This window comes from Paraburkholderia aspalathi (genome assembly GCF_900116445.1).
GTDB classification, from domain to species: domain Bacteria; phylum Pseudomonadota; class Gammaproteobacteria; order Burkholderiales; family Burkholderiaceae; genus Paraburkholderia; species Paraburkholderia aspalathi.
In genome coordinates, this window is sequence record NZ_FPBH01000002.1 from 230,336 (window position 1) to 460,043 (window position 229,708).

The 229,708-nt window shown below is 61.7% G+C and carries 215 protein-coding genes and 2 pseudogenes (2 of these 217 cut by a window edge); 93 read left to right on the top strand and 124 right to left on the bottom strand.

What is annotated here, in order from left to right; all coding sequences use genetic code 11:
• The 6 genes from BM438_RS03650 to BM438_RS03675 form a co-directional block, all read left to right on the top strand.
• A protein-coding gene (locus tag BM438_RS03650) for an extracellular catalytic domain type 2 short-chain-length polyhydroxyalkanoate depolymerase (protein WP_093632959.1) crosses the window boundary here: on the top strand, window positions 1-895 show its 3' portion. 224 nt of this gene lie to the left of the window's left edge; the window shows 895 of its 1,119 coding nt (coding positions 225-1,119); the start codon falls outside the window, past its left edge; the stop codon is at window positions 893-895.
• A 56-nt stretch (window positions 896-951) separates the two neighbouring features.
• Window positions 952-1,494 (top strand): hypothetical protein, encoded by a 543-nt coding sequence (locus tag BM438_RS03655; RefSeq protein WP_093632960.1) that lies wholly within the window; start codon window positions 952-954, stop codon window positions 1,492-1,494.
• Window positions 1,491-2,123: a hypothetical protein gene (locus BM438_RS03660; protein ID WP_093632961.1), complete on the top strand. Its 633-nt coding sequence runs from the start codon at window positions 1,491-1,493 to the stop codon at window positions 2,121-2,123. The genes BM438_RS03655 and BM438_RS03660 overlap by 4 nt, the downstream gene beginning before the upstream one ends.
• 156 nt (window positions 2,124-2,279) lie before the next feature.
• On the top strand, window positions 2,280-2,897 hold the full coding sequence (locus BM438_RS03665; RefSeq protein ID WP_093632962.1) for a hypothetical protein: 618 nt from the start codon (window positions 2,280-2,282) through the stop codon (window positions 2,895-2,897).
• Between the two features lie 69 nt (window positions 2,898-2,966).
• Entirely contained in the window at window positions 2,967-3,584 is a 618-nt protein-coding gene (locus BM438_RS03670; RefSeq protein WP_093632963.1) for a hypothetical protein, read from the top strand.
• A gap of 114 nt (window positions 3,585-3,698) precedes the next feature.
• Window positions 3,699-3,989 carry a hypothetical protein gene (locus tag BM438_RS03675; protein ID WP_093632964.1) on the top strand — a complete coding sequence of 97 codons (291 nt, stop codon included), beginning with the start codon at window positions 3,699-3,701 and terminating at the stop codon, window positions 3,987-3,989.
• Between the two features lie 125 nt (window positions 3,990-4,114).
• On the opposite strand, the gene BM438_RS03680 is transcribed toward BM438_RS03675, so the two are convergent.
• Window positions 4,115-5,203, bottom strand: a complete 1,089-nt coding sequence (locus BM438_RS03680) for a zinc-binding dehydrogenase (RefSeq protein WP_093632965.1) — start codon at window positions 5,201-5,203, stop codon at window positions 4,115-4,117.
• Window positions 5,204-5,293: 90 nt separating this feature from the next.
• Between BM438_RS03680 and BM438_RS03685 the strand changes: the two genes are divergently transcribed.
• From BM438_RS03685 to BM438_RS03720, 9 genes are all read left to right on the top strand, one after another.
• Window positions 5,294-6,205, top strand: a complete 912-nt coding sequence (locus tag BM438_RS03685; RefSeq protein ID WP_093632966.1) for a LysR family transcriptional regulator — start codon at window positions 5,294-5,296, stop codon at window positions 6,203-6,205.
• A gap of 26 nt (window positions 6,206-6,231) precedes the next feature.
• Window positions 6,232-6,387 carry a hypothetical protein gene (locus tag BM438_RS45315; protein WP_167378293.1) on the top strand — a complete coding sequence of 52 codons (156 nt, stop codon included), beginning with the start codon at window positions 6,232-6,234 and terminating at the stop codon, window positions 6,385-6,387.
• 165 nt (window positions 6,388-6,552) lie between these two features.
• Complete coding sequence (locus BM438_RS03690; RefSeq protein WP_093632967.1) at window positions 6,553-8,802, top strand: TonB-dependent receptor; 2,250 nt, start codon at window positions 6,553-6,555, stop codon at window positions 8,800-8,802.
• A 7-nt stretch (window positions 8,803-8,809) separates the two neighbouring features.
• Window positions 8,810-9,571 carry a tetratricopeptide repeat protein gene (locus tag BM438_RS03695; protein ID WP_093632968.1) on the top strand — a complete coding sequence of 254 codons (762 nt, stop codon included), beginning with the start codon at window positions 8,810-8,812 and terminating at the stop codon, window positions 9,569-9,571.
• A complete protein-coding gene (locus BM438_RS03700; protein ID WP_093632969.1) occupies window positions 9,568-10,251 on the top strand; it encodes a Fe2+-dependent dioxygenase in 684 nt (227 codons plus the stop codon). Before BM438_RS03695 ends, BM438_RS03700 begins: the two co-directional genes overlap by 4 nt.
• Before the next feature lie 357 nt (window positions 10,252-10,608).
• Window positions 10,609-11,394 (top strand): (2Fe-2S)-binding protein, encoded by a 786-nt coding sequence (locus BM438_RS03705; RefSeq protein ID WP_093633242.1) that lies wholly within the window; start codon window positions 10,609-10,611, stop codon window positions 11,392-11,394.
• 13 nt (window positions 11,395-11,407) lie between these two features.
• Window positions 11,408-12,409, top strand: coding sequence for an FAD binding domain-containing protein (locus tag BM438_RS03710; RefSeq protein ID WP_093632970.1), 1,002 nt, complete (start codon window positions 11,408-11,410; stop codon window positions 12,407-12,409).
• On the top strand, window positions 12,406-14,628 hold the full coding sequence (locus tag BM438_RS03715; RefSeq protein WP_093632971.1) for a xanthine dehydrogenase family protein molybdopterin-binding subunit: 2,223 nt from the start codon (window positions 12,406-12,408) through the stop codon (window positions 14,626-14,628). Before BM438_RS03710 ends, BM438_RS03715 begins: the two co-directional genes overlap by 4 nt.
• Window positions 14,629-14,705: 77 nt before the next feature.
• Window positions 14,706-15,293 (top strand): nucleotidyltransferase family protein, encoded by a 588-nt coding sequence (locus tag BM438_RS03720; protein WP_093632972.1) that lies wholly within the window; start codon window positions 14,706-14,708, stop codon window positions 15,291-15,293.
• Here BM438_RS03720 and BM438_RS03725 read toward each other — a convergent pair.
• Window positions 15,290-16,207: a LysR family transcriptional regulator gene (locus tag BM438_RS03725; protein ID WP_093632973.1), complete on the bottom strand. Its 918-nt coding sequence runs from the start codon at window positions 16,205-16,207 to the stop codon at window positions 15,290-15,292. The genes BM438_RS03720 and BM438_RS03725 overlap by 4 nt on opposite strands.
• A 174-nt stretch (window positions 16,208-16,381) precedes the next feature.
• Here BM438_RS03725 and BM438_RS03730 point away from each other — a divergent pair, with 174 nt between their 5' ends.
• The 4 genes from BM438_RS03730 to BM438_RS03745 all read left to right on the top strand — a co-directional run bounded on the left by BM438_RS03730 (window position 16,382) and on the right by BM438_RS03745 (window position 19,918).
• Entirely contained in the window at window positions 16,382-17,086 is a 705-nt protein-coding gene (locus BM438_RS03730) for an SDR family NAD(P)-dependent oxidoreductase (RefSeq protein WP_093632974.1), read from the top strand.
• A gap of 148 nt (window positions 17,087-17,234) precedes the next feature.
• Window positions 17,235-18,755 (top strand): UdgX family uracil-DNA binding protein, encoded by a 1,521-nt coding sequence (locus BM438_RS03735; RefSeq protein WP_093632975.1) that lies wholly within the window; start codon window positions 17,235-17,237, stop codon window positions 18,753-18,755.
• Window positions 18,756-18,940: 185 nt separating this feature from the next.
• Complete coding sequence (locus tag BM438_RS03740; protein WP_093632976.1) at window positions 18,941-19,645, top strand: PIG-L family deacetylase; 705 nt, start codon at window positions 18,941-18,943, stop codon at window positions 19,643-19,645.
• 54 nt (window positions 19,646-19,699) lie between these two features.
• Window positions 19,700-19,918 (top strand): hypothetical protein, encoded by a 219-nt coding sequence (locus BM438_RS03745; RefSeq protein WP_143131640.1) that lies wholly within the window; start codon window positions 19,700-19,702, stop codon window positions 19,916-19,918.
• 55 nt (window positions 19,919-19,973) lie between these two features.
• Here the strand turns inward: BM438_RS03745 and BM438_RS03750 are convergent, their stop codons facing one another.
• From BM438_RS03750 to aepX, 3 genes are read right to left on the bottom strand one after another with little or no spacing between them, the layout of a single operon-like run.
• Window positions 19,974-21,041 (bottom strand): 2-aminoethylphosphonate aminotransferase, encoded by a 1,068-nt coding sequence (locus BM438_RS03750; RefSeq protein WP_093632978.1) that lies wholly within the window; start codon window positions 21,039-21,041, stop codon window positions 19,974-19,976.
• A 12-nt stretch (window positions 21,042-21,053) separates the two neighbouring features.
• On the bottom strand, window positions 21,054-22,220 hold the full coding sequence (gene aepY / locus BM438_RS03755) for a phosphonopyruvate decarboxylase (RefSeq protein WP_093632979.1): 1,167 nt from the start codon (window positions 22,218-22,220) through the stop codon (window positions 21,054-21,056).
• Window positions 22,217-23,935 carry a phosphoenolpyruvate mutase gene (aepX, locus tag BM438_RS03760; protein WP_093632980.1) on the bottom strand — a complete coding sequence of 573 codons (1,719 nt, stop codon included), beginning with the start codon at window positions 23,933-23,935 and terminating at the stop codon, window positions 22,217-22,219. Before aepX ends, aepY begins: the two co-directional genes overlap by 4 nt.
• A 120-nt stretch (window positions 23,936-24,055) precedes the next feature.
• Here aepX and BM438_RS03765 point away from each other — a divergent pair, with 120 nt between their 5' ends.
• The 4 genes from BM438_RS03765 (at window position 24,056) to BM438_RS03780 (ending at window position 29,513) form a co-directional block, all read left to right on the top strand.
• Window positions 24,056-24,304: a hypothetical protein gene (locus BM438_RS03765; protein WP_143131641.1), complete on the top strand. Its 249-nt coding sequence runs from the start codon at window positions 24,056-24,058 to the stop codon at window positions 24,302-24,304.
• Window positions 24,305-25,119: 815 nt separating this feature from the next.
• Window positions 25,120-26,664, top strand: coding sequence for a methyl-accepting chemotaxis protein (locus tag BM438_RS03770; RefSeq protein ID WP_093632982.1), 1,545 nt, complete (start codon window positions 25,120-25,122; stop codon window positions 26,662-26,664).
• Window positions 26,665-27,020: 356 nt separating this feature from the next.
• A complete protein-coding gene (locus BM438_RS03775; protein ID WP_093632983.1) occupies window positions 27,021-27,644 on the top strand; it encodes a trimeric intracellular cation channel family protein in 624 nt (207 codons plus the stop codon).
• Between the two features lie 120 nt (window positions 27,645-27,764).
• The gene (locus tag BM438_RS03780; protein ID WP_093632984.1) at window positions 27,765-29,513 is read left to right on the top strand and encodes a peptidoglycan D,D-transpeptidase FtsI family protein; all 1,749 of its coding nucleotides are present in this window, start codon (window positions 27,765-27,767) and stop codon (window positions 29,511-29,513) included.
• A gap of 54 nt (window positions 29,514-29,567) precedes the next feature.
• Here the strand turns inward: BM438_RS03780 and BM438_RS03785 are convergent, their stop codons facing one another.
• The gene (locus BM438_RS03785) at window positions 29,568-30,683 is read right to left on the bottom strand and encodes a GGDEF domain-containing protein (protein ID WP_093632985.1); all 1,116 of its coding nucleotides are present in this window, start codon (window positions 30,681-30,683) and stop codon (window positions 29,568-29,570) included.
• A 311-nt stretch (window positions 30,684-30,994) separates the two neighbouring features.
• On the opposite strand from BM438_RS03785, the gene BM438_RS03790 reads away from it, so the two are divergent.
• Window positions 30,995-31,252, top strand: a complete 258-nt coding sequence (locus BM438_RS03790; protein WP_093632986.1) for a DUF2866 domain-containing protein — start codon at window positions 30,995-30,997, stop codon at window positions 31,250-31,252.
• A 22-nt stretch (window positions 31,253-31,274) separates the two neighbouring features.
• Here the strand turns inward: BM438_RS03790 and BM438_RS03795 are convergent, their stop codons facing one another.
• Entirely contained in the window at window positions 31,275-31,913 is a 639-nt protein-coding gene (locus BM438_RS03795; RefSeq protein ID WP_093632987.1) for a glutathione binding-like protein, read from the bottom strand.
• Between the two features lie 65 nt (window positions 31,914-31,978).
• On the opposite strand from BM438_RS03795, the gene BM438_RS03800 reads away from it, so the two are divergent.
• The 3 genes from BM438_RS03800 to BM438_RS03805 all read left to right on the top strand — a co-directional run bounded on the left by BM438_RS03800 (window position 31,979) and on the right by BM438_RS03805 (window position 33,370).
• Window positions 31,979-32,659: a TetR/AcrR family transcriptional regulator gene (locus BM438_RS03800; protein ID WP_093632988.1), complete on the top strand. Its 681-nt coding sequence runs from the start codon at window positions 31,979-31,981 to the stop codon at window positions 32,657-32,659.
• 68 nt (window positions 32,660-32,727) lie between these two features.
• Entirely contained in the window at window positions 32,728-32,886 is a 159-nt protein-coding gene (locus BM438_RS45320) for a hypothetical protein (RefSeq protein WP_167378294.1), read from the top strand.
• Window positions 32,887-33,001: 115 nt separating this feature from the next.
• Window positions 33,002-33,370, top strand: coding sequence for a hypothetical protein (locus tag BM438_RS03805; protein ID WP_054043677.1), 369 nt, complete (start codon window positions 33,002-33,004; stop codon window positions 33,368-33,370).
• 71 nt (window positions 33,371-33,441) lie between these two features.
• On the opposite strand, the gene BM438_RS03810 is transcribed toward BM438_RS03805, so the two are convergent.
• On the bottom strand, window positions 33,442-34,068 hold the full coding sequence (locus BM438_RS03810) for a LysE family translocator (RefSeq protein WP_093632989.1): 627 nt from the start codon (window positions 34,066-34,068) through the stop codon (window positions 33,442-33,444).
• 165 nt (window positions 34,069-34,233) lie between these two features.
• Between BM438_RS03810 and BM438_RS03815 the strand changes: the two genes are divergently transcribed.
• Together BM438_RS03815 and BM438_RS03820 are read left to right on the top strand one after the other, a co-directional pair.
• The gene (locus tag BM438_RS03815; RefSeq protein WP_093632990.1) at window positions 34,234-34,818 is read left to right on the top strand and encodes an IMPACT family protein; all 585 of its coding nucleotides are present in this window, start codon (window positions 34,234-34,236) and stop codon (window positions 34,816-34,818) included.
• A 243-nt stretch (window positions 34,819-35,061) separates the two neighbouring features.
• The gene (locus tag BM438_RS03820) at window positions 35,062-35,601 is read left to right on the top strand and encodes a hypothetical protein (protein ID WP_093633243.1); all 540 of its coding nucleotides are present in this window, start codon (window positions 35,062-35,064) and stop codon (window positions 35,599-35,601) included.
• On the opposite strand, the gene BM438_RS45325 is transcribed toward BM438_RS03820, so the two are convergent.
• Window positions 35,585-35,755 carry a hypothetical protein gene (locus tag BM438_RS45325; RefSeq protein WP_167378295.1) on the bottom strand — a complete coding sequence of 57 codons (171 nt, stop codon included), beginning with the start codon at window positions 35,753-35,755 and terminating at the stop codon, window positions 35,585-35,587. The genes BM438_RS03820 and BM438_RS45325 overlap by 17 nt on opposite strands.
• Here BM438_RS45325 and BM438_RS03825 point away from each other — a divergent pair.
• Window positions 35,754-36,374: a LysE family translocator gene (locus BM438_RS03825; RefSeq protein WP_093632991.1), complete on the top strand. Its 621-nt coding sequence runs from the start codon at window positions 35,754-35,756 to the stop codon at window positions 36,372-36,374. The two genes, BM438_RS45325 and BM438_RS03825, sit on opposite strands and share 2 nt — an antisense overlap.
• Before the next feature lie 266 nt (window positions 36,375-36,640).
• Window positions 36,641-37,618: a 2-dehydropantoate 2-reductase gene (locus tag BM438_RS03830; RefSeq protein WP_093632992.1), complete on the top strand. Its 978-nt coding sequence runs from the start codon at window positions 36,641-36,643 to the stop codon at window positions 37,616-37,618.
• An 87-nt stretch (window positions 37,619-37,705) separates the two neighbouring features.
• Here BM438_RS03830 and BM438_RS03835 read toward each other — a convergent pair whose 3' ends face one another.
• The 3 genes from BM438_RS03835 to oxlT are packed head-to-tail and all read right to left on the bottom strand — an operon-like array spanning window position 37,706 to window position 41,498.
• Window positions 37,706-39,157, bottom strand: a complete 1,452-nt coding sequence (locus BM438_RS03835; RefSeq protein WP_093632993.1) for an aldehyde dehydrogenase family protein — start codon at window positions 39,155-39,157, stop codon at window positions 37,706-37,708.
• Window positions 39,126-40,127, bottom strand: a complete 1,002-nt coding sequence (locus BM438_RS03840; protein ID WP_093632994.1) for a LysR family transcriptional regulator — start codon at window positions 40,125-40,127, stop codon at window positions 39,126-39,128. Before BM438_RS03840 ends, BM438_RS03835 begins: the two co-directional genes overlap by 32 nt.
• Window positions 40,128-40,157: 30 nt before the next feature.
• Window positions 40,158-41,498 (bottom strand): oxalate/formate MFS antiporter, encoded by a 1,341-nt coding sequence (gene oxlT, locus BM438_RS03845; protein WP_093632995.1) that lies wholly within the window; start codon window positions 41,496-41,498, stop codon window positions 40,158-40,160.
• A 385-nt stretch (window positions 41,499-41,883) separates the two neighbouring features.
• On the opposite strand from oxlT, the gene BM438_RS03850 reads away from it, so the two are divergent.
• Window positions 41,884-42,831 carry a LysR family transcriptional regulator gene (locus BM438_RS03850; protein WP_093632996.1) on the top strand — a complete coding sequence of 316 codons (948 nt, stop codon included), beginning with the start codon at window positions 41,884-41,886 and terminating at the stop codon, window positions 42,829-42,831.
• Between the two features lie 96 nt (window positions 42,832-42,927).
• Window positions 42,928-43,233: an HAD family hydrolase gene (locus BM438_RS03855; protein ID WP_093632997.1), complete on the top strand. Its 306-nt coding sequence runs from the start codon at window positions 42,928-42,930 to the stop codon at window positions 43,231-43,233.
• A gap of 59 nt (window positions 43,234-43,292) precedes the next feature.
• On the opposite strand, the gene BM438_RS03860 is transcribed toward BM438_RS03855, so the two are convergent.
• The 5 genes from BM438_RS03860 to BM438_RS03880 form a co-directional block, all read right to left on the bottom strand.
• Window positions 43,293-43,940 (bottom strand): NAD(P)(+) transhydrogenase (Re/Si-specific) subunit beta, encoded by a 648-nt coding sequence (locus BM438_RS03860; RefSeq protein ID WP_093632998.1) that lies wholly within the window; start codon window positions 43,938-43,940, stop codon window positions 43,293-43,295.
• Complete coding sequence (locus tag BM438_RS03865) at window positions 43,937-44,722, bottom strand: fumarylacetoacetate hydrolase family protein (RefSeq protein ID WP_093632999.1); 786 nt, start codon at window positions 44,720-44,722, stop codon at window positions 43,937-43,939. The genes BM438_RS03860 and BM438_RS03865 overlap by 4 nt, the downstream gene beginning before the upstream one ends.
• 18 nt (window positions 44,723-44,740) lie before the next feature.
• On the bottom strand, window positions 44,741-45,988 hold the full coding sequence (gene frc, locus BM438_RS03870; RefSeq protein ID WP_093633000.1) for a formyl-CoA transferase: 1,248 nt from the start codon (window positions 45,986-45,988) through the stop codon (window positions 44,741-44,743).
• Between the two features lie 449 nt (window positions 45,989-46,437).
• The gene (locus BM438_RS03875; protein WP_054042614.1) at window positions 46,438-47,157 is read right to left on the bottom strand and encodes a GntR family transcriptional regulator; all 720 of its coding nucleotides are present in this window, start codon (window positions 47,155-47,157) and stop codon (window positions 46,438-46,440) included.
• Window positions 47,135-47,371, bottom strand: coding sequence for a hypothetical protein (locus BM438_RS03880; RefSeq protein ID WP_093633001.1), 237 nt, complete (start codon window positions 47,369-47,371; stop codon window positions 47,135-47,137). The genes BM438_RS03875 and BM438_RS03880 overlap by 23 nt, the downstream gene beginning before the upstream one ends.
• Before the next feature lie 368 nt (window positions 47,372-47,739).
• On the opposite strand from BM438_RS03880, the gene shiA reads away from it, so the two are divergent.
• The 3 genes from shiA to BM438_RS03895 all read left to right on the top strand — a co-directional run bounded on the left by shiA (window position 47,740) and on the right by BM438_RS03895 (window position 51,062).
• A complete protein-coding gene (gene shiA, locus BM438_RS03885) occupies window positions 47,740-49,068 on the top strand; it encodes a shikimate transporter (RefSeq protein ID WP_093633002.1) in 1,329 nt (442 codons plus the stop codon).
• A 451-nt stretch (window positions 49,069-49,519) separates the two neighbouring features.
• Complete coding sequence (locus tag BM438_RS03890; RefSeq protein ID WP_093633003.1) at window positions 49,520-50,923, top strand: L-lactate MFS transporter; 1,404 nt, start codon at window positions 49,520-49,522, stop codon at window positions 50,921-50,923.
• 10 nt (window positions 50,924-50,933) lie between these two features.
• Window positions 50,934-51,062, top strand: coding sequence for an MFS transporter small subunit (locus BM438_RS03895; RefSeq protein ID WP_093633004.1), 129 nt, complete (start codon window positions 50,934-50,936; stop codon window positions 51,060-51,062).
• 133 nt (window positions 51,063-51,195) lie between these two features.
• Here the strand turns inward: BM438_RS03895 and BM438_RS03900 are convergent, their stop codons facing one another.
• Both BM438_RS03900 and BM438_RS03905 read right to left on the bottom strand, forming a co-directional pair.
• Complete coding sequence (locus BM438_RS03900; protein WP_054042606.1) at window positions 51,196-51,621, bottom strand: DUF3830 family protein; 426 nt, start codon at window positions 51,619-51,621, stop codon at window positions 51,196-51,198.
• A gap of 607 nt (window positions 51,622-52,228) precedes the next feature.
• Complete coding sequence (locus tag BM438_RS03905) at window positions 52,229-53,140, bottom strand: helix-turn-helix domain-containing protein (RefSeq protein WP_093633005.1); 912 nt, start codon at window positions 53,138-53,140, stop codon at window positions 52,229-52,231.
• 184 nt (window positions 53,141-53,324) lie between these two features.
• Between BM438_RS03905 and BM438_RS03910 the strand changes: the two genes are divergently transcribed.
• Window positions 53,325-54,326, top strand: a complete 1,002-nt coding sequence (locus BM438_RS03910; protein WP_093633006.1) for a helix-turn-helix transcriptional regulator — start codon at window positions 53,325-53,327, stop codon at window positions 54,324-54,326.
• A 146-nt stretch (window positions 54,327-54,472) separates the two neighbouring features.
• Here the strand turns inward: BM438_RS03910 and BM438_RS03915 are convergent, their stop codons facing one another.
• The 4 genes from BM438_RS03915 to BM438_RS03930 form a co-directional block, all read right to left on the bottom strand.
• On the bottom strand, window positions 54,473-54,994 hold the full coding sequence (locus BM438_RS03915; RefSeq protein WP_093633007.1) for an LbetaH domain-containing protein: 522 nt from the start codon (window positions 54,992-54,994) through the stop codon (window positions 54,473-54,475).
• A 17-nt stretch (window positions 54,995-55,011) separates the two neighbouring features.
• Window positions 55,012-55,404 (bottom strand): nuclear transport factor 2 family protein, encoded by a 393-nt coding sequence (locus BM438_RS03920; protein WP_093633008.1) that lies wholly within the window; start codon window positions 55,402-55,404, stop codon window positions 55,012-55,014.
• 8 nt (window positions 55,405-55,412) lie between these two features.
• The gene (locus BM438_RS03925; RefSeq protein ID WP_093633009.1) at window positions 55,413-56,198 is read right to left on the bottom strand and encodes an SDR family NAD(P)-dependent oxidoreductase; all 786 of its coding nucleotides are present in this window, start codon (window positions 56,196-56,198) and stop codon (window positions 55,413-55,415) included.
• Between the two features lie 104 nt (window positions 56,199-56,302).
• Window positions 56,303-57,196: an alpha/beta fold hydrolase gene (locus tag BM438_RS03930; RefSeq protein ID WP_093633010.1), complete on the bottom strand. Its 894-nt coding sequence runs from the start codon at window positions 57,194-57,196 to the stop codon at window positions 56,303-56,305.
• A 231-nt stretch (window positions 57,197-57,427) separates the two neighbouring features.
• Here BM438_RS03930 and BM438_RS03935 point away from each other — a divergent pair, with 231 nt between their 5' ends.
• The 7 genes from BM438_RS03935 to BM438_RS03965 all read left to right on the top strand — a co-directional run bounded on the left by BM438_RS03935 (window position 57,428) and on the right by BM438_RS03965 (window position 65,891).
• A complete protein-coding gene (locus tag BM438_RS03935; protein WP_093633011.1) occupies window positions 57,428-58,300 on the top strand; it encodes an SDR family oxidoreductase in 873 nt (290 codons plus the stop codon).
• Window positions 58,301-58,429: 129 nt separating this feature from the next.
• Complete coding sequence (locus tag BM438_RS03940) at window positions 58,430-60,019, top strand: DUF1302 domain-containing protein (RefSeq protein WP_093633012.1); 1,590 nt, start codon at window positions 58,430-58,432, stop codon at window positions 60,017-60,019.
• A gap of 100 nt (window positions 60,020-60,119) precedes the next feature.
• Entirely contained in the window at window positions 60,120-61,511 is a 1,392-nt protein-coding gene (locus BM438_RS03945; RefSeq protein WP_093633013.1) for a DUF1329 domain-containing protein, read from the top strand.
• Window positions 61,512-61,595: 84 nt separating this feature from the next.
• On the top strand, window positions 61,596-62,378 hold the full coding sequence (gene dmpE / locus BM438_RS03950; RefSeq protein ID WP_093633014.1) for a 2-oxopent-4-enoate hydratase: 783 nt from the start codon (window positions 61,596-61,598) through the stop codon (window positions 62,376-62,378).
• A 33-nt stretch (window positions 62,379-62,411) separates the two neighbouring features.
• On the top strand, window positions 62,412-63,311 hold the full coding sequence (locus tag BM438_RS03955; protein ID WP_093633015.1) for an acetaldehyde dehydrogenase (acetylating): 900 nt from the start codon (window positions 62,412-62,414) through the stop codon (window positions 63,309-63,311).
• Between the two features lie 10 nt (window positions 63,312-63,321).
• The gene (dmpG, locus tag BM438_RS03960) at window positions 63,322-64,353 is read left to right on the top strand and encodes a 4-hydroxy-2-oxovalerate aldolase (RefSeq protein ID WP_093633016.1); all 1,032 of its coding nucleotides are present in this window, start codon (window positions 63,322-63,324) and stop codon (window positions 64,351-64,353) included.
• 674 nt (window positions 64,354-65,027) lie between these two features.
• Window positions 65,028-65,891, top strand: a complete 864-nt coding sequence (locus tag BM438_RS03965; protein ID WP_093633017.1) for a tyrosine-protein phosphatase — start codon at window positions 65,028-65,030, stop codon at window positions 65,889-65,891.
• 140 nt (window positions 65,892-66,031) lie between these two features.
• Here the strand turns inward: BM438_RS03965 and BM438_RS03970 are convergent, their stop codons facing one another.
• From BM438_RS03970 to BM438_RS04095, 26 genes are all read right to left on the bottom strand, one after another.
• Entirely contained in the window at window positions 66,032-67,108 is a 1,077-nt protein-coding gene (locus tag BM438_RS03970; RefSeq protein WP_093633018.1) for a 3-ketosteroid-9-alpha-monooxygenase, oxygenase component, read from the bottom strand.
• Window positions 67,109-67,283: 175 nt separating this feature from the next.
• A complete protein-coding gene (locus BM438_RS03975; protein WP_093633019.1) occupies window positions 67,284-69,785 on the bottom strand; it encodes an efflux RND transporter permease subunit in 2,502 nt (833 codons plus the stop codon).
• 97 nt (window positions 69,786-69,882) lie between these two features.
• Complete coding sequence (locus BM438_RS03980) at window positions 69,883-70,893, bottom strand: beta propeller repeat protein (protein ID WP_093633020.1); 1,011 nt, start codon at window positions 70,891-70,893, stop codon at window positions 69,883-69,885.
• Between the two features lie 123 nt (window positions 70,894-71,016).
• Window positions 71,017-72,222: an acetyl-CoA C-acyltransferase gene (locus BM438_RS03985; protein ID WP_093633021.1), complete on the bottom strand. Its 1,206-nt coding sequence runs from the start codon at window positions 72,220-72,222 to the stop codon at window positions 71,017-71,019.
• A gap of 40 nt (window positions 72,223-72,262) precedes the next feature.
• Window positions 72,263-72,748 (bottom strand): MaoC family dehydratase, encoded by a 486-nt coding sequence (locus BM438_RS03990; RefSeq protein WP_093633244.1) that lies wholly within the window; start codon window positions 72,746-72,748, stop codon window positions 72,263-72,265.
• 20 nt (window positions 72,749-72,768) lie between these two features.
• Window positions 72,769-73,572: an SDR family oxidoreductase gene (locus BM438_RS03995; RefSeq protein WP_093633022.1), complete on the bottom strand. Its 804-nt coding sequence runs from the start codon at window positions 73,570-73,572 to the stop codon at window positions 72,769-72,771.
• The gene (locus BM438_RS04000) at window positions 73,569-74,765 is read right to left on the bottom strand and encodes an acyl-CoA dehydrogenase family protein (protein ID WP_093633023.1); all 1,197 of its coding nucleotides are present in this window, start codon (window positions 74,763-74,765) and stop codon (window positions 73,569-73,571) included. The genes BM438_RS03995 and BM438_RS04000 overlap by 4 nt, the downstream gene beginning before the upstream one ends.
• The gene (locus tag BM438_RS04005) at window positions 74,765-76,039 is read right to left on the bottom strand and encodes an acyl-CoA dehydrogenase family protein (protein WP_093633024.1); all 1,275 of its coding nucleotides are present in this window, start codon (window positions 76,037-76,039) and stop codon (window positions 74,765-74,767) included. The genes BM438_RS04000 and BM438_RS04005 overlap by 1 nt, the downstream gene beginning before the upstream one ends.
• 4 nt (window positions 76,040-76,043) lie before the next feature.
• Complete coding sequence (locus tag BM438_RS04010) at window positions 76,044-76,919, bottom strand: SDR family oxidoreductase (protein WP_093633025.1); 876 nt, start codon at window positions 76,917-76,919, stop codon at window positions 76,044-76,046.
• Between the two features lie 45 nt (window positions 76,920-76,964).
• On the bottom strand, window positions 76,965-78,116 hold the full coding sequence (locus tag BM438_RS04015; protein WP_093633026.1) for an acetyl-CoA C-acetyltransferase: 1,152 nt from the start codon (window positions 78,114-78,116) through the stop codon (window positions 76,965-76,967).
• Window positions 78,116-79,177: an acyl-CoA dehydrogenase family protein gene (locus BM438_RS04020; RefSeq protein WP_093633027.1), complete on the bottom strand. Its 1,062-nt coding sequence runs from the start codon at window positions 79,175-79,177 to the stop codon at window positions 78,116-78,118. Before BM438_RS04020 ends, BM438_RS04015 begins: the two co-directional genes overlap by 1 nt.
• A 69-nt stretch (window positions 79,178-79,246) precedes the next feature.
• Complete coding sequence (locus BM438_RS04025; protein WP_093633028.1) at window positions 79,247-80,428, bottom strand: acyl-CoA dehydrogenase family protein; 1,182 nt, start codon at window positions 80,426-80,428, stop codon at window positions 79,247-79,249.
• The gene (locus tag BM438_RS04030) at window positions 80,425-81,243 is read right to left on the bottom strand and encodes an enoyl-CoA hydratase family protein (RefSeq protein WP_093633029.1); all 819 of its coding nucleotides are present in this window, start codon (window positions 81,241-81,243) and stop codon (window positions 80,425-80,427) included. Before BM438_RS04030 ends, BM438_RS04025 begins: the two co-directional genes overlap by 4 nt.
• A gap of 78 nt (window positions 81,244-81,321) precedes the next feature.
• A complete protein-coding gene (locus tag BM438_RS04035) occupies window positions 81,322-82,404 on the bottom strand; it encodes an NAD(P)H-dependent flavin oxidoreductase (protein WP_093633030.1) in 1,083 nt (360 codons plus the stop codon).
• A complete protein-coding gene (locus BM438_RS04040) occupies window positions 82,401-83,294 on the bottom strand; it encodes an enoyl-CoA hydratase (protein WP_093633031.1) in 894 nt (297 codons plus the stop codon). Before BM438_RS04040 ends, BM438_RS04035 begins: the two co-directional genes overlap by 4 nt.
• Window positions 83,295-83,302: 8 nt before the next feature.
• On the bottom strand, window positions 83,303-84,100 hold the full coding sequence (locus BM438_RS04045; protein ID WP_093633032.1) for a CoA-transferase subunit beta: 798 nt from the start codon (window positions 84,098-84,100) through the stop codon (window positions 83,303-83,305).
• A gap of 10 nt (window positions 84,101-84,110) precedes the next feature.
• Complete coding sequence (locus BM438_RS04050; RefSeq protein WP_093633033.1) at window positions 84,111-84,995, bottom strand: CoA transferase subunit A; 885 nt, start codon at window positions 84,993-84,995, stop codon at window positions 84,111-84,113.
• Between the two features lie 54 nt (window positions 84,996-85,049).
• Complete coding sequence (locus tag BM438_RS04055) at window positions 85,050-85,946, bottom strand: VOC family protein (RefSeq protein ID WP_093633034.1); 897 nt, start codon at window positions 85,944-85,946, stop codon at window positions 85,050-85,052.
• Window positions 85,947-86,022: 76 nt separating this feature from the next.
• On the bottom strand, window positions 86,023-87,660 hold the full coding sequence (locus BM438_RS04060) for a FadD3 family acyl-CoA ligase (protein ID WP_093633035.1): 1,638 nt from the start codon (window positions 87,658-87,660) through the stop codon (window positions 86,023-86,025).
• A gap of 67 nt (window positions 87,661-87,727) precedes the next feature.
• On the bottom strand, window positions 87,728-88,846 hold the full coding sequence (locus BM438_RS04065; RefSeq protein WP_093633036.1) for a ferredoxin--NADP reductase: 1,119 nt from the start codon (window positions 88,844-88,846) through the stop codon (window positions 87,728-87,730).
• Window positions 88,847-88,857: 11 nt separating this feature from the next.
• Window positions 88,858-89,622, bottom strand: coding sequence for an SDR family oxidoreductase (locus tag BM438_RS04070; protein WP_093633037.1), 765 nt, complete (start codon window positions 89,620-89,622; stop codon window positions 88,858-88,860).
• A gap of 21 nt (window positions 89,623-89,643) precedes the next feature.
• Entirely contained in the window at window positions 89,644-91,341 is a 1,698-nt protein-coding gene (locus BM438_RS04075; RefSeq protein WP_093633038.1) for an FAD-binding protein, read from the bottom strand.
• 16 nt (window positions 91,342-91,357) lie between these two features.
• Window positions 91,358-91,876 carry a flavin reductase family protein gene (locus tag BM438_RS04080; RefSeq protein ID WP_093633039.1) on the bottom strand — a complete coding sequence of 173 codons (519 nt, stop codon included), beginning with the start codon at window positions 91,874-91,876 and terminating at the stop codon, window positions 91,358-91,360.
• Window positions 91,873-93,648, bottom strand: a complete 1,776-nt coding sequence (locus tag BM438_RS04085) for an FAD-dependent oxidoreductase (protein WP_093633040.1) — start codon at window positions 93,646-93,648, stop codon at window positions 91,873-91,875. Before BM438_RS04085 ends, BM438_RS04080 begins: the two co-directional genes overlap by 4 nt.
• 11 nt (window positions 93,649-93,659) lie before the next feature.
• Window positions 93,660-94,853, bottom strand: coding sequence for an acyl-CoA dehydrogenase family protein (locus BM438_RS04090; RefSeq protein ID WP_093633245.1), 1,194 nt, complete (start codon window positions 94,851-94,853; stop codon window positions 93,660-93,662).
• Between the two features lie 133 nt (window positions 94,854-94,986).
• Window positions 94,987-96,141 (bottom strand): LLM class flavin-dependent oxidoreductase, encoded by a 1,155-nt coding sequence (locus BM438_RS04095; RefSeq protein WP_093633041.1) that lies wholly within the window; start codon window positions 96,139-96,141, stop codon window positions 94,987-94,989.
• 306 nt (window positions 96,142-96,447) lie between these two features.
• Here BM438_RS04095 and BM438_RS04100 point away from each other — a divergent pair, with 306 nt between their 5' ends.
• Window positions 96,448-96,798, top strand: coding sequence for a VOC family protein (locus BM438_RS04100; RefSeq protein WP_093633042.1), 351 nt, complete (start codon window positions 96,448-96,450; stop codon window positions 96,796-96,798).
• An 82-nt stretch (window positions 96,799-96,880) separates the two neighbouring features.
• On the opposite strand, the gene BM438_RS04105 is transcribed toward BM438_RS04100, so the two are convergent.
• Complete coding sequence (locus BM438_RS04105) at window positions 96,881-98,062, bottom strand: helix-turn-helix transcriptional regulator (RefSeq protein WP_093633043.1); 1,182 nt, start codon at window positions 98,060-98,062, stop codon at window positions 96,881-96,883.
• A 287-nt stretch (window positions 98,063-98,349) separates the two neighbouring features.
• On the opposite strand from BM438_RS04105, the gene BM438_RS04110 reads away from it, so the two are divergent.
• The 4 genes from BM438_RS04110 to BM438_RS04125 are packed head-to-tail and all read left to right on the top strand — an operon-like array spanning window position 98,350 to window position 102,269.
• Window positions 98,350-99,294: an alpha/beta hydrolase gene (locus BM438_RS04110; protein WP_093633044.1), complete on the top strand. Its 945-nt coding sequence runs from the start codon at window positions 98,350-98,352 to the stop codon at window positions 99,292-99,294.
• 20 nt (window positions 99,295-99,314) lie between these two features.
• Window positions 99,315-100,118: an enoyl-CoA hydratase/isomerase family protein gene (locus BM438_RS04115; protein WP_093633045.1), complete on the top strand. Its 804-nt coding sequence runs from the start codon at window positions 99,315-99,317 to the stop codon at window positions 100,116-100,118.
• 53 nt (window positions 100,119-100,171) lie between these two features.
• On the top strand, window positions 100,172-101,347 hold the full coding sequence (ribBA, locus tag BM438_RS04120) for a bifunctional 3,4-dihydroxy-2-butanone-4-phosphate synthase/GTP cyclohydrolase II (protein WP_093633046.1): 1,176 nt from the start codon (window positions 100,172-100,174) through the stop codon (window positions 101,345-101,347).
• A 55-nt stretch (window positions 101,348-101,402) separates the two neighbouring features.
• Entirely contained in the window at window positions 101,403-102,269 is an 867-nt protein-coding gene (locus BM438_RS04125; RefSeq protein ID WP_093633047.1) for an SDR family NAD(P)-dependent oxidoreductase, read from the top strand.
• Between the two features lie 16 nt (window positions 102,270-102,285).
• On the opposite strand, the gene BM438_RS04130 is transcribed toward BM438_RS04125, so the two are convergent.
• The 5 genes from BM438_RS04130 to BM438_RS04150 form a co-directional block, all read right to left on the bottom strand.
• The gene (locus BM438_RS04130) at window positions 102,286-102,576 is read right to left on the bottom strand and encodes a hypothetical protein (RefSeq protein WP_143131643.1); all 291 of its coding nucleotides are present in this window, start codon (window positions 102,574-102,576) and stop codon (window positions 102,286-102,288) included.
• Window positions 102,577-102,898: 322 nt separating this feature from the next.
• Window positions 102,899-103,660 carry an ABC transporter permease gene (locus tag BM438_RS04135; RefSeq protein WP_093633049.1) on the bottom strand — a complete coding sequence of 254 codons (762 nt, stop codon included), beginning with the start codon at window positions 103,658-103,660 and terminating at the stop codon, window positions 102,899-102,901.
• On the bottom strand, window positions 103,657-104,583 hold the full coding sequence (locus BM438_RS04140; RefSeq protein ID WP_093633050.1) for an ABC transporter ATP-binding protein: 927 nt from the start codon (window positions 104,581-104,583) through the stop codon (window positions 103,657-103,659). Before BM438_RS04140 ends, BM438_RS04135 begins: the two co-directional genes overlap by 4 nt.
• Window positions 104,584-104,773: 190 nt before the next feature.
• Entirely contained in the window at window positions 104,774-106,456 is a 1,683-nt protein-coding gene (locus BM438_RS04145; RefSeq protein ID WP_093633051.1) for a tannase/feruloyl esterase family alpha/beta hydrolase, read from the bottom strand.
• A complete protein-coding gene (locus tag BM438_RS04150) occupies window positions 106,453-107,559 on the bottom strand; it encodes an OpgC domain-containing protein (protein WP_093633246.1) in 1,107 nt (368 codons plus the stop codon). Before BM438_RS04150 ends, BM438_RS04145 begins: the two co-directional genes overlap by 4 nt.
• Window positions 107,560-108,146: 587 nt before the next feature.
• Here BM438_RS04150 and BM438_RS04155 point away from each other — a divergent pair.
• The 3 genes from BM438_RS04155 (at window position 108,147) to BM438_RS45330 (ending at window position 110,567) form a co-directional block, all read left to right on the top strand.
• On the top strand, window positions 108,147-109,331 hold the full coding sequence (locus BM438_RS04155; protein WP_093633052.1) for an acyltransferase family protein: 1,185 nt from the start codon (window positions 108,147-108,149) through the stop codon (window positions 109,329-109,331).
• Between the two features lie 191 nt (window positions 109,332-109,522).
• Window positions 109,523-110,317: a sulfite exporter TauE/SafE family protein gene (locus BM438_RS04160; protein WP_093633247.1), complete on the top strand. Its 795-nt coding sequence runs from the start codon at window positions 109,523-109,525 to the stop codon at window positions 110,315-110,317.
• A gap of 76 nt (window positions 110,318-110,393) precedes the next feature.
• The gene (locus tag BM438_RS45330; protein WP_167378287.1) at window positions 110,394-110,567 is read left to right on the top strand and encodes a hypothetical protein; all 174 of its coding nucleotides are present in this window, start codon (window positions 110,394-110,396) and stop codon (window positions 110,565-110,567) included.
• A 40-nt stretch (window positions 110,568-110,607) separates the two neighbouring features.
• Here the strand turns inward: BM438_RS45330 and BM438_RS04165 are convergent, their stop codons facing one another.
• Entirely contained in the window at window positions 110,608-112,512 is a 1,905-nt protein-coding gene (locus BM438_RS04165; protein ID WP_093633053.1) for an AAA family ATPase, read from the bottom strand.
• Window positions 112,513-113,088: 576 nt separating this feature from the next.
• Window positions 113,089-113,373, bottom strand: coding sequence for a hypothetical protein (locus BM438_RS04170; protein ID WP_093633054.1), 285 nt, complete (start codon window positions 113,371-113,373; stop codon window positions 113,089-113,091).
• Between the two features lie 290 nt (window positions 113,374-113,663).
• On the opposite strand from BM438_RS04170, the gene BM438_RS04175 reads away from it, so the two are divergent.
• The gene (locus BM438_RS04175; protein ID WP_093633055.1) at window positions 113,664-114,731 is read left to right on the top strand and encodes an AraC family transcriptional regulator; all 1,068 of its coding nucleotides are present in this window, start codon (window positions 113,664-113,666) and stop codon (window positions 114,729-114,731) included.
• A 6-nt stretch (window positions 114,732-114,737) separates the two neighbouring features.
• Here the strand turns inward: BM438_RS04175 and BM438_RS04180 are convergent, their stop codons facing one another.
• Window positions 114,738-116,048, bottom strand: coding sequence for an MFS transporter (locus tag BM438_RS04180; RefSeq protein ID WP_093633056.1), 1,311 nt, complete (start codon window positions 116,046-116,048; stop codon window positions 114,738-114,740).
• Between the two features lie 261 nt (window positions 116,049-116,309).
• Between BM438_RS04180 and BM438_RS04185 the strand changes: the two genes are divergently transcribed.
• Entirely contained in the window at window positions 116,310-116,933 is a 624-nt protein-coding gene (locus tag BM438_RS04185) for an ATP-binding cassette domain-containing protein (protein WP_093633057.1), read from the top strand.
• A gap of 55 nt (window positions 116,934-116,988) precedes the next feature.
• Here the strand turns inward: BM438_RS04185 and BM438_RS04190 are convergent, their stop codons facing one another.
• The 4 genes from BM438_RS04190 to BM438_RS04205 all read right to left on the bottom strand — a co-directional run bounded on the left by BM438_RS04190 (window position 116,989) and on the right by BM438_RS04205 (window position 122,076).
• On the bottom strand, window positions 116,989-118,029 hold the full coding sequence (locus BM438_RS04190; protein WP_167378296.1) for a fimbrial protein: 1,041 nt from the start codon (window positions 118,027-118,029) through the stop codon (window positions 116,989-116,991).
• Window positions 118,026-120,662 carry a fimbria/pilus outer membrane usher protein gene (locus BM438_RS04195; RefSeq protein WP_093633058.1) on the bottom strand — a complete coding sequence of 879 codons (2,637 nt, stop codon included), beginning with the start codon at window positions 120,660-120,662 and terminating at the stop codon, window positions 118,026-118,028. The genes BM438_RS04190 and BM438_RS04195 overlap by 4 nt, the downstream gene beginning before the upstream one ends.
• Window positions 120,663-120,664: 2 nt before the next feature.
• On the bottom strand, window positions 120,665-121,423 hold the full coding sequence (locus tag BM438_RS04200) for a fimbrial biogenesis chaperone (protein ID WP_244179240.1): 759 nt from the start codon (window positions 121,421-121,423) through the stop codon (window positions 120,665-120,667).
• 107 nt (window positions 121,424-121,530) lie between these two features.
• On the bottom strand, window positions 121,531-122,076 hold the full coding sequence (locus tag BM438_RS04205) for a fimbrial protein (RefSeq protein WP_093633060.1): 546 nt from the start codon (window positions 122,074-122,076) through the stop codon (window positions 121,531-121,533).
• A 958-nt stretch (window positions 122,077-123,034) separates the two neighbouring features.
• On the opposite strand from BM438_RS04205, the gene BM438_RS46095 reads away from it, so the two are divergent.
• The 3 genes from BM438_RS46095 to BM438_RS04220 all read left to right on the top strand — a co-directional run bounded on the left by BM438_RS46095 (window position 123,035) and on the right by BM438_RS04220 (window position 127,301).
• Entirely contained in the window at window positions 123,035-123,562 is a 528-nt protein-coding gene (locus BM438_RS46095; protein WP_244179241.1) for a hypothetical protein, read from the top strand.
• Window positions 123,495-125,096 carry a hypothetical protein gene (locus BM438_RS04215; RefSeq protein ID WP_093633249.1) on the top strand — a complete coding sequence of 534 codons (1,602 nt, stop codon included), beginning with the start codon at window positions 123,495-123,497 and terminating at the stop codon, window positions 125,094-125,096. The genes BM438_RS46095 and BM438_RS04215 overlap by 68 nt, the downstream gene beginning before the upstream one ends.
• 231 nt (window positions 125,097-125,327) lie before the next feature.
• Window positions 125,328-127,301: an APC family permease gene (locus BM438_RS04220; RefSeq protein ID WP_093633061.1), complete on the top strand. Its 1,974-nt coding sequence runs from the start codon at window positions 125,328-125,330 to the stop codon at window positions 127,299-127,301.
• 1 nt (window position 127,302) lies between these two features.
• Here the strand turns inward: BM438_RS04220 and BM438_RS04225 are convergent, their stop codons facing one another.
• The 12 genes from BM438_RS04225 to BM438_RS04280 all read right to left on the bottom strand — a co-directional run bounded on the left by BM438_RS04225 (window position 127,303) and on the right by BM438_RS04280 (window position 138,968).
• Window positions 127,303-127,719 carry a universal stress protein gene (locus BM438_RS04225; protein WP_093633062.1) on the bottom strand — a complete coding sequence of 139 codons (417 nt, stop codon included), beginning with the start codon at window positions 127,717-127,719 and terminating at the stop codon, window positions 127,303-127,305.
• A 122-nt stretch (window positions 127,720-127,841) separates the two neighbouring features.
• Window positions 127,842-128,168, bottom strand: a complete 327-nt coding sequence (locus BM438_RS04230; protein ID WP_234486876.1) for a hypothetical protein — start codon at window positions 128,166-128,168, stop codon at window positions 127,842-127,844.
• A 214-nt stretch (window positions 128,169-128,382) separates the two neighbouring features.
• Window positions 128,383-129,081: a response regulator gene (locus BM438_RS04235; RefSeq protein WP_093633064.1), complete on the bottom strand. Its 699-nt coding sequence runs from the start codon at window positions 129,079-129,081 to the stop codon at window positions 128,383-128,385.
• A gap of 8 nt (window positions 129,082-129,089) precedes the next feature.
• On the bottom strand, window positions 129,090-129,671 hold the full coding sequence (gene kdpC, locus BM438_RS04240; protein ID WP_093633065.1) for a potassium-transporting ATPase subunit KdpC: 582 nt from the start codon (window positions 129,669-129,671) through the stop codon (window positions 129,090-129,092).
• Window positions 129,672-129,689: 18 nt separating this feature from the next.
• Window positions 129,690-131,753 carry a potassium-transporting ATPase subunit KdpB gene (kdpB, locus tag BM438_RS04245; RefSeq protein ID WP_093633250.1) on the bottom strand — a complete coding sequence of 688 codons (2,064 nt, stop codon included), beginning with the start codon at window positions 131,751-131,753 and terminating at the stop codon, window positions 129,690-129,692.
• Between the two features lie 85 nt (window positions 131,754-131,838).
• Window positions 131,839-133,647 (bottom strand): potassium-transporting ATPase subunit KdpA, encoded by a 1,809-nt coding sequence (gene kdpA / locus BM438_RS04250; protein WP_093633066.1) that lies wholly within the window; start codon window positions 133,645-133,647, stop codon window positions 131,839-131,841.
• Window positions 133,644-133,739 carry a K(+)-transporting ATPase subunit F gene (kdpF, locus tag BM438_RS04255; protein ID WP_028193906.1) on the bottom strand — a complete coding sequence of 32 codons (96 nt, stop codon included), beginning with the start codon at window positions 133,737-133,739 and terminating at the stop codon, window positions 133,644-133,646. The genes kdpA and kdpF overlap by 4 nt, the downstream gene beginning before the upstream one ends.
• A 327-nt stretch (window positions 133,740-134,066) precedes the next feature.
• Window positions 134,067-135,077, bottom strand: coding sequence for an O-fucosyltransferase family protein (locus tag BM438_RS04260; protein WP_093633067.1), 1,011 nt, complete (start codon window positions 135,075-135,077; stop codon window positions 134,067-134,069).
• 180 nt (window positions 135,078-135,257) lie between these two features.
• Window positions 135,258-136,553 (bottom strand): copper oxidase, encoded by a 1,296-nt coding sequence (locus BM438_RS04265; RefSeq protein WP_093633068.1) that lies wholly within the window; start codon window positions 136,551-136,553, stop codon window positions 135,258-135,260.
• Between the two features lies 1 nt (window position 136,554).
• A complete protein-coding gene (locus BM438_RS04270) occupies window positions 136,555-137,988 on the bottom strand; it encodes a TolC family protein (RefSeq protein WP_093633069.1) in 1,434 nt (477 codons plus the stop codon).
• Complete coding sequence (locus BM438_RS04275) at window positions 137,985-138,341, bottom strand: hypothetical protein (protein ID WP_093633070.1); 357 nt, start codon at window positions 138,339-138,341, stop codon at window positions 137,985-137,987. Before BM438_RS04275 ends, BM438_RS04270 begins: the two co-directional genes overlap by 4 nt.
• Window positions 138,342-138,434: 93 nt before the next feature.
• Window positions 138,435-138,968, bottom strand: a complete 534-nt coding sequence (locus tag BM438_RS04280) for a hypothetical protein (RefSeq protein WP_341865731.1) — start codon at window positions 138,966-138,968, stop codon at window positions 138,435-138,437.
• 73 nt (window positions 138,969-139,041) lie between these two features.
• Between BM438_RS04280 and BM438_RS04285 the strand changes: the two genes are divergently transcribed.
• The 5 genes from BM438_RS04285 to BM438_RS04305 all read left to right on the top strand — a co-directional run bounded on the left by BM438_RS04285 (window position 139,042) and on the right by BM438_RS04305 (window position 143,664).
• Window positions 139,042-139,239: a heavy-metal-associated domain-containing protein gene (locus tag BM438_RS04285; RefSeq protein WP_093633071.1), complete on the top strand. Its 198-nt coding sequence runs from the start codon at window positions 139,042-139,044 to the stop codon at window positions 139,237-139,239.
• 99 nt (window positions 139,240-139,338) lie between these two features.
• Window positions 139,339-139,737, top strand: a complete 399-nt coding sequence (copM, locus tag BM438_RS04290; RefSeq protein WP_054038385.1) for a CopM family metallochaperone — start codon at window positions 139,339-139,341, stop codon at window positions 139,735-139,737.
• A gap of 375 nt (window positions 139,738-140,112) precedes the next feature.
• Window positions 140,113-141,432 carry an MFS transporter gene (locus BM438_RS04295; protein ID WP_093633072.1) on the top strand — a complete coding sequence of 440 codons (1,320 nt, stop codon included), beginning with the start codon at window positions 140,113-140,115 and terminating at the stop codon, window positions 141,430-141,432.
• Window positions 141,433-141,481: 49 nt separating this feature from the next.
• Window positions 141,482-142,441, top strand: coding sequence for a dihydrodipicolinate synthase family protein (locus tag BM438_RS04300; RefSeq protein WP_093633073.1), 960 nt, complete (start codon window positions 141,482-141,484; stop codon window positions 142,439-142,441).
• A 137-nt stretch (window positions 142,442-142,578) separates the two neighbouring features.
• Window positions 142,579-143,664: a LacI family DNA-binding transcriptional regulator gene (locus tag BM438_RS04305; protein ID WP_208620604.1), complete on the top strand. Its 1,086-nt coding sequence runs from the start codon at window positions 142,579-142,581 to the stop codon at window positions 143,662-143,664.
• A 42-nt stretch (window positions 143,665-143,706) separates the two neighbouring features.
• Here the strand turns inward: BM438_RS04305 and BM438_RS04310 are convergent, their stop codons facing one another.
• Window positions 143,707-145,536: an ABC transporter transmembrane domain-containing protein gene (locus tag BM438_RS04310; protein ID WP_093633074.1), complete on the bottom strand. Its 1,830-nt coding sequence runs from the start codon at window positions 145,534-145,536 to the stop codon at window positions 143,707-143,709.
• A 148-nt stretch (window positions 145,537-145,684) separates the two neighbouring features.
• Between BM438_RS04310 and BM438_RS04315 the strand changes: the two genes are divergently transcribed.
• Window positions 145,685-145,882 (top strand): hypothetical protein, encoded by a 198-nt coding sequence (locus BM438_RS04315; protein ID WP_093633253.1) that lies wholly within the window; start codon window positions 145,685-145,687, stop codon window positions 145,880-145,882.
• A 48-nt stretch (window positions 145,883-145,930) separates the two neighbouring features.
• On the opposite strand, the gene BM438_RS04320 is transcribed toward BM438_RS04315, so the two are convergent.
• Genes BM438_RS04320 through BM438_RS04345 form a run of 6 tightly spaced genes read right to left on the bottom strand, consistent with a single transcriptional unit; the run spans window position 145,931 to window position 152,405 of the window.
• Window positions 145,931-147,280 carry a BatD family protein gene (locus BM438_RS04320; protein ID WP_093633075.1) on the bottom strand — a complete coding sequence of 450 codons (1,350 nt, stop codon included), beginning with the start codon at window positions 147,278-147,280 and terminating at the stop codon, window positions 145,931-145,933.
• On the bottom strand, window positions 147,277-148,869 hold the full coding sequence (locus tag BM438_RS04325) for a VWA domain-containing protein (protein WP_093633076.1): 1,593 nt from the start codon (window positions 148,867-148,869) through the stop codon (window positions 147,277-147,279). Before BM438_RS04325 ends, BM438_RS04320 begins: the two co-directional genes overlap by 4 nt.
• A complete protein-coding gene (locus BM438_RS04330; RefSeq protein WP_093633077.1) occupies window positions 148,859-149,896 on the bottom strand; it encodes a vWA domain-containing protein in 1,038 nt (345 codons plus the stop codon). Before BM438_RS04330 ends, BM438_RS04325 begins: the two co-directional genes overlap by 11 nt.
• A complete protein-coding gene (locus BM438_RS04335) occupies window positions 149,883-150,422 on the bottom strand; it encodes a DUF4381 domain-containing protein (protein WP_093633078.1) in 540 nt (179 codons plus the stop codon). The genes BM438_RS04330 and BM438_RS04335 overlap by 14 nt, the downstream gene beginning before the upstream one ends.
• Entirely contained in the window at window positions 150,419-151,390 is a 972-nt protein-coding gene (locus BM438_RS04340; RefSeq protein ID WP_093633254.1) for a DUF58 domain-containing protein, read from the bottom strand. The genes BM438_RS04335 and BM438_RS04340 overlap by 4 nt, the downstream gene beginning before the upstream one ends.
• Window positions 151,391-151,445: 55 nt before the next feature.
• Window positions 151,446-152,405: an AAA family ATPase gene (locus BM438_RS04345; RefSeq protein WP_093633079.1), complete on the bottom strand. Its 960-nt coding sequence runs from the start codon at window positions 152,403-152,405 to the stop codon at window positions 151,446-151,448.
• Between the two features lie 293 nt (window positions 152,406-152,698).
• Between BM438_RS04345 and BM438_RS04350 the strand changes: the two genes are divergently transcribed.
• From BM438_RS04350 to BM438_RS04385, 8 genes are all read left to right on the top strand, one after another.
• On the top strand, window positions 152,699-153,940 hold the full coding sequence (locus BM438_RS04350) for a formylglycine-generating enzyme family protein (protein WP_244179242.1): 1,242 nt from the start codon (window positions 152,699-152,701) through the stop codon (window positions 153,938-153,940).
• Between the two features lie 135 nt (window positions 153,941-154,075).
• The gene (locus BM438_RS04355) at window positions 154,076-155,119 is read left to right on the top strand and encodes an HAD family hydrolase (RefSeq protein WP_425270722.1); all 1,044 of its coding nucleotides are present in this window, start codon (window positions 154,076-154,078) and stop codon (window positions 155,117-155,119) included.
• Window positions 155,120-155,231: 112 nt separating this feature from the next.
• A complete protein-coding gene (locus tag BM438_RS04360; RefSeq protein ID WP_093633081.1) occupies window positions 155,232-156,926 on the top strand; it encodes an arylsulfatase in 1,695 nt (564 codons plus the stop codon).
• Window positions 156,927-157,056: 130 nt separating this feature from the next.
• Window positions 157,057-159,759, top strand: a complete 2,703-nt coding sequence (locus BM438_RS04365; protein WP_143131645.1) for a fused MFS/spermidine synthase — start codon at window positions 157,057-157,059, stop codon at window positions 159,757-159,759.
• Between the two features lie 127 nt (window positions 159,760-159,886).
• Window positions 159,887-160,207, top strand: a complete 321-nt coding sequence (locus BM438_RS04370; protein ID WP_244179254.1) for a hypothetical protein — start codon at window positions 159,887-159,889, stop codon at window positions 160,205-160,207.
• Window positions 160,204-161,253 (top strand): multidrug transporter subunit MdtN, encoded by a 1,050-nt coding sequence (gene mdtN / locus BM438_RS04375; protein WP_093633082.1) that lies wholly within the window; start codon window positions 160,204-160,206, stop codon window positions 161,251-161,253. The genes BM438_RS04370 and mdtN overlap by 4 nt, the downstream gene beginning before the upstream one ends.
• Window positions 161,234-163,390, top strand: coding sequence for an FUSC family protein (locus tag BM438_RS04380; RefSeq protein WP_093633083.1), 2,157 nt, complete (start codon window positions 161,234-161,236; stop codon window positions 163,388-163,390). The genes mdtN and BM438_RS04380 overlap by 20 nt, the downstream gene beginning before the upstream one ends.
• A complete protein-coding gene (locus tag BM438_RS04385) occupies window positions 163,377-164,978 on the top strand; it encodes a TolC family protein (protein WP_093633084.1) in 1,602 nt (533 codons plus the stop codon). Before BM438_RS04380 ends, BM438_RS04385 begins: the two co-directional genes overlap by 14 nt.
• Window positions 164,979-165,019: 41 nt before the next feature.
• Here BM438_RS04385 and BM438_RS04390 read toward each other — a convergent pair whose 3' ends face one another.
• Both BM438_RS04390 and BM438_RS04395 read right to left on the bottom strand, forming a co-directional pair.
• Window positions 165,020-166,093 (bottom strand): NAD(P)H-dependent flavin oxidoreductase, encoded by a 1,074-nt coding sequence (locus BM438_RS04390; RefSeq protein WP_093633085.1) that lies wholly within the window; start codon window positions 166,091-166,093, stop codon window positions 165,020-165,022.
• A gap of 29 nt (window positions 166,094-166,122) precedes the next feature.
• Window positions 166,123-166,326, bottom strand: coding sequence for a tautomerase family protein (locus BM438_RS04395; protein WP_093633086.1), 204 nt, complete (start codon window positions 166,324-166,326; stop codon window positions 166,123-166,125).
• Between the two features lie 181 nt (window positions 166,327-166,507).
• On the opposite strand from BM438_RS04395, the gene BM438_RS04400 reads away from it, so the two are divergent.
• From BM438_RS04400 to BM438_RS04410, 3 genes are all read left to right on the top strand, one after another.
• Window positions 166,508-167,482, top strand: a complete 975-nt coding sequence (locus BM438_RS04400; RefSeq protein WP_093633087.1) for a LysR family transcriptional regulator — start codon at window positions 166,508-166,510, stop codon at window positions 167,480-167,482.
• Window positions 167,483-167,495: 13 nt separating this feature from the next.
• Window positions 167,496-168,422 (top strand): LysR family transcriptional regulator, encoded by a 927-nt coding sequence (locus tag BM438_RS04405; RefSeq protein ID WP_093633088.1) that lies wholly within the window; start codon window positions 167,496-167,498, stop codon window positions 168,420-168,422.
• Between the two features lie 196 nt (window positions 168,423-168,618).
• Window positions 168,619-169,893, top strand: a complete 1,275-nt coding sequence (locus BM438_RS04410) for an MFS transporter (protein WP_093633089.1) — start codon at window positions 168,619-168,621, stop codon at window positions 169,891-169,893.
• Between the two features lie 263 nt (window positions 169,894-170,156).
• Here BM438_RS04410 and BM438_RS04415 read toward each other — a convergent pair whose 3' ends face one another.
• The 4 genes from BM438_RS04415 to BM438_RS04430 all read right to left on the bottom strand — a co-directional run bounded on the left by BM438_RS04415 (window position 170,157) and on the right by BM438_RS04430 (window position 172,854).
• Entirely contained in the window at window positions 170,157-170,618 is a 462-nt protein-coding gene (locus BM438_RS04415) for a MarR family winged helix-turn-helix transcriptional regulator (RefSeq protein WP_093633090.1), read from the bottom strand.
• A 162-nt stretch (window positions 170,619-170,780) separates the two neighbouring features.
• Window positions 170,781-171,494 (bottom strand): SDR family oxidoreductase, encoded by a 714-nt coding sequence (locus BM438_RS04420; RefSeq protein WP_093633091.1) that lies wholly within the window; start codon window positions 171,492-171,494, stop codon window positions 170,781-170,783.
• Between the two features lie 72 nt (window positions 171,495-171,566).
• Window positions 171,567-171,941 carry a hypothetical protein gene (locus BM438_RS04425; protein WP_093633092.1) on the bottom strand — a complete coding sequence of 125 codons (375 nt, stop codon included), beginning with the start codon at window positions 171,939-171,941 and terminating at the stop codon, window positions 171,567-171,569.
• Window positions 171,942-171,972: 31 nt separating this feature from the next.
• Window positions 171,973-172,854 (bottom strand): NmrA family NAD(P)-binding protein, encoded by an 882-nt coding sequence (locus BM438_RS04430; protein ID WP_093633093.1) that lies wholly within the window; start codon window positions 172,852-172,854, stop codon window positions 171,973-171,975.
• Window positions 172,855-173,666: 812 nt separating this feature from the next.
• Between BM438_RS04430 and BM438_RS45340 the strand changes: the two genes are divergently transcribed.
• Window positions 173,667-173,876 carry a DUF1059 domain-containing protein gene (locus BM438_RS45340; RefSeq protein WP_093633095.1) on the top strand — a complete coding sequence of 70 codons (210 nt, stop codon included), beginning with the start codon at window positions 173,667-173,669 and terminating at the stop codon, window positions 173,874-173,876.
• Window positions 173,877-173,969: 93 nt separating this feature from the next.
• Here the strand turns inward: BM438_RS45340 and BM438_RS04445 are convergent, their stop codons facing one another.
• Window positions 173,970-174,200: a hypothetical protein gene (locus tag BM438_RS04445; RefSeq protein WP_093633096.1), complete on the bottom strand. Its 231-nt coding sequence runs from the start codon at window positions 174,198-174,200 to the stop codon at window positions 173,970-173,972.
• Between the two features lie 14 nt (window positions 174,201-174,214).
• Here BM438_RS04445 and BM438_RS04450 point away from each other — a divergent pair, with 14 nt between their 5' ends.
• Complete coding sequence (locus BM438_RS04450; RefSeq protein ID WP_093633097.1) at window positions 174,215-174,667, top strand: cupin domain-containing protein; 453 nt, start codon at window positions 174,215-174,217, stop codon at window positions 174,665-174,667.
• A gap of 77 nt (window positions 174,668-174,744) precedes the next feature.
• Window positions 174,745-175,662: an amidohydrolase family protein gene (locus tag BM438_RS04455; protein ID WP_093633098.1), complete on the top strand. Its 918-nt coding sequence runs from the start codon at window positions 174,745-174,747 to the stop codon at window positions 175,660-175,662.
• 168 nt (window positions 175,663-175,830) lie between these two features.
• Here the strand turns inward: BM438_RS04455 and BM438_RS04460 are convergent, their stop codons facing one another.
• On the bottom strand, window positions 175,831-176,589 hold the full coding sequence (locus BM438_RS04460; protein ID WP_093633258.1) for an SDR family oxidoreductase: 759 nt from the start codon (window positions 176,587-176,589) through the stop codon (window positions 175,831-175,833).
• 62 nt (window positions 176,590-176,651) lie between these two features.
• On the bottom strand, window positions 176,652-177,401 hold the full coding sequence (locus BM438_RS04465) for an SDR family oxidoreductase (RefSeq protein ID WP_093633099.1): 750 nt from the start codon (window positions 177,399-177,401) through the stop codon (window positions 176,652-176,654).
• Between the two features lie 101 nt (window positions 177,402-177,502).
• Here BM438_RS04465 and BM438_RS04470 point away from each other — a divergent pair, with 101 nt between their 5' ends.
• Both BM438_RS04470 and BM438_RS04475 read left to right on the top strand, forming a co-directional pair.
• Window positions 177,503-178,420 carry an AraC family transcriptional regulator gene (locus BM438_RS04470; RefSeq protein WP_208620605.1) on the top strand — a complete coding sequence of 306 codons (918 nt, stop codon included), beginning with the start codon at window positions 177,503-177,505 and terminating at the stop codon, window positions 178,418-178,420.
• A gap of 1,126 nt (window positions 178,421-179,546) precedes the next feature.
• The gene (locus tag BM438_RS04475) at window positions 179,547-180,128 is read left to right on the top strand and encodes a hypothetical protein (protein ID WP_341865733.1); all 582 of its coding nucleotides are present in this window, start codon (window positions 179,547-179,549) and stop codon (window positions 180,126-180,128) included.
• Window positions 180,129-180,186: 58 nt separating this feature from the next.
• On the opposite strand, the gene BM438_RS04480 is transcribed toward BM438_RS04475, so the two are convergent.
• Both BM438_RS04480 and BM438_RS04485 read right to left on the bottom strand, forming a co-directional pair.
• Window positions 180,187-181,011, bottom strand: a complete 825-nt coding sequence (locus BM438_RS04480) for an alpha/beta fold hydrolase (protein ID WP_093633101.1) — start codon at window positions 181,009-181,011, stop codon at window positions 180,187-180,189.
• A 67-nt stretch (window positions 181,012-181,078) separates the two neighbouring features.
• Window positions 181,079-181,726 (bottom strand): cysteine hydrolase family protein, encoded by a 648-nt coding sequence (locus BM438_RS04485; RefSeq protein WP_093633102.1) that lies wholly within the window; start codon window positions 181,724-181,726, stop codon window positions 181,079-181,081.
• 632 nt (window positions 181,727-182,358) lie between these two features.
• Here BM438_RS04485 and BM438_RS04490 point away from each other — a divergent pair.
• Window positions 182,359-184,044, top strand: a complete 1,686-nt coding sequence (locus BM438_RS04490; RefSeq protein WP_093633103.1) for a phospholipase C — start codon at window positions 182,359-182,361, stop codon at window positions 184,042-184,044.
• Between the two features lie 63 nt (window positions 184,045-184,107).
• Here the strand turns inward: BM438_RS04490 and BM438_RS04495 are convergent, their stop codons facing one another.
• A complete protein-coding gene (locus BM438_RS04495; RefSeq protein ID WP_093633104.1) occupies window positions 184,108-185,028 on the bottom strand; it encodes a LysR family transcriptional regulator in 921 nt (306 codons plus the stop codon).
• 131 nt (window positions 185,029-185,159) lie between these two features.
• On the opposite strand from BM438_RS04495, the gene BM438_RS04500 reads away from it, so the two are divergent.
• On the top strand, window positions 185,160-185,933 hold the full coding sequence (locus BM438_RS04500) for an SDR family oxidoreductase (protein ID WP_093633105.1): 774 nt from the start codon (window positions 185,160-185,162) through the stop codon (window positions 185,931-185,933).
• Window positions 185,934-185,967: 34 nt separating this feature from the next.
• Here the strand turns inward: BM438_RS04500 and BM438_RS04505 are convergent, their stop codons facing one another.
• On the bottom strand, window positions 185,968-186,489 hold the full coding sequence (locus BM438_RS04505; RefSeq protein WP_093633106.1) for a hypothetical protein: 522 nt from the start codon (window positions 186,487-186,489) through the stop codon (window positions 185,968-185,970).
• 70 nt (window positions 186,490-186,559) lie between these two features.
• Window positions 186,560-187,390, bottom strand: a complete 831-nt coding sequence (locus tag BM438_RS04510) for a class I SAM-dependent methyltransferase (protein WP_093633107.1) — start codon at window positions 187,388-187,390, stop codon at window positions 186,560-186,562.
• A 132-nt stretch (window positions 187,391-187,522) separates the two neighbouring features.
• Here BM438_RS04510 and BM438_RS04515 point away from each other — a divergent pair, with 132 nt between their 5' ends.
• Window positions 187,523-188,479, top strand: coding sequence for a LysR family transcriptional regulator (locus BM438_RS04515; protein WP_093633108.1), 957 nt, complete (start codon window positions 187,523-187,525; stop codon window positions 188,477-188,479).
• 35 nt (window positions 188,480-188,514) lie between these two features.
• Here the strand turns inward: BM438_RS04515 and BM438_RS04520 are convergent, their stop codons facing one another.
• On the bottom strand, window positions 188,515-189,447 hold the full coding sequence (locus tag BM438_RS04520; RefSeq protein WP_093633109.1) for a LysR family transcriptional regulator: 933 nt from the start codon (window positions 189,445-189,447) through the stop codon (window positions 188,515-188,517).
• Window positions 189,448-189,654: 207 nt separating this feature from the next.
• Between BM438_RS04520 and BM438_RS04525 the strand changes: the two genes are divergently transcribed.
• Both BM438_RS04525 and BM438_RS04530 read left to right on the top strand, forming a co-directional pair.
• Window positions 189,655-190,422 carry an SDR family NAD(P)-dependent oxidoreductase gene (locus tag BM438_RS04525; RefSeq protein ID WP_093633110.1) on the top strand — a complete coding sequence of 256 codons (768 nt, stop codon included), beginning with the start codon at window positions 189,655-189,657 and terminating at the stop codon, window positions 190,420-190,422.
• A 39-nt stretch (window positions 190,423-190,461) separates the two neighbouring features.
• A complete protein-coding gene (locus BM438_RS04530) occupies window positions 190,462-191,079 on the top strand; it encodes a glutathione S-transferase family protein (protein WP_244179243.1) in 618 nt (205 codons plus the stop codon).
• Window positions 191,080-191,108: 29 nt separating this feature from the next.
• Here the strand turns inward: BM438_RS04530 and BM438_RS04535 are convergent, their stop codons facing one another.
• A complete protein-coding gene (locus tag BM438_RS04535; protein WP_093633111.1) occupies window positions 191,109-192,065 on the bottom strand; it encodes a LysR family transcriptional regulator in 957 nt (318 codons plus the stop codon).
• A gap of 172 nt (window positions 192,066-192,237) precedes the next feature.
• Here BM438_RS04535 and BM438_RS04540 point away from each other — a divergent pair, with 172 nt between their 5' ends.
• Window positions 192,238-193,455, top strand: coding sequence for an FAD-dependent monooxygenase (locus tag BM438_RS04540; protein WP_093633112.1), 1,218 nt, complete (start codon window positions 192,238-192,240; stop codon window positions 193,453-193,455).
• Window positions 193,456-193,495: 40 nt separating this feature from the next.
• On the opposite strand, the gene BM438_RS04545 is transcribed toward BM438_RS04540, so the two are convergent.
• The 8 genes and pseudogenes from BM438_RS04545 to BM438_RS04580 all read right to left on the bottom strand — a co-directional run bounded on the left by BM438_RS04545 (window position 193,496) and on the right by BM438_RS04580 (window position 201,537).
• Window positions 193,496-194,404, bottom strand: a complete 909-nt coding sequence (locus tag BM438_RS04545) for a PTS sugar transporter subunit IIA (protein ID WP_093633113.1) — start codon at window positions 194,402-194,404, stop codon at window positions 193,496-193,498.
• A 75-nt stretch (window positions 194,405-194,479) separates the two neighbouring features.
• Window positions 194,480-194,674: pseudogene (locus tag BM438_RS04550) on the bottom strand (LysR family transcriptional regulator); the annotation flags it as partial.
• A gap of 57 nt (window positions 194,675-194,731) precedes the next feature.
• Window positions 194,732-195,994 (bottom strand): MFS transporter, encoded by a 1,263-nt coding sequence (locus BM438_RS04555; RefSeq protein WP_093633114.1) that lies wholly within the window; start codon window positions 195,992-195,994, stop codon window positions 194,732-194,734.
• A gap of 117 nt (window positions 195,995-196,111) precedes the next feature.
• Window positions 196,112-196,585: an acyl-CoA thioesterase gene (locus tag BM438_RS04560; RefSeq protein WP_093633115.1), complete on the bottom strand. Its 474-nt coding sequence runs from the start codon at window positions 196,583-196,585 to the stop codon at window positions 196,112-196,114.
• Window positions 196,582-197,739: an FAD-dependent monooxygenase gene (locus BM438_RS04565; RefSeq protein WP_093633116.1), complete on the bottom strand. Its 1,158-nt coding sequence runs from the start codon at window positions 197,737-197,739 to the stop codon at window positions 196,582-196,584. The genes BM438_RS04560 and BM438_RS04565 overlap by 4 nt, the downstream gene beginning before the upstream one ends.
• Window positions 197,736-198,605, bottom strand: a complete 870-nt coding sequence (locus BM438_RS04570) for a VOC family protein (RefSeq protein ID WP_093633117.1) — start codon at window positions 198,603-198,605, stop codon at window positions 197,736-197,738. The genes BM438_RS04565 and BM438_RS04570 overlap by 4 nt, the downstream gene beginning before the upstream one ends.
• Window positions 198,606-198,610: 5 nt before the next feature.
• Window positions 198,611-200,305, bottom strand: a complete 1,695-nt coding sequence (locus BM438_RS04575; RefSeq protein ID WP_093633118.1) for an AMP-binding protein — start codon at window positions 200,303-200,305, stop codon at window positions 198,611-198,613.
• 26 nt (window positions 200,306-200,331) lie between these two features.
• Window positions 200,332-201,537 (bottom strand): alpha/beta hydrolase, encoded by a 1,206-nt coding sequence (locus BM438_RS04580; RefSeq protein ID WP_093633261.1) that lies wholly within the window; start codon window positions 201,535-201,537, stop codon window positions 200,332-200,334.
• 286 nt (window positions 201,538-201,823) lie between these two features.
• Between BM438_RS04580 and BM438_RS04585 the strand changes: the two genes are divergently transcribed.
• Window positions 201,824-202,528, top strand: a complete 705-nt coding sequence (locus BM438_RS04585) for a TetR/AcrR family transcriptional regulator (RefSeq protein ID WP_093633119.1) — start codon at window positions 201,824-201,826, stop codon at window positions 202,526-202,528.
• 28 nt (window positions 202,529-202,556) lie between these two features.
• Here the strand turns inward: BM438_RS04585 and BM438_RS04590 are convergent, their stop codons facing one another.
• From BM438_RS04590 to BM438_RS04595, 3 genes are all read right to left on the bottom strand, one after another.
• Window positions 202,557-203,780, bottom strand: coding sequence for a porin (locus BM438_RS04590; RefSeq protein WP_093633120.1), 1,224 nt, complete (start codon window positions 203,778-203,780; stop codon window positions 202,557-202,559).
• A 262-nt stretch (window positions 203,781-204,042) separates the two neighbouring features.
• The gene (locus tag BM438_RS45345; RefSeq protein ID WP_167378297.1) at window positions 204,043-204,207 is read right to left on the bottom strand and encodes a hypothetical protein; all 165 of its coding nucleotides are present in this window, start codon (window positions 204,205-204,207) and stop codon (window positions 204,043-204,045) included.
• Window positions 204,208-204,371: 164 nt separating this feature from the next.
• Complete coding sequence (locus BM438_RS04595) at window positions 204,372-204,737, bottom strand: hypothetical protein (protein WP_093633121.1); 366 nt, start codon at window positions 204,735-204,737, stop codon at window positions 204,372-204,374.
• Window positions 204,738-204,824: 87 nt separating this feature from the next.
• Here BM438_RS04595 and BM438_RS04600 point away from each other — a divergent pair, with 87 nt between their 5' ends.
• From BM438_RS04600 to BM438_RS04610, 3 genes are all read left to right on the top strand, one after another.
• A complete protein-coding gene (locus tag BM438_RS04600) occupies window positions 204,825-205,226 on the top strand; it encodes a MarR family winged helix-turn-helix transcriptional regulator (RefSeq protein ID WP_200619878.1) in 402 nt (133 codons plus the stop codon).
• Between the two features lie 211 nt (window positions 205,227-205,437).
• Window positions 205,438-206,694: an aconitase X gene (locus BM438_RS04605; protein ID WP_093633262.1), complete on the top strand. Its 1,257-nt coding sequence runs from the start codon at window positions 205,438-205,440 to the stop codon at window positions 206,692-206,694.
• A 10-nt stretch (window positions 206,695-206,704) separates the two neighbouring features.
• The gene (locus tag BM438_RS04610) at window positions 206,705-207,175 is read left to right on the top strand and encodes an aconitase X swivel domain-containing protein (RefSeq protein WP_093633123.1); all 471 of its coding nucleotides are present in this window, start codon (window positions 206,705-206,707) and stop codon (window positions 207,173-207,175) included.
• Between the two features lie 80 nt (window positions 207,176-207,255).
• Here the strand turns inward: BM438_RS04610 and BM438_RS46100 are convergent, their stop codons facing one another.
• The 13 genes and pseudogenes from BM438_RS46100 to BM438_RS04670 form a co-directional block, all read right to left on the bottom strand.
• Window positions 207,256-207,642, bottom strand: a complete 387-nt coding sequence (locus tag BM438_RS46100) for a cupin domain-containing protein (RefSeq protein ID WP_244179256.1) — start codon at window positions 207,640-207,642, stop codon at window positions 207,256-207,258.
• Window positions 207,643-207,810: 168 nt separating this feature from the next.
• Window positions 207,811-209,379, bottom strand: a pseudogene (locus BM438_RS04615) (aldehyde dehydrogenase (NADP(+))); the annotation flags it as partial.
• Between the two features lie 33 nt (window positions 209,380-209,412).
• Complete coding sequence (locus tag BM438_RS04620; protein ID WP_093633125.1) at window positions 209,413-210,315, bottom strand: dihydrodipicolinate synthase family protein; 903 nt, start codon at window positions 210,313-210,315, stop codon at window positions 209,413-209,415.
• A gap of 371 nt (window positions 210,316-210,686) precedes the next feature.
• The gene (locus BM438_RS04625; RefSeq protein WP_234486766.1) at window positions 210,687-211,364 is read right to left on the bottom strand and encodes a GntR family transcriptional regulator; all 678 of its coding nucleotides are present in this window, start codon (window positions 211,362-211,364) and stop codon (window positions 210,687-210,689) included.
• Window positions 211,365-211,497: 133 nt separating this feature from the next.
• Window positions 211,498-212,733, bottom strand: a complete 1,236-nt coding sequence (locus tag BM438_RS04630; protein WP_093633127.1) for a metal-dependent hydrolase family protein — start codon at window positions 212,731-212,733, stop codon at window positions 211,498-211,500.
• A gap of 46 nt (window positions 212,734-212,779) precedes the next feature.
• Window positions 212,780-213,778, bottom strand: coding sequence for a 4-hydroxyproline epimerase (locus tag BM438_RS04635; RefSeq protein ID WP_093633128.1), 999 nt, complete (start codon window positions 213,776-213,778; stop codon window positions 212,780-212,782).
• Window positions 213,779-213,827: 49 nt separating this feature from the next.
• The gene (locus BM438_RS04640; protein WP_093633129.1) at window positions 213,828-214,730 is read right to left on the bottom strand and encodes a dihydrodipicolinate synthase family protein; all 903 of its coding nucleotides are present in this window, start codon (window positions 214,728-214,730) and stop codon (window positions 213,828-213,830) included.
• Between the two features lie 73 nt (window positions 214,731-214,803).
• On the bottom strand, window positions 214,804-216,078 hold the full coding sequence (locus tag BM438_RS04645; protein ID WP_093633130.1) for an NAD(P)/FAD-dependent oxidoreductase: 1,275 nt from the start codon (window positions 216,076-216,078) through the stop codon (window positions 214,804-214,806).
• Between the two features lie 59 nt (window positions 216,079-216,137).
• On the bottom strand, window positions 216,138-217,286 hold the full coding sequence (locus tag BM438_RS04650) for a branched-chain amino acid ABC transporter substrate-binding protein (RefSeq protein ID WP_093633131.1): 1,149 nt from the start codon (window positions 217,284-217,286) through the stop codon (window positions 216,138-216,140).
• Window positions 217,287-217,449: 163 nt separating this feature from the next.
• Window positions 217,450-217,995, bottom strand: a complete 546-nt coding sequence (locus tag BM438_RS04655) for a GAF domain-containing protein (protein ID WP_093633132.1) — start codon at window positions 217,993-217,995, stop codon at window positions 217,450-217,452.
• A gap of 9 nt (window positions 217,996-218,004) precedes the next feature.
• Complete coding sequence (locus tag BM438_RS04660) at window positions 218,005-219,414, bottom strand: MFS transporter (protein WP_093633133.1); 1,410 nt, start codon at window positions 219,412-219,414, stop codon at window positions 218,005-218,007.
• A 161-nt stretch (window positions 219,415-219,575) separates the two neighbouring features.
• Window positions 219,576-220,712, bottom strand: a complete 1,137-nt coding sequence (locus BM438_RS04665) for a porin (protein WP_234486765.1) — start codon at window positions 220,710-220,712, stop codon at window positions 219,576-219,578.
• A 248-nt stretch (window positions 220,713-220,960) separates the two neighbouring features.
• The gene (locus BM438_RS04670) at window positions 220,961-221,974 is read right to left on the bottom strand and encodes an Ldh family oxidoreductase (protein ID WP_093633264.1); all 1,014 of its coding nucleotides are present in this window, start codon (window positions 221,972-221,974) and stop codon (window positions 220,961-220,963) included.
• A 46-nt stretch (window positions 221,975-222,020) separates the two neighbouring features.
• Between BM438_RS04670 and BM438_RS04675 the strand changes: the two genes are divergently transcribed.
• The 4 genes from BM438_RS04675 (at window position 222,021) to BM438_RS04690 (ending at window position 226,481) form a co-directional block, all read left to right on the top strand.
• The gene (locus BM438_RS04675) at window positions 222,021-222,572 is read left to right on the top strand and encodes an NYN domain-containing protein (RefSeq protein ID WP_143131647.1); all 552 of its coding nucleotides are present in this window, start codon (window positions 222,021-222,023) and stop codon (window positions 222,570-222,572) included.
• A 217-nt stretch (window positions 222,573-222,789) separates the two neighbouring features.
• Entirely contained in the window at window positions 222,790-224,079 is a 1,290-nt protein-coding gene (locus BM438_RS04680; RefSeq protein ID WP_093633135.1) for a M20/M25/M40 family metallo-hydrolase, read from the top strand.
• A 98-nt stretch (window positions 224,080-224,177) separates the two neighbouring features.
• Complete coding sequence (locus BM438_RS04685; protein ID WP_093633136.1) at window positions 224,178-225,488, top strand: MFS transporter; 1,311 nt, start codon at window positions 224,178-224,180, stop codon at window positions 225,486-225,488.
• 105 nt (window positions 225,489-225,593) lie between these two features.
• The gene (locus BM438_RS04690) at window positions 225,594-226,481 is read left to right on the top strand and encodes a LysR family transcriptional regulator (protein WP_093633137.1); all 888 of its coding nucleotides are present in this window, start codon (window positions 225,594-225,596) and stop codon (window positions 226,479-226,481) included.
• Window positions 226,482-226,508: 27 nt separating this feature from the next.
• On the opposite strand, the gene BM438_RS04695 is transcribed toward BM438_RS04690, so the two are convergent.
• From BM438_RS04695 to BM438_RS04705, 3 genes are all read right to left on the bottom strand, one after another.
• A complete protein-coding gene (locus BM438_RS04695; RefSeq protein WP_093633138.1) occupies window positions 226,509-227,582 on the bottom strand; it encodes an aldo/keto reductase in 1,074 nt (357 codons plus the stop codon).
• Between the two features lie 98 nt (window positions 227,583-227,680).
• Complete coding sequence (locus BM438_RS04700) at window positions 227,681-228,928, bottom strand: ABC transporter substrate-binding protein (RefSeq protein ID WP_093633139.1); 1,248 nt, start codon at window positions 228,926-228,928, stop codon at window positions 227,681-227,683.
• 103 nt (window positions 228,929-229,031) lie between these two features.
• On the bottom strand, window positions 229,032-229,708 hold the 3' portion of the coding sequence (locus BM438_RS04705) for a DUF1479 domain-containing protein (RefSeq protein WP_093633140.1). It continues 568 nt past the right edge of the window; 677 of the gene's 1,245 nt are visible here — the last part of the coding sequence; the start codon falls outside the window, past its right edge; the stop codon is at window positions 229,032-229,034.

Here is a 229,708-nt window from a genome sequence, read left to right on the forward strand (position 1 = left end):
GTTCGACGTTGCCTGGTCGAGTCGTCTGATCGGCGCGGGCATCGTGGCCGGTGGCGCATTCGATTGCGCCGGAGAGTCGGCCTTTATCGCGCCGGCCGTGGCAGCGGTCACGCTGTGCATGCAGCCGGCAGGCGCGGCGCCGACCGCGGAAGGCGCATGGCAGGCCGCGCAACGCTTTGCGAAAGCCGGCCAGATCGATGATCCCGCCAATCTTCGCGAGCAACGCATCTACCTCTTCAGCGGCGCGAAGGATAGCGTCGTCGCGACCCGCGTGGTCGATCAGGCCGAGCGTTTCTATGAACTGGCTCAAGTGCCGGCAGCCAGCATCAAGTATCAACGCCATCCCGACGCCGGCCATGCACTGATCACGAACCGCCCGGAAGACTCACCCTGCGATGCGAACCAAAGCCCGTACATCAACAACTGCGGCTTCGAGCAATCGCACGAGATGCTGCGCTGGATCTACGCGAGACCCAATGCGCCGTTGAATGCACCCGCGACGCAGGCAAGCGGCGAGTTGCGGAGCTTCGATCAGCGCGAGTTCGATCCCAACCGCGGTGCGTCGCTCGCCGACGTGGCCTACGTGTACGTGCCGGCCGATTGTCTGCATGCGGCGTGCGCCGTCCATGTCGCGTTTCACGGCTGCGTGCAGAACGCCGATGCCGTCGGCCAGCGATTCGTGCGCGGCGCCGGCTACAACGAGATCGCCGACACCAATCGCCTGATCGTGCTCTACCCGCAGGCTGCGAAATCCGCCGTCAATCCGCTCGGCTGCTGGGACTTCTGGGGTTACACGAGTCCGGACCCGGACCATCCCAACTTCAATACCCGCGAGGCGCCGCAAATGGCCGCCGTCATGAAGATGATCGAGCGCCTGGGCGGCGCACGTCAGTGAACGCGGTGATTGTCATCGCTCATCGAAACCGAAACCGAACCGATCAAGGATCCGTCATGCTCTCGACCCTCATCACGCAGTGGGAAAACGCCAATCTCGCCGCCTTCCAGTTATTCAGCAAGCTCGTCGCGCAGTCGGCCAATCCGGCGGGACTGCCGGGCGCCACAACGGATGTCCGCACGTGGCGCGCCTTCGTACGCACCGCCCTGCAGAGCAGCCAGCAGTACACGAGCGCTGCGCAATCGGCCTTCGACGCCGGCTGGCGCGAGCAGCGCGACCGCTTCGCGCTGCCGGGCGCCGCCGCCGCGATCAAGGAGCTGGCCGCGATCAATGCCGACCTTGCGACGCGCATCGCCCAGGGTCACGTGCAGCACACCGGCGCGCTCACCGATGCGGCCGCCCAGTATCTCGACGACCTGTCCCGCAGCCGCAACGCCACGGATGCCGCGATGGCCTTCGGCCGGTTCGCGAACGACATGCAGGCGCAGAGCCGGGCGCAAGCGCTGCATACGTCGTCGGTCGCCGGCAGCGTGTCGCCCGCCCTCACGCAGTGGGTCGAGAAGCATCTCTCGGACGACGACGCGGAGCAGGCGAAATGAACGTCAATCTTCGCTTCGTCAACCGCTCGAATGACTGCGGCAACAGCGAAGTCGTGCTGTTCCAGCGCAACGTGATTCCCGATTTCGACGGTCTCGCGATCGCATGGAAGGTGATCCGCTTCTGCGGCCGGGATTGCATCCATCCGTTCGTCTATTCGACCGACATCGAGATCGCGCTTGGCGACGAGCACGGCAACTTCTCGCCGCGCATGAGCGCGCAGCACGGCGAACGTTTCGTCATCGGGGTTCATCCGACCGGCCGCGCCCGGCTCACCGCGGAACCGGCGCTGGCGGGCGGCGCGGACGGTGGTCCGGAAATCCAGGTCGCCAACCGGATGCCGCGCGGCGCGGTCAATGTCAACGCCTTCAACGCCGGCAAGCTGATTGCCGCCAAGCAAGCGGTGGCGCCGGCGCAGAAGGCCGTTTTCCGCTTCACACCGGTGCTGTGGATCGGCGTGGCCTCGCAGATCGAGGAAGGACGCGCGCTCAGTTCGGCGGTGCTGTCGAGTGACAACACGATGCTGCCCCTCGCCGGCATTGCTGCAGGCGACATCGTGATGACAGGCGGCGGCAGCGGCGTCGACGCGCAGCCCTTCGCTTTCGCGTTCGAAAACGTCGTGCATCTCTAGCGTCGCATCTCTCGCGTCTTTAGCGCCTCGAGCTAGCACGACGCCCGCATCCGGCGTCTCACCTCTTCTTTCGTTTGACGGCCCGTCCAACCGGCAGGCCGGTGGCAAGGTGCGCGGCAAACCGATTGCCGTATTTCAACCTCAAGGAGCAGGCAAGTGGATATTCAGCTGAACTTCGTCAACCGTTCGAACGACGCTAACAATTCGAACATCGTGATCTTCCAGAAAAACGTCGCGACGGATTTCGACGAACTGGCGATCGCGTGGAAAGTGATCCGCAACTGCGGCCAGGGCGACAATCATCCGTTCAAGTTTCCCATGACGATGAGCGTCAGCGCGAGCGACAGCTACGGCAACTACATGCCGCAGCAAACCGCCACCAACGGGCAGGTCTTCCAGATCGTCCGCTCGACGTCGGGCGACGTGCTCACGCTCGGCACGGACCCGGGCAACAGCTCGGAAGTCCAGGTCCGCAACGATCTGCCGAACGGCGCCACGAACGCGACCATTTATAAGGACGGCAGTCCGCTTGCGACCAAAACATCGATCGCGCCGGGGCAAAAAGCCGTGTTCCAGTTCAAGCCGACTCTGTGGATCGGTGTCGCGTCGCAGATCGAACAGGGCGCGCTGCTGAATTCGGCCGTCATCTCCGACATCAACACGGAGCTGTCGCTGCTCGGCATTGCCAGCGCCGACGTCGTGATGACAGGCGGCGGTCCCGGCCCGCGCTCGTTGCCGTTCACCTTCCGGCTCGAACACGTCGTGATGGCGTAACGGACACGCGTTCGGCGTCGGAGGATTCGTCGTTCGACGCCGCTTCACTCCACCAGGAAAAGGTTCGCCATGGACATCAAACTCAACTTCATCAACCTCTCCAACGACGTCAACAACAGTCAGATCGTGATCTTTCAGAAAAACGTCTCGACGGATTTCGACGAACTCGCGGTCGCGTGGAAGGTCATCAGCAACTGCGGGCGCGGCGACAATCACCCGTTCGTCTTTCCGCTGCTCACCACCGTTACCGCCAGCGACTCGGACGGTAACTACATGCCGCAAAAAGTCGCGCAGAACGGCCAGATGTTCAGCGTGAGCCGCGCGGCATCCGGCAACGTGCTCGCTATCGCCGGCGCGTCGACGAGCTCGCGCGAGATCCAGTTGCGCAACGATCTGCGCACGGGCGCCATCAGCGCGGGCGTGTTCAAGGACAACCGGCTGCTCGCGAAGAAGACCGGCATCGTGCCTGGGCAGAAGGCCGTGTTCGAGTTCAAGCCGACGCTCTGGATCGGCACCGCCTCGCAGATCGAGCAAGGCAAGGTGATGAATTCGGCCGTGATCTCCGACATCAACACCGAGTTGTCGCTGCTCGGCATTGCACGCTGCGACATCGTGATGACGGGCGGTGGCGGCGGGACCACGGCGGTGCCGTATCAGTTCAAGCTGGCGAATATCGTAATGGGCTGAACGGATGCATCTTCTGCAATACGACCGGCGCGCCTGATGCGGGCCGGCGCATTTCTCACAGCTTCGCCATGTTGATTAACTATTTGCAACAGCAACCTTCAAGGGAGAGGCATCATGCCGCTGCACGGAACCGAAACTGAAAAACCAAAGAAGGCGAAGGACTCGTTAGTCAGCGAGTACCACCAGCAGAAGCAGAAAGGCATCACCTTCTGGATCCGCAAAGGGCTTCTGAATGGCAACAACAACCCGGACGTCTATCTGCTTGGCGGCCACCTCGTTGTTCGCCTTTACAACATAGAAGACGACGAGCATGCAAACGAAGTGTCTGGCACCCACTGGATCTTCAAATCGTCCGCTGGTCATTACTACGGCGTCGTCGTCGCCGGACCGCTCGGCGAGGACTAGAACAACGCGGTGATTCGCCATATTGATTAAGCGTCGATTAATTTCGATTTGCCGATGCAAAACGGCCTTGCTGTGAATCAGCAAGGCCGCTTTTTTTATGCCGTCGCAGCTAAGCCACTACACGCTCAACCCCACGCTTGCGGCGACGCGCCGTTCACGACCGTGCATTGCAAACCCGACATGCGGCCGGCCGCGTCGATTGCCGCTTCCAGCTCGGCAAACCGATACGACTTCAACTCGACCGCATCGAGCGGAATCTGCCCGGACGTGGCGAGCGAAACCAGCGCGAGATAGTCGGCGCGCGTGTACATGAAGTGGCCGATCAATTCCCAGTTGTTCAACAGCATCTCGCTGTACGGAATCGGCAGGTCCACTTGCATGCTGCCCATCAGCACGAGCCGTCCGCCGCGACGCAGGCTGCGTAGTGCGGCGAGGGTTGCGTTCGCATCGGTGGCCTGCCCGACCATGTCGAATGCGAGATCCGCGCCGCCACCGCTTGCGGCGCGAATCGCCGCTGTGTCTTGCGCGGCATCGCCGCTCAGCACGACGGGGACCACACGTCCGCGGCCTTGCTCGAGCAGCGCTTGCAGCGGTTCAAGACGCCGGCCGAGCGCGACGACCTTGCTCGCGCCGAGCGACAGCGCCGCAAGCACGGCCGCCGAGCCGAAGTAACCGCTTGCGCCGTTGACCACCACCGTCTCGCCTGCCGACAGACGCCCTCGCCGCAAACCACCGAAGGGCACCGCGAATTTCGCCAGAACCGCGAGACGTGTGGCGTCGGTCCCGTCCAGACCGTCCAGTGCAATCAGCGTCGACGCAGGGAATTCGGCTACTTCACGCAAGGTGCCGTGCGGGAACTCAGCCAGCACCGCAGCGCTGTCGGCGCTAATGGCGGTCAGCCCTAACAGCGCCTGCGCCGGCTCGCGCACCGTTTCGTCGGCAATCCAGTACGGATTCACGGCAACGCGTTGACCAGCGCGAAATGCCACCACGCCCTCGCCGACCGCGACGACCCGGCCAACACCATTGGTGCCGGGCGAGAACGGTGTCGGCGGATACGCGTAGGGCAACTTCCCTTCGACATATTCACGCGTGTAGCTGAGCAAGGGCACCGCCTCCATCCGCACCAGCACGGCGTTACGGCGCGGTTGCGGTTGGGTCATGTCGCGCAAGGCCAGCGGCTTGCCGGGTTGGTCGAGCATCCAGGCTTTCATGTTGAGCTTCCTTCAGTTCGTTTCGGTGCTTGAACTGTAGAGGCGCGGTACGTATTCTAGAAATCAATTACTCATATGCGACCTATCAACATGATTGATCTCCGCGGCATCGACCTGAATCTGCTGGTTTCGCTCGACGCGCTGCTCGCCGAGTCGAACGTCACGCGTGCGGCCGAGCGGCTGCATCTGACACAACCGGCCGTCTCCACGCAGCTTTCGCGCTTGCGGCAGATCTTCGGCGATCCGCTGCTGCTGCCGGCGGAAACCGGCCGCGGCATGACCCGCACGGCCCGGGCGCTGGAGTTGATGGAGCCGCTTCATGCAGCGTTGAAGAATCTCGAAGCGGTGGTGCGCCACCAGTCCGCCTTCGATCCCCATACCGACACGCGGCGCTTCGTGATTGCCGCGCACGACAACGCCACCGCCGTGCTCGGCATGCGCCTGATGGAGCGCTTGCCGGCGTCGGCGGGACCGGGCGTGCGCGTGGCGTTCGTGATCGGCGATCAGCCCACCGCCGCATCGCGGCTCGAAAGCGGCGAGATCGACCTGCTGCTCGGTTCCGACCGGATGATTCCGCCGTCGATGAAAGTCCGCAAGCTCTACGACGAGCATTTCGTGTTCGTGCAGCGCAAGGGCCACCCGCGCGGCGACGCCCCACTCGACCTCGACACCTACTGCGCGCTCGATCACGTGCTGGTGTCGACCAGCGGCGGCAGTTTTCACGGCTTCATGGACGAGCATCTCGACGAACTCGGCCGTCAACGGCGTGTCGCGCTGTCGCTCCAGCACTTCGCGCTGGTGCCGGAGTTGCTGTCGAAAACCGACTACGTTTCGACGCTGCCGTCGCGCTTCGCGGCGCGCTACGTCGACCGGCTCGATATTTTTGCGCTGCCGTTCGAGGCGCGCGGCTTCACGTTGTATGCGGGCTGGCATCCGCGCAATCAGGCCGATCCGGCGCTCGTGTGGCTGCGGGAGATGCTGGCCGAGTTGGCCGCGCAGTAGAAAATCGGGCGCGGACAGGGTCCGCCTTGGATCAAAAAACAGAAACAGATAGAAGCGCATCAAGCGCCACAGAAGACACTCTCGGCGACAAAAGTGCAAGCATCCCCACGCCTGCCGAAGCCGCCAAACTCACCCCTTCCCCACTTATCTTCGTCGATCAAGCCTTCAATTTAATGAATTGATACGCGCACTCAACTCCCCACCCGAAGATTTTATGATGAGAACGCTTCTCAATTACAACCAGATTGCATAGAATGCAGGCCGCAAACAATTTGTAATAAACATGGAATGTTCGGGTAAGGAATGCATTGTTCACCCGGGCACCAGCACTCATAACGGGGATAAAAATGAAGTTGCGGTCCGACGAACCGAAGCTCGGCAAAATCAGCACGACGCTGTGCAGCATGTTGGCGGCAGGTCCCGCGCTCGCGCAGGGCACGGCCGGCACGGCGCCGCCTGACAAGGAAAGCCAGCTCGCGCCGATCGCCGTGCAAGGCCATGCGGACGACGGCTTCAAGACCGACCACTCGGCGTCGGTCAAATTCACCGCGCCGCTGGTCGACACGCCGAAGTCGGTGACCGTGATTCCGCAGGAGTTGATCAAAAGCACGGGCGCCTCGACGCTGACCGAAGCACTGCGCACGGTGCCGGGCATCACGTTCGGCGCCGGCGAAGGCGGCAATCCGCTCGGCGACCGGCCGTTCATTCGCGGCTACGACGCCCAGGGCAGCACCTTCGTCGACGGCATGCGCGACATCGGCGCGACCACGCGCGAAGTGTTCAACATCGAAAGCGTGGAAGTGACCAAGGGTTCGGACGGCGCCTACGGCGGCCGCGGCGGCGCGGGCGGCAGCATCAACCTGATCACCAAGACTCCGCATCTGGGCAATTCCGCCGACGGCAGCGCGGGCCTCGGCACCGACCGCTACCGCCGCTTCACCGCCGACGGCAACTGGCAGATGGCCGATCACGCGGCCTTCCGCCTGAACGTGATGAGCCACAACAACGACGTGGCCGGCCGCGACGCGGTCAACAACGAGCGCTGGGGCATCGCGCCCTCGTTCACCTACGGTCTCGGCACGCCCACCCGCGTCACGGCGAGCTACTACCACCTCTCCACCGACGACCTGCCCGACAGCGGCATTCCGTACTTCTACACGACCACCAACAAGCCGGCCAACGTCGACACGATTTATCCGGCGAACGTGGACCGGCATAACTTTTACGGCCTGATCGACCGCGATTTCCGCAAGACGACGTCGGACGTCGGTACCGTGCGCATCGAGCACGACATCAACAGCAATCTGACGATCCGCAACACCACGCGTTATACGAAGTCCACTCAGGACTACATCTGGACGCAACCGGACGACAGTCAGGGCAACGTCGTGAACGGCATGGTGTGGCGCCGCGCGAATACGCGTGCCAGCGACGTCTACAGCCTTGCGAACCAGACCGAACTGTTCGGCGAGTTCAAGACCGGCTTCCTGAAACACAGCTTCACCACCGGCCTCGAACTGTCGCGCGAAACCAGCGTGAATGATTCGTACACTGTTGCAACGGCCACCGGTGCGATCTGCAAGACCAAGGGCATCGGCGCGGCGTCGGGCTATAACTGCACGAGCCTGTGGTCGCCGAATCCGAACGACCCGTGGGCCGGCTCGGTCAAGCAAACGAACGATCCGAGCGAGCAGCGCACCACCACCAAATCGCTGTATGCGTTCGATACGATCGAACTCACCAAACGCTGGCAGGCCAACGTCGGCTTGCGCGTCGACGACTACTCGACCGATTTCCGCAACACGGTGGCCAACGGCGGCAAGCGCACTTCGCGCGACGACACGCTGTTCAACTACCAGTTCGGTCTCGTCTTCAAACCGGCTTCGAACGGCAGCGTGTATGCGTCGATCGCGACCTCGTCGACACCGGCCGGCGCCCTGCTCGGCCAGGGCAGCGAAACGCAATCGCTGACGCCAGGACGTGGCGGGGTCGGTGCGAACGCGGATCAGCTCGCGCCGGAAAAGAACCGTAGCGTCGAACTCGGCACCAAGTGGAATGTGCTGGATAACCATCTCTCGCTGACGGGCGCGCTGTTCCAGATCGACACGACCAACGCCCGCGTTACGCTGCCGAACAACGAATACGCGATGGTCGGCAACAAGCGCGTGCAAGGCTTCGAGTTCGGCGTGGCCGGTCAGTTGACGAACAAGTGGCAGGTGTTCGGCGGCTATACGTACATGAAGAGCCAGTTGCGCGACAACGGCAAGACCACCTCGGATAACGGCCACCAGTTCCCGAATACGCCGAAGAACAGCATCAGCCTGTGGACCAACTACGACGTGCTGCCGAAGTTCACGATCGGCGGTGGCGCGTTCTACATGTCGCAGGTGTACGGCGACACGGCGAACTTGCGTGCGGTGCCGTCGTACTGGCGCTTCGACGGCATGGCGACGTACCGGATCAACAAGAAGGTCGATCTGCAACTGAACGTGCAGAACATCTTCAACCGGACGTATTACGACCAGGCGTATCCGGCGCACTATGCGTCGATCGCAGCCGGCCGTTCCGCCTTCCTGACGCTCAACGCGCACTACTAAGCACGGCATGACAGAACAGGTAACGCTGAAGGCGCTGGCGAGCGTGTCGCATGACGAGCTCGCCGCGATTCTCTCCGGACCACCGGCCACCGCTGCCGCGTGGGTGGCGGCGGCAGCGCATAACGGCATCGTCGAAGCGCAGGCGGTCTACGGGCAGTATCTGCTCGACGGCCATGGTGTGGAGCGCAACGCCGAAGAAGCGTTGAGCTGGTTCAAGCACGCGGCCCGGCAGGATCATCCGATGGCGATGAACATGTTGGGCCGTTGCTATGAGCACGGTTGGGGAACCACCGCGTGCGCGCCGGTGGCGGTCTACTGGTACCGCCTCGCGGCGCAGGCCGGACTCGACTGGGGCATGTACAACTATGCGTCGGCGCTGGCGCTCGGCAATGGTGTGGCGTGCGATCGTGCACAGGCGCTGCAGTGGTTCAGGCGCGCTGCCGAAATGGGTCACACGAAGTCGATCAACTTTGTCGGCAGCTTTTACGAGGACGGCTGGGAAGTCGATGCCAACGCAAACATCGCGCTCGACTATTACCGGCGTGCAGCGGTGGGCGGCGATTTTCGCGGCCAGTTCAACTATGCGCGGCTACTGGCTGAGCGCGGCGAGATCGATGCCGCGCTGCAATGGTTGCGGCGTGTGCCGCATACCGCAACAGCGGCGTTCGTCGAGAAAATGCAAACGTGGCTGGCCGCTTCGCCGGTGGCCGCATTTCGTATGCTGGCTGAAAAGATCAATCAGGAGATCAACGAAGAGGTGCGCGCATGATGCTGCATCTGCAAGGCGTACTCAGCAAACAACAGGTCGCGCAATGCCGCGAAATCCTCGACGCGGCACCATGGATCGACGGCAACGCGACTTCCGGCGAGCAGTCCGCGCAGGCCAAGCGCAACCAGCAATTGCCCGAAGGCTCCCCCGTCGCGCGCGCGATTGGCGATGCGATTCAGGACGCGCTCGGCCGCAATCCACGCTTCTTTTCCGCCGCGTTGCCGCTGAAAGTCTTTCCGCCACTCTTTAACCGCTATGCAGGCGGCGATGGTTTCGGCACGCACGTGGACAATGCGATTCGCCAGTTGCGCGGCACCGACTTCCGCATCCGCAGCGATCTGTCGGCCACGCTGTTTCTGGCCGAGCCGGAGTCCTACGACGGCGGCGAACTCTGCGTCGAAGACACCTACGGCGCGCATCGCGCGAAGCTGCCGGCCGGCGACATGGTGCTCTACCCCGCTTCGAGCCTGCATCACGTGAGCCCGGTGACGCGTGGCGTGCGGGTCGCGTCCTTCTTCTGGATTCAGAGCATGGTGCGCGACGACGGCGAACGCGCCATGCTGTTTCAACTCGACAACGACGTACAACGCCTCGCGGCCGAGAAAGGTTCGAACGATGCAACCGTGGTAAGCCTCACCGGCATCTATCACAATCTGCTGCGCCGCTGGGCCGACGCCTGATCTGGCGGACTCCTCGTCCCACACAAAACAGTCTTTCTTTTTGCACACAGAAAGAAGGCACGTCCGCGTATTTACTTTCCTGTTCGTTAAGCGCAACGTGCGTGGTTGACGCGCGTCGCTACGTTCCTGGTTGCGCTCTCCGGGATTCGATTCGCTTCGCCGTGCCCGGATAGCCGGGTCGCAGCGGACGCCATTGCGCCGCGTCGGCAACCAGTTGCATTCGCAACGGCACCGAAATTGCTGATAGCGATGAGTCACACCACGACGCTTCGGAAGCCGACGCGCGGGTATCCGCACGATGGCTATCCGCATGTCGCCATGCCTGCATTGACCTTTCAATGGAGCCAGCAAACCGTCATGTCCACGAAGAACGAACGTCCGGATTCGGACGACACGCCCGCCACCACGCCACCCCGACCATCACGCCGCCGCTTTCTGCAGTCGGCAGCCGCAGCGGCCACGGTCGGCGCAGCGCCGCATCTGCGAGCGCAAACACAAACCCCCACTCCGGCCGCGCCGCCTGCGGAAGTCCGCTCGCCGGTGCCGGGCCGTCCGGTCACGCTGACCATCAACGGCCGCGCTTACACGCTGCAACTCGAACCGCGCGTGACCTTGCTCGATGCGCTGCGTGAATACGCAGGCCTGATGGGCACAAAGAAAGGCTGCGACCGCGGGCAGTGCGGCGCATGCACCGTGATCGCCGACGGCCGTCGCATCAATTCCTGCCTGACGCTCGCCGTGATGCATGAAGGCGAAAACATTACGACGGTGGAAGGACTCGCCAGCAACGGCGTGCTGAGTCCGTTGCAGCGCGCCTTCATTGAACACGATGCGTTCCAGTGCGGCTACTGTACGCCCGGGCAGTTGTGTTCCGCGACTGCCCTGCTGAACGAATTCCATAACGGCACGGCCAGCACCGTGACCGCCGATGTCCGCAGCCGCCCTCCACAACTTTCCGACGACGAGATTCGCGAACGAATGAGCGGCAATATCTGTCGCTGCGGAGCGTATGTGAATATCGTCGCGGCGGTGCGCGCCGTGCATGACGGCGGTGGGCAGAACGTTGCGAGCGGCAGTGGCAATGGTGGCATCGCCAGCAGTGTCATTGGCAGCGACAGCAGCGATCACCGCCACAACGCCTGACGGAGCGACCAGCATGGATGCGATCTCTTACGAACGCGCCGGCGACGTCGCCGGCGCCGTGCGCGCGGCGCAGCAACCGGGTGCGGTGTTCATCGGCGGCGGCACCAATCTGCTCGACCTGATGAAGGGCGGCGTGGCGCGGCCGCTGCGGCTCATCGATATCACGCACATCGGTGGACTCGATACGGTCACCACGTTGCCCAATGGCGGCATCCGTATCGGCGCCCTGGTGCGCAACAGCGATGCCGCCAATCACGCGCTGGTGCGCGAACAATATCCGTTGCTGTCGCAAGCGTTTCTGGCGGGTGCTTCAGCGCAGTTGCGCAATATGGCGACCGTCGGCGGCAATCTGATGCAGCGCACGCGCTGCGGCTACTTTTACGACACCGCCTTCACGCAGTGCAATAAGCGCATACCAGGCAGCGGTTGCGCGGCGCTCGAAGGCCACAATCGCACGCAGGCGATTCTCGGCGCGAGTCCGCAATGCATCGCCGTGAACCCGTCGGATATGAGCGTCGCGCTCGCCGCGCTCGACGCCGTCGTGCGTGTAAGCGGACCCGCAGGCGAGCGAACGATTCCGTTTGCTGACTTTCATCGCCTTCCCGGCGACCGGCCCGATATCGATACGACTTTGCAGGCGGGCGAGTTGATTACCGCCGTCGATTTACCGCCGCCCTTGTTCAGCGCGAACGCCCACTATCTGAAGGTGCGCGACCGGGCCAGTTACGCATTTGCGCTGGTCTCGGTGGCCGCCGCGTTGCAGATAGACGGCGACCACGTGAAAACCGCACGCATCGCGTTGGGCGGCGTCGCGCACAAACCGTGGCGCGCGAGTGCGGCCGAGCAGATGCTCAACGGCCAGCCGCTCACGCAGGCGAGGTTGCATGACGCCGCAGCCGCCGCGCTACGCGATGCGAGGCCCCAGCACGAGAATGCGTTCAAGGTGCAGCTCGCGCAACGCGCGATCGTGCGCGCAGTAAATCTGGCCGCGGGCCACAGCGGAGGTGTCGCATGAATCTGATCGGTCAACCGCTCGACCGCATCGACGGTCTGCTGAAAGTCACCGGCGAAGCGCGCTACGCCGCCGAGTTCCCCGAGGCGCGGCTTGCGCATGCGGTGCTGGTCACCAGCACGATTGCAAGCGGCACGATTGCGTCGATCGACGCGAGCCGCGCGCAGGCATTGCCAGGCGTGCTGCTGGTGATGACGTATCAGAACGCGCCGCGCCTGCCGAATGGCGGCAAGCCCGCGTTGACGCCGCCGGCAGGCAGGCGGCTGTCACTGCTGCAGGACAACCAGGTTCACTACAACAACGAGCCGGTCGCGGTGGTGGTTGCCGATACGCTCGAACATGCCACCGATGCCGCGCGCCAGTTGCGCATCACGTATCAGAGCAGCGCCGCGGTCCTCGATTTCACGCAAGCGAAGCCGAACGGACATGCGCCCGACAAACCGCAAGGCCGCACCACCGACACGCAACGCGGCGACTTCGAGGACGGGTTGCGCAGCGGCGCGGTCCATGTCGATGCCGTTTACACCACGCCGATCGAGCATCACAACCCGATGGAACCGCACGCCACGATGGCGCACTGGGACGGCCCGCAACTCACGCTCTACGATTCGACGCAGGGCGTGAGCAATGCGGCACAGGCGGTTGCCAAGACGTTCGGCATGCCGCCCGGCGACGTGCGTGTGATTTCGCCGTTTATCGGCGGCGGCTTCGGTTGCAAGGGTTCGTCGTGGTCGCACGTTTCGTTGTGCGCGATGGCGGCGAAACAGACCGGGCGCCCGGTGCGCCTCGTGCTCGAGCGGCCGCAGATGTTCGGCTCCGTCGGCGCGCGGCCGCGCACCGAGCAGCATTTCACGCTTGCCGCGCGGCACGACGGCACGCTGACAGCGATGCGCCATGACAGTGTTTCGAACACGTCGATGTTCGAAGACTGGACCGAGACCTGCTGCATGGTCACGCGCATGCTGTACGCGGTGCCCAATCAGATCACGACGCACCGGATCGTGCCGATGAATCTCGGCACGCCGACCTTCATGCGCGCGCCCGGCGAGACAACCGGCTCGTTCGCGCTCGAATCGGCAATGGACGAACTCGCTGTCGCGTTGAAGATGGACCCGCTCGCGCTGCGTCTAAAGAATTACGCCGATGCGGATCCGCAGGAAAACAAGCCGTGGTCGAGCAAATCCTTGCGCGAGTGCTATCAGATCGGCGCGGAGAAATTCGGCTGGTCGCGGCGCACTGCCGCGCCACGCTCGATGCGCAACGGCAATACGCTGATCGGCATGGGCATGGCCACCGCCACCTATCCGGCCAACCGCAGCGAAGCCGCGGCCATCGCACGGATTCTGCCGGACGGCAGCGCCATGGTTGCCTCCGGCACCCAGGACCTCGGCACCGGCACCTACACGGTGATGACCCAGGTGGCCGCCGACGCCCTCGGCTTCGCGCCGGAAAACATCCACTTCGCACTCGGCGATTCGTCGCTGCCGAAAGCGCCGGGGTCGGGCGGCTCGCAATCGGCGGCGAGCGTTTCGCCCGCTGTGCGCGAGGCCGCAAGCCAGGCGCGCAACCAGCTGATCGCCTTGGCGCTCGCCGACGAAGCCTCGCCGGTGCACGGCATCGCGCTCGACGACATCACGGTGGAAAACGGCTGGGTCATGAGCCGTTCGCAACCGTCGAAGCGCGATCCGGCGGCGGCGATCATCGCGCGCTCAGGCGGCAAACCGATCGAGGCCACCGCGACGGTCAAACCCGGCGATGAACGGCAGAAGTACTCGCTTCACTCGTTTGGCGCCGTGTTTGCCGAAGTCCATGTCGATGCCGACCTCGGCACGATTCGCGTGGCGCGTGTGGTCGGCGTGTATGACGTGGGGCGCGTGCTGAACCAGAAAACCGCGCGCAGCCAGATGCTGGGCGGCATCGTGTGGGGCGTGGGGGCGGCGCTCCAGGAAGACACCTCGCTCGATACGCGCTATGGCCGCTTCACCAACGCGAATCTCGCCGAGTACCACGTGCCGGTGAATGCCGACATCGGTTCGCTCGACATCACGTTCATCGATCGACCTGATCCGTACGTCAACTCGGTCGGCGTGCGCGGCATCGGCGAGATCGGCATCACCGGCGTGCCGGCGGCCATCGCGAACGCGGTGTATCACGCGACCGGTGTGCGCGTGCGCGATCTGCCGGTGACGCTCGACAAGGTGATGGGGACGATGCGCGCATAACGGCTGATGCATTGGCGCTTGCCTGCCGATGCGTTGCATCGCACAATCGGGCACGTCCCCTCTATCGGTGCCCGTCCATGGCCTACGCCTCGCTCGCTACTGGCGTGTTGCTCGCCGCCGGCTTCGGCTCCCGCTTCGACCCGGACGGCCTGCACAACAAGCTCCTCGCCCAGATGCCCGACGGCACGCCCGTCGCGCACGAAGCGGCGCACCGGCTGCTAAGGGTCGTCTCGCATGTGCTGGCCGTGGTGCGGCCGGGTTCGGACGCCCTCGCGCGCCTCCTGAACGACGCCGGCTGCGACGTGGTGTTCGCCGAGAGCGCCAATCGTGGCATGGGTGCGAGTCTCGCCGCCGGCATCGAGGCCTGCGAAGACGCCGAGGGCTGGATCGTCGCGCTTGCCGATATGCCGCGCATTGCCACCCCGACGATCGAAGAAGTGGCGCGTGCGCTCGACGGTGGCGCTTCGATCGTCGCGCCGTTTTATCAGGGCCAGCGCGGCCATCCGGTCGGCTTCGGCATCGAGCATCGGGACGCATTGATCGCGCTCGACGGCGACACCGGCGCACGCGCGCTGTTGACTTCGCAGCGGGTCATGCGGCTGGACGTCGACGATCCCGGGATTCTGCGCGACGTGGATACGCCGGAAGATCTGCGCAACGTTTAACCCGATGACACCTGCTGACGGCACATTCTAAGAATCAGTTGCCGAAGCCAACGATGCACCGGGTCATTCTCCAAACGCGGATGCCACATCTGGGAAACCGTAAAACCCTCAGTCGCCACAGGAAGCTCGAACGCGCAGACGCTGGCAGCTGCGCCGGGCTGAGTGTTCACAAAAGAGGCCGGCAGAAGCGCGACCAGATCGGACGCTCGTGCCACCGCTAACGCGGCCGGAAAGCTCGGCACAACCGCTATGGTCGTTCGCTCCAAACCCGCCAGGGCAATCGCAGCGTCAAGCGTATCGATTGTCTGGCGACCGTACGGCGCGACGACGTGGCCATACGCTGCGTATTGCTCGATCGACACGTCCTGTTTCAGGTCCAGCGGATGCCCCTTTCTGACAACACCGAGGTAGCGGTCTCGAAACAGGGCCTGCACGCGAATTTCAGGCCCCATATCCTCCTGAACACCAATCTCGAGATCGGCGGAGCCATTGCGCAGATATTCCGCGTTCTTCTCCGGCTTGGACGAAAAGTGCAAACGCACAAACGGCGCCAGTGCAGTCACTTCTGCAATCAATGGCGCGCCGAAGGCTTCCACGAAAGCTTCGTTGACGCGAATCGTCAGGGTTCTGCGCAAGGTTGAAAAATCCAGCGCCGCGGGGGACGGACGCAATAAGGAACGCGCCTCCTGAACGATATTTTGTGTTCGCTCACGGATCTCCTCGGCATACGGCGTCAGCACCATCTGACGCCCGGCCCGGACCAGTAATGGATCGCCAGTCGCGGCACGCAGGCGAGTCAGCGTGCGGCTCATTGCCGACGCACTCAAATGCAACGACCGGGCCGCGCGCGTCACGTTTTTCTCGGCGAGCAATGCATCGAGCGCGAAAAGGAGATTCAGGTCCGGTTCAGGCATTTTTTTATCGTAGTCAGCGAAGGGGAGATAAGGCGTCTGATGCAGATATTAGTTGCATTCAGCGCGGCTTCCGCCATTCCCTGTGCATCGCTATATTGGTTTGAACGATTTACCTACGAGGATCGCTCTCGTTACGTGCAGGTTCGGGAGCGGCTTCGTTTACCGGGAATGCCAATGCAAAACACACATTCACAGAAAACCGTCCTTCTGATCGGCGCCTCGCGCGGCCTTGGATTTGCGATGGTCGAGGAGTATTTGAAGCGCGGCTATCAGGTCATCGCCACCGGACGAACCGGTTCGACCGACAAGCTTCGGCAGGTCGCGGAAGCCGCCGCCGGCGCGCTCGAAGTGGAAATTGTCGATATCACAATTCCCGAGCAGATCGCAGCGTTGCGCGCCCGTCTTGCAGATCGGTGTTTCGATGTGCTCTTTGTGAACGCAGGCGTCGTCAACGAAAATGGTGAAACGATCGCGGACGTCTCGACCGAGGAATTTGTGCGGGTGATGGTAACGAACTCGCTGAGTCCGATGAGAGTCATTGACGCGTTTCAGGATCTTGTCCCGCCGACTGGAACGATCGGTGTCATGTCGTCTGGGCAAGGCAGTCTCACGAATGCCACCAACGCGAATTACGAAGTCTACCGGGGAAGCAAGGCCGCACTGAATATGTTCATGCGGACCTTCGCGGCGCGCAGCGCCGAGTCTCCGCGCTGCCTCCTGCTGATGGCGCCTGGATGGGTCCAGACAGACATGGGTGGTCCTACGGCGCGCTTGACCATCGGGGAAAGCATTCCGAACCTGGTCAATACGATCGAGGCTTATGAAGGGCGCGCCGGCCTGCATTACCTTGATTACCTCGGGAGGGTCGTTCCCTGGTGATGGGTCTGCGGATGATGTGCGCTCATTGCGTCGCCCTGATCCGGCTGACTTGATCCAGGCCGGCGTTTTAGCGCATACTGTATATCCATACAGTATTTTGGCCGCATAGGTACACGCATCTCGATGCGCGTATCCACGGCGCGTCAGCATGAAACGCATTTCGATCGAACCGTCTTTCGCCATATGGCGGCGCGCCGCGCGGGTGCTGCTGCAGCAAGGTGTCGAGCCCTCGCAGATCGAGTGGGTTGAGTCTGAAGGTAAAGCCGGGGCGCCGGGCGTGCTGGCTACTGAGTCCGCCTTCGCGACGGCGAGCGCCTCCGAGACAGTAGTCGCTCCTGCCCCCGTCTTCGCCACGCCCGCGATTCCCCGCGAACTGCTCTCCTGGCTGAAAACGGCGGCTTGCTTCCGTGCGCCGGACCGCTGGGCGCTGCTGTACCGCGTCCTGTGGCGCTGGACGCGCGGCGAGCGCAACGTCCTCGATCTCGACGACCCCGACGGCGCGCTGCTGGATCAACGCATCCGGACTATCGAGCGCGAAACCGAGGATCTGCTGACACTCACCTTGTTCAGACGGCGTGATCCGTCCATGGAGCCGCCCGAATTCGTCGGCTGGTACGAGCCGCATCATGACTTGCTGGAGCGTGCCGCCGAGCGGTTCGCCAAGCGCACGGGCAATTCCACGTGGATGTTGGCCACGCCGCACGGCGCGGTGTTCTGGAACGGCATGCTGCTGCGCACCGACCGGCCGCTCATGGCGGAGTGTGAGCAAGCCGCGCCTCTATTAGAGGCCAACGCCATGACCGGCGAAGCCATCACCAGCACCCCCACTGAAGCGCTCTGGCTCGCTTACTACTGCCATGCCTTCAATGCCCAGCCGTCGCCGGTGCCGCTGCGCTACTGGAGAAGGCCGCCTGCGGGTCCGCCGCTGCCCGCACACCTCGCGCGCGAACGCAGCCGTCTCGGCGCGCAAAGCGCGGCCGTCACCGTTCCGCCCATGCCGCCAATCGAGTATTCGGCCGTGACGCCCCCTTTGCGGGAGCCCACTGGCCCGCTCGCCACCTGCCGGCGCTGCGCGTTATGGCGCAACGCGAAGCAGGCGGTAGCGGGCGCCGGGCCCGCGCCTGCCGCAATCATGGTGATCGGCGAGCAGCCTGGCGAGCACGAGAACCAGCACGGCGAGCCCTTCACCGGGCCGGCCGGTCAACTGCTGGACACCGTGCTGGCGCGCGCCGGACTGGAGCGCGAGGCGCTGTACCTGACGTATGCCGTCAAGCATTACAAATGGGAAACGCTCGACGAGCAGCGCGTTCATCGCACGCCCGTGTGGCGCGAAGTCGAGGCTTGCCAGTACTGGCTGGAAAAAGAACTGGCGCAGGTCGCACCACGCGTGGTCGTCACACTGGGCGCGACGGCGTTGCAAACGCTGACCGGCCCGCACGTCAATCTGTCCGAATACCTCGGGCAAACCATCGCTCACGGCGGCCGCCTGATCGTGCCGACCTGGCATCCGTCGTATGCACTAGGAATGACCGACGCCACGTTACGCGACGACGTCGTGGCGACCATTGCGGCGGCGTTCAGCCGCGCGGCGGCGCTGGCGGCGTTGGCGGGAGACAACCCGCCCGCTAAAGGTGAGCATGTTCGGGATATGCCCGTTGCACAACGGTGAGCCTCTGCGGGACCCCACAGCAGAACCGGCCCACTCAGGCATGCCGCTTGCGTCGACCACTCCGGTTACACAAGTCGCGACAATTCCGCCTAAGCTGATGTGACGCCGCCAATCCAGCAAGTTTGTCGCGCGCAATATCGAAGCTTCGAATGCGGCCCCGCGCGTTTCGAAACTACCCATCTCCCATGAGCGAAACCAGCCCACGCCTTTTCATCGTCTCACCCCATTTCGACGACGCCGTCTTCAGTTGCGGCGCACTACTCGCCGCCCATCCTGACGCCGCGGTCTGCACGGTGTTTGCCGCGCCGCCCGAGCACGAAATGCATACCGAATGGGATCAAAAATCGGGTTTCGCGAGCGCCCATCAGGCCACCCACGCCCGCACGCTCGAAGACAACCTCGCCCTGGAAGTGCTCGACGCGATTCCGCTACGCATGCCGTTTCGCGGCAGCCAATACATGGACTCGCCGTCGATCAGCAAACTGGCGGCCGTGCTTGAAGAGACCATCTACCGCACGACCGCGAACACGCTGCTCATGCCGCTCGGCCTGCATCATGACGATCATGTGCTGGTATTCGAAGCCTGCTGCGAAATCCTGCCGCGTCTGTCGCATCTCACGTGGTTCGCCTACGAGGACGCGATTCACCGCCGCACGCCCGGCGTCGTGCAGGCGCGGCTCGCCGACCTCGCGCAACGCGGTGTCGTCGCGACGCCGGCCTATCCGAGCGTCGGCCACACCATCGATCTCCCGCGCCGCACGCAGCTCAAACGCGAAGCCGTGAACGCTTACGCAAGCCAGCTGCGCGCCTTCGGCGCGGGCAATTACGACGACGTTTTCGACACCGAACGCTACTGGCAATTGAGCGTTGGGCGCCGCAGGAAAAAGTAAGGGGTGCGCGGCGTGCTGGATCGCCTACGCTAGAAGGAAACGGCTGGCGTGTGGGTGAACTCGACCGACAGCGGCCGTACCACCCGCTTTCCATTCGCCTCTCAACTCAAAGGTGATGCAATGAGCTACGACATGCATACCAGCCCGATTCCCGACCCGAACGCCGATCCGAACCGGGATCCGGAAGCCGATCCGCTCGTGCCGCCGTCGCCGGGTCATCACACCGAGGAGCCGCAGCGGCCCGATGGACCGCCGGACAAGGACCCGGTGTGACGGCACCACGCGCGTGCTACCCGATCGTTGCAGCACGCGCGACTGATCGCGTGCTTTAGCGCGTCAGCTCGCTAAAACCTTGCAGCAGGCGGTCGATGTCGGCGGCATGGATGTTGCCCATCGTCGAGATGCGGAACAGTTCGGCCGACAAGCCGCCTTGACCGGCATAGATGACAAAGCCGCGCGCCTTCAGCGCGTCGTGCAGTTGCGGGTACGCCACGCCGTCCGGCAGGCGATACGCGCGCAGCACCACCGACGACTGCTCCGGCGGCAACACACTGCCGATGCCCCGCTCAGCCAGGCCCGCGCGAGCCTGCTCGGCGAGCGCCGCGTAACGCGCGTGGCGCGCCTGCCAGCCGCCTTCGTCGGCGAGTTCGCGCAGCGCTTCGACCAGCGCGTAATACGCATGGACCGACGGCGTGAACGGCGTATTGCGCTGATCCTGCAGACGCGCGAGGCGTCCGAGGTCCAGATAATACGTGCGGCTCGCCGCCTGCGCGAGCGCCGCGCGCCGCACCAGCACGAACGACGCGCCCGGCACGCCATGCAGACACTTGTTCGCGGTCGCCGCGACGGCGTCGAGACTCAAGTCGGCGAAATCGATCGCTTCCGCGCCGAAACTGCTGACGCCATCCACCAGCAAACGCAGACCGCGTTCGCGGCACAGCGCACCGAGCGCTTGCAGATCGTTCAGACGGCCCGTGGTTGTTTCGTGATGAATCACGGCGACGTGCGTGAACGCCTTGTCCGCGTCGAGGCGTTCGGCGATCTTCACGAGATCCGGCGCCTGCATCCAGTCGTGTTTCAGCGACTCGTGCGCGATGCCGTATTGCGTGGCGATCTGCGAAATACGCTCGCCGTACACGCCGTTTTCCACGACCAGCAGCTTGCCGTTTTGCGGCACCAGCGCGGCGGTCATGCTTTCGACAGCAGCCGTGCCGGAACCGGTCATCAACACCGCTTGCCATTCGCCCGCGTCGAGGCCGTATAGATCGACCAGACGCGTGCGCGCCTCTTCCTGCAAGTCGAAAAACTCGCTTTCACGGTGGCACAGATCCGTTTGCAACAGGCTGTTGCGGACACGTTCGGTGAGCGTCACCGGGCCGGGATTGAGCAGCAGCATCGAGCGCACTCCTTAAGCGGCGCCGATGTGGCGCATCAGGCGCGTCTTCACATCGGGCGGGGTGATAGTGGGACGCGGCAGGCCATCAGGCGTACCGCGGCGAATCGCCAGTCGCGCGAAGCGCGGACCTTGGGGTGACGGCGCGGTTTCGAACAGTTCGTCGATCACGTTGACGTCGTCGCTTTCAACCGCTGACGCGTAACCGCACGCCGCAGCCACACCCGCAAACGAGACTTGCGACGACACCGTCGCCTGGCCGCCGGTCGAGTCGTGCGCGCCGTTATCGAGCAGCACGTGCGTGAGATTCGACGGACCGTACGCGCCGAGCGTCGCAAATGCGCCCATGCGCATCAGCGCGGCGCCGTCACCGTCGAGCGCGACCACGTGCAGGTCGGGACGCGCAAGCGCCAGACCCAGCGCGAACGGCGTTACGCAACCCATCGAGCCGACCATGTACAACTGGTTCGGACGGTCATCGATGGCATAGAGTTCGCGGCCGCAGAAGCCGGTCGACGCGAGCACCACCGTCGACTCGAGCGGCGTATGCGCGATGACTTTCTGCAGCGCGTCGTGACGTGAAGCCAGTTCATTCGCCGCGACGTTTTTGAACTGCGAACGCGGCGCGACCGGCACGCGGCGAGCACCGGCGGCACCCTCTTTCAACTCGTACGGCGCCACGCTGCCCTTCTGCATCACGAGCGCGTACGGCCGCCCGGTTTCATCCATATGAGCAATCGCACGATCCAGCGCCGGGCCGATCGCGTCGGCTTCGGTCGGGAAGGTCTCCCACGGAATCTCCATCGTATCGAGCATCGCGGGCGTGACCGGGCCCATCAGCGCGTGCTGCGGTTCGTCCGCGACGCCAGGTTGCCCGCGCCACGTCACGATCAGCAACTGCGGCAGACGGAAGGTCCACGTGAGCGAAGTCAACGGACTCACCGCATTGCCGAGGCCTGAGTTCTGCATCATCGTGATGCCACGCCGGCCGTTCTGCGCGCCGAGCGTGACACCCGCGATCAACGCAACCGCATCGCCTTCATTCGCCGCCGAGACGTAATGCAGCGATTCGTCCTGCAACACGTAGTTGATGAACGGCGTCAGATACGAGCACGGTACACCTGCATACCAGTCGAAGCCGCGCTCACGCGCCGCCTCGACGAACTGTGCCGCCTCGATCATTGCGCGGCTCCGCTGGCTTCATTCGTCTTGCCGCCGGCCGCTGCGAACGGCGCTTGTGCATGCGCGAAATCGCCGGCACGACGGAAGTCTTCCAGATCGTTCACACCGCGCCAGTGGCCGTGCACGTATTGCACTTCGATCGATTCACCCGCTTCGATCAGCGCGTTCAGCAGCGCGGGCATATCGAGCGAATCGAAATCCGGGCGCGCCTGCAGTTTGCCGAGGACCGCTTGCAAACGCTCACGCCCCTCGCCGCGTACATTCAGCAGACCGACCCAGCGGCCATGCGGCGTTTGCGAAGCGATGGCCGAGCTTGCGTCCTGCCCGCTCGACACATGACGCAGCGTGACCTTGTTGCCGAACAGCCCGCGATCGTCGGCTGCCGAGCACCATGCGAAGTCGCGCACGCTGGCGTTTTCCGCATCGGTCAGCGACGAATCGACCACCACGCTGAACGCGGCTTCGCTCTCGACCAGGTCGCGCAGAATGTAGCTGCGGAACAGCAGGTCGCCGTAGGAGATGACCGTATCGCCCGCGAGCTTGTCGACTGCGCAGGCGAGCGACGCCAGTTCGCCGGTTTGCGCATGACGTTCGTTGACGACCAGCTTGATGCCGGCCGTATCGATCGCATCGGCACGATACCCGCCGACCACGGTGATGTCGTTGACGCTCTGCTTCTTGAACGCATCGATGAGCCAGCGCAACAGCGGCTTGCCCGCGATCGGCAGCATGACTTTCGGACGATCTTCGGTGACGGCTTCGAGGCCCTTGCCGCGGCTGGCCGCGAGCACGATGGCGGAGCCCGCCGAGCGGCCGCTCGACAGATAGCGGTCTTCGGCTTCCGAGTATTCGTCGGCGTCTTGCAGACGGAAGATTTCGTTGACGGCGGCGATGCTGTCTTCGACATTGACGAGCGTTTCGCTCGAATGAATTTCCTTGGCGACGGCCTGCATGGCCGAGGTTGCTGCGCGGATCAGATGATTTGCCCAGATAACCGTGCTGATGCCGGCTTCGCGGAACACTTCGGTGGGCGTGCTGTAGTACTTGGTCGGCACGATGACGAGCGGCCCGCGGCCGGCCCACTCACGCGCGAACTCGAGGATTTCATCGGGACGCGAGAGCTTGCTGTGAATCAGGATCGCGTCGGCGCCGGCTTGCCGATAGGCTTCCGCGCGACGCAGTGCTTCGTCCATGCCCCAGCCGGCGATCAGTGCTTCGACGCGCGCGACGATCGAGAAATTTTCATCCGACTGCGAGTCTTTACCGGCTTTGATCTTGCCGCAGAACTCGTCCATATCGGCGAGCGGCTGCGCTTCGCCATTGATGAAGCTATTCGTTTTCGGGAATTGCTTGTCTTCGATGCAGACGCCGGCGATGCCGCGTTGTTCGAGCTTGCGCACGAGACGTCGCACGTTGTTGAAATTGCCATAGCCGGTGTCGCCATCGAGGAGGATGGGCAGATCACTGGCGTCGGCCATGAATTCGAGGTTGTCGACGACTTGCGTCCAACTGGCTTCGTTGTTGTCGCGCACGCCGAATTGGGCGGAGATCGCGAGACCCGAACCCCAGATCGCCTTGAAGCCGGCTTCACGGACGATACGGGCGGAGAGACCGTTGTGGGCCTCCATCATGAATTCGAGTTCGTTGCTGACGAGCATCTGGCGCAGGCGTGCGCTGCGGGAAGCGGAGACGAAAGCAGGTTCGCGGGCGTTCATTTTCTTTACTCCTTGTGGCGGGCTTATTGATGCTCTTTTGTTGCCCGGCTGGTACTGGAAAATGGCGACTATAGCTGAAATCGTTTTTATCCGGTGTTGAAGTGGTATTGGGGTTTTTTGATGTTGCTGTTAAGTGGGGAAATGTGTTGTTTTTTGCATTTCATGCAGCAGGATTTAGGTTTGGATTTTTTTGGCGTTATGTGGGGAAATGTGATTGGGCCCCTGCGGAGCAGGGGTTTGGGGTTGCTGTTTCGTTTTTCTTATTTGATTTTGGTGTTTTTGTATTTTCTTTGTTTATTCTGGCTCTGTATTAATTTTGGTATTGGTGGCGCTTTTGTCAGTTTTATTAGGGCTTTGGCCTTTCCTTGATCTGGCTTTGGTGCCTTTCCTTGAATTGTTAGTGGTCTATTAGCGTTGCCCCTGTGCGGGGCGGCACTTACTTTCTTTGCCGCCGCAAAGAAAGATAAGCAAAGAAAGCGGCTAGAAGCCCCTGCTAAGTGGGCACCGTGGTCTGCTGCGGGTAGTGGTGCGACTGGAATCCGTGCTCTCGCACATTCGGCGTTAGTGACAAAGGAGTCATCAGCTCCCACTCCGCACTGCGTGCGTCGCGGACGGGTCTGCGTGGGAAACCACGGGCTTCGGTTGTCGGCGTTAAACGTAGCGATTGGTTTTATGAACGGCTCTTCGGCGCGCGCAGCGCCGCCGGAAGTATGACGCCCTTGTCACAAGCTTATGCACGGGCACGAACACAGATTCCAGATGCACCACTACCCTGTGTGGGCTGCGGAACCCGCTTAGCAGGGGCTTCTAGCCGCTTTCTTTGCTTATCTTTCTTTGCGGCGGCAAAGAAAGTAAGTGCCGCCCCGCACAGGGGCAACGCTAATAGACCACTAACAATTCAAGGAAAGGCACCAAAGCCAGAACAAGGAAAGCCCAAAGCCCTAAGAATACGGCCAAAAAGCGCCGCGCAGGCAAAAACCCCAAAACCAAACCCATATAGTCAGACAAATAAAACAGCGGGTTTCCCCTCCCCTGCGGAGCAAACAAAACCAAGCCGTAAACACAGTCAGCAACAAGCCACTCGCTGCAAGCGAAAAAGCAAAGAGTGAAAAAGCGAAAGAGCAAACCCTGACCGACCACCTCGCGAAAGCGAAATCAAAAGCGAAAGCAAGAACCCCATTGCCATGACTCTGAACAAAAAACTAGCCTCAATGATCGCGGTCCTCTGGACCGGCCTGATCCTGATCGGCGGCTTCGGCGCATGGCAAAACCGTGCCTCGATGATCTCAGACCGCCGTGATCAACTGGTCGCGCTGATTGACCAGGCCAATCACATCGTCAACCGCTACTACTCCCTCGCCCAGCAGCACGCGATCACCGAAGACGAAGCCAAAAAGCAGGCGCTCGCAACGCTCGCCGCCATGCGCTACGGCAAAGACGGCTATATCTCCGTCAACAACTCGCAATCGGTCATGCTGATGCACCCGATCAAGCAGGAACTGGTCGGCAAGAACATGGCGCAATTCACCGATCCGGCCGGCAATCATCTGTTCGTCGATATCGTCACCGCAGGCAATCACGAAGGCGGCGGCTATGTCGACTATCTATGGTCCAAACCCGGCAGCGACAAACCCGTGGCGAAAACCAGCTTCTCGCGCCACTTCGAGCCGTGGGACTGGTATCTGGTCACCGGCATGTACATGGACGACGTGCAGCGCGCGTTCTACGCCAACCTGTTGCGCTGGCTCGTCATCACCCTGACGCTCGGCGCGATCGCCACGACCGTCATGCTGCTGGTGTTGCGCAGCATCCGCCGCACGCTCGGCGGCGATCTCGAAGTCGCGGTCGAAGCGACTCAACGGATGGCGGACGGCAATCTCGCCACGCGCGTGCCGCTGCAGGCAAACGACACCGGCGGCAGTCTCTTGCACGCGCTTCACACCATGCAGGCCGGTCTCGTCGATACGGTTTCGCGCGTGCGTCTCGGCACTGAAAACATCAATATCGGCGCAACCGAAATCGCCGCCGGCAACACGGATCTGTCGCAACGCACCGAGGAACAGGCTGCAGCGCTCGTCCAAACGGCGTCGAGCATGGATCAGATGACGGTCAACGTGAGGCAGAACGCGGACAGCGCGCTGCAAGCGGCGCAACTCGCCGGTCAGGCAGCGGATGTGGCCACGCGCGGCAGCCGCGTCGTCGACGACGTGGTCCGCACCATGGGCGAAATCACCACCAGCTCGCGGCAGATCGGCGACATCATCGGCGTGATCGACGGCATCGCGTTCCAGACCAACATCCTCGCGCTCAACGCAGCGGTCGAAGCGGCTCGCGCGGGCGAACAGGGCCGCGGCTTCGCGGTGGTCGCCGCAGAAGTGCGCAGCCTCGCACAACGCTCGGCTACGGCCGCGAAGGAAATCAAAGCGTTGATCGAAACGTCCACCCATACCGTCGAAGCCGGTGCGTCGCTGGTCGCCAACGCCGGTTCGACCATGGGCGAGATCGTGCAGTCGGTGCGCCGCGTGAACGAAATCCTCGAGGAAATCAGCAACGCGTCGCGCGAACAGAGCGCGGGCATCGAACAGGTCAATCGCGCAGTCGGCGAAATGGATCAGGTCACGCAGCAAAATGCCGCGCTCGTCGAAGAAGCCGCCGCCGCGGCCCATTCGCTGAAGGATCAGGTGGGCGTGTTGCGCGAGGCAATCTCGAGTTTCGCTCTGCCGGCCTGAGGCTGCCGGCTCTTTTAGGCAGCGGGATATAAGCAGAAGAGGGGCAGAAAAAAAGAAGGCGCTCGACAGGCAGAGAGCGCCTCTTTAACACGCCGCGTCGGAGTCGACGCACTAATCGAACGAGCCAGCCGCGCGGATTTTTAAGTCCACGCGGCTTTTTTGTGTTCAGCGAACGCTTACCGCGCCCGATTGCGCAACCAGGTTAAGCCGAATTTGGCATCGCCGAATTCGGCTTAAGGCATTTTCATCAGGACCCGCCGCTTCCGATAATGGCCGCTTTCCAACGCGCGCCTCGCGGCAAGCCCCCATGCGGGGCCCGCCCTCTCGCTAGCGCCGTCCCACCAAGGCTCGCCGTCATGCTGCTCCACCTCCTCTACCTAGTGGCGATCATCGCCGAAGCCATGTCCGGCGCATTGATGGGCATGCGCCGCGGCATGGACCGCTTCGGCCTGTGCCTCGTCGGCACCGTCACCGCACTCGGCGGCGGCACGGTGCGCGACGTGCTGCTCGGCCACTATCCCCTTGCATGGATCTCGCATCCAGATTACGTTCTGATTACAATCGGGGCAGCGTCGATTGCCGCGGCGAGCGCCAAATGGCTGCGCAACTGGCAACGGCTGTTCGTCACGGTCGACGCAATCGGCCTGATCGCGTTCACGGTTATCGGTTGCGACGTCGCCGCGACACTGGACGTGAGCCCGGCGATCGTCGTGCTGGCCGGCGCGATTACCGGCGTGTGCGGCGGCATGCTGCGCGATGTGCTGTGCAACCAGATGCCGCTCGTGTTGCGTGAGGAGTTGTACGCCAGCATCGCACTCGGCGCCGGGGCGCTGTATGTCGCACTACAAGCCTGCGACGTGGCGCCGGCGCCGGCCTCGATCGTGGTGCTGGCCGCTGGTTTCGCGGTACGCATGCTGGCCGTGCGGTTTCGCTGGCAACTTAAGGTATTCACCGCCGCCGATTCGGGCGGCGCAGGTTAATCCCGCTGCACGCCACGCGCGTGTGGCTTTCGCTCGAGGAGCACGCTCGACAGTCACGCGCAACAGGACATCGGCCTCGCCGGTTTCTCGCCCTCGCACTGCTGTTCGTTATCCGCACTCATGATCCAGAAGAAGAAATCGCAGTCGCACGATCCGTACGCGCCCGTCGCGAAGAACCAGTTGCTGGCCGCGCGCCTGCCGATGTGGCGTTCGAAACTTGTCGTCCTGCTGGTGTTCGGCGCGTTCGCGTCGCTGGCGGCGCGCGCGTTCTGGGTGCAGGTGGTCAATCAGGATTTCTACGTCGATCAGGGGCAAAAGCGCTATCAGCGCACGCTCGAACTCGACGCGACGCGCGGGCGAATCGTCGACCGCAATGGCTCGATGCTTGCCGTCAGTCTCGCGACGTACGAGATTTGGGCCTCGCCCAAGCTGCTCGACGAAGCCTCGTTCGCGCCGCTTTCGAAGCTGCTCGACCTGCCGCTGGCAGAACTGCGCCGGCGTCTGAATGGCGATAAAACCTTCGTGCTGCTCAAGCGCCAGGTGGACGCCGACACCGCCGATCATCTCAACAAACTGGGTCTCGCCGGCATCACGCAGATCGCGGATTCGAAGCGCTTTTATCCCGAAGGCGAATCGGCGGCGCACGTGGTCGGCTTTACAGATATCGAGGACAACGGCCAGGAAGGCGTCGAGCTCGCCGCCAACGAGCAACTGCTCGGCGTGCCGGGCCAGCGCGAAGTGATTCGCGACCGCCTGGGCCGCGTGGTGTCCGAGACCCGGCCGCTCGTGCCGGCGCAGAACGGCGACACCATCCACCTGACGATCGATCGGCGCATCCAGCAACTCGCTTACGCGCAACTGAAGGACGCCATCGCCAAACATCACGCCGAGGCCGGCAGCGTGGTCGTGCTCGATGCGCGCAATGGCGAAATTCTCGCGCTCGCTAACTATCCGAGCTTCGATCCGAACGACCGCGCGCGGCTCACCGGGCGGCAACTGCGCAATCGCGCGGTCGTCGACACTTTCGAGCCGGGTTCGACGATCAAACCAGTCGTCGTCGCGCTGTCGATCGACGAGGGCAAGGTGCGGCCGCAAAGCATCATCGATACCGCGCCGGGTTGGTACAAGATCGGCCCGGCGGTGATTCACGACACGTCGAATCACGGCGCGATGACCGTCGCCGAAGCCGTGCAGAAGTCGAGCAATATCGCGCTCGCCAAGCTCGCATTGAATCTGCCCGCTGAAACGATCTGGAACAAGTATCAGGAATACGGGCTTGGGTTGAGGCCCGAGCTGACCTTTCCGGGCGTCGCGTCGGGCAAGGTGCGCCCGTACAAACGCTGGCGTCCGATCGAACAGGCGACCATGGCGTATGGCTACGGGCTGTCCACTTCGCTACTGCAGATCGCGCAGGTCTATACCGCTTATGCCGGCGACGGCACCATGCATCCCGTGAGTCTGTTGCGGACGAACAAAAACGCGGACGGAACCTCGAGTGCAAGCAGCACGGCGCAGACCATGGATAAGGGCCATGCAGTCACCACGCCCGCCACCGCGCGCGCGATCCGGTCGATGCTTGAAATGGCCACCGGCGCTGGCGGCACAGGGCGCGCGGCAGTGGTGGAAGGCTACCGGATCGGCGGCAAAACCGGCACGGCGCGCAAACAGGTCGGCGCGACTTACGCGAAAAACCGTTACCGCGCGCTGTTTGTCGGCATGGCGCCGATGAGCGACCCACGGCTGATCGTCGCCGTGATGATCGACGACCCGGCCGGCAAAGCGTTTTATGGTGGTACGGTGGCCGGCCCGGTGTTCGGCGCGGTAACGGGGGGAGCGCTGCAATTGCTGGGGGTGCCGCCGGACGCGTGAGGATCCGCTGCGCCGTGAATCGCGGCGCGCCGTTCGTTACTCCAGCAGCGACAGTTAGCGTCGCGCGTTATCGCTGCCCGCTTTCGCCAACGCCTCGATGCGGTTGCGGCCATTGCGTTTAGCCTGGTACATCGCCCGATCGGCTTCTTCCATCATCGCGTGGCCGTGCACGGCCGCGTCGGCAGGCGCACCGGCGAGCGTGCGCGCCGCCACGCCGATCGACACGGTCAACGCGATGCGTTCGCCATGGTCGTCCTGCAAATCGAGTCTTTCGACAGCCAGCCGCACGCGCTCGGCGACCGTCAGCGCATCGGCCCGATCGCCTTGCAGCAGCGCGGTGAACTCTTCGCCGCCATAGCGTGCCACGGTGTCGCCCAGGCGCACCTGCTGCCGCACGCAGGCGGCCACGGCCGCCAGCGCGCGATCGCCGGTCTGATGGCCGTAGGTGTCGTTGATCCGCTTGAAGCTGTCGATATCGATGAAAAGACACGCGACCGGCACGCCATACCGGACGGCGCGCATGATTTCCTCGCGCAGCCGTTCATCGAAGTAGCGGCGATTGGCGAGGCCGGTCAGCGAATCGGTCATACCGAGTTGCTTGAGCCGCTCGCGGTGCGCGACATTGTCGAGACTCGCCGTGACGATGCTCGCAAAGCGCTCCAGAATATCCGTAGCCATGCCTCCGGCGAAACGCGCCGGGTCGTCGCTGCACAGGCATAGAAAGCCGCTCACGGTGTCACCGGCGGCAAGCGGCAGCATGATTGCGCTCGCCGGCGCGTCGGCGTCACCGAAGAATGCGCGGCGCGCCGTTTCATCCAGTTGACCAGGCTTGCCCAGCCATGGCCGTCCTTCGTCGCACAAGCCAAGGGCCGCGAGTCCGCCTTCGCGTGACGTTCTCAGATTGGGCTGGTCGAGTGCATCCAGAGCGCCCGGATCGAGCAGTTCGAGCAGCATCGGCGCGCGGTCGTCGAGCCACAACGTCACGCTCGCTAGCGAGAATTCCTTCGGCAGATGGCTGAACAGCGTGTCGAGAAACGACGCGAAATCCTGCGCGCCGATCAACCTCAACTCGACGTTCTGGAAACGGCGCAGCGTGCGCTCGTTGTGCTGCACGGTATCGACGAGCGAGCGCAGTCGGTCTGAAAGCGGCGTTTGAGCGAGATTCGTCACGTTATTGATGCGGGCCCGGAGGCGAAGCGGGGTCGGCGGCCCCAACCGCTGTAATAACGGCCAATTCCGCGAGGTCTTGAGGGTTCGATCACCGCGCACGCAAAAACAGCGGTTTAACAGGGCGATCACGCAGCGGGATCAAGCGCGGGAATTTTGAGCGTGATCTTAAGTTTGGCTTAATTCTTACCTGTAACTATGGCGTCCAACATCCCCTGTTGAGCCGCCAGAACATCGGCGGCGCTTTTTTTCTCAAGGGATGTCGCCGACGCGCCGATAGATGGACAGCATGCCTGCGAAGAAGGAGTCAAACGATGGTGGAAGACACGGTATTCGAGCATCTGCGCGCGATGCCCGGCAACGAATGGGTGCGCCAGATCCACTCGTGCAAGGTCTCGGACCCCTTGCAGCCCCCTTGGGGACGCTCGTACAGACTCGTCGAATGGACCATGAAGCACACCCCCGAATCGAGCCGCCGCGTGGTGCCCGCGGAAAGCACACCACTCGAAATCGCCCAGGCGGTCGTATCGCACATTCCGGGGCGCCGGTTCTGCCAGCACGGCGACGATTGATCCTGTTTCCGGCAACCTGCCCTCAGTTTTTCGCGCGCTTCGCCATTTCTTCCTCAAACAGGGCGAATTCTTCCCTTGCGGCCTTTGCCACACTTGGCCGCTGCATCAAGCGCTTGTAGTAAGCCGCCACCGCCGGCCATTGCGACAGATCGATGCCGCCATACGACGCCCAGTTCAGCACCGTGACCAGATACGCGTCGCCCACGCTGAACGCGTCGAGCAGATACTCGCTTTGCGCCAGATGATCCTGCAGAACACCTAGCCGCAATGCGGCCTTGTCGCGCGCATAGCGCTTCACGTCTTCGGGCGCGCGCGCATCCAGCAGCGGCACGAACACTGCCTTGTGCAACTCCGTACTGATAAAACCCAGCCATTGCTGCAAGCGCGCGCGCTGTGCCGTACCCGCAGCAGGCGCAAGCCGTGCGGCCGGAAAATGATCGGCTACATACGGCAGGATCGCCGTGTTTTCGGTCAACAGCCAGCCTTCATCCGTGCGCAGTACCGGCACCTGCCCGAGCGGACTGATCGGATAGAAGTCCGAGCCGTCCGACAACTGTTTCGACTTCGTGTCGACCTGAATGAACCCAGCCTGTGCCCCCGCCTCGTACAACGCGATTCGGGTGGCCAGTGAACAAGCGAGCGGCGAGAAGTACAGATCCATGGGAAATCCCCTGTCGTTGGTTTTTTTGTACTATATTGCATATAAATCACTTCCGCCATATTTATATGCCGACCAGTACAAAAAAAGAAGTTCGTCCGCGTGGCCGTCCGCGTGCCTATGATTCCGACCAGGCGCTCGCCGATGCAAGAGACGTGTTCTGGCGCAGCGGCTATGCGGGCACCTCGCTGGATCAATTGAGCACTGCGACCGGTATGAATCGCCCGAGTCTGTACGGTGCATTCGGCGACAAACATGCTTTGTATCTGTCCACGCTCGAACGTTATATCGAGGCCGGACGGCTCGCGATGGTTCATGCACTCAGCGAGGATCTGCCATTGCCGCAGGCTCTGCTGCGCGTTTATGACGGCGCGCTCGCGTGGTACTTGCCCGCCGACGGCGATCAACTCGGCTGCTTCATGATCGGCACCGCCACGGTCGAAGCGGTGGATGACGTCGAAGTCCGCACAGCGCTAGCCGAGGGACTGCGCACCTACGACAAGGCCTTCGAGAAACGCTTAAAGCTGGCGCAGGCCGCAGGCGAACTGCCTGCCGATGCGCAACCGCCTCTCCTCGCGAAGATCGCGTCGGCGATTTTGCACAGCCTCGCGCTGCGCGCTCGCGCCGGAGATTCGCGCGCGTCGCTGCGGGCAACGGCGGTTGCAGGGGTGGCGTTGATCTGCGGCAGTGCGGGCGCGTCACCTGCGCCGGCAACGGGCAAAACCACAGTAAAAGGACGTGGACGGTAAGCGGAAGGAGTTCGCTCGCGTTACTCGATTTCCGTTCAGGTCACAGGCGACCGAGGGTAGCAACTCCTTTGCAATGCTTGACAGTCACGGGGAATGTTTATGCCTATGATGGGTCGATTCACCCGACACGTCATGGTTTCGACATGAACTACCCGTACGACGTACTGACCGCCGCCTGTCTTTTCATCATCGTGATCTCCACCACCATCATGCTCGCGCTCACCTGAGCGAGCGTTGCAACGCCCCCTGCTATAGGGCGTGCTAGCAGGTCAACGCGCACCCCGCGGTTCCGTAAAAAGACGGGATATACTGTACATATATACAGTACTTTTCGTCTGAACAATGCGCCTTCCTCCATTCGAACCTCCCACGCTCGCCGAGCTGCGCGCCTGGTGGCGTACACGCGACGAACAGGCCATCCAGCGCCTCATCCTCGAGATTCAAAGGCAACGGCTCACGCTGCTGGAGTTGCGCAACCTGATCGACAGCGGCGTCCAGCAGGCGCGCGCCGCCGACCGCACGCTGGTCGAACGCGGCGAACCACTCATGACGTTACGCATACGGATCGCGCAGGAAGTGCTGCGCGTAGGTGATATCGACGATACCCGGCAGATGAGCCGCGCCGCACAGGAAAAGCTCGCCGTGCGCACCGAGGGCCAGATGGAATACGCGCGCGAAGGCCGCTTGAGGCGGCAACGCAGGAATATCTAGTTCGAGTGTCGCAAGGTGTTTCTGCGCGCCCGAAGGAAAAAACGGTGCGCGGCCGGATCAATGCTGCAGGATCAGCGCGTTTGCGTGGCGACGCGCAAGCCGAGCGAAATAAACAGCACGCCGATGATCTTGTTTTGCCAGCGGCTAAGCCATGTCAGGCGCTTGACGAGTTTGCCCAACGGACGAATCGTCAGCACGATCAGCGTTGTATAAAGCGCGCTCATGCCGACGAAGATCAGTCCGAGCGTCGTGAACTGCAGGAACGAAGAACCGTGCTCGGGGCGAACGAACTGCGGCAGAAACGCGAGGAAAAACAGCGCGGTCTTGGGGTTCAGCACTTCGGCAGGGATCGCCTGAAAGAAGGCCTTGGAGGCGGATACCGGCGCGACTGTCGGCAAATGCGCGCTCGCCTGCTTTTCGCGCAAGGCGCGAATGCCCAGATAGACGAGATAGGCGGCGCCGACGATTTTCACGGCATTGAAGGCGAGTGCCGACGTCATCAGCAACGCCGACAGGCCAATCGCGGCGCCCAGCGTGTGGATGAAATCGCCAGCGGCGACGCCGAGACCGGTGAGTATGCCGGCCTTGCGCCCACCATGCACCGTGCGGGTCAAAACCAGCAGCACGGCCGGACCGGGAATCAGAAAGAGCCCGAGTACAACGGCAACGAAGGTTCCTAGCGTAGAAAGATCAAGCATGTCGTCTCCTGTGTGGCGCGCTCACTTCAGCGGACAGGCGCGCGTTCAGCGGACGATTGTAGATCGTTCGGCGATTCCCCGCCGACGATCCGTTACCATTGCGGGCACAGGGCCGCATACGCTCCATATGCGGCCCGCATTTTTTCATCCACCGAAGTCTTTGCCTTGCCCACCTACACCTTGCCCGCGCCGCTCTCTGCGGAACTCGAGATTCGCAAGAGCCGTTTCATCGCGCACGCGATACCGGTCGCCGACCGCGACGCCGCGATGGCCGAGTTGCGGCGTCTGCGCGACGAGCATCCTGGCGCGACGCATGTCTGCTGGGCTCTGCTGGCAGGTGGCCAATCAGGGATGTCCGACGACGGCGAGCCATCTGGCACGGCAGGCCGGCCGATTCTCGAAGTGCTGCGGCATCACGATCTGGACGGCGTGCTGGCCGCCGTCGTGCGGTATTACGGCGGCGTAAAGCTGGGTGCCGGCGGGTTGGTGCGAGCGTATACCGACGCGATTGCTTCGGCTCTATTGGATGCGCCGCGGGTGGAGAGGATTGCCCAGGTTCCGCTGATCGTCGAAGTGAGCTATGCCGATGAAGCGAAGGTGCGCAGATGGATCGAGGCTGAAGGTTACGGGCTTGTGGACAGTGCCTACGGGATGCTGGTGAAGATCACGGTCCGCCTGCCCGTCAATGCGGTAGATGACGCCCGGCTAGCCCTGGTGGACATGACTCAGGGGAAAGCCGGGTTCTTTTGATCGCGTTGCCTTCGGCGCGGAGCTGCTTCAATCGTTCGAGAATTCCGGACCCCGATCCACTTTAGAAGATGCACAGGATCGGCTCGCTGTTACCATGCTGCTCTGTACCGGAATGACTCCACTTAAAAGGCAATTCCTCTGACCTCGACCGACGCTTTTTCCAGCACAGCGCCCGAGTCGCCGCAACAGAGTCAGTCTCTGCGGCCATCGCTCGATCCCATGCGTCCGGGCCTGAGATCCACCGTGCTCAAGGGTTGCGGCGTCGTCGCACTGCCGTTGATGCTGTCCGCATGCTCCTGGTCGTGGTTCGGCCTGAATTGCCCACCGCGCGCAACCGCGCATCCAACTGGCTGGCTGAGCGTCGCGCCCGCCGGCGATTTCGCCTACATGCCGGCTCGCAATGGCCAGGTTTCGCCAAACCGGATCGAGAATACGGCGATGACCGGCATTGTGCTAAAAAACGATATCAACGAGACCGTGCGCAACAGCATTGCCAGCAGCTTGCAGGTCGCGGGCTTTCATCTCACCGAAGACAGGAAGGTTCTGAGCGGCAGCATTGAGAAGTTCACGGTGGATGACGCGCGGTCGCCAGCGTTCTGGACGCTGAAAATGCGCTACATCGTGACCGATGCCACGACCCAGAAGGTTGTGTTCTCAACCACCAAGACGGTGCGGCAGAAGTCGCCCAAATTCACAAGTAATACCATCGCCATCGAAGACACGGTCAAGCTGAGTGTCGAAGCGTTGATCAGCGACCCAGGCTTCGTTAATTCGGTGAATTGAGCGGACGGACCGAATAGGCGCCGTCTGCCGATTCGCTACAATCGGGAAATATCGAGAGGAACGCAAAATCGCGCAGCATCGAAGCGCCGCTGGCGCCTGCCGTCTCGCGTGCCCGATTCTGCAACCCTGTGCCCTTCTCCGTGCGAGCCGTCATGTCTATCACCACCTGGCTGTTCTTCCTGCCCGCCTGCTTCGCGATCAACCTAGCGCCCGGTCCTAACAATCTTCTATCCATCAACGTTGCCGCGCGTCACGGCTTCATGACGGCTTTCGTCGGCGGCACCGGCCGGCTGGTCGCGTTCGCGTTGATGCTGGTGTTGGCCGCGACTGGCCTCGCCGTCGTGCTGCACGCGTCCGAGTGGTTCTTCCTCGCAATCAAACTGGCCGGCGCCGCGTATCTGATCTGGCTTGCCATCCAGTTGTGGCGCAGCGACGCGCCGGCCATCGATACGATTCAACAGGACGACGCATCGCTCTGGCGGATTGCGCGGCAGGAGTGTCTTGTGGCTGCGGGCAATCCGAAGGCGATTCTGGTTTTCACCGCATTTTTGCCGCAGTTCGTGGATATCGCCAAACCGATACTGCCGCAGTTCGCGGTGCTCGGCGCGAGCTTCCTGGTCCTCGAATGGGTGGCGATCGCGTTGTATTCGTGGGCCGGCATGCACCTTGGCAAGTGGCTGGTTCGCGCCAAGGTTCGCCGGTGGTTCAATCGCTGCTGCGGGGCGTTTCTGGCGGCAATCGGTGTGAGTTTTCTGCTGGTTCGGCGGACTTAAAACGCCTGAACTCGAAACCTGATATTCAGCTTTCCGAATCATCTGTTCAGCAGCGCCTCAGCTGTACGACGCCTGCTCGCACCGTTGAGAGCTGAATGGCAGTCGGCCTGATCGTGAAACCATAAACAATAGGTAATGGACGACCGCATAAACTTTAACTGTCAGTAATCGTCCTGCGCCTTTATGCTCGAAGAATGACCCGCCGCCGCAGCTGGACCATACGCGGCATCGGACAAGCGACTTCTCATAGTCATAGGGGCGGCATCATGAAGATCTGTATCTTCGGAGCAGGAGCGATTGGCGGTTTGATGGGCGTGCAACTGGCGCGTGCCGGCGCGGATGTGAGTTTCGTCGCGCGCGGGGCGCACCTTGCTGCAATGCGCGAACACGGCGCACGCCTGATCATGGACGGCGAGACGATCAGCACGCCGGTACGCTGCACGTCCGACCCGCGCGAACTCGGTGTGCAAGATTTCGTGATCATCACGCTGAAGGCGCACTCGCTGCCCGGCGTAGTCGACGCGATGCAACCGCTCCTCGGCAAGCACACGGCCATCGTTACCGGCGTCAACGGCATCCCCTATTGGTACTTCTATCAGCACGGCGGAAAATTCGCCCGCACGCGCCTCGCCAGCATCGACCCGGACGGCAGCCAATGGACCAAACTCGGACCGGAACGCGCAATTGGCTGCGTGCTCTATCCCGCCGCGGAAATCGTCGAGCCGGGCGTCATCAAGCATGTGTACGGCAAGAAATTCCCGATCGGCGAGCCGAGCGGCGAACGCACGCCGCGCATTCAGCAGTTGCACGAGATCATGCAGGCAGCAGGATTCGATGCGCCGATTCGCGACAATATCCGCGACGAAATCTGGCTCAAGCTGTGGGGCAACCTCTGCTTCAATCCGATCAGCGCATTGACCCACGCCACGCTCGATATCCTCACCAGCGACCCCGGCACGCGTGCGGTATCACGCACGATGATGCTGGAAGCCAAGCGCATTGCCGATCAGTTCGGCGTGCATTTCCGCGTGGATGTGGAGAAGCGCATCGATGGTGCGGGTGCGGTCGGCGCGCATAAGACCTCGACGCTGGTCGATCTGGAGAATCGCCGTCCGATGGAGATCGATCCGCTACTGACGGTGGTGCAGGAAATGGGCCGTCTCGTTGCCGAGCCCACGCCGACTATCGATGTCGTGCTTGCCCTCATCAAGCTGCGCGAACGGATGGCATTGCAGGGCGATTGAGATTGAGCGCCGGTTGGCGCTTCGACCGACGTCTCACAAGCTTCAGAAAAGGATCGAACGCCACGCGTTCGATCCTTTTTTACATCGTTATTGATCAATCGCCAGCCACACCGCCTTGGGCTCAGTGAAGTTTTCAATCGCCACGTCGCCGTGCTCACGGCCAAAGCCTGAATCGCCGGAACCACCCCAAGGCAAGCGCACATCGGTATAACCGTAGGTGTTGATCCACACGGTGCCCGCTCTCAGGTCACGCGCCACTCGATGCACGCGACCGATATCCGCACTCCATACGCCGGCTGCGAGGCTATACAACGTACCATTGGCGATACGGATCGCATCGGCTTCGTCGTTGAAGCGAATCACGCTCGCCACCGGCCCGAAGATCTCCTCCTGCGAAATGCGCATTTCATGTTCGACATTGGCGAACACCGTCGGCTCGACGAAGAAGCCGCGCTCGCCCACCCGCACGCCGCCGGTCACGAGCGATGCCCCCTCGGCGCGCCCCGTCTCGACATAGCCGAGCACGGTTTTCATCTGCGCCGCGGAAATAAGCGGCCCCATCGATGTTTCGCGCGCCGCCGGATCGCCGACCTTGATCGCCTTCGCACGCGCCGCGAGACGCTCGACCACTTCGTCGTAGACGTCGCGGTGAGCCAGAATGCGCGAGCCGGCCGAACACACCTGGCCGGTGTTGAAGAAAATCCCCGACGCCGCGGCTCGCACCGCATTGTCGAGATTCGCATCCGGGAAAATCAGGTTCGCCGACTTGCCGCCGAGTTCAAGCGTGACGCGCTTGAAGTTGCTGGCCGCGCCCTGCAGAATGCCACGCCCCACGGAAGGCGAGCCCGTGAAGGTCACCTTGTCGATGCCGGGATGCGCCACCAGCGCATCGCCGACCACCCGCCCCTTGCCGGTGACGATGTTCAGTACTCCCGGCGGCACACCCGCTTCGAGCGCGAGCTCACCGAGGCGCAACGCCGTCAGCGGCGTAATCTCCGCAGGCTTGACGATCAGCGTGCAACCGCACGCCAGCGCGGGCGCGATTTTCCACATGCCGATCATCAGCGGGAAATTCCACGGCACGATCGCGGCGACCACGCCGACCGGTTCGCGCAGCGTGTACGTCAAGGCATCGGGACGCACCGGCACCACCTGCCCATTGATCTTGTCGCACCAGCCTGCGTAGTATTCGAGCGTATCGATCGCCGCCGGAATATCCTGGCGCATTACCGCCGAGATGGGTTTGCCTGCGTCGAGGCTTTCGAGCGCCGCGAGTTCGTCCAGATTCGCGCGCATCAAGCCGGCGAGACGCATCAGTATGCGGCCACGCTCGGCTGCCCGTATGGCATTCCACACTTTCAACGCGGCGCGCGCCGCGTGCACCGCGGTGTCGACATCGGCCGCGCTGCCTTGTGCAACCAGCGCAATCGGCTCTTCGGTCGCCGGGTTGATGTCGACGGAATATTCGCCGGTGCCAGGCGGCAAACGCTTGCCGTCGATCAGCAAATCATGGCGCCTGAGGTCGGTTTCGGTTTCCATCATGAAGCTCCTTGCTTGGGATATTGCGTGGACTGACCGGCAGCGGATCGGCCGGCACCGCCCTGGCGGCAGGCGAAGCCGCACCGGCGAGCGCAGCAAACTGCGCCCAAGCCGCTGCGGCGTTGGGTCTGAGGGAGCGATTGCGGCGATGCACGAGCAGCGTCGTGAGATTTATCTCGGGAAGTAGCGGCCGGCTCACCAGTGCCGCGCCGGGCGCGGGCCAATGTCCATCGACGGGTAAAACGCCGACACCAAGATCCAATTCGACCATGCGCGACACTGCCGCAACATGGCCGAGCTCCTGCACAGGCCGTCGCTTCAGGCCGTGCGTGTTGAAGGCAAGATCAAGCGCGGCGCGCACACCCGCGTCGGCATTCAAGGTGACGAGCGCCCACTCGTGCAATGCATGCCATGCGACGCTGGCTTGCCGCGCCAGCGGATGCGCGGGCGGCATCACCACATGCAGCGGCGTTGTGAACACTACTTGCGCGTGCAACTGATCGTTGGCCAGAGGCTCCGCCACCGAGACCACGCCGAAGTCCACTTCCCCCTGCTCGACGCTCGCGAGCACGCTGCTTTGCGATTGATCTCTGAGGGATACGACGAGTTCGGGAAACGCTGACGCGCAACGCGCCAGCCCCTGCGCCACCCAGCTCGACGACAACACGGGATTGCTCGCCAGCACGACCACGCCCGTGTGTCCGTCGTAAGCGGCCCGCTCCTCGCGCAGCGTCAATTCGATTTCATCGAGCAGGCGGCCGATTCTGCGCTCGAGACTCGCGCCGGCATGAGTCAGTTCTACTTGCCGCGTGGTGCGGTCGAACAGCTTCAATTCAACGGCGTCTTCAAGTTCGCGCACACAACGGCTCACCGCCGACTGCGTCAGATCGAACTCGCGCGCCGCGCGCGTAAAACTCCGTTCACGCGCGACGGCGACAAATACCTTGAGTTGCTGCAACGAAACATTCATAACGTTACTGCCGGGTGTAGATGGGTCACCCTATTCCCCCGATTGCTCAGGCCAATGGCTAAGCCGCGAGGCCTTACTGCCGGCAACGGCCAGCACGCCCTGGGGCTCATTGTGCGCTTCGATCCAGCGTGAACGCATGGGCGCAAGAATGAACTTCGCCGAGATGCCCGCGGCAATCGTGACGACGGCGGACACGATAAAGACGAGACTCCAGCCACCTGTCGCCGACAGCACCGAAGCAATCGGCACCAGCAGCGAGGCCGTGCCCTTCGCGGTGTACAGCGTGCCCGCATTGGCCGCCGCATATTTGCTGCCGAAGGTATCGGCGCAAATCGCGGGGAAGATCGAGAAAATTTCACCCCAGAACAGGAAGATCAACGCGGCGAACGTCATGAACGCATACGGGTTGGTGCCGTACTGCATGAGACCGAGCAATGCGAGACCCTCGCCGATGAAGATCACGAACATCGTGTTCTCACGGCCGAGTTTGTCGGAGATGAAACCACACAGCGGACGGGTAAAGCCGTTGCAGATATTGTCGATGGAAAGCGTGGCCGTGAGCAGCGGCAGGGTCATACCGAAGATCGTCATCGGAATGCGTGCGAGCCCCCAGTCTTTGGCGATCGGACCGATTTGCGCGGTCGCCATCAGGCCGCCCGCCGCCACCGCGACAAACGATACGTAGATCACCCAGAACACCGGCGTCTTGATCATCTGGCCCGGCGTGTAGTCGACCTTGGTGACCGCGAACTTCTTCTTCGGTGCGGCTTGCTGGCGCAAGTTCGGTTTCTTCAACAGCAGCGCAAGCAAAAGTATGCTGACGCCCTGCAGGATGCCGAAGAAAAAGAAGGTGTGCTCGTAGCCCGAGCGCGTGATCATGTTGGCGATCGGAATGACCGTGACGGCAGCACCCGCGCCAAAACCTGCAGCCGTCAAACCGGCCGCAAGACCCCGGCGATCCGGAAACCATTTCAACGCGTTGCCGACACAGGTACCGTACACGCCGCCTGCGCCGATCCCGGCAATGACCGCTGACACATACAGCATCGGCAAGGTCGTCGCATACGAATTCATCACCCACGCGATGCCGGCGCATACCGCGCCGCCTGCGACCACCGGGCGTGGTCCGAATTTGTCGACCAGCCAGCCCTCCACCGGCACGAGCCACGTTTCTGTGAGAATGAAAATAGCGAATGCGAGCTGAATGGATGCTTCACCCCAGTGATGCCGCGAATTCATCGGCGTGACGAACAACGTCCATGCGTATTGCAGATTGGCTACCAATGCCATGCACATCATGCCGATGACGAGCTGCCACCAGCGGTTCGCCCAGAATACGCGAGTCGTGGTCTGTCGAGTGATATCGTCCATGAGCCTTGTCTCCGCTATTTATTGAGTGCGGCCGGCCATCACGCCGCACTGTATGCGTCTCACCTTATGCTTATGACCCGGACAGCCTTGCCATTCGGGAATATTTAATATTTGCGTCTTTAATTCGAATTCTTTAAGGGCTGCTCCTGCCTGAATCACCGTTTTTCAGACGATTTCTTTATTCCGATCAATTAAGTATCGACACTGCATCGGCGCTTCGCCGCTTCCCTTGCTACGCCTCAAATACAAGCGTTAACCCGAGTACCGCATCAAGCACAACGCCGACAATTCCGCTTCTTATACAGCCCCATGCTAGGGTCATTGCTGAATAACTAATAATTAAAGTTTGTTATTATGTCGATTCATATTTGCTTATACATCGGCCATGACGATGCGCAATGCCACTCTGCGGCAATTGAAGGTCTTTGAAACGGTAGCGCGCCACCTCAGCTTCTCGCGCGCCGCGGAAGAATTGCATCTGACGCAGCCTGCCGTCTCCACTCAGGTGAGGCAACTTGAGGAGCACGCAGGGCTGCCGCTGTTCGAACAGCTCGGCAAAAAAATCTATCTGACGCCGGCCGGCACCGAGATGCTTCACTACAGCCGCGCGATCATTCAGCAGTTCCACGAAGTCGACGAGGCGATGAGTCAGCTGAAGGGTGTCTCCGGCGGCAAGCTGAATGTCGCGGTGATCAGCGCCGGCGACTACTTTTTCCCGCGCCTGCTCGCTGAATTCACGCGGCGTTACGCGGGCGTCGTGCTGAATCTCGCCGTGCACAATCGCGCAGAACTGCTGCATCAGCTCGCGACCAACCAGACCGATCTCGCCGTGATGGTGCGGCCGCCGCACGAGACCGACGCGACCAACGAACCGTTCGCGCCGCACCCTTACGTGATCGTGGCGGCGCCTACGCATCCGCTCGCGCACAAACGCAACATCAAGATGAGCCAGTTGGCGAGTGAGGCCTTCATCGTGCGCGAACGCGGCTCGGATACCTGGAATTCGATGGAAGAAGGCTTCGCCGGCCGTCTCGCCAACCTGAAGATCGCGATGGAGATCAAGAGCACCGAAACGATCAAGCAGGCGGTGATCGCCGGCATGGGCATCGCGTTCCTGTCCGCGCATACGATCAGTCTCGAGTTGCAGCTCGGCCATCTGGTCGTGCTCGATGTGGAAAGCTTTCCGGTCATGCTCAACTGGTACGTCGTGCATCGCAAGAACAAGCGCCTGCCGCCGGTTGCGGTCGCCTTCAAACGCTTCCTGATGGAGGAAGGCGCGGGTCTCATCGAGAAGATTACGCGCGTGAAGGAATTGAGCGTCTATAAGCAGTAGGCTATGGAAAGCCAATGAAACTTTAACTATTGCGGATTGATCAGTATCCCTATGCTGCAAGTGAGTTCCCTTACTTGTCAGCCTAGGAGGCCGATCATGAACCACGCTGCGGTTGAGTCTCACGCCAGCACACGTACTGCACGCGCCACCGCGAACAATCCGGACGACGCCCATCTGAGCGCGTTCAACGCGGCCTTCAGCGACCTTGGCCTGCGGTTCCGCTGGGACCAGGCCACACTCGATGTGCTGAAGGAATTCAACAGCGAAGCGGCGCGCGTCACCGCCTACATCGAGCGGTTTCACGCGCATCTTCACAGCGCATACGACGCCGATTTTCTTGCCCAGATGATTCTGAGCAAGAAAGCCAGGTACTACAGCGAATTCGCGGCTGCCGGCGAATAAGGGCTTCGGCGGGACGATTCCGCCGTTCGCCCTGCTCGCCGTCCGGCGCATCGGTGTATTCATCTTTGACGGCACATTGCACGGTGGGTGGCGCGTTGGCGGACAGACCCGCGCTTTTGTACGCCCACCGTCCCAGTGTTATGCCAGCCACGACGATGCCGGTATGCTGCCGCGCGCACCATGCCGGGCGTTATCTCGCGCAGCGCCCACACCTGCTCTTCGCCGCCGTGCCATTCGATGCGCGCCAACAACCCGCGCCGCTCCAGTGCAAATCCATCGCAACGTCCGGCAAACGCATGACAGTGTGAATCGCGAACGTTCGTCGAGTACTCGCGGCTGGTCATCAGATGCGTGCCTAGCGCAACGGCCAGCACGCTCATCGCAAGCAGCGCGGCGAGTCCGAATGGCTGCGCCTGTTCCGTGACGAAGCCGTAGCCGAGCCAGCCACACAGTAAAAGCGCCAGGACGTTGACAATGCCATGCCCCGGACGCGCGACTGTACTCAGGTCCAGCACGCCACGCAGTTTGCAGAATGCGATGGCGGAGGTGGCGAAAACCAGCGCACCGATAAAGACCGCGGCATAGAGCTCGATACGCTCGACATTCGCCTGCGCCGCCGCCGACAGGTAGCACGCAAACCCGCCCACCATAACGGCGAGCCCCGTGCCACTGCCGAGCAACGCAACGAGCCGCGGCCGTCGCGTCATAGCGCCAGCTCACACACAGTGGTCAAGGTATTGCTCAATGTGCCGATCCCTTCGATTGAGATCGTCACGGTTGCGCCGTCCTTGATCGAGCCGACGCCGACCGACGTGCCGCACGCAATCACATCACCCGGTTCGAGCGTCAGGTCCTGTGAAATCAGACTCACCTGCTCGGCAGGTGAAAACACCATATCGGCAAGCGGATAGTTCTGCCGCTCCACCCCGTCGAGCATCGTCACGAGGCGTGCCGCGTGCCAGTCGAAACCGGAGACGATCGAGGGTCCAATACAGCAGAACGTATCGAAGCCCTTCGCACGGCACCATTGCGGGAAGTGCGGATTCTCGTTCAGCAGATCGGCGGCGGTCACATCGTTGACCAGCGTGTAGCCGAAGATCGATTCCGCAGCCTCTTCGATATTCGCGTCGCGGCAGCGCCGCCCAATCACGATACCGAGTTCGCCTTCGTAGACGATCTTGCCAGCGTAACTGAGCGGCCGACGGATCGATTCACCTGAACCGATCACCGACCCCGCCGGCTTCAACAAAAATAGCGGGTGCGCCGGCACGGGCTTGTCGAGCTTCGCCGCGAGCGCGTGAAAGTTATTCCACAACGCGACGATCTTGCCGGGCGCACAAGGCGCGAGCGGCGTAAGCGCACGTGTCGACAACACCGCACCGGTCGGCACCGGTTGATCGAGACTTTCGTACTCGTGTAAATAACCGCCTTCCACCCGGCCGAACACGACACCACCGTCGCTCGACATGAAACGCATCCACGTATCCATACATCGCTCCTTGAACTCTCAAATCGCGCCGGCGGTCCGCAATGCGCTGATCTGCTCGGGCGAGTAGCCGAGTTCAGTCATCACCTCGTCGGTATGCTCGCCCAGCAGCGGCGAGCGCGTAACTTCGGTCGGACTGTCCGACAGTTTGATAGGATTACCAACCGTCAGATATTTACCGCGGGTCGGATGATCCACTTCGACAATCGTGCCGGTCTTGCGCAGCGACGGCTCTTCGGCGATTTCCTTCATCGAGAGAATCGGCCCGCAAGGAATGTCGTATTTGTTGAGGATCTGCATGGCCTCGAACTTGGTCTTGGTCATGGTCCAGCGCTCGATCTCGGCAAAGATATCCTTCAGATGCGGCAAGCGCGCGGCAGGCGTCGCGTAGTTCGGATCGGTGGCCCATTCTTCCTTGCCGATCACGTTGCAGATCTTCGCCCACACTGGCGCCTGCGTGATGAAGTAGATATACGCATTCGGATCCGTCTCCCAGCCCTTGCACTTCAGAATCCAGCCAGGCTGGCCGCCGCCCGAAGCATTCCCTGCGCGCGGCACCGCTTCACCGAACGTTCCGTTCGGATATTGCGGATACTCTTTCATCGTGCCGGTGCGTTCGAGCCGCTGCTGATCGCGCAGCTTCACGCGGCACAGGTTGAGCACGCCGTCCTGCATCGCGGCGAGCACCTTCTGGCCGCGCCCGGTTAGCGTGCGCTGATACAGCGCCGTGACAATGCCGAGCGCCAGATGCAAACCGGTGCCGCTGTCGCCGATCTGCGCGCCGCTCACCACCGGCGGGCCATCGTCGAAACCGGTGGTCGAGGCCGCGCCGCCCGCGCATTGCGCGACGTTCTCGTAGACCTTGCAGTCCTCGTAAGGACCCGGGCCAAAGCCCTTCACGGAGGCCACGATCATGCGCGGGTTCAACTCCTGAATCCGCTCCCACGTGAAGCCCATCCGGTCCAGTGCGCCCGGGGCGAAATTCTCCACCAGCACGTCGCACTTCTGGATCAGCGCCTCGAGCACCAGCTTGCCTTCCGGGTTCTTGGTATCGATCGTGACCGAGCGCTTGTTGTGATTGAGCATCGTGAAGTACAAGCTGTCCACGTCGGGAATGTCCCGCAGTTGTTCGCGCGTGATGTCGCCGGCGCCGGCCCGCTCCACCTTGATCACGTCCGCGCCGAACCACGCGAGCAACTGCGTGCAAGTCGGACCCGATTGCACATGCGTGAAATCGAGAATGCGCACGCCGTCGAGTGCTTTGCTCATGTCAAGTCTCCTGTCCTGATCAGTCTCAGTTGTGTGCAACGGTTATCGACCGACGCGCCTGCTTCGATAACGTCCGCTCCAGCGGATGTCCGGTTAGCCCCGGTACATACGGTATGTGATATATCACATTCAATCAAGCGCGGTCTCAAAATGCGGCTGCTGCGGGATTTCTGCTCTGAATGCTTGTCAGGCCTACGTTTCAACGAGATGAAGCCGCGCCGGTCTGCTCGATTCGAGGGAAAACACCGAGATGTCGCTTGCCTCGATCGCCTTTGATATATCACATACTACATTTCAGTCACCGTCAAGCCGGGCTTAACCCCACCCACTGCGAGGCGACGACTAGAGAGGAAAGAAATGGATCGAAAACGCAAAAAGGCCCGCGGTGACGTCGTCACCGCGGGCCTTTCTTTGTCATTCGTTGCGCCAAGCAGGTGCTCAGGTCACCATCAATCCAGAAAATCGCAATTCGCTTCGACGAACGCCGCCAGATCGAGCGAATGCTGGCGCGTAAGACGCTCAGCCAGTTCGGTATCGCGCTGCTCCAACGCCTCGATAATGCGCAGGTGGTCGACGATCGAACGCGACGCGCGGTCGCTTTGCGATATGGTCATGCGGCGAATCGCCCGCACGTGGATGAAGATGTTCTTGATCGTGTCGAGAATGATCTGCGACTTCGACAGCTCGACGATCGCCTGATGAAACGCGATGTTGGCGTCGGAGTACTCGGCAATGTGCTCGGCCGGCGTGGCGTCGCGGAAATTGTCGAACATGTGGCGCAGGCGGGCGATTTCCTCGTCCGTGGCGTGCAGCGTGGCAAGACGCGCCGCCATGCTTTCCAGCGCGGCCCACATCTGGATCATTTCGACGATTTCACGCTTGCTCTTGCGCACGATATAGATGCCGCGCCGCGGCACCATGCGCAGAAAACCTTCCTGTTCGAGCAGTGTCATCGCCTCGCGCACCGGCGTGCGGCTCACGCCCAGCGATTCGCTCAGCACGCGCTCGTCGAGGCGGATTTCTTCGTGAGTCCGATAGATATCCGCGTCGGCAATGGCCTGGCGCAGCATGGCATACGCCTGATCGCGCAAGCTCACGCTCGCGCCGATCGGCTGCAACGACAACGTCAGGGGTGGGGCCACTGCTTCAGTTTGAAGTTCTGACGACATTCATCGCCTCTTGTTGAACATGCGCACGGTAGGGCACCACTGCGGGCGCCACTGCGGCCATTCTGCCATCCTGCTCGCCCAGGCCGACGAACCGGCCATGTTGCGCTGCAAGTTGCGCAACCGGCTGCGGGATCCAGCGGGTCAGCAGAACGGTGGCGGCAGAGCCCAAAGCTACGAAACCAACGGCGAGCAGCGAGAGAGGAACAAATTCCATTTGTAACTCCGAATGATTGAGTGAATAGATGACTCAATCATATGCTGCAGCGCCGCAAAAATCAATATTCCGTATGTAGTATATCAGTCACTGTTGTTTTTAGGATTAGATGTTCAAGGTAGCACGGGCAACCCGCGGGCGGTTCTCCTGCTTGTCCCAACACACGACGCTCGGTGTAAACGCGCAAAACGCGCGCTATGCGCGCAGTCGCGTTCGATGATCGCGCAAATTCACCCGAATGCGGATTGTGGGAACCGCTACGCATCATTAACCTTCGGGGAATCCTGTGATGGGCCGCAGCGTCCCCTGCCCTGCATCTGCCGCGCGCTTCCAGACAGCATCCGAGAATTCGAAGGAGACACCGTCATATGAGTACCACTATCCCGAGCGCGCCGAAAACGTCCATCACCGACAACCGCGCGGCGCGCAGCCAGGCACGCAAGGCGGCGCTTGGCAGCTTTGTCGGCGCAGTAGTCGACTGGTATGACTTTCTGCTGTACGGCATCGTCGCCGCGCTCGTCTTCAACGCCGAGTTCTTCCCGAAGGTCAGCCCGGCGATGGGCACGCTCGCCGCATTCGCAACTTTCGGCGTCGGCTTTCTGTTCCGGCCGCTCGGCGGCTTCGTGTTCGGCCACTACGGCGACCGGCTTGGACGCAAGCGCATGCTGGTCCTCACAGTGATGATGATGGGCCTCTCCACCGCGGCAATCGGTCTGCTGCCGGCTTTCTCCAGCATCGGCTGGTGGGCGCCGGTGCTGCTCGTCACGTTGCGCGCGATCCAGGGCTTCGCGGTCGGCGGCGAATGGGGCGGCGCCGCCTTGATGGCGGTCGAAAGCGCGCCGGAGAAGAAGAAGGCGTTCTACAGCAGCGGCGTGCAGGTCGGCTATGGCGTGGGTCTGGTGCTCGCGACCGGATTGGTCGCGATCATCAGCCGCTCGATGGACAACGCGTCGTTCCTGAGCTGGGGCTGGCGCCTGCCCTTCCTGTTCAGTGTGGTGCTGGTGCTGGTCGCGCTGTGGATCCGCTCGAGCATGGAAGAATCGAAGGAGTTCGTCGAGAAGGTCGGCGAACGGGGCGAACGCAGCGTGCGGCTGCCGATCGTCGAGGCCTTGCTGAAGCACCCCAAGGCTTTCCTGCTGATCATCGCGCTGCGCCTTGCCGAGTTGTTCACGATGTATATCGTGACCGCGTTCGCACTGAACTACTCGACGGCGAATCTGCACATGCCGCGTGAGTTCTTCCTCTCGATCGGCCTGCTGGTCGGGGCGGTGAGCTGCGTGACGATTCCGTGCTTCGCGTGGCTTGCGGACCGTTTCGGCCGCCGGCGCGTGTATATCATCGGCGCGCTGGTCGGCATGTTCAGCGCGGTGCCGTTCTTCCTCGCGCTCGAAGCCCGCTCGACGGTGTGGATCGTGATCTTCGCGGTCATGCTCGCCAACGTCGCCCACGACATGGTCGTGAGCGTGCAGCAGCCGATGTTCACCGAACTGTTCGGCACCGAGTACCGCTATAGCGGCGCGGGCGTCGGTTATCAGGTGGCGAGCGTGGTCGGCGGCGGCTTCACGCCGTTTATCGCGGTGGCGCTGGTCAGCTTTGCCGGCGGCTCCTGGCATCCGGTGGCGGCGTATCTGGCGGTCGGCTGTCTGATCTCAGTATTGGTGGCAGCGAAGATGAAGACGGGGCGCACGGTCGCCTGATTCCTACCGATGAGGATTGCGGCGGGCCGGCGTGGCAGAGGTGCTACGACCGGCCCGTTGGCTTTTGAATGAATACTGGATTTCTCGCGAGTAGCGCTACTTCATGCCCCTCGCGCACCTCCCCCCAACACTCCGCTTTTTGCCGATTCCGGACACTGATTGCCCTGCATTCAGTAGCTCGTTCCCGGCCTTCGTGCCGCATCGCCGCATTTCCGCAGATTACGGTCGCATTTCACCAGGCTAATGCCTTATGCATTTACATCTCATATTGCAAACGCCAGGTTCGCGCCCTATCGTTCGACGGAACGAGTTTTGTCTGAATTTGACGACCGTCATATGAAATAAAAATACATATATGTAAGCCACATGAATCTGCAATTTTTACGCCGCGACCTAAAGCTTTGCGTATGAAGCGCCGATAACAAAGCATTCGTCACACCGGAGACCGACCATGAGCAGTATCACCGAGCCGAGCGGAAATTCAGGCTCTGCCCCATTCTTTTCCAAACAGGCCACCGTTGCGAAGCCCGGGTTTTCGCGCTGGATGGTTCCGCCTGCAGCGCTCGCCGTTCACCTTTGTATCGGTCAGGCGTACGCCTTCTCCGTATTCAACGGCCCGCTGACCAAAGTCATCGGCATTACGCAATCCACCGCTGACGACTGGTCGCTGACCTCGCTCGGCTGGATCTTTTCGCTGGCGATCGTGTTCCTGGGTTTGTCGGCGGCGTTTGCCGGCAAGTGGCTCGAACATGTCGGCCCGCGCCGCACGATGTTTACCGCTGCGTGCTGCTTCGGCGGCGGCTTCCTCGTCTCGGCGCTCGGCGTGCACCTGCATCAGATCGCGCTGCTTTATCTCGGCTACGGCGTGATCGGCGGGATTGGACTCGGCCTCGGTTATGTGTCGCCGGTGTCGACGTTGATCCGCTGGTTCCCGGATCGTCGCGGTATGGCGACCGGCATGGCGATCATGGGCTTCGGCGGCGGCGCGATGATTGCCGCGCCTTTGTCGGTAGCGTTGATGAACCACTTCCGCAGCGCGACCAGCATCGGCGTGGCCGAGACCTTCGTCGTGCTCGGCATTGCGTACTTCATCTCGATGTCGATCGGCGCACTCGCGATTCGCGTGCCGCCGGCTGACTGGAAGCCGGCCGGCTGGACGCCGCCCGAGACCACCCAGAAGAAGATGATCTCGCGTAACCACGTGCACATCGATCAGGCGTTGAAGACGCCGCAGTTCTACCTGATCTGGCTCGTGCTGTTCCTGAACGTGACGGCCGGCATCGGCATTCTCGGCCAGGCGTCGGTGATGATTCAGGAGAGCTTCAAGGACACCGTGACGGCTGCCGCGGCGGCTGGTTTCGTCGGCCTGCTCTCGCTGTTCAACATGGGCGGCCGTTTCGTGTGGGCCTCGGCTTCGGACTGGATCGGCCGCAAGAACACCTACTTCATCTTCTTCGCGCTCGGCGCCGTGCTGTACTACCTCGTGCCCGGCTTCGCGGCTTCCGGCCAGATCGCTCTGTTCGTGCTCGCGTACTGCGTGATCCTGTCGATGTACGGCGGTGGCTTCGCGACGGTGCCCGCGTATCTCGCGGACATGTTCGGCACGGCGTTCGTCGGCGGTATTCACGGCCGCTTGCTGACGGCCTGGGCCGCGGCGGGTGTCGCCGGTCCGGTGCTGGTGAATTACATCCGTGCCTATCAGGTGGCGCACGGCGTGGCCAAGGCGGACGCCTACACGATGACGATCCACATCATGGTGGTGCTGCTGGTGATCGGTTTCGTCTGCAACCTGCTGGTCAAGCGTGTCGACGACAAGCACCACATGACTGACGCACAACTCGCCAAAGGCGCCTAAGGAGACTCGCATGTCGACCGTTCAAGCCGTTCATCCGACCAACAAGGTCAAGCTCGCCGTCTTCTGGCTGTATGTGACGCTGCCGCTTGCATGGGGTGTGTTCAATACGCTCTCGCAAGCGATGAAGCTGTTCAAGTGAGTTAAGTGTTGCACGCGCCCCGCACGATCGAACGTGCGGGGCGCCAGCAAAGCGTCACAACGCGCGCGCGAGTTGCGCGCGGTCTCCTACCCTCCGCCTCCGGCTACTGCGGACACACCGCACTGCCGCCGCTTCAGATCTTCTCGAACAGTACTTCTTGCGCGCCTTCCCACAGCACCTTGGTGCCGAGTTCGCGCAGCTTTTCCTTGCCTTCGACGATGGTCAGGAAGTGATTGCCCGCGAGCTGGCCGAGCTTGCTTGCGAAGCAGCACGAGCCGTACGCAAGAATGATCTCCGTTTCGCTGTAGCCGCCCGGATAGAACAGGATGTCGCCCACCGACGGATGGCTCGTGTGATTTTCGAAGCCGACTGCCACGCCGTCGTTTTCGAGCTTGAAGTCGCCAAGCGGAACCCAGCAGCCCTCGCCGCTCCAGCGCACGTGAATGATCTTCTGACGATATGGCAGAAGCTTCAGAAAGGCGGCCACCGTTTGCGGCGCGTCGGGATGCGTTTCGGCGGTAAAGACGTGGCCGCAGGAGGTGATTCGGAGTCGGGTCATCGGTAAGGTATCCGGTGTGAAGGGTTGAGTGGAAGGGTCGGTCAGAGGCCGGCTGGGGCCAAGCCGACGGCACAACATTCTGTCGGCCGGTGCAAGGCTTCGACAGATACAGTTGCCGAGCAACTGGTCAGGCCAGTTAGCCCAATGGTCGCGGCGAACGCGCATTGCACAGGCCATCGCGCGTTCATAGCGCTCCACCGTGTGCTACCGCAAACCAACAAGCGCAAAGGATGCAAGCGGTTCTATCGTTCACCGCGCATGAAATCACAGGGCTTCAAAATTGGCCGGAACAGCACCGGGGCGCATCCATGCCAGCTTCATCCTCAATCGCGCCACGAAACTTCGTAGTTTGCAAGCCGCGCAATGCGCAGCAAACTGCGAAAAGTGCGTGATTGCCGTTTTCGGCGCTTCATCAAACCTTGCCCTCGACAACCCGCCGCGACCGGCCTCGATACACGGTGCCACGCGGCGATCAGGCGTTCCCGCTCTGCACAGCAGCATAGCGTGTCGCGACCGACGAATCCCGCGTGCCGTCAACTGTCGGCATGCAACTCGGGCATCGCATAGTGGCGAGCCGCCCACACGATCCAGCCGCGCAACCTGACGCTCAGCCGCGCAGCCGGTAGGCAAGCGGCGTTACGCCGTAGCCACGCTTGAACTGCACGGAGAAATGACTGGCATTCTCGAAACCAACCGCAAGCGCGATTTGCAGCACCGGCTGATCGGTGGCGCGCAGCAGCCTCGCGGCTTCCTCGAGACGCAAGCGCGTGACGAACTGATGGGGTGTTTCACCGGTCTCGCGGCGGAACACACGCGCAAAGTGGAAGCTGCTTAACCCGGCCTGCGCGGCCAGTTCGCTGATGGCCAGATCGGCGGCAAGATTGGCCCGAATGTAATCGGTTACACGGCGGATGCGGCGTGGCACCAAACGCTCGGGATGCGGCGGCAGGCCGGCCGGAGCGTGACGGCCACGCGAATAATGTTGCAACAAATGGGCAGCGAGCGCGTGGGTCAGCGCGTCGACATACAGCCGCGAGTCGGCGGGATCGCCCGCGGCGCGATGCAATGCGCGAAGCATCTCGGCGATCAGTGGATCGTGAAACTGCATTGCGTCGCCTAGCGTCAGCTCGCGTGAACCACCCAGCTCCATCTGGTCGGCGACGCTGTCGATCAGGCTGCGCTCCAGGTGCAAATGAACGGTCGACAGCGGCTCATCGCTGATCGAACGCCAGCGCCACGAGATCGGCACGGGCGGCACGAACCAGACGTCGCCCATACGCAGGTCGGCGCTCTCCCAGCGTCCGTCCAGGTTGCGCTCGAGGTGTTCGGCGCCGCTGCCGAGCGTCATCAGCGTGACGTCCTGCAGGCCGGGCGCCTCCAGCAGTTCCTGCTCGTCAGGTTCGAGATACGAGCGCAGCACCAGGTGCCGCCACGGGCGATCCACGCTCGACACCAGTTTCTGGCCCGCCATATAGCGGTCGTAGGCAAGCGTCGTTGTCAGCTTTGGAATTTTTGCCATCACATCTCTTTCAGGGAGGTCCTATATGCACATGAGCAAACCCTGCCGCACCCGCGTCGCCGGTTAGAGGTCAGCGCAAGATCTCAAAAATGATAGCAAGGAACCGGCTACCGTAATATTTGGAAATAGTTAATCATCCAGGTTGTCGTCTTTCACGCGTTTCGAACGCCGGAGCTACCGTTTCATGGAACACGAATGCGATACGTTGCCGCATTGGCTGACGGGCTCGCCGCAAGGCGAGGCCAGCCACGTGTCGGCGGCATACAACTCAGCGGTTACCGCACAACCGGCTTACCCGGCCGGCACGCGGCAACTCGAGAATTCAGCCCACGCGGCTGAAGCATCCAGGACATCAACCCGCATGGCGTCAGGCATATCGGCTGGCGGTTTCCTGACTCTTTTCACCGAAGAGGAGATCGGCACGCCCTCGCCTGCCGCACGACGTGCAGCGCCAGTCATCAGTCCGCTGGTGCGTTTTGGCAGTGCGCAGGACCGCATCGAATTCGTGCGGCGGCGCATCAAACAACTCGGCTTCGACTCGTTCAGCTATTCGGCCACGCGCACCACCGCGCATCACAAGTCGATGTTCGTGCTGACCAGCTACGAGTCGCAGACATGGCTCACGCGCTATTTCCGCGAGCGTTATTTCGAGCTCGATCCGCGCGTTGCGCTGGCGTCGCCGACCGGCATGCCGTTCCTCTGGAACACCGCCGACATGCGCGCCGACCTGCCGCGCGCGCAGATGCGCAGCGAGCGGCTCGGCGGGCTGATCGACATGCTGGAGGCCAACGGCCGCAAAAGCGGGATTCTCACGCAGATGCCGCTGCCTGAGCCGGAGCTGAGCGCGAGCTTGTGCTTCAACTCGGAGATCGGCAACCCTCGCTGGATGACGGAATCGATCGTGGCCGAAACGCTGATGTTCGCGCACACGATCCATGAATTCATCTGGATGCACGCGAAAAGCGTGATCGGGATCGCACCCGAGCAGCAGCAGCGCGTCTCGCTGAGCGAATTGCAGCATGCAGTGCTGAAGGCGGTTGTGCAGGGACAGCGCGACAAAGAAATCGCCTACTTCCTCGGGCTGTCGCCGCATAACGTCGACTACCACTTGCGGCGCTTGCGGCAGTTGTTCAACGTGCGCAATCGCGTGCAGTTGATCAATGTGGCGCAGGGGTATGTGACGTAGTAGATGGATGAAAGCGAGCCGCGGCCGGCGCATCTGCTGCCTGGCCGCGGCAGCTCGCTTGTTAAAGCCGGCCGGATCGGTACGCCTATCGGTGAGCGTGTTACGCGCCGGCCTCAGCGACATCGCGCGAGGCGCGGCGTCGAACCTCACACGCTGCGCATGGTGCGCAGGCAATCCGCCGCGAGTTGCTGGTAAAGCCGGGTGCCGGACGATTTCGCCACGATCTCCTCCTCGCTCAGGGTGCGCACCACCCGCCCCGGCACGCCGGCCACCAGCACGCCCGCCGGCACCCGCCAGTCCTTCTTGACGAACGCGCAAGCGGCCACGATGCTCGCCGCGCCAAGCACCACACCGTCCATGACAACGGCATGCATGCCGACCATCGTGTTCGGTTCCAATGTCGCGCCGTGAATGATCGCGCTGTGCCCGACATGACTGTCGACACCAAGCCGGCAAGCATTCGCCACGCCAGTGTGCAGCACACAACTATCCTGCACGTTGCTGCCACGCTCCACTACCACCGCGCCGAAGTCTCCGCGCAGGCTGGCATGCGGACCGATATAACAGCAGGCGGCCACCGTGACGTCGCCGATCAGCACGGCGCTCGGATGAACATAGGCTGACGGGTCGACGCGCGGCCGCTTACCGTTGAACTCGTAGAGCGCCATCGCGCCGCCGTCCCGGGTCAGCTCGCATCCGCGAGCACGTGATAGTCGTCGGTGCCCCAGTACGCACGCATGCGCAGAATCTTGCCGGCAGCGTCGAAGTCCATCACGTCGGTCACGTCGATATGCGCGGGCCGGCCGTCCTGCCCCGTGATATGCACACGAAAGCTGATCGACGCGCTATTGCCGTGCGAGCCGCGCGGCGGCGCCATCAGTTCGAGCCGCGCGCCCACCGAGGTCGCGTACGTATAGAACGTTTCGATCTCGCTCCTGCCCTCTTTCAAAGGCGTGCCGACCGGGTCTTCGACGCTCGCGTTATCGGCGAACAGCGCGACGATCCGTGCAGCGTCGGCCGCATTGAACGCCTCGATATACTCGACGAGACGGGCTTTCATGTTTTCACTGGTGTTCATGCGTCCTCCTAGCGCGCGGTGTAGCCGCCGTCGATCACCAACTCCGTGCCGGTCACGTAGCGGCCGGCCGGCGACACCAGATACAGAATGCCCGCCGCGATATCCTGCGGATCGCCGATCTTCGCAAGCGGCACCAGCGTTTTCATATGCTCGAAAATCTGCTCCGGGTCGCCGAGTTTTTCAAACGCCTCTTCCAGCAGCGGCGTGCGGATAAAGCCGGGATGCACGGAATTCGCGCGGATATTCTGCGTGGCGTAAAGCATGGCTTCGGTCTTTGCCATCAGCCGCACTGCGCCCTTCGATGCGTGATACGCGGGCACGTCCGGCCCGCCGACCAGCCCATACATCGACGACAGGTTCACGATCGAGCCGCCGCCCGCCGTCAGCATGTGCGGAATCGCGTACTTGGTGCAGAGGAACACGCCCGTCACGTTGACGTCGATGACTTTCTGCCATTGCTGCAGCGTCATTTCGTGCGTGGGCAGATTCGCGCCTTCGATACCGGCGTTGTTCACCAGCGCGTCGAGCCGTCCAAAGCGCGTGGCGATTTCGCCGAACACGCGTTGCACGTTGTCTTCCTGCGTGACGTCCATCTTCCAGAACGCAGCCTTGCCGCCCGCCTCGTTGATTTCGGCGACCAGTTGTTCACCCGGTTCCGTCAGCACGTCGAGCACCGCGATCGCCGAGCCGGCTGCCGCCAGCGTGCGTGCTGTCTGCGCACCAATGCCGCGCGCGCCGCCAGTGATGGCGGTCACTTTGCCGCTCATGTCGAACAGTTGATGGGGAAATGTCATACCGTCTCCGTCATGTTGTCGTTGGGGTTTCTGTGGTGCTTCGCGTTGGGGCCTGCACATTGGCCGCGTCAATCGGGCCCGTCACGCCGCATCCGAAGCATGCCTCAAGCGGCACGCCGTTCCGCGAGAAATTCCAGACATTCGCGATTGAAATACCGTCGATGCTCGACCATCACCCAGTGTCCGCAGCGATTCATCAGGACAAAGCGCGCGTCGGCGCAGTGCTCGAGAAAACGCATAGCGCCGCTGGCCGGATTGAAGCGATCATCGGTGCCCCAGAAACCCAGCACCGGGCATTTGAGTTCGCCCAGGCGCTCCGTCAGGTTGGGCACGCGCATCGTCGACAGTACTTCCGGCGGCTGCTGTTCACACACGGCGAGACGTTCTTCGACCAGCGCATCGGTGACGAGGCTGCGATCGAACACCAGCAGTTCGAGCAATTGCCGCATCGTCAGTCGATTCATCTGGCGGTTCGTGAAGAGTGACACCATCTTCTGGATGCCCTCCATTCTGAAGTAGGTCTCGCGCTCCTCGACGCCGCCCGGCGCCATCATGATCAGGCTGTCGACGTCGTCGGGATAGTCGAGCGCGTATTGCAACGCGATCGCGCCGCCGAGCGAATTACCGAGCAAGGTGGCCCGGCCGATGCCGTTCGCCGTGAGCTGCGCGCGCAATGCGTTGACGAAGAAATCGAGCGTGTAGTTCACGTCCGCAGGTTTCGACGACGCGCCATAGCCCGGCAGATCGACCACGATCGCGCGATGACCGGCTGCTGCGAACTGCGGGTAGTTGTGTTTGAAGTTGCTGAAGCCGCTGGCGCCTGGACCGCTGCCGTGGATGAACACAACGGGCGCGCCGCTGCCAGCTTCGAAGTGATGCAGTGTCAGGCCGCCGGGGACCTCCGTGAAAATCCCCTTGGCCGCCTGCGGGGTTGACGGTGCGCTACGTGACTTAGCTTGCGCGTCGGCGTGTTGGGACTCGATGGGCGTTGCATTCATGCGCGCTTGTCTCCTATGTCGGCCGGAGTTAGCGCTTTAGCGCTTACTCCGGCCCCATGCAAGTTGGTTGCTGCCTTGCGCCACGCTCGTCGGCGCGGCAGATTGTATGAGGGTCGCCAGCGAAAGCATCATCCCGTCGAATCCGCAGCCAGGCATCGTCTTTTCAGACTACGAGGCGGCGCCGCATTTCTCCTACCATCGGCCCCACATGAACAGCGGGAGACAGCGGCAATGAAGGGGTTTGATTTCAGTGGCAAGGTGGTGCTGGTGACGGGCGGCACCAAAGGGATCGGCGCAGCCATCGCACAGGCATTCAACGATGCGGGCGCTACGGTGTACGTGTGCGGACGCACACCGCCTGCAAGCGCGGCTGCGAGTTCACAGACGGCTTCGCAAACAGCTTTGCAAACGAGCTCCCACGAGGGCCTGCATGCGGGTTTTCCTGAGAACACCCCGCGCTTCATTGCCGCGGACGTGCGCGACATCGACACAATCGACGCGCTGCTCGCGCAGATCGAACGCGAAGCCGGCCGGCTCGACGTGCTCGTCAGCAACGCGGGCGGTGCGCCGTTCGCGCTCGCCGCGCAGGCCTCACCGCGCTTCACCGAAGCGGTCATCCGCCTGAACCTGGTGGCGCCGCTCCAGATCGCGCAACGTGCGAATGCACTCATGCAACAGCAAGCGGAAGGCGGGGTCCTGCTCTTCATCGGCAGCGTGAGCGGTTTGCGGGCGTCGCCGGGAACAGCGGCCTATGGCGCGGCGAAAGCCGGCCTGCTGAATGCGGTGCGCTCGCTCGCAGTGGAATGGGCCCCCAAGGTTCGCGTGTGCGCGGTAAGCCCGAGTCTCGTCGAAACCGAAGCCGCCACCAGTGGTCACACCGGATCGTCTCCAGCAGACAGCGCAGTCGCGCTCGACAAGATCACCGCGACGATTCCCGCAGGCCGGCTCGCCAAACCCGGCGATATTGCGTCCGCGTGCCTGTTCCTCGCGTCACCGCACGCCGCCTATGCATCCGGCAGCAACCTGATTCTCGAAGGCGGTGGCGAAGTGCCCGCCTTTCTCGCCGCCACCGATCTGCACAACGCATTCGCTACGAAGCCCTGAACGCATTCACACGCGCAATGCTCGCATCCCTGGGGCAAGCGACTAGTCCGTTTTGACGATTCTCGCGCCGCACGTGCCCCCTAACCTCTGATCACAACAAATTTCAGATGTGACCACAGAGGAGACAGGATGCAGATCAACGGAACACAAGAGCGCGCACCGGCGATGCGCGCGGTGTGCGCGGCATGCAGACTCGCCGTGCTCGCAGCGGTGTCGGCAGCGACGCTGACGACGTTCGCCACCCCGGCTTATGCGGGCGACACCATCAATCTCGGCGCGGACACCACGCTCGACTACACCTTCACGCTCGGCTATGGCCTCGGGATGCGCACACGCGCGCCGAGCGGCAATCTGCTGACGCCCGAGAACATCAACGGCGACGATGGCGACCGCAACTTCGCGAAGAACAAGCTGATCGAGAATCAGGTGAGCCTGCTCGGCGAAGTGAACCTCAAGCACGACGACTGGGGTCTCTTCGTGCGCGCCGACACGTTCTACGATCAGGCGTACCAGCATTCGAACTACAACGACGCACCCTTCACCGTGAATCACGGCGGCACCTACAACAACTTCACCGAACAGGCGAATTATTGGGCCGGCGGGCGCACCCAGTTGCTCGCGGCTTACGTCTACAACACGTTCAAGCTCGGTGGAACAAGCCTGAACGTGAAGGTCGGCGATCAGGTGGTGGCCTGGGGCGAGAGCGTGTTCTTCCCGAACATCGCCGGCGCGCAAGGCCCCGCAGACGCCACCAAATCGTTCGTCGCGGGCGCTGAAGTAAAAGACATCTTGTTGCCGGTACCGCAGATTTCGACGCAGTGGCAGATCGCGCCGAACTTCAGCCTGCTCGGCTACTACCAGTTTTCCTTCCAGCCGAATCAACTGAGCGCGCCGGGCAGCTATATGAGCTATTCGGACGTGGTCGGCCCCGGCGCCGAATACATCATCGGACCGGGCGGTATTCACATTCCGCGCGGCAACGACATTCGTCCTGGCAACAGCGGGCAATGGGGTCTCGGCGCACGTTGGCGCGTGTTCGGCGACACCGAAATCGGCGCGTACTACCTGCACTACAACGACATGAATCCGAGTGTCGTGACCACTTACTTCCCGACGTTGCAGTACCAGCAGAAGTACTTCGACAACATCAAACTCTCCGGCCTGAGTTTCTCCACCGACCTGAACGGCGTGAACGTGGCCGGCGAAACGTCGTATCGCCAGGGCGCCGCCGTGCTGGTGAACACCCCTGCCGGTGCGCAGTCGACACGTGGCGATGTGTGGCAGTCGAATCTGTCCGCGATCTATTCGATCGGGCCGACGTTCCTCGCCGCATCGCAAACCCTGGTTGGCGAAGTCTCGTATGTGCATGCCGGCAACATCACACCGCTGCTCGGTTCATCGACGCTCGCCAACACGCGTAACTCCGCTGCCTTCGAAGTGGCATGGACGCTCAGCTACAAGAACGTCTTCAACGGTTGGGACGTCGACGTGCCGCTCACCTATGCCGACGATTTCACCGGCAAGTCAGCGCTTGCCGGCGCGCTCGGTTCGATGACCGGCGTAGGCGACCACCGCGTGACGGTCGGCGTGAACTTCACGCGCCTGAGCAATCTGAAACTCGGGCTCGTCTACGCGAAATTCCTCGGCCGGCCGGACCCGACCAATCGTCCGCTCGCCGATCGCGACTACGTGCTCGCCACGGCGACTTACTCGTTCTGATATTGCGTTCCCTGTTGACTGAGCGTCTTGTGCTTCGGGCGCCTCACAGCATGCATCACCCTTTGAATCAGCCGTCTTTTTACTGCAAGAGGATTTGGTCATGAGTCGAATTTTCAATCCCGCATTGCGAGTCTGCGTGTTCGCGGCAGCCGCCGCGCTCGCCGCCGCACCCGGCGTCCCATCGTTTGCCAAAACCAGCCCTGAAGATCTCGCCAAGCTCGAAGGCCCGCTCACGCCGATGGGCGCCGAGCGCGCGGGCAATGCCGACGGTACGATCCCCGCGTGGAACGGCAAATGGTTCGGCACGCCGCCGGGCGTCGACTACAAGCCGGGCCAGCGCTTCCCCGATCCGTATGCGAGCGAGAAGCCGCTCTTCGTGATTACCGCGCAAAACATGCAGCAATACGAAGCGCGCCTCACCGACGGTGAGAAAGCGCTGCTCAAGAAGTATCCGGATACCTTCAAGATTCCGGTCTATCCGAGCCACCGCGATTTCAGCTATGGCGACGCCGTGTACAAGGACATCCGTCTGTACTCGCCCACCACCACGATGACGAAAGACCAGAACGGGCTGAAGGATTTCCCGCCGGTCACGCCATTCCCGGTTCCGAAGAACGGTGTCGAGGCAATGTGGAATCTGCGCTTCGCATCCGCGGTCGAAGGCGAAACCGCGACCTACGATCAGGCCGTGGTCTACCCCGACGGCAATATCGCGTGGGGCAAGGTGCAGTACGCGATCTACGGGCCGCGCAGCGCGGACCATTTCGAACCGAAGAACGCACTGAACGCGAAGAGCTTCTTCCGCCAGACCACCATGCTGCCGCTATCCGATCGCGGCACGATCATCACTGGCTACGAGATGTGGGACCAGGAAGGCTCCGACACCCGCCGCACGTGGTCATATAACCCGGGCACGCGACGCGTGCGCCAGGCGCCGGAGTTCGGCTTCGACCAGCCCGAAGGGCCAGGCGGTTTTCGCACCGTCGACGACGACCGCCTCTTTAACGGCTCCGGCGAGCGTTACGACTGGAAGATCGTCGGCAAGCGCGAAGTGTATGTGCCGTACGACAACTACAAGCTGATGGATCCGTCGATCAAATACACCGATCTGCTGACCAAGGGCCATGAGAACACGCAGTACATGCGGTTCGAACTGCATCGCGTGTGGGTGTTGCAAGCCACGCTCAAGTCCGGCTATCGCCATCAATACGCGAAACGGGTGCTCTATCTCGACGAGGACACCTGGAACGCAGTCGCCGCCGACAACTACGACGCCCGCGGCACCTTGTGGCGCACCAACCTCGCCCCGACGCTCTACGCGTTCGACGCCAAAGCGTTCTACTCGACTGCAGTGTTCTATCACGACCTGATCTCCGGCGCCTATTACGCGGACCGTCTCGCGAATCAGGAACCGATGCCGGTGCTCACGCGCGGCTCGCAACTGACCGAAGCGTACTTCTCGCCTGATGCGATTCGCGGCGCGGGCAATTGATTTCGTAGCGCCTCCATTGAAGCCACAGCCGGGGACGGGTTCAGATTCCGCCCCGGCGCTTTTCCCTTTCTCATTGCGGTCGCCATGACTTCGACACTTCACGCCACACTCGGCGACGAGCTTTACCACGCATGGCGCGAACGCACGCCGATTGCGCCATTCTCGGCGCGCGCCGGCGGTTTGTCGCTCGCCGATGCCTACCGCGTGCAGCAGCACTTCGTCGCACGCCGCATCGAAGCGGGTGAAACCGTCGTCGGCAAGAAGATCGGTGTGACGAGCCAGGCCGTGCAGGACATGCTCGACGTGCGCCAGCCGGATTTCGGCGTGCTGCTTTCCGGCATGCATTACGTGGCCGGCGAGGACATCCCGATCGCCAAACTGATCGCACCGCGCGCCGAAGGCGAAATTGCGTTCTATCTGAAGGACGATTTGCGCGGCCCGGGCATCACGCGAGATGCGGTGCTTGCCGCCACCGAAGCGGTCGGCGCGTGCTTCGAGATCGTCGATTCGCGCATCCGCGATTGGGCGATCCGCATTGGCGACACAGTGGCCGACAACGCGTCATGCGGTGTCTACGTGCTAGGCGATGAACGCGTCGCGCCTCACTCGCTCGATCTTGCCGCGTGCCGCATGACGCTCGACAAGAACGGTACGCGTGCCGCCGAAGGAATCGGCGCGGCTGCGCTGGGTCATCCCGCCGATGCGGTCGCATGGCTCGCGAACACGCTGGGCGAACTCGGCGTGCCGCTGCTCGCCGGCGAAGTCGTGCTGTCCGGTTCGCTCGCGGCCTTGATTCCCGTCGCTTGCGGTGATCAGTTGCACATGCAGATTGAAGGCATCGGCAGTTGTTCCGTGCGCTTCATCTGATCGTTTGACCGTCTTTTCCTTGAGGAAGCACTAATGAGCAAGATCAAATGCGCGTTGATCGGGCCCGGCAATATCGGCACCGATCTGCTGTACAAACTGCGCCGCAGCGCGGTGCTCGAACCCGTTTGGATGGTCGGCGTCGACCCGGACTCGGACGGCCTCGCGCGCGCCCGCGAGATGGGACTGAAGACGACCGCCGACGGCATTGACGGCCTGCTGCCCCATCTGGCCGCCGACGATATCCGCATCGCCTTCGACGCCACTTCCGCGTACGTGCACCGCGAGCATTCCGACAAGCTGACCGCGCGTGGGGTGCGCGTGATTGACTTGACGCCTGCCGCGATCGGCCCGTTCTGCGTGCCACCGGTCAACCTCGCCGCGCAGATCGACCAGCAGGCGATGAACGTCAACATGGTCACGTGCGGCGGCCAGGCCACCATTCCGATGGTGTACGCGGTGTCGCGCGTGCAACGCGTGGTGTATGGCGAGATCGTCGCAACCGTGTCGTCGCGCTCCGTCGGCCCCGGCACACGCAAGAACATCGACGAGTTCACCCGCACCACGGCGCAGGCGATCGAAAAGGTCGGCGGCGCGGCGGCGGGCAAGGCGATCATCGTGATCAATCCGGCCGAGCCGCCGCTGATCATGCGCGACACGATCCATTGCCTGACCGAAACCGATCCGGACGTGGAGGCGATTACGGCTTCCGTGCACGCCATGATCGACGAAGTACGTCAATACGTGCCTGGGTACACGTTAAAAAACGGCCCGGTGTTCGATGGCCGCCGCGTGTCCGTGTTCATGGAAGTGGAAGGCCTCGGTGACTATTTGCCGAAATACGCCGGCAATCTCGACATCATGACCGCGGCTGCCGCGCGCACCGCCGAACTGTTTGCCCAACAGATGCTTGCCGCATCGCCCGCCACCGCGTGAGGAGCCGACTATGTCTTTAGCAGGAACCCGCATTACCGTGCACGACATGACCTTGCGTGACGGCATGCATCCCAAGCGTCACCAGATTTCACTCGAGCAGATGTGTTCGATCGCGCGCGGACTCGACGCTGCCGGCGTGCCGTTGATCGAAGTGACCCACGGTGACGGCCTGGGCGGCGCATCAGTCAACTATGGTTTTCCGGCGCATACGGACGAAGCGTATCTGAGCGCCGTAATCTCGGAAGTGAAACAGGCCAAGGTATCGGCGCTGTTGCTGCCGGGCATCGGCACGGTTGACCACTTGCGGCTCGCGCACGAGCTTGGTGTGCATACGATTCGTATCGCGACGCATTGCACGGAAGCCGATGTGTCCGAGCAGCACATTGGCCTTGCCCGCAAGCTGGAGATGGACACCGTCGGCTTTCTGATGATGGCGCATATGTCGTCGCCCGAGCAGTTGGTCAAGCAGGCCGGGTTGATGGAATCGTATGGCGCCAACTGCATCTACATTACGGATTCGGCCGGCTACATGTTGCCGGATGATGTGACTGCACGGATTGGTCTTGTGCGTGCGGCGCTGAAGCCGGAAACGGAACTTGGATTTCACGGACATCACAATCTGGCGATGGGGGTGGCGAATTCGATTGCGGCGATCGCTGCGGGGGCTAACCGTATCGATGCCGCTGCTGCAGGTCTGGGGGCTGGCGCAGGCAATACGCCGATGGAAGTTTTTGTCGCGGTGTGCGAGCGGATGGGGATTCAGACTGGCGTGGATGTTTTTAAAATTTCGGACGTTGCCGAGGATCTTGTTGTGCCTATTATGGATGCGCCGATTCGGATTGATCGCGATGCGTTGACGCTTGGGTATGCGGGGGTTTATTCGTCGTTTTTGCTGTTTGCCAAGCGGGCTGAAGTGAAGTATCGGGTTTCGGCTCGGGATATTCTTGTTGAAATGGGGAGGCTGCGGCTTGTCGGTGGGCAGGAGGATATGATTGAGGATACGGCTATTACTCTTGCCAGAGGGCGGGGGTTAGCGGTTTAGTTTTTTTCTTGCGGGGCGCTTGTTTGGGCGTGTTCTTAGGGATTTGGGTTTTCCTTGTTCTGGCTTTGGTGCCTTTCCTTGCATTGTTAGTGGTCTATTAGCGTTCCCCCTGTGCGGGGGGCACCTACTTTTCTTTGCCGCCGCAAAGAAAAGTAGGCAAAAGAAAGCGGCTAGAAGCCCCTGCTACGCGGGTCCCGCAGCTCGCTCAGGGTAGTGGTGCATCTGGAATCTGTGTTCGTGCCCGTGCATGCGCTAGTGACAAGGGCGTCATACTTCCGGCGGCGCTGCGCGCGCCGAAGAGCCATTCATAAAACCGATCGCTACGTTTGGCATTCACGGACCTCAACCGAAGCCCCTGGTTTCCCATGCAAACCCGTCCGCGACGCACGCAGTGCGGAGTGGGAGCTGATGACTCCTTTGTCACTAGCGCGGAATGTGCGAGAGCACGGATTCCAGTCGCACCACTACCCCTAGCAGACCACGGTGCCCACTTAGCATTAGCGGTTTGAGCCGCTTTCTTTGCTTATCTTTCTTTGCGGCGGCAAAGAAAGTAAGTGCCGCCCCGCACAGGGGCAACGCTAATAGACCACTAACAAATCAAGGAAAGGCACAAAAGCCAGAACACAGACAAAAAGCGCCGCGCAGGCAAAAAACCTAAAATTCAAACCACAATCATGAAATCCAACCCATACAGACCCGCAGCATTCGGTGCCCTGCTTACAGCAATAACCATCACAACAACAGCGCAGCCCGCCCCAGCCGCAGGCACCCCCAACCCTTACATCCAGATGGAAAAAATCCAGAACACCCGCGCCCTGGCGGGCATAGCAACAAAAGAAGGCCGGCAAATCCAGCCCGGCCGCCTCTTCCGGAGCGGCAACCCAGCCTTCGCCACACCGGCCGACATCGCCAAACTCAAGGCGATGCACCTCGACGTCATCCTCGACTTCCGCGCTGAAAGCGAAAAAAAATCCACCGAACAACCCTTCGCCTCCCAATTCCCCTGGCAAGCCGACCCGGTCCTCGCCGGCAACCTCGCGCCGGAAACCATCATCCCCATGCTCAAGCGCTCGACGCCCACGCAAATGCATCAGTTCATGGTGTCGCTCTACCAGCAATTCCCAGGCACCTATCAAGCGCAATTCGCACGCTTCCTCAAGCTCGCCGAAGACAATAAAACCATGCTCTATCACTGCACCGCAGGTAAAGATCGCACAGGCTTCGCGACAGTCCTGCTGCTGTCGGCCATGGGTGTCGATCGAGCAACGGTGATTGCCGACTACCTGGCGTCGAATCGCTATAACGCCGCAGGCAACGCACAAGCAACCGCGCAGTTGCAGAAGATCGGCGTCGCGCCCGACGTCCTGGCGCCGCTGCTCGCGGTAGACCCGGATTACATCGGCGCAGCCATGGAGGTGATCGATCAGCAGTACGGCGGGATGCAGCATTACCTCGTGGATGTGCTGCACGTGAACGTGGAGAAGATCCAGCAGAACTATCTGGAACCGTCGACACACGCTGCGACGACGAACCCGTAAGCGCAACAGCCCTTGATTGCCTCAACACTCGCGCTTCACGCCGCGCCCCGTCTGACCTGAAAAACAGAACCCCACGCTCCGAAAAACGTGGGGTGCTCAGCAATCTGAAGGCGGTGCATGCACAGCCTTCTCAAACATCTTTATCCTTCGAACACGTGCCGCAGCGGCGGCGGCACCCCACCCTCACGCACCTTGATCTCCACCACCTTCCTCGCCGTACTCGACGGTCTCACATCCGCGGCATTGAGGTAAAACTGCGAATACCAGTCGCGCATCTGATACAGCGGCCCGTCGCCCTCGCACAACAGCGGATTGTCGATTCGCGTCTTGCTGTCCCAGATCGCCACGTCTTCATAGAACGCGGCCTGCGCCTGCTTCGAATACGCGCGCGCAATCTCCATGTTCTGTTCGTCCGACAAACCCGGCACCTTCTTCACCATCACGCCGTAACGCAGTTCGAAACTGTTCATGTCGATCGGTACATGGCAGTTCAGCAGTATCGAATGAATCGGATGCCCGCCGCTCTGCCCCGTCATCTCGGTGATGTGGTACGCGGGACCGAAGTAAGTGGACAGCGCAATCAACTCGTCGTCACCGAGGCGTTCGCTGCGGCCAACCAGCAGTTGCGTCGCCTTGTGTCCTTCAAACAGATTCGCGAAGTAATCGATCGGCGCGCCGTGCACGGTTGCGAAGTGCGCCATGTCGGAGATGTTGTCGACCAGTTCACGGCAGTTGGTGCCGATCGTCATCAGGTCGACCACCCAGTCCGACCATTCGTCCGAGAAACACGCATCGATGCGGGGAATCGTCACCTCTTCCGACGGCGGATTGCCTTCGGGATCGTGCCAGATGAACAGCAGTTGATTCTGCTCACACGTCTGCCATGTGCCGATCTTCGCTTTCGGCGGGATCCGCTTGCAATACGGAATCGACTGGCAATTGCCGTCGCCGTCCCATTGCCAACCGTGAAACGGGCACACTAGCGTGTCGCCATCCACGCGGCCGGTGCTCAGATCGCCGCCCATGTGCGGGCAAAAACCGTCGACGACGTTTACGCGCCCTTGTGAATCCATGAACGCAGCAAGGCGCTGGCCGAAAATGTTCAGCGTGTGCGGCTTGCCGTCCTTGTATTCGCTGGCAAGACCAAGACAGTGCCAGCCGCGTGCATAACGCTGTACCAGCGGCTGTGATTCGATTTTGTACGGACGTGCGGACATCTCTTATCTCCTCCAATGGAAAAGGCGGCGCTTCTGAATAGCCGCCGTCTTAAGTGTTCTTGAGACGCGCGCTGACCTTCGCGCTCACGCCCGACAATAAGCGCGACGCACTCCGCCTTCATCGTCCCGACGGACTAGGGACTTCATCTACCCTTAAGCGCCCTTTCACAGACCCTCAGCGCCCCGGATTGCCATGCTCGAGCGCAGCCGCCTCGACGTTGCCGGAAGCCGATGCAGCGCCGCGCACGGGCCCATCCGGTGCGTTCGGCACGTTCGCCGCTCCCGAGTTTGGCGCCACATCACGCGCGCCGGCACGCCGCTCCGCCCGCTCCACCCCGAGCCATGCCGCCAGCGCCGGCAACAGGAACACCGCACCGAACAGATTGACGAGGAACATGAAGGCAAGCAGCACGCCCATATCCACCTGGAACTTGAGTGCGGAAAACGCCCACGTCCCCACGCCGATGAACATCGTCACCGCGGTAAACAAGGCTGCGGTGCCGCGTTGGCGCATCGCCGCTGCGAACGCTTCGGGCAACGTGGCGCCGCCGCGCACCTCATGCTGCAAGCGTTCGTACAGGTAGATGCCATAGTCGACGCCCACCCCCACGCCCAGCGTAATCACCGGCAACGTAGCGACCTTCAGGCCGATGCCGAGCCATGCCATCACCGCGTTGCACAAAATCGATACCACTGTCAGCGGCACCACGATGCACAACACCGCGCGCCACGAACGGAACGTCACGAAGCACAGCAACGCGATCGCACCAAAAATCGACAACAGCATCGCCACTTCGGCCTCGCCGACCGCTTCGTTGGTCGCCGCCATCACGCCGACATTGCCGCCCGCAAGCCGGAACGCAATATTCGGCGTGTGATCTTCCGCGGCCAGCCGTTTGATTTCATCGACGATATGCGCGATCGTCTTGCCCTCGTGATCGGTGGTGTAGATCAACACCTGAATCGCCTGGCAGTTCTCGGTGTTCATGCCGTTGTCCGGATCGAACGCACTTGCGCCTTGCGTGAGACCGTCGCTCGAACGCGGCAACGCGCCCCAGCGCGGATTGCCTTCGTTAAAGGCGGCAATCGAAATCTTCGCGAGCGAAGGCACGCTCACCACCGACTGCACGCCCGCCACGCCGCGCATCTCCATCTCGAAGCGCTCGATCGCGCTCATCACCGGATAGTGCAGACAGGCATCGTCGAAACCGGTCGTCTCGACGATCACGGCGAGCGCATCCACGCCGATGTTGTACTGGCTCGTGATCCGCGCGTTGTCGAGGTTGTAGCGCGAGGTGCTGCGCAACTCGGGCGCGCCGGCGCCGATGTCGCCGATCTGCAGATTGCGCGACTCCTTCGCGCCGAACGCCAGCAACAGCAGTGCGATCACGAACACGCCAAGCGCCGGCGCTGGGCGCGCAAACATCGCAAAACGCGTCCACAGGCGGCTGCCGCCTTGCGCTGCACGGCTCTGTGCACGCGCCAGCGTGCCGGCCTCCAGCCGCGTGTACGACAACAGGATCGGCAGAAACACCTTGTTGGTGACGATCATCAGCAGCACGCCGAGGCACGCCGTGACACCCAGCTCACGCACGATCTCGATCTGGATGCGCATGATCACCATGAAGCCGAGCGCATTCGTCAACAACGCAACTGTGCCTGGCACGAACAGCTTGCGAAACGCGTCGCGTGCCGCATCGGTCGAGGACATGCCGGCGACCAGCGCCTGCTTCCACGCATTGGTCATCTGCACGGCATGCGAGACGCCGATCGAGAAAATCAGGAACGGAACGAGGATCGACATCGGATCGATGCCGAGGCCGAGAATCGGCAACGCGCCGAGCAGCCACACCACCGGCAGCAACGCCACGAACAGCGCGAGCACCGTGGTCTTTGCCGAACGCGTATAAGCAAACAGCAGCGCGGCGGTAATCAGAAACGCGAGCGCGAAGAAACCGATCACGCCGCTGATCCCCGCCTCCACATCCCCCACCAGTTTCGCAAAGCCGATGATGTCGACCTCGACATCCTGTTTCGAATAGCGCGCGCGGATCTGTTCGAGTTGGCGTGCAACCGCACCGTAATCCAGATGCTTGCCGGTGACGGGATCGGTCTCGCGCAACTCCGCGCGAATCAGCGCGGAATGCAGGTCATTGCCGACCAGCCTGCCGATCTGCCCGGAACGCGCGACATTGCGGCGCACTTTGGCAAGGTCGTCGGGATTGGCGCTGCTGAACTGGCCGGGGACAACCACGTCGCCACGAAAACCCGCTTCGGTGACCTCCGTATAACGCACGTTCGGCGTGAACAGCGAGAACACGCGCGAGCGATTCACGCCGGGAATGAAGAACACATCATCGGTCGCGTGACGCAGGTCGTCCATGAACGCCTGGTTGTAGATGTCGCCGTGGCCCTTCCAGCGCAGACTCACGAGAATCGTGTTCGCGCCCGGAAAGGCGCTCGCATAGTGGTTGAACACCTGCATATACGGGTGCTGCATCGGGATCATCTTGTTGAACCCGGGGTCGAGCCGCAAGCGCGTCGCGGAACAACCCAGTGCGACGGTCACCGCGAGGCACAGCGTCAGCAGGATGCGCCGCTGCCGCATGATGGCGTCGGCACAACGCTCGACAAAACGCGCAAGGCAGGACGAAGAAGGACGGGACGATACATTCATGATGCGTCTCACTGCAAGGCAACGGGGAGCGCGGCGGGCGTGGCTAACCGGTGGCCGGCGAGCGCGCTATGGAGTGTCGGCGAACCAAGCCGCGCGTTCAGGAAGGTGATGCGCCTGGCGTAACAGGCGGAGACGCAAGCGGCGTTCGGACTGCGGGCAATACCGGCAGCAACGCGATACCCGCTTCGCCACCCAACGCAAGCTCGCCATGCCCGGCGTCGACCACGGTCGCGAGGCTCTGCACGCCACCCACCTTGCGTACCGCGAAGCTCTGCCCGTTATCGCGCGAGGTGACGATCGCGCCGCCCTGGCCGACCAGCACGAGTTCGCCGTCGGCGAGTTGCGCCGCGCCGAAGTACGAGGTGCCGATGCGGCTATCGATGTGTGTCCACGTGTCGCCCTGATCGCTGCTGCGCAGCACATTGCCGCGCATGCCGTAGGCGAGCCAGTCACCGTCGGCCAGTTTCAGCACGCCGAATAGCGAACCCTGATAGGGCACGGGACGCTTCTCCCAGCTCGCGCCGTTGTCGGTCGAGCGCAGCAGCGTGCCGGTTTCGCCGGCAATCATCAGACGGCCGCTTGCATCGCCGGCAATCGCATTCAGGTGACGATCGTCGGCGGGCGTTTTTTGTTGGGCCCAGGTGGCGCCCGCGTCGTGCGAGACCAACAATTGGCCGAAGCTGCCGCTCGCGAACACCAGTCCGCTTGCGTTGCCCCACACGGACAGCAGCGGGTCCGAATGCTGGCGATCGAAGCGCACTTCGCTCCAGTGCGCGCCGCCATCGACGGTACGCACGATCCAGCCGTCATGTCCCACCGCGATGCCAATACGCGGCGAGATGAAGAACACCTGCGTGAGTGCCGACGCCTCGTCGGACGCCATCGCGGCGCGTCGCCATGAAGCGCCTGCATCGTCGCTCAGGAGGATCACGCCGCGCTCGCCCACCGCGACGAGCCGTGTGCCGGCTTTGGCCAGTCCGTTGATCTGCAGGCGATCGGCCTGAATGCTGGTCGCCGCGAAGGCCGGCACCGGGCGAGGCGAAAACGCAAACAGCGCCGCGCCCAGTACGGCCGCTGAGAGCAGCAGGCCAGGTAGTGTCGATTTCATTTTTTGTCTCCTGTCGACAAGAGTTGGCGCTTTAACGTGTCGACCAGAGTTCGCGCTTTAGCGCGTTACTCAGGTCCCATGCAGAGCACTTACTCTGGTCCCATGCAAAGCTCCGACCGCGGTCTACGCCGCTGTTTCGAAGAGTGCCGCGGCGCCCATTCCGCCGCCGACGCACATTGTCACGACGACATAGCGCACACCGCGCCGCCGCGCTTCGAGCAAACCGTGCATCGTCATGCGGGTGCCGGACATACCGAACGGATGGCCGACCGAAATAGCGCCGCCGTTCACGTTCAGACGATCGGCCGGAATATGCAGCTGATCGCGGCAGTAAATGACCTGACACGCGAACGCCTCATTCATCTCCCACAGGCCGATGTCGTTTACCGTCAGCCGATGACGCGCCAGCAGTTTCGGCACCGCGAGCGCCGGACCGATGCCCATTTCGTCGGCGTCGCAGCCCGCCACCGCCATGCCGCGATAGATACCGAGCGGTTTCAAACCACGCTGATTCGCCTCCGTTGCGCTCATCACGACCACCGCTGCTGCGCCGTCGGACAGTTGCGACGCATTGCCCGCAGTAATGAATTCTCCCAGCGCGACCGCCTCACCACCGCTCCAGACCGGTTTCAGCGCAGCCAGACTGGCCGCGCTGGTATCCGCGCGATTGCATTCGTCGCGCGTGGCCCGCACGCTTTCGTGGCCAAGCGGCTTGCCTTCCTTGTCGAACAGCGCGCGTTGCGCATCGAACGGCACGATCTCTTCCTCGAAGCGCCCCGCCGCTTGCGCTGCGGCCGTGCGCTGTTGGCTCGTCAGTGCGTATTCATCCTGCGCCGCACGCGAGATTCCATAACGACGCGAGACGATTTCCGCCGTTTCGATCATCGCCATGTACGCAGCCGGCTGATGCGCGAGCACCGCGTCCGAGCGTACCCGGTACGCATTCTTGTGCTTGTTCTGCGTCAGCGTGATCGACTCGACGCCGCCCGCCACCACGATCCGCGCGTCGCCGCACAGAATGTTCTGCGCGGCCGTCGCGATTGTCATCAAGCCCGATGAACACATCCGGTCCATCGCCATGCCCGGCACCGAAGCAGGCAAGCCCGCCGCAGCCGCCGAAAGCCGGCCGATGTTGTAGCCCTGGGTACCTTGCTGCGCGGCGCAGCCCATCAGCACGTCGTCGATATCAGTGGGATCGAGTTGCGCGCGTTCGACCGCGGCCCGCACCACATGGCCGCCGAGTGCGGGCGCGTCGGTGTCGTTGAACACGCCGCGATACGCTTTGCCGATCGGTGTGCGTGCAACCGAGACGATGACCGCTTCGTTCATGAACTATTCCTCTACGGGTTCTACAGCTTTCTTCGGATTTCTACAGGTAGTAGCGGCTGATGGTGTCGGCCACGCAACCGGGTTTGGTCTCACCATCGATTTCCACGGTCACGCGAATCCACGCCTGCACGCCGCCCTCGATCGCTTCAGCGCGCAGCAACTGACCGACGCCTCGAATGCGTGCACCGGCTCGCACGGGCGCGGGGAAGCGGATCTTGTCGCAGCCGTAATTGACGCCGAGCCGCGCGCCGTCGATACGTACAATCTGCGGCAGAAAGAAATTGACGAGCGAGAGGGTCAGGAAGCCGTGGGCGATACAGCCGCCGAACGGACCTTGTTGCGCGCGTTCGGCATCGACATGGACCCATTGATGATCGAGTGTGGCGTCCGCGAACAGCGCGATGCGCGCCTGCTCGACCTGCATCCACGCGCTTTCACCGAGCCGCTCGCCGACCGCGGCGACCAGCTCGTCCGGATGAGCGAACACGCGAACCGGCTGCGGGTTGCCGCGAACTTCAGCCCGCATTTCAGTCACGAGGCTATCCATCACGCGTGCTGACTGCTGACCGACAGCACTTCGCCGGTCATATACGACGCGTAGTCGCTTGCCAGAAAGACCATCACGTTCGCTACCTCCCACACTTCGGCGGCGCGTCCGAATGCTTCACGCGACGCCAGTTGATCGAGCAGATCGGCCGAAGCCGACTTCTTCAGAAAATCGTGCAGCGCAATACTCGGCGCCACCGCGTTGATGCGCACACCGTACGGCGCGGCTTCGAGCGCGGCGCAGCGCGTCAGCGCCATCACGCCGGCCTTCGCCGCCGCGTAATGCGCCTGTTCCGCCTGCGCCCGCCAGCCGAGCACCGATGCGTTATTCACGATCACGCCACGGCCACGCTGCTGCATGTGCGGCAACATCGCCCGCGTCATCCGGAAGGTGCCGGTGAGGCTAATGTCGATCACCCGCGACCATTCGGCATCGTCCATTTCGACGATGCGACGCGCGCCGCCGAGCCCGGCGTTGTTGATCAGTACGTCGACGCCTTGCATCCTGTCCTCGGCGTCCGCGACCAGCGCGCGTACGTCATCTTCCACTGAGACGTTGCACAGACGGCCGTAAACCTTTTGCAAACCCGTTTCCGCACGCAAGGTTTCGACTGCCTGCGCGAGGCGCCGCTCGTGGATGTCGGAGATGAAGAGCGCGCGGCAGCCTTCTTCCGCGCAGCGTTTGGCGGCGGCGAAACCGATACCTACACCGGCGGCCGCTGTAATCAGCACAGATTTGCCAGCCAGCAGTTGATGACCCGGCACGTAGGCAGGCGCGGTCCGCACCGTTTGGGATTCGTTCATTGCGTTCCTCGGGGTTCTCTCGGCATGCCGAGCCCGCGCTCGGCCATGATGTTCAGTTGGATTTCGTTGGTGCCCGCGTAGATCGTGTCGGCGCGCGAGAAGAGAAACACGCCCTGCAGGCGGGTGCGTTTTGCGTCGGCGCGGTCGATCACGTTAGCGTCGGGCCCAAGCACGTCCATCGCCAATTGGCCGAGCTCGCGATGCCAGTTCGACCAGTAGTATTTGTAGATCAGCGCTTCACGGCCCAACGCGCCGCCGCCTTCATCGGCATCGGCACCCGCCAGCATGCGCAGCGCGTTGTAGCGCATCACGCGCAAGCCGCTCCACGCTCGTGCGATTCGTTGGCGAATCAACGGGTCATTCGCGACGCCCGCTTCATGCGCCGCGTCGACCACCCATTCGAGTTCGCGGATGAACTGCATCTGCTGACCGAGCGTGGACATGCCGCGCTCGAAACCGAGCAACGTCATCGCAATGCGCCAGCCGTCGCCAGGCGTACCGACCAGATCTTCAGCAGCGGCGAGTGCGCCGTCGAAAAACACTTCGTTGAATTCGGCGCCGCCGTTCAATTGTTTGATCGGACGAATTTCGATGCCGGGTTGATCGAGTAGCATCAACAGAAACGACAATCCGCGATTGCCGCGCGATTCCGCATCCGTGCGTGCGATCACGAAGATCCAGTCGGAATCGTGTGCCAGCGAGGTCCAGACTTTCTGGCCATGCACGCGCCAGTTGCCGTTTTCGTCGCGGACTGCGCGAGTGCGGACGTTCGCGAGATCTGAACCCGCGCCCGGTTCCGAATAGCCCTGGCACCAGAACTGCGTGCCCTTCAGGATGCCGGGCAGAAAGCGCTTGCGTTGGTCTTCGGTGCCGCATGCGATCAGGGTTGGTCCGAGAAGACCTTCGCCGATATGGCCCATGCGCCCGGGACCACCAGCGCGGGCGTATTCCTCGTGGAAGATCACCTGGTCGGCGACGGACATTGCGCGGCCGCCTTGTTCTTTTGGCCAGCCGAGACCCGTCCAGCCGCCGCTTGCCAGTTCGCGCTCCCATTTCTTGCGTAATGCCGGATAGGCCTCTTCGTCGCCGGGACCGCCGCGGTATTGCAGGCAGGCGAACTCGCCGCTCAGATGCGCAGTCATCCAGTCGGCGACTTCCACGCGCAGGTGGTGTTGTTGCGTTTCGCTGTTCATTAAAGGACTCCGGCGAGGACGGCTTGTGCGTGGTCGTCGGTATGTGCAAGCGGCGACGGCACTGCTGCGCTAGAAGCCTCACTATGGTCGATCACCTGCTCCGCGATAAACGACAGCATCTGCGCGGTCGTGCCAAATAGCGCGCTGCACGCCTGTGCGCGTTTGAAATACAGTTGTGGGTCGTATTCCCATGTGAAACCGACGCCGCCGTGAAGCTGGATCGCTTCCTGAGCGCAGAACCGGAAAGCGTCGTTGGCGGTGGCTTTTGCTGTGGCGATGTCGGCAAGCACGTCCGGTGGTAACGAAGCGCACGGCTGATTGCGCATTTGGTCCGGCACCTGAGCCCGTATTTGATTCCGCGCCTGGTCCCACGTCTGCGCCGCGCCTAGCACGGCCGAACGCGCCGCCTCGATTTCAACCATCATCTGTGCGCAACGGTGTTTGACTGCCTGAAACGATGCAATCGCGCGGCCGAATTGCACGCGCTCCGCCGCGTAGGCAAGCGTGAGATCGAGACATTGCTGCGCGCCGCCGAGCTGTTCCGCCGCCAGCGCCAATGCTGCAAACCATGCAGTCTCAGACAGCGCGCGTTGCGCCTCACGGCCACAAACCAGCAGCGCCTCACGCGGCACATCGACGGCATTCAGCTCAACGCGCGCCAAGGGACGCGTCGCATCCAGCGTGACAAGTGGCGTGCGGGTGAGGCCGGCAAGATCAGCATCGTTCAATTCGAACAGCGCGATGGTTTGCGCTTCGTTCGCGATCAAGGCGGGCACCAGCAACAGATCGGCGCTTGCACCATCGACAACCTGCGCCAACGTACCCGACAAACGGTAGCCGTGAGCCGTCTCTTCCGCGTAAATCGAAACCATCCTCGCATCAAAGCCAGCCCCAGCCTGCAACGCCACCGTCGCGCTCACCTCGCCGCTCGCAATTTGCGAAAGCCACGCGCGCGTCGCCTCGGATTCACACTGCGCCAGCGCCGTCGTCGCCAGACACACCGTGCCGAAATAAGGCACACAGGCAAGGCGGCGCCCCATCTGTTCCATTAGCAACACCAGCTCCATCGCGCCCAGCCCAGCCCCGCCCGCCGCTTCCGGCACGGTCAGCGCGCACCAGCCGAGCTCGCCTGCAAGCGTGTGCCACAGCCCATCGTCGCGACCCGCGGTATGTTCAATCGCCTGCCGCACCGCCGCCGATGCGCTGCGCTCGGCCAGCACGTCGGCCGCCGAATCGCGAATCATGGTTTGTTCTTCGGAAAGAGCGAGGTTCATCGCATCAGCTTCCGTAGACTTGCTGCGCCGGCTCACGTTCTGCCACCAGCGCCGCCACCGCACCACCCAGTGCAGTGACTTGCCAGCGCGCGCCGATGTCGATGCGCGGCCCCGTGCGCCAACCTTCGGCCACGGCGATCATGCCGCCCGCCGCTTCGAACACCTGCCCGGTCACGTCACGCGATTCAGCACTGCCGAGCCAGACGACCAGCGGCGCGACATTCGCCGGATCGAAATAGTCGAAGCCATTGGCAGGCTTTTTCATCATCTCCGCAAACACACCTTCGGTCATCGACGTGCGCGCCGCCGGCGCCAGCGCGTTCACCCGCACGCCGTAGCGCTGCAGTTCCGCGGCCTGCATCAACGTCAAAGCCGCGATTGCCGCCTTGGCCGCGCCATAGTTCGCCTGGCCGATCGAGCCTTGCAAACCCGCTCCCGAACTCGTGTTGACGATGCGCGCGTCCACCTCGCGCCCCGCCTTCGATGCATCACGCCACGCCTTTGCCAGCAGATGCGCAAGGCAGAAATGCCCGCGCAGATGCACCCGCATCACGTCGTCCCAATCTGCTTCGGTCATGCTGGTGAACATCCGGTCGCGGCAAATGCCCGCGTTGTTCACCAGCACATGAATCTCGCCGAAGGCTTCGTGCGTGACATCGATGATGCGTTGCGCCGTGTAGATGCGCGTGATGTCGTCGGCATTGGCCAGTGCCCGCCCGCCGGCACGCACAATCTCGTCGCAGACGGCTTGCGCCGCTTCCTGACGAATATCGTTGACCACCACCGCAGCGCCTTCGGCGGCAAACGCCAGCGCGTACTCTCGACCCAACCCTCCCCCCGCGCCGGTGATGATCACGGTGCGTTCGTTGCAGATTCCCATGCTTGATCCTCGTAGACAGTGATGCTCAGATGCGCCGATCGACGCTTACAGACGCTCGATGATCGTGACGTTGGCGAGGCCACCGCCCTCGCACATCGTTTGCAAACCGTAGCGGCCTTGCGTGCGTTCGAGTTCGTGCAGCAGGCTCGTCATCAGCCGCGCGCCGGTTGCGCCGAGCGGATGACCAAGCGCGATCGCGCCGCCGTTCGGATTGGTCTTCTCGTGCGGATAGCGCGTCTCGGCGAGCCACGCCAGCGCCACCGAGGCAAACGCTTCGTTCAGCTCCACCACGTCGATGTCGTCCAGCACGAGGCCGGCCTTCTTCAAGGCGTGACGTGTGGCGGGAATCGGCGCGGTGAGCATCCACAGCGGATCGTCGCCGAGCACGCTCAAGTGATGAATACGGGCGCGCGGCGTGAGGCCGTAACGCTTGAGCGCGTCTTCGGAGACGATCAGCAGCGCCGCTGCCGCATCGCAGGTCTGGCTCGAGACGGCGGCCGTCAACGCGCCGCCGGGCATCAGCGGTTCGAGCGAAGCCATCTTCGCGAGCGTGGTGTCCTTGCGCGGCGTCTCGTCATGGACAACACCGGCGAACGGCACGATTTCGCGCGCAAAGTACCCGCCTTCGATTGCGGCCAATGCGCGCCGGTGGCTCTCCAGCGCGTACTGCTCCATCGTTTCGCGCGACAGATTCCAGTGATCCGCGATCCGCTGCGCCGCATGGAACTGGGAAACCGGCGCATCCCCAAAATGCGCACGCCAGCCGATGCTGCCCGAGAACGGGTCGGTGAAACCGAGCGGCTCGGCCGCCGTCATCGCGGACGAAATCGGAATCTGCGTCATGGTCTGCACGCCGCCCGCGACCACCACGTCCTGCGTGCCGCTCATCACGGCCTGCGCAGCAAAATGCACCGCCTGTTGCGACGAACCGCATTGCCGGTCCACCGTCACGCCGGGCACCGTCAACGGCAAACCCGCAGCGAGCCAGCAGGTGCGCGCAATATTGCCCGCCAGCGGGCCGATCGTATCCACGCAGCCGAACACCACGTCGTCGTATTCATCGGCGGGAATGCCGTTACGGCCAACCAGTTCCTTCAACACGAAGCCGCCGAGATCCGCGGCGTGCACCTGCGCGAGTCCGCCTTTGCGGCGGCCGGTCGGCGTGCGCAACGCATCGACGATATAAGCCTGTTTCATCACGATTCCAGTTCGAAAGTACGGGCCGGTCCGATCGGAGCACATGACTCGATCAGCGCGTCGGCCACGCGGGCCTTGTGAAACGTTATGTCGCCCCAGCTACCCGAAAGCGCCCAGATACGCTTCATGAAGATCTGCAAGTCGAGCTCCCACGTGTAGCCGATTGCGCCATGCACCTGCATCGCGTGGCGCGCGGCGAGCTGCGCCGCAGCGGTGGCGGCGAGCTTCGCGTGGGAGACGTACAGCGCGCGGTTCGGGTCGTTATCCGCGATCGCACAGGCGGCCCGATACACCACGGGCCGCGCGAACTCGTAGCGGATCGCGACGTCGGCGAGCAGGTGCTTGAGCGCCTGATACGAGCCGATCGGTTTGCCGAACTGCTTGCGCTGCGCGCTGTAGTCGATTGCAACGTCGAGCACGCGCTGCGTGAGACCGAGCAACTGCGCGGCGACGGCAAACGCGCCTTGATCCAGTGCGCGCGCCAGCAACGGTTGCGCCTCGGCGGCCGTCGCCACGCGTGTGCTCGCGCTCGCCTGCCAGTCGAGTTCGAATAGGCGACGTGACGGATCGACGCTCTCTACCCCATTCAACCGGCAAGCGTCGGGCGTGAGCCAATGCAATTCGCCCTCCCGCTCACATAGCAAAACCTTCGCGACGTGTGCATCGCTGACATACGGATTCACCGGATGCGCAATCGCCACCCGCGCCGCACCCGCCGCGATATCGCGCAACAATGCGTCGCGTTGCGCACTGGCCGGCAAACCTTCCAGCATGCCGACAGCCACGAGTGCCGTATCGAGCAACGGCTCGGGTCCTGCGAAGTAGCCATAGGTCTGTGCGAGCAGCGCCCACTCCACTTCACCGAGCCCCATCCCGTCGTGACGTTCCAGCACCGACACGGCCGTCAGCCCTTGCGAGGCGAACATGTCCCACATGCGTTCCGAGCGGCCCGTGGGCGTGTTCCACAACTCGCGGATCAGCTCCGGCGTCATCTCCGTCATCAGAAAGCGCTTAACGCTGCTCGCCAACGCTTCCTGATCTTCGTTGAATACGAAATCCATAGTTCCTCGCTCACTCCTTTAAGCGTCTGAATGCGGGCCTGAATGCCGATTGCCCCATCGGCGCCTGCATCACGAGCGCGGCATTCCCAGCATCCGTTCCGCGACGATGTTGCGCTGGATCTCGTTGGTCCCCGCATAGATCGGCCCGGCCTGCGCGAATAGAAAACCATCGAGCCAGGCGCCAAGCGCCGCGTGTTGCTCCTGTGTTTGCGGCACGACCTCCGCGTGCGCGCCGAGAATGTCGAGCGCGGTCTGGTGCATGCGCAGATCGAGTTCGGACCAGAACACTTTGTTGGTACTCGATTCCGCGCCGATGTGACCGCCCTTCTGCAAGCGGCTCGCGGTCGCGTAAGTGGAAAGCGCGTAAGCCTGCGCATCCATCCACGCGCTGATCACCCGATCACGCAAGGTCGGATCGCGGTCGGCTTGCGTGCGATGCGCCAGATAAAGCGCGCGCAATGCCTCGGCGGTACGCTGAAAACGTGCGGGCGAGCGCAGCATCAGGCCGCGTTCGAAACCTGCCGTTGCCATGGCGACCTGCCAGCCCACGCCTTCGCCGGCAAGACGGTTCTCGACCGGCACCCGCACATCGTCGAAGAAGATCTCAGCGAAACCGGTGTGGCCGTTCAATTGACGGATCGGCCGCACCGTGATGCCCGGCGTCGAGAGCTGCACCATCAAGAAGGTCAAGCCGTGGTGACGTGTGGATTGCGGATCGCTGCGAAACAGGCCGAACAGCCAGTCAGCCCACACCGCGCGAGTCGACCAGATCTTCTGACCGTTCAGGATGTATTCGCCGCCCGTACCTTCGTCGGTACGAATAGCACTCGCGCGGATCGCAGCCATGTCGGAGCCTGCGTTCGGCTCAGACCACCCTTGCGCCCAGACGTGTTCGCCGGCCGCCATAGCCGGCAGAAAGCGGGCCTTTTGCTCTTCCGTGCCGAAGTCCATCAAAGTCGGGCCGAGCAGGAAGATGCCGTTCTGATTCACGCGCATCGGTGCGTCGGCGCGCCAGTATTCTTCTTCGAAGATCAGCCACTCGGTCAGATCGCAACCGCGTCCGCCCAATTCGCGCGGCCACGTCACCATGCTCCAGCGGCCCGAATGCAGCGTGCGTTCCCACTCCCGATGCGCGGCAAAGCCGGCTTCAGTATCGAAGCTCGGCAGCGGCTCGCGCGGCACGTGGACCGCGAGCCAGCTGCGAATCTCGGCGCGAAACGCGCGTTGTGCCGGCGTGTAGTCGAGCTTCATGCGCGCACTCCGGTTTTGCGTTCGGCCTCGTTAGCACCATTGAACTGCGCGTCGCGCTTTTCGACGAAGGCCGAGCGTGCTTCCGCCGAGTCGTTCGTCATATACGCCTGCAAGGTGAAGCCCTGCTCCCAGCGGTATTTGTCTTCCAGGTCGCCATCTTCGACACCGTTCAGCGCTTCTTTCGCGAGTTGCAGCATCGCGGGGCTCTTCGCAGCGATCTTGCGGGCGATCTCGAACGCCGCGTCGCGCAACTGTTCGTGCGGCACCACGCGCTCGACTGCGCCGAGCCGGTAGGCTTCAGCGGCGTCGACCATGTCCCCCGTGAAATACATCGCCCGCACTTTCTGCACGCCGAACATGCGCTGCAGATGCGCGCCGCCGCCCATCGCGCCCCGGTCGATCTCAGGTACGCCAAAGCGCGCGCAATCGGACGCGATGATCACGTCCGCCGCGCCGCAAATGCCGATACCACCGCCCAGCACGAAACCATGCACCGCGACGATCACCGGCTTCGGATTGCGGTGCACCGCGCGAAAGGTCGCGTAATTGCCGGCGTTGACCGCAACGATTCGTTCGGGATGCGCAGCCAGTTCCTTGATATCGACGCCCGCGCAAAAGCCGCGCCCGGCACCCCGCAACACGATGACGTGCACGCTGTCGTCGCGGCCGAGCGCGTCGATCGCATCGGCGAGCGCTTGCCAGCCGCGTGCGTCAAGCGCATTGACCGGCGGCTGGTCGATCACCAGTTCGCCGATGCCGCCTTCGCGTTCGATGCTGAACGGCAGCGAGCGGACGCTATTGATGGGTTCTGTCATGTCTCCGTCCCTGGTGAATGTTTGTGGATTTGCTTTATGAGGTCGTGCGTGGCGTCATGTCTTGAGTCATGTCTTACCTCATGCATGAACCGGCGCGCCGCGCATGGCCGCCAGTGCATCGAGCCGCGCCACCGCTTCGTCGACGATGCGTGCGATCAAGGTCTCGCTCGGTTCGATCGCACCAATCACCGCGGCGACCTGGCCGCTCGGCAATACGCCCTCGTCCGGTTTGCCGTCGACGATCGCGCGTTGGATCAAAAACGGCGCGTTCGCCGCCATCAACGTCTGGCTCGCGGTGTAGCTGTGATCGCGCAGCGCCTTGAAGCCGAGTGCAGCCATCTCGCTCAGACTCATGCCGCTCTGACGGCGCCATGCTTCAGCCGTGCGCAACGCAAATAGCGTGCGGCGCAACGGGCCGAATGCTTCAAGGCGCAGCAGATAGGGGTTGTCGATCATTCGCTGCGGCAGGCCGTCCAACGCTGCCGATACACGGATTTGCGCGGGATCGCTGACCTCGACGTAGCGTGCGAGCGTCGAGTGCGGCACGGGCGATTCGGCGGCCATCAGAAAACGCGTGCCCATTGCAATACCTGCTGCGCCGTAGCCGAGCGCCGCCGCGAGGCCACGTCCGTCGAAGAAACCGCCTGCTGCGATCACCGGCACGTTCACTGCATCAAGCACGTTAGGCAGCAGCAGCGTAGTCGGCATCGAGCCGGTGTGCCCACCGCCTTCGGCACCTTGCACTGTGACCGCATCGGCACCGAGTTCGACCGCTTTAGCCGCGTGTTTCGGTGCGCCCACGGTGGGGATGCACATCACGCCCGCGTCCTTGAAGCGGCGGATCGTCTTCGCGTCCGGTCCGCGGCCGTAGCTGACCGCGCGCAGCCGGTGCTTGATCGCCAGATCGACCACCTGTGCCGCGTTCGGCTGGAACATATGGAAGTTGATGCCGAAGGGCTTGTCCGTCAGCTCTTTCACGCGCAGGATTTCCGCCTCCACGCGTTCGGCCTCGAGCGTCGCACCTGCGAGAAAACCAAAACCGCCCGCATTGCAGGTCGCGGCGACGAGCTTCGCATCGGCGACCCAACCCATGGCCGTCTGCACGATGGGATAGCGGCAACCGAGCAGATCGCACAAGGGCGTATGCAGGGTGGCGCTCATGCGGCCTCTCCTTTGGCCTTTGCATCGCTGACGGCCGCGGGACCCGGTCGCTGCGACTCGGCCATCCTGCGTGCGTCGTACCCACCCAGCTTGTCACCGCTCACCAGTTCGTTGTGTGCATGCGCGAAGTGGTGCCATGCGAACGCTGCATCCATCGCCGCACGCTTGCCTTGTAGCTCTTCAACGTGATTCACAGCCTGCTTGGTCAGCGTCAATCCAAGGCGCGGCATGCGTGCGATCTTCGCTGCGATTTCTGCCGTGGCGTCCTGCAACCGCTCGCGCGGCACAACCCGATTGACCATACCCATCTGATACGCACGCGCCGCATCCATCCGCTCGCCGAGAAACAGAAACTCCTTGGCGATGCGCGGATTCAATTCATACGCATGCGCAAAGTACTCGACGCCTGGAATGCCCATGCGTACCACTGGATCGGAAAAGAACGCGTCCTCCGAAGCCACGATCAGGTCGCACACCCACGCCAGCATCAGGCCGCCTGCCACACAGGCGCCCTGCACCATCGCGATGGTCGGCTTGGGCAGATCACGCCAGCGGCGGCACATGCCGAGATACACCTCCTGTTCGCGGGCGTACAGGAACTCGCCACCTTCCTTGCCGACATGGTCGTACCAGAGCGAGGCGCGCTCGAACGACTGATCGATATCTCGACCCGGCGTGCCGATATCGTGACCCGCCGAGAAATGCTTGCCCGCGCCTGCGAGAACAATGACCTTCACCGCATCGTCGTTCGACGCACGCTTGAACGCGGCGTCGAGCGCATACGTCATCTTCGAGTTCTGCGCGTTGTGATACTCGGGGCGATTCATCGTGATCGTGGCGATACCATCGCTCACGCTGTATTCGACGACGCTTTCGTGGGTGGCTTGCATGATGTCCCTCACACGCGACGCGGCGCGGGGTTGTTGCGCACGACACTCGCACGCAGGTTGTGCGGATCGAGTGCACGCACGATGCGCAAATCGTCCGCGCTTGGCGATGGCGTCACGTGCATGTCGGGATGCTTTTCAAGTTCGAAACCCGTCGCGTCCTGTACTTCGTCGAAGCTCACGCCAGGATGGAGCGAGCGCACCTGCACCGCATGATTCACACCACCGAAGTCCATTACGCACAGGTCAGTAATCACGCTGCGCAGATCGGTGAACGCACGCATGCCGGGAATCTCGCGTGCATGGTTGTAGCCCACGCTGCACACCATATCCACTTCGCCGGCAACGAACGTACGCTTGCCATGACCGGAGACGAAGAACGAGTTCGCATGATTGATACTGTTGCCCGGGAAACCGCGGGCGCCGAGCAATTGCGTTTTCGGACGAGCGTAGTCGTCGCCGAGCCAGGAGATGTTGGCCTGGCCGTAGCGGTCGATCTGCGTGGGCATTACCAACGCATGACGTTTTCCGTGCCACACACAATCGAACACGCGCTCATAAGTCATCAAACCGGACGCCTGCACGCGATAGCCCGCTTCACGCGGTCCGAGCGGCACCGGGCTTTCGACCAGATAGGCCTCGCCATCGGTGAGCATCAGGCCGGCGTTGTACGCAAGGCGCGCAAGACCAGCGGCCAGACGCGGGCCCGTGCCGATGCCGGTTGCCAGCACTTCGCCGTCATCACACCAGACGCGTGCCGCCGCGGCGATCATCAATTCGGCGAGGGAATAATCGAGAGAGTCGCTCATATGCGCTCCATTACAGAATCGGCAACGGCAACGCCGCTACATGGGACCGGCCGCCTGCGCGTTGCAGATAGCCCGGTTCGTCGGCGCCTACTACGTCGTTCAGGTAAGAGGCAGTTTGTTGCGGATCTTCCGCACTCGCGCAATACGTCTTCAGATGCGGCAAATCCCAGCCGTAAGCCGGCGCGCACGAAGTGGGATGCGCGCCGCACGGTGCGTGCACCACGCCGCTCACGAGCGATCGTTCGAAGGTGTTGCGGCGGGCGAGGTCGAGGTTCTCGCTCGCGAGCGTTTCGACCAGCGTCTCGCTGCTGACGAAGCACTTCTTCGCCGCGCGTGCGAACCATGCGTCGAAGAAAGGATCGGGACCGTCGATGCGTGTGTTACCCATGCGGTCCGCGGCGTTCACGTGCAACAGCGCGGCGTCGAGTTCAAGCGCCGGCATCGCGAGCAGCGTCTCGCCGCCATACGGCGATTGCACGGTGCGCAGATGCGGCGCGTGCTTCAGCAGATCGGTGCCGAGACCCACGCGCGTCGGCAGAAACGGCAGACGTGCCGCTGCTGCGCGCAGGCCGAGTTGCAGCAGACCCTCGTCGAGCTCCCACACGTCGAGCGCGCCCTGCTCGCGTGCCCTGCGAAAATGCGGCTCGAGCGGAATCACATCGAGCGACACGAAGCCGAACACCAGCTTGCGGACTTTGCCCGACGCGCACAGCAGCCCGACGTCCGGGCCGCCATACGCAACCACGGTGAGGTCCTTCAGATTCGAGCGGACGATCTCGCGCACGAGTGCCATCGGCTTGCGGCGCGGACCCCAGCCGCCGATGCCGATCGTCATCCCGTCGGCGAGTTGCGCGACGGCATCGCGTGCGCTGAGTGTTTTATCGAGTGGTTTCATGCGGTATTCCTACTGATTTTCTGCGTGTTTGCTGCGAGGTTTCCCGACCAGGGTCTAGCGGAATCCAACGCTGAAGTCGTGGCCCCACAGGCTCACGCGCGTCGCCTCGTAGACGTTATGCTGCGCCCAGTCGACCGTCAGGCCGCCATAGCCGTACTCCAGATCGAAGCCGCCCGGCGTTTTCATGTAGAACGAGATCATGTGGTCGTTGCAATGACGGCCGAGCGTCGCGGAGAGCTTCACGCCTTGCGTCGCGACCCGGTCGAGCGCGCGGCCCACTTCGTCCATCGAATCCACTTCGGCCATCACGTGGATGCAGCCGGACGTCACCGGTAAGTCCATGATCGCGAGGCTGTGATGACGCGCGTTTTTGCAATGCAGAAAATGGATGCGTTTCTCGGGCTCGGCCGGGTCGTCGGTGAAACGCACGCGGAAGATGTCGGAGAGTTCGAAACCGACCACGTCGCGCAGGAACGCATCGGTCGCGTCGAATTTCGGTGCGGGCAGCACGGCGTGCCCGAGGCCCATCGCGCCGGTAACGAAACCGGCCACGCCCAGCGGCGATACGAAGCGCCGGAAATCGGCGCGCACGCCCCAGAAGAACTCGTGCCGGTTGCCGGAGGGATCCGTGCACCACACCATCGCCTGCACGCGCCGCAGCACGGTTTCCTGTGCGCTGGCGCGAATCGGTTCAACGCCGGCCGCCTCGAGAGCGCGGATGGCATCGTCGAATGCGGCGGCATCGGCCAGTTCCCAACCTGATGCGAAATAGCGATCGGCGTCGCCGGGCACGATCAGGTAGCGGAAATCGCGCTCGTCCATCTTCACGTACAGCGCGCCGTCCGTTGCGTCCAGTGCCTGCATGCCCAGCACGTTTTCCGCATAGCCGCGCCACGTGTCGACATCCGCCGACTGCACGACGATGTAGCCTAAAGCCCGTACATCGATCATCTCCGACTCCTCCAGAAGCTGTTGTTGTCAGGCTTATTCTGGCGGCCCCGGGGGCGGCTAACATCGTCTGTTGGGACTAGCTTGCCGCGGTGTTTTCAGCGGTGTTTTCGCGGGTTTTTTCGTCGCTTTTGACTGTCTCGCGCAGGCGGTATTTGAGTACCTTGCCGGCCGCGCTGACCGGCAGTTGATCGACCAGCGTGAGATGCCGCGGCACCTTGTAGTTCGCCATGTTCTTGCGAGCCCAGTCGGTCAATTCTTCGGGGCTTGCGTGCTCGCCGGAACGCAGCACGACATACGCATGCCCCACTTCGCCGAGACGCTCGTCGGGCACGCCGACCAGCGCCACTTGCGCCACCGCCGGATGCGCGCTGAACAGCCGCTCGATCTCCGCCGGATAGCAATTGAAGCCGCCGACGATAAACATGTCCTTGATACGATCGGTGATGCGCAGATAGCCGCGCTCGTCGAGCGTGCCGAGGTCGCCGGTGTGCAGCCAGCCTTCATCGTCAACCGCTTCGGAACTGGCGCCCTGCTGGCCGAAATAGCCCTGCATCACGTTGTAGCCGCGAATCAGGATTTCCCCCGTTGCGCCAGTGGGCAACGCATCGCCATTGGTATCGGCAACACGGATCTCTACGCCGGGCATCGCGCGCCCCGATGTGGTCGCGATGGTCTCGGCGTCGTCGCCACTGCGGCACAGCGCGGCGAAACCGCACGATTCAGTGAGTCCGTAGCCCGTCAGCACCGTTTCGAAACCTAGTTGCGCGCGCATCCTTTCGATCAGACTCGGCGCGATCGCGGCAGCGCCGGTCACCGCGACTCTCAACGACGACAGATCGCGCGAGGCCAGATCCGGCATGTCGAGCAGCGCGTGATACAGCGTCGGCGGACCTGGCAATACGGACACGCGATCACGCACGATGCGCTCAAGCACCCGCTCAGGGTTGAACACAAGATGCGGCAGCACAGTCGCGCCGCTCGCGAACGCCGCGAGCCAGCCCGCCTTGTAGCCGAACGCATGAAAGAACGGATTGACGATCAGATAGCGGTCGCTCTCGCGCAGCGTTGCGATCTGTGCCCAATCGTGGACTGCGTGCAGGTTCTGGCCGTGCGTCGTCATCACGCCCTTCGGGCGGCCCGTCGTGCCGGACGTGAACATGATGTCCATCAGCGTGTCAGGGCGCACCGCCGCCTCGCGGGCGCGGAACGCTTCCATCGAGGTGCCCGCAGCGCGCATCAGGAACGCGTCCCACCTCTCGTCGCGGCCGTCGCGATAGTCGCTTGCATCCGCTGCGGGACCGTCAAACACCACGACCCGTTCGAGCCCGGCAGGACGGTGCGCGGCCAACATGGCCGGATACGAATCACCGAGGAAGGTGCCGCAGCAGCACAGCAGCCGCGCGCCACTGTCCTCGAGAATCGCCGCGGCTTCCAGACCCTTCATGCGCGTGTTGATCGGCACCAACGCCGCGCCCGCGCTGTGAATCGCGAGTGCTGCCACGATCCATTCAGCGACGTTCGGCGCCCAGATCGCGACCCGCTCGCCCGGCTCTATGCCGCAGCTCATCAGCGCGCGCGCCGCTTCGATCCGCGCCGCGTCCAGTTGCGCATAGCTCAGGTTGCCCTGGGCTGTTTCGATCGCGGTGCGCGTGCCGAAGCGCGCGGCGCCGCGCGCGATCAGCGCGGGCGTCGTCAGGATGTGATTGAGCGTCATGGTGAATTCGATGGATGGGGTTCGCCGCAAGCGCAACACGCGAGAACCGCGCGTGCGAACCGCGAACCTAGTCGGGAAAAACCACGCGCAGCGTCGCGCTGGCGGGCGTCGCACTACAGGCAAGCGTCCAGCCGTCGGTCAGATCGGCTGCGTCGAGTACGTGGTTGGCGTTCAGGTTCACGCTGCCGGCTTCGACCCGGCACATGCAGGCGCCACACAAACCGCCGCGGCACGAGTGGGGGGCCGGTACGTCGGCGCGCAGCATCGCGTCGAGCAAGGTTTCGCCGGTTTCGCAGGTGAACGTGAAGGTGTTGCCGTCGAGCACGGTTTCGATTGCGGCGTTGGCGAAGCAAGCGGTCGGAGACGATTCAGATGCGGGTGGTGCGTCGGGCACTTTGGACGCCGTGTGCGCTCTTGATACCGCGAGCACGTCACCAGCTTCAGGAAATGCTGACACGCCAGGCTCAGCCGGCAAATCAGGCAGCGAAGCAAACCGCTCCACATGCACCTTCGCTCGCGGCAAACCCAGCGCCAACATTGCCGCCAACGCGTTCTCCATAAACAGCGCCGGTCCGCAAATGAAACACTCCTGCATGCTCCACGGCCGTGCCAGTTCTTCGAGGTGACGCTGCTGCGGAATGCCCTGCACGCTATCGAGCCAATGAATCACCCGCAATCGTCCCGCGTGCCGCTGCCCGAGTTGCCGCAGTTCTTCACTGAAAATCACCGACTGTGCGTCCCGATTCGCGTAGATCAGGGTCAGCATGCCGCGCCCGTTTACCAACGCGGACTTGAGAATCGACAGCACCGGCGTAATGCCACTGCCGCCCGCGAACAGAAGCAGATCGCCGTCGAGAGAACGCGGCGTGAACACGCCCGCAGGCGCCATCACGTCGAGCTCGTCGCCGGGCTGAATGCTGTCGCACATCCAGTTCGACACCCGCCCATCGCGCACCCGCTTGACGGTGATCTTCGGCGCACGGTCGATGCCGGGCGCGCTCGAGAGCGAATAACAGCGCTGCACAATGGCATCCGCGCACGGCACCTTGAGCGTGAGAAACTGCCCCGGGCGATAGCTGAATGCATCGTGCAGCGCCTGCGGCAGATCGAACACGAAAGAGCGCGCGTCGGCGCTCTCCGCGATCACGTCCGCCACTTTGAGCCGGTGAAAACGCGAATCGGCCATGACGTGGGAACTCAGGCAATGCCCATGATCAGCTGCGCGTTATCGATCCGATACTCGCTGCCGTTGATAAAGCGCGATTCATCCGATGCAAGGAACAGCACCAGATTCGCGATATCTTCTGGCAGACACATGCGAGCGTGCGGATCGATCGACTGCGTGAGCGCGTCGCGCGTCTCGTCGGCGGCGCCGAAGAACGGCGCGGTCATCGGCGTGAGAATGCCGTCGGGATGAATCGTGTTGCAGCGGACCTTGTAGCCCTGCTGCTTGCAGTGCGAGGCGATCGCACGCGTCATGGCCGTCACCGCGCCCTTGCTGGCCGAGTAGGCGCAGAACATACCGAGCCCGCCCAACGCCGCCACCGACGACATGTTGACGATCGACCCGCCCTTCTCCTTCATCGCTTTGACGGCCGCGCGGCAACCGAGAAAGTAGCCTTCGGCATTGATGCGCAGCACGCGCTGCCATTGTTCGAGCGTGGTGTCTTCAATGCTGCCGAGCAACAGCACCGCGGCGTTGTTGACCAGCACATCCGGTGTGCCGAAAGTCGTTTGCGCCGCGCCGAACACATCGTTCCAGCCTGTCTCGGACGTAATGTCGTGACGCACGAACAGTGCGACATCGCCGATCTGCGCGGCCACTTCGCGGCCGGCTTCCTCGTTGACGTCGGTGAGCACGACACGCGCGCCTTCACGGGCGAACAGCAACGCGTCCTGTTTGCCGACGCCGCTCGCGGCGCCCGTCACGACGGCGATCTTGCCTTTGAGTCTGTCTCCCATCTTCGTTCTCTCTTTTCAGTGTCAGTCAGTTTCAGTCAGGGAATGGGCGGTGTTCGCGAGAACCACGCCCGCTGCGGCCCGGCCTGCCTGGCGGCCAGACCAGATACAGTCCGCGAGCGAGAGGCCGCTCACGTAATGATTCGATGCCAGGCCGCACGCAGCCCGGCCGGCGGCGAACAGGCCTTCGATCGGCGCGCCCTGCTCAGAGAGCACGGCATTCGTTGTTTCGTCGACCCGCAAACCACCCAACGTGATCGACGGACAGGGGAAAACGCGACTGTCCGATGAAATATCGATCGCGTAGTAAGGCCCGTATATGAGCGGCTGCAACATCGCGGCGGATTTGCCGAACGCACGGTCGATGCCGTCGAGCGCGCCCAGGTTGTAGGCGTTGATGGTTCGCTCGAGCACCGCCGGATCGCTGCCGATGCGAGCCGCAAGTTCTGCCACCGAGCGGGCGCGTTTGCGGCCTGCCAGCATCAACAGCATCGCGGGTACGCTTTGAAACGCCCACAGCTTGCCGCGCAAACATTCCTTGAGTGCGAGCTTCACGAGCTGCGCATCGAGAATCAGCCACGCGTGCCCGTCGCGGGTTTCGCACATCGCATGGCCGAGCGCGGCACCATAGACTTCCTCGTTGCAGAAGCGCTCGCCATTGCGATCCACGACGCAGCCTTGCGCCCACGCATACGGCGGATTGATGAAGCGCCAGGCGGACACGCGTTCGAGCCGCTGCGCCACGCCGCCGGCAGACAGACCGAGCCGGATGCCGGAGCCGTCGCAACCGGTTGTGCCAAGACGCCAGTTCGGCAGATAGCGCGGCGCGTAGTGCGTCACCATCGACCGGTTGAAGATAAAGCCGCCGGTGCTCAGCACCACCGCATCGGCCTTGATCGTGATGAGCCGGCCCTCGCGCTGCTCGAGGCGATGGAGCGCAACGCGTAGCCGGTCGGCCCATGCCGGCATGCCGTTATGCAGGCGTTCCGCCCAGCGTGCGAGCCGCCGGTGGGCGCGCTGGGCACGGCCCGGCGCCACTTGCCAGACTTGCGCGCCAATCACGCGCCCGCTGCGGTCGGTGATCAAGCGGCGCACGCTTGCGTGGCACAGCGTGTCGATGAACGGCTGCGCATCCACCGCGCGCCGCAACGTGTCGTACAGCACGCGCCCCGACATGCCATCGCCGACCACGCGATGCCCGCGCGGTGCCGGCGCATGTTCGCGCACGGCGTCACCTACAGCTTCATTGCCGGAGTAATACAGGTAACAGCGGTTCTGCGGATACGACGTCTTGCGCGGCGGCACCGATGCGGCAAAACGCACGCCGAGACGTTCGAGCCAGCGCAGCATATCGACGCTGCCTGCGCAGAAGCGTGTGAGCGTCGCCGCGGACACCGCGTCACCCACTTCCTGCTGCAGGTACACGAACATCGCCTCGGGCGTGTCGCTGTAGCCCGCTTCGGTTTGATAGCGCGTGCCGCCGCCTGCATAGACCACGCCGCCGCTTTTCGCGCTTGCGCCACCGCCCTCGAATCGCTCGACGATCCGAACTTTCGCGCCGGCCGTCGCTGCTTCCAGCGCGGCACATGCGCCCGCTGCACCAAAGCCCGCAACCAGCACGTCGCACACGTCGTCCCAGCGCACGCACGCAGGATCGTCGACGACGAACGGCGTTTCGACCGGCGCGGTCGATTCCTGCTGTGCGGACGAAGGGCTCTGCATCACGCCGCGCGCCCGCTTATGCCGCTGCGCAGCGCATGGGCGCCGCGGCAGTCGTATAGATGCCGTCCACATACACCAGCGGATCGACCTCGCCGCTAATCAACACCTGCTCGACACGGCCGATGAAGATCGCATGCGTGCCGTAGTCGAAGCGGCCGTCCTGGGTGCAGATCAGGCTCGCCTGCGCATCGTGCAGATACGGCACGCCATGATCCGAGGTCTGCCAGTTGCCGGTGGTGAAGCGTTCCTCGCCTTTGAGGCGCCCGCTGCAATCGATGGCAATGTGCTGATGCTGTGCCGAGAGCACGTTCACGCAAAACGCCGCGCCTTTGTCGAGCGGTGGAAAAATCGACGATGTGCGATTAATGCAGATCAGCAGCGACGGCGGTTCGGTCGAGAGCGAATCGACCGCGGTGGCCGACATCGAATAGCGCCTTTCGCCGTCATTGCAACTGATGACCGCGACCGAGCGCGCGAGCCGGCGCATCGCCAGCAGCATGTCGGCCCGCAACGGATGAGAGGTGGGTTCAGTCATGGCGTGACTCCGCGAAGTTCGCTGCTGGCAGCGCGTGCTGGTTCTGAAATACTGCTAACGCCGTCGCGTTCATCTTCGCTATCGGCAAGATGATTGGCAGCGATGTAACCAAAGGTCATGGCAGGGCCGAGCGTCGAGCCCGCGCCCGGGTAGCTCGCCCCCATCATTGACGCGCTGGTGTTGCCGATCGCATAGAGCCCGGCAATCGGCGTACCGTCGACGTGCAGCACACGAGCGCTGGCGTCGGTCAGGAGACCGCCTTTGGTGCCGATGTCGCCCGCGTCGATACGTACCCCGTAAAAGGGTCCGGTCTCGATCGGCGCGAGGCACGGATTGGGCTTGACGCCCGGGTCGCCGTAGTAGGTGTCGAAGGCGTTGCCGCCTTTGGCGAACTCTTCGTCGATACCGGTCGCGGCGTAGCGATTCATCTTCGCCACGGTGTCGCGTAAGCCTTGTGCGTCGACGCCGATCTGCGCGGCCAGCGCATCGAGTGAAACGGCCTTGTAGAGCAAGGAACGGAACGCCGCGGGGATGCGGTTGTCCGGCATCATCGCGCCGGGCATGATCGGCCCGCATGGATATTTGCGGCGGAACTGCGCGTCGAATACCATCCACGCCGGCACGCACGCACCGGTTTGCGCATGGTCGCGATACATCGCCGGCACGAACTCCGAATACGGCGCGGCCTCGTTGACGAAGCGCTTGCCGAGTCCGTTGACGACCACGCAACCCGGCAGATTGCGTTCGACGAACAACGCGCGCTGCTTCTCTTCCTGATCGACGTGAACGGTCGGCGCGCCCCAGACGTGTTCCATCAATGCGATCTGCGCGCCCAGTTTCAGGCCGACGGCAATCGCGTCACCTGTGTTGTTCGGCGGGGTCGCACTCCACTGCGCTTGCGTGGGACGCGGCAGATAGCGCTCACGCATCGCCTGATTGCGTTCGAAGCCGCCCGCCGCGAGAATCACGCCGCGCCTCGCGAGCACTCGCACGCTTTCTCCACCGCGTTCGACCGCGACGCCCGTTACGCGGCCGTCTGCTTCGAGCAACTCGCTCATCGGCGCGTTGAGCCACAGCGGAACGTCGCGATCGAGCAAGGCGCGGCGCAGGCCACCTGCCAACGCGTTGCCGAGCGTCAGGCGCCGATCGCGCCGCGAGCGGCTGCGTGCGCGCAGATCGAACCAGTAGCGGCCGAATTGCTTCAGCGCCAGCCCGATATAACCCGGTGCTTTCGACAGGAGCATGTGCGCCTCTTTCGAGGTCACCGCCACTCGTCCACCGATCAACGTTCCGGGTGAAGGCAGGCGTAGCCGCGCGAATTCTTCGCCGAGAGACGCGCCGTCCACCGGTAACGGATCGAGCGCGCGGTAACCAGGCATCGAACCTGGCAAGTCCTGAAAGTAGTCCGCGTACTTCGGCAACGCTTCATAACGCACCGGCGTATTCGCTTCGACATAGCGCAGCATTTGCGGTGCGGTGTCGAGATAGGCATCGATCCGGTCGGTTGCGGTCACGCCTTTCGTACAGGCGTCGATATAGGTTCGTGCGGCTTCGCGCGTGTCCGTGGCGCCCAGTTCGGCGATATGGTGGTTGCACGGAATCCAGATGCCGCCACCCGACACCGCCGAGGTTCCGCCGTATACGTCGCTTTTTTCAAGCACCACGACGGACAGGCCGCGGTCGGCCGCGCGACAGGCGGCCAGCATGCCGCCCGCGCCGGAGCCGACCACCACCACGTCGAACACGTAGGTCTGCGTTTGCTGTTCGCTCATGGCGGCATCCATCAAACGAAGAAATCGGTATTCGGACGTCCGAGCATCACGGCGCCGAGATTCTGGCCGAAGCGGTCAAGGTTGTTGGCGTAGTGCGCGCGCGCCGCATGCAGATCGAGAAAGCGCCGCACCAGCGGATTGCGGTTGTAAATGCCGTTGCCACCCGCGTAGCGCAGCAGCGCGTTGGCAGCCTGCGCGCAGCGTTCAGCCACTTGCGCGGATTGATAGCGGAAGTGCACGCGCCGTTCAATCGATACCGCCGGTCCGCCGTTGGCGGCCGCGAGCAGTTCGGCGAAATTGCGTTTGAGCAGCAGCTTCATTTCATCGAGCGCGACAGCCGCGTTGGCGCAGGCGGTTTGCGCGCCGGTATCGTCGGTGGTTTTCGCGCCGCTGTTGGCGCTCACGCGCGTCGCCGCGTAGGACGTGAAGTCGTCCAGCGCGCCTTGCAATGCGCCGATGCACGCGGTACACACCGCCCGTACGAAGATCTGCGCAAACGGCAGATGGAACAGAGGCGCATCGTTGACTGAGAGGCCGGGGCTCGTGCCCATCATGCCGTCGATGGCTTTGTGCGTGCGATAGTCCGGCACGAACGCATCGTTCACCACGATGTCGTGGCTGCCGGTCGCGCGCAAGCCCAGCACGTCCCAATCCTGCTCAATCGTGTAATCGCTTTTCGGCAGCAGGAAGGTGCGGTATTCCGGCGGTTCACCTTCTTTCGCCGGCGGCACCAGCGCGCCGAGAAAGATCCATTCGCACAGTTCGCTGCCGCTGGAAAACTTCCAGTGCCCGGACAACCGGAAGCCGTCTTCAACGGGCGTCACGCGGCCCACCGGCATATAGGTCGACGCGATCAGCGTGCTTTGATCCTTGCCCCACACATCCTGCTGCGCGCGTTCGTCGAACAGCGCCAGTTGCCAGTTATGCACGCCAACCACGCCGTACACCCACGCGGTCGACATACAGCCGCGCGCCACGGCCATCTGAATCTCGAAGAAGGTCTGCGGATCGAGCTCGTAGCCGCCGTAACGCTTCGGCTGAAGCACCTTGAAAAAGCCGGCCGCCTGAAAATCGGCCACGGTTTCTACGGGAATCCGGCCATTTGCCTCGGCCTGCGCGGCACGCCCGGCGAGTACCGGCGCGAGCGCTTCGGCGCGGGCGATCAGTTCGGCTGCAAGGGCTTTCGAATCGTTGTCGCGATGCACGGCTGTCTCCATGATGGCGCGCGAGATGGGTGTCGCGCCTGTTTTGTTGGGTTCATCTTCGAGCCGCGGCTGCGGCGTCGCATCGTCTGAAGGGACTAGCGACGCCCGCCTCGCGTGCTCTTATGCAACGGCCTTATGCGGCAACCTGCGCCTTCTGCTTCTCGGCCTTCAGGCGATTGAAATACGGAATCACGTGCTCGCCGATGTTGCGAATCGTTTCGAGCTGCGCTTCCTGGGACACCGTGCCCATCTGGCAGAGGAACAGCACTTCATCCACACCCGCTTCCATCAACCGGCCCACATAGCCGATGCAATCGTCGACGGTGCCGTAGGCGTGATTCGGGTTCATCATCGAAAGCGCCGGATCGCTGAAGTCGACCACCACCTCCTCCGACGCGAAGCGCGAACGGATCACCATTTCGCCGGTATTGCCCTTCACGAGGTCATCGCCCCAGCTATCCGGATTCGGGCGCTCGCCGCCGGTGTACCAGTACGCCAGCGACTCCATGAAGTAGCGCTGACCGCGAATACCGATCTTGCGGGCCTGCTGGCCATCGTTCAGCACCACGGTCGGGCACAGCGCTGCCAGATGCTGCGTCGGACGGAAACCGACCTGGTCTTCGGCTTTGCGGGTCGCCCATGCCTCGCGATACAGGGAATTTTTCTTCGCGACTTCATCAGGACCGCCGAAACCGAGCACCAACGCACCCAGACCGCGTTGTCCGGCGCGCAGCAAGCCGTCGTTGTTGGTGCACGCCATATACATCGGCGGATGCGGGTCCTGGAACGGCTTCGGGTGAATCGGCCGTTTAGGAATCTTGATGTATTTGCCGTCGTGCTCGATCTCGTCCTGCACGAACATCTTCGGCACCAGGTACATCGATTCGTCGATCATCGGTTGCAGCTCGGCGAGGTCGTAGCCGAATGCCCCAGCTTCCTGCTGGCTGCCGCCTTTGCCGACGCCGAAATGCACGCGGCCGCCCGACAGAATGTCGAGCATGGCCACACGTTCGGCCACCTTGATCGGGTGATTCATCGCGGGCGGCAGGCAGATCACGCCGTGGCCGAGGCCAATGCGGGTGGTGCGGCCGGCCAGATACGCGAGGAAGGTTTCCGGGGCGCTCATATGCGCGTAGTTCGTCAGCGACGTGTGTTCGACGCACCAGACGGTATCGAAACCCATCTGTTCGGCGAGCAAGGCCTGCTCGACGGTCTCCTTGAATACCCGGTGATCGCCTTCCCGCGAAGCGTCCGTGGTTTGGGCTTCGTAGATCAGAGAAAACTTCATTGCGTGCGTCTCCATGAATTTTGGACTGTGCTGAAACGGGCGGCCCGCTCCCGACCCACCGATTCCTACGATGATCGTGACGGTCCACGGAATGAAGTTTCAGTTCGCGCGTGCGGGCCAGCATCGTCTATTTGGATTAACGGTGTGCGCTTTGACTTAGATGCTTTGATCGAAGGCGCCTTTCGCCGCCGATTTGGCCGTGTTTTCGCACTTCGGCTAGTCCGATTGGACCTCGTGCGGCGCTCGCCCGCAGCGCTACGATCGAGCCGCCATACAACGCGGCTCAACTGATGGGAGTGCAATGCAATGAAGGCTTCGATGATGCTGTACCCGGTCGACACGATCGATGCGGCGCTGCCGCTCTTTGTCGACGGGCTAGGCTTGACGGTGAAGTTTCGTGACGGCGAACGCTATTGCGCGCTCGACGGTGGCGCGCTGAGCATCGCGCTGGTGGCGGGTGAAGAACGGATCGTCGAACGCGCGGCGCTGGTGTTTCGCGTCGATGAAAACGACGACCTGTATGCAGCAATGGCGCGCGTGGTGGCGGCAGGCGCGTCAGTGCGCGTGCCGGTGCAGCAAGGACCACACGAATTGCGTGCGGTGCTGGAAGACAAGAACGGTGCGTTACTGGTGTTGTCGCAAAAGCGCGCGGGCTAAGACGTCGGAGGGCGCCATGTGTACCGCGCCGGATGCAGGCGCGGCGCACATGACGCCCCCGTTCAATTGAGTTGAAGCAGGTTCAGCCGAGCGGCACCACACTGCCCAGCAGAATGCGCACGAGCGTCGCCTGACGCGTCACGCCCGTCTTCGAGAAGATTGCCCGCAGATGAGCCCGTGCAGTGTTCTTGCTGATGCCCAGTTCGTCGGCCGCCTCTTCCAGCGTCAAGCCATTGGTCAACAGCAACGCGAGCGAGGTCTCCGCAGGCGTGAGGTCGAACAGCTTGCGCACGATCTCCTGCGAGCCCTGCGATTTGCGATCGGGATCGCGCAGAAACAACACGGTTGCCGGGCGACGCTTGTTGTCCTCGGACCAGTCCGAGAGCGGGATCGTGCGCACCAGCACACCGAGTTTCGGCTTGTCGCAGCCGCGCGTGATCGGAATGGCTTCGACAATCGGCGCTGCCGTGCCGAAGTGCCCCATCAGCGCATGGCGCACCAGACGTTGCAGATTGCGATTCTCCTGCGCGTCCGTTGCCTCGACGTTGCCGTGCGCGATCCGCAGACCGTTGCTCTGCGCGAGAATCTCATCGGCCACGCTATTGGTGCGCATGATCGCGCCGCTCTCGTCGAGCGTCACCGTGCCCACCAGCATCCGGTCGATCGCGCTCGCATACAGCGTGCGCTCCGACTCCACGATATCGAGCCGCGAATGCAGTTCGACCGCGCGCCGCAAATGCGGCAGCAACAGCGCGCAAAACGCCTTGTCACGCGCGGAGAAGTGCTTCGAAGCGTGACTGCGGCACACGCGAAACCGGCATTCGACGCCAGACTCCGTGCGCAGATCGGCGCCCATGATGTAGCGAATGTCGGCCGGCTTCAGGAACTGCTTGTAGAGTTCGCTGGTGAGCCAACCCGTATCGCCGAATACCTCGTCCACCGTGACCACGCGATCCGCCGGCAAACCGACGAACGGGTCGAGCGAATAGTAGTAGTTGTTGTACGAGGCTTCGCCCGGCACGCCCGACCCCATTTCGGACGCGTGCACCATCAGACCGCGCCGGTCGCTCGAGGGCGAACGCAGAATCAGGGTGGCATAGCTCGCACCGAGCGAGGTGCGGATCAACTCGAGCGCGCTAGCCCACGGCGTGCTTTCCAGCGCCCCCTGATAGATGCGCGCGGTCAGTTCGCTGAACTGCGCGACGCTCACCTCGGCCACTTCACTCATGGCCTGGCCCTCTTCAGGGGTCCATTTTGTCTCCATCAACACTCTCCGTCCTCCATGCGACTTTGCATCGCGACGCCAAGCTTAAGGGCCGATCTGTTTGCTGGCATCGGGGGAAGTACTTAGCTGACGAAAGTTTCGCTGAGCGTGCGAACGAACTCTCGTCCAATCGGACGATGCCCCCTTAAAGCCGCCGCGTTTCAATGCATTCAGTGTTGCGGCGTGCGCGCTGAATGCCCTGATTTGCGGCCCGATTCGCGTCATGTACGGCCGCATCGCTTATACGCGGTATAGCCGCTTTCATGACAGCTTTCTCAGGAGACCCGATGGCGCTCGATCCAGAAGCGCAGGCCGTGCTCGCTGCTCTCGCCGGTATGCCCCCGCTCGATTTCGCGCAACTCAGCGCGCCCGCTTACCGCGCAATGATTGCCGCGGGCAGCGGTTTTGCGCCTGGCGACCCGGTCGCCTCGGAAGAAGATCTGATGATCCCGGCCGCGAGCGGCCCGATCGGCGCGCGCCTTTACCGGCCGATGATAGAAGGCGACGATGGCCTGCTTCCCCTGACCGTCTTCTTTCACGGCGGCGGCTTCGTTTCCTGCGGGCTCGACACCCATGCCAACCTGTGCCGTTGTCTGGCGCAACGCGCGCGAACGGTCGTGCTATCGGTCGATTACCGGCTCGCGCCGGAAGCACGTTTTCCGACCGCCGCACTCGATGCGTGCGACGCCGTGCGCTGGGCCGCATCCAACTCAGCCGATCTGCGCGTACGGCCCGGCGCGCTTGCCGTTGCCGGCGACAGCGCGGGCGGCAATCTCGCCGCGGTAGCCGCGCAGCAGGTGCGTCATAGCGGCGTGAATATCGCGCATCAACTGTTGTTCTACCCGGTGGTGGATTGCGCGACCGAATATCCCTCATACAAATCGATGGGCGACGGCTACTTGCTGACGGCGCAGATGATGCGCTGGTTCAAAGACCAGTATTTCGCCGCGGGCTCCAATCGCGCCGATCCACTCGCAAGTCCGCTCGCCGCCACCGATCTTACCGGCGTGGCCAGCGCCACCATCATCAGCGCGGAATACGACCCGCTGCGCGACGAGGCCGAGCATTACGCGGCACGTCTCGCGCAAGCCGGTGTGCTCACAACACATCTGCGCTGGCCGGGGCAAATGCACGGCTTCGCCAGTTTTCTCGGCGTACTCGATGCGGCCGACCACGCACTGACGATGGCGGCGCAAGCCTTACGCCATGCACTGCACACCCAGAACACCTGACTCCGCTGACCAGACAAGATATGACCGCATTGATCCGCCTCGCGGCCGAAGACGGCATCGCGACGCTCACGTTCGACCGCCCCGAGGCACTGAACGCTCTCAACGAAGCGATGGCAATCGAGCTGAACGCCAAGCTCGCACGCCTCGCTCACCACGACGAAATCCGCGCGATCGTGCTGACCGGCGCCGGCAACGCGTTCATGGCGGGTGGCGATCTGCAGACCATGCGCACCGCACTGGACGCAAAACCCCTGGTACGCGACCGCTCGATTGGCAAACTCGTGCGGCTCGCGCAAACCGTGGCCGAGACCGTCACGAGTTCGCGCAAGCCGGTGATTGCCAGCGTCAACGGCGCCGTGGCGGGCTTCGGCTTAAGCCTCGTCGCGGCCTGCGATCTGGCGATCACCGCAAAGAGCGCGACGTTCACTTCGGCGTATGGCCGCATCGGCACCTCGCCCGATGGCGGAGCGACCTACACGTTGCCGCGCGCGCTCGGCACCAAACAGGCTGCGCAATGGATGTATCTCGACGAACGGCATAGCGCCGACGAAGCGTTGCGAGCTGGCTTCGTCAACTGGGTCGTACCGGACGATGACCTCATCGCACAAACGCGCGCACTGCTAAAGCGGATGGGCGCGCTCTCGCCGGATGCGTTCGCGCAAACCAAGAATCTGATCCAGCATGCGCCCGAGCACAGCTTCGTCGAGCATCTGTACGCGGAGCAGCGCAGCTTTCTGCACTGTGCGGCAGGCGACGATTTCCGCGAGGGCATCGACGCCTTCTTCGACAGGCGCGCGCCTGTATTCGGTTCTGGCGCACGTTGAGCGCCTCTCTTTTCATGCAGCGCCAGTCACAGCAGTAGCACAGGGATAAACCCATGAAACTCGCCACCACCGACGAAATCGTCGCCGAGCTGAAAGCCGGCCGCATGATCATTCTGGTCGACGAGGAAGATCGCGAGAACGAAGGCGATCTGCTCATTGCCGCCGACCACGTCACGCCCGAAACGATCAACTTCATGGCGCGCTTTGGCCGCGGCCTCGTCTGTCTGACGCTGACAGCCGAACACTGCGCGCGCCTGAAACTTCCACCAATGGCGGAACAGAACGGCACGCAATACGGGACCGCGTTCACGGTCAGCATCGAGGCGGCAGAAGGTATCACCACCGGCATCTCCGCCGCCGACCGCGCGCATACGATCCGCACCGCGATTCACGCGGAGGTGCGCGCCGGGGATCTGGTGCAACCGGGTCACGTGTTCCCCATTGCCGCGCGGCCAGGCGGCGTGCTGGTGCGGGCCGGACATACCGAGGCCGGTTGCGACCTCACCGCGCTGGCAGGCTTGACGCCAGCCGCGGTGATCTGCGAAATCATGAACGACGACGGCACCATGTCGCGCCTGCCGCAACTGATCGAATTCGCGGAACTGCACGGCTTGAAGATCGGCACGATTGCCGATCTGATCCACTATCGCAGCACTCACGAGACGCTCGTCGAACGTGTCGGCGAGAGGCCATTGCACACGCCGTGGGGACCGTTTCGTGCCATTCAGTATCGCGACACGGTACGGCAATCCACGCATCTCGCGCTAGTGCGCGGCACGCCTCTACCCAACGTGCCGGTGCTCACGCGCGTGCACGAATGCTTTTCGCTGCTCGATCTGCTCGACGCAGAACCATCCGCACATTCGTGGCCGCTGCACGCGGCGCTGCAAAAAATCGATGCGACCGGATGCGGCGTAGCGGTGCTACTCGATTGCGACATGCGGGCCGATGCGATGAACAGCAGCAACGCTACGCCAACGCGCAAGGACGGCAGACTCTCCGGCATCGGCTCGCAGATCCTGCGCGAGCTCGGCGTGCATCGGCGGAATGTGTTGTCGAGTCCGTTCAGGCTGCCGGCGCTGTCGGGTCATGAACTCGAAATCATGGCGTTCATTCCGCTTGGCGAAGCGGATCTGGATAACCCGCACGCTTTCGAGCCCGCGCCTGCCGCGCCGAGGGTCAACGCGCCGCCGATGTCCGCGCCGGTTCGGTCCGCCGTGACGGTGTAGTTAAACGCTCAGCCCGCGTCATACGAACTCGAAGCCTCCTCATGGTCAATCCTCGATGAATCAACGTCAAAAACCCTACGTAGCCCTCGTCACCGGCGCTTCGCGTGGCGCAGGTAAAGGTATCGCACTCGCGCTCGCAGCAACGGGCGCGACCGTCTACGTGACCGGACGCACACAACGCGAAGGTGACGCACCATTGCCCGGCACGGTGCACGCGACGGCAATCGAGATCGACAAACTCGGCGGCAAGGGCATCGCCCTTACCTGCGATCACGCCGACGACCGGCAAGTAGCGGAAGTATTCGACTACATCCGCCACAACAGCGGGCGCCTCGACATCCTCGTCAACAATGCCACCGCGTTGCATGATGAACTGATCCGCCCGGCTCCGTTCTGGGAAAAGCCGCTTGATCTCGTGAATATTCTCGATGTCGGCCTGCGCTCGGCGTATGTCGCGAGCTGGCATGCTGCGAAGTTGATGGCCGAACAGGGCGACGGGCTGATCGCGTTCACGTCCTCGTTCGGCGCGAGCTGCTATATGCACGGCGCGGCGTACGGGGCGCAGAAAGTGGGCGTCGACAAGTTCGCCAAGGACATGGCCGTCGATCTGAAACCGCATGGCGTCGCCGCGGGTTCCATCTGGATGGGCATGCTGCAAACCGAGCGCACCGCGCGCGTGATCGCCGAGCATCCCGAACAGTATGCGGGCTTCAGCGAACTCGCGGAGACACCGCAATTCACGGGGCGCCTGATCGATGCACTGTATCGCGACCCGCAACGTCAGCAGAAATCCGGTTTCGTGCTGGTCGGCGCGGAGCTTGCGCACGAGTATGGTATCACCGAGCTCGACGGACGCCGGCCGCCTTCGCATCGCGAGGCGTTGGGCGGACCGGTGCAGGCGCATCCGGCGATCGTAGCCTGATACGCTGCGCGGCACACTAAAAGCCTGTCACCACCATCGCATACACCAGCGCTGCGCCGCCCACCGCGCCGAGGAATGTGAAGCACTGTTCGTCCGCGCCCGAGCGGCGCGCCCAGATTCTTCCAGCCAGCGCAGCCAGCCCGGTGATCCCCAGAAACAACGACAGCGATGACCCGGCCGTGCACACCATGCCGGGAAACTCGTCGTTCCAGGCGCATGCATAGAGCTGCCGCACGGATACACCGACCACGCCGATCGCCACCAGCAAACCGGCAATCAGTCCGTCCCGCTGAACTCTGGATTTCATTTGCATCCCTCCCGCATCGTTACCGCTCTCATCCCACTCGTCTCCATCCCTATACGCGGCCCCAACGGCTGCCACGTCGCTGTGTGCCGGGATGCGGTCGGCGAAAAACCATGCCGCACCGCTCCCGGTTCATACCGTCATTGACGGCGATTGGGCTTACGAGGTCATCGTCCGGATGGACTAAGGGGATAGCCTGAGGGGCTGCTGGGGGGAATTGCCGGGGGAATCGCGGGGAAACTGCGGCGGAATAACGGAAGGAATTTGCCCGGGAGGAAAGCAGCGGACGTGACGGCGAACACCGTCACGTCCATTCTGAGCGCTGTTAGCTCTTCAACCGGTACCCGGTCTTGAAGATCCAGGCAACGATCACGAGAAACACCGCCAGAAACAGCGCGGTCATCCCGAGGCTGACACCGACATCCACATCGGCGAGACCATAGAAGCTCCAGCGAAAACCGCTGACCAGGTAAACGATCGGATTAAACAGCGTCACGACCTTCCAGAACGGCGGCAGCATATTGACCGCATAGAAACTCCCGCCGAGGAAGGTAAGCGGCGTGATGATCAGGAGCGGCACGAGTTGCAGCTTCTCGAAGCTATCCGCCCAGATGCCGATAATGAAACCGAGCAGACTGAACGTGACCGCGGTGAGCACCAGAAACAGAATCATCCAGAACGGATGCTGCACCTGCAGCGGCACGAACAGGCCGGCAGTAGCCAGAATGATCAAGCCGAGCAGAATCGATTTGGTGGCGGCCGCGCCCACATAGCTCACCACGATCTCGAGATACGACACCGGCGCCGATAGCAACTCATAGATCGTGCCGGTAAAGCGCGGAAAGTAAATTCCGAACGAGGCGTTCGAAATGCTTTGCGACAGCAGCGAAAGCATGATCAGACCCGGCACGATGAACGCGCCGTAACTGATGCCGTCCACTTCCTTGATACGCGAACCGATGGCTGCGCCGAACACGACGAAATAAAGCGAAGTCGAAATCACCGGCGCGATGATGCTCTGCATCAGCGTGCGCCAGGTGCGCGCCATCTCGAACTTATAGATCGCGCGAATTGCGTAGATATTCATTGATTACCTCGGAGCAGACTGACGAAGATGTCTTCGAGCGAACTTTGCGTCGTATGCAGATCCTTGAAGCGGATGCCGGCATCGTCAAGCGCTTTGAGCAGCGCGATGATGTCGGTGCGCCCGCCGTCGCCCTCATACGTGTAGATCAACTCGTTGCCACCCTTGGCGACATCCAGTCCATATCCGGCCAGCGCCGGCGGCACTTCAGTGAGCGAACTCTCCAGTTGCAGCGTCAACTGCTTCTTGCCGAGTTTGCGCATCAACTCCGTCTTCTCTTCCACCAGCATGATCTCGCCCGCATTGATCACGCCGATGCGGTCGGCCATTTCCTCGGCTTCGTCGATGTAGTGCGTGGTGAGAATGATCGTCACGCCGCTTGCAGTAAGCGAGCGCACCAGCTTCCACATATCGCGGCGCAACTCGACGTCGACACCGGCCGTGGGTTCGTCGAGAAACAGCACGCGCGGTTCGTGCGAGAGCGCCTTCGCAATCAGCACGCGGCGCTTCATGCCGCCCGACAGCGTAATGATCTTGTTATCGCGCTTTTCCCACAGCGACAGATCACGCAAGACCTTCTCGATGTAAGCGGGGTTTTTCGGCTTGCCGAACAGCCCGCGGCTGAACGAGACGGTCGCCCAGACCGTTTCGAACGAGTCGGTGGTGAGCTCCTGCGGCACGAGGCCAATCAGCGAGCGTGCGCCGCGATAGTCCGTCGCGATGTCGCGGCCGTCCACCATCACGCTGCCAACGCTCGCATTGACAATGCCGCAAATGATGCTGATGAGGGTGGTTTTGCCCGCCCCGTTGGGCCCTAGCAGGGCGAAGATTTCTCCGCGATTGATCGCCAGATTGATGTTTTTGAGTGCATGAAAACCCGTGGCATAGGTTTTCGACAGATTCGTAACCGAAACGATAGGCTGCATGGATTCGACGATGGCAGACACCGGTATTGGATTAAAAGGGGGCGGGACGAATACGCCGCCGCACCCGCAATGTAATTGAAAGTGGGAAAGCGTGCAGCGTAACCGCGAGATTCCGGAGGAACGGATACCGCCGGTAAGCGTGTCAGCCTTTCAGGGCCGGCCGAGTTCTTGCCAGACAGGCCGGTGCCCGTCACGGTTCGGCGCACGTGAAACTGCTGGCGAGATTCACATTGCCCTTGCCGCTATAGCGGGGAAACAGCGGATAACGGCACAACGGGCGCGAGCGTCCGTTGGTCGCGGCCGCGATATCCGTAGCGGTCAGCGTTTCGGGCGATACGCCACGCGTCACCCAATTGTCGAGCGCGCCCAGCAGATCCACCGACGGAATGAACACGCCGCTGCCATGCTGGAAACCCGGCACCATGTAGAGCCGCATGAATGCATCGACCTGATCGATGCCGAACCGATCGATCAGCGCATCGTAGTAAGCGATCGTCTGGTTCGGGCTGATGACTTCGTCGGCGAGGCCTTGCAGTGTGATGAGCTTGCCGCCCTTCGCGATGTAGCGAGCCAGGTCGGGGTTCATCGCGCCGATTGTCTGTGAGAGCGCGATGAGCTGTCCGCGATATTTGCCGGGATGAAGCGGGTCGAACCTGAGCGAGTCGAACTCCGCATCGTGGGCCACGAAGTAGCGGACGTAGCCGTCGCCCTGCGCAAACAGATAGCCGTTGGCGAAGAAGGTCGGCACCGGCAGTCGCCCGGCTTGATGTCCGAGACCGAGCATGCCGGTCAGACGCGTGCCCTGAAAGATGTTGTAGCCGCTATAGCCGCTGACATTCCACGCCAGCTTGTAGGGCAACGACAGGCCGTCGCGCATCAGCAGCAAGGTGGAGAGCTGCGTGTCGGTGAGGCACTCGTCATGCGAGGGAGACCGTCCGGCGCAGCGCAACGAGGCGATGATTTCCGCTTCGTGTTCCTTGCACCCGTCGACGTCGCTGACCACGCCGTCCGCCGCGCCATCAAGCCGGTCGCAGACCGCGAGCGTGCGTTGATACACGTGCTCGAGCAGTACTGGTGAAACGAAACCGCCGGGCGTCGCGTATTCCGCCTGACCGAGCTTCACGCCCATCAAACGCACACCGGAGAAATTGAGCGCGGGCGAATTGGCGATCACGCCGTCGTAGTCATCGGGATAACGCTGCATCACCGTGTAGCCTTCGCGGCCGCCCGTCGAGCCGCCGGCGAAATACATCCGTTGCGGCGGCCGGCCGTAAGTGCGTGCAATCAATGCGAGCGCGGCGTCGTGCGTTTTCTTCAGATGCGCGTAGCCGAAATTCGTCACCGCTTCATCCACGAGGCCGAACACCGCGAGCGATGAATCGCCCACATGCCCCGAGTCGTCGCCGAAGGTCGCATAGCCTTGCGCGAGCGGTGCGCGATCCGGAGAGAACGGCATCACGCCCGTCCCGCTCACCACCACGCCGTTGTAACCCCCGCCGCCGATCTGCAACGCGCGGCCGTTCCAGCGGCGCGGCAGATTCAGGTCGAAGCGAATATCAGGCGTGGTGGCTTTGAGCGCCTTGATGCGCCCGGTGATACGGCAATATTCGCCGCCTTGCTGATTGCCGAGCGCGGTGGCCGCCACCATCGCCGCACTTTCGATTTGCACGCCAGCAGTCGGCAAAGCGATCAGTTCCGGGGGCAACACCGCGCCCGCGAATTCCGCGCAACGCATGGCGAGCGGCGCATCCTTGGGCGCGGCGAATGCCGGTGAGGCGTTCGTCAGCCATAGCACCGCGCCGGCCACCGTGACAGCCGTGCGTGAACGCCCCTTAGAAAGCCCACGGCGGACATGGCGCACCCGCGCCCTCATCCGTAACCCGCGCCGTTGACAGCCGCGCGCGAGCGCGGCCCTCTCCAGTCGTTCCAGCCGCGCGCGATCATCAGCACCGCGCCGATGGCGACCAGATCGCCGCCGAGTCCGATCAGCGTGCCGCGAAAGCCGTGGAACGTATGCGGCGTTGCCGTATCGACGATCAACGACACCAGCGTGCCGGCGACAAAACACACAAGCCCGGTACGACCGACCGTCACCACGGCCGGCAAGCGCTGCGCGAGCCACGCAATGCTGCCCGTGCGCACGAACTGCGCAGCGAGCCAGGCGATGACGAGAAAGTTGATCACGCGTTCCACGGAAAGGTTCTGTTTATTCAAGCCGGGCAGCGGCTGCGTCAATACAAAGAGTTTAACAATGGCGAACCCCAGCACCGCGATCACTGCGGCACGCGTGAACCAGTGCGCCGTGCGGGTGGCGTGAAAGCGCTCGCTGACGGGTTGCACCCGGCACAGAATACCGAGCACGAACATCAATTGCCATGCAAACGGATTAAAAGCCCAGTCGGCCACGTCGTCAATGCTGAATAGCGAGGCCAGCGGCCGGGCAAGCGCCCAGATCGTCACGCTCAGGCCCAGCGCCGCGAGCGACGACCGGCGCGCCAAAGGCACCATGAATGGCACGAATAGCGCAAAGATCACGTACATGGGCAGCACGCTCGACAAATACGGCTGGCGCCGCAGCACGGCAATATCGAATGCTTCGCGCAACGGTTGAACCGCGAACGGCTGCCAGCCGGTCAGGTCGACCATCGGCTGATTCAGATGCAATAGCGCGAGGACGGCGCCGGACAGCAGCGTCAATACGGCCGTCAATAGATAGGCGCGATAGATCTCCCAGCAGCGCCTCACGAAACGCATCTTCGCCGCACTCTCGCCACGGCCCGCGAGTACCGCTGTAAACGCTGCCGCCGACGCATAGCCGCCGAGGAACACGAACACTTCCGCCGAGTCGCACAGGGCATACGTGTGCAACATCAGATGCGACAGCGTGCTGCCGGGAATGTGGTCCAGCACGATGACGATCAACACGATGCCACGGAAGAAATCCACTTCGATCGAGCGTCCGCGGCGGGTGTCCATTCTGGTTCTCGCAAGATGGCGCGTGCGTGCAATGCGCCGTGAAAAGCGGTCATACACAGGGAGTTCCATGTAGGAACTCCATGAGAATAAAACGTTCCCAGCAAGACCGTGCGCCAACTCGACACGCGCTGACAACCGCCCTCTAAATGCATTCGGAGTGCCAGCAATCTGAAAATCAGATGTCGGCATGCAGTAATACTGAGTTGTCATGCCATGGTTAGCGGAAAGTCTTGCAGCAAGTTTTGCGGCTTTCAAACCATCCAGCACAAACACGATCGGTAAAGGTCACTGAAAAAAATCACCGATTGCGATGCGCGATTTTTTTCGCTTTTTTTCATCGTAGGATGGGTTAATGCACGCCCGTCGGATCTCGCGCATTTCCCGCGATACCACCCCTCGACGGCGGCCACTCATGTGGACCGGACACGCTGCCGGGCTGATCTTCGATCTCCTGGCTTGCTGAGCGTCATTGCGACGTTTTCCCTTCGCCGTTGTTGACTTTGCCGTCACCGGTACGTTCCGGTCCTTCCACTCTCGCCCTGAACGGCAGCGCTTTGCGCACCGCCTTCGCACTGGAAGATAACCACATGAACAACAGAATTGCAGGCTTCGACGGATTGCGCGCGATCGCAGTCCTTATGGTCTTTTTTCAGCACCGTTTATTCGGCGACATCGGCGAAATTGGTCATCTTGGTGTGTGGATATTCTTCGCGCTAAGCGGCTTTCTGATCATCGGTATTCTGTCCGCACAACGCGCACGCATCGAAACAAACGGCAGCCGGTTCGGTCTGGAATTGAAGCGTTTTCTGTTTCGCCGCACGTTGCGCATTTTTCCGATTTACTACCTGATGCTGGTGGTGATGTGCGTGCTGATGGCGCTCGGGATGGCGAGCCCAGAGCTCGCGAGCGGCATGCCGTTTCATTTCGCCTATCTGTCGAACTTCTGGATCGGCTCGGTGCTGCATTACTGGCCGGGGCGTTACTCGCATCTCTGGAGCCTCGCGATCGAGGAGCAGTTTTATCTCGTGTTTGCGCCGCTATTGCTGCTGGTTGCGGTGCGGCGGCATCGCGCCGTGTGCCTCGCGATCATCGCGGTGGGACTCGTTTCGCTGCTGGCAATGCGTGCGGCACAGTGGCAGGACATCACGATTTATACGCATCCGCTGACCAACTTCTGGCTGCTCGCCTTGGGCGGGATTGGCGGCTTGATGATCGCCGGGAACGAGAGCCGTTTGCGCATCGTGCTCGGGCATGGCATGACGCTGTTCGTATTGAGCGTTTGCCTGGTGGGCTTTTGTGCGACTGAGCCTATGTGGAGTCAACTGGACAGTTCGCTTGCCTTCACGACGGTCAGCGCCTTGTATGGCCTCTGTATCGCGGCACTAGTGTGTTCGATTGCGTGCTGCCGCAACGCCGCCGTGATCGGCCTGCTCGAAACCGGCTGGCTGATGAACTTCGGGCGCATCAGCTACGGCTTTTATCTCTATCACAATCTGATTCCGGACCTGACCCGCAACCACCACGCCACGGCGTTCTTCGGCGGTACCGTGCCGCTGTGGGCGCATGTCGCCGGAATTGTCGCGTCATTCGTGATTTCACTGACGATGGCCGTGTTGTCCTGGCGCCTGATCGAAGCACCCATTCTTCGCTTGAAAACACGGCGTGCGCCGTTGGACACCACGACACCAACTACTACGCAAACACCGGCCTCTTTTGCTGCCCGCAACGGGCATGCGTTGAGAGAAAAAAGCACCGCTTCAGATGCCGCCTGAAGGACTCACCCATTACGTTCTGCTTTCATGCGACATGAGTAAGGGCGCGGTATCATGCGGCCTCACCTGGCCGGCTGCTTCGACCCTTGCGCGACACGCAGGCACTGAACAGGCCGAACGATAAAAACAAGCCACTGCCCGCGCGAACTCCGGTCCATCTGGTCCGCGCGGTGGGCTCGCGGACTTCAACGATGTTTCATTTCAGTTTCGCCAACGGCGTGCTTGGCGCGAGCCTGCAGACGCTCAGCCTTTATGCGCTGGTCGGCATTGTTGCGGCGCTATTGCTGGGCGGAATGGTCAAGGGCGTGGTGAGTATCGGCGTGCCGCTGGTGGCGATGCCGATTCTCAGCCAGTTCATGCCGATCAAGGAGGCCGTTCTGTTGCTCTCGATGCCGATCATTCTCGGCAATATTCCACAGGCACTGGAAGGCGGCGACATGCTGCCGACGGTCCGGCGCATTGCCGCGCCCTTGATCGGTACGGTGATCGGCAACATCGTCGGCGTGAGCGTACTGATTTCGCTTGCGCCCCATCGCGCGCAGGCTGCTGCGGGAGTATTGCTGATCGTTGCGGCGCTGCTCCTGTTGCTTTCACCGCGGCTCACGCTGTCACCGAGATGGGCGAAACCGGCGGGCTTCGTATTGGGATTCGGGGCGGCGGTGATGGAGAGCATCGCTTCGGTGCCGGGGCCTTTGCTGGCGATGTATCTGATCGCCACGGGCGCGACGGGAAAAGTCTTTACCAAGCAGATCGCAATTATTCTGGTGGTGTCGATCATCACGCTGGTTGCCACGTTTAGCGGCGGTGCGCATGCCAGCTGGAGCGATCTGGTCATTTCGGTCTGCGCGAGTGTGCCGGTGATCGCGGGAATACTGTTGGTACGGCCGCTTAGAGACAGATTGCCGCCGGGAGCGTTTCGCGTTCTGGTTCTGGTGTTCGTTCTGGCAGCCGCTGCGCAAATGGTCTGGAAATCCGGGGTTTTATAAGGGTGTGGGCTGTGCGCACCAGCCGTGGAACGCGTATTGCTGCTCATTGCTCATAGCAATCCACCGGAGAGCCAGCATGGCAAACCTGCCCAATCCCCCGAACGAGCACGAAAACAAGCCGGATGAAGACCCCGGCAGCCCGCCTACCGAGGTTTCCAAGCCTATCGGCGACGCCATTCCTACCCCAGTCGAACCGGGTCTCGATCAGCCTCTGCCGCAAAAGGGCGACACGCCACCACCCAAGAAATGACGTTCCCGCTCTCGTGGCGGCAAAACGGAACAAACGCGGATCAAGCGGCAGCCGGCTCGTGGACGATCTTCAGCGCGCTCTTGTGCTCTTTGATCAGCCGGTAAACCGCTTCGCCCGGAACCGTCTCCCGCTCGAGCAGTTCGTCGGCAATGGCGCGCAGCACGGGCTCATAAGCATGCAGCAGCCCGTAGCACAACTCGTTCAACTCCTTGAGCAGCACGTTGGCGTGCTCGATGGCGCTCTTCATTTGCAGCCCCGCGTACTGCGACGGCAGCGCCGCGAGGCTGAACAGATCGCCATCGCGGTTGAAGCCGAACTTCGACACCATGTCGAGACTGATGCGCGACGCTTCCTGCAGATCCGACGCGGCGCCGCTTGACGCTTCGGAGAACGTGAGAATTTCGGCGTTGCGACCGCCGAGCAGGACCTGAATCTCGTTGCGGATCTCGGTTTCGCGGTATAGGTGCTTGTCTTGCGCCTTGGTGATGAGCGCCACACCCAATGCTCCGCCACGCGGCAAGATCGTGACTTCTTCCAGCACACCGGTGCCGAGCAGCGCGGCGACAAGACCGTGTCCCGCTTCGTGCACCGCGATACGCGTACGCTCGTCTTCGCTCAGTGCCCGCTCTGCCCCGCTCACGTCGCCGATGCGCGCAATCTTGATCGCTTCCATGAAATGCTTCGCGGCGATTTCCGTCTCACCGGCTTTGCGCGCGACCAGTCCCGCCTGATTCACGACCATCGCGACCGTTGCCGGAGACAGACCGGTAGTCAGGCGAGCGAGCTGGTCGTAGTCGATGTCGGCGGCCTTCGACTTCAGCTTCTCCGCGTAGAAGCGGAAAATTTTCGCGCGGTCTTCGCGATCGGGCAAACGGACCTGCACTGTGCGATCGAAACGGCCCGGTCGGCGCAACGCCTCGTCCAGATTGTCGGGATGGTTCGTGGCCGCGACGATGATGACGCCTTCATTCGAAGCGAAGCCATCCATTTCCGCCAGCAGCTGGTTGATGATGCGATTGCTCTCGGCTTCGACGGGACCGCCGCCGGTATCCGTACGCTTGGCGAGGCCATCGGCTTCGTCGATGAAGATGACCGTGGGGGCATTCTTGCGCGCGAGTTCGAACAGGTGTTTGACCTTCTGGATACCGACACCGTAGTACTTCGCACTGAAGTAGCTGCCGGTGATCGAAATGAAGTTCGCGCCGCATTCGCCGGCGAGCGCCTGGGCAAGCCGCGTCTTGCCAACGCCAGGGCCGCCGACCATCAGAATGCCGCATGGTGCGCGCACGCCCATCGAGGTGAACTGCTTCGGATCGGACAGGTAGCCGCGGATGTCTGCGAGCGCCGCCTTCGCTTCACCCGCGCCGATCACGTCGTCGAAACGCAGCGTAGGCGCCTTGCTGAGAAGCGACGCGCCGCCTCTCATCTCGCGGCGCATGAACCACACCATGCCGCCGATCAGCAATAGCGGCAACAGCAAACTGATCGCGTCGCGCACCTGATTGAACACCGGCACCCAGCGCGACGCGCCGGTGCGAATATCGGCGCCGGGCAGCCAGACGAGCTGGTAGGACGCGGCCTGGCCAGCTTTGGGTTCACCGAGCAGCAGTGCGTGCGAAAACGTCGCGTTATGGTCGGTGACGAAGTATTTCGCGCCATCGCGCTTCGACACGAGAATCGCGTTGGGGCTCACGCCGATCGCGGCCACGTTGGCGTCGTGAATATCGCGCAGCATTTGCGACGCGTCTTTCTCGTCATGTGTCCACGCCGAGGGATCGTGACGCATCTGATTCGCGATGCCGGTAAGCGCCGGAGTTGTCTGCACGTCGCGCTGCTGATAAATCCAAACGCTGAGTGCGAGCAATGCCGCGATTAATACCGCACCGACCCCAATGGCGATCTTGCGTGCGCGTCTTTTCCCAAGCGAGTTCTTTCCCGGCTTCATGAGTCACTTCCAAAAACGGGCCAAAGGGAGCCCTGATACTGGTCAAATACAGGTGGTAGCGGTGGGTAGTCCGGCGATTTAAATCGTCGAATTTGGGGGAGCGATCGGCGCCTTGAAAGCGATGACCTGTTGTTCCGGCGCACAGTTTATCAGCGCTATATTCACTGCGTATTCTGCATACCTGAAAGTAACCGCGCCCTATTTAAAAGCGGTCAATATTGCAGTAAAGCGCGGAATATTAGAGGCGCACTTCCAAACAGGCTGGCGGCTATATAGGCAGGTGTTGGTATGACGCAGGGATGAGCCGAGCGAGCGCCCGGCGAGGACGACACTTTCGTGGCGATCCCCAGCCGGTTGCTCGGCCAAGTCCGGAGGTGCGTGTTGCAACACCCCCAAACGTCCGATGGGCAAGACGCCCATCGGTTTCACAACTGAGCGGCGAACCTCTGTGAGCCCATCCGCATCATTACCGCACTCTCAGGTCCTTCTTTTTTATTGCCGGTACCTTGTGGCACCGATCTTCTCTCCTGCAACTACCCCCGATCCTCGCAACCTTTCCCTTCAGTAAATCTGAACTCAGGCAGCGGTACGCCGCCTCAGCTTCATCTGCGCATCACTTCCGAGCAGGTCGAGAAGCTTGATGACGCGTTTGCGCTGGCTGGCAAGCAACTCATGAGTCTCTTCCAGCACGCGAATGCGCTTTTCCCAGTACTCATGGTCTAGCGGCACCAGCATGCCAGCCGCGTCGCCACGTGCCACGTACTGAACCATGTTCTCAAGATGCTCCAGCTGGCTATCCACCAGACTGGACGGACGCCGCCCGCCGCGTTGGGCGGTCGGTTGCCTGTTCGTGCCGCTCATCTTTCGATTCCCCGTAAATTGGCCGCCGGAAAAGCCTGGGCCTCGCACCCATTGCGCCGAGAATGCCAATCGGCGCGCTTTCTGCGTGCTTTGCGTGTTCCAACGCGGAGCCTGTTATAAACGCATGGTGGCGCCGTCGATGAAACCGATCTGCATCTAATCATCCGACGATACCGCAGCTTTTTTGTTAGGCTTTACCATCCGTCTCAATATTGGACGACGGCGTGTTAAATATCTGGTTACCGCCGCTGCCCGCCGGAATCACACGCATTGTTCGCAGCAACCGATCCATGAACCAGCGCACCTTACCGCCGCACCTGGCTGCTGCCGCCGCAGCCGAATCGCGCTCCGCCATTTCCACGAGCCGCTTCAGCACGCACGCGCTCACAGCCGACGAACAATTTCTGGCCTGGCGCCAGCGCGTGGGGCATGTGGTCGACGTGCCACCGTCGAAGGAACAGGTCGCCGGCGGATTTCGCGGCGAAATCGATCTTTATGCGGTCGGCGGCATGGTGTTTACGGACTGCAGCACGGACGCGGTGCTGCTGGAACGATCGGTCGCGCGGGTTTCCACAGACTCGCGGCGCGATTACGCCTTTCAACTGTTCGTGGAAGGCGAAGTCGGCCACGTCACGGGCATGCGCAAGAAACGCAGCGAGCAGGGCTCGGTGCAGGGCATCGTCGCGTTCGACCTGAATCAACCGTTTCGGGCCGAGCGACCCGAATGCCGGCTTCTGAGCCTGTTCGTACCCGCTGCGATCGTGGATGAGGAACTGCGCGACGCCACAGCGATTCACGGCCGCGTCGTCCAGCAGGGTGCGCCGCTGACCAGTCTTGTGCTGGACCACATGACGGCAGTCGCCCGGGAAATCCCCAGGCTCGATCCAGCCAGCGCGGCAGAGGCACTACATGCCGGCGCCCAACTGCTGATCGCCGCCTTCCGCAAGGAAGCGCGACTGACCGGCGCGAGCCGGGCGGCGATGCAGGCCGCCGTGATGGGACAGGTACGGCGTTACGTCGAAGCCAATCTTCATCAGGGCGACCTCACACCGACCAGCGTGGTTCAGGCCTTACAGCTGAAACGCGCCACCATCTATCGCTGGTTCGAGCACGACGGCGGACTCGGCGCCTACATCCGCAATCGCCGCTTGCGGGAAGCGGCGGACGAACTGGTTCGTTTCCCGCATCTTCAGGTAACGGAAATCGCCTATGGACTCGGCTTTCAGAGCGCGTCCGATTTCACACGCGCGTTTCGCCGCGCCTTCGACATGAGCCCGCAAGACATGCGGGCGCGCGCCGTGGACCTGCAGCACCGCGGCACGAGGGAGCGCTGGGGGAGCGCGCTTAAGCCGATTTAAGCCGGTTTAAGCCGGCGGCTGCGAAGCACCGGCAAGGCTCGTATCCGGCGCCTCTGCCTCGGGAAAGGCCCTTAACGCCGCAAGCGTGAGCAGGGTCGCGGCCATCAGATACCACGCCGGAACCATCGGATCGCCCGTGCGGTTGATCAGCCACGTCACGAGGAACGGCGAAAATCCGCCGAACAGGACGACGCCGAAGCTGTAAATCATCGCAACTCCCGCCGCGCGCCGATGCACCGGAAACGCCTCCATCATCAGCACGGAACTCGGACCGGCATTGTTGACCGCAAGCGCGACGTACGCCGTGATGATGACGAGCGCGGCAACGTCGCTCACGCCGTGGGTCAGCGCCCTGAATGCCGGCCACGCGGCCACCAGCGACGCCACGAGTGCCGCGTACTGCAACGTCTTGCGGCTTACGAAACGGTCGGCCGCGCGCGCCACGAGCGGCGTCACCACCATGATCACGAGGCCCGACAGGCAGGCCGTCAGGAGACTGATTGCCGCCGGCCGATGCAGCGTACGAACCAGGTAGGCCGGCATATAGAAAACAGTGAGGTAGATGCCCACCGAAGGCGCCGCCATCATCAGGAGGCCGCAGACGAAGGGACGCGGGTACTCCGTGAACATGCGCCTCGGACTGAGCCGCGTACGCGGCAGCGGCGCGGCCACCGGCATGCGGCGACGCAGGTACCAGCCGACCGGTCCGATCAGCCCACCCAGCACGAATGGAACGCGCCATCCCCAGTCATGCACGGCGGCGGGCGACAGCAGCGCCGTCGTGCAGGCCCCAACCAGCGCGGCGGCGAAGGCCGCCGCGCCCTGGCTCGCGCCGCGCCAGCTCACCATGAAACAGCGGTGCCGGTAGGCGACCGACTCCATCAGCGAAGCCGACGCCGGCCCGATCTCACCGCCTGCGGCGAGCCCCTGCATCAGGCGCGCGAGCACCATCAACACCGTCGCGGCCGGACCGATCGACGCATAGCCTGGCAAGCACGCGATCAGCCACGTGCCAAGGGTCATCAGCGTGAGCGATACCGTGAGGCCGGCTTTGCGGCCACGGCTGTCGGCAATGTAGCCGATCATGATCGCGCCGAGCGGGCGCATCACGAAGCCCGCGCCGAAGGTGGCGAGCGAGAGCAAGAGCGACGACGCGGGATTGCTCGATGGAAAGAACAGATTGCCGATAATGACCGCTGAAAAGCTGTAGACGGTGAAGTCGTACGCCACGAAGCCGTTACCGATAACAATTGCCGTGACGATACGCCTGAGTTCGGCGCGGGACGGTCGGGCCGCTTTGCGGGCAGCTGTTTGCATGGATTGCGGTCGACGGGGGAAGCGTCGAGGTATTCAGGAGATGGGCAGAATTGCGGTGAAGCCTTTTTTAACGGCGCAAAAAGACGCAACTTTACACCGCGCGCGCGGATGTCGCCTCGCTTACCTCACCAACGGGTGGTGTCATTGTCGGATGCCGCGAAAGCATCTGAGCGCACTGCTACACTTGCGAACCGCTAACTTCCCGAAGAACCCTCGCTGCCGTTGTCCTGCACATTCTTCGGCTGACCCACTCCGCACGTCATGCTTCGATTCGAGAACCTCAGCAAACGCTATAGCGAACGCATCATCTTTCAGGGGCTGCATTACGACACGGCGGCAGGATGCGTGGCGCTCAACGATGAATCCGGCAGCGGCAAGTCGACGTTGCTGGGCATTCTCGCCGGCACGATCGAGCCAGACTCCGGCGAGGTGTGGCTCGGCGGCCATTCGCTGCGCACCGCGCCGCGCGAGGCGAAATCCGTGCTCACGTACGTGCCCGAAGACTGCATGACGTATCCGGAGCAGACCGGTCGTGACTATCTGGCGCGTGTGGCGTCGGAGAGAAAGACAGCAGTCGATAGCCACACGCTCGACCTTGCCCAGCGCTTCGGACTCGAGCCGCATCTCGACAAGCGCTTCGAGCAGATGTCGTTTGGCACGCGCAAGAAATTCTTCCTGACCGGGGGCGTACTCGGCGAGACCAAAGTCGTGATCGCGGATGAACCAGTCGGCGGACTCGACGCATCGGCGCGTGGCGTTCTGGTCGATCTGTTTAAAACGCTGGCCGAAACCCGCACGGTCTTTTTCTCGAGCTACGACACGGCTTTTACGCAAGCATGCGAAGCGAGAACCGTCAGTTTTGCGGACCTGGGTATGCGCGGCTAGAAAGATTCCGCACGTTATTGGCGAGCCAACGCGTCGTACGTCGTAGATTCAGGCATCACTGATAGCTCATCGTGAAGGTGGCGAGCCCCTTCACGATGCCCGGCCCTACCGTGCCAGTGGAAATGTACTGCGCGGTCAGCGGAATGCGAGTCGTGCTCGACGATGCACCGACCAGCCACTGGTTCCGATTGCCCGCTACCGCCGAATCCGGCCCGTAGCTGATTGCCGTTCCACCGCTATTGAGCACGCGTAACGCGACACCCGTCGCGGTCGATCCGCTCGCCAGCGTCAGATTGCTGGTCGTATTGCCGGGAGTGGTCGCATCGGTCAGCGTCACATAGACATTCGCGCCGGCCTGACACGATAGTCCGATGCTGAGGTTCGTGTTGCCGAGTGTCGTGCCGACGGGGCTCAATGCGCTGGCATTGACGGTAGGCAGCGTGACGCTCACCGACGGCGTAGTCACCGTGCACGTGGTCGCGACAATCGAGGTGTTGTTGACCGAGATCGTCACGAGAGCCGGCGACGTTATGTTGGCGGGAATATTGTGGCTAACCAGCGTGAGCAACTGCGGGATGTTCACCGCGCCACCCGTTGTCACCTGCGCGGCCGTTTTGACCAGTTGGTAGGTGAACGTGAAGCTGCCCTGGAACGCCGCCGTGTTCGTAATCGGTGCGCCGAAATCGCCCCACTTGCCGACTGCCAGTGAGGACAAAGTCGTATTGCCGTAGGTCACGTCCACGACCTTGATGCCGATGCCGGCAATACCGGTGTTCCACACGCCCGCTACCGGGCTGCTCGTCAGTTGCGGGTAGTACTGGATATACCAGCCGTTGTTGTATGGTGGCACCGTCCCGGGATTCGACGGGCAGTTAACAGAAACGGTCGACGATTGCACCGGCCCGATTGCCGCGCCGACTGGCGTATCACGTGGCACGGTGAGCGTGCCGAAGCTGATCGCCGCCGATCCGCTAATCGTGCATTGCAGCGCTGCGTGAGCGGGTACGCTGGCGATCAGACCGGTGGATGCAGCAGCGAATAGCATCAGGATACCGAAGCATCGGCGCAAGGCACCGTACGAGAGAGACATCTTCATTGCGCTTTTCCTCCAGCGGACGAGCCCGCCGCTGCCTGGTTCGTCATGCCGGCCGCCGCGCCGCACACGGCATCGATATGCGCGTACGCGCCGCGATCTTCGCCCTTCGGCGGCAAGTGATAACCGAAGGCACACTGTTCATCCGCTGCATCCCCCCACTTCACCGTGAGCGCCCCCTCATCGGCCACGCCGCGCACAAAGATGCGACTGTTCTGGCCGATCGCGCCGACACCTTGCCCCTTCGCGTCGTACACCGTCGCGCCGAAGGGTAACGGTGCGCCGTTCGGCAAGCGCGCGGAGATCACCGCTGCCCTGCCCGTCACCGTGCCGAAGTGAATCATCACCACCGAGTTGGCACGCGGCGCCACCTGCTGGCTGGTCGACTTGAATTCGACATCGAGCGGAATTCCCTTCGGATCGATTTCGACCGTGTTCAGGCTATACGGCGTCAGATACGGAATCACTGCATAACCGAAGTTGTCGACGCGCACACCGGACGAATTGGTGATGCGGGCGCCCTTCGCGTCTTTCGCCTCGACCACACCGATCGTGTCGCCCAGATCGTTCGCGAAGGTCACGCCGCCCGGATGCGCGACGATCGCGCCGGTCACGCCTGCCGACACTTGCGAGTAGCCGGAGCCGCCGCTTGCGCTCGCCGCCAGCGTCGCGTACGGACTGCGGTACTGGCCGTTCACGCCGCCCGCACTCGAGCCCGGCGCATGGTTTGCCGTCACGCCATAGGTGAATTCGTTGTCGACGCCGGCGGAGCCGTTCAGCATCGCCTGTTCGGACGAACCGCTCTGACTGTTGTGCGTGAAGCTGGTCGAGAGGGTCGGCGCATGCTGACCGTTGCCGAGCGGAATCGAGACGCTTGCGAAGATCTGATTGTTCATCTGCCCGGTCAGGCCGTCGCGCTGCCTCGACAGCGACACGTTGTAGCTGAAGTTGGTGCCGAGCGCGCGCAACACGTTGTTGTAGCCGATCTGGAATTGCGTGGTGGTGCCGCTGCGATTCCAGTAGTCAAGTGTCGAGCCGACCACATAGGCATTGCCCCAGCCATTGCCGAAGCTCTGGTTCATCGTCAGTTGGACCTGATTGCGCTGGCGATCCACCGAGGACGGGTCCTGCCCTGCGGCAACCGCGCTGCGCGCCAGCATGGCGTCGCGCAACGCCCAGAAACCGCTCGACGAATAGCGATAGGCGGCGACAGTGAAGTTCGTGTTGGTGGTCGGCACCAGCTTGCTGTAGCTGATTCGCACGCTCTGGCCGGTGGTGTTGGTCACGCCGCGAATGTTGGCGCGCGCCTCAGTTACGTCCAACGCAACCGCGCCCAATGGCGTGTTGACCGCTGCGCCGAGCAGCCCGGCGAGATAGCCGTCCGCAACAATCGTCCCCGCGTAGCCGGTGATGACGTTGTTGAAACCGTGCTGCACCGTCCCCTGAAGGAGGTTGTCGTGCTGATTGACCTGCGCATCGCGAAGCTGGCCCGCGGCGACATTGAAACGCGTGATGCCCGGACGCAGCAACTGCGCGACCGACGCATAGGGCACGGAGAAACTATGCTGACTGCCGTCGGCTTCAGTGACGGTGACGAGCAGGTTGCCGCCGTAGCCGGTGGCATACAGATCATTGATCTCGAATGCGCCCGGTGCGACGGTCGTTTCGTACAGTTTGTTGCCGTTCTGCGTGACACTCACGCGCGCATTGGTCATCGCCACACCGCGAATCAGCGGTGCATAGCCGCGCAGCGAGTCCGGCAACATGCGGTCGTCGCTCGCGAGTTCGACACCGCGAATGCCGATGCTGTCGAACACTGCGCCGTCGGTAAAGGCGTCGCCGAGCGTCAACTGGCTGCGAATCGACGGCAGATCGTGCTGCACGTACGTCGCGATGTTCTGATACGTGCGCGGTCCGTTCGATTGCCACGTCAGCGCGGAATTTTGCCGGAAGTGCCAGCTGCCTACATTGACGCCGCTATTCAGGCCGAGATAGGTCTGTGTATTGGACAACCCCGCGGAGCCCGAACCCGTCACGCGAAACGAATTCAGGTTGTAGCCCAAAGTGGCCGAGGTCACGCCTTCGTCCCAGAACTCGGGACTCACGTAGCCTTGCGGATTGCGCAGCAGCGCCGCCTGCGGGATGCTCAGATCGAGCCGCAGATCGGACAGATCGAAGGATTGCGACGCACCGTCGACGAGATTGGCAACGTTCGCGCACTCGCCCGCCTGGGCTTTCGCGAGTTCGCTGCGGCCCTTGTCCGACAGCGTCGAAAAGTCCAGACCGAGGCGCTCGATCAGCGCCTTGCTGAAACACGGCACGGCGTTCCCCGCGCCGTCCCGTGCCACGAAACGCAGCGTGTCGTGGCCGACCCAGTTTCCGTTGACGTAGAGGTCGACGGTGTACTCGCCGGGCTGCACCGGATTGCCGCGCTCGAAACGCGACACGTCGACGCTTTGGCCTTTCGGCTTCATCAGAAATTCGCTGTTGAACTGCACGTCGGCCAGCATCGTGGAGTCGGCGAACGCGGGCGTCGCGCCCCATGCGGCCAGCGCGCCGAGCATCACGGCATGGCTGCGCCTGAGCGCGAACCAGTTTCCGGCTCGCGGCCGCGAAGAATATTCCCGGGTGCGCATGATTACTTGCGGGTCCCGTCGCGCAGCGTTTTGCCGGTGACGCCGGCGCCGTAGTCGTTGATGAAGGTGTAGTCGACTTGCGCCGGCACGTCGGCGAGCGGTGCAACGTTGCCAATGTCGAAGTCCGCGCTCGCGCCCGGGTCGACCATGCCGCCCTTGTCGCTGGTCCAGCTCGTCGTGCTCTCGCTCGCGACGATCTTGCTGAACGTCACGTGATACGGCGTCGGATTGGTCGCCTCGAGCGCGTAGGCGCCGTTGTCCTTGCGCACGAATTTCCAGCTGACTTTCGCGGCCGCTTCGTCCGCATTGCCCGGCAGCCCCGCCGGACGGAAGAACAGCTTGATGCGTGAACGGAACGCCAGCTGCAGCGAATTTGGATCGTCCGCTGTGGTGCTCGCTGCCGCGCGCGGCGGCACTTCAAGCACGTTGAGCCAGAACAGGGACTCCTTGTCTTGCGGCAACGGTTCCTGCGTGTAGATCAGGCGCAGGCTCTGCCCTTTCTTCGGATCGAGGCGAAAAAGCGGCGGCGACAAGGTGAACGGCACCTTCGATTCGTCCGGCATCGCGTTCGGATTGCCGGTGTCGAGCCACACCTGAACCAGCGCTGGTGCGTCACCTTCGTTACTGAGCTTGACGGTTACTTCACGCTCTTTTGCCTGATAGATCACGCGCGTGCCGCTGATCACGACACCCGCATGCGCGCTGCTCACCAACCACGACAATGCGAAAACCGTCATCGCCCTTGATAAATTCTTTCGCATTGCCATTTCGTTATCCTGATTGCGTGGCGAACTCGTGGTTCGCTCTGTTCTCCTCGACAGCCGGCGCCTCTCGCGGGCGCCGGCTACCGCCCCGTAGCGTCCTGCTTTTACTGGTAGACGATCGAGTACATAACGGTCGTATTGACGGTACCTGCCGTCGATGCGCCATTGGTTGCCACGTATTGCGCAAAGTACTTGAGCGTGGCCGCACCGCTTGCCAGCGCGACTGCCTTCGAGTTCTGCGAGGCCTGCGCGGCACCCAGCGTGATCACGCTGCTGTCGCCGTTGAGCAGGCCGATTTCGACGTTGGTCGCCGTGCCCGAAGCGTTGATCAGTTGGCCCGTGGTCGTATCGACCGTGGCGCCCGGTTCGAAATAAGTCGACACGTTGCCCGAATTCGGCGTGCAGTTCGAAAGTGCGATGTTGAACGGCGTGCGGCCCGCGGTCGTGCCCGCAGTGGCGAGCGCCGAAGTCGAGACAGTCGGCAGCGTAACGGTGAAGTTCTTGCCGCCGCCGTTACCGCTAATCGTGCAGGTCTGGCTGGTGATCTGGCCGTTGAATGTGATGGTGCCGTCGGCTGCGTGCGAAACGGCCGGCATGACGGCTGCTGCAGCGATGGCCGTAGCGAGAACGCCTGAGCGCGTGAATTTCATGGTTATCCCCATTGATAAGTAATGCGTCGTATTGAAAGACCGTGTGTGTGGCGGGTTCAGCGATGGCGTTGCGCTCAAACCGACCGCGCCGGGGGCAATTATCGGGACGATGGCAAAAAGGGACAGTCAAGCACTGTCAAGCTGGACGGGAGAAGGTTGAAGCAGTGTCAAAACGAACGTTTTCTGGAAGTAAGAGCTACTTGCGTGGCTGCTTTTGTGGCCGAAAAGCGCGTCTATCTACCGGATTTATTCATACGAATAGGACTTAATCGAGAAAAATCTACGTTTAAAACGTGAGTGCAAGTCGATTTTGCCGGAAAGAGCTTTTTGTTGTCCGTTACCGGACTGTCAAATCGCCTTAACTGAAGCTCGTTGTCTTCGCTCCCCAGCAGTGATCACGCCTCGGAGTGCCTCGACGCATTCAATTGACGCGCGGGCATCTCCGACGACATCTATTCGCGGAGTCCGAAATGAAACGCGCGCTCATGATGCTTGCGCCGGTCGGCGGGATGCTGGTTGGCGCTGCCCACGCGCAAAGCTCGTTGACGATCAGCGGAACAACGTACACGTACTGTGCGGCCGAGGGTCAATTCTGTTCATTCACAGGCACGGCGAACGTCGTCTACGGCACCACGTCGCCTACGCTTCAATACGATATCAATGGGCCGTTCACGGGCGGGGTGCAGTGCTCGACGGGAGCGGTGTCGAGTACGGACCCAGCGTTCGGGTATGGGAAGAGTTGCTGGTACAAAAGCACTTCGGCACCCACGCCCACGCCCACGCCGACTCCTACTCCGACGCCAACCCCCACCCCTGCTCCGACGCCGAGTCCCTCTGGTGCGTGGACGCAGTGTGCCGTCGAGAACGCGCGCTGTTCGTTCAGCGGCAAGATGACCGTGCTTTATGGCGCGAGTACGACTGCCAATAACGTGAGCAAAGTTTTCACCAATGGCGTGACTTGCAGCAATACGGCTTTTGGTACCGACCCGGCGTACGGGGTTTCGAAGTTCTGCTGGATTCCGAAGACACCTGCACCGGCGCCTACACCTACACCTACACCTACACCTACACCTACACCTACACCGACACCGACACCGACACCGACACCAACACCAACACCGACACCGACACCCACACCGACGCCAACGCCGACGCCAACGCCGACGCCAACGCCGACACCCACACCGACGCCAACCCCAACGCCGACGCCGACTCCAACACCGACGCCTACGCCTACGCCTACGCCGGTATCCGCCATCGCCTGCGCAGCACCGACGTCAGCAGCCGGAGGCACCGCCAATGGCCTGATCGTCACCGACACGCCAAGCAGCAACGGCACACGCCTTTTCAATCAAGGCAGCAGCTTCCAGGTGTCGTTCGTCACCGCGGCGACATCGGCGGACACCGTCGTCTGGTCGATGCAGGATCAGCTAGGCAACATAAAAGGCAGCGGTTCGTTCGCCGTTGCGAGCGGGACGCGGACTAGCACGCTGTCGTGCCAGAGCAGCGCGGCGGGTTACTTCGCGATCACGGCGACGCTGTCGCACTCAGGCGGCACGCTGCCGCAATTCGGCACACGTCCAACCGGCATCGCCACGTTCGGCATCTTGCCGAACCTGTCCAGCACGATACCGGCAGTCAGCTACGCGCATCAGGAGCAGCACCGCTTCGGCATGCAGGGCTTCAACGACAATGGCGCGATGCTCACAGCGCTCGGCATCTCCCAAACGATCGACGACCGTGAACTGTCCGCCATGGAGCCCAATGCGGCGAATACGTGGACGCCTTCCTTATCGGATCTCGATCCGTTCTATACGAACGGCAAGATCATGCGGCTCATCAGGCTGGACGGCATTCCCGGGTGGGCGAGTCCGACTGGCGCGTTTCAGGACGACACCAACGCACCGTCAAACGAAACCTACTACCAGAACTACATGGCGCGCGTGGGCACCGACAGCGCTGCGATCCGTCAACAGTATTTTCCCAATCAGCAATACAACTATTATCAGGTGACGTGGGAGCCCCAATGGGTCGATTCGACCGCCAATTTCGTCGCGATGTACGCGGCGGCCTATAAAGGCTTGCATTCGACTGATCCGAACGCGGTCGTGATGGGCACGACCAACGTCTTTCCCGCAAACTGCTCGACGCAATGTACGCAGGGATATCTCGCCACCTACGCATCGCTAGGGCTCGGCAATTACATCGACGGTGTGACGACGCACGGCTATTACAACGCCGGCACGTTTGCGGGACACCCGCCCGAACAATACGATACCGATCCGAATCCCGCGAACGTCGCGAACGCCCTCGATCAGCAGATGAGGTCGTTGCGTTCGCAGATGCAGTTGGTCAAGCCGAACATGCGCTTGTGGATGACCGAGCTCGGCATCACCTACGACGCCGGCGCCGCTTATGGGCCGAGTTATCCGCCGGCGAACCAGCTATATGGGCAAGCTGCAGTTGCATTGCGCGCGCACCTCATCATTCTTGGCGAAGGTGCACAGGTCACTTACTTCTTCTACGGCTCGGACTATCCGGCTGACGTGGGCATCGGCACGTTCTTCGATCTCGCTGATCCGCAAGGGCAATATGGCGCGACGAATCTGAGTCCCAAACCAGAAGCGCTCGCGTTCGCCGCACTAACGCGCGTCCTCGACGGCACGCAAACGCTCGGGCGTCTCAACGGGCTTCCTTCGATGGTGTATGGCTATGCATTCCAGCAACTGAACTCAGGACCGGTGATCGCGGCGCTCTGGACGCACAACAATTCGAACTGGCCGACGTCATCGGGCACCTACAGTTCGACCTATAGCACCACCTATGCATTGACCGTGAACTCGACCGGCACGAACGGCACCGTAAGCGTCATCGACATGATGGGCAATGTAAGCTCGGTGAGCTACACGAACGGCGTCGCGAATCTCGCGCTGACCGAGTCGCCGATTTACGTGGTGCTCGCGAACGCCAATGCGATCCAGGGCAAGTACACAGCACCCGTGGGCTATACAGGACAATAATTACGCCTGGATAAAATCACGCCCATTTTCCTTTCGATATCCTGACTACACCTGTTCTCGGGTATAGTCCACTGGCACACCGCGCGAAACTGCCCTACATTTTCGTTGTCGATCGCCGATGACCGCAGCCGCGGTCGCTACTTGTCATTCTCCTTACGCCCGAACCATTCGGGCGTCGAACCATAGACAACAGCAGTCACACCGGCACGCCTGACCGGGCCTGGAGGGGACATGGCCGTCTTCGCTAACTTCTGGCGCCTGATAGTCGGCAAGCCGCTGGATCCGCTCGATCCCCGGACTCGTCACGCGATCGCTGTCACGCCGCTGCTAGCCTGGGTGGGTCTCGGTGCCGACGGGTTGTCGTCGTCATGCTATGGGCCTGAAGAAGCCTTCCTCGCGCTCGGCCAGCACACCTCGCTTGCCGTGTTTCTCGCACTGGCTACCGCAGCGACAGTTTTCATCATCGCGCTCGGCTATAACCAGGTCATCCAGTTGTTCCCCACCGGTGGCGGCGGCTATCGCGTTGCGACCGCATTACTGGGCCCGCATCCAGGGCTGGTGTCAGGCGCCGCGCTGCTGGTCGACTACGTCCTGACCGTCGCGACCTCGCTTGCAAGCGGCGTCGATGCCTTCTTCAGCTTGCTGCCGGTGAGCGCACAGGCGTTCAAGCTCGCCACCGAGCTCATCCTCATCGTCCTGATGACAGGCCTCAACTTTCGCGGCATGCGCGAGTCGATCATGGTGCTGCTGCCGATCTTCCTCGGCTTCGTGGTGCTGCATCTCGGCCTCATCGTGTACGGCATCGCGGTGCACGGCGATCATCTGGCCGCCGTCGTGCCGGGCGCGATCGGCGAGGCGCACAGCATGTCGCACGCGGTCGGCCCCCTCGTGGTGGTGGCCTTGCTCATGCGCGCGTTCTCGTTAGGCGGCGGCACGTATACGGGCCTCGAAGCCGTGTCGAACAACGTCAACATGCTGGCCGAACCGCGCGTGCCGAACGGAAGGACGACGATGTTCTACATGTCCACGTCGCTCGCATTCACGGCCGGCGGCATCATTCTGCTGTACATGTTGTGGCATGCTCAGGCGGTAGAAGGTCAAACGCTCAACGCGGTGGTATTCGGCAGTGTCATCGACCATCTCGGGCTCGGCTCCGCGTTCGCACGGCATGCGCTGCTTGCCGCGGTGCTGGCCTTCGAAGCCGGTCTGCTGCTGGTCGGCGCACAAACCGGCTTCCTGGATGGGCCGGCTGTGCTGTCGAACATGGCGTCGGATTCGTGGGTGCCGCGCCATTTCCGTGATCTGTCCGCGCGGCTGGTCAGACAGAACGGCATCGTCGTGATGGGGCTGGCGAGCCTCGCCATCCTGATCTGGACGCACGGTGACGTGTCGATCCTGGTGGTGCTGTACAGCATCAACGTGTTCCTGACTTTCAGCCTCTCCCTGCTGGGACTGTGCATTTACTGGTGGGGCCATCGCCATGAAGGCGAAAACTGGCTGACGCACTTCGCGCTATCCGCATTGGGGCTTTCGGTCACCAGCACCGTGCTGGTGATCACGCTGATCGAGAAGTTCACGGAGGGTGGCTGGCTGACGGTCCTGGTGACCGGCGCCGTGGTGGCGCTGTGTTTCGCCATCAAACGGCACTACAGCGAAACCCGCGCACTGATTGCGAAGGAAGATGCCCTCTTCACCGGCGCTCCGCCCGAGGTCAGCGAAGCGGCGGCGGCGCTCAAACCGGACCCATCCCTGCCGACTGCTATTCTGCTCGTCGGCAAACACCGCGGCGCCAGCATGCATGCCCTGCTATGGGTGAACCGGTTGTTCCCGGACCACTTCAGGAACGTGATATTTCTCGCAGTCGGCGAAGTGGACGCGCAAAGCTACGAAGGTGCGGAGCACCTTGAGCAGTTGCGGCAAACGATTTCAGCAGCGCTCGAATACTATGTGGCGCAGTGCCGCCGGCACGGAATGGCCGCCGAATACAGGATCGCTTTCGGCACCGATCCTGTGGAAGAATTCGTCGGACTGACCGGGACCGCCATGGAGGAGTTCCCGAACAGCGTGTGCTTCGCCAGCAAACTGATTTTCAAACGGGTGAATATCCTGACGCGGTGGCTTCACAATCACACACCGCTGGAAATCCAGACACGTCTGCACCAGCATGGCAAACAGATGGTGCTGCTGCCGATGAACGTGGGATGACTCAGTGGACCATCGTTACTGGAGTAACCGTGCGCCTTGACAGCGACGCCAACATGGCCAGTCTTCTAAAGAAGCCCATATGGCTCGCGTCGATCACCATGACGTCCGGCTGGGTCGTTGCCGCATAGTCGGCAATCGCTTTCGTGCGGTGGCCGAATACCCGCTTCCAGTGGTATGGCACGCCCGCTTCTTCGAGAATGGTGCGGGCATCGATCAGCGCCTTGAGCATGGCGTGTTTTTCCATCCGCACCAGCGAGCTTCGAGTATGGAAGGCTGCAGCGCGCCCCTGATCGACAGGCTCGAGCACTTCAAGCAGTTCGACTTCAGTTACGCCGCGCTCCAGAAACATGAACGCCGCATAGCGCGCGGCTTCTATCGCGCCGCCGTGGTCGAGAACAGGGATCAGCATTCGTATCATCGAGAACTCCTGGCGGGTACTTTGTACTTTGAGCTTAGCGAAAGCGGCATTAATGTCGTGTAAAAAAACTGCTGTTTTTGCAGCACGCACGCGCGCAAATTACACGGCGACGAAAGGCATCTTCACGATGCCTGTATCGCAGCCGGATTCAGCTCGATATGCAAGATCACCAGCCACCGCTTCGGACAATCCTCTGCAATCTGCAATTCCTGTTTCCTGTCACCGCCCGTCTTCACAAAACCTTTCGCCCGCGCGAAGCCGAACGCGCGCCGTGCATCGGATTGCAGCCACAGCGTCAGCAGCCCGCATGTCACGCAACTGAACAGCCAGATCGTTTCGTGAGGCAGCGTCGCATCGAGTTGCTGCGCGACGTACGTAAAAATCGTTGTGAGAACCTGATTGGTGACGAAGGCAATGGCGACGACCTTGCACATTCCCCTGAATATCATGGCGTGTCTTGAGGGCGTCATGGCAGGTCAAAACCCTGTGCGGAAAACACGCAAGCCTCCACGGTCACGTTGCCCTTTGTTTGTTTGACTGCCATACACCCCTCCAGCAAAACCCAGATTTTTCTTGCGGCGAAACGCCAGACTCGAACTATACGGACCTCGCCGTAAAGGCCGAGAATCGATTGCCGCCGGCGATATAAAAATCCTGTGAAAATCACCGCACGCCGACCAGCCGGTAGCCCACGCCGGCTTCGGTGACGATATGTTCGGGATGCGCCGGATCGCGCTCGAGCTTATGCCGCAGATGCCCCATGTAGATACGCAGGTAGTGGTGGTTGTCGGTCTGCAATGGGCCCCATACCTCGCCGAGCAGTTGCTCGTGCGTCAATACGCGGCCTGGATGGCGCACCAGCGCGGAGAGCAGTCGATATTCGGTGGGGCTGAGATGGACGATCCGGCTGCCGCGCACGACCCTGCGCTCGCCGAGATCGATTGTGACGAGGCCGAACTGAACCTGAGGCACGCCGACCCTGTCGCCGCTGGCCTGCCTGCGCAAATGCGCTCTGATCCGCGCGCTAAGTTCGGGTAAGCCGAACGGTTTGGTGAGGTAATCGTCGGCACCGGCATCGAGCGCGGCAACCTTGTCTTCTTCGCGGCTTCGCGCGGACAGAACGATCACCGGCATCGCGGACCAGCCGCGCAACTCGCGGATCACCTCGATGCCGTCCATGTCCGGCAAACTCAGATCGATGATGACAAGATCCGCCAGCCGCGTCGCCGCCTGCGCCAAACCTTGTGCGCCGGTCTGCGCGTCGAAGACACTCATGCCGGCTGCTTCGAGGCTAGTACGAATGAAGCGGCGGATAGCTTTGTCCGCGTCGATCACAACGACTGTTACGGTGGGATCGCTCATCCGCAGGCTCAATGCATCGGCTTGAGGTCATCCAAAGCCAGGTTGAGCTTCAGCACGTTCACGCGTGCCTCGCCGAAAATGCCGAACTGCCGCCCCGAAGTATTGCGCCCAACAAGATTGATCACCTGATCGACCGGCAGGCCGCGGGCCTGCGCCACGCGCGCCACCTGATAGGCGGCCGCGGCCGGACTGATCTCCGGGTCGAGGCCGCTGCCCGACGACGTCACGAGATCCACCGGCACCGGTTGCGACATGTCGTTGCCTGCTGCCTTCAACGCATCGAGACGGCCTTTGATTTCGTCAGCGAGCGCGGGATTGGTCGGGCCAAGGTTCGAACCACCCGAGTTCTGTGCGTTGTAGGGCTGCGGCGAGGTAGCCGACAGGCGTCCCCAGAAATAGTACGGCGCATCGAACTGCTGACCGATCAGCGCGGAGCCGGCCACTTTGCCGTCTTTCTCGAGCATGCTGCCGTTTGCTTGAGCCGCGAAGGCTGCGTGACCAATTGCGGTCACAACGATCGGATAGATCACCCCGGTGATCACCGTCATCAGGATGAACAGAACAAGTACCGGGCGAATCAGCGTTTTCATGATGTTCACTCTATTGGGTCAGACCCAGCCGAACACGTTCAGCACCATATCGATCAGCTTGATGAACGGGAATGGCAGCAGAATGCCGCCCAGCCCGTAGATCAGCAGATTGCGGCGCAGCAGCGACGCCGCGCCGAGCGGCCGGTACTTCACGCCCTTGAGTGCCAGCGGAATCAGCGCAACGATAATCAACGCATTGAAAATCACCGCCGAGAGAATGGCTGACGACGGCGAGCTCAGATGCATCACGTCGAGCACACGCAATTGCGGATAAGTCGTCGCGAACGCCGCCGGGATGATCGCGAAGTATTTGGCCACGTCGTTCGCAATCGAGAACGTGGTGAGCGAGCCGCGCGTCATCAGCATCTGTTTGCCAATTTCGACGATCTCGATCAGCTTGGTCGGATTCGAATCGAGGTCGACCATGTTGCCGGCTTCCTTCGCCGCCTGCGTGCCGGTGTTCATCGCCACCGCCACGTCCGCTTGCGCAAGCGCAGGGGCGTCGTTGGTACCGTCGCCGGTCATCGCCACCAGACGGCCTTCAGACTGGTGCGAGCGAATCGTGGCGAGCTTGGCCTCAGGCGTCACCTCGGCGAGGAAATCGTCCACGCCGGCCTCGGCGGCGATCGCTGCTGCGGTCAGGCGGTTGTCGCCCGTCACCATGATGGTCTTGATGCCCATCTTGCGCAGTTCGGCGAAGCGCTCCTTGATGCCACCCTTGACGATGTCCTTCAACTCGATCACGCCCATGCAGCGTGCGCCGCTCTCGCCGCGCACTTGCTGCGCGACGACCAAAGGCGTGCTGCCGCGCCGTGCGATTTCCGTCACCGCAGCCGTCAACTCAGCCGGAAAACGGCCGCCGTGCGCCTCGACATAGTGTTTGATCGCGTCGGACGCGCCCTTGCGAATCTCACGGTCGGGCAGATCGACACCGCTCATGCGCGACTGTGCGCTAAACGCGAGGAACGTCGCCTGCAATGCGTGCATATCGCGTTCGCGGATATTGAAGCGCTGCTTGGCCAGCACGACGATGCTGCGCCCTTCCGGTGTTTCGTCCGCGAGTGAAGACAACTGCGCCGCGTCGGCGAGCTGTTCCTCCGTGACGCCCGGCGCAGGTGTGAAAGCCGACGCCTGGCGATTGCCGAGCGTGATCGTGCCGGTCTTGTCGAGCAGCAATACATCGACGTCGCCTGCGGCTTCAACAGCACGGCCCGAGGTGGCGATCACGTTCGCCTGCATCATCCGGCTCATGCCCGCTACACCGATCGCCGAAAGCAGACCGCCGATGGTGGTCGGAATCAGACACACCAGCAGCGCGACCAGCGCGGTAATCGTGACTACATGCCCTGCTTTCGCGGCTTCGACCGAGAACATCGAGAACGGCAGCAGCGTCGCGGTTGCGAACAGCAGCACGAGCGTCAACGCGACCAGCAGGATCGTCAAGGCGATCTCATTCGGCGTTTTCTGACGTTTCGCCCCTTCCACCATCGCGATCATCCGGTCGAGGAAGGCCTCGCCCGGATTCACGCTGACGCGCACGACGATCCAGTCCGACAGCACGCGCGTGCCGCCCGTCACCGACGAAAAATCGCCGCCCGATTCGCGGATCACCGGCGCGGACTCGCCCGTGATCGCCGACTCGTCGACCGACGCGACGCCTTCGATCACTTCGCCGTCAGCCGGAATCACGTCGCCGGTTTCCACCAGCACGACGTCGCCCTTGCGCAGATCGGTGGCCGTCGTAATGCGGATCGGCGACTTGGGATGCGCCTCCTGCAGCTTCTTCGCCATCACGTCGCGCTTCGCGCCACGCAGCGAAGCCGCCTGCGCTTTCGAGCGCCCCTCAGCGAGCGCCTCCGCAAAGTTGGCGAACAGCACGGTAAACCACAGCCAGAGCGCGATCGCCAGAATGAAACCCGCAGGCGCCTCGGCCTGGCCGGCGAGCGCGGCGACCCACAGAATGGTCGTCAGAATGCTGCCGATGTATACGCAGAACATCACCGGGTTACGCAACTGATGGCGTGGTGCGAGCTTCCTGAACGAATCGACGAGCGCCGGCCGGGCAATCGACGGGTCGAACATCGAGCGCGCCGCGTTGCGCGCCTGACCGATGTTGCCCGGCTGATGAACCGGCGGTTGGAGTCCGTTAGTCATGCTGTCCTCTCAGTCAATGTCCCGCGACCATGATCAGATGTTCAACGACAGGGCCGAGCGCCAGTGCAGGCACGTACGTCAGCGCGCCGACCAGCACCACCGTGCCGAGCAGCAGCACGACGAACAGTGGGCCGTGCGTCGGCAGCGTGCCGGCGGTCGCGGAGATGCGTTTCTTTGCGGCGAGCGATCCGGCGATTGCCAGCACCGGCACAATCGAGCCGAAGCGGCCGAACCACATGGCGATGGCCAGCGTGCTGTTGTAGAACGGCGTATTGACCGAGAGGCCCGCGAAAGCGCTGCCGTTGTTATTGGCGGCCGAACTGTAGGCGTAGAGAATCTCGGAGAACCCGTGCGGCCCGGGATTGGAGACACCCGCCACGCCGGCCGCCGTCAGCACGCCGATTGACGCGCCGACCAGCACGAGCAGCGGCGTGAGCAACACGGCGATCGACACCATCTTCATCTCGTACGACTCGATCTTCTTGCCGATGTATTCCGGCGTTCGCCCTATCATCAGGCCGGCCACGAACACCGCGAGCAAGGCGAACACGAGCATGCCGTACAGGCCCGAGCCCACGCCGCCGAAGATCACCTCGCCGAGTTCGATCAGCAGGAGCGGAACGAAGCCGCCCATCGGCGTCAACGAATCGTGCGTGTTGAGAACGGCGCCACACGAGGCGGCAGTGGTCGCCACGGTAAAGATGCCGGACTGCGCGATGCCGAAGCGGGTTTCCTTGCCTTCCATGTTGCCGCCCGTTTGCGCGGCCGACGCCGTTTGATCGACATGCAGCGACGCATACAGCGGATTGCCGTTCTGCTCAGACGAAATCTCGCCCCAACAGGCAACTGCAAACGCAATCGTCATCGCGGCAAGCACCGCATAGCCCTGGCGCTTGTCGCCCACCATCCGGCCGAACACCAGGCACAACGCAGCAGGGATAACGAGCATCGCTATCATCTGAACGAAGTTGGCGAACGGCGTCGGGTTCTCGTACGGATGCGCGGAATTGGCGTTGAAGAAGCCGCCGCCGTTGGTGCCGAGCATCTTGATCGCTTCCTGTGACGCAACCGGCCCCATGGCGATGGTCTGCTTGTCGGCCTTGTTGTCCACCATCACCGGGTTGCCCTTGGCGTCCTTGACGGGATTGCCCTGGGCGTCGGTCTTCGGCGTCTGATACGTCGTCACCTGCAGCGTCGGCACGTCTTCGTATGACTTGAAGTTCTGAAGCACCCCTTGACTGATCAGGACGAGCGCAATGACCGTCGCGAGCGGTGCAAGGATATACAACGTGACACGCGTCAGATCGACCCAGAAATTACCGATCGTCGCGGCCGTATGGCGCGCGAAACCGCGAATCAGCGCGATCACGACAGCAATGCCGGTGGCGGCCGAAAGGAAGTTCTGCACCGTCAGCGCGGCCATTTGCGTCAGATAGCTGACGGTCGATTCCGGCGTGTAGTCCTGCCAGTTCGTGTTGGTCACGAAGCTGACCGCCGTGTTGAACGCGGCGTCGGGTGTCATCGGTCCGAAGCCCTGCGGGTTCGCGGGGAGCCATTGTTGCAAACGCAGAAATCCGTACACCGCGAGCACGCCGAGCGTGTTGAAGACCAGCACGGCCAGCGCGTAGTGCTTCCATGACATTTCGGCGCTGGGGTCGACCCCAGCGAGCTTGTAGAGCGCGGTTTCGATCGGACGCCCTATCCGGCGCACGACGACCGAAGAACCGTCCACCACGGCGGTCATGTAACGTCCGAGCGGGATGGCGAGCGCGATCAGCACGACAATGAACAGGCCGGGCTGAAACAGGTTGTTGAAGTTCATTCGAGAGCCTCCGCGCGTAGCAAGGCATACACGAGGTAAGCGAACAGAATCAGCGTCGAGGCCGCCGCGAGCCAGGTCATCCAGGTGGTCATGGACGGCCTCCGGGGGCGCGGTGAAGCTTGTCGCAGCCAATCACGAAGCCCGCGACGAGGCCGCTGAATGCAATGATGGCGATGAGGTAAAGCAGATCCATGGTCCGGTCTCCCACAGGGGACTCCTGCACCGTGAAATTTAGGAAAATCCGCGTAAACGCAGCGTTAATACTTCGCGCGGTTTCGTAAAAACGATGGACGTGGTGCGGGAGAGCGCTGGGTTAACGCAGCGGTATGGTCTTGCTGGGCGACTTTCGGGCTTTCGTACTGCCGTTTGAAAACGGCTGGCGCTTGAGCGGCTTAAGCGGCCTAAGAGACTTAAAGGGCTTAAGCCGCCTTGGCCGCCTTACTCGCTTGAACCGCCTGGGCCACCTGAGCAGCTTGAGCAGCTTCCCGCGCCGCCTGTTCGATCCAGAGCCGGCTATCGGGAAACCAGAACGCGTCCGGGCGCGGCGGCGAGACGAGCTTCACCGGCAGGGAGGGATTGAATATCTTCGACCATGCGGACAGATAGGACGGCGTCTTCACGAGGAAGCCGCAATTGGCCAGAAGCAGGCAAGACACCAGCGCCTCGCGGCCGATTTCGAGTCCCGGATAGCCGCTGAAGTGAACGGGCGTGCTGCCACGAGCGAGATGTTTTGCCGGTGCGACTCTGACCGGCTTGCTGAATGGCCAGGTGACAAAATAATCGATAAACGCCCGTTCATCGCTCGAGACAAAAATATTGGTCAAGTGCGGGTTTTCAGCAAGCGTGGCTTCCACCTGCCGGCAAAAGCTTCCCCACGAAACCGGGATGGCTTCCTGCGCCTTGTCGGTCCCTCTGAAATGCGCGCCAAGGGTCGACGGGCCGAGCCCGAGCTTCTGGCAGATCGCGTCGACTTCTTCGCAGATATGCGCGGCCGGACGATAGTGCGCGAAGAAAAGCTCGCTTGCACTCCTCAGTCGAAGCCGCGCTTCATAACGCTGACGAAAGCCGAGTTGAACCAGGTCGCGCACGGTCGACGTTCTGATCTTATGAGTGATCGTGACTCCGGAGATGGTGTGCACGGACTCGAAGAAGGCCGAGAACCAGTCCAGCTTCCCTTCGGCATCACCATACAGCCCGCCGCGTGCACTGATGCACGGGGTGAGGCATTTCTCGTCGCAATACATCAGAATAAACAGGACCATCTGCATCACGGAGAAGAAACCGGAGTTCTCCTGAATCTCGATGGAAAAAATGCCCCTATTCAAACGCTGTGTTGCATGGAGGGAAATCCGGCGCGGCATGGCCACGCTATGCTTGAATCCCTCGCTACGTCGGATCTGTTTCGCCCGATCGACTACCTTTCTCAACATGCCTGACTCCTAATTAATTAGGTATTTTTTAAAATGGCACGGACCTGTTTGCTGCGAAGGAAGGGACGGTTGAGCATAACATTTCAAAAGCACGACCACGTAAAGTTTGGCTCATCTTGGTGAGCTAGCGTACAAAGGATCGGTAAGGTTTTCCCTGGATGGCCGCGCCGCACTGCCGGCTCAACCCTCCGGCATCTCGCCGGTGTACTCATAGGCCACCGTCCCCTTGGGATGCCTGAACCACCCCGGATCGCGATAGTCGTTGCGCCCCAATCCCTCCCGCACTTTCACGACGGTGAACATGCCGCCCATCTCCAGCGCGCCGAACGGCCCCGTGCCGGTCATCATCGGCAGCGTGTTGTCGGGCAGCGGCATTTCCATTCCGCCCATCGAGCCGCCCGTGCTGCCCATCGCCATGTATTCGGGCACCAGCTTGTTGATGCGTTGCGCGAGGTCTTTCTGCGGTACACCGATCAGGTTCGGGACCTGATGACCCATCGCGTTCATGGTGTGATGGGACTTGTGGCAATGAAACGCCCAGTCGCCCGGACGGTTCGCCGTGAACTCGATGGCGCGCATCTGGCCGACGGCCACGTCCGCGGTCACCTCGGGCCAGCGGGCGGACGGTGGAATCCATCCACCGTCCGTGCCCACCACTTCGAAGTGATAGCCGTGCAGATGGATCGGATGATTGGTCATCGTCAGATTGCCGACGCGGATGCGCACGCGATCGCCGGCGCGTACCGGCAAAGAATCGATGCCTGGAAAGACGCGCGCATTCCACGTCCACATGTTGAAGTCGGTCATCTCGTTCACGCGCGGCGTGAAACTGCCCGGGTCGATATCGTATGCGGACATGATGAATACGAAGTCGCGATCCACCTGCATGACGCCCGGGTCTTTCGGATGAACAATGAATGTGCCCATCATGCCCATTGCCATCTGCACCATCTCGTCGGCATGCGGGTGATACATGAAGGTGCCGTGTTTCTCCAGTTGAAACTCGTAGACGAAGGTCTTGCCCGGCGGAATGTGCGGCTGCGTGAGACCGCCGACGCCATCCATGCCGCACGGCAGGAGCATGCCGTGCCAGTGAACCGTGGTGTGCTCCGGCAGCTTGTTGGTCACGAAGATGCGCACCTTGTCGCCTTCAACGGCCTCGATGGTCGGCCCTGGCGCCTGGCCGTTATAGCCCCACAGGTTCGCACTCATGCCCGGCGCCAGTTCGCGCACTACCGGCTCGGCAATCAGATGAAACTCCTTCCAGCCGTTCTTCATACGCCACGGCAGTGACCAGCCGTTCAACGTGGCGACGGGTGCATAGGGCCGGCCATTTGGAGGCGCAAGCGGCGCCTGCATCGCGGCCTTGGCCATCGTGGGCGCTTCAGGCAATGAGGCAGCGCCGGCCTTGCTGACGAGCGCCGCGCCCAACAACGCGGCTCCAGAGCCGCCCAGAAAATTTCGACGAGACACCATGTCATTGACCTTCGGAATCTGTGGATGACGCTTGCGGCGTCATGGATGTAAATGGCGCAGCGGCCATCGCGAGAGGCGGCAGACGGCCACCGAGTGCCTGTTGCAGATCGGTTTCCGCGAGCCAGTAGTCTTTGAGCGCGTCGATATAGCTGTTCACCGCGCCGATCTGGTCGCGCGAATCGGCGAGCAGTTCGAACACGCTCGCGAGCATGCCGTTATAGCGAAGCAGCAGTTCGTCCGAAATCGTTTTGCGGATGGGTACGACTTCGTCGCGATAGTGCTTCGCAACGTCGTAGTCGGTCACGTAGGCCGAATATGATTCTCGGACCTCTGAGCGCGCGTTGATCGCGGTCTCGGCGACGCGGTTCGCCGACTGCAGATAGATCGCTTCGGCGCGCGCTACTTTCGAGGCGCCCCAATCGAAAATCGGAATCTCGACGCTGATCTCGTAGCCCTGTTCGCGGCCGTCGGAGGTCGTGAAATTGTTCTGATACCCGACATCCAGCGCATTGATGAATCGCGTTGCCCTACTTAGGCCCAGTGAGCTTGCAACGCTCTGCGTCTGGAGTTTTGCTGCTTGTATGTCCAGGCGATTCTGCATCGCGAAGTGTTCGAGGTCCTGCAATTCGGGCCTCGTTGCAGGCAGGTCAGGCAGACGCTCGGGAAGGTCGTACTGCGCTTGCGAGCCCCATAGGCCCATCGTGCGAGTGAGTTTTTCTCGCGCGGCTATCGACTGCTGCCGCGCTTTCGCTAGTTGCGCCACAGCTTCTGCGTAGAAGGCCTGCTCACGCGCATAGTCGAGCTTGCTGAAGTTGCCGGCTTGCTGCATGCGCAACGCGAGTTCGGCGCCGGCTTCTGCCGAGTCCTTCACCTGCTCTGCGTAGACAGCGGACTGCTTCGCCGCGACGGCACCGATGTAGGCGCGTCGGGCATCGGCGGCGACCTTGAGCATGGCGTCCGCTGCGAGCAGCCGGGTCTGCTCGAAACGGCGACTCTCGATGCGTGTCGCCAACGGCAGCGTCAGCACGTTCAGCAAGCCGAGCGTAAATGTGCGGCTGATGCTCAGATCGTTGCCGCCGTGCGTGCGGCTGAATGTGAAGCCGGGATTCGGCAGTCGTCCCGCCTGCACCAGGTCCGCCTCGGCAATGCCGAGTTCGCTATACGAGGCCTGCAATCCGCGGTTATTCAACAGAGCGATCTGGATCGCGTCGTCCATGCCGAGTGGCCGGGATAGCGGTTCCTGTGTGCGTTTGGCGATAGCGTTTCGGTCTTCGTCTGTCTTGACTAGTACAGCGTCTTTGCCGAGCCGCTGCGATGCTGTGGTGGACACGGTGTCGAAGCCACCGTCCTTCGAAAAGGTCGTGCAGCCGGCGAGGAACGCCAATGCGGTAGTGGCGGCAATGACGCGGCCGGCGGGAAAGAGAGGCGGCTTCATTCTGCCGGGCCCTCGTGATGGGCACCGTGGCCGCTGTGGTTGGCGTGAGGGTTGGAGCCGTGGTCGGAGTTGTGGTTGGCACCAGCGTTGGCACTCGCTTTCGCATCGCCCGAATGCATTTGACCGTGGTCCATCTGCAGCTTGCCCGATGGACTCGCCACCGCGCGATTAAGCGCTTGCCAGCTTGGGGCCTTCTGTTCCCGATATGGCCGATAGTCCGCGAAGGCAGACGGCACATTGACCGCAGGAACCGATGCTGCTGCATCCACCGGATCAGGAGGGAGTGATATGGCGTGCACGAGCGCCGGCAATACTGCCGTCGCGCCGAGCAGCGCTGCAATAAACGTTCGCATTGATTTTCTCGTCGTATGCCACCCGGACGGCCGACGTGCAACGTGCGGCCATCAAGGCGAAATTGAACATCGCAGCATCACGCTGCGAAGGAACTAGACGAGAGAGATTCGGGGAGGTCGTTCGATGCCGTCAGTCAGAAATGACGCGACACGAACAGAGGGAGCAAGAGGTACAGCGAAATGGACTGCGTCAGCAGATATCGCCGCAACCGGAGCGGCCGGCAAGCCGCCACCGAAACAGCACGACGCGCAGGCCGAGCAGGCATGCGCATGATGCGCGCCGTCAGGATGACTGTGGTTTTGCGAGTGATCACCGGCGATGTCATTGGCGCTATCGGCCATCATCGCGGCATGGTTATGGTGGTGAGTCGCCACGCCAGCATTCTTATGGAGCGTGGACACCCCTTCTCCACCAACATGCGAGGACTCGCATTTCATGGAGACGGCCGCGAACGACTGAACCGGAAGGCTCAGCACGAGCAGCACGACGAGGAAGAGTTTGCGCCAGTAAGACATGGGTACGGAGTCTAGCACGCTGTTTAAGAGGAACGTAAGGCTGGAACCGCTACAGTCTGTGGCGGCTTTTTGCGTCGATAGGGCCACGCTTGGCGGCAGAATAAACAACATGGACGTATATGCTTGACCTTCCCTCAGTGGGAAGGTCCAAGCTTAAATTCTGATTTCTCATCGGAGGCAAGAAATGGAATTCCAGATCCCGGACATGTCATGCGGCGGATGCGCCAACGCCATTACTCGTGCAGTCACTCGCATCGATCCAGAGGCGAAGCTCGACGTCGATGTCGCCGTTAAAATCGTGAAGGTCGCATCGACCTTGCCGCCGGAACGCGTGATCGAGGTAATCGAAGCGGCGGGGTTTCACCCCTCGCTCAAGCGCTAAGCGGATCACATGAAGCATGTGTCTATCGATTAAGCTAAGCACCCTGTTCGCAGCATCACGGTCATCCGCTATCACTGTTTCCCCAACGGAAAACCCAATATGAAAAACCTTCGTGCATTCCGTGCCCTTTGCCTTTTCAGCAGCGTTGCGTTTGCTGTCGCCGCGGCGCCCGTCTACGCCCAGCAGGCTGCGTCGATGCCCGGCATGGACATGTCCGGCTCAGCGGACGCCGGGTCGAGCGCATCGACGCAGGCGTTCAAGGACGCCGACGAGAAAATGATGCAGGCCATGGACGCACCCGCCTACACCGGCGATGCCGACAAGGACTTCGTCGCCCACATGATTCCGCATCATCAAGGCGCGGTCGAAATGGCGCAGGTGGAACTGAAATACGGCAAAGATCCCGACTTGAAGCGCCTCGCCCGAAACATCATCAAGGCGCAACACGACGAGATCGCCTTCATGCAACGCTGGCAGGCGAAGCACGGCGTGAAGTGACAACGGGCAACCTGCCCGCTCTGACGCCTCTGACGCCTCTGACGCTTTAGCGTTTCAACACCGCGCCTGGCTTCGGGGCGGCGCCTGCGCCGCCCCGAACGCTGGAATTCAGCCGCGAATGACTGGTGTTTACCCGCCAAACCCACTCTGACACTTGCCACTTCGTCGGAATGTGGCTCAAAATGTAAGCGCTATCATTTTAAACACACAGCTTTAGCTAGCTGAAATGACCGCCTGATACGCGGTCAGCACGTCAATATGTAAGCGCTAACATAGCGCGAGTAATGGTAATTGGAGAACCCCGATCTCCCGGCAACCTGACACCGCATCAGCGCGCCCCGCCCCAAACAAAGACTTAAACCGGAGACAACCAGCATGAGCGCCACCCCGAACCTCGAGCAGGCCCCACCGAAAATCCGCCGCGCCCAGATCGTGGCGCTCACGCTGCTGATGGTGAGCGGCATCGTCAACTATCTGGACCGTGGAACGCTCGCAGTCGCCAATCCGTTGATCCGTCATGACCTGGGCCTCTCGCTCGGCCAGATGGGCCTGCTGCTGTCCGCGTTCTCCTGGAGCTACGCGTTGTTCCAGTTGCCGGTGGGCGGCCTCGTCGACCGGGTCGGACCGCGCAAGCTGCTCGGCATCGGCCTGATCGTCTGGTCAATCGCGCAGGCCTCCGGCGGATTCGTCTCGACTTTCGGCTGGTTCGTCCTTGCGCGAATCGTGCTGGGCATCGGCGAGGCGCCGCAGTTTCCGTCGGCAGCACGTGTCGTCAGCAACTGGTTTCCGCTGCGTGCGCGTGGCAAGCCGACCGGTATTTTCAACTCAGCGTCTCCGCTCGGCACGGCGCTCGCGCCGCTTTGCCTGTCGATCATCGTGGTTCAGTTTCACTGGCGCTGGGCCTTCATCGTGACGGGCGTGCTGGGTCTCGTCGTCGCTGTCGTATGGCTCGCGGTGTATCGCGATCCCGTCAAAGCCACGATGAGCGAAGCAGAGCGGCGCTATCTCGAAGGCGACGAAGCGGACCGCAAGCCGGCCCCCGCGGTCACGTTCGCCGACTGGCGTTCGCTGTTTTCTCACGGAACCACTTGGGGCATGCTGATCGGCTTCTTCGGCTCGGTCTACCTGAACTGGGTGTACCTCACGTGGCTGCCCGGCTATCTGACGATGGAACGGCACATGAGCCTGATGCACACGGGCATTGCTGCGTCGATACCGTTCTTCTGTGGCTTTCTGGGCTCGCTCACGGCCGGCTGGTTCTCCGATCTCATCACGAGCGGCAGCTCGAACCCGGTCACCAGCCGCCGCAATGCGGTGGTGATCGCGATGCTCGGCATGGTCGCGTTCACCATTCCGGCGGCGCTCGTCGAGAGCAACACGATCGCGATCGTATGCATCTCGGTGGTGATCTTTCTGGCGAATGCCGCCTCCGCCAGTTCATGGGCGCTTGCCACCGCCGCCGCGCCGCCGAACCGCGTCGGCTCGCTCGGCGCGATTCAGAACTTCGGCGGCTTTCTGGGCGGCGCCCTTGCACCGATCCTGACCGGCTATATCGCGCAGACCTGGTCGTTCGTCCCGGCTTTGCTGACGGCCGCCGGCATCGCGTTTGCCGGCGCCATGAGCTACCTCCTGCTGGTACGCAAACCGATCGACGACCAGCCCGTCTCCACTGAAACCCTGCGCGCGCCCGCCTGACGGCGGCCGCTGCGCCCTCTCATCGAATTCTTCTCCGGAGATCAACAACATGACTACCGCCAAGCAAGCCACGACCTCAGTTGAGGGCATCGTCCCCGTGATGCTGACGCCGTTCGACGATTCCGGCGCCATCGACTACGCCGGACTCGAACGCCTGATCGAGTGGTACATCGCGCACGGGTCCGACGCGCTGTTCGCCGTCGCCCAGTCGAGTGAAATGCAGTTTCTGACGCTCGCCGAGCGTGGCGCGCTGGGACGCTTCGTAGTCGAGAAGGTTGCCGGCCGCATTCCTGTCGTGGTCTCGGGCCACATCAGCGACGACGCCGATGCCCAAGCCGAAGAGCTGAACGTCGCCGCGTCCACCGGCGCGCAAGGCGTCGTGCTCGTGACGAACCGGCTCGATCCGAATCGCCAGGGAACGGAGGCCTTCGCGGCCAATCTCAAGCGGCTCCTCACGCGACTTCCGTCGGACATGCCGCTCGGTTTGTACGAATGCCCAGCGCCCTACCGCCGGCTGTTGTCCGACGATGAATTGAAGCTGTGCATCGATACCGGCCGCTTCATCATGCTGAAGGACGTGAGTTGCGATCTCGCGACCGTCAAGCGGCGCGTCGCGCTTGCACAGGGCTCGCCGCTGAAGGTTCTGAACGCCAACGCGGCCATCGCGTGGGACGCCATGAAGGCCGGCTCCGCAGGCTTCAACGGTGTATTCACGAACTTCCACCCGGATCTGTACAACTGGCTGCGCAATGACGCGGCACAGGACCCGGCTCTCGCTGAGGAACTCGCGACGTTTCTCGTGCTCGCCGCCGTATCCGAAGCGCTCGGTTACCCCGCGCTTGCAAAGATCTATCACCAGCGCATCGGCACGTTCGATTCGATTCGCTGCCGCGCGATCGACTATGACGTGCGCGAACGTTTCTGGGCGCTCGACGCGGTACTCGACAAGATCGTCGCCGGCACCGAGCATTTCCGCTCGCGCATCGCCGCACTCGGTCAACGCGGGTAGGCTCGTGGGCATCAGCCGTCAGAAACACCCAGTGACCGGAACGCGAGCACCCACTGCCATATCCGCCCGCGCTTCGCGCGCGCAGGCGGCGGTAAGATGTCGGGCGTTCTCCGATTCACTCTTCGTTTTCTGATCCAATGCCCGATTCCGCCGACTCCCCCGCGTCCTCGGCCACCGTCCGAACCCCGACGAACCGTGCCCGCCGCAACACGGGCCGTACCGTGCTGTCCGATGTCGCCAAGCTTGCGGGCGTATCGACGGCGACCGTATCGCGGGTCTACAACGAGCCGGACAAGGTCTCGGCAAACGTGCGCGAGCGTGTCGAACACGCCGCGCTCACGCTCAACTGGTTCCCCAACGCAGCGGGCCGCGCGCTTGCTTCGACGCGCAGTCACATTGCCGGCATCATCATTCCAACGCTGGACGACCAGGTGTTCGCTTCGCAAGTGAGCGCCATGCAGGCTGCGTTCGCGGCACGCGGCATCACACTCGTGCTCGGCTGCTCGAACTACGATCCGGCGCAGGCGCTCGTGCAGGTGCGCGCCATGCTCGCGCGCGGTGTCGAGGCGATGGCCGTGGTGGGTGAGGCTCATCCGCCCGAACTATTCGAGGCGTTGCGCAGTTATCGCGTGCCTTATGCGGTCACGTACGCGTATCGCAAGGACAGTCCACATATCTGCGTCGGCTTCGACAATCACGCGGCCTACACGGAGATCACCGAACATCTGATCGGCCTCGGGCATCGCTCGCTCGCAGTCTGCATCCAACCGACCCGCGACAACGATCGCGTGCAGGCGCGCGTGGCAGGCATCCGCTCGACACTCGAACGCCACGGCCTCGCGGTGCGGCCGGAGCACATGCTCGAAGGCAAATCAACGATCGAATTCGGCCGACGCTGCCTGCGCTCGATCTGGCAAGCGCCGTGCGAGCGCCCGACCGCGATCATCTGCGGCAACGATCACATCGCGCTTGGCGTCCTGCGCGAGGCGGAGGAACTGGGTATCGCGATTCCCGGCGAACTATCCGTGACGGGCTTCGACGATCTTGAGATCGCGAAAGAGCTACGCCCCGCACTGACGACGATGCGAGTCGACACGTACGAGATCGGGCGCCTTACCGCGCAATATTTGCTCGATGTGCTCGACGGCAAGCGTCCGCAGCACGGACACGAAGTGCGTGCCCTATTCCAGCTCAGGCAATCGACCGGGCCGAGCGCGCGATAGCTGCGCGGTGCTTTTCCTCTGGACAGGATTGCGTACGGTTCGTCACACCGAATCAATCGGATCGCTCACCGCGCCTTGCTGCACCACATGCCCCAACTGCTCGCCGAACTGCAAGGCGGCAAGCTGTGCATAGAGCGGTGAACTCAAAAGAAGCTCGGCATGACGGCCCTGTGCGACGATTCGGCCGTGTTCCAGTACAACGATGCGATCAGCCTGTTGCACGGTCGCAAGACGGTGCGCGATAACCAGTGTGGTGCGGTTCTGCGCGGCATTGTCCAGCGCCTTTTGCACCAGCCGTTCGCTGGCGGCGTCGAGCGCGCTGGTCGCTTCGTCCAGCAGCAGAATGGGCGGATTCTTCAAGATCGCGCGAGCAATCGCAATGCGCTGGCGCTGTCCGCCAGACAGTCGCACGCCACGCTCGCCGAGAAAGGTGTCGTAGCCTTGCGGCAGTTCGTCGATAAAGCCGGCCGCGGCGGCCATCTCGGCCGCCCGTTGCACTTGCTCGAGCGTGGCATCCGGTGCGCCGTAGCGAATGTTGTCGAGCACGCTGCCGGAAAAAATCACCGACTCCTGCAACACCACGCCGATTTCCTTGCGCAACTCGACGAGCGGCACATCGCGCGTCGGGACGCCGTTGATCAGAATGCTGCCGGACTGCGGATCGTAAAAGCGCAGCAGTAGTTGGAACAGCGTGGTCTTGCCCGCGCCGGACGGTCCGACCAAGGCGACATGTTCGCCCGGCCGGACATCGAGCGAAAGTGCGGAAAGCGCTGCAATGCCGGGGCGCGACGGATACGAGAAGCCGACGTTGTCGAAGCGGATGCCCTCGCCTCGCGCAGGCAGCGCGACCGTGGTCTCGGCCTGCACTACCGGCGAGCGCGCCGCCAGCAGTTGCAGCAGACGTTCGGTAGCGCCGGCCGCGCGCTGCAGATCGCCCCACACCTCGGCAACCGCGCCCACCGCGCCGGCCGTGAACACCGCGTAGAGAATGAACTGGGACAACTGGCCCGCTGTCATCCGCCCGGCCAGCACCGCCTGCGCGCCAAGCCACAGCACGAACACGATGGCGCTGAACACCAGCACGATCACCACGGCGGTCAACCAGGCGCGTGCCCGAATACGCGTGAGCGCCGTATCAAAGGCTGCTTCCACCGCGCCGGCAAAGCGCCGCACCTCGAAGGGTTCCTGCGTATACGACTGCACGGTCGGCATGGCATTGAGCACCTCGCCCGCCAGCGCGCTCGTGTTCGCGATCTTGTCCTGGCTCGCGCGCGAGAGCCGCCGCACGCGTCGGCCGAAGATCACGATAGGCGCGACCACCACGACCAGCGTCGCGATGATGTAGCCGGAGAGCACCGGACTCGTCACCGCCAGCATCGCCACGCCGCCGGTCAACAGGAAGAAGTTGCGCAGTCCCAGCGACAGGCTCGTGCCCACCACCGCCTGGATCAGGGTGGTGTCGGCGGTGAGTCGTGATAGCACTTCACCCGTTTGCGTGGTCTCGAAGAACTGCGGACTCATTCCCAGCACATGATCGTAGACGGCTCGCCGCAAGTCGGCCGTGACCCGCTCTCCCAGCCACGACACGAGGTAGAAGCGCAGCGCCGTGGCGGCGGCCAATACCAGCGAAACGATGAACAGCGCGAAGAAATAGCGATCGATGTGCGCCCGGTCGCCTCCCGCGAAGCCACGATCGATCAGGTATTTGAAAGCCACCGGCAACACCAGCGTGGCGCCTGCCGACGTCACCAGCGCGAGGAACGCGAGCGCCCAGCGGCCCGCATAGGGGCGCAGGAAGGGCAACAGGGCAAACAGAGGGCCGATACGTCGTGAAGCGGATGCAGGCGGCGAAGACGGAACAGCATCTGACATGAAGTTTCCCTGATGAATCGAAGGTCACCCCGATTGTGCCAGTCCTGCGGATTCGAAGGCGGTTCACGTAAAAGCCTCTTCTGCACGCTTGCCGCAACTGTCCATCTGTATCAAGATCAAGCCGACTCATCCGGACCAGGCTATTCCCATGAAAGACGACTCCGACTCCGATCCCGACAAACTGAAAGGCCCCGGTGGTTTGACGCTGCGCCAGATCCACAATCAGGTGCAAAAGAGCGTCGAGCGCGACCGCGAAGAGCTGGCATCGCGCAACGCTATCGCTCCGCAACGCAGCAGGTGGCAGCGTTGGGTACGTTACGTGTGGGGCCGCAGCGGGCGTCGCTAGGTGGCGAAGATGGCCGCGCAAAGCCAGTATCGACCGGTGGTTTTCTAATTAGAATTTATTGAGCGGTGGAAGGGGCTGCGTTTCCTGGTGCTGCAATCTTGTCTTTTTCTCAGCCCGTCGCAGTGCTGTTTCGGCGTTCTTCCAGTGAAGCTCGGGCGCAACACTTCCGGCATAGTGCGCGCCCACAGCGTCGATCAGCTGCGTAACGCCCGTATCGTCCGCGCGAACCGCGCTTTCCAGCCGCGCCGGATGTCCGAATTCGTGCGTTCTGTCCATCCAGCGATACAGCGCCGGAACGATCTGCCGCCAATCACCCTGGCGCGCAACGTCATTCAGCCTGCGCCACGCAACGGCCTCACCTTCGAGGTACCGCTTGCGTGCGTCGATTGCATGTTTCCAAGCGCGCCTCAAAAACGTGATCACACGCACGCGCGCCCAGACCACCAACATGATCGCCAGCAAAACAGCACAGCCGACAATCACCTGCCTGCTGTGAATCACGATGATTCTGTGCGGGAAGCCATTGCTCATCGCTTCGACGGGAATCTCGAACAGGGGCTTTTCACGCGCGGTAGAAGCCGAAAACGTCACACCCGGCAACTCGATCGTCTCTTTTTTTTGCGTCTTGGTGTTCCACCATTCGATCGTCACTGGCGGCAGTTTGAAGCGACCGTTGTGATCGGCCGTATAGGTCACGCTGTCGGTTCGCTCGCCCGCCACCAGCCCCACCCGGTCCTGCACGATGTTGCGAGTCGCGGGCGGTTTGGCGTAGCGCTTCAATCCGTCGACATCGCCCAGATTCACCGGCGGAATCAACATCGACTCGGTACCGGCGGCACTTTGCGTAATCGTGCGCGTCACGGAGTCGCCCACTCTGATGTGTTCCTTCACCGGCTCGATGGTTTGCGTGGCCGTGAGGCGCGTAGTCGGAAAAAAGGTGCTCATGCCTTCCGCGCCAGGCGGCAGCGTCGCGACGAGTTTGAGTGCGGGCGTCATCACCTGCACAGGCGCAGTCGTGCCGCCCGGATACACGGTGATGGCAAACGGCGCAATGTCGAATGTCTTTCCCGCTTGCGGCGCAATACGGTAAGCGCGACTCACACCGAACCAGCGCACACCGTCGATGTCCTCCGAGAGATTGTCCGCCTGTTCGTCAGGCAGGCTGACGATCGCATCGGGCACGGTGAAGAGCGGCCAGTTCGGCGCCTCGGTAAACCACGTGGTTGTCAGCAGATCGACGACAAGTTTGACCTCGCTGCCCGCAACGACCGGTCCCGTGGGCTCGAGATGCGCGCGGACCAGCGTGCGCGGCGCGGGGTCGGCAAAGGCCGGCGCTGAAGCGCAAGCCACGCCGAGCCACGCGATCAGTAGTAGAAGCCGCAGGAAAGCCGCGGTCATGGCGCGCTCGCTCCCTTTACTTCGGTTTCCTGCAAAAAACGCTGCTGCAGAAAAACCGCGGGCGAGGTATTCAGATTGCGCATCCAGACCTCTTCGCTCGGACGCGATGCGCCCTCGATAATGGTCGACGTACCCCGTCCTTTCTTTTTGTCGGTCTGCACCTGGTCAGGTGCGTCCTCCTCCGGATCCATTTCATCCTTCTGGTCTTTTGCGAGCAAACGCCGCAGGTATGCCCGATTGGCCGCTGCCTCGCGCAGCGCGGTCTGAATCTTGAGCGCGTTGTCATACGCCTTGATGGCGGCAGCGAAGTCGTCCAGATGCGCCAGCGTATTGCCCATGTAGAAATACGCTTGCGCCGTCTTCAGATGCGAAAAACTTTCGAGCGCGCCGGCATAGTCGCCCGCGAGATATTGCGCGCGGCCCTTCCACATCGGATCGTCGAAGCGTTGCGCGGCCGCCTTGTAATCGCCGTGCTCGAAATCCCAGCGGCCCTGCTGATCGTGCGTGGCGAACAGATCGACCCAGCGCCATTCGGCCGCTTGAACATGGCGCGGCACGGCGCTGAAAGCGAGCGAGATCAGCACCACGGGTAGCCACTTCACGCTCCAACCGCGCCGGAAACCCCATAGTGCGAGCAACAATACGGGAATGACGAGCCAGTAACCCGACTCTTTCCAACGCGGCACGATCTTCGATTCCTCCGCTTGCGCAAGGTAGGCCTGCGCCCGATGCTGGACCCACACCACGTCATCGTCGTCCACGCGCATGCTGGCCAGCGGAATGTTCGCTTCGTCCGCCACCTTACGAATCGCGTTGGCGTCGAACGTACCCATCAGCGGATGCCCTTCGGGGTCCATTGCGATCATGCCGTCGGGACCGCGGATCGGCCCACCGTTCTCCGTGCCGACCGCGAGCCACAGCAGTTGATGACGGATCGCCTTGGCTTTTTGCACGAACGCGTCCGCCTGATTCGTATCGAAGCCGTCGCTCATAAAGACGATCGTGCCCGCAGCGGGATCGTTCGCGAGCAGACGCTCGGCGACATCGAGACCGGCGGTCGCGTTCTTGCCGTCACGCGGCATCAGCGAGGGCGAGAGCGCCGGCACATACAGCTCCAGCATGGCAGGGTCCTCGGTGGGCGGCACGACGAGATGGCCGCTCGAAGCGAACACGACCAGTCCGGTACGCGCGCCCTTGCGGGCCCGGGCGATATCGAGCACCTTCTGTTTGGCGCGTTCGAGCCGCGTGGGCGCGACGTCGGTGGCGTCCATCGAATGCGCGAGTTCCAGTACGACGACGAGCGGCGCCTTATCCTGATTGAACGGCGGACGTTCCTGCTGCCAAGTGGGCCCCGCGGCAGCAAGCGCACCGATGCCGAGCAGCAGCCCCAGTGTATGCACCGGCTGAATCACGCGGCGCTTCGTATCGCCGACAATCAGATGTTCCAGCAACGCAGGATCGATGACATTGCGCCAACGCGCACGCACGTTGTTGCGGCGAAACCAGCAAAGCGGCAGGAGCGCGGCGGGAATCAGCAGAAGCAACCACAGCGGCCGCAGAAAATGGAAGGCGGTCAGATCAATTTCCATGACCCGCCTCCACGGTTGTCGCCCGCTCAGGCCGCGCCTCGCGACCTGGCGCGCGCAGCACGGCAATCAGCAACGCAAGCACATGGTAGAGCGCAAAAATCGCGACAGCCGCAGCGGCCGGCACCCAGTAAAAGTCGCGCTGCGGGCGATAGATTTCGCGCTTCACTTTCTCAGGCGTGAGTTTGTCTAGCGTGGCATAGACATCGGCGAGATCCTGCTGCCGGCCGAGCGCGCGAAACGACCGGCCACCCGTGATGCTCGAAATGCGCGCGAGCACATCGAGATCGACCTTGTCTTCGCCGGTGGTGTCCGGATCGCCGATGCCGATCGTGTGCACCACCAGTTTGTGGCTCTTCGCGATCTCCGCTGCGCGCTCGGGTGGAATCGCGCTGCTGGTGTCGTTGCCGTCGGTCAGCAGGATCAGCACTTTCTCCTGAGCCTGCGAGTTCGTCATCAGTTTGACGGTGAGTCCGATCGCATCGCCGATAGCCGTGCGTGGTCCGGCCATACCGATCTGCATCTGATCGAGCAGCACCTGTACGGCCTCATGATCGAGCGTGAGCGGCGCCTGCGGATAGGCGGCGTCACCGAACACGACGAGGCCGATGCGATCGCCTTTGCGTTTGGCAATGAAGTCGCTCACTACCCGTTTCACCGCGCTGAAACGGTCCATGCGCTCACCGGCGGCATTGACGAAATCGCGCGTGGCCATCGAACCGGAAAGATCGATCGCGAGCATCAGATCGCGAGCGGGTTCTTCGCGCACGATGGGCGCTTCGACATAGGCCGGCTTGGCCGCGGCGATCACGAGTAAGGCCCAGAGGAGCGGCATCAAGAGACGCTGTAGCCAGTTGCGGCGCAGCCGCACGCCGCCCGGCGCCGGCTTTTCGCCTGCCGCGTGCGCCATTTCGTGAAAGAACGGCACCCGCACTGCGGAGGCCGTCGTGCGATAGGCCGGCACCAGCCACCATACGAAGAGCGGCAGAGGCAGCAGCGCGAACATCCACGGGAAATCAAACTTCCACATGATGGTGTTCGATCCAGTCACGTGTGTGGCCGATGAGCGTCGCGGCTTCATCCCCGGAAATAGCGGCAACCTGGTCGGGCGGTGCATAACTCGCGAGCGCCAGCAGCGCCTCGCTTTTTGCGTCGAAGCGACCGCGCGTGCGTTGCAGGAACGCAAGCCATGCGTCGCCGGTGAGCGCGGCGACCTGCTCGCGTGGCGCGACCGCCAGCGATGTGCGCTTGAGGAGACGAGGAATCGCCGCCAGCGCGCTCGCGCGTTGTGCGTAATCCGTTTGCGTCGCGGCGAGGCTCGCCTCGATGCTCGCCAGTTCCACCAATGCCGCGCGCCGGTAGCGCTGCTTCTCTCGCCGTCGCCAGACCAGCCAGCTCGCCACCGCCAGCAGCATCAACAGTAAAAGTCCGACGAATACCCAGCCTATGGTTTGCGGCGCGTACGACACCGTCTGCGGTAGCGGTAGTTCCTGCAAGGGCTGAAGTTGCCCGGACGTGTCGGGCGGTACCAACGCCGAAACGGCCGGGGCGCTCATATGCCGCTCCCGGTAGGAGGCCGCGCACGCTCGCCGAACAACCGCCGCACCTGTTCGATCGTCGGCTCCGCGGTCGACAGGGCCATCAGCGGCACGCCGCTCGAACGCAACAATTCGGCTACTTCCGCGGTGCGGCCGCTGAACAGGGTCGACAACGGCGCCCTCACCCGCTCCTGCTCGATCCGCAATTCAACCTGCAGACGGCCTTCGCTGACCACCAGCGCTCGGTGTTCCGGCATGCTCTGCCACAAGGGATCGAAGATCATCGCCGCGACAACGTCGTTGTGCGCCGACAGTTGCCGCAACAGTTTGCGCGTGCGCTCGCTCGCCCCCGCAAAATCGCTGATGATGCAAATGAGGTAGTCGTGACCGGCCAGCTTGAGCACGCCTTCGAGCGCAGCGTCCAGTTGTCCGTAATCGGTGCGTGCTTCACTCTCGGCATGCAGCGCGCGGTTCATCGTGGCGAGCGCGCCGAACAGCATCTTGATCCGGCTGCGGCTGCGCAGCGGCTTGACCCGCACGACCTGGCTGTCGTTGAATAGCACGCCGCCGACACGGTCGCCGGCAGTGAAACCCATCCACACGGCAAGCGCCGCCACTTCGGCGGCCACCACCGACTTGAACGCGCGACGCGACCCAAAAAACATGCTCATGCGTTGATCGACTACGACGAGCAGCGGCCGGTCCCGCTCTTCCGTATAAGCGCGAACCTGGGGCTTGCCGAGACGCAGCGAGACCTTCCAGTCGATATGACGGACATCGTCGCCCGGCAGGTAAGCGCGGATTTCTTCGAAATTGAGCCCACGTCCGCGCAATCGCGATGCGTGACTGCCCGACAGCACGCTCGATACCGGCGCCGGCGCAACAAAGCTCAGCCCGTGGGCATGAAACTCGAGCTTCGCCAGATGCGCCGCGTCGATGTAGACGCGGCCATCTGCTGAAGTCGCAGCGCTTGCAGATTCGGACATCAAGACCACGGCGATCTCCCGCGTCGATGCGACGATACTTATGTTGCGCCAGGCGTCAGGCCGGCACCGCAACCTTTTCGATCAGCCGGTCGATAACGGCGTCGGCGCTGATGTTCTCGGCATTGGCGTCGTAAGAGAGGATCAACCGATGCCGCAGTACCGGATGAACGACTGCGCGCACGTCGTCGGGCGTGACGAATTTGCGGTTCTGCAACCAGGCCTGAACGCGGCTCGCCCGATCGAGGCCGATCGAACCGCGCGGACTCGCGCCGATTTCGATCCATTTGCCGAGGTCGGCGTCGAGCTCCCTACCATGCCGGGTCGCATTGACGAGCGACACAATGTAGTCGTCCATCGCCGGCGCCACTGCGATATGGCTGATTTCTTCGCGCACCGCGAAAATGACATCCTGGGCGAGAACAGCGGGCGTGTCGTTCGCCTCGTTGTTTTCGCGCCGCAGCAATCGCAACATGTCGACTTCGCTTTGTGGCGACGGATAGCTAATTAGCACTTTAAGAAGAAACCGGTCCATTTGCGCTTCAGGCAATGGATAGGTGCCTTCCTGCTCAATCGGATTCTGTGTTGCCATGACAAGAAACAGGTCCGGCATTCGATGCGTTTTACCTGCAACGGAAATCTGCCGCTCTTCCATGGCTTCCAATAATGCGGATTGAACCTTGGCTGGCGCGCGGTTAATTTCATCCGCGAGAATCAGATTGCCGAAGATAGGCCCAGGCTGAAAGCTGAGCGTGCGTTCCGTGCCGCTTTGCAGCAGCGTTTCGGCGCCGGTGATGTCGGATGGCAACAGATCGGGGGTGAACTGAATGCGGCTCATAGTGGCAGCAAGACGCGTGGCAATGGCTTTGACGGTACGCGTTTTGGCGAGTCCGGGCAGACTTTCGAGCAGTACGTGGCCGTCTGCGAGTAACGCAATCAATACCTGCCGGACAACCGCTTGCTGGCCCACTATCGCTTCGTTGACACTCGATTCGAAACGCAAGATCGTTTCGCGCATAGCTCTCGATTTCCCCAATCATTGGTTGGTGGAACAACCTGGATGCCAACGCTTGCCGCCAGACACGTTAATGCACACGCGCAATTCCGTCAAAGTTTCGCACCTACCCAAAAAAATGCGTGAAATGTGTTTGAAAAATTGTTAGCCTGCGTCTTACGTTTTGTTAAGCTGTATCCTGCGTATTTGTTACCGGCGTAAATCGTTATTCTGTATCGCTAAGTTTCGCTTGAGTGCAAAAGAGAGCTGCCCATGTTTGCTAAAGGGCCAGCAGCTTCACCTGCGTGAGAGAAGAGATGATGAGTTCAGGAAAACGTGGCACGGTAACGGCTGCCCGCTCTACAGGCACGCCTTCCGCAACTTCAGCACCCACCGCGCGCTATCGCAAGCTGCTCCTGTGGGGCGTGCTTCTCGTCATGCTTCCTGCATGTGTCGGCGCGGCGGTGAGTTGGGCTTTCGCCTCGCGCACTCAAGCTCATCCCCAAGTTGTCTACGGCGACGGAACGCACGGCCCGCTCGGCATGGCATGGGTTCCCGGCGGACAATTTCTGATGGGCAGCGACTCGAAGCAAGCGCAGCCCAACGAGCGTCCCGCCCACAAGGTGCGCGTGCATGGTTTCTGGATGGACCGTCATCACGTGACCAATGCGGAATTCCGTAAATTCGTAGAAGCCACCGGCTACGTCACCACCGCTGAGAAGAAACCCGACTGGGACACCCTGAAGGTGCAGTTGCCGCCTGACACGCTGCGTCCGCCTGACAGCGCGATGGTGGCCGGCGCGATGGTGTTCGTCGGCACCAATCACCCCGTGCCGCTGGAAGACTATTCGCAGTGGTGGCGCTACGTGCCCGGCGCGAACTGGCGCCACCCCACCGGGCCGGACAGCAACATCATCGGCAAAGACGATCACCCGGTTGTTCAGGTTTCCTACGAAGACGCACAGGCTTATGCGAAATGGGCCGGCAAACGACTGCCCACCGAAGCCGAATGGGAATTCGCCGCGCGTGGCGGTCTCGAGCAGGCCACTTACGCCTGGGGCAATCAATTCGCGCCGGATGGCAGGCAGATGGCCAACGTCTGGCAAGGCCAGGAGCCGCAGGCGTTCCCTGTGGTCAGCCCGAAGGCGGGTGGCGCACTCGGCACGAGTCCGGTCGGCACTTTTCCGGCGAATGGCTACGGACTTTCCGATATGACCGGCAACGCCTGGCAGTGGGTGGCCGACTGGTATCGCGCCGACCAATTCCGGCGTGAAGCGGTGAGCACCAGCACGATCGACAACCCGATCGGTCCGCGCGATTCCTGGGATCCGGCCGATCAGGGCGTCCCCGTCGACGCACCGAAGCGGGTGACGCGCGGCGGCTCGTTCCTTTGCAACGAAGCCTACTGCCTAAGCTACCGCCCTAGCGCACGGCGCGGCACCGACCCCTACAACAGCATGTCGCATCTCGGCTTTCGTCTCGTGATGGACGAAGACACCTGGAAGCAACCACTGGCACGTCAGGCGTCGGATCGCGCCGCAAACGCAGACGGAAGCTAGGGCGCGCTGCCCTTTCGAGCTGTACCCGTTTCTCTCGCGTGCTGTCGCTCGCGGGTCATGGAAGTGTGCGATCGGAATGGAGGTCGGATGCAGTCGATCTATCAATCGAGGTGGTCGAGACGTACTGCGAGTTCGATGCGCCCTGCGTTCAGGTCGGCGCTCGGCGTCGCCCTGGTCGCGCTCGGTGTCGCGCTATGCTCCGCCGGTTGCACGTCGGCTGGCGGCACGAACGGAGCAACGCCGACGGCAGTCAGCTCTGCTGCCGCACTGCCCTCATGGCGTGACGGACCAGCAAAACAGACGATCCAGAAATTCGTCGCCGATGTCACCCGCGAAGGTTCACCGAATTACGTGCCGCCTGCCCAGCGCATCGCCGTATTCGATAACGACGGCACGCTATGGAGCGAGCAGCCGCTGTACTTCCAGTTCGCCTTCATGCTCGACCAGGTGAAAGCAGCCGCACCGAAGCATCCCGAGTGGAAGAACAATCCGGCCTTCAAGGCATTGGTCGCCAAAGACTATGCCGCGTTGGCGAGTCAGGAGAAACAGCTGCTGCAACTGATCGCCGTCGCCAATAGCGGCATGACCGTGGACGACTACGATAAGACCATCCGTAACTGGCTGGCCAGCGCCCGGCATCCGAAATTCAGTCGCCCTTACACCGAACTCGTCTATCAACCGCAACTGGAGTTGCTTTCCTATCTGCGCGCCAACGGCTTCAAGACTTTCATCGTGTCGGGCGGCACCATCGAATTCATGCGGCCGTGGGCGGAAAAGGCGTACGGCATTCCGCCCGAGCAGGTGGTCGGCTCGAGCCAGGTGGTGCAATACCAGATGCGTAACGGCCAGCCTGTGCTGGTGCGCCAGCCGAAACTCGATTTCGTCGACGACGGTCCCGGCAAACCTGTCGGCATCTATCGAAACATCGGCCGCAAGCCCATTCTCGCATTCGGCAATTCGGACGGCGATCTGCAGATGCTGCAGTACACAGCATCAGGCAGCGGCCCGCACCTCGCCTTGCTGGTGCATCACGACGACGCCGTACGCGAATTCGCGTACGACCGCACCTCGAAGATCGGCAAGCTCGACAAGGCCTGGGACGAAGCGATCGCCGACGGCTGGACCGTGGTCAGCATGAAGGACGACTGGCAAACCATCTATCCCGCACCAAAGCAGTAGATGCACGCGTGAGAGCGCGAGCCGCGTGCAGGTTGCGGCCGCTACGAGGCAACCCGGCACGCAGGGAACGCGCGGCGGGTGAACCGCAAAGCAACTCCATTGGAGCAACACGATGAGAATGTTCCAGCGAAAGGGACGCTACGCGGCCGGGGCGACAGTAATCGTCCTCGCCGCGCTCAGTGCATTGATTCTTCCATCCATCAACGCGCCTGCGCAGACTCAGGCGCCGGCCAAACCAGCTGCGGCACCCGCGACCAGTGCACCACAACAACCCGCCGCCAAGACTTCGGCGAAGCCGAATATCCTTGTGATTTTCGGCGATGACATCGGGCAGACAAACATCAGCGCCTACTCGCGCGGCGTGGTGGGTTACAAGACGCCGAACATCGATCGGGTTGCCAACGAAGGGATGATCTTTACGGACTACTACGCCGAGAATAGCTGTACGGCGGGGCGTTCGTCCTTCATCACCGGACAGACGCCGTTGCGTACCGGACTCTCCAAGGTCGGCGCACCAGGTGCACCGGTCGGCCTGCAGAAGACCGACATGACGATCGCCCAGGCGCTCAAACCGCTCGGCTATGCGACCGGTCAGTTCGGCAAGAATCACCTTGGCGACAAGAACGAGTACCTGCCGACCAATCACGGTTTCGACGAGTTCTACGGCAACCTGTATCACCTGAACGCCGAGGAAGAACCCGAGCGTGAGTACTGGCCAAAGGACAAGAACGACCCGTACGTGAAGAACTTCTCGCCGCGCGGGGTGATTCATAGCACCTCGGACGGCAAGGTTCAGGACACGGGCCCGCTCACGGCCAAACGCATGGAAACCATCGACGACGAAACCGGCGCTCACGCGGAAGAATTCATCCGCAAGCAGGTCAAGACCGGCACGCCCTTCTTCGTGTGGATGAACTTCACGCGCATGCACGTCTTCACGCACGTGCGGCCTGAATTCAGAGGCAAGAGCGGCATGCCCGGCAACGAATACGGCGACGGCATGTGGGAGCACGATCAGGATGTCGGAAAACTGCTCAAACTGCTGGACGATCTGAATATCTCCAAGAACACCATCGTCATTTATACAACGGACAACGGACCGAATCAGTTCTCCTGGCCCGACGCGGCAACAACGCCGTTCCGTAGCGAAAAGGACTCCAACTGGGAAGGCGCGTTCCGTGTGCCGGCCATGGTGCGATGGCCGGGGCATATCAAACCGGGCACAACGTCCAACGAGATGTTCTCGGGGCTCGACTGGTTTCCGACACTGCTTGCGGCTGCTGGCGACGCTGGCGTCAAGGACCGTCTCCTGAAGGGGTGGGCGCCTAAAGCGGGCGGTGCGAGTTTCAAGAATCACCTCGACGGATATAACCAGCTACCGTTCCTGACAGGACAAACAACCAAGGACCCTCGCAGCGAGTTCTACTATTTCGACGACGATGGCGATCTGGTGGCCATGCGCTGGGATCAGGACGGCAATGCCTGGAAGGCGGTGTTCTGCGAGCAGCGCGCGAAAGGCAACCTGAATATCTGGCAGGACCCGCTTGTCTGCCTGCGTCTGCCGAAGCTGTTCAACCTGCGCATGGATCCTTATGAACGGGCGGACATCACGTCGGATCAGTACAACGACTGGGTCACGAAGAATGTTTACCTGAACGGCATCGCCACACTGAAAGCGTCGACGTTCCTGCAGACCTTCGTCGACTACCCGCCGAGCCAGCGGCCCGCGAGCTTCAGCGTGGACGGTGTACGTCGGCAGGTCGACAAGAAGATCGACGAGTCCTTCAAGAAGCGCGGACTCGAGTAAGACGTAGTGCGGTTGCGCCTGCCGGCTTCGGCCGGTGGGCGCAACTTTTCGGTTTCGCGCAAGACGCGTCGCGCCGATCCAGAGCATTTATATTCAGTTCAGTTCACACTATCCCAACGCACTTCATCCCATGACCCAAACGCTGGCCAACCGTGCCAAAAGCTCACGCCGTGAGCGCCGCGCACATGAACGCGCACAGCGTCGCGACGATGCACCCTTGCACGCTCCGCAGAAAGAAGCGGCCAGCCCCAGCTTGCCGATCGCCTGGCCGGTGCTGCTCCTGTTTATCTCGGGCGCGGCATCGCTGATTTACCAGGTCCTGTGGATCAAGCAACTCGCGCTTGTGGTCGGCGTGGAGGTGCAAGCCGTCACGACTGGTGTCAGCGCTTTTTTTGCGGGCCTTGCAGTGGGCGGCTGGGTCTTCGGCAGACTCGCGGACCGGCTCGCGCGGCCCTTACGTCTATATGCGCTGCTTGAAGCCGGTGTGCTGGTGCTAGCGCTCGCCAGCACGTGGATGCTGCCACATGCCGCCGCGCCGTTCGCTTCGTTGCAAGATCGGATCGGACCGCCTGCCTGGGCATTGCCCTTTGTCCTCGTTGGCTTGCCTGCCGTCCTGATGGGCGGCACGCTGCCGGTGCTGATGCGCGCGCTGTGCCCCGCCGCCGCTCAGATGGGGCGCTCCGGTGCCCGTCTCTATACGGCTAATACGGCCGGCGCGATTGCCGGCACGCTGGCCGCGAGTTTTGTCCTGATTCCATCGCTCGGCGTGCAGGGCTGTGCGTTTGTCGCTGCCGCGCTGAATGCTGGCGCGGCGCTTGTTGCCGCGCTGGTGGGACGCACGCAACGGGCTTTGGTGTCGGTTGTTGGGGTGTCTTCATCGGCCATCGCGCCGGGACAGTCTGCGGTGGACGTTACGCATGACGTGTTGTCCTCGGTTGCTGCCGACACTACCCGCAACGACGCACATGATTCTGCCGTGTCGACTCAACAACCCGCGCTCGCCTCAAAAGCTCGCCTCGCGCTCATGCTCTACTCGCTTGCCGGCGGCGTCGCGCTCGGTTACGAGGTGGTGTGGTCGCAGGTGATCGTGCAATTCATCAGCACCCGCAGTTTCGCCTTCGCCGTGGTGCTTGCAACCTATCTGCTGGGCCTCGCGCTCGGTAGCGCGCTGGTGTCGCGCTACGCCGATCGGGCGCGCGATCCGTGGGGCGCGTTTGCCGTGCTGATCGTGTCGGCCGGACTGGTCGCGCTGCTCGAGATCGCCGTGCTGAGCAACGGGCTGCTGCACTGGCAAAGCCTCGCGCGAGAAGCCGCACTCAGCGCCACCGGCAGTCTGCTAACGGCCATGTGCGCAGGGTTCGCCGTGGCGGCCGTGTGCGTCGTCTTCGTTCCTACCCTCCTGTTGGGTGCAGCGTTCCCTTTTGCGTTGCGTCTGAACGTGGACAACCGGCACACGGGGCGCGACGTCGGCGCCGTGGTGGCGCTCAATACCGCAGGCGGGATCGCCGGCACTCTGTTGACCGGTTTCGTGCTCGTGCCGCAGTTGGGCGTCGTTCATACACTCGCAGCGCTTGCCGTTCTCGCGGGCGCAGTGAGTCTGGCCGCCGTGCTGCGCGGCTCGGAGGTGCGGCCGTTCGCGCGCTGGAGCGTGCCTGTCCTCGTCGTGCTGACGCTCGTCACCGTGATCGCGACGCCATCCGACCGGCTCGCCACGCTGCTCGCCGAATCGCGCGGCGGCAATCTGACCTTCTACGAAGAGAGTGCGGGTGGCACGGTGGCGGTCGTCGAACAGAACGCCGGCCAGCGACAATTCCGGCGGCTCTATATCCAGGGCGTCTCCAACTCCGGCGACACGATGGCGTCGCTGCGATATATGCGCCTGCAAGCGCTGCTGCCTTTGATCATTCATCGCGAGACGCCGCGCACGGCGCTGGTGATCGGACTCGGCACCGGCATTACCGGCGGCGCGCTGCTGACCTGGCCTGGGCTTGAACACCGCGCGGTCGCCGAACTGTTGCCGGCCGTCGTGCGCGCCGCGCCGCAGTTCAAGGGCAACTACGGCATGAGCACCGATGCCCGCATGGACATCCGGATGCGCGACGGACGGCGCGAACTGCTGCGCAACGCCGAACGCTATGACCTTATCACGCTCGAACCGCCGCCGCCGTCGGCCGCGGGTGTGGTCAATCTGTACTCGTCGGATTTCTATCGTCTGGCGGCGTCGCGTCTGCAGCAAGGTGGCATCGTCGCGCAATGGCTGCCGTTGCCGACACAGAATGAAGAGGACACGCGCTCGCTGATCCAGAGCTTCATCCAGGTGTTTCCGCACGCCGCGCTGTGGACCACCGAGTTGCACGAGATGATGCTGGTGGGCTCAATGCAGCCGCTCGAACTGGACGTGCCGCGGATAGAGGCGCGCTTTGCACAACCGCAGGTCGCCGCGGCGTTGCGCGAAGTCGGCATTGCGTCGCCGGCGGCGCTGCTCGCTACCTGGATCACCGACCGCGCCGGCCTCGAGTACTACGCCGCGGACGCCCAGCCGGTCACGGACGACCAACCGCGCATCGAGTACGCCACGTGGGTTCGCCACGACGCATTTCCGACGACGCTGGCGCACCTGCTCGCGCTTCACACCGCGCCGCCATTGCAGGGCGCCGACGATGCGTTCCGCGCTGAGATGGAGCAGTCGCGCGGTGCATTGCAGAGTTTCTATTTGGCCGGGCTGGATGCCTATAAAGGCGATCGGGATGCGTGGGCACAGGACATCGGCAATGCTGTCCGCTCGGACCCGGACAATGCTTACTACCGATGGCTCATTGGAGACGGTAGATAGTCAGGCGCTGCCCGGAACAGATAAATGCGTGCGAGAGCGGAAAACATCGAAACGACACTGCAGCGCTGGTAAAGTGCCGGTAATTTGGTTGCTTCCGCCACGTATTCACTCACCTCGCGACGCCGCAATGCCGTTCAAACCAAATCAAAGAAGCGCCTGCGACCCGATCGTGCTCCGCACGCGGTATCTTTCGGCCGTCGCTGCCCTTAGCCTGTCCTTGCAGGGGTGCACGCTGCGCGGTGCGCCGTCGTATGAAATCTTCGGCGCCTACTTTCCGCTCTGGCTGTTGAGCGCGGTGGTCGGACTCATCGGCGCACTGGTCGCCCATCGGATCTTCGTGTCCACGGGGTGGGCGCAGATCGTTCCGCTTCAACTCTCCGTCTGCCTGGCGATCGGTTTGACGGTCGGCGTGCTCTGCTGGCTTTCGGGAACGGGACAACTTCTATGAAAATCGCCGGCAAGCGGAAGGCCTCCGTCAAGGGCCGCGTGATCGCGGGCGTCATCGTCGTAGTCGGCCTCGCGGCGGCCTGGTACGGCTATGACCGGACCACCCGGTTTCCGTCAACGGACGACGCGACGATCGATGCCGACGTCGTGCACGTCGCGTCGCCGGTCGGCGGCCGGATCATCAGGCTGCCGGTGGAAGAAAACCAGCGGGTTGCAAAGGGCGACGTGCTCTTCGAGATCGATCCTGTGCCTTATCGGCTCGCAGTCGCGCAAGCGCAGGCCGACCTCGAACTGGCCCGCGCGTCGCTCGACACGCGACGCCGGTCGATTGTCGGCGAGCGCGCCACGGCAGTTATCGCCGGCGACCAGACCGGCAAAGCGGCACACAACTACGAACTGGCAACCCGCACCGTCGAGCGGCTCACGCCGCTCGTGGCGAAGGGCTATGTCCCGGTTCAGCAATTGGATCAGGCGCAGGTCGCCCAGCGTGACGCGGCGTTGTCGCTGAAGCAGGCGCAGGAGCAGAAGCAGGCCACCGCGCAGACGATCGGCGACGAAGCGGGCGCCATCGCCTCGGTGCATGCACGCGAGGCCGCCCTCGCGCTTGCGCAGCGCGGCCTCGAGGACACCGTCGTGCGCGCGCCGCAGAATGGCTTCGTCACGGGGCTGTCGGTGCTGGCGGGCGAGACGATCGCGCCGCATCAATCGATCTTCACGCTCGTCCATGCGGACGAATGGTTCGCCGTCGCCAACTTCCGCGAAGGCGCGCTCGCTCGGATCGAGCCAGGCGACTGTGCGACCGTCTATTCGATGATCGACCGCAGCCAGGCGATCCACGGCAAAGTGATCGGCATCGGCGCGGGCGTGGCCGATTCCGACCGTATCAATCTGCCGCGCACCTTGCCGATCGTGCAGCAGTCCGTCAACTGGGTGCGAGTCGCCCAGCGCTTTCCCGTGCGTGTGCGGCTCGACGAGCCGGCCGCCCGGCTGGTGCGGATCGGTGCGAGCGCGATAGTCGAGGTCCGGCATGGCGCAGCCTGCCGGTGATCTTGCCCGACCGGGCCCCGCCGACATCCTGAAGCTGCTGGCGCCCTATCCCGGGCGCGCGGCGATGGCGACGCGCATCGCGCTGATCTGCGCGCTGACGGCGTTCGTGACGAGCGCATACGGCACGCCGGAAGCCGCGATCTCCGCCTATGTCGTGTTCTTCCTGAACCGGCCCGACCGGGTGCTGAGCGTGATGCTGAGCTCGGCGCTGCTGGTGCTGGTCACGCTGATGATCGGCCTGGTCACGGTGGTGGCCATGTTCGCGCTCGACGATCCCATGTGGCGAGTTGCGTGCATCACGGGGCTATCCTTCGGTCTGCTGTTCGTCACCTCGGCGAGCAAACTGCGGCCGGTGGGCGCGATCCTCGCGATGATCGTCGGCTTTGCACTCGACGAACTCGGCAGCGTACCGTTCGGTGAAGTGGCGACGCGCGCCCTGCTCTACGTCTGGCTGATGGTCGCGATTCCGGTTGGGATCTCGATTGGCGTCAACCTGTTGATCGCGCCGTCGCCACGGAAGCTGGCCGGGCGCGCACTGGCGAAACGTCTGCGACTCGCGGCGCAGAGCCTGGTGGAACCCGAGGCAACCGCCGACGAACTCAGCGCATGTCTGCGCGAGGGCGACGCGGAAATCGGCACCTGGCTCAAGCTCTCGGTCGTTGACGGGTCGTCGGTGCGTGATGATGTCGGGCCGCTGCGGCAAGCCGTGTCGTCGACGCTGGCGATTCTGGTCGCGGCCGATCTCGCCGTGCGCGACTCTTCGGGACGGCTGCCGGCATCGTTCGCCGCGCCTGTTGCCGAGACACTGGAGAACATGGCGCAGATGCTTGAGGCAGGTGGGTATCCAATCGACATCGAACTCAAGCTGCCCAGCGGGGCCGAACTGACGCCGCTCGCGCGGATCGTCGTCGAGGATCTGCACGATGCGATCACGCGCTTCGCCGTGGTCGAGGCGCAGGCAGATGTCGATGGCGCAGGCAAAACTGAAACCGATGCGCGAACCCAGGCGCAAACTGATGCCGAAGGCAAAGTCGCAACCGCCGCGCGAACCGAAGCCCAACCCCAAGCTCAAGCTCAAGCTCAAGCTCAAGTCAAAGCCGAACCCACGCCGCCCCCCGCCGCCAAGGGCGGCGGGTTCTTCCTGCCGGATGCATTCACCAATCCCGAACACGTCCGCTACGCGCTGAAAACCACCGTGGCGGCCATGTTCTGCTATCTGCTTTATTCGCAGATCAACTGGCCCGGTATTCACACCTGCTTCATCACGGTCTACATGGTGTCGCTTGGTACCACCGCTGAAACCGTCGAGAAGATGACACTGCGGATCGCCGGGTGTCTGGTGGGCGCGCTCCTGGGTATCGCGGCGATCGTGTTCGTCACGCCCGTGCTGACGTCCGTCGCCGGGTTGATGACGCTCGTACTGGTCGGTGCATGGCTGTCGGCGTGGATCGCGTTCGGTTCGCCACGGATGGCGTACGCCGGTTTCCAGATCGCCCTGGTGTTCTTCATGTGCGTGTTGCAGGGCGCGGCGCCTGGCTACGATCTGACGGTCGCTCGGGATCGCACGATCGGGATACTGATTGGCAACGTGGTCGTCTATCTGGTTTTCACGCGCGTGTGGCCGGTCACCGTGGCCGCGCGCATCGACACCGGGCTCGCCGCACTGCGGCAGCAATGGGAACGACTGGTGGCGCTGCCGGATGCCGTCACGCGCCGGGCGCAGGCCGCGAGCGCCATGGCTCAATGCGGCGCACTGGAACAGGACATCGCGTTGATGCATTACGAGCCGTCGTGGGTTCGCCCCGAAGCGCAGTGGATCGCCGAACGCCGCAGCGCGCTGGCTAAGCTCGATGCGCTGGAAGGGCCAATGTTCCTGCTTGCGGAACGTCGACCAGGCGATGCCGCGATTGAAGGCTGGATCAAGCGGGCCATGGACGGGCTTCCGATGCCGTCGGCTGAAACCGGCGCCAAGGTCACGCCTTTACCCGTCGCCCCAGATGCGGCTTTACCGGAAGCCGCAGCCAACGACGACACACGCACCGCTTTGCTACGCCTCGGCGATGCACGCCTCACTCAACTCGAACACGCTGCGTCGGACGACGCAGCGAAGGGACTCGCGACTCATGCGCCGGCTTAACCCTTCATTCGCACTGGCGATCCTGGCCGCAGCGGGTTTGGCAGGATGCGCCACGTCATCGCTGGACATGGCGCCGGATAGTCCCGATCGTCCGTGGCAACCGCAGACGGATGCGGCGGGCGCCATCGTGCCGGGACCGGCTTCGGCTTCGGCTTCGGCTTCGGCTTCGGCTGCTTCAGCTGCATCGGCTAGCTCAGCGCCCTCGACTACCGCTGCACACAGCTACCAGCTCCCCGCCAATCCCGCACTCGCTGCCGTGCCACCTCCGCCGGCACTCGAGCAGGCGCATGCATACGACCTACCCGAACTGATCGACCTTGCGGAGTCGGCGAATCCGCTAACGCGCATCGCCTGGAACGACGCCCGCAACGTCGCACTCGCGGCCGGCATCGCGAAGAGCGCGTACCTCCCGCAATTGTCGGTCGCGGCGATGGGACAATACGCCGGTTTTCATAATTCGGAGACGTCCGTGCTTGGCGATTCGTCGTCGACCGCAACAGGGCACGGCATGACTTCGGTGGTCGCGTTGCAATGGCTGCTGTTCGATTTCGGCGGACGCGCCGCGCGTGTCGAGGCCGCGTCGCAGGCCTCGGTGATGGCGAACATCGCCTTCACGGCCGTTCACCAACAGGTGATCTTCGACGTCAGCGTCGCGTTCTACACGTATCAAGCCGCGCGCGCCCGCATCGTCACGACACAACAAGGCCTCGACAACGCCGAAGCGATCCTCACTGCCGCACAGTCGCGCTACAAACATGGCGTCGGCACGGTCATCGAAGTCGCGCAGGCTAATCAGAATCGCGCGCAGGCCAGGCTCGCGCTCGTCCAGGCGCAGGGTGCCGAAAGCAACAGTTATCTCGCGCTGATCGCCGCGATGGGGATTTCTCCGCTGTCGAAACCCAGGATCGCCGAGATGCCGGCGCACACGCTCCCGGCGATCACGAACGACTCGATCGACCGGATCGTGTCGTCCGCCATCGCTCGACGCCCGGACGTGTTGAGCGCCTATGCAGCCGAGCGGGTCAATCTGGCGAAAGTGAAAGCGGCCGAGTCGGACTTCATGCCGAAGGTATTCCTCTCGGCGAATGGCGCGTACAACACCGGCAGTTCATCGATTTCGGCGGTGCCGGCCATCGGCCAGCAACTGCCGACGGTGAACCTGAGCGGCGGTCGTTACGGCGGCAGCGTGATCGTCGGCGTAACGATTCCGCTGTATGACGGCGGCCTGAGATCGGCCGTGCTCGCGCAAGCGCGCAACGATGCCGACAGCGCGTCGACCCGTCTCACCCGAAGCCGCGAGGAAGCGGTTCGGCAAATCGTCGCCGCGCAGAATACGCTGCAGACGAGTCTCGCCGCACAGGCTGCGTCGAAAGAGTTGCTTGCCGCCGCGCAAACGACGTATGACGCCGCGTTCGATGCCTATCGGCACGGCGTCGGCTCGGTCACCGACGCGCTGCTTGCGCAGAATCAATTGCTGGCAGCGAAGAACGCGGACGCCGATAGTTACAGCAGTTCGTTATCCGCAGCGGCGGCGCTTGCGCTGGCGACTGGCTCGGTTGACTCAATTCCGATGCGGGACAATTGGTGAGCGAGTGGCTGTGGACGCGACTGCGGATTAAACGCTCGGCATCACCCCTTCGTTTGCGCTTCACGGATCTCACGAACTAGCGTCTCAACCAGTTCCGCCGCCGGCATCGCACGTGAAAGCCGCACGGCTTGTCCTGCCCATTGAGCCGCATACTCAGCGCTTCCCTGCGCTTTCGCGGCCGCATGCAAGGCCTTGCCGGCGTCGTAAGTAATCGGATAGTCAGGCAGCGCGGGGCGCGCTGGATCATCGCCCAACTCACTGAAGCGGTTCTCGATGCCGCGCGCCGCCCGTCCAGAAATCGCGCTAATGAACGTCGTGCGGCTGTCGGGACTCAGCAGCGCGGCACGATACGCAGCATCCGCAGCCGATTCGGGCGATGCCACGAATGCAGTGCCGAGTTGCGCAGCCTGTGCGCCCAGCGCCAACGCAGCCGCGATGCCCGCGCCGTCCATGATGCCGCCGGCCGCAATCACAGGCAGCGGAATCTCGCGAACAATCAGCCGCACGAGCGCCATGGTGCCAAGCAATTCGTCCGGTACGGAGGGGTCGAAATTGCCCCGATGACCGCCCGCCTCGGCGCCCTGCGCAACGATGCCGTCCAGTCCGGCCGCATGGATCTGAGCGGCTTCGTCGAGGTTCGTGGCACTCGCCACCAGCACGATTCCGGCTTCGCGCAACGCCGCGATTTTCGCAGCCGACGGCAAGCCGAAGTGAAAGCTGACCATCGCCGGACGCTCGTCGAGGAGCATCTCGAACATCGCGTCATCTTCGACAAAACTCGTGTAGATCTCACGCAGCGCCGCGGGCGGTTTCGCGCCGAAGCGCGCGAAGTGCGGCGCCAGATACTCGAGCCAACGCGCCTCCCGAACGGGATCGGCAATGGCCGGCGCGTGGGTAAACACATTGACATTGAACGGCTTGCTGCTCAACGCACGAATTTCGTGGATCGCCGCCCGCGCGCTCTGCGCGTTCATCGCACCGACACCGAGCGAGCCCAGTGCGCCCGCATTCGATACCGCCGCCGCCAGCGCCGGCGTACCCACGCCCGCCATCGGCGCCTGGATGATCGGCAAGGCAACGCCCAACCGGGCGAGCAGATTCGGAGAGTCCTTCATGTCCTCAGCCCCTTGAAATCGCAACGCGCTCAGCGCTGCCGTGCTCGGATGTCTGTGATCGATTCACCGCCCCAGCCCCAATTGTCCGTATCGACTTCCTCGATCACGACAAAAGTGGCTGCAGGGTCCTTGTGCAACACGCGCACCATAAGATCGGTGGCGCCCTTGATCAACTCGTTCTTCTGTTCACGCGTGACACCTTCGCGCGTCACCTCGATCTTGATGTACGGCATGATGCACTCCTTTCAGTTGGCCCAAGTTCGACAGGGGATTGCCAGCGGCCGGCAGTCGGTCCGCCATCCACAGGCACCGCGGGGCGTCCCGATGTCTGTCCCGCTCCCACGTAACTCACTATACTTATGCCACTCGCGTCGATAAATACGTCCATGTCAAATTCATTTGATACGCCAAGTAATGAATAGCCCGCGGATCATCGAACGAACCAGTAAGCGTCAATTCGACGACTTGATGCTGGGCAGTATCGAGCTGTTCTGTCTCGCCGCGGAACTGGAGAGCTTTACGGACGCCGCCACCGCGGCCGGCGTCACGCCTGCGGCGGTGAGCCGCTCGGTATCGCGGCTCGAGGAGCGCCTGGAGGTGCGGCTCTTCGTCAGAACCACGCGCCGTATCCGGCTGACCGACGCGGGTAGAACATACTACGAGCGTTGCCGCGAGGCGCTCGGACAACTCCTCGACGCGGAGCGCGAAGCGACCGGCCAGCAGTCCGCCGCCGCCGGCGTGTTGCGCATCAGCATGCCGACACCCTACGCGCACTATCGCGTGCTGCCCATCCTGCCGGCGTTCCGCGAACAACATCCGCAGGTGCACGTCGACGTCCACATCAGCAATCGCAACATCGATTTCGCCGAAGAAGGCTTCGATCTGGCGATTCGCGGCAGCGCGCCGGGTGAATCAAATCTGATTGCCCGCAAGCTCGAGGACGCGGAACTGGTCGTGGTGGCCAGTCCCGCTTATCTGTCGCGAGCCGGAATGCCCAGGTCGGTCGACGACCTCACGCACCACGATTGCATCCAGTTCGACCTGCCGAGCAGTGGCCGCAAAATTCCCTGGCTGTTCAAAGACGGGGAGCACATGCAGGAGCATTTCACGGACGGCGGTTATTCGAGCGCGGGCGACGTACTCGGTGGCGTGACGTTGGCGCGCTGCGGCGCGGGACTGTTCCAGACGTATCGTTTCGTGGTTGAGCGGGACCTGACGGCGGGCGGTCTGGTGGAAGTCTTGCCGGCGTTCGGCGGCGCCTCGCGGCCGTTCGTGCTGCTGTATCCCCACAAGCGCCATGTGTCGTTGCGAGTACGGCGCTTCGTCGATTTTCTTGTCGAGACGCTCGGCTCCGCCCGGCACGACGACGCCACCTCGACCCTCCCCTGAAGGCTGACCGGCGATGGATCGAATCGATGCGATGAAGGTGTTCGTCTGCGCCCTCGACGAAGGCAGCCTTGCCGCGGCGGGCCGGCGCCTCGGCCGCTCGCCCGCCGCCGTGAGCCGGGCCATCGCGTTTCTCGAAGCGCACGTCGGCATGGCGCTACTGCATCGCACCACGCGCACGATCAAGCTGAGCGAAGCCGGCGAGCGTTACGCCGCCTCGTGCCGACGAATCCTCACCGACCTCGAAGAAGCCGATCTGATGATTGCCGGCGAACGCGCGGCGCCGCGCGGCACGCTGACGCTGACCGCGCCCGTGGCCGCCGGTCAGGACTTTCTGCGTCCGTTACTCGACGAGTTTGTGGACCAGTATCCGGAGGTCACCGCGCGCCTCTACCTGCTCGACCGCCCCGCCAACCTGATCGACGAAGGGATCGACGTCGCGCTGCGCATTGCCCACCTGGCCGATTCGACGCTGATCGCGATGCCGGTAGGCGAAGTACGCCGCGTGGTGGTTGCCGCCCCGCGCTATCTCGCCAAACACCCGCGCCTCAAGGAACCCGCCGATCTCGCCCAGCACCGGATTATTTCGATGACCCATTTCGGCGTCGATTCGTGGAGCTTTCCGTCGTCGAACAATTCCGCCGCGCCGCAAACGGTGCACTTCACGCCACGGCTGATCGTCAACAGCGTACAAGGCGCGGTGGCCTCCGCCGTCGACGGGCACGGCGTCACGCGGCTCTTTTCGTATCACGTCGCCGAACAGGTTCGCGACGCTTCGTTGAAGATCGTGCTGACCGGGCACGAGCAGGCGCCGCTTCCTGTTCATCTGCTCACGCCGCAAGGCCGTCTCGCGGTGCCGAAAGTCCGGGCTTTCGTCGACTTCGCGGTCCCGCGTCTGCGCGCCCATTTCAGCACGCTCAAAGCGATCACCGACGCGGATTGAACCGCCGCGCGGAAGAATAGCTGCCGCACGGCGGCGATTCTCTCGCTGCGTGTTTGTTCGTAAACTGCTCGCCATGGGTAACAGCTGCGGCCAAACCTGGCTGCAACGCCAAACGCATGGAGCAGACAATGGATTCAGAACAGAACGTGGTGCTCATCGCCAGTGCGCGGTTGCGCGCCGGATCACGGGGGGCGTTATGAATCAGCCAGCTAACGCCGCGGCCGGTGAGGTTGGGATCGGCTTTACAAACAACACCACCAGCTACGCCGCACGAAACACGCTCTACTGGCGCCGCAACCTGTTCATTTGCGTGTTCGGCTCATTTACCACGCTGGTTAGTTTGAGCATGCTGCTGCCGTTTCTGCCGCTCTACGTGCAGCAACTCGGCGTGACTTCGCAGGCTGCGATCGTGCAGTGGTCAGGCGTGGCGTTCGGTGCAACCTTTCTCGGCACGGCCGTCACGGCGCCGCTCTGGGGACGTCTGGCCGATCGTTACGGACGCAAGCCAATGCTCGTGAGGGCGGCGGTCGGCATGGCGATCGTGATGTCCTTGATCGGTATGGCGCACAACGTGACCGAACTGGTGATATTGCGGCTGCTGGCCGGATTGATCGGCGGCTATGCGTCGGCGTCGATTGTGATGATCGGCACCCAGGCGCCGCGCGAACGTGCGGGATGGGCGCTCGGCATCCTGTCGACCGGCTCGCTGGCGGGCAGTCTCGTGGGTCCGTTGGTGGGCGGTGTGCTGCCTTCGGTGATCAGCATTCGCAGTACGTTCTTTGCCGGCGGCGCGATGATCGCAGTTGCCGCTCTGCTGACGATCCTGTTCGTACGCGAAGATTTTCACCCGGACTCCGACGCCAAAGCGCGCGCCTCGACCCACGCCGCGGCGCCGAAGCTCGCCAACCGCACCGTGATGATCACGCTGCTGCTTACCGCGATGATGGTGCTGCTCGCCAATATGTCGATCGAGCCGATCATCACCGTCTATATCTCGCACCTCAACGTGCCGACCGACCATCTGGCCCGCACCGCCGGCATCGTGATGGCGTGCTCGGCGTTCGGCAGCATGCTGACCGCGGCGCGGCTTGGCGCACTGGCGGATCGGATCGGCAGCTGGAACGTGATTATTGGTTGCCTCGTGTTGACCGGGCTCGTGATGGTGCCGCAAGCATTCGTCACGCACTGGTGGCAACTGGCGGCCCTGCGCGGGTTGATGGGGATGACACTGGCCGGTCTGCTGCCGTCGATCGCGAAACTGGTTCGGCACACGGCCACGGAAAGTCAGTCAGGAACGATGCTCGGGTATCTGCAGTCGGCGCAATTCGCCGGTCAGGTTGTCGGACCGCTGATCGGTGGCGTGATTGGCGTCCATCTCGGTCTGCACGCTGTGTTCTTTGTCACGGGTTCGTTGTTGATTGCCTGCGCTGTGCTCGGTCAAGCTGTGCGAAATCGGCCGACGCACGCGTGACGGCTTCCTGCGTGTTGTTCCGCGTCGAAAGAAACAATGCCGGCAGCGGGACACGGGCGCCACCGGACTACAACGCGGGCTCAACCTCCCGCAACGGCGAGTGTCCGGGCGGCAAGCGGCGCAATGCCCACGCATCGCTCGCCGCCACAATCGCGCCCTGCAATGCAGCACCATGACCGAACGCTGCAATTGCCTTTCATAGCCCTTCCTTGAATGATTACTGGTTTGACGAATCATGTTGTTGTCGCAATGCATCTGGAGGCTTAGTCTTCCGACGAACGCATCGACACGTCGTCGACGACCACCCCTCTCAACCCCTCCCGCAACGCCGTAACATTGTCTACACCGTTCAGTTGCTCGAACTTCCGCTGCGCTTCCTGCCAGAGAGGGGCCGCCCTTTCGTGCAGGCGCCGTCCTTCTTCGGTGAGTTCGACAAGGCGGCTTCGGCCGTCCGTGGGCGAGGGCTTGATCGTGACGAAGCCGTCACGTTCCAGGAAGCCAACCATTTTCCCCATCGCCGTTCGTTCGATATCGAGCCGTTCGGCAAGGGCATTGACCGGGGTACTTCCCACCTCGTTTAGGGCGGCCAGGGTGAGGAATTGCGTGATGCGCAGACCCGCGGGCTCGAGATGGCTGTCGTAGAGTCGGGAGATCTGCCTGCTCGCTTTCCTCACGGCGAAGCAGTTGCATTGATCGATTCCAAGCGGCTGGTTGACCGGCAACATCTGTTTCACTCCTGATTTCGGTTAATTGGGCGAACGCTGCGCGCGCGTCGCGTGAAGGTACGGCGGTATGTTTCGATGAAAGCCGGGAGCGACAGCGCTGGCGTACGGCGAACTGCGCACCTCATGTCTCGCTGCTGAAACCGACCGGCGTCATCTCGGTGTTCAAAGCCCTGCAGGCGGTGTGATGTAGCCGGGTATCTCGGCCGCAAGCGTGCTCTTCAGCACCGCTGTCCCCTCGTCGGCCATAACCTCGCTCTTGCCGGCCGCGAGAGCGTCGTAGGTCTGCCGCACGACGTCCTCGGGACTGGCTTTCGGCACGTCAATGCCGTTGGTCAGATCCGTATCCACGAACCCGACGTGCAGGCCCAGAACCTGGATGCCACGCTCGTGCAGGTGAAAGCGAAGCTGGTTTGTGTAACTCCAGGCTGCGGCCTTCGACGCGGCATACGGTGTCAGATAGGGCCGCGGAAGCCACACGATGTCGGAAAGCACGTTGATGATGGCAGCATGCGGCTGGGCCGCCAACATCTGCTCGAAGGCCTGTGTGACGCGCACTACGCCGTAGTAGTTGGTATCGAACATGCGGGTGGATTGCGCTTCCACGTCGGCCGCCAAAGGCCCGTCGATCAGCGCGGCAATGCCAGCGTTGTTGATCAGCAGAGTCGTATCCGCCGCCAGTTTCGCGGCCTCGGCGATCGACGCCGTATCCGTGACATCGATCCTGACCGGCACAATGCCCGGCTCGTCGAAACCGCTCGTGTTGCGCATGCCTGCGTATACTTTCGCCGCGCCGCGCCGACGTGCCTCTCGTGCAAAAGCCAGGCCCAAGCCACGATTGGCACCGGTGATGAAGACGGTAGCGTTCCTGATATCCATGACAAGCTCCTCTTTCAAAAGCCGCATACGGGGGGAGAGTCAACTCCCGCCACTAGCCTGCGGGTGTTTGGTTCAAAGAAAGATGTTTTCCGGCAACTGCTTCGAAAGCGCCTCCCGCAGATGGGTGGCGAGAGTCAGTACAGCGCCAAGCGGGCTCATCCGCACACTGACACGCGGCACCGATCCGTCGGAGTTGCGATCGACGACAACGGCCGCGCTCAACTTCTCGCCGCTCGTCAGAACAGCCTCGTATTCAAGAAAAAGCCGCGAGCCGACGGTATGAAGAAACGTGGGCGTCTGTGAGACGTAGAAGGTTCCGACGGCGTCGACGGCGAGGCGGATGTCGTCGCGCCCGACTACGGGACTGCGCAACACTGAGCTGACCAGCTCCGCGTCAGCCGTCAGATCATCGAGAAACGGGTGACGCTCATCTTGGGTGAGTGACATTTTCAAACCTCGATTCGCTTTAAGGACGTGTTCACACGAATGCGGCCCGATTTTTGGCGACGAAATTCTGGACCGAAAGCGGCGGCTTTCCGGTGATCTTCTCGACGGCATCGTTGGTGCCTGAGAAGATGCCGTCGCGGTAGTTCTGCGCGACTTCGACCAGATGCTGCGTGAGGAACGGCGGAAACTTGTAAAGGGTTTCCATCTTGATTCGGAATTCCTCGATAGAAGTCGGCGCGTATTCGATCCGGGCACCGAGAACCTCGCTCATCGCGGCTGCGATCTCGACATGGTTCATCTCGACGGGGCCGTGGAGCGTGTAGGTCTTGCCCTCGTGGCCTTCGGGGTTGGCGAGGACATGGGCGATGACGCGTCCCTGATCATCGGTGGCGATGGGCGCGTGACGGCCGTTGCCAAAGGGAAATTCAATCTTCTTCGTGGCCCAGATCTCCCTTGCAAAATGCGGATAGACGAGCCAATCGGCAAAGAAGGTGGGGCGCAAGTGCGTAGTCGCGACACCTGACCAATCAAAGACCTGCTCGGAAACCCAGTGGTCCTGTGCTGCGTGGCTCGTCGACTCCCGGCGTGCGGAAATCTGCGACATGTTGACGATCGCTGTAACGCCCGCTTCCTTTGCTGCCTGCGCGAAATAGGCCGCGGCCCCGATGATTCCGGGCGCGATTGGATGAAGGAAATAGGCCGATCGGATTCCTTCCATCGCTGCCCGAATGTCGTTGATGTCGGTGAAGTCCCCGACCGCGATATCGACACCGCGCTGCCTCAGGGCGGCCGCTCGATCGTCATCTGTGCGCACATATGCCCGCACGCGTTTGTCCATCTTGAGCAGTTCGTCAATGGCAATACCTCCGGTCCGTCCGGTCGCACCGCTCACAAGAATCTCAGCCTCGTTCATCGCTTCGCTCCATTTGAAAGTAAGAGCATATGCTCTCTTGAAGCAAGAATAGGAGCATGTGCTCGCACTGTCAAGTTTTTCTGGTTCTTGCGCAGCCCGAGGGACACCACGCTCGATTCGGCTGGCGGCATTGCTAGCGACGCATCGACGGGCTGCTGCGTAGGTGCCCCGCAATGCGAAGCGCCTGAAGGTGTCGATATCGTCCCTGCTTATCTGAATGGCGAGATGTTCAATATCTACGACCGTTGGGATCGACGAAGCGATTCCCTATGGTGTGACGAGGGCGCTGAGATCAGTAAGGGCCTCGAGATTCCGAACTACCCGCAGATGCGTAGATCCGTACCAAAACCAAACCGCAAATTGTCGTTTGCGCAGGTCAGCGATAAAAATACAAAGGCCGAGATGCGACTGATCAGCTAGATGTGTGAGGGGCCGCTACTGTCTCTGGAGCCGACATTTGAGTGTCCATCCGCGGGCGCGAGCGAACGACTGAAAATGGCCGATCTGGAAGTTCGGCCAGCCCCCGTCAGTCATCAGATCGGCCTCGGCTCGAATTTCTCCTGTCGACCCGGAGCGGTCCTTCGGCTGCGTGATCTGAATGACCGGAGTTTGGTGCACCTGACGTCGGGTCACTGTCTGGCCTTCCGTCACAGTTCACCTGCCCTAAATTCATGACGGCAGGTCCAGTAATTGCGCGAAATTTGAACCTCGCATCCAGCATGCGTCGCCGGCTCTGGCGACATGTGCCGTCGCGTGTCTGTAAGTGTTATCTCGCGCCCATATTACTGGTAGAAGTTAGAAGGAGATTCCAAATGAAAACCATGACGTGCAAGGAGCTCGGCGGCCAATGTGATCAGGAGTTATCGGCTGAATCATGGGATGAAATGGTAAAAGTCATGACGAAACACGTCATGGAAAAGCATCCGGATGTCGCGAAGGAAATGGAAAAGATGCACAAACAAGATCCGCAGAAGTGGGGGAAAGAAATGAAACCAAAATGGAACGCGGCGCCCGACCTTTGAACGTTCGCCGAGTCTCGAGTGCCCGGTCTGTCTGCGACGGTCCCAACCGATTCCGCTTGTTGTTGCTGAACAGGCGGTTGAGGAACTTGAGCATCATTCGTCCTTTTTCCTGGCCAACTCCATACAGCAGACCGGCAAAACTGGGATGCCGGTTTTTTGTCCTTTTCCAGGCTCAGCGGTCAGCCGTTCGAACGTCTCCGCTCTCTCGATGATGAACGCCTGGAATTGGCCCGGCATCTGCCGATAAGGAACGACCGTTTTCAAACAATGAACGGGTGTAATCTGCGGTCGTATGCACGCCATTTCGCCGACGTCGGCGCTCATTGTTTGGAGAAGCGATGAACATCAGCGCAAACAAGCCTGACACTCCCACCTGTCAACTGGTGCACGCTGGCCCACAGTTCGAGGGGAAGCAAGGGCTGACCTATGCGGTAGGTATCTCAGCTGAAAGTGTGGGATCGAAGCATGTGCATCTTCAGCTGGCAACAATTCCGCCGGCTGCCCGGGCCAAAGCCCATCTCCATGCGGAGCATGAGACGGCCATCTATCAGCTGAGCGGCATCTCGGGATGCTGGTATGGCGAACGATTGGAGCGCCATGCGGTGGTTCGGGCCGGAGATTTCTTCTACATCCCGGCAGGGATGCCGCATGTTCCGTACAACGCGAGCGCGGATGAGCCTTGTGTCGCGGTAATCGCCCGAACCGATCCCAACGAACAGGAAAGCGTCACAATGCGGCCGGATCTTGATGCCTTGCCTGACTGGTCGAGCGTTCTGCCTTCATCGCTCTGATTGAGCTGAGTGACGATGCATCTTGCCGTAGATGCCCATATTTCCGTGCTGCCGGCGCGAGGTCGCCTTCGTTAGCCATGAAAAAATTCAGCCCCGTCGCCAGAGTCGTCGATTCACACCTTCACTTCTACGATCACAAACGAAACCGGCACACATTTCTGGATGAGGTCGACCCCAACTACGAGGCGTTTGTCGGCAATTACGATGCGCTGCCCAGGCGTTACCTGCTGGACGACTATCTTGCCGACAGCGATGGTTATAACGTCGAGGCCGTCGTGTGGCACGAGTTCCTTTCGTCCGACCCCTTCAAGGAGGCGGCTTGGGCGCAACAGGCGGCAGCCCGAAGCGCGATACGTCATGCGCTAGTCGCATTCGTTGACTTCCTCGATCCCGAGTTGGAACGCAAGCTGGAGCAATACAGTGCGCTTTCCAATCTCACATCGGTTCGGGAACATCTTGTTTGGGACGATGACAACCCTTTGAAGCGATTCGCCAAACGGCCAGATTTGCTGACGGATTCAACATGGAGCAAATCGCTGGCTTTATTGGGCAAGTACAACTTCAAGTGTGGGCTCGAAATATTCGCCCATCAAATGCCCGACTTGACTCGCACCATACAAAATCATCCGAATATCGGTTTCACCATCGCATTGATGGGGTGGCCGCTCGACCTGAGCAAAACCGGCTTTGACCGGTGGAAACGGGATCTTGTACAGCTTGCCGGTTGTGAAAACATTTGCGTCGACATCTCTGCGCTGGAATGTATCTTTGGCATGCAGTGGTCCGTTAGTGAGGCAGCCCCCTGGGTGTTGACCGCAATCGACATCTTCGGCGTATCGCGATGCATGTTCGGTAGCCACATGCCTGTTGCGAAGCTGTCAACGGGATTTGCTGAGCTTTACGATAGATTTGCGCAATTGGTCGCTGGCTTCTCAGCCAGCGAAACAGACGAGATATTCTTTGGTGTTGCTGACCGCTGGTTCAATCCAACGTGATCAACGCGATTCGCCCTAGTCGGCCGCGCGCTCCTCTGCAGTCCGTCGGACTGCTCCTATGCAAGTCTGCTAAACGCGACGCAGTGACCGATGGTTCAAGCGAACGGCCAATTTGCATTTGCCCTGGCCCAATCCATCGATCCCTTCGATCACGCGCACGAGACTACATCACCACGGGATCGTTTCGTTTTCCCACCGCGTGAACGTTCCTGTCGGGCTGTCCGGGCCCAGCAGTGCTACGCGCACCGCCTCACGAGCGCCCTCCTCGACAGTTTCCGTGCCCGCATATCCGTTGAGGTTCGTCCTTGTAAAGCCCGGCGAGACGGCATTGACCTTGATCCCCTCCGGCTCCAGCTCGATTGCCATGGCGACCGTCAAAGCGTTGAGCGCCGTTTTGGATGCAGGGTAGACGGGGCCGAAGATCGAGCGGTAGGGGAAGGCCGGGTTCGAGTTCGTCGCTAGCGACCCAACGCCGCTCGACACGTTGACGATGCGTGCGCCCGGCGTCTTGCGCAGAAGCGGCAGCATCGCCTGGTAGAAGGCAAGAACGCCGAACACGTTGGTGTCCCACACCGCACGCATTTCATCGATGGACACGTTGCTCGGGCGGGTCGTCTTCGCATATTCCTCGACGGACTGACCGGGAAGCTTTTTCGTATTCGAAATGGCTGCGTTCTGGATAAGCACGTCGAGGCGGCCAAACTCGTTGCCCACGCGCTCCGCTGCGGCAATGATCGAAGCCTGATCCGTCACGTCGAGCTGGAGCGCGTGGGCGTCCGGCCCAACCTCCCTGGCCGCTGCCTCGCCGCGTTCGAGATCGCGCGACCCGACCAGTAAAGTGAAGCCGTGTCCCGCGAGATCCTTTGCAATCTGAAGACCAATTCCTTGATTAGCCCCGGTGACCAGGGCGACGGGTTTGTCCTGCATGGCAATTTCCTTGTCGTAGTGCGCAGTAGCGCGCAGAAATTCAGAGCGGTGGCGCCAGTCGTTCAGCGAGCCTCGGCAGCCCATGCTTCAGCGTCAGCGCCGGCCGGGATGCGCATCGGGGATGACGGGTCGGTCGCCGCGCGCCATACAGCTTCGGCGACGTCCTGTGCCCGGGTGACCGGGGACGACGTGTCCGTCAACCTCGCAAGAACGCTCTTGACGAGATCGGCATAGGCTTCGTGGTCGAAGCCGTGCATGCGGGAACGCGCGTTGTCTCCGAAGCGGGTCTCGGGCGCCCGACCCGGCAGCACCAGGCGCACCCGCACGCCGAACTGCTCGAGCTCCAGCGCAATCGACTCGGTGAACGCGTTCACCGCCGCTTTGCTCGCGCGATACGCGGCGATCAGAGGGATTGCCTTCAGCGTCACGCTCGACGTAACGTTCACGACAACGCCCGCCTTGCGTTGCCGAAACTGCGGCAACACCGCTTGCGTCAATGCGATCGTGCCGATGGTGTTGGTCTCGAAAAGCTCGCGCACCGTCGCGAGTGGAACGAGTTCGCCCGGGGAAGCCGCACCGAAGCCCGCGTTGTTGACGAGAACATCGATCGGGCCTGCAGCCTCGACAGCCTCGCGAATGCTCTCTGGATTCGTGACGTCGAGCGCCAGCACGCGCAAGCGGTCTGAAGGCGGCAGCACGTCGGCACGCGGCGTGCGCATCGTGGCGATGACCTGCCAGTCGCGTGCCAGAAAGAAGCGGGCGATCTCGAGGCCGAATCCGGAAGAGCAGCCGGTGATCAGAACGGTTTTCATGGAAATTCCTGTGTGTTGGTCTGTGTGTGCCCATACGATAGATCGCCGATGTCGTACTTGCTACAATCAATAATCCGAATTTCATTTGCAGGAGTCCGGCGATGATCGATCCGTTAGCCGAGGTGGTGACGCTGCTGCAGCCGAATGCCCGGTTTTCCAAACTTGTTCACGGCGCCAGCCCGTGGCGCATCAGTCGCTCGGATGCTGGCCAGCCGTTCTATTGCGTGATCCTCGAGGGCGGGTGCCGCCTCGCGATCGACGGACACGAGCCAATCGAGCTGCTTCCGGGTGACTTCGTCCTGATTCCTGCGGCGTACGGCGTCGCGATGTCCAGTCTCGAGCTGCCACCGCCGGGCGTCGAAACGGCGGCGCCCATCGCGCTGGGCAACGGTGAATTCAGAATCGGCGCTCCGGGCAGCCCGATCGACTTACGAATGGTGGCGGGGCACTGCAGCTTCGGTTCACCGGATGCGACCCTACTAGTCTCGCTGCTGCCGCAACTCGTGCATGTTCGCGGCGAACAGCGGCTAGCCACGCTCGTACAACTTGTGCGAGAGGAAACGCGCGAGCAGCGGCCCGCGCGCGAGGTGGTGCTTTCGCGACTGCTGGAAGTACTGCTGATCGAGGCGCTGCGGTCCACAGCAGGAACGAGCGCGTCACCGGGCCTGGTGCGCGGACTCGCCGACGGCCGCCTCGCCGCCGCGATCCGAGAGATGCACGAACACCCAACGCACGCGTGGACCGTTGCAGAGCTCGCAAAGGAGGCCGCGCTCTCGCGCTCGACTTTTTCCGAGCGCTTCAGCCGCGCGGTCGGCGTCGCGCCGATGGAATACCTGCTCACGTGGCGCATGGCATTGGCGAAGAACCTGCTGCGCCGCAACGAAGGGCGTGTCGCCGAGATTGCGCAGCGCGTTGGCTACAGTTCCGCCAGTACCTTCAGCGTCGCCTTCACGCGGCACGTCGGCCGGCCACCTACCCAGTATGCGCGCGAGGAGCAGGCTGCCGCGAACGGCGCGTAAGACGACGGAAAGAGGTTCCTTCCGGATCTGGACACGCGTGTCCCTGGCTCAATCATGTCCCACGCGTACGTGCTGCGCCATCGCCAGATAGCTCGGTCGGCGGCGGGGTGTTCACTTGTCTCCTTCGCGTTTGACGAGTGGAACGGCGGCAACGGGTCGAAGGACTGAAACCGCTCGCGCGGTAATAGGACGCCGCATCGACTTTGCGGTCTGACAGCCAGAGGACTACGAATAAATCTCGCTCCGTTCTCTTTGGTTCGTGGAGCCACCACTTAACCCTCGGGCGACCGATGACCGCTCAGGCCAAGGAGCCGATGGCTCAAGGCGACTCGCGAATGACGGTTGTTTGAGTGAACGAGACATTCGAGTGACTGCATTGGGTCTTGAGTGAATGTGCACAGATAGCCGGTCCTTGCCAAATCGACGGCCGGCCGCACACGACGAACTGTACCCACCTGTCGAATGTTGGGTAAGTTGCCATGCAAATTGCCATAACACCATCAAATTCGCGGGATGTGCCACGGACCGCTAATGGCGGAAATTAGCCGGACGATGAGCAACTCAGCTCGACCCGTTTCCGACAATGATCGGAGGCCGCGTCAACGGCAGCTTCCAACGTGCAATGGTCATCCTTGCCTACATGCTGGCAGGCCGGAGAGGCCCTCGCAGTCATTCGCTATCGCGCAACGGTCCATCATTCACCCCCCGCGATTCTGAATGCGCCTGCCTTTTGTCCGATATTCATCTGGCGTCTGCGAAGATCGCGGATTACGCTACTTTTTGCTATGCGACTTTAAAGCGTGGCTGACTCACGAAGTCACAATTGCGCGGACTTTCGTGCACCCCATCTGCACGTGTCTGCCGACCCCGGGCGAAAAATGACTGCCTGGTGAAGCGTTTCGCCAATCATTACGTTGGCCCACGTATGGGCCCTCTCTCCTCACGCTCGCGAACAGGCCGTCACCCTGACGGCCTCCCGGTGTCTCATCGCTTGCTCCGCAGACGGCGTCAGCAGGGTAGCACAGCGGCCGCTTGTCATTTCATTTGTTTGAATTGGGCGCCTATCTCGCCAGGTAGTAGGCCCCTGCGCGCTCTGATGTTACGTGCCTGGTTCAGTGACAAGGAGATGATCGTGAAGATCAAGCATTTCAGCATTCTTTCAGCGATCGCCGTTGCACTTCTCTCGCTCAGTGGCGCCGCGCAGGCCGGCAGTTCCGGCGGGCTTTGCTCGAACGCAACACTAAAGGGACCGTATGGGTTTACCGGTCACGGAGAAATTCTTGGATTGATTGGTCCAGATGGTAGCGTGCACAAATACTCCTCGTCGTTGATCCTCGATGACATAGCCCTGGTGACGTTCGACGGCGCGGGCCATTTTTCACGCACCGACTTCGGGGTTATCGCCGGCCTGCCGAAAGGGGGGCAGACTACATTCAATCTGTACCAGAGCGGAACCTACACGGTGAACTCCGATTGCACCCGCACCATGCAGATCATTTATACCGCTGGCGGACCCACACCGGCCGGCGTCGAGGTTGACCTGGAAATCATCGTCGCTGACGATGGGACGCTCATCGAATCGATTGCCTCCAAAGGGATCACCGCTTCAGGCGCGACTCCGGACGGCATAACGTGTCCACCGTATTGCGAGCAAGCTGCGCAAGAAAGATTTGAGGGGAAAAAGGTCCTGGTCTTCGGCTTCCGCTAGTCGAGTCCCGGATGGGTTCACGTTTGCTCGCCCCAGGCGCACCAGGATGCCTGACGACTCAGGAATTGATGAACGCCAGGAGATCCGCGTTGATCGTATCGGCTTGCGTGGTGGGCATGCCGTGTGGGAAGCCTTTGTAGGTTTTCAAGGTGCCGTTCTGCAGCAATTTCGCGCTCAGCGGCCCAGAGTCGGCATAAGGTACGATTTGATCGTCGTCGCCGTGCATCACTAACGTCGGGACTTTGATCTTCTTCAGGTCTTCGGTGAAATCTGTCTGGGAAAAGGCCACGATTCCGTCATAGTGCGCTTTGGCTCCGCCCTCCATTCCCTGACGCCACCAGTTCAGGATCACGCCTTCGGACGGTTTGGCCCCTGGCCGGTTATAACCGTAGAACGGCCCGGCAGCAACATCACGGTAAAACTGCGAGCGGTTGTTGGCAACCTGCGCCTGAAATCCATCAAAAACATCCTTGGGAAGGCCTTCCGGGTTGTTAGCGGTCTTCACCATCAGCGGTGGCACAGCGCTGATCAGTACCGCCTTGGTTACGCGACTCTCGCCGTGACGCGCGAGATAGCGAACAACCTCACCGCCCCCGGTCGAGTGGCCCACGTGGACTGCATTTTTAAGGTCAAGATGTTCGGTAACGGCCGCGAGATCATCGGCGTAGTGATCCATATCATGACCGTCGGCCGTCTGCGTTGAACGCCCGTGACCGCGACGGTCATGCGCGATGACACGGAAGCCGGCGTTCAGGAAGAACATCATCTGGGCATCCCAATCGTCAGCGCTCAGTGGCCATCCGTGTGAGAAAACGATAGGCTGCCCGGTTCCCCAGTCCTTGTAGAAGATCTGAATACCGTCTTTCGTCGTGACTGTGTTCATTGTCATTCTCCTTACTTACCAAGGCGATCTTTCGATAAAAAGTGAGCCATCGGCGTGAACTCGTGCGTCATTCCATTGAGGCCACAACCTCGTCGGTAGTCACCACGCCGTGCGCGAGAAACGCGTAGTTGATCATCGCCGCCTTGTAGCCGTCGCCCCAAACGGGATGACGCGGTCCGGCAGTGGCATCGCTAACGACATGGACCTCGAATCCCTGTTCGAGCAGATCACGCAGATGTGACTCCACGCACATGTTGGCAAGCATGCCTCCCAGTACCACCTTCCTAACTCCTCGCTTACGCAGTTGAAGGACGAGATCGTTGGTTTGCGGTCCGAAGACCTTGTGCGGACTCACAACAACCGTCGCGCCGTCGTTGATGTAAGGCTTGAATTCGTCGAGCCAGTCTGCGCCGGAGCCTTCAAAACCTTCCAGATTCAACTGACCACTACGCGCAAACGTGCCGGTAGCGAATTCATCTGTCTCCAGCGGTCCATTGAATTTCCACACGCGATCGGTCGGGAAAAAGTAATGTGGCGAGATAAAGACCATAAACTTTGCGGACTTCGCCGCCTTGAAGATTCGCAGCATGTTTTCTACCGTCTTATTCTCTGTCACGCTTGCTCCCACTGCGCCCCAGTTCTTGCCGTTCTTGCTTAAGACATCGACTTGCGGGTCGATGAAAACCACAGCTGTCTCAGTTCGATCGAAAAACACTTCGGACCTCCAATAGAGTGCATGACGGTTCGCCGATTTTCATCGACCCGGGCCTCCCCGATCAGATTAGGAAACGGAGGACTGGAAAGCAACGAGGGTCGGATTGCGCATTGGGGGATTTGCACCCGGGCGCCGAATGACGGGGTGCTTGATGAGGCCGCATGTTGACTCCGCGTGCACGCTATTAACAAGCCAATGCTTAAGAAGTCAGCGCGATCGTTGGGATCTGGCATGCAAAAGGCTGTTTCCGCGACAGCCTGGCCGCGCTTCCGTTCGGACACGTATAAACAGTTAAGGTCCGTTGTCGGCGCCAAGCCGACGTCCGAATGACCGACCGATCGCGCGAACGATGGCGGGAGATTGCCGGCTACGGCCACTTCAGCCGATCAATCACTAACCTCCTCCCAGCCACGATCGAGTTGGCTCCCCGATACGCAGATCGCGAATCGAAACAACATGAAAGCTTCTTGACCCCAATCATTCATACGCGCGTGATTGAATGGTTGGCGCTTGTTGTCATGCAACCTCCGCGTGGCCCCCTGTTGTCAGATCGGATCAGCGTTGTGAAGCAGGTTAGATAAGCCGTCCCGGCACCGCGATTATCTTTGGGTAACACTACTGGGAGCCACACAATGCTTTGGCGTCGGATTACCGTTATCTCGCTCACGGCTGTCGCTCTTGCGACGACGGCTGCATGGAGCGCCAGCGAAGACCACGACGGGGACCAGCATGGCTCCCGGCGGGATGAAGTCCATACAGCCACACCCATCAAGCATCTGGTAGTGATCTACGGGGAGAACGTATCGTTCGATCACTACTTCGCGACCTACCCGCGTGCGGCAAATCCGTCTGGAGAACCTGCGTTTGCAGCGCAAGCCGGCACGCCAGAGGTGAACGGCTTATCGGGCACGTTGTTGACGGCCAACCCGAACTATACGAACGCCGCCAATGGCGCGGGCGCTGCCAACCCGTTCCGTCTCGATCGCACGCAGGCGGCCACAGCCGACCAGAACCATGCGTACACGGCTGAGCAGCAGGCATACGACAACGGCAAGGTCGACCTATTTCCGAAATACACGGGCACCGGCACCACAGGCGGCGCCGGTGCGTTCGGCACGGCCGGCCAGGTGATGGGTTACTACGACGGCAATACGGTCACGGCGCTCTGGAACTACGCGCAGAACTTCGCGATGAGCGATAACGCCTATACAGCGACATATGGTCCGTCGACGCCAGGTGCGCTCGAAGTCGTCTCGGGACAGACCAACGGCATGAAAGTCGTCTTGACCTCGAAGCAGCCCTCGACGGCCGGCTCGTATTACGTCAACGACGGCCAAGGCGGATTCACGATGATCAACGACGTCGATCCCGCCAACGACCTGTGCTCGAGTACCACCGATACCGCGCAGATGACTGGTAAGAACATCGGCGACCTGCTCAACGCGCGCAACATTTCGTGGGGCGGCTTCATGGGTGGCTTCAATCTGTCCACCACGAACAGCAACGGAACGACAGGATGCAAACGCAGCACGACGTCGCAAGTGGTCGGCGCCGCCACGGCCGACTACATTCCGCACCACAACTGGTTCCAGTACTACGCGTCGACGTCAAACCCTCAGCATTTGCGGCCCAGTTCGGTGTCGGCCATTGGGCATACCTACGGGGCACATCGCTCGAGCGTCGATCCCGCGAATCACCAGTACGATATCGACGATTTCTATCGTGCTGTTCAAGCTGGCAATTTCCCTGCGGTGAGCTTCCTGAAGGCGCCTGCCTATGAAGACGGTCACGCCGGGTACTCGGACCCGCTTGACGAGCAGGCGTTCGTTACGAAGGTCGTCAACTTCCTGCAACAGCAACCGGATTGGCGTGACACGGCCGTTATCCTGGCATGGGATGACTCCGACGGCTGGTACGACCACGCATACGCGCTGCCGACGAGCGCTTCGTTCGACTCGGTCGCGGATCAGTTGACCGGCCCAGGAATTTGCGGCTCAGGCACCGGACCCGACGGATTAAATGGCAAACCGGTTAACGGCCGGTGCGGTCCCGGTACTCGCATCCCGTTTGTTGTGATTTCGCCATGGGCGAAACAGAACTACGTCGACCATACGCCGATCGATCAGTCGTCAGTAGTGCGTTTCATCGAAGACAACTGGCTTGATGGCAACCGGATCGGAGGCGGCTCGTTCGACGCGAAGGCGGGCAGCATCACGGGTATGTTCGATTTCAACCGCCGCCACGATGAGCACCGGGAGAGCAAGCTCTACCTCGATCCGACCTCTGGCTTGCCCGTCAAGACGCCTCCATCCATCTGACACGTAACGCTTATCCTTCCGAGGATGAATGTCTTGCGCCGCAGCCCGCTATCGCGGGCTGCTTCATTTTCTTCCGCATGAATCGCCAATGAGTTGCCCTTTCAACAGCGCCTCGAGCCAGTCGGCGAACACCTGAACTCTGCGCGATAAATGCTGCCGGTGCGGATAGAGCAAGGTCATCGGCATCGGCGCAGCCCGGTATTCGGGCATCACCTCAATCAGTTCGCCGACACGTAGATGCTGCTGCACATCGTAGGCAGGAATCTGGATCAGACCGAGTCCCGCAAGGCAGCACGCGATATACGCCTCGGCGCTGTTGACGCTCACGCGGCCTTGCGTGGTCAACGTCTTCACGGTTTCGCCATCGAGCCATTCCCATGGCGCGATACGTCCACTCGATGGCGACGCATAGTGAACGGCCTGGTGGCTCGCCAGATCGCCGGGCGTACGAGGCGTACCGCGCTGAGACAAATAGAGTGGGCTCGCAACATTGATCAACGGCAGATTGCCGATGGGCCGCGCAATCGTGCCGGAATCTTGCAGCTTGCCAACGCGAAGCGCGCAATCGACGCGCTCTTCGACAAGGTCGATCGCCCGATCGGTCAGGCCGAGCTCGATATCGATGTTCGGAAACGCGACGAGAAATTCCGGCAGCGCGGGTGCAATGATCAGCCGGCCGATACGGCCCGGCACATCGACGCGCAACACGCCGCTCGGTCCTACCGATGTTTGCCGAAACAGGTTCTCGGTCTCCTCGACATCGGCGATCAGACGCAGGCAGCGCTCATAGAGCGCGGCGCCGTCCTGGGTCGGCGACACCTTGCGCGTTGTCCGATGCAGCAGCCGGGCGCCGATCCGCCCTTCCAGCTCCTGAATCGCCGCGGATACCGACGAGCGAGGCAGGCCGAGCGTGTCCGCCGCGCGCGTGAAATTCGCGCATTCGACAACGCGTGCAAACACGCGAAACAGGTCAATACGATCCACGGGCCCTTTTCCACTGTTCGACTTTTCTGACCAGTGATGTCAGAAACAGTAGGTTTAAATGATTTTCCTGGAATATATCATCCAGCAGGGTGAGAGGCTGCATCGGGCGGCTTCGGTACTGGGGATGGACCATGGCAAACCACAGCATCAAAGGCAAAACCGTCGTGATTGCGGGCGGGGCGAAGAATCTCGGTGGACTGATTGCGCGGGATCTCGCGGCACAGGGCGCCAAGGCAGTGGCGATCCACTACAACAGCGCGAGCTCGAAAGCTTCGGCAGACGAGACACTGGCCGCGATCGAAGCAGCGGGCGCGAAGGCGGTCGCATTCCAGGCCGACCTGACATCGGCCGGCGCGATTGAGAAGCTGTTCGCGGATGTCGTCGCTGCCGTCGGCCGCCCCGATATTGCGATCAATACGGTAGGCAAGGTGTTGAAGAAGCCATTCGTGGACATCACCGAGGCTGAGTACGATGAAATGACGGCGGTCAATTCCAAGTCTGCGTTCTTCTTCCTTAAAGAAGCCGGCAAGCACGTCAATGACAACGGCAAGATCGTGACGCTCGTCACGTCGCTGCTTGGCGCGTTCACGCCGTTTTACGCGGCCTATGCAGGCACCAAGGCGCCGGTCGAACATTTCACGCGCGCGGCGGCCAAGGAATTCGGCGCGCGGGGCATCTCGGTGACAGCCATCGGACCCGGCCCCATGGACACGCCGTTCTTCTATCCCGCCGAAGGCGCGGACGCGGTGGCTTATCACAAGACCGCCGCCGCACTTTCACCGTTCTCCACGACTGGGCTGACCGATCCTGGGGATGTGGTGCCCTTCGTCCGCCATCTGGTCAGCGATGGGTGGTGGATTACGGGGCAGACCATTCTGATCAACGGCGGTTATACGACCAAATAAGCAACCAGATAAGCGACCAGGTAAGGGACCAGGTTCATGACTTACGGAAAGACCAATAGCTCAGCGCCGCCTTAGGCCGGGAGCGCAGCAGCAGATAGAAGGCGGCAACGTGCGTAATCATCAGCAGAGGCACGTAGATGATCGGAATCGCGTACGTAGTGCCAAATTCTCCTGCACGCGCAGGAAGATCGGCCTGGATAGCGTGGAAGTAGTCGACGATGAGGTCGGTGGTTCCCACGAGATTGAAGGCCACGACGAATAACCAGAAGAGCGGCCGTCTTGCTGCTGCGAGTAGCGCCAGCATCGCCAGAACGCCCGTTGCGAAGTCACCGTATGCGGCGAACGCGGCGAAGCTGGCAGGCAGATCGGGACTGACGACGCCCGGCAGAATGAAGACCAGCCCGAAGAAACGGAAGCTATGCAAGGTGGCGATGGCGCGTTGCGCTTCGAATAGATCCATCGACTTGAGCCTGGGCCAGACGTATACGCGAAAGCAAAGCAGCCAGGCGACATAGCCCAGTACAAGCTGCGTTTGGAAGATAAGTTCCGGTGACATGTTGCCTCCAGTCAGGTGTTGTCGGGCGCGTTGAAGGATAGGAAGGAGATCAGCGGTTCTACAGGTGAATTCAGGGCTTCGTCGATGCGGTCTCGAACACCGCCGTGAGAATGCCGAGTCGGCCTTCCAGGAGATTTCGCGCCAGGTTGGTGAAAAGCTGCGCGAAGTCCGGCCCCATCACCACGCCGAGATTTGGCGAGGGCGGCGGGCCTGACGCGCCCTGTTGGGTGATCCAGGCCCTGGCGGCCTCGGTGTCGTTTTGACATGCCAGCGTGTGGAAACCTGCTTGTTCGATCGCTTCGCGCGTCGCATCGGCCGTCAGAAGAAAGCTTGTTGTCGGCGTTCGCGCCCAGGGAACGGGGTAGTACGGTTCGCTGCCGTTTGCGACGACGTCGAACGTCGCAAACCTGCCGCGTGGCTTCAGCACGCGTTCGATCTCGCGGTAAAGACGCGCGCGCTCGGAGATGTTCATCGCCACGTGCTGCAGCAATACGGCGTCGAAACGGCGGCCTTCGAAGGGAAGTTCCAGCGCGCTGGCGGTATGGAACGAAACCTGTTCGCTCTGCCCTGTGCGCCGGGTGAGATAGCGTGCGGCATCCACGAATGGTTCGCTGAGGTCGATGCCCGTCACCCGGCAGCCATAGGATGCAGCCAGAAAACGGGCCGGCCCGCCAATGCCCGAACCGACGTCTAGCACCGACATATCGGCGGTGATCCCGGCCAAGTTGGCAAGCTCGGTGGTGGCAGCAAGCCCACGTGTGTGAAACTGGTCGAGAGCGCCCAGTTGCTGCGGTGTGAGCCGCTGATCTTCCGGCCCAAAGACCGTGAGCGCCATCTTCAGCCGCTCGGTCAGGCCGGTCGCGCGATAGTGATCTCGCACGCCATCAAGTGCATCAGTCATTGCGGAGTTCCTCCACGGTCTTAGCGGATTGTTCAGGGCTTGCGAGTCGACATCGGCATGACCCCCCCATCTACAGGCGTAGGTGTACCATGGCCTCTCGCGAGCGACTATTCATCACAATGTTGACGGGCTATGAAGCAGAACTTCACAGTCAGGCAAGGCGCGCTCGATGGCGTAGAGGTGTTCCTGAGCGTCGCCCAGCATCGCAGTTTTCGCCGGGCAGCCGCGGAACTCGGAGTGACACCGTCCGCCGTCAGCCAGACGGTGCGTGTACTCGAGGCGCGCATTGGCGCAGCGCTCTTCATACGCACCACGCGTAGTGTCGGCCTGACCGAAGCGGGCGAACGGTTTCTTTCGCACGCAAAGCCTGCCTTCGACGAGCTTGTCGCTGCTAGCGAGGTTGCGCGCGGACTGGGTCAACGGCCCACCGGGTTGTTGCGTCTTTCGGTGCCGCGTGCCGTGGTGCCGATCCTGTTGGAACCACTTGTCGCATCCTTCTGCCAGGCTTATCCCGAAGTCGAAGTGGAGATCGCCACCAGCAAGGAGCTGATCGATCTTGCAGCGGAAGGCTTCGACGCCGGTATCCGGCTCGGTCAGTTCGTCGACGCCGACATGGTCGCCGTACCGCTGACGCCACCGTTTCGTCTCATCGTCGTGGGTAGCCCCGCTTACTTCGCAGCGCGCAGCCGCCCCAGGCACACGGACGATCTGCGCCAGCACGCATGCTTGCGGTGGCGACGATCCAGCGGCGCGCTCGCGCTATGGTCATTCAACGACAACGGCCACGCGATCGAGATCGCCGTGTCCGGCCCTCTCATCGCCAACGATTTTTCCACCATGCTTGGCGCGGCAGTCGAGGGTATGGGCCTTGCCCAGCTACCTGAGCCGATGGCCGCTGAAGGCTTGAGAACGGGAAAACTGGTACACGTGCTGGAGCCATTCGCGCCGGTGATGCCGGGGGTGTTTCTCTACTATCCAGGCCGCCGGCAGATGACACCGAAGCTGCGCGCCTTCATTGATCATGTGAAGAGCCGCCCGGCAGGCCAAAGCGAAGTCACATCAGATCCCGGTCTTCCCTCGTCGACGTAGCTACGGCGATGCATCCCTTCAACGCGTGACATCCGTTACGTCTTTGCGACGCGCTTGCCCTTAGCGGTCGATTCGTTGTTCGCAAACAGTTCGGTGAGCCAATCGATGAACACGCGAGCTTTCGCGCTCAGGTGTCGATTGGGCTGATAGGCAACAGAAACAGGAACGGGATCCGATACCCAGTCGCTCAGAACTGCTTCGAGTGCGCCGCTTTGAAGGTGTGCTGTGGCGGAAAACGTCAACGCATGGACGACACCGAGACCCGCGAGGCCAATGGTCAAACACGCCATGATGTCGTTGGCGGTCAGTCCGCGCCGATTCTGCACTTCCACACGTTCACGATCTTTCGTCACCACGATCGGAAAGGGGCGATTGGTTCGCGAGGCAATGGTTCGAATGACGACGTGACCATGCTCGAGGTCAGATGGATGCGAAGGCCGTCCGTGCCTGTCCCAGTACGCTGGCGTCGCGCACAGGATTTGTTTAACGGCGCCAATCTGCCGCGCGACGAGTGATTGATCGAAGATTTCCCCCGCGCGCACGACACAGTCGACATTCTCTGCAATGAGGTCGACCGGACGATCGCTGATCCCAAACTCGATCTCGATGTCCGGATAACGCTCGACGAACGCCGGTAACGCGGGAAGTATCACCGAAAGAGCTAATGGCACAGGTAGGTCGACACGCAAGCGTCCTCGCGGGTTGGTCTTCGCGCGCGACATCGTGCCCTCGAGCTCCGCGAGATCGCTCATCAACTGCAGCGCGCGCTCGTAGTACGCGGCGCCGTCCGCTGTTGTCGAGACCTTGCGCGTCGTGCGGTTGAGCAGCTTTGTGCCCAGTTCGACTTCGAGCGACGCAATCAGACGGCTGACGGCCGTCTTCGGTAAGTCGAGCACCTGCGCAGCCTTGGTGAAGGTGCCGCTTTCGACCACTCGAATGAACGCCTGCATGGCGTGAAACTTGTCCACGGTACGACTCCTCGCTGTCCTATCCCCGCCTGCCTGATTGTTTCACTGAAGAAACAATGTGGAATCGTAGCAGCGATTTATCCGCCTGCGCGTTCTCGGTATCGTTCACCCATCGCCACACGAACTTCAACGGCGCCTCGAACGGACCAGATCGTTCGACCTGCTTTCGCAGCTGCGCCGAAGTTCATCTTGAACAGGGAAATACTCATGTCTATCGCTAGAGAAACGCATGCCTCGGACCGCCCAAAGGCGGTGGTTATCGGAGTCGGGCCGGAGCAAGGGCTCGGCGCGGGCCTGTCTCGTCGATTCGCCACCGAGGGGCGTCATGTCGTCATCGCGGGACGCACCGAAGCGAAAATCGAACGGGTGCGCGAAAGCATTGTCGAGGCAGGCGGCTCGGCAAGCACGGTCGTCATGGACGTGACGAACGAAGCGGATGTGATCCGCTTGTTCGACGTCGCCATGCGAGCAGACGAGCGTGGCGGCAGTGCCGACCTCATTGCCTACAACGCAGGCAACAACCAGCCTCTGGATCTGCGGACGATGGAAGCGGACGTCTTCGAATCGTTCTGGCGGCTCAACTGTTTTGGCGGCTTTCTCGTGGGTCGCGAAGCCGCACGGCGCTTTGTACCCCTGGGCCGAGGGTCGATTCTTTTCAGCGGGGCGACGGGTGCACTTCGAGGCTTACCAAACTTCGCCCACTTCGCGTCAAGCAAGGCCGGCTTGCGCATGCTCGCTCAAAGCATGGCGCGCGAATTCGGCCCGCTCGGGCTGCACGTTGCCCATGTCGTGATCGACGGCGGCATCGACGGAGAACGGGTGCATACGCGCTTCACTGAGCATGTCCAGCAGAAAGGCCCCGATGGACTGCTCGATATCGACGCCATCGCCGATGCCTTCTGGTCGCTTCACCGCCAGCACCGTTCCGCGTGGACGCACGAGCTCGATCTGCGCCCCTTCAAAGAAGCGTTCTAAACAATCGCGAACCCCAACACAGTCCATTTCGAAGAGTCAATGATGAAACTTATCGGTCCATGGTTTTCCGGCTACACCCGCCGGGTCGGCATCACGCTGAAGCTGCTTGGCATACCGTTCGAGCATCTGCCCTATCACGCCTACGAGCAGCAGGATCTTATACGCCCTTACAGCCCGATGGTGAAGGTGCCGGCGCTTGCGCTCGATGACGGCGCGGTTCTCTACGACAGCACAGGCATCATCGAATATCTGCATGAAGAAGTTGGAGCAGAACGCGCATTGCTTGCACCCTCCGGCGTGAATCGGCGCGACGCCTTGCAGTTCATCGGTATCGCATCCGCGATCTACGGAAAGCTCAGCGATATGTATGACGAGTCGATCCGCCCGCCCGAGCATCAGATCGCCACAATCGTCGCATCGCTGCGCGAGCAGGCGTTGGCGGGATTTCAGATGCTCGAGTCGAGAGCCGGTAATGGCTGGCTGGTGGGCAATGCGCTGTCTCAAGCCGATGTGATGGTCGTGATTACCTGGCAAGCCGCATCATTGGCGTTTATGCCCGACGTCGTGCATCCGGCTGCTTTTCCCAAGCTTGCCCGATTGGCCGCGCGCGCGATGGAAATAGACGCGTTCTCCAGTACGCTGCCTTTCAAGGGATAGGGATAGGGATAGGGACAGCGCGCGCGGCCTCAGCCGCGCGTGCTATTTCTTTTGCTGCCCCCTGCTTTGCGGACAGGCGTTGTCGTGTCCGCAAACAGATCGATCACAACCCCGCGCAGCCAGCGATTGCCTTCGTCCTGCTGGACTCGCGTGTGCCAAAGCAGATGGATCGGTGCGGCGGGCAGCGTCATGGGCAGCGCGCGCAGGCTGAGCGAGAAAGGGGTTTCCAGTTGCAGGGCAAGCCGCTCCGGCACCGTGGCGATCAGATCGGTGCGTTGCAGGATGTAGCCCACGCTCATGAAGTGCGGCACCGTCAGCCGCACCTGGCGCCGTACGCCGCGCCGTTTCAGCCATTCGTCCACCTGCCCGTGGCCGGTGCCGGCCGCCACGACCACGAGATGCTCAGCTTCGCGCCATGCAGCGAGCGTGAGCGGTGCGTCCTCGAGCGGATGGCCGCGCCTGAACAGGCACACATAGCGCTGATCGAACAGGCGGCGCTGATAGAAGCCACCCTTGAGTTGCGGCAGCAAGCCAATCGCCAGATCGACCCGGCCGTCGGCCATCTCGTTGCTCAGATTGACGCTTGTATCGCGCACGGTATTGAGTGCGACGCCCGGCGCGACACGCGACAGTCGTTCGAGCAGCGCAGGCAGAAAAACGACTTCGCCTATATCGGTCATGCCGATCGTCATGGTGCGCATCGCGCGCAGCGGATCGAAACCCACCACCGGATTGAGTGCGGCGTGCAGCGTGGCGAGCGCCTGCGAGACCGGTTCCGCCAGACGCAGCGCGAACGGCGTGGGCACCACGCCGCCCGGCCCGCGCACGAACAAGGGATCGCCAAGCCGGCGGCGCAGCTTGGCGAGCGCGTTGCTGACGCCGGGCTGGCTCATGTTCATCTGCTCGGCGACGGTCGCCACGCGCCGCTCCTGCATCAGCCGCTGGAAGAGCAGCAGCAGATTGAGGTCGATTTCGCTCAGTTCCATAACTCACGCATGTCCATGTCTCATTCAATCCAGTGATGAAGCAGATTCATTTCATCTTATTGAGGAATGAAGGTCTAGTGCTGAAAATACTGACACGGCACCCGCATTCGACATGGCGTCCGGAAATGCCATGGCGGCCCACACCATAAATCTGGATATTGGAGACACAGTCATGAAGCAGATGGATCTGAAGATTGCGATCGTCGGCGCCGGCGTCGGCGGCCTTACGCTTGCGCTCGCGCTGCGCGAGCGCGGAATCGATGCGCAACTCTACGAGCAGACCGACGAGCTGCGCGAAGTGGGCGCGGCCGTCGCGCTCTCGGCCAACGCGACGCGCTTCTACGAACGCATGGGATTGCGTGCGGACTTCGAGAAGGTGTGCGCGGAGGTGCCGGGCCTCGTCTATCGCGACGGACGCAGCGGCGAGGTCATCGGCCATCATCGCGGCACGCCCAGCTCTCGCGAGCTGTTCGGCGGCTCGTACTGGGGCATTCATCGTGCTGATCTGCAGGCGGTGCTGTCGAGAGCTGTCGGCCTTGAACGCATCAAGCTCAGCCATCGGCTGGTCGATCTCGTGCAGCACCCGGATCGCGTGAGTCTAGCGTTCGATAACGGTCAGCGCATCGACGCCGACCTCGTGATCGGCGCCGACGGCGCGCGCTCGATCACGCGGCGCTGGATGCTTGGCTATGACGACGCCTTGTATTCAGGTTGCTCGGGCTTTCGCGGCGTGGTGCCGGCTGAACGCATGGACCTGCTGCCCGATCCCGAGACGATTCAGTTCTGGGTCGGGCCCGGCGGCCATCTGCTGCACTACCCCATCGGGGACAAAGGCGACCAGAATTTCCTGCTGGTCGAGCGTCATCCATCGCCGTGGCCGGTACGCGACTGGGTCATGCCCGCCAGCGAGGGCGAACAACTCCGCCTCTTCAAGGACTGGCATCCGGCCATCGTGCAGATGATTACGGCCGTGCCCATCAGTCAGCGCTGGGGATTGTTCCACCGTCCTCCGCTCGGCCGTTGGAGCAAAGGCCGCGTGACGCTGATCGGCGATGCCGCGCATGCGCTTGTGCCGCATCACGGCCAGGGCGCTAATCAGTCGATTGAAGATGCCGTGGTGCTGGCCGCTCAATTGGGCTCAGCGGGTCCAGGCAATTGGCGCGAGGCGCAGGAAGCCTACGAGCGCTTGCGCCGGGGCCGCACGCGCAAGGTGCAGTACGCGTCGATCACCACGGCGGATGTGCTGCATTTGCCCGACGGGCCGGCCGCGCAGGCCCGCAACGCCCGCCTCGGTGCGCGCGACAGTGTGCTGAACCACCTGGACTGGATTCACGATTTCGATGCGCTCACAGAAGAGCCGAGTGAACGGCAGGGTGGCACCTGGCTTTGAGCAAGCGCTGCTTAAGCGATTCCTGCGCGTGTGAAAGTCGCTACGCGGCGTAACCGCCGTGCGGAGTGGCGCGCTCCGCACTATCCGCCTCCTCATAGCTTGCGAACAACTGGCACACAGCCCGCGGCTCGAGACAGCCATGCAGCAGCTCGCGGAACCGGTGATCGCAAAAGCGCTGCGCGACATCGGCCAGCAGCCGCAGATGCGTGCTGTTCGCCCATTCCGGGACGAGCAGCACGACCACGTCGCTCACCGGCTTGCCGTCTGGAGCATCGAACGGAATCGGCTCCACGGGCCGAACGTAAAATGCCATGGCCTGGCGCAGCGTTCGTATTTGACCGTGCGGAACGGCAATGCCCTGACCGAGGCCAGTCGAGCCTAGCGCTTCACGTGCAGCGAGCCCCGCAGTCACGGACGTTGCCGGTAGTCCATAGTGCTGTTCGAAGAAACGGCCGAACTGGGCGAACAATGTTTCCCGATCAGCCGCATTCAGACCAAGCAGAACATGATGTGGCGAAAGCAGTTGCGCAAGGGTGTCACCTTTTTCGGCTGCTTCAGCGTCATCGGCGGGCGAGTCGGCGCGCGGCTGCGGGCCGCCATCCATCAAATCCCGCCAGGCCTCCGTGGGCGCATCGGGAATTTCAAGCAGTTGCCCCACCTCGGCGGCCGGCGCCAGATGCGCGAGGCGTTGCATTGCGCCGTTGACTGCCTCCTTGGGCAAGTAGAGCGATAGCCGCACGCGGCCCGTTCCGTGCAGCGGCGCAACGCGAATGGTCCATTGCTGATCGCCGCAATCGCGGATCAGCGCCTGGCGCAACGGCGTGGCGTGTTGGGCGTCCAGGGTGACGCGCATCATCACATTGCGGCCGGGTGCGGCCCGCGACCGGCCATGGGGCAGCGTTTTACTCAGTCCGAGAAGAGTCCGTAGACCAACCAGCGCGCGAGTCATAGCGGCTCCTATGCGTTATCTGCTATCAGGTTAGCCGGATCGCCATTAACTTGGCGTAAAAATCACTGGGTGAAATTAGTCGTCGAGATGAACCGAATACAAATCGACTAACCAGTCGATGAAAATGTCGACCCGTTTTGGCCTGGTTCGATTGGGCATATACACAATGGACACAGGGCGAGGATCTAACGGATAGCCTCTCAGAACCTTGCTCAATCGGCCGGCACGCACATGAGCGTCGAGTATAAAGGTGCTGCCCTGTATCAATCCGAGACCCGCAAGCCCGCATCAACACCCTCCAGTACGGAGGGCTTCCGCATTGACACGTCAGTCGACCGCTGCGTGTTTCAGGGCACCGCCAACCCGTGTTCCGGGCTTCACATAGCTGCCAAGCGACAGCAGCAGAACGCCGGAGGCAAGCAGCAGAAACGGCGCGGCTTGCAGCGGTAGTCCATAGTTGTGCCGCAAGTCGAAATACCGCCCGACTGCGATCGGTCCAAGCACGGCGCCAAATGCGTAGCCCGAAAACGCGATCCCGTAAAACAGGCCGAAGCGTTTCAGACCGATATACGAGCGAACCATATACGAGAGAAGGTCGCCCTCTGCGCCGACTGCAAGCCCGACGAGCACCGAGGCACACAGTGCGCTGGGGTAGCTGTCGAACTGCTTTAGCAGAACAAATCCGGTAGCGCCGGCTGCGAAGAAGAGGCACGCGACAATCGGTGCGTGCACACGATCCACCAGTATGCCGGACGCAAGCCGGCCGATGAGAATGCCGAATCCTACGAGCGAGGCACTGCGCGCCGCATCGTGAGCCGATATGCCGCGATCGATCAGAAGAGCAGGAAGATGAGGGCCAAGCGACAGTACCGCCGTCGAGGCAAGAAACGCCGAGAGAAAGATCACGGCAATGCGCAACAGCTTCGTACCGGCGTGGGGTGAGGCATCGTCGACATTCATGTCCCTGGCGTGCTCGCGTGATGTCGTGCTGCCCCCCTTCTTCTCCTTCGTCAGCGCGAACGCCATCAGTGCGCCCATGAGCGACATGCCCGCGAGCACCTGATACGCTCCACGCCAGCCAATGCCGGTGATGAGGAACTGCGACAGCGCAGGCATCACGATGGTCCCGATCCCTAGTCCGACCATTGCGAGACCAATGGCAAGGCCCAGCCGCCGATCAAACCACTGCGGCAATATCGCGAGATAGCCGAGAACGGAGGTCGCGGCGCCCGACATGCCGATCACGAGCGAGAGCACGATCCACCAGACCGGATGCCCATCCTGCAAGCCCATGCACGCAAGTGCCAGCGCGAAGACGAACGCTGATGCCAACACCACACGCCTCACGCCGAAGCGGTCCATCAGGGTGCCCACGAGAGGACTGACAATTGCAAGTCCGAGCATGGATGCCGCGTAAGACTCTGCTGCCTGGGCACGTCCCCAGTGAAAATCACGCACAACGGCTGGTATGAACACGCCGTTGGTCGAAATGAAGATGGCGGCAAAGCCGAACGCCATGCCGAGCGCGACGCCAATCACGGTCACGATATATATCTGCCGCCCGCCTGCTTCCGTTGCGTGCTGTGTCATTGTCTGTCTCCACGTAGTTCTTGTCTGGACGCGTGTCTTGCGCACGCGCCGCTCCGTGACGCATGAAAGCCCGCTGTCATCGCCGGGATAAACACCCGCGCCCGGCAATGCGATGGTTCATGTCTGCGCTTCTTTGAATTCGGGTGTGATTCGGGCGTGCCGGCTGAGAACGGCACGCAAAGAAGGGGGGATGTCCGTCGCCACGCGCACATCGGTGCGCACGCAAATGGGGGAAAAACGTGCGTCGAAAACCGGTTCGCCATTCAGCGTGCAAGCGTGACAGTGGATGTCGTACGAGCGCGTGCGGATCTCGCCGATCCAACATTCGATATCGATCTCGTCGCCCGGCCAAAGCGTCTTGATGAAATCGAGCGACATGCCCCGGCAAGGCGTGCCCACCCCGTGTGCCTGTCCAAGCGACTTGCCGGCACGACCCGCCATGTGGTCGCTGAACAGGCTGACGGCTGAGAGCACATACGTCGAGAACTGGCCGGTATAGACGACGCCCGCGGGATCGCAATCGCTCCAGCGTACGGTCCGCCGGATCACGAAGGGCTCATCGCTCAATACGTATTCGCTGCTGTGGATCATGGCAGGCGCTCCACCTCAACCGCGACGCCGGCGTTTTCCAACTCCTTGAACAGTTCGGGGTACTGGTCGCGAAGCCTCAATCCATCCACACGTCCCGTCCGTGTCATGAACTGATAGATGAATTCGTGCGGACAATAGCCGTCCATCCACTCGCGAATGCGTTCATACCACTCGAACGATGCCTTGGACGCCTCGATCAACGAGCGCTTGCGAGGTTCTCGCAGATCGACATAGGACGCCAGCGCTGCGGTGACATTGTCGGGATGGAGCGCAATTCCCTCGGCGAGTGCGATGGCGTCTTCCATGGCGATGCGCGTGCCCGAGCCTATTGAGAAATGGGCACTCGCGAGTGCGTCGCCGATCAGCACCCGGTTGCCCGCGTGCCAGTTCGCGTTGCGTATCACCGGAAACTGGCGCCAGTTGGAATTGTTCGAGATAAGCGGATCGCCTGATAGTTCGTTTGCAAATACTTCCTCGAACAGCTTTTTGCGGGCATCGTCGGTCATCGCCTGCATGCCGAGATCGATCCATGTGCGGTGATCGCACTCGGCGACGAACGTGCTCATCGAATCCGAATACGGGTAGTAGTGCGCGACGAAGTATCCGCCGGCATGTTTGCGGAATATCAGCGCCGGACACTCGAACGCACGACCCACGCCGTACCACGCAAAGTGATTCGCGAGCGAATAGCGGGAAGTCCCGAAACTTTCCTCAGCGACGCTTCGCACGCGTGAGTTCACACCATCGGCACCGACGATCAGATCACCGTCCAGTGCGTCGATATCATCGACTCGCGAGCAGTACTCGATCTCGATTCCGAGGTCCTCCACGTATCGCTGCAAGACCGACAGCAAGGCGATGCGAGGGATGGCGCCGCCGCCCTGCCCCGGACGTTGCACGGTGATCGGCGTCTTGCTCGATACGATTGTCTGGCGCGCGCTGAACGTCATCTCGGCGACCAGGTCGGCGCAGACATCCGGGGCCGCGTCGTTGAGCTTTGCCAGCCCTGCGTCGGCCAGTACCACACCGAAGCCGAAGGTCGCCTCACGCGGGTTCTGTTCGTAGATGCGCAACTGCGCGTCGGGCACTTTGCGCGCGACAAGAATGGCAAGGAACAGGCCCGCCGGGCCTCCGCCCACGATATCGATTTTCATGGCCGCTCCGACGGTTCGATGACCAGTAGGTCAGCATCGAAACGCTCGATGTGCCCGCGTAAGCCCCCGGTCAACGCGCCGTACCAGACGGCCGGCTTGAAACCGAGTTCCTTGCGCGAGAATTGCAAGGTGGGATTGCCATCGATGCGGATGTAATTGCCGTCGACTGCCGACGTCCGGTATCTCGCGTCTTTGGACGCGACATCGACAAGCGGGCGAAACTCAGGCACGTCGAGCACAAAAATCGACGCGACATCTGTCGCCGCGGCCGATGCGTCGAGCGCGCCGCCCTTCCGTTGCCATACTGCATCGATCGAAGGGAACGCTTCGCCTGTTGCAGCTGCACGCTCCTGATCGATCGCGGCTTCGATCGTACGGGTTGCGTCATTGGCGTCGGCCGAGTCGAACGGCCGGGTTTGGTACGTGATTTCGATCGGATAACCGTTGGGATCGTTGAAGTAGATCGATTCGATCACTTCATGACGCACCTGATACCGCAGCGGTATGCCGACGGCCTCGACCCGGTCGCGCCAAGCCTTCAATTCCCCATCATCCTTGACCTGCCATGCCGTGTGCGTCGCACGGCTCTGATAGTGCTCGGACGGTTCGAGATGTGCAGGTTGCTCAGTGCCGATGTAGTAGAAGAACGCAATCGTGCTGCCGTTACCGCTATCGAAAAAGAAGTGCAGAAAGTCGGCGTGATCCACCGGCCCCCAGCCTCGTGCCGAGATGGCATGCAACAACGGAAGGCCGAGCAGGTCGCGATAGAAATGCACGGTCTCTTCGAGCTTCCAGGTAGGACGAGCAGTGTGATGGACGCCGCGCAGCACCGGTTGCGCAAGACTATTCAAAGAACTTTGGGTCATGACATTTATCCGTTGGAAACGTTGCTGGCGGACTGTTCGGCCTGAAGCCGCTCAATCAGTCCGTTACGAAGCAGCACTTTGCTGAGCTTTCCGGATGCGGTGACCGGAAACTCAGAAACGTTCTCGATGCGCTCGGGCCACTTGAACTTTGCGACGCCTTCCTGTTCCAGGAAGGCTGTGAGCGCGGACAACCCGATCGTGGCGCCCGTCAGGCGCGGCACGACGAACGCACAGACGCGCTCGCCGTACACCGGGTCAGGCATGCCGACCACGGCCGAGGCCAGCACAGCAGGGTGCCGGTTGATCAGGTTCTCGAGTTCTTCGGCGTTGATCTTCTCGCCGCCGCGATCGACCACGTCCTTGGTGCGGCCGCGGAAGAAGAAGTAGCGCTGGCCGTCTATGACCTCGGCCTTCATCAGGTCACCCGAGCGATAGAACCCGTCGGCGGTAAATCGATGGACGTCCTGCTCTTCGGACCGGTAGTAGCCGCGAATCGTGTACGGGCCGCGAAACAACGCCTCGCCGACTTCGCCATCCGGGACTTCGTCTTCAGTGCCAGGCTCGACGATCTTCACTTCGTCCCATTCGCAAACCGGCCGGCCGACGGACTCATCGAGTACGTAGTGCGGATCGCCCTCACGAGCGAACATGATCACCCCCTCGGTCATGCCGAAGATGTGATAGCACGGCGAGCCCAAAGCCGTCGACAGACCCGAGGCATTCTTCGGCGCAGTCAGTTTGCGTTTGAGTTTCACGTCCGGCCTTGCGGCCACGAGCTCTTCGGCAATGCGCGAGTAAATCGGGCCGGCAAGACCATACCAGGTCGGATCATAGTCACGGATCGCTTGCCTCAACGTAGGCTCCGCGATGTCGGGACAAACGACCACGGCGCCTCCCGTGAGCAGGATGGGGCCGAAGAAGCACACCATATTCATGTTGTGCATCAGCGGTGTTGGCATGAAGAGGACATCGTCCTGGGTGTACCGATTCCACGCACCCACCAGTCGCATGTTCAGCAGATATTCGTTCTGAAAGCGGGGAATGATTTTTGGCACGCCCGTGGTGCCGCCGGACAACTGGAAAACAGCCGCCTGAAAGGGGTCGTGGTCGACGCCCCACAGATACGTACGAGCTTCATCGCGTGGCATACCGGCGATCATGGACCAGAGCGTCTGCGCGATGCCGCGCTGTTCGCCTCGTGCCTGAACGACGATGGAAAGACTGGGCGCTACCGACTGCATTTCCTCGGCGAAGGCGACGTCGTCGAATTTCGGATCATCGCCCTGGACCAGATGAATCCGTGCAGCGGCCAGATTGGCCAGATACGAGATCTCATGACGGCGGAACGCCTGTAGCGCGCATATCGGAATCAGATCCGCTTTCAGGCAGCCGAAAAATGCGATCAGCAACTCGTTGCAGTTGCCGCATTGCATGACGACGCGATCGAGTGGCCGCGCGCCCATCTTCAGCAGCGAAGCACCGAACCGGTCGGTCAGATCATCCAGCTCACGATAGCTGATGTTTCCCTCCGGGCTGAGCAGCGCCATCCGGTCAGCGTGCTTTTCAAATGCTTCGCGCAGCGCCGCGGCGAGACTTTGCTCGGGCAACACACCTTGGGTTACGTAGCGCTCGAGCGTCGCCGGGTCCTGGTAACGTACGCCTTCAAGCGCGGTGCGTGGCCGATACATTTTCCTTTGCATGACTTCCTCCATGTTTCCTCCGCGGCCTATGCGTTGTTTTGTGTTGGGTCGAAACGCTTCTTCAACCAGGCCGTGATAACGCGTCCGGCGACCACACGCCCCGATTCCTCGTCGGGCGCCAGCGCCATGCCGTGATGATTTCCTTTCACCCTGACGCGCTGCTTGTCGTCGTTGCCGAGCAATGCGTAAATCGCGTCGATGTCCGCGGGAAAGGTGCATTGATCGCCCGTATATTCAATCAGCAAAATCGGACGGTTGATGGAGGGCGCGCATTTCTCGAGCGACGCATTCGACGAGATGCCGGACCATGTCGAAAGCCATGATTCCGGCGTCACCGTGCGAGCGAAAGCCACGCTTCCCCAATTCGAAGTAAAGGGATCGCTACCCCAAAGCGAACCGGTCACGCGATCGGATGGATCCATGCTGATGTCCCACGACCGAAGATCCGCATCCGTTCGCCAGACCTGGAAAATCGGAGCATAGGCAGCAAGGCGCCTGTCGTTCATGGTTGCGGAGCCGGTTTTCACGCGCGCGCGTGCCTGCTGTTTCCGCTCGATCAGTGCGCGAGCGATGCCGTCGATACGCTCTACGCGCTGACGCTGCGCCGCCCGATAGCGACTCACGAACTGCGGGGAATATCGCGCCTGGCGGGTTCGCGGGTCATATCCGTTGGCTTCCGAGAACGGGTCCAGTGACTCGTCAATCGCCATCGGATCGCTTTCGTCGATAACGCTGGGATCGATACCGCTCATCAGAAGCGCGCCCTGGCCCGGATGGGGCGAAACGAATACGAATCCATCGGCACTTTGCATGGGGAGCTTGTCCAGGCCGGTCGGCCGGCCCCCCGGCGTTTTTGCGATCCGCTGCTCTGGGGGAAGCATCGCCTGCTGATGATAAAAGGCATAGAGCGCCGCACCGCCGGAATTGCCCAGCATGACGATTGACTCATACCCCGACTGACGAAGATGCGACATCCCGGCCGCGACATCGAACAGAGCAATCTCATGTTCCAGGCGCAGGTCGTTTCCGATCGAGCGCGGGCCTTGCACCCAGCATGCGCAACCCGCGTCGAGAATCGTCGGCACAAGGTAGTGCGTTACCGACATTTCCCGCGGATGCATGATCGAGACCACGCACGTCTCCTTGCCCGTTCTCGTGAAGAGAAAGCCGAGTGTCGCCTGACCGTCGGCGGTTTGAAGCGAATACGGGACCACTGTGTAGGGCCGGCGCATCAGCGCCGGATCCCAGTTTGCACCGCGTAGGCCCGCGGTGACCTGAGGAAGAACTGCCTGTTCCACGCCCATCTCCTTTAAATGACACCCCTATCAATTAGGTTAGGCTTTATTTGATATAGTGTCAATTAAATATTGCGTGTAAGCTTGCACGACACTGAATCTCCCGCGTGAACGCTCGCACAACAGCATGGAAAGAAAAGCAAAACCAGTCTTGCAAACGGAAGCAACGCCGCGTCGGCGAGGGCGCCCTCCACGTGTCGAATCTCCGATCGGCGCCGAGCCGATGCTCTCGCGCAACGTGTTGATCGACCGCGCCGCTGAAATGGCGAAGCGCATGTCACTCGACCAGATATCGATGGTCCAGCTCGCCAAGGAATTCGGCGTCGCCCCGGGCCTGATCCACTACTACCTGGGCAGCCGCGACGATCTCATCTCCGGGGTGCTGAACAAGTACTATCGGGAGCGCGTGGAAAGGCTCGCCCCACTGACGGGGGACTGGCGAGCTGACGTCGAGGGTATCTCCGACGTCACGTTTTCGCTCGCGACAGAATGGCCTGGTATCAGCCTGTACGTGGTGTCGCATAACCGCTTTCGCCTGTTTCAGGAGGTGCCCGCCGGCGAGACCGACTACGGCATGGTGTTGTTCGACCACATCGTTTCAGCATTCCTGCAGGGCGGATTCACGACCGATTCGGCAGCGCTCGCCTATCACCTGCTAGCCCAGTTCCTGCTCGCGAGCAGCGTCGCCGTGGCCGGCCGACAGGCACCAGCCGAACACAAGGGTTTCATTCTCGACAAGTTCGCCAGCGTTTCGCGAGAGCGCTACCCGGCGGCCACTGCGGTGGGTCCCGCGTTTGCATCGCTCGACTCCGACAAGGCGTTCCAGGAGGGCTTGCGGCTGTTGCTCGATGGTTTCGAGCAATGGGCGAATACGAATACCCTGAAGACCGCATCCGTGCGTCCAGCCAGCAAGAAAAAGGCAAGATAAGGCGGCAAGCCGCCTTATCCGCAAGCGCCTAGAACTTGTGCCGGATGCCAAGCCGCGCGCCGATCTGGCTGTTGGTGGCTGACGGCGTGAATCCACTGATACTCGCAACCGATGCCTGTCCCAGCGAGTCCACTCCCGTCGCGCGTTGCAGGACCGTCAGAGCATAAAGATCAGTGCGCTTCGAGAGACTGTAGATAGCGCCGAAATCGAGTTGCAGATATTTGGCGCCGCCGTCGCCGTTGACCGAATTGCGTTTGGTGTAATCGAACGCGGTGCCGACGAGCAAAGCCGGCGTGACGTAAGTGCGTACGCTAAGCTCCGCGTTCGTGAAGTTCGCGTTGCCGGTGTATTTAAGAGGATTCGGCCCGATAGTCGAGCCCAGATTCTCGAAGCGTGTATTGGTAACGACGATGCCGATTGTCGTGCTCGCCACGGTATAGGCGAGCGCCGCACCGGCGAATTGGGTCGTTTTGGCCGACGCATAACCGGCGTAGACGGGCATAGACTCTGCGCTCGTCGCGGAGCCAAACGAGCCAATATTGTTTACCGTCGCAACGCCCTTGTTCGGTGTATTGCCGTAAAGGGACACGTTCGGGTCGCGTGCGTTGAAGTAACCCGCTGCAATCGAAACAGGGCCATTTGAATAGCCGGCACCGAGTGACCAGATCTGGTTCTGCGTTGCATTCCCTGCAACACCGCCAAGGCTGTAAAGGCCGCCCGCACTGAAGCCGCCGTATTTCACTGTCGTGAATTTGATCGAGTTATTGGTGCGGTTCGTGTTGGTGAGATTGTCGAGATCGTCCGGGTGGGAGCCCATGTAGCCTGCGAAAGTCCCGGAGGCCGCAAGCGGTTGCAGGAATTCGATGTAGGGATCGTATTGTCGTCCGATGGTCACGGTGCCATACGGCGACGACAACCCAACCCAGCTCTGCCTGCCGAACTCGGCACCGCCTTGCGCCAGCGTTCCGTTGTTGGCGAAGAAACCGTTTTCAAGCACGAAAATCGCTTTTAGCCCGCCGCCCAGATCCTCCGTTCCGCGCAAGCCCCACCGGCTGCCGCTAAGACCTGTGGCGTGCGCATCCGTCAAGGCGAACTGACTCGCACCGACAGGGCCTCCGGCCACCTTCCGGGTCTGTGCGCTATTTGTATAGGTCAAACCTAGATCGATGATCCCATAGAGGGTCACGCTGCTTTGTCCGTGCGCAGCCAGACAGGTCAGCGCAAGCGGCAATGCCAGGCAACAACTCTTCATCTGCATCTCCAATTTTGTTAGTCATACTATTTATAATTGACGTGACCTTGGCGAATCCGGTTTCGTGATCCGCGGAGCGTGCGAGATCCCCTGCGTCCCACGTTAATTGATAGTCAATCAATTAACGCAAGGCTAGCATAATTGCCATCCCTGTCAATACTTTAGTTGGCTTTGGCAGATGCGGAGAAACCCTTGATTGGCGGGCTGGGCCACCCGCTCACCGACGTGAGAAGAATTCACGTGGGACCGACATCATCAATGATCAGGCCAGGTGCTTAACCATGAATACCCGCTTTAAACCTTTCTCCTCCGCCCGGTGCGTTTTGGCATAACCGATACGAGAGATATAAGGCGAGTAGGCCTGTCGAACGATTTCCTCGACAGCTTCAAGGTCGGCAAGAATGGCGAGGCGGGGATCGGGATGCATTGTCATGTTTCGCAAGTATTCGACTGAAGGCGCGGTGGTGAATATAGTAGCTCGTTCATGAGCCAAAACACCGATCCAGCGTTATGCAATTGATGGCACTCCGAACGGAGTCCGCGAAATCCAATCACCCTATCCCTTTCCATGTCCAGGCAGATTCGCGGGTCTCACCGCGGCACGGTGGAATTCTGCCGGATCGTGCGAACGAGAAATATCACTGACAAGATGGTCAACGCCGCGAGCGTCACCGGCCCGATCGTTTTCATGACGTCATGTGAAAACCATCCGACTAGAGCATCACAGGCTTGTATGGATCCCAACAGCAGCGCCAGAACGGTGACACCTGAGCGAGAGCGCATGGCAAACGCAATCAGCGCTGCAATAGCAAGAGGTACGCTACGGGCGACGCCGTACATTGCTGCAATGTGAACCGCCGGTTGCCCGATGACCATTGCCAGCGAGAACGCTGCGCTGACCAGCGCGTTGATACTGGTGATGGTTGCGCAAACATAGAACGCGAATTTTGTGCTCATAAAGAATCGTTCTCTATGTGAATTATATGGGCAATGTAATATGTACAGATGAAACCGTCAAGCCATCTGACCGATACTTCGGGATACATGTTAAGCAAGCTCGGACAGGCAGTGACCGAGCAGTTCGCCCAACGGTTGCGTTCGATAGGGATTCGTCCGAAGCATTGCGGCCTGCTCGCCGCAATCCGCAGCATGCCGATGACATCGCAACTGGCGCTCGGGCAGGCTTTGAACCTCGTGCCGAGCGCGATCGTCACAATGATCGACGATCTGGAAGCACTCGGCGCAATCAATCGGATCGCGGATGAAACGGACCGGCGTCGATACGCGATCGAACTTACAGAAAAAGGCGCGGCAATGCTGCAGCAAGCGACAGCAATCGCCCAACAGGTAGATGACGCAATACTCGATTCTCTTGGGAAAACCGAGCGGGATACGCTGCATCAACTCTTGAGAAAGCTGGCCACTCGCTCGTTGCAGCAGGGCTGACATCTTCGTCCACCGCAATCCGCTTTTTTGAGCATCTCGGCCATTCGAGTTGTCGCATGGAACCGCCAAGGAGTGTACGCTCCTCGCCGAACCCGGAAGTTCGATGCGCGGCACCAAATTCGGTGAACACCTATGTGGCCATACGCGCTCGTCAATGCGAACGTGGGGTATCCTGATTCCTGTTGCGAGTAACCACAACAAAGAGGCGACAGTGCTTGAACTATCAGTTCGTGACAAAGCGATGCTGAGCGGCGAATTGGGTGATGGTGCAGCGCTTGCGATGCGTATCGTCGTCGCCACGGCGCATGTGATGAACGCTCAAAGACTTGTCGACATTTCCTCCGCTCATATCGACGGGTGTCTGTACCACGGATCCGTGAGTCTCGATTTCGTCGAGCGCTTTGTCGCATCCGGAACGCGGGTCGCCGTTCCGACCACGCTCAATGTCGGATCGCTCGACCTCATACACCCGGAGTTGTATCGCGGCAAACCGGCAACTGCGAACGCAGCAAAGCGCCTTATGGAGGCACATCTGGAACTCGGATGCGAGGCGACCTTCACGTGCGCACCGTACCAGCTCAAGCACCGCCCACACCTGGGCGATCAGATCGCCTGGGCTGAATCGAATGCGATCGTTTTCGCCAACTCAGTTTTGGGCGCCCGGACGAGCCGCTACGGCGATTTTCTCGATCTCGCGGCAGCAATTACTGGCCGCGTCCCGTATGCCGGACTGCATGTCACCGAAAACCGGGCCGCCCATGTTGTGTTCGCAACGCCCAACCTCAGTGATTCACCGCGGCGCGACGCCTATTTCGCCGCTCTCGGCTTTCTTCTCGGCCTTAAAGCTGGAGCGACGGTAGCCGCGATCACCGGATTACCTGCGGACACGACAGAAGACGAATTGAAATCTCTTGGCGCCGCGGCTGCATCCAGCGGCTCAGTGGCGCTCTTTCACGCAGTAGGAATTACCCCAGAAGCTCCGACGCTTGACGCCGCGCTACAGGGCGGCGAGCCGGAGCAGACGATTATTGTAAGCGAGGCTGACCTTGCTGCGATCCATCGTAAGTGGAACGATGCTCGCTCCAGTGGGCCACTCGCCGCGATCAGCCTGGGAACACCACATTTTTCGGTCGACGAGTTCCACCGGCTCGCCAAACTGTTCGAATCACACACAGGGCCGCTCCGATGCGGCTTCTATGTCAATACGAGTCGTTATGTTCTCTGGCAGATCGAAGAGGAAGGACTCGCCCAACGACTGGCCTCGCGTGGCGTTCAGATTGTGGTGGACACATGTACCTACATCACTCCCGTGATGAAACAGATCAACGGACTGGTAATGACCAACTCAGGGAAGTGGGCTCACTATGCCCCTGCGAACATCGGCGTCACAGTCGCGTTCGGGAGCATGGCCGAATGTGTTCGCTCCGCCTTCGAAGGGAGAGTTTGCATTGATGAACTGGCCTGCTAAAGCTACAACCATGATCCCGCCCACTCTCGAGCTTGACGGCCAGGTCCTCGTGCCGGGGCGAGCAAGCGGCCTCGCAATCGCGCTGCCCCCGCTGAGCTTCTGGGGCGGCTACGACGCTGAAAACGGGATGATCATCGACAAGACACATGCGGGCTACGGACAAAGCCTGAAAGATCGGATACTTGTGATGCCGCGGGCGCGCGGGTCCAGCTCCAGCAGCAGCGTGCTGGCTGAAGCATTGCGCAACCGCACTGGCCCCAGCGGCATCGTACTGGCGGAACGCGACCTGATTCTTGCCATCGGCGTTATTGCCGCCAACGAACTCTATGCCCTGAACGTACCCGTCGTGAGTGTTGGCGAAGACGTGTTTGCGCAAATTGCGTCTGTCACCGCAACACTGGAGATTGACGCCGGCGATACGTCGCGCCCCGCGAGAATTTACGTCACCGACAGTGAACGTGATGGGAACCGCAAGCCATAGTGATTCCGGCATGCGGCTCGGTCGTATAAACGAAACTAGTTGTACCCGAGAAGCAAGAGAAAACTGTCGTCGCGAGCACCCTACCCCAGGCGCTTCTGGGTCACCGGCGAAAATCCTGTGCTCGCTTCAATCGCGCTGACGTTCTCAGGTCTCTCGAACGCATCAGGAGCGTCGTCGCCGGGACTACGCTGCCGTCCGATGGCCTTGAAAAAGGTCTCGAGACCTGATGGCAGGAAGAACCACGCCCAGTGCAAATCTTCGGTTCCTTCGTTTATCAACGTATGCGATTGCTGTGGACCCAGGAAAATTGTCATACCTGGCTCGATCAGGTAATCGCGCCCTTCCACAACCGCCTTGCCCTTGCCTCGGATGAAGTGAAGCACCTCTTCAGACTCGGCGTGCGCGTGCAGACGAACAAAGCCACCCGGCGGCACGGTCTGCGTGCCAGCCGAAAACGGGCGTTGCATCGATACAAGGTGGGGCGCAACGTGAACGGCTGCATAGCCATTTGCCGGCACCGGTTGCCAGTAGCTCTCCTCGTTGCGCGGATAGACGATCAGGAACTGCGGCTTGCTACCACTGTCGCCTGGACCTACCACGGAGTCTCCGTTGTCACGTGCTCCACCTGTCAGTTCTCCGTCAACCAGACGCCAAACGGCCAATGGATTGGCTTCTTTCACCGCAGCCGGCAGCAATGCATCCGGCAGATCCTGATAGCACACAGGTCGCAGGAACCGGTCGATCGCCGTCGCGCCCACCGACGTGAACATCGGATTCGATGTGGACGGAAAGGGGCCGCCATGAACCATCGCATTGCAGACTTCCACCCCCGTCGGGAAACCGTTGGCGAGGATACGGCCGGCCTTGCGCTCAAGAATCGGCAACAGGCGCTGCGCGTCTGCATAGTCCACAGCGTCGATCTGCAGAGTGACGGTAAGCTGCCCTTCCACGTGTTCCGCGACCGAAAGCAGTTCATCAAAGTCGCGTGCACGAATCACCACAGACGCCGGGCCAAACATCTCTGCTTCGAGCTCGGGCGTAGCCAGCAGGCGTTGAGCATCGGTCACATACAGGGCAGCCTGCGCGGCATTCGGAAATTCGCCCGCCGACACGCCCTGTGCCACCTTCGTCACGCCCTGAACCCCATCGACCTTCTGCGCTCCACTGCGGAAGGCATCGAAGATTCCGGGTGTCAACATCGTCTGTGCCGGTTTTGCCGCCAACGATTCACCTGCAGCCTTGATGAATCGATCAAGGTCCGGACCGTCAATCGCCAGAACCAGGCCTGGATTCGTGCAGAACTGCCCAGCACCCAGCGTCAACGAATCCGCGAAGGCCTTCCCGATCGCCTCGGCGCGGCTCGCTAGTGCACCGGGGAACAGAAACACCGGGTTGATACTGCTCATTTCGGCGTAGACAGGAATAGGTTCGGCTCTAGCGTTCGCGATTCGCACAAGCGCGAGGCCGCCCTGACGGGAACCCGTGAACCCAACTGCCTTGATGACCGGATGCGCGACCAACGCTTCCCCGAGTTTGCGGCCAGCGCCAAAAAGCAGCGAAAACACGCCCTCCGGCAATCCATGCCCCCTGACTGCTTTCTGGATTGCGCGCCCTACCAATTCTGACGTTCCAAGATGCGCGCCGTGTGCTTTCACGATTACCGGTGCGCCGGCTGCGAGTGCCGAAGCGGTGTCGCCTCCCGCAACTGAGAACGCAAGTGGAAAGTTACTCGCGCCAAACACCGCGACGGGACCAACCGGCACTTTCGCGAGGCGCAAGTCCGCACGAGGGAGCGGCTGCCGCTCAGGCTGTGCGTGATCGATCGTCGAACTGAGAAAATGCCCATCGCGGACGACCTTCGCAAAAAGGCGTAGCTGACCGACAGTCCGGCCGCGCTCACCCTGCAAACGCGTAATCGGGAGGCCGGTCTCCGCATGTGCCCGTTCGATCAGCTCATCTCCGATGCCGAGGATATTGTCGGCAATTGCGTCCAGAAATGCGGCACGTTTCGCTAGCGTGACGTTCCGGAAAACGTCGAAGGCCTGAGCCGCCAGAGAGGCTGCGCGCTCCACTTCCGCGGCACCACCCATACCGAAGGATGGCTCCGAAATCTCCGAGTTGCTTGCGGGATTGAACGCGCGCTGGCTGCCTTCGGTGCCACGCACCGCCGAAAAGCCGATAAGCATGTCGCCAGTAATGGTCATGTCGATATCCTCAAAAAAGGACCGAGGCCTTCCTTAATAACCGAGTGCCTTGAGGTCTTCCAGCGTCTTGCGCGTGATGGCGATGGTGGTCTCGCGCTCTTCGCCTACCAGATCGAGGCGCGGTGGTTTCACGGTTTCCGCCGAACCCGTGATGATGTGCTCAGCGAGCTTGATGTGCTGGACCAGTTTCACTACGGTGTCGAGGTGGAACAGAGGAGTCAGGGCGGCATACAGTTTGCGTGCTGACACGAAATCACCCTTGACTGCGAAATTCAGAAGGTTGACCGATTCCTTGGGCAGCGCGTTCGCCATCCCTGAGACCCATGCCGTTACGCCCAGTGCGGCACTTTCAAGAATCAGATCGTCAACACCGCAGACCACCGCAAGGCGGCCGTCGAACCGGCTGATCAGATCGGTCACACGCGTAGTTTCGTACGACTCTTCCTTGATTGCCACAATGGTGGGTTCCTCGAGCAGTTGCTCGACGACGCCAGGCGTCAGGTCCACCCCATAGCCACGCGGATTGTTGTACAGCAGGATATCAAGGCTGGATGCCTGCGCAACGGTCTTGTAAAAAGCCACCGTTTCACGAACATCCGACTTGTAGGTCAAGCCCGGGAAGACCATCAAGCCATCGATGCCGATCTTTTCGGCTTCCTTGGCATACGCCACGGCGTTCCCGGTGTTCGTTTCAGCCAGGCCCGAAATGATGGGCACGCGGCCCTTGATCACCTCTTTCGCCGTACGCAGGACCGTCAGTTTTTCTTCCGGTGTGAGTTGTGCGTTCTCGCCCACCATGCCCATCATCACCACACCGCTGACACCATTCGCGATCAGGCGTTCAAGTCCAGCGCGGATAGCCTCGATGTCGAGCGTGAAGTCGGATTTCAGTTTGGTGGTAACTGCGGGGAAGACGCCTTGCCAGTTGATAGCCATGATCCATTCCTTCTCTAAAGCCGAGGGTCCGTGACGCCTCGCGCATAATGTGTATATTGGATCCAAATAAGACACTCAAAAAAATGCTGCGACACCTGCAGCATTTAAGAGAAGTTATTTAGTATCCTGGATCCAATGTTCAGAATTAAAGCACGAAACAAAGCCGAGGATTCTAGAGGTTTACCCTGGACGATACACCGCGTTTACGACGCATGGACGTCAAAACGCAAGCCTGAACGGCGAGTCATTTTCAATATGGATAGCTAACCATAACTCGCACGAAAGAAGAGAGCGCGTTCTGTAATTTATGTGCGCTCTCAGCTTGTCAAAGGGTAGACGGGATGAAGAATGACAGACGATGGCTAGCGCAATCAGCGCGTTACCACCGCGTCAACAACCGACATGATCTGCTGTGCGGCCGTCTTGACGTGCTGCTCCAGCAGTTTGGCCCCAAGCTTCGCGTCGCGCTTCCTGCATGCCTGGACCAAGGCCATGTGCTCGTCGTGCGACTGTTCGCGGATCGGCACCTGCACGGCCTGAAAGCGGAAATACCGATCGCAGCGGTCATGCAAGACCCGCAACATCTGCAGCGTGATATCCCGCTGCGCAGGCAGATAAAGCGTTTCGTGCAAACGCCAGTTCAACTGCCCCCAGACACCCGAGTCCGCCTTGTCCATTTCCTTGACAAGCCGTTCCGCCTTGCCCATCTCGGCCTCGCTAATGCGCGGAATAGCTTCGGAAAAGATCCACGGTTCAAGACGTAGCCTGATGTCGAACGTCTCCTTCACTTCGTCTATCGACAGTTCGGAGACGTAGGCGCCCTTGTGGGGGACATTGGTCAGCAACCCCTCTGCCGTTAAACGGGTGATGGCCTCACGGATAGGAACGCGGCTGACGCCGAGTTCCTCGGCGAGCGCTTCCTGCCGCAATGGTTCACCCGGAGCCAGGTCGCCGCTCAGGATTCGCTGCCGAACCGCCGTTGTGACGAGTTCGACTGTAGTTGGGCGGACAATCTTGCGCGTGCTTTCGTCCGCGATAACTTCGCTCATCGTGGACGCTTCTTTGGTACGACGTTTGGCGGCTACCGGGGGCATGATCAGTTTCAGTAAAGGATTCAGGATACTGTGAGCATGCTACCACGGCATCGGCTTTCGGATACAAAATCCAATGGCCGGCGCTGCGTCACTGCAACGCTTTCCTTACCCACGCGCCGTTTTTCATCACACCAGCGATGCGCTCACCCTGCCCGGTAAGAACACTGATATCTCTTAGCGGATCACCGTCAACAACGAGCAGGTCAGCGAAGGCTCCCGGGGCGACGACTCCCAGACGGCCCTGCTGTCCAACGATTTCGGCACCCACCACCGTGGCCTGACAGATTGTCTCGAAAGCACCAAGAATTTCTGAACGGATCATCAGTTCATCGCTTTGATACTCGTGCATGTCGCCCAGCAGATCGGTACCGAGACCCATTTTTACCCCGTTACGTTTGAGTAGCTCGAGTGCTTTCAGGCCTTGAATCCGAACGTTCTCGTTTTTAGCAAGAGCACTTTCTGCCACGCCGGCCTTCGCACCGACCTTGTTCATCGCGTCGTAGGTAACGAGCGTCGGCACCGCAAACGCTCCAAACTCGGCCATGACAGCCGCCGCCTCGGCATCGATCAGGTTGCCGTGCTCAATCGTACGTACCCCGAGCTTCACGACGCGAGCGATCGCTTTGCCTGTGTAAGCATGCGCCATGACGTAAGTCTGGTGCGACGCTGCCTCTTCTACGATCGCCTTGACCTCGTCGACGGAAAACTGCAGGTTCCCAATCGGATCCGTTGGCGACGCAACGCCGCCTGACGCCATGATCTTGATGTGGTGTGCGCCGGCGCGCATCTCTTCGCGGACAGCCTTGCGTACGTCGTCCACACCATCGACGATTCGCCCGATTGCCCCGAGATTGCGGTGACAACCACAGGGGTCAGGATCGGAGTTGTCGAAGCGCTCGCGGAAGTCGCCATGACCGCCCGTCTGCGACAGCGCTTTACCGGCCACGAATAAGCGCGGTCCGGCGATCACGCCCTCCTCGATTGCACGCGAGAGCGCGTAGTCGGCGCCGCCGGCGTCCCGCACGGTTGTGAAGCCCCGGTTGAGCATACCGCTCAGGATCGGCACGGCCCGCAAGACGGCAAAGGTGTTCGGCAAACGCCCGTTGTTCCCAAGGTGCGCAACCGATGCAATAACGTGCGCATGGCAGTCGATCATGCCGGGCATGACCGTCTTGCCCCCAACGTCAATAACCTGCGCGCCATCTATCGACACCGGTTCGCGGGTGACGTCCTTGATGACCTCTCCGTCCACGACAATCGAATAGCGGGCCGTGTCGTTTTCGTGATTCACGTCCAGAACGCGTGCGTTTTTCAGGATCAACATTTCAATTCCCCAGCTGATTTTTGAGCGACCCACGGGCCGCGGCAGATCACTTCAGCAAAAAGCCTTTGGCAAGCGGATCGCGGTCATCGACAAAGATCGTGTTGTGTCCCGTCACCCGAGCCCAACCTTCAATGCTCGGAATAATCGCGTCGAATTCACCCACCCTGGTCGCTTCTTCAGGCACACCATTGAAGAGCGTTCCAATAATGCTTTCGTGAACAAAACGTTCACCGATCTTAAGTTTGCCCTTGCCGACCAGATGTGCCATTCGGGCGGACGTCCCAGTGCCGCAAGGCGACCGGTCGATGGCCTTGTCACCGTAGAACACAGCATTGCGTGCGCTTGCACCTTCGACTGTCGGTTCGCCTGTCCACATCACGTGGCTCAGACCACGGATTTCTGCCTTCTCGGGGTGAATGAACTGATATTTCTCGTTCGCTTTCTGGCGCAGAATCGGACTCAGACGCTGGATATCCGAAGGCTTGAGTGTGTGGAGGCCACCGAAGTTTTTCTGCGGCTCGACTATCGCATAGAAGTTTCCGCCGTATGCGACATCGAAGCGGATTTCGCCGAGCCCTTCGACGTCAACCGTCAGGTCCGTCGAATGAAGAAACGACGGAACATTGATGAGTTGCACGGAGTCGACGTTGTCCCCGTCCATCTTGTAGCGCGCAACCACGAGACCAGCTGGCGTGTCCAGACGCAGCACACCAGCTTCACGCGGGCGCACCAGACCGTGCTCGATGGCTGTTGTTACCGTCCCAATGGTGCCGTGGCCACACATCGGCAGACAACCGCTGACCTCAATAAACAGGATGGCAACGTCACAGTCGGAACGGGTCGGCGGATAGAGAATGCTGCCCGACATTACTTCATGGCCGCGAGGTTCGAACATGAGCGATGTCCGGATCCAGTCAAACTCGCGCTCAAAATGTGCGCGTCGCTCGATCATGTTCGCGCCTTCCAGCCGCGGCGCGCCTCCTGCGACGACCCGGACCGGATTGCCACACGTATGTCCGTCGATGCAAAAGAACGTCGATTTCATAACCCTGCTCCATCCAGAATTTCATGCAAAAAGGTCAGACCCATCCGCATTACTTCGACAGGGCACGCACGTTGGCGAGCGTCTTCTCTACGATTGCGACGACCTTCTGGCGCTCTTCGCCTTCGAGTTTCAGTCGCGGAGCTTTCACAGTTTCCGAATATCCGGCCGTGATGTTCTCGGCCAGCTTGATGTACTGAACGAGCTTCACGTGCGTATCCAGATGGAACAGGTCGATCAGTGCACGGTACAGCTTGCGGGCCCCTTCGTAGTCACCAGCAACGGCCAGATTCAGCAATTCAACCGATTCCTTCGGAACTGCGTTGGCCATGCCAGAGACCCAGCAAGTCACGCCAAGTGCAACCGACTCGAGCACCAGATCGTCGACACCGCACACGACTGCAAGACGGTCGCCGAAACGGCTGATCAGATCGGTGACGCGCGTTGTGTCATACGACTCTTCCTTGATGGCTTCAATAGTCGGCTCTTCCAGCAGTTGCGCCACCACATCCGGCGTCAGGTCCACGCCATATCCGCGCGGGTTGTTATAGAGCAGGATCGCGAGCGTGGACGCCTGAGCGACGGTCCTGTAGAAGGCAATCGTTTCCCGGGCGTCGGACTTGTACGTGAGACCAGGAAAAACCATCAGGCCCTGAACGCCGAGTGCTTCAGCGTCCTTCGCGTACTGGACTGCGTTTGCCGTCGTGGCTTCGGCGAGGCCCGCAATGACCGGCACGCGTCCGTTCACGGTTTCAACGGCAAGCTTGATTACCGTGCGCTTCTCTTCCGCCGTGAGCTGGGCGCTCTCACCGACCATACCCATCATGACGACGCCGCCGACACCGCTGTCGATGAGGCGGTTCAGACCTGCCTTGATCGCTTCGTGATCGAGAGAACCGTCGTCCTTCAGCTTCGTCGTGGCAGCGGGGAACACACCTTTCCAGTTGACTTGCATGGCTATACCTTCCTAAAAAATGATAATCAGAGGCGGGATGTCCCGCGGGTCGATCGAGGTCGCGGGGGCCCCGTTAATTGCGGAAGCGGCTGATCGAGTACGGCTCAAGTCCGATTCCGGGCGTTCGATTGGCAAGCAGGTCCGCGACAAGCGCACCCGTTGTTGCCGATTGCGTCAGACCAAGGTGACCGTGGCCGAACGCATAAATAACGGACGGCGCACGCGGCGATTGGCCAATGACCGGTAATGAATCCGGCGTGGCCGGACGGTGCCCCATCCACTTCACGGCACCCTTGTCGTTGATACCGGGCAGGAAGCGCTTTCCGAGCGCGAGCAGCGCATCACTGCGTTTGTAATTCGGTGGTGCCTTGAGACCGGCGAACTCGGCCGCGCCGCCAATGCGCACACCGATATCGAGTGGCGTGGCGACAAATTTGCGTTCAGCAAAAATCACTTCGCGCGACAGGCTGATGCCATGCGCGGGAAGCGTCGTGTTGTAACCCCGCTCGCTGTCCAGCAGAACGCGGTCGCCGATCGATCCGGCAAGCGCGGCGGACCATGCACCCGTGGCCACGACGAGGCGGCGCCCCTTGACCCGTTCGCCTGTCTCGGTGACCGCCGCCGGTGCAAGTGCATCCGCGAGATCGAGTGCCTTCACCGCGCCGACAACGAACGTGGCGCCGAGTTGTTTCACGCGCTCACGCAACTGCGTCACTAGACGCTTCGGGTCACCGATGTGCGACCAGTCGTCGAGAAACACGCCATGACGAAAAACCGGCGCGAGGGACGGTTCGCAATCGCGAACCTCGTCGGCCGACATGGCGTGCCAGCGCACGCCCAGATCCCGTTTGAATTCCCATTCATGCTGATCCGCGGCGAAGGCTTCGTCTGTCTCGTAGACCGTCAATGCGCCGCGCCGATAAAAACTGTCCATCGCGCCGATGTCCTCAAACATCGGGACGATGTCGTCGTAGACGCGGTTGTTCAACTGGGCCAAAGCGAGGGAAATTTCACGGAAGCGGTCCTTGTTGCCCGAGCGCTGAAATTCCATGAACCAGGGCAAAGCGGTCGGCACATGTTTCCAGTCAAGCGCCAGCGGCCCCAGAGGATCAAACAGCCACTTCAGCGCCTTCATGTACAACCCGTTCACTGAAATGGGGGTGCTCTCCGTCACGGCGATGCCACCCGCATTTCCGTGCGACGTACGGTCGCCCTCGAAATCGCGATCGATGATGGTGACGGTAGCGCCGTCGCGCAGTGCAGCCCACGCACAGGCGAGGCCGACGATTCCGCCACCGATAACCACAACGTCCGGGGTCGTCCGGGAGTTTTGAACTTGCTGAGTCATTTCCGTGAGTCGAGGTATTGCGTGGTGGACGGCCGATCTGCCGTCCACCGTGGCTTCAGTTACTTGGATCCGAGTACCGTAATCGGCTTCCACTGTCCGTTTTCACACTTGTAGACGGTGATGATGGCGTCGCGCAGATCACCGAACTGATCGTATGCGAAGTGGTCGCTCGTGACACCCTTCATGTCCGTCTTCGCGAGCACCGGCAGGTAGACGGACGGGTCTGACGAATTGGCCTTCTGCATCGCCTGCATCATGGCCATGGCGCCGTCGTATGTGTACGGTGCGTAGGTTGTCGGTTCATAGCCGAACTTGGCCTTGTAGCGCTGCGTAAAGCCCGCGCCGCCCGGCATCTTGTCGAGTGGCAGTCCCGCGAGCGAGACAATCGCGCCATCCGCCGCCGGCCCGGCGATCTTGATGAAGTCTTCCGTTTTCGACATTTCACCCGAGGCAAACGTCGCCTTCATCGCGAGCGTGCGCGCCTGCTTGACCATGGGTGCGGATTGCGCGTCGGCGCCTGCGTAATAGATGAAATCAGGATTCTTCGACTTGATGCCGGTCAGGATCGCCTTGAAGTCGACCGCTTTGTCGGACGTGAACTGATGGTCGATGAGGTTACCGCCGGCCGCCTTCACTGCCGTCTCGAACTGCTCCGCAAGACCCTGGCCGTATGCCGTGCGGTCGTCGATGATCGCAATGCGCTTCGCGTGGAGCGTCTCGACGACGTACTTGCCCATCACACTGCCCTGCTGCGTATCAGACGTCATCATCCGGAACGTGGTCTTGAAACCCTGGCGTGTATAGGCAGGTGCCGTTGCCGTCGAAATCTGCGGAATGCCTGCGCGCGAATAGATCGCCGAAGCGGGGATCGTCACCCCGGAGTTGAAGTGACCGAGCATGCCCTTGATGCCGTCATCAACCAGCTTCTGGGCGACGACGGTACCCGTCTTCGGGTCCGCCTGATCGTCGAGCGCTTCCAGCACGAACTTCGTTTCCTTGCCGTCGATCTTGGGCTTCGTGGCATTGAAGTCGTCAATGGCGAGCTGCACGCCCGACTCGAAATCCTTGCCATACTGAGCCTGCGCGCCCGTCATCGGAGCGGCCAGACCCAGCTTGACCGTTTGTGTTTCGGCGGCCTGTGCGGCTTCGAGGGACAGAAGCAGAAATCCCGAAGCAGCGGCTGCAAAAGCGATGGTGCGAACTTTCATATCAGTCTCCTTACTACCCATAAAAGCCGCGTTGAGAGCGCCGAGAACATTATGTTGGATCCAATATCCAACTGTTTTTCGTATAATGCGCGCCTTCTGCGGGTCTGTCAAATGCGTACGAAAAATTGGCGGAGCGCGGTTTTCTGCCGCCCCGCCCCAGGTCCTACACCTGTTCCATAAAATCAGGATCTTCAAGTCCACTCAGCTTTTGAACCTGGTCTTCGAGCGGCGAAACCGCCAACTGTGCGAAAACCAGTGCCAGGGCGATATCAGCCTGGTCATACAGCCCAGCTTCGCCAAGCAGATTCATGGTGCCTAGCGTGACACCGTTCTTGCGCACGGGGATGTTCAGCACACTCTCACACCCAATCGACCACAACACCTCGTATTCCGAGAACACCGACTTGATGTCCTCGCGCGTTGAGCCAACAAAGATCTCACCGCGGCGAAGAACCTGATCCGACCAGCGACTTTGCGTCACCCGTTTGAGTCCACCTACCGGATTGATATCCAGGCGATTGCTATGCAGACGTCCGAGCCGGCTCGACGCCTCGTCATACGCCAGCACCGTAAAGAGCCGCTGGCCGAATACCTCCGTGAGGGAGCGCTCGAACTCGGACCATACAAGGTCGGCCTTGCCGCCTTCCTGTTGCATCCGGGCTATCCGCTCGATCGCCCGAAGAATGAGTGCGTGGTTTGTGTTTGTCACGAAAACTCCTTATTTCGCGGTCCGAAGCTCGGCGCTTTGCGCGTCGGGACGCAGGGAGCCATACTCCGCCTCGGAAATTTCCTCTAGCGTCTTTCCGGTCGTGGACACACCCAGGAAAATCACGGCGAGCGCGCCGATCAGCAGGATGCCAGTGGTCATGCCAAACACGCCGGCGAAACCCCACAACGGGTAGATATAACCCACCAGCATTGGCGAACAGATTGCACCGATACGGCCGAACGCTGACGCCGTACCCATTCCTGTCGCGCGCAGATGCGTCGGGAACACTTCTGGCGTATAGGCGTATTCGCCCGCGTTGACACCGTTCATCGCAAAGGACATAAAGATTGACGCAAGGACGATCGTTGTATCGCTGCCCGCATTTGCCAGCCAGATACCGGCCAGGCAGGCCAATCCCATGTAAGTGACGATCGTCGTCTTGCGTCCCAGCTTCTCGCAAAAGTATGCCGACGAGTAGTAGCCCGGAATCTGCGCGAGGTAGATAAAGATTGAGACAGAAAAACTCTTCGTGATGGTCATGCCATGCTGCACGAGCAAGCCGGGGATCCAGACAAAGAATGCGTACGAGCAGAACGTCACCGACAGCCACAGACACCAGGTCATCAGCGTCGTCTTGGCGAGAGGCGGCTTCCACAGCAGCTTCAGGTTTCCGAAGAAGGAACCCGAGTGCTCATAGCTGACCGTTGTACCTGCCAAAGGCACGACCGGAGACAGCGTTACGCCTGTACGTTCGACCTGCCGCTCAATATCGGACACCACGGCTTCGGCTTCCGCATGGCGGCCGCGAATCTCCAGCCATCGCGGGGACTCATGCAGCGAACGCCGCCACCAGAGCAGCACAACGACCGGCAGGGAAACGATCACCAGCGCGATGCGCCAGCCTTCCGGGTTCAGCGGGATCACAAAGTAGCCGATCAACGCCGCCGCGACAAAACCAAACGAGAAGAAACCAGCCAGTGCGCCGGTAAAGGCTCCCCGATAGCGGTTACTGACGAACTCCACCAGGAACGGCGCAATGATCGCGCCCTCGGCGCCCATCCCGATACCTGCTATTGCGCGCAGTAGAGCGAACGTGTGCCAGTCGTTCACAAACGCGTTGGCAAACGTGAGCACGCAGAAGAAGGTCAGCGCCCACATCATGACGACACGGCGGCCAAAGCGATCGCCCAGCAGGCCGGCGAAAAGCGCGCCGACGAGAAAGCCAACGTAGGTGCTGCTGCCAAGCAGCCCTGTTTCGAAGCTGGTCAGATGCCATTTGGTACGAACGACAGGCAGGATAAACGCGATGATGGCTGCGTCGATGGCCTCGAACATGAAGCCCAGACCGCCCATGAGGAGCAGCTTGAAGTGAAAACGGCCGAACGGCAGGCGTTCGAGCCGGGCTGCAATCGGTGACATGTCATTGCTCCCAAAATGAGGGATCGACCGATCCAGAATGTTCCGGATCGAAGTGTGGTCACAATATCCTGTATCCAAAATCCAGAGTCAAGGCCGGGTAAACCTTTGCGTGCGCTTGTGTCCGCCCGGGACGCGGCAGCCGGAATCAGGACTCGGAAGTCTTAAAACGTATGGCGAATGCCCGCGCGGACGGCGACCTGGCTATTCGTGGACGACGGCGTCAGGAAGGACAGCGCTGCGACGGCAGACTTGCCCGTCGAATCGATGCCTGTCGCCCGCTCCCAGGAGGTCGTCGCGTAGAGCAATGTGCGCTTCGACAAGCTGAATTGGGTCCCCACGTTGAGCTGCAGATATTTCGCCGACTCAGCCTTCGTATAGTCGTACGAGGCACCCAGCAGAACTGCCGGCGTGACGTTGTACGTTGCCAGCGCTTCGTAGTTATTGAAGGTGGCCGTGCCCGAAAATGGCGTCGACGAAGTCCGCACCACGTCTTCGAAGCGCGTATTCGTGTAGGTAAAACCCAGCAGCGCCGCGCCGAGACGGTAGTTAATGCCAGCGCCTGCAACCTGCAGGGTCTGGGCTGACGTGTACCCGCTGTAAGTCGGATTGGTAATCGGGTTCACAAACGTGCCACCGGCCACAGGGTTTGCCGTCGCATCGTAGATGGACGTCGCGGGATTATTGATTCGCGAAAATACAGCGCTCGCGCTGAGCGCGTTGCTCGCGTAGCTGACGCTGATCGATTCCTTCTTGCCGTTGGAGAAGTCACCCGCCACGCCTCCCAGACTGAAAAGCCCCGACAGTTTGAACCCGGCGTACGTGGGCGAGATGTACTTGATGGAATTGCTCAGTGAGTAGTTGCCCCAAACGTTATCGACGTCTGCTGCGTGCGTGGCCAGAATTCCATTGAATCGGCCAGACGCTGAAAGACCAATCAGCGAATCGAGCACCAGGTCGTACTGGCGTCCCATCAGCACGGTCCCGAAGGGCGACCCGAGGCCAACGTAGGCTTGACGGCCGAACAGACGCCCGCCGTTATTCATCTTTCCGGTATTGATATCGACGCCGCTTTCCAGACGGGCCACCGTACTGTATCCGCCACCGAGATCCTCGTTGATCAGAAACCCCCATTTGGTGCTGCCTAATGCGCCATTGGAGGCCTGAACGTTGGAATGACCACCCTGATTGTTTGTGTAGGTGATCCCATCGTCCAGCGCACCGTACAACGTGACGGAACTCTGCGCATGACACACGACCGCGGTGGACATGATCGCCGCCGCCATTCCCGTCTTCTTCATCTTGATCTCCTTTTTAGTAAGTAATGCTACGAATAAAAAATGGGATCTCCTGTCGAATCTCCCGGTATCAGACATGTCTGCGCGGCCCATGAAAGTTTTCGTCACCGCCCTCAATCGTCGCCAATATCCTGGATCCAATATAATCGGTCAAGCAGTTCCCGCAGCGTTCCTGGTTATGTTGGGGGGCCCGGGCGGGCGCCTATGGCGGAAACTGCCAAAATATGCTGTATGCGCCCACAAGGGCGCGGTTAGTTTCGGATCAACGCCTTGACGTCCGCGTAAAGCTGGGCGCTGACCTCGACACCATTTGCTTCGCTTCGAACCCTTGCCTCGAATCGCCGTTGCGACGGCAGCCGCGCACCCTGCCCCGCGATCGCATCGAACATGGCTTCTGCGTACTGGTCGCCCTGCGCGCGCTTTCCAGCGGCGAATATGTCAGGATTGAAGGCGAGCACAAGTTCGCCATGGCAAGGCGTGGCGCCCACACCTTCGTCGAATTTCTGCGATTCGAGGCTGGTCAGATCCCCGAGCAGAGGGCCAGCAAGCAGTTCGACCATCGCCGACAGGGCAGACCCTTTATGGCCGCCGAATGTGAGCATTGCGCCTCGCATTGCAGCAGTTGGATCCGTGGTCGGCTGCCCCGCCTCGTCGACGGCCCAGCCAAGGGGAATTTCCTTTCCTGTTCTTCTGTGCAACTCGATATCGCCACGAGCGATCGCACTTGTCGCAAAATCGAAAACGAATGGAAACCTGCCCGGCCGCGGCCACGCAAAGGCAATCGGATTGGTCCCGAACACCGGTTTGGTGCCGCCCGCCGGCGCAACCCAGCTATGACTTGGGGTCATCGCTACAGCGGCGAGTCCCTCGCTCGCAATAGCCTCCACCTCGGGCCAGAGAGCCGAAAAGTGGAAGCAGTTGTTGATCGAGAGTGCCGCGATGCCAACGTGGCGAGCCTTTTCAACAAGAACTTTGCTGCCCAGTTCGAAGGCTAGCTGTGAGTATCCGAATCCGGCGTCGACCCGAACAATCGCGGGCGAGAGCTCACTGACCTGAGGCCTCGCGTCGCCCACGAGCTTGCCTTCCCGAAGAGACCTGACGCAAACAAGCAGACGATAAATTCCGTGCGAGTGGCACTCGTCCCGTTGACCTGCCGTAATCACCCGTGCGATCGCGCGAGCGTGATCTTCGGCCATGCCATTGGACGTGAGCACGCGCATGGACAACGCGTTCACTTCATCGAGAGACAAGCGGACTTTTTCCACACTCAAGCCTTTTTTGGATACAATATTCAGAGACTGAGGATAATCGTTGTGGCTATCGTCGTCAAACAAAGACACTTGGCGAGCATCCAGGGACCATCATATGAATACGGTATGGATCGTCGACGGAACCTATCTGGCGGCCGCCCTGAACGATGGCGCATCCATCGAGATGATCGCGAACATGGAGCGGAAACTGGTCGCGGCGCAAGGCGCCCCCATGAAACACTCGTTATATTTCGATCTGTCTCGCGACGTCGATCAGGATCTGGCGGGCCCATTGTTCAGTGGTCTGCGCTCGAACAGATTGCGAACCCCGTTTGATGTGCGTCTGGTTCCTCTGTCAGCAACGGCAAACGAAGCGGCCTGCTGCGACGCTCGCAGGCTGCTCGCAGTCGAAACGGCGGTCGAAGCCGTACGGTTCGCCGCAGAAAGTGATTGTGATCGTCTTGTCCTGACTGCTGCCGACGCGGCCCTGGAGCCGGCAATTTCAGCTGTCCGGCTCCGGTATTCGAAAGAACTCTGGCTCTACATTGCGCACAGCGAACGCGCAGCGGTACTGGAATCATTCGCGGACAGAGTGATATGGCTCGACAGTTGAAACCGCCACTACACCACCTTATGCGTACAGAAAGGCCCTCAGCTTTGAACAACAAGCCGCAGCGCGTCGACACCCATACCCACCCATCACCGATTAACTTTTACTTATACCCCCACGTTTTTGTCTGATTAGACGCGAACAATTCGGCTACCGACTATCGGATCAATGGCGCGGCCTGCCCTCCGGCTCGCAGCGCGTCATCCGATGGAGGTCAGAAATGGTAGCCGATGCCCTGGTCTCGGGCGATGCCGAGATTGCCCGTTTGCGTAGCACCCTCGCGGACGCCGCGTCCCGATCCAGTCATCAGATCGTCGATCTCGCACGCGCCCTGGTAGCCGTTCCCAGCGCCTATCCACCCGGCAATACTCACGCGGTCGCCGACCGGATCGAGGCGATGTTCAAAGGCTCCGGCGCGGACGTCGAGAGATTCGGTACGCTTCCGCATGTCATGAACCTGGCGGTACGCGTGCGTGGTTCGCGCCCCGGGCGTCGGCTGGTTTTCAACGGCCACCTGGACACCTTCCCGCTCGTGAATGCCCATCAATGGTCGGCCGATCCGAACGGTCAGGAACGCGACGGGAAGCTTTACGGATTGGGCGTGTCGGACATGAAAGGCGGGGTGGCCGCCATCGTGTTCGCCTTGCGTCAGCTCGCCGCCGTGCGCGATTCGTTCGCGGGCGAAGTCGTCGCCACCTTCGCCGGCGATGAAGAAAGCATGGGCACGGAAGGGACAGGCTATCTGTTGAATCATGTGCCGCACGCAACCGGCGACGCGATGATCAGCGCCGACACCGGCTCGCCCAACGTGCTGCGCTTTGGCGAGAAAGGCATGATCTGGCTGCGTCTCGATGCAAGCGGCAAGTCGGCACACGCGGCCCATGTGCACAAGGGCGATAGCGCAATCGAGAAAATTCTCGACGCCATCCACGAGCTCAAATCGGTGCGCGACTATCCCGTGAACGCGCCGGTCGAAGTCCTCGCCGCCATCGCCCGTTCGAGCGAAACATCCGAACTCATCTCCGGCGCAGGAGAGAGCGACGTTTTGCGTCAGGTCACCATCACGTTCGGTACGGTCAGCGGTGGACGTCTGTCGAATCTGATCGCGGACCACGCCACCGCTACCGCCGACATCCGCTTGCCCGTCGGCGTTTCAGTCGCCGAGATCGAAAACCGCATCAAGGAAATCGTTGCGCGCCATCCGGGCGTCTCGCTGGAAATCACGCGACGCTACGAACCGAGTTGGACCGCTCCCGATCACGAGATCATTCAAACACTCAGCCGTCATTGTGCTGCGAAGCTCGGCACACAACCGGTGGTCAACATGCGTGTCGGCGCCTCCGATGCACGGCTTTACCGGCAGCACGGCGTACCCACCGTGGTCTGCGGCTTGACGTCCTACAACATGGGCTCATCCGACGAGCACGTGTACGTAGACGAATTGCGCGCGCTCGGTGAAATCTTCGTGCTCACTGCTTTCGACTACCTGAGCGCACCAGCCGGCCTCTAAACCGGCCCGCGTCTGCCACGCACTCATTGCCCTCGTCGTCGGAACGCGCCGCGGATGCCGCGCTGCCCTACGCTCCTCGCATCGGAAAAGGAAATGTCATGTCCACCGATAAAGTTCTAAGTCCTGAGCAACGCAGCAAATTTCGCCGCATCCTGGCCTCCGCGCTGGTGGGCAACATGCTCGAGTTTTATGACCTGTTCGTCTACGGCTTCCTGGCTGTGGTTATCGCCAAGGCCTTCTTCCCGACGGGCGACGCCTACACATCGATGCTCGCCGCTGCCGCGACCTTCGGCGTCAGCTATTTCATCCGGCCGCTCGGCGCGATGGTAATCGGCGCATACAGCGACAGGCACGGCCGCAAGGCCGGCATGATGCTCACCATCTGGCTGATGGGCATCGGCACCCTCTTGATCGCCTGCGCGCCCACCTACGCGACATTCGGCGTCGTCGGTACGTTGATCCTCGTGCTCGGCAAAGTCCTGCAGGGCTTCTCCGCGGGTGGCGAGTTCGGCTCGACCGTCTCCTTCGTCACGGAGCACGCGCCCAAGGGAATGAAAGGGTACTTTGCGAGCTATCAGGTGGTCGGCATTGGCCTTGCCACAGGCCTCGCGAGTATCGTCGGGCTCGGTGCGAACAAGCTGATGACGCCGGACACGCTGGCGTCGTGGGGCTGGCGTGTGCCGTTTCTGATCGGCCTCGCGATCGTGCCGTTCGGCTACTGGATTCGTCGGCGCGTCGACGAAACGCCTGAATTCAAGGTATCCAGTCACGAACGCAATCCAATCCGCGATACGTTCGCGACGGCCAAAGCGCGGATCGCCGCGGCTATCGGCCTGTATTCACTCGCCGCTTCGACGAACTATCTGTTGGGCGTCTTCATTCCGCTGTACGCGCAGAAGGTGTTGGGAATGAGCCCTGTCGATTCGATGTGGGGTGCGATTGGCTATTCGGCCGCACAGATCGTATTGCCACCGGTCTTCGGCGCATTGTCGGATCGTATCGGCCGGCTTGCGCTCATCACGACAGGCACGCTGCTGACCGTCGTCCTGACGATTCCTGCGTTTCACCTGATGGTCGCGTCCCCCACGGTCGGCGTCTATGTCTTCTGCGTGACTGGACTGACAGCGTGCGTGATGGTGTTTCAGGGTGCGATGCCCGCGTTCGTCGCGGAGCTGTTTCCGCATAGCACGCGTACCACCAGCATCGCGGTTGTCCATAACCTGACTTTTGCCGTGTTCGGCGGCTTATCGCTGATGATCTGCACATGGATTGCAAACGAGACCGGCAGCAAGTTCGTGCCTGCTTATTACGTCATGGTCACTGCCGTCATCGCACTCGTCTGCATTCTCTACTTTCGCAAGCGGACCTCCCCTGTTTCTGCTCACGAGAACGTGCTGAAAAACGCCTGATCGCCAACGTTCTCCCCGTTCCATTTTTTGATTCACAGGATCGCTCGCCCGTCGCCCTTTAGAATCTGTTGAATCCGACGAAGGCCGACATCTGGCGGGCATCCAATGAGACTCAGGCACATCGAAGTAGTGAACGCGATCCGCGTGACCGGCACGCTCAAGGCCGCGGCCGCGCTCCTGTCGCTCACCCAGCCGGCGATCACGCAAACCCTGCAGAGCGCCGAGCGCCAGCTGGGCTATCCGCTGTTCGAACGCGTGCGTGGCAAGTTGATTCCGACCCGCGAGGCGCAAACGCTGTTCCCCGAGATCATGCGGCTCGATGAGCAGCTGCAGGCGGTTCAAAGGCTCGCGGAAAACCTGCGCGGCGGGACTGACGGATCGTCGATCCGCATTCTGGCCGCCCCCGCCATGGCGCAGACTGTCGTGGTGGACGCAGCACTCGCATTCAAGGCCTTGCATCCAGGCGTCAAGCTGTCCATTCGCGCGGATTACTCGGCAACCGCGGTCGCCAACATCGCGCTGATGGAAGCGGATATCGGCGTGCTGTATCACAGCGTGTCGCATCCGGCCATCAAGGAGATCGAACTGGCGTCGAGCCGGCTCGTTTGCGTGGGTCACCCGGACATCCTCGACAGCGCGCCTTTCATGGAGATCAGTGCGCTCGAAGGCCGCGAGATCATTGGACCCGATCCCGCCGACCCACTCGGGCGGCTTTTGGCGAAACGGCTCGAAGAACTCTCGGTCACGGTCCGCTCGAGCGTCACCGCGCAGTCGTATCACTCCCTCGTGGCGCTCGCCGCGCGCTCGAAAGTCGTGACCATCGTCGACGAGATCGCGGCGCTCTCCGCACGCGCTCAAGGGCTGAATGTCGTGCCGCTTGCACCAGAAATCGCGATTCCGGTAGTTGCGAGCGTGGCCATTAACGGCGAGCGGTCAGCGTTGGTCGAACAGTTTATGCAAGTTTGCAGGAATACGTTTCGCACACTCGGATGAACTGGCTAACGCCAAGCCAAGCTTGACTCATTTCGTTGTCCGACTTTCCGCCTGGGCGACCAGCACCGACAAGACTTCTGGGAAATCGGAAGAAGTCGGCGCATCTTGCCGGATCAGTTCCCGGCGCTTCAGCTCGGCCCAGAACGCCGGTGGAATGTCAGCGCGGAAGGTTTGCAGGTTGTCGTCCAGCTGCGCAACCGTACGCACGCCGGGGATGTTGGTCGGGATCGCAGGGTGGGCGAGAACGAATTGCAGCGCCGCCGCTTTGAGCGGCACCGAGTATTCCTGACATACCTGCTCGATCTTGCGCACGCGCTCAAGAATGGCTTCCGGCGCGGGGGCGTAGTTGTATTTCGCGCCTGACACCGCACCCGTCGCGAGAATGCCGCTGTTGTAGCCGCCACCGAGAATGACCGACACCTGCTGCTCTTCGCACAGCGGCAGGAAACCGTCCAGCGCCTCCTGCTCGAGCAAGGTGTAGCGTCCAGCCAGCAACAGGCAGTCGAAATCCTGCCGGCGAATCGCTTCGTGCGCGATCTGCCACTCGTTGACACCGAGCCCCACCGCCTTCACAACTCCTTCGTCACGGAGTTTCAGCAGTGCTTTCGACGCGCCAGCCATCGCCGCCTCGAACATCTCGGACTGACGCTCGCCATGTGTAAATACGTCGATGTCGTGAATCAGCGCAATATCGATGTGCTCCAGCGCCAGACGCTGCAGACTGTCTTCGATCGAACGCATCGTGCCGTCATAGCTATAGTCGAAAACGGTTTCGAAAGGTAACCCGTCAACCCACGGGTCAAAGTTGATCTCGGCGCGTTTGCGCGGCTTCAGCAGGCGACCAACCTTGGTGGACAGCACAAACTGGTCGCGCGGATACCAGCGCAGCCCCTGACCACAGCGCACTTCGCTCAACCCGTGTCCGTACATCGGCGCGGTGTCGAAGTAGCGCACGCCGGCGTCCCACGCTGCCTTGATCAATGCAGCCGAATCCTCTTCACTAATCGGCCTGAATATGTTGCCGATCGGCGCGGCGCCGAAACCCATCACACTTGTCTCGAGCCCTGAACGCGGCCATTTACGCTTTGCTACCGGATCCATCTTTATCTCCTTTGTCGAGCGGAGTAAGTGCTTTAGCACTTACTCCGCTGCCATGAGCGAAGCCATTGGTTCCAAACCGACCGCCACGCAACGCCCGTCTACTTAATCTTCGCGGCAGCGGCAAGCTTGCGCACGCCCTCTTTCGGGTCCTCGTTCGAGTTCATGAAATTCGTTACGACGTCGGTAATCGCGCCAGCGGTAACCGGAGACTGAAGGTTGCCGAAGGCCAACGAAGGCAGGAACGCACCGGATTTAATCGTGGCCTGCTCGTCAGCGAATGACTTCCGGGCGCAGCTATCGAACTTGTCCATGGGAACGTCCAGCCGAACAGGAATTGAACCCTTGTAGAGACTGAACTGCTGCTGGAAATCTACGGACATGATCGTCTTTGCAAGCGCAAGCTGCCCAGGCGACGCCTGCTTCTTACCGTTCTGCTGAAAGAACGCGAACGAATCCACGGTGTACGTGTAGGCATTCGATGTGCCCGGCGCGGCCGCGCAAATATAGTCAGTGTCTGGCTTCTTGTTCGCATTGGCGAATTCGCCCTTCGCCCAGTCGCCCATGAACTGCATGCCGCCCGAGCCGGAGATGACCATTGCCGTTGCGAGATTCCAGTCACGGCCGTGGTAGCCCTTATCGAAGTAGCCGCGGATCTTCTGGACGATCTCGAACACCTGCACCATCTGCGGCGAAGTCAGCGTTTTCTGGTCAAGATCAACGAGGGCTTTCCGATAGAAATCCGCCCCCTGGGAGAGCACGACCGTCTCCCAGATGGTCATGTCTTGCCATGGCTGGCCACCATGTGCGACTGGTGTGATACCCGCTGCGCGAAATTTGTCGGCGAGCGCGAAAAATTCCGGCCATGTCGCGGGCGTCGTGCCCCCAACTTTTTCAAGGTCGGCCTTGTTGATCCACAACCAATTGATTCGGTGTACCGAGAAGGGTGCAGCCACATAGTGACCGCCTGCCTTCATGGAGCTATCTATCTGCGATGGCGAATGCGCTTTCCAATCGGTAGCGGACTGATCGACACTGACCAACATGTCCTGATCGGCCCAATCCTGAATCAGAGGACCCTTGATCTGCGCGGCCGATGGTGCGTTACCCGAAATGACCTGCGTCTTCAGCGCCGTCATGGCCGCCGCGCCCGCTCCTCCCGCTATGGCGAAGTCCTTCCACTCATAGCCCTGTTTGGTCATATCGTCCTTCAACACCCGGATCGCTTTCGATTCACCGCCAGAGGTCCACCAGTGCAGTACCGAAAGCTGTTCAGCGGCCAAACCAGCATGTGTTCCAGCCACGAGCAGCGTAATACCCGTCGCAAGCGACGTGAGTGATCGTTTCATTGCAGTCTCCGAAGTCTTCGTTATTTGATCGAGCGGCGCATTCGAAGCTAAATCGAACGCGCATGCGTGCCCGTTTTAATGCGTGTCAAACGTCCTTGCCGATCTACAGATCAAACCCAAGTTGCGACTTGCCGAGCGGTGTCAGGTCGTCAGCCGTGGCGCGTCCGTTGAAATCCACTTCGAAATGGTCGGCAGGAAAGTCGGGCGGGCTTTCACCCTTGAGGAAACCCGGTAACTGACGCTTCAGATAAGCGTCGTTTTTGGCGCACGCGGGCGCCGAGGCGATGTACATCACGTTGCTGTAACCCGCTCCCCTGTGCTCGTCTTCGACTGCATGGATGACATCGCTGTGCCAGAACACGGTGTCACCCGCTTCCATTTTTGGAATCGACGACAATGCCTCGAACAAAGGCGCATGAAATTCCGGCTTGATCGACAGCGCCCGTCCGGGCATGGCGCCGCACAGGTCGTCCTCGGCGACATCGTCCTGAAGCGCGCGCAGCAGGATGTACACCATCGAATTGGCGATGGGCACGAGTTGCAGCGTGCCGTCGCCCGGGCCTTGCGGCGTCAAGGCAGTCCAGCCCTGGAACGTACGGAACATCGAGCATACGGCCGGCGACGCGATCTCCTGCACGTCGGGTCGGAAAGCCGCATCGAAGGCGTCGTAGTCGCGCCAGTTGCCGGCAAACACGTGGCGATACACCTTCCGGAAATTGCTTTCGATCCAGCGCTCGACTGACCCGCCGTCGCAATGCGCCGACAGGCCAAGCGACGCGG

Bases quoted from the DNA above. Each gene is read 5' to 3' on its own strand.
- BM438_RS03980 (WP_093633020.1), bottom strand. From the start codon at position 70,893: ATGAAATCGACACTACCTGGCCTGCTGCTCTCAGCGGCCGTACTGGGC.
- BM438_RS04620 (WP_093633125.1), bottom strand. From the start codon at position 210,315: ATGGCTATCAACTGGCAAGGCGTCTTCCCCGCAGTTACCACCAAACTG.
- BM438_RS04555 (WP_093633114.1), bottom strand. From the start codon at position 195,994: ATGACACAGCACGCAACGGAAGCAGGCGGGCGGCAGATATATATCGTG.
- BM438_RS04125 (WP_093633047.1), top strand. From the start codon at position 101,403: ATGAATCAACGTCAAAAACCCTACGTAGCCCTCGTCACCGGCGCTTCG.
- BM438_RS04355 (WP_425270722.1), top strand. From the start codon at position 154,076: ATGCGCCCTGCGTTCAGGTCGGCGCTCGGCGTCGCCCTGGTCGCGCTC.
- BM438_RS03900 (WP_054042606.1), bottom strand. From the start codon at position 51,621: ATGACCCGACTCCGAATCACCTCCTGCGGCCACGTCTTTACCGCCGAA.
- BM438_RS03970 (WP_093633018.1), bottom strand. From the start codon at position 67,108: ATGTCCGCACGTCCGTACAAAATCGAATCACAGCCGCTGGTACAGCGT.
- BM438_RS04405 (WP_093633088.1), top strand. From the start codon at position 167,496: ATGGATCGAATCGATGCGATGAAGGTGTTCGTCTGCGCCCTCGACGAA.
- BM438_RS04630 (WP_093633127.1), bottom strand. From the start codon at position 212,733: ATGTTGATCCTGAAAAACGCACGCGTTCTGGACGTGAATCACGAAAAC.
- frc (WP_093633000.1), bottom strand. From the start codon at position 45,988: ATGAGCAAAGCACTCGACGGCGTGCGCATTCTCGATTTCACGCATGTG.
- BM438_RS03895 (WP_093633004.1), top strand. From the start codon at position 50,934: ATGTCGACCGTTCAAGCCGTTCATCCGACCAACAAGGTCAAGCTCGCC.
- BM438_RS03660 (WP_093632961.1), top strand. From the start codon at position 1,491: ATGAACGTCAATCTTCGCTTCGTCAACCGCTCGAATGACTGCGGCAAC.
- BM438_RS03795 (WP_093632987.1), bottom strand. From the start codon at position 31,913: ATGGATCTGTACTTCTCGCCGCTCGCTTGTTCACTGGCCACCCGAATC.
- BM438_RS04490 (WP_093633103.1), top strand. From the start codon at position 182,359: ATGCTTTGGCGTCGGATTACCGTTATCTCGCTCACGGCTGTCGCTCTT.
- BM438_RS03915 (WP_093633007.1), bottom strand. From the start codon at position 54,994: ATGGCGCTCTACGAGTTCAACGGTAAGCGGCCGCGCGTCGACCCGTCA.
- BM438_RS03855 (WP_093632997.1), top strand. From the start codon at position 42,928: ATGAACCACGCTGCGGTTGAGTCTCACGCCAGCACACGTACTGCACGC.
- BM438_RS04610 (WP_093633123.1), top strand. From the start codon at position 206,705: ATGATCCCGCCCACTCTCGAGCTTGACGGCCAGGTCCTCGTGCCGGGG.
- BM438_RS03905 (WP_093633005.1), bottom strand. From the start codon at position 53,140: ATGGCAAAAATTCCAAAGCTGACAACGACGCTTGCCTACGACCGCTAT.
- BM438_RS04350 (WP_244179242.1), top strand. From the start codon at position 152,699: ATGATGAGTTCAGGAAAACGTGGCACGGTAACGGCTGCCCGCTCTACA.
- kdpA (WP_093633066.1), bottom strand. From the start codon at position 133,647: ATGAACTTCAACAACCTGTTTCAGCCCGGCCTGTTCATTGTCGTGCTG.
- BM438_RS04370 (WP_244179254.1), top strand. From the start codon at position 159,887: ATGCCGTTCAAACCAAATCAAAGAAGCGCCTGCGACCCGATCGTGCTC.
- BM438_RS04075 (WP_093633038.1), bottom strand. From the start codon at position 91,341: ATGCAGAGCCCTTCGTCCGCACAGCAGGAATCGACCGCGCCGGTCGAA.
- BM438_RS04095 (WP_093633041.1), bottom strand. From the start codon at position 96,141: ATGAAGTTTTCTCTGATCTACGAAGCCCAAACCACGGACGCTTCGCGG.
- BM438_RS04425 (WP_093633092.1), bottom strand. From the start codon at position 171,941: ATGTCACTCACCCAAGATGAGCGTCACCCGTTTCTCGATGATCTGACG.
- BM438_RS04310 (WP_093633074.1), bottom strand. From the start codon at position 145,536: ATGTCAGATGCTGTTCCGTCTTCGCCGCCTGCATCCGCTTCACGACGT.
- BM438_RS04430 (WP_093633093.1), bottom strand. From the start codon at position 172,854: ATGAACGAGGCTGAGATTCTTGTGAGCGGTGCGACCGGACGGACCGGA.
- BM438_RS03910 (WP_093633006.1), top strand. From the start codon at position 53,325: ATGGAACACGAATGCGATACGTTGCCGCATTGGCTGACGGGCTCGCCG.
- BM438_RS04060 (WP_093633035.1), bottom strand. From the start codon at position 87,660: ATGACGCTCAATCACATCCTGACGACGCCCGCGCTGATCGCGCGCGGC.
- BM438_RS04595 (WP_093633121.1), bottom strand. From the start codon at position 204,737: ATGAGCACAAAATTCGCGTTCTATGTTTGCGCAACCATCACCAGTATC.
- BM438_RS03725 (WP_093632973.1), bottom strand. From the start codon at position 16,207: ATGCCTGAACCGGACCTGAATCTCCTTTTCGCGCTCGATGCATTGCTC.
- oxlT (WP_093632995.1), bottom strand. From the start codon at position 41,498: ATGGACGATATCACTCGACAGACCACGACTCGCGTATTCTGGGCGAAC.
- BM438_RS04070 (WP_093633037.1), bottom strand. From the start codon at position 89,622: ATGGGAGACAGACTCAAAGGCAAGATCGCCGTCGTGACGGGCGCCGCG.
- BM438_RS04575 (WP_093633118.1), bottom strand. From the start codon at position 200,305: ATGCAAAGGAAAATGTATCGGCCACGCACCGCGCTTGAAGGCGTACGT.
- BM438_RS03830 (WP_093632992.1), top strand. From the start codon at position 36,641: ATGAAGATCTGTATCTTCGGAGCAGGAGCGATTGGCGGTTTGATGGGC.
- BM438_RS04045 (WP_093633032.1), bottom strand. From the start codon at position 84,100: ATGAGCGACTCTCTCGATTATTCCCTCGCCGAATTGATGATCGCCGCG.
- BM438_RS04640 (WP_093633129.1), bottom strand. From the start codon at position 214,730: ATGCAAGTCAACTGGAAAGGTGTGTTCCCCGCTGCCACGACGAAGCTG.
- BM438_RS03995 (WP_093633022.1), bottom strand. From the start codon at position 73,572: ATGAACGAATCCCAAACGGTGCGGACCGCGCCTGCCTACGTGCCGGGT.
- BM438_RS04505 (WP_093633106.1), bottom strand. From the start codon at position 186,489: ATGTCACCGGAACTTATCTTCCAAACGCAGCTTGTACTGGGCTATGTC.
- BM438_RS03920 (WP_093633008.1), bottom strand. From the start codon at position 55,404: ATGAACACCAGTGAAAACATGAAAGCCCGTCTCGTCGAGTATATCGAG.
- BM438_RS04105 (WP_093633043.1), bottom strand. From the start codon at position 98,062: ATGGAGACAAAATGGACCCCTGAAGAGGGCCAGGCCATGAGTGAAGTG.
- BM438_RS03850 (WP_093632996.1), top strand. From the start codon at position 41,884: ATGACGATGCGCAATGCCACTCTGCGGCAATTGAAGGTCTTTGAAACG.
- BM438_RS03675 (WP_093632964.1), top strand. From the start codon at position 3,699: ATGCCGCTGCACGGAACCGAAACTGAAAAACCAAAGAAGGCGAAGGAC.
- BM438_RS03655 (WP_093632960.1), top strand. From the start codon at position 952: ATGCTCTCGACCCTCATCACGCAGTGGGAAAACGCCAATCTCGCCGCC.
- BM438_RS45330 (WP_167378287.1), top strand. From the start codon at position 110,394: ATGGCAAACCTGCCCAATCCCCCGAACGAGCACGAAAACAAGCCGGAT.
- dmpE (WP_093633014.1), top strand. From the start codon at position 61,596: ATGACTTCGACACTTCACGCCACACTCGGCGACGAGCTTTACCACGCA.
- BM438_RS04025 (WP_093633028.1), bottom strand. From the start codon at position 80,428: ATGAAGCTCGACTACACGCCGGCACAACGCGCGTTTCGCGCCGAGATT.
- BM438_RS04365 (WP_143131645.1), top strand. From the start codon at position 157,057: ATGACCCAAACGCTGGCCAACCGTGCCAAAAGCTCACGCCGTGAGCGC.
- BM438_RS04130 (WP_143131643.1), bottom strand. From the start codon at position 102,576: ATGAAATCCAGAGTTCAGCGGGACGGACTGATTGCCGGTTTGCTGGTG.
- BM438_RS03975 (WP_093633019.1), bottom strand. From the start codon at position 69,785: ATGAATGTATCGTCCCGTCCTTCTTCGTCCTGCCTTGCGCGTTTTGTC.
- BM438_RS04530 (WP_244179243.1), top strand. From the start codon at position 190,462: ATGATGAAACTTATCGGTCCATGGTTTTCCGGCTACACCCGCCGGGTC.
- BM438_RS04190 (WP_167378296.1), bottom strand. From the start codon at position 118,029: ATGAAGATGTCTCTCTCGTACGGTGCCTTGCGCCGATGCTTCGGTATC.
- BM438_RS04335 (WP_093633078.1), bottom strand. From the start codon at position 150,422: ATGAGCGCCCCGGCCGTTTCGGCGTTGGTACCGCCCGACACGTCCGGG.
- BM438_RS04500 (WP_093633105.1), top strand. From the start codon at position 185,160: ATGGCAAACCACAGCATCAAAGGCAAAACCGTCGTGATTGCGGGCGGG.
- BM438_RS03935 (WP_093633011.1), top strand. From the start codon at position 57,428: ATGAAGGGGTTTGATTTCAGTGGCAAGGTGGTGCTGGTGACGGGCGGC.
- BM438_RS04455 (WP_093633098.1), top strand. From the start codon at position 174,745: ATGAAAAAATTCAGCCCCGTCGCCAGAGTCGTCGATTCACACCTTCAC.
- BM438_RS04150 (WP_093633246.1), bottom strand. From the start codon at position 107,559: ATGGACACCCGCCGCGGACGCTCGATCGAAGTGGATTTCTTCCGTGGC.
- BM438_RS03685 (WP_093632966.1), top strand. From the start codon at position 5,294: ATGATTGATCTCCGCGGCATCGACCTGAATCTGCTGGTTTCGCTCGAC.
- BM438_RS04695 (WP_093633138.1), bottom strand. From the start codon at position 227,582: ATGGATCCGGTAGCAAAGCGTAAATGGCCGCGTTCAGGGCTCGAGACA.
- BM438_RS04235 (WP_093633064.1), bottom strand. From the start codon at position 129,081: ATGAGCGATCCCACCGTAACAGTCGTTGTGATCGACGCGGACAAAGCT.
- BM438_RS04560 (WP_093633115.1), bottom strand. From the start codon at position 196,585: ATGATCCACAGCAGCGAATACGTATTGAGCGATGAGCCCTTCGTGATC.
- BM438_RS03765 (WP_143131641.1), top strand. From the start codon at position 24,056: ATGTTGCTGTTAAGTGGGGAAATGTGTTGTTTTTTGCATTTCATGCAG.
- BM438_RS04320 (WP_093633075.1), bottom strand. From the start codon at position 147,280: ATGACCGCGGCTTTCCTGCGGCTTCTACTACTGATCGCGTGGCTCGGC.
- BM438_RS04305 (WP_208620604.1), top strand. From the start codon at position 142,579: ATGCCCGATTCCGCCGACTCCCCCGCGTCCTCGGCCACCGTCCGAACC.
- BM438_RS04415 (WP_093633090.1), bottom strand. From the start codon at position 170,618: ATGTTGCCGGTCAACCAGCCGCTTGGAATCGATCAATGCAACTGCTTC.
- BM438_RS04600 (WP_200619878.1), top strand. From the start codon at position 204,825: ATGTTAAGCAAGCTCGGACAGGCAGTGACCGAGCAGTTCGCCCAACGG.
- ribBA (WP_093633046.1), top strand. From the start codon at position 100,172: ATGAAACTCGCCACCACCGACGAAATCGTCGCCGAGCTGAAAGCCGGC.
- BM438_RS03730 (WP_093632974.1), top strand. From the start codon at position 16,382: ATGCAAAACACACATTCACAGAAAACCGTCCTTCTGATCGGCGCCTCG.
- BM438_RS04030 (WP_093633029.1), bottom strand. From the start codon at position 81,243: ATGACAGAACCCATCAATAGCGTCCGCTCGCTGCCGTTCAGCATCGAA.
- BM438_RS04570 (WP_093633117.1), bottom strand. From the start codon at position 198,605: ATGACCCAAAGTTCTTTGAATAGTCTTGCGCAACCGGTGCTGCGCGGC.
- BM438_RS04330 (WP_093633077.1), bottom strand. From the start codon at position 149,896: ATGTGGAAGTTTGATTTCCCGTGGATGTTCGCGCTGCTGCCTCTGCCG.
- BM438_RS03700 (WP_093632969.1), top strand. From the start codon at position 9,568: ATGATGCTGCATCTGCAAGGCGTACTCAGCAAACAACAGGTCGCGCAA.
- BM438_RS03860 (WP_093632998.1), bottom strand. From the start codon at position 43,940: ATGACGCGACGGCCGCGGCTCGTTGCGTTGCTCGGCAGTGGCACGGGG.
- BM438_RS04665 (WP_234486765.1), bottom strand. From the start codon at position 220,712: ATGAAGAAGACGGGAATGGCGGCGGCGATCATGTCCACCGCGGTCGTG.
- mdtN (WP_093633082.1), top strand. From the start codon at position 160,204: ATGAAAATCGCCGGCAAGCGGAAGGCCTCCGTCAAGGGCCGCGTGATC.
- BM438_RS03925 (WP_093633009.1), bottom strand. From the start codon at position 56,198: ATGACATTTCCCCATCAACTGTTCGACATGAGCGGCAAAGTGACCGCC.
- BM438_RS04295 (WP_093633072.1), top strand. From the start codon at position 140,113: ATGAGCGCCACCCCGAACCTCGAGCAGGCCCCACCGAAAATCCGCCGC.
- BM438_RS04035 (WP_093633030.1), bottom strand. From the start codon at position 82,404: ATGAGCGCCACCCTGCATACGCCCTTGTGCGATCTGCTCGGTTGCCGC.
- BM438_RS03835 (WP_093632993.1), bottom strand. From the start codon at position 39,157: ATGGAAACCGAAACCGACCTCAGGCGCCATGATTTGCTGATCGACGGC.
- BM438_RS04525 (WP_093633110.1), top strand. From the start codon at position 189,655: ATGTCTATCGCTAGAGAAACGCATGCCTCGGACCGCCCAAAGGCGGTG.
- BM438_RS04220 (WP_093633061.1), top strand. From the start codon at position 125,328: ATGGCCGTCTTCGCTAACTTCTGGCGCCTGATAGTCGGCAAGCCGCTG.
- aepX (WP_093632980.1), bottom strand. From the start codon at position 23,935: ATGAACGCCCGCGAACCTGCTTTCGTCTCCGCTTCCCGCAGCGCACGC.
- BM438_RS04145 (WP_093633051.1), bottom strand. From the start codon at position 106,456: ATGAGGGCGCGGGTGCGCCATGTCCGCCGTGGGCTTTCTAAGGGGCGT.
- BM438_RS04100 (WP_093633042.1), top strand. From the start codon at position 96,448: ATGAAGGCTTCGATGATGCTGTACCCGGTCGACACGATCGATGCGGCG.
- BM438_RS04535 (WP_093633111.1), bottom strand. From the start codon at position 192,065: ATGGAACTGAGCGAAATCGACCTCAATCTGCTGCTGCTCTTCCAGCGG.
- BM438_RS04270 (WP_093633069.1), bottom strand. From the start codon at position 137,988: ATGAAGCCGCCTCTCTTTCCCGCCGGCCGCGTCATTGCCGCCACTACC.
- BM438_RS04585 (WP_093633119.1), top strand. From the start codon at position 201,824: ATGCTCTCGCGCAACGTGTTGATCGACCGCGCCGCTGAAATGGCGAAG.
- BM438_RS04390 (WP_093633085.1), bottom strand. From the start codon at position 166,093: ATGAAGGACTCTCCGAATCTGCTCGCCCGGTTGGGCGTTGCCTTGCCG.
- BM438_RS03805 (WP_054043677.1), top strand. From the start codon at position 33,002: ATGCGCCTTCCTCCATTCGAACCTCCCACGCTCGCCGAGCTGCGCGCC.
- BM438_RS04410 (WP_093633089.1), top strand. From the start codon at position 168,619: ATGAATCAGCCAGCTAACGCCGCGGCCGGTGAGGTTGGGATCGGCTTT.
- BM438_RS04540 (WP_093633112.1), top strand. From the start codon at position 192,238: ATGAAGCAGATGGATCTGAAGATTGCGATCGTCGGCGCCGGCGTCGGC.
- BM438_RS04700 (WP_093633139.1), bottom strand. From the start codon at position 228,928: ATGAAACGATCACTCACGTCGCTTGCGACGGGTATTACGCTGCTCGTG.
- kdpF (WP_028193906.1), bottom strand. From the start codon at position 133,739: ATGACCACCTGGATGACCTGGCTCGCGGCGGCCTCGACGCTGATTCTG.
- BM438_RS04005 (WP_093633024.1), bottom strand. From the start codon at position 76,039: ATGAACCTCGCTCTTTCCGAAGAACAAACCATGATTCGCGATTCGGCG.
- BM438_RS04280 (WP_341865731.1), bottom strand. From the start codon at position 138,968: ATGTTGTTTATTCTGCCGCCAAGCGTGGCCCTATCGACGCAAAAAGCC.
- BM438_RS04580 (WP_093633261.1), bottom strand. From the start codon at position 201,537: ATGCGCCGGCCCTACACAGTGGTCCCGTATTCGCTTCAAACCGCCGAC.
- BM438_RS04635 (WP_093633128.1), bottom strand. From the start codon at position 213,778: ATGAAATCGACGTTCTTTTGCATCGACGGACATACGTGTGGCAATCCG.
- BM438_RS03940 (WP_093633012.1), top strand. From the start codon at position 58,430: ATGCAGATCAACGGAACACAAGAGCGCGCACCGGCGATGCGCGCGGTG.
- BM438_RS03670 (WP_093632963.1), top strand. From the start codon at position 2,967: ATGGACATCAAACTCAACTTCATCAACCTCTCCAACGACGTCAACAAC.
- BM438_RS04465 (WP_093633099.1), bottom strand. From the start codon at position 177,401: ATGAAAACCGTTCTGATCACCGGCTGCTCTTCCGGATTCGGCCTCGAG.
- BM438_RS04285 (WP_093633071.1), top strand. From the start codon at position 139,042: ATGGAATTCCAGATCCCGGACATGTCATGCGGCGGATGCGCCAACGCC.
- BM438_RS04265 (WP_093633068.1), bottom strand. From the start codon at position 136,553: ATGGTGTCTCGTCGAAATTTTCTGGGCGGCTCTGGAGCCGCGTTGTTG.
- BM438_RS04475 (WP_341865733.1), top strand. From the start codon at position 179,547: ATGATCGTGAAGATCAAGCATTTCAGCATTCTTTCAGCGATCGCCGTT.
- BM438_RS04020 (WP_093633027.1), bottom strand. From the start codon at position 79,177: ATGGATTTCGTATTCAACGAAGATCAGGAAGCGTTGGCGAGCAGCGTT.
- BM438_RS03865 (WP_093632999.1), bottom strand. From the start codon at position 44,722: ATGGATACGTGGATGCGTTTCATGTCGAGCGACGGTGGTGTCGTGTTC.
- BM438_RS04110 (WP_093633044.1), top strand. From the start codon at position 98,350: ATGGCGCTCGATCCAGAAGCGCAGGCCGTGCTCGCTGCTCTCGCCGGT.
- BM438_RS04055 (WP_093633034.1), bottom strand. From the start codon at position 85,946: ATGATCGATGTACGGGCTTTAGGCTACATCGTCGTGCAGTCGGCGGAT.
- BM438_RS03810 (WP_093632989.1), bottom strand. From the start codon at position 34,068: ATGCTTGATCTTTCTACGCTAGGAACCTTCGTTGCCGTTGTACTCGGG.
- BM438_RS04565 (WP_093633116.1), bottom strand. From the start codon at position 197,739: ATGAAAATCGATATCGTGGGCGGAGGCCCGGCGGGCCTGTTCCTTGCC.
- copM (WP_054038385.1), top strand. From the start codon at position 139,339: ATGAAAAACCTTCGTGCATTCCGTGCCCTTTGCCTTTTCAGCAGCGTT.
- BM438_RS04590 (WP_093633120.1), bottom strand. From the start codon at position 203,780: ATGAAGAGTTGTTGCCTGGCATTGCCGCTTGCGCTGACCTGTCTGGCT.
- BM438_RS04300 (WP_093633073.1), top strand. From the start codon at position 141,482: ATGACTACCGCCAAGCAAGCCACGACCTCAGTTGAGGGCATCGTCCCC.
- kdpC (WP_093633065.1), bottom strand. From the start codon at position 129,671: ATGAAAACGCTGATTCGCCCGGTACTTGTTCTGTTCATCCTGATGACG.
- BM438_RS04645 (WP_093633130.1), bottom strand. From the start codon at position 216,078: ATGACTCAGCAAGTTCAAAACTCCCGGACGACCCCGGACGTTGTGGTT.
- BM438_RS03680 (WP_093632965.1), bottom strand. From the start codon at position 5,203: ATGAAAGCCTGGATGCTCGACCAACCCGGCAAGCCGCTGGCCTTGCGC.
- BM438_RS04015 (WP_093633026.1), bottom strand. From the start codon at position 78,116: ATGAAACAGGCTTATATCGTCGATGCGTTGCGCACGCCGACCGGCCGC.
- BM438_RS04510 (WP_093633107.1), bottom strand. From the start codon at position 187,390: ATGACTGATGCACTTGATGGCGTGCGAGATCACTATCGCGCGACCGGC.
- BM438_RS04175 (WP_093633055.1), top strand. From the start codon at position 113,664: ATGAACCAGCGCACCTTACCGCCGCACCTGGCTGCTGCCGCCGCAGCC.
- BM438_RS04420 (WP_093633091.1), bottom strand. From the start codon at position 171,494: ATGGATATCAGGAACGCTACCGTCTTCATCACCGGTGCCAATCGTGGC.
- BM438_RS03990 (WP_093633244.1), bottom strand. From the start codon at position 72,748: ATGCGGGCTGAAGTTCGCGGCAACCCGCAGCCGGTTCGCGTGTTCGCT.
- BM438_RS04545 (WP_093633113.1), bottom strand. From the start codon at position 194,404: ATGACTCGCGCGCTGGTTGGTCTACGGACTCTTCTCGGACTGAGTAAA.
- BM438_RS03800 (WP_093632988.1), top strand. From the start codon at position 31,979: ATGCCGACCAGTACAAAAAAAGAAGTTCGTCCGCGTGGCCGTCCGCGT.
- BM438_RS03690 (WP_093632967.1), top strand. From the start codon at position 6,553: ATGAAGTTGCGGTCCGACGAACCGAAGCTCGGCAAAATCAGCACGACG.
- BM438_RS04650 (WP_093633131.1), bottom strand. From the start codon at position 217,286: ATGAAAGTTCGCACCATCGCTTTTGCAGCCGCTGCTTCGGGATTTCTG.
- BM438_RS04445 (WP_093633096.1), bottom strand. From the start codon at position 174,200: ATGAGCGCCGACGTCGGCGAAATGGCGTGCATACGACCGCAGATTACA.
- BM438_RS46100 (WP_244179256.1), bottom strand. From the start codon at position 207,642: ATGCAACGCCCGTTTTCGGCTGGCACGCAGACCGTGCCGCCGGGTGGC.
- BM438_RS04450 (WP_093633097.1), top strand. From the start codon at position 174,215: ATGAACATCAGCGCAAACAAGCCTGACACTCCCACCTGTCAACTGGTG.
- BM438_RS03955 (WP_093633015.1), top strand. From the start codon at position 62,412: ATGAGCAAGATCAAATGCGCGTTGATCGGGCCCGGCAATATCGGCACC.
- BM438_RS45340 (WP_093633095.1), top strand. From the start codon at position 173,667: ATGAAAACCATGACGTGCAAGGAGCTCGGCGGCCAATGTGATCAGGAG.
- BM438_RS04155 (WP_093633052.1), top strand. From the start codon at position 108,147: ATGAACAACAGAATTGCAGGCTTCGACGGATTGCGCGCGATCGCAGTC.
- BM438_RS04180 (WP_093633056.1), bottom strand. From the start codon at position 116,048: ATGCAAACAGCTGCCCGCAAAGCGGCCCGACCGTCCCGCGCCGAACTC.
- aepY (WP_093632979.1), bottom strand. From the start codon at position 22,220: ATGATCGAGGCGGCACAGTTCGTCGAGGCGGCGCGTGAGCGCGGCTTC.
- shiA (WP_093633002.1), top strand. From the start codon at position 47,740: ATGAGTACCACTATCCCGAGCGCGCCGAAAACGTCCATCACCGACAAC.
- BM438_RS04385 (WP_093633084.1), top strand. From the start codon at position 163,377: ATGCGCCGGCTTAACCCTTCATTCGCACTGGCGATCCTGGCCGCAGCG.
- BM438_RS04085 (WP_093633040.1), bottom strand. From the start codon at position 93,648: ATGAGCGAACAGCAAACGCAGACCTACGTGTTCGACGTGGTGGTGGTC.
- BM438_RS03770 (WP_093632982.1), top strand. From the start codon at position 25,120: ATGACTCTGAACAAAAAACTAGCCTCAATGATCGCGGTCCTCTGGACC.
- BM438_RS04010 (WP_093633025.1), bottom strand. From the start codon at position 76,919: ATGGGAATCTGCAACGAACGCACCGTGATCATCACCGGCGCGGGGGGA.
- BM438_RS03735 (WP_093632975.1), top strand. From the start codon at position 17,235: ATGAAACGCATTTCGATCGAACCGTCTTTCGCCATATGGCGGCGCGCC.
- BM438_RS04040 (WP_093633031.1), bottom strand. From the start codon at position 83,294: ATGCAAGCCACCCACGAAAGCGTCGTCGAATACAGCGTGAGCGATGGT.
- BM438_RS04660 (WP_093633133.1), bottom strand. From the start codon at position 219,414: ATGTCACCGATTGCAGCCCGGCTCGAACGCCTGCCGTTCGGCCGTTTT.
- BM438_RS04345 (WP_093633079.1), bottom strand. From the start codon at position 152,405: ATGCGCGAAACGATCTTGCGTTTCGAATCGAGTGTCAACGAAGCGATA.
- BM438_RS03875 (WP_054042614.1), bottom strand. From the start codon at position 47,157: ATGTCGTCAGAACTTCAAACTGAAGCAGTGGCCCCACCCCTGACGTTG.
- BM438_RS03775 (WP_093632983.1), top strand. From the start codon at position 27,021: ATGCTGCTCCACCTCCTCTACCTAGTGGCGATCATCGCCGAAGCCATG.
- BM438_RS03740 (WP_093632976.1), top strand. From the start codon at position 18,941: ATGAGCGAAACCAGCCCACGCCTTTTCATCGTCTCACCCCATTTCGAC.
- BM438_RS03790 (WP_093632986.1), top strand. From the start codon at position 30,995: ATGGTGGAAGACACGGTATTCGAGCATCTGCGCGCGATGCCCGGCAAC.
- BM438_RS04395 (WP_093633086.1), bottom strand. From the start codon at position 166,326: ATGCCGTACATCAAGATCGAGGTGACGCGCGAAGGTGTCACGCGTGAA.
- BM438_RS03720 (WP_093632972.1), top strand. From the start codon at position 14,706: ATGGCCTACGCCTCGCTCGCTACTGGCGTGTTGCTCGCCGCCGGCTTC.
- BM438_RS04460 (WP_093633258.1), bottom strand. From the start codon at position 176,589: ATGCAGGACAAACCCGTCGCCCTGGTCACCGGGGCTAATCAAGGAATT.
- BM438_RS04170 (WP_093633054.1), bottom strand. From the start codon at position 113,373: ATGAGCGGCACGAACAGGCAACCGACCGCCCAACGCGGCGGGCGGCGT.
- BM438_RS04340 (WP_093633254.1), bottom strand. From the start codon at position 151,390: ATGTCCGAATCTGCAAGCGCTGCGACTTCAGCAGATGGCCGCGTCTAC.
- BM438_RS03825 (WP_093632991.1), top strand. From the start codon at position 35,754: ATGTCTATCACCACCTGGCTGTTCTTCCTGCCCGCCTGCTTCGCGATC.
- BM438_RS03985 (WP_093633021.1), bottom strand. From the start codon at position 72,222: ATGAACGAAGCGGTCATCGTCTCGGTTGCACGCACACCGATCGGCAAA.
- BM438_RS04185 (WP_093633057.1), top strand. From the start codon at position 116,310: ATGCTTCGATTCGAGAACCTCAGCAAACGCTATAGCGAACGCATCATC.
- BM438_RS03705 (WP_093633242.1), top strand. From the start codon at position 10,609: ATGTCCACGAAGAACGAACGTCCGGATTCGGACGACACGCCCGCCACC.
- BM438_RS04050 (WP_093633033.1), bottom strand. From the start codon at position 84,995: ATGAAACCACTCGATAAAACACTCAGCGCACGCGATGCCGTCGCGCAA.
- BM438_RS04140 (WP_093633050.1), bottom strand. From the start codon at position 104,583: ATGCAGCCTATCGTTTCGGTTACGAATCTGTCGAAAACCTATGCCACG.
- BM438_RS04400 (WP_093633087.1), top strand. From the start codon at position 166,508: ATGAATAGCCCGCGGATCATCGAACGAACCAGTAAGCGTCAATTCGAC.
- BM438_RS03780 (WP_093632984.1), top strand. From the start codon at position 27,765: ATGATCCAGAAGAAGAAATCGCAGTCGCACGATCCGTACGCGCCCGTC.
- BM438_RS04160 (WP_093633247.1), top strand. From the start codon at position 109,523: ATGTTTCATTTCAGTTTCGCCAACGGCGTGCTTGGCGCGAGCCTGCAG.
- BM438_RS04470 (WP_208620605.1), top strand. From the start codon at position 177,503: ATGATCGATCCGTTAGCCGAGGTGGTGACGCTGCTGCAGCCGAATGCC.
- BM438_RS04690 (WP_093633137.1), top strand. From the start codon at position 225,594: ATGAGACTCAGGCACATCGAAGTAGTGAACGCGATCCGCGTGACCGGC.
- BM438_RS04360 (WP_093633081.1), top strand. From the start codon at position 155,232: ATGAGAATGTTCCAGCGAAAGGGACGCTACGCGGCCGGGGCGACAGTA.
- BM438_RS04380 (WP_093633083.1), top strand. From the start codon at position 161,234: ATGGCGCAGCCTGCCGGTGATCTTGCCCGACCGGGCCCCGCCGACATC.
- BM438_RS04680 (WP_093633135.1), top strand. From the start codon at position 222,790: ATGGTAGCCGATGCCCTGGTCTCGGGCGATGCCGAGATTGCCCGTTTG.
- BM438_RS45345 (WP_167378297.1), bottom strand. From the start codon at position 204,207: ATGCATCCCGATCCCCGCCTCGCCATTCTTGCCGACCTTGAAGCTGTC.
- BM438_RS04200 (WP_244179240.1), bottom strand. From the start codon at position 121,423: ATGCGAAAGAATTTATCAAGGGCGATGACGGTTTTCGCATTGTCGTGG.
- BM438_RS03710 (WP_093632970.1), top strand. From the start codon at position 11,408: ATGGATGCGATCTCTTACGAACGCGCCGGCGACGTCGCCGGCGCCGTG.
- BM438_RS04260 (WP_093633067.1), bottom strand. From the start codon at position 135,077: ATGTTGAGAAAGGTAGTCGATCGGGCGAAACAGATCCGACGTAGCGAG.
- BM438_RS04325 (WP_093633076.1), bottom strand. From the start codon at position 148,869: ATGGAAATTGATCTGACCGCCTTCCATTTTCTGCGGCCGCTGTGGTTG.
- dmpG (WP_093633016.1), top strand. From the start codon at position 63,322: ATGTCTTTAGCAGGAACCCGCATTACCGTGCACGACATGACCTTGCGT.
- BM438_RS04215 (WP_093633249.1), top strand. From the start codon at position 123,495: ATGCAGGATCAGCTAGGCAACATAAAAGGCAGCGGTTCGTTCGCCGTT.
- BM438_RS04135 (WP_093633049.1), bottom strand. From the start codon at position 103,660: ATGAATATCTACGCAATTCGCGCGATCTATAAGTTCGAGATGGCGCGC.
- BM438_RS04480 (WP_093633101.1), bottom strand. From the start codon at position 181,011: ATGAACACAGTCACGACGAAAGACGGTATTCAGATCTTCTACAAGGAC.
- BM438_RS04225 (WP_093633062.1), bottom strand. From the start codon at position 127,719: ATGATACGAATGCTGATCCCTGTTCTCGACCACGGCGGCGCGATAGAA.
- BM438_RS45325 (WP_167378295.1), bottom strand. From the start codon at position 35,755: ATGACGGCTCGCACGGAGAAGGGCACAGGGTTGCAGAATCGGGCACGC.
- BM438_RS04230 (WP_234486876.1), bottom strand. From the start codon at position 128,168: ATGATATTCAGGGGAATGTGCAAGGTCGTCGCCATTGCCTTCGTCACC.
- BM438_RS04065 (WP_093633036.1), bottom strand. From the start codon at position 88,846: ATGGCCGATTCGCGTTTTCACCGGCTCAAAGTGGCGGACGTGATCGCG.
- BM438_RS04000 (WP_093633023.1), bottom strand. From the start codon at position 74,765: ATGAACAGCGAAACGCAACAACACCACCTGCGCGTGGAAGTCGCCGAC.
- BM438_RS03750 (WP_093632978.1), bottom strand. From the start codon at position 21,041: ATGCTGCTGCTCAATCCCGGCCCGGTGACGCTCACCGAACGTGTCCGC.
- BM438_RS03890 (WP_093633003.1), top strand. From the start codon at position 49,520: ATGAGCAGTATCACCGAGCCGAGCGGAAATTCAGGCTCTGCCCCATTC.
- BM438_RS04275 (WP_093633070.1), bottom strand. From the start codon at position 138,341: ATGCGAACGTTTATTGCAGCGCTGCTCGGCGCGACGGCAGTATTGCCG.
- BM438_RS04625 (WP_234486766.1), bottom strand. From the start codon at position 211,364: ATGAGCGAAGTTATCGCGGACGAAAGCACGCGCAAGATTGTCCGCCCA.
- BM438_RS03930 (WP_093633010.1), bottom strand. From the start codon at position 57,196: ATGAATGCAACGCCCATCGAGTCCCAACACGCCGACGCGCAAGCTAAG.
- BM438_RS03965 (WP_093633017.1), top strand. From the start codon at position 65,028: ATGAAATCCAACCCATACAGACCCGCAGCATTCGGTGCCCTGCTTACA.
- BM438_RS04515 (WP_093633108.1), top strand. From the start codon at position 187,523: ATGAAGCAGAACTTCACAGTCAGGCAAGGCGCGCTCGATGGCGTAGAG.
- BM438_RS04115 (WP_093633045.1), top strand. From the start codon at position 99,315: ATGACCGCATTGATCCGCCTCGCGGCCGAAGACGGCATCGCGACGCTC.
- kdpB (WP_093633250.1), bottom strand. From the start codon at position 131,753: ATGTTCGACCCGTCGATTGCCCGGCCGGCGCTCGTCGATTCGTTCAGG.
- BM438_RS04080 (WP_093633039.1), bottom strand. From the start codon at position 91,876: ATGACTGAACCCACCTCTCATCCGTTGCGGGCCGACATGCTGCTGGCG.
- BM438_RS04685 (WP_093633136.1), top strand. From the start codon at position 224,178: ATGTCCACCGATAAAGTTCTAAGTCCTGAGCAACGCAGCAAATTTCGC.
- BM438_RS04205 (WP_093633060.1), bottom strand. From the start codon at position 122,076: ATGAAATTCACGCGCTCAGGCGTTCTCGCTACGGCCATCGCTGCAGCA.
- BM438_RS03695 (WP_093632968.1), top strand. From the start codon at position 8,810: ATGACAGAACAGGTAACGCTGAAGGCGCTGGCGAGCGTGTCGCATGAC.
- BM438_RS03880 (WP_093633001.1), bottom strand. From the start codon at position 47,371: ATGGAATTTGTTCCTCTCTCGCTGCTCGCCGTTGGTTTCGTAGCTTTG.
- BM438_RS03715 (WP_093632971.1), top strand. From the start codon at position 12,406: ATGAATCTGATCGGTCAACCGCTCGACCGCATCGACGGTCTGCTGAAA.
- BM438_RS04195 (WP_093633058.1), bottom strand. From the start codon at position 120,662: ATGCGCACCCGGGAATATTCTTCGCGGCCGCGAGCCGGAAACTGGTTC.
- BM438_RS03945 (WP_093633013.1), top strand. From the start codon at position 60,120: ATGAGTCGAATTTTCAATCCCGCATTGCGAGTCTGCGTGTTCGCGGCA.
- BM438_RS04315 (WP_093633253.1), top strand. From the start codon at position 145,685: ATGAAAGACGACTCCGACTCCGATCCCGACAAACTGAAAGGCCCCGGT.
- BM438_RS03840 (WP_093632994.1), bottom strand. From the start codon at position 40,127: ATGAATGTTTCGTTGCAGCAACTCAAGGTATTTGTCGCCGTCGCGCGT.
- BM438_RS04165 (WP_093633053.1), bottom strand. From the start codon at position 112,512: ATGAAGCCGGGAAAGAACTCGCTTGGGAAAAGACGCGCACGCAAGATC.